The following is a 230,686-nucleotide window of genomic DNA, read 5'->3' on the forward strand; positions in this document are numbered from 1 at the left end:
TTATCGGGTATTAGCTCCGGTTTCCCGGAGTTATCCCCGTCTAGAGGGCAGGTTGCCCACGTGTTACTCACCCGTCCGCCGCTCAATTCCCCGGTTTCCCTCCGAAGAGGTCCGCCGGGTGCATGCGCTCGACTTGCATGTATTAGGCACGCCGCCAGCGTTCGTCCTGAGCCAAGATCAAACTCTCCATGAAAGTTGATGCTTAGTTCTTGCTGGTCTTACCTTGCGCAGCAGGCCTTGCCTGCCGCGACTTGTTGTTCGCGCGTTGTTTTCATTCCATTTTCAAAGGACACTCTTCCACCAAATGATGTGTGGGGAAGAATACTAATGTACCAAATAACAGTACAGTTTGTCAAGCATTATATGGTGGGCCTGAGTGGACTCGAACCACCGACCTCACGCTTATCAGGCGTGCGCTCTAACCAGCTGAGCTACAGGCCCATTTTTTTATTCTGAATGGGTTTCTACATTAACTGCAGGCATAAAAAAAGAGCAGTTCCTGTAATATGAAATTATCAGATTAAATAATGGAGCGGGCGATGGGAATCGAACCCACATCATCAGCTTGGAAGGCTGAGGTTTTACCACTAAACTACGCCCGCATAAATGGTCGGGAAGACAGGATTCGAACCTGCGACCCCTTGGTCCCAAACCAAGTGCTCTACCAAGCTGAGCTACTTCCCGTTTTCGAAAAAAATAAAAGCATATTGTTATTACTCTATGCTTTAACTTTAATCAAGACTTATCATTTAAGCGTATATAATCATTCGTATGAAATTAATTAAAAAGAAATGGTGCGCCCGAGAGGACTCGAACCTCTAACCTTCTGATTCGTAGTCAGATACTCTATCCAGTTGAGCTACGGGCGCCCGATAATAGTTGATTTATATGGTGCGGTCGAGAGGACTTGAACCTCCACGGGATTTAACTCCCACTAGGCCCTCAACCTAGCGCGTCTGCCATTCCGCCACGACCGCGCAAACATTGTTTTAAGTATAAGAAATAAAATGGTGCGGGTGAAGGGACTTGAACCCCCACGTCATAAAGACACTAGATCCTAAGTCTAGCGCGTCTGCCAATTCCGCCACACCCGCAAATAAGTGGCTGGGCTAGCTGGATTCGAACCAGCGCATCACGGAGTCAAAGTCCGATGCCTTACCGCTTGGCCATAGCCCAATATTAAGGAAAGTTACTTCCTAGTTAGCCATTATAATACATTAGTTGATATTTTTCAAAGGAACATAATTTAAATGGCGGTCCGGACGGGACTCGAACCCGCGACCTCCTGCGTGACAGGCAGGCATTCTAACCAACTGAACTACCGGACCATTTAATGTTGTTAAAAAGTGAATGGTGGAGGATGACAGGATCGAACTGCCGACCCCCTGCTTGTAAGGCAGGTGCTCTCCCAGCTGAGCTAATCCTCCATATTGGTGACCCGTACGGGATTCGAACCCGTGATACCGCCGTGAAAGGGCGGTGTCTTAACCACTTGACCAACGGGCCGAATCATGGCGGAGAAGGAGGGATTCGAACCCTCGCGCCGTTTACACAACCTACTCCCTTAGCAGGGGAGCCCCTTATAGCCACTTGGGTACTTCTCCATTGGCTCCACAGGCAGGATTCGAACCTGCGACCGATCGGTTAACAGCCGATAGCTCTACCACTGAGCTACTGTGGAATGTGCATTATTTTTGATGCGACATTGAGTAGTTTACATGATAGCGCATATGATGTCAATAGAATTTTTATTTATTTTAAATGGCTTTACAGAGGCAGTTACCAGCGTTTTTTCTGGTTGCTCTCAAGCGACTTTTATAATGTACCACAGCATGTAAAATAAGGTCAAGCGATTCAGGAAACTTTTTTTAATTTTCCTTTGCAGCCTCCACAGACGTACTTTGCAGTATCGATGCGCCGCACTCTGTGAAAGAGGCTTCCGCACCTGCTGCACCGGTATTTATGCTTATATCTTTTCTCTTTTTCATCCACCGGTCTGCAGTGCCTGGCTCCCCCTGTTTCCGCAAGAAGCTTTTTAAAATCCGCATCCCGGTGCTGATAACCTTTTCCTTCTATATGAAGATGATAGTGACAGAGTTCATGTTTTATAATCGAAATTAATTCTTTTCTGCCGTGTATCTGGTAATGCTTTGGATTCATTTCAATATGATGGCTGTTCAGCATATAGCGGCCGCCGGTTGTCCGGAGCCTGCGGTTAAATGTACATTGATGAAGAAACGGCTTTCCAAAAAAAGAAATGGAAATGTCTTCTGCAAGTTTCTGCAGATCATGATTGTTCATCCGCTCCCGCCTTTCTACAGAAAAAGAGCACCTGCACCCAGGTACTCTTTCCAGTTTATTTGTTTGGCTCTATCATCGTCAAGGCAATTCTTCCTTTTTTGGAGTCAACGCTGTCTATCCAGACCGGAATAATATCTCCGACCGATACAGCTTCCATTGGATGCTTGATGAAACGCTTCGCCATTTTTGATATATGGACCAGCCCGTCCTGTTTCACACCGATATCCACAAACGCACCGAAATCGACAACATTACGCACCGTTCCCTGGAGCTCCATTCCCTCTTCCAGGTCTTCCATTTTCATAATTCCTTTTTTCAAGATAGGTTTCGGCAGATCTTCCCGCGGATCGCGGAGAGGCCGTTTTAAATCTTCAATAATATCCCGGATCGTCGGCTCTCCGGCACCCAGTGCTTCAGCTGATTCTTTAACGGAAAGCTGGGAGAGCTTTTCAATGAGCTCAGGACTGCCTGCGTCCGCCGCTGATGCATCTATAGAAGCAAGCAGTGCTTTAGCCGTCTTGTAGCTCTCCGGATGGATAGCGGTCTTGTCCAGCGGCTCTTTGCCATCTATGATACGCATAAATCCGGCTGCCTGTTCATATGCCTTGCTGCCGAGTCTTGGTACTTTCTTGAGCTGCGCACGGCTTGTGAAGCTGCCGTTCTCTTCTCTGTATTTAATAATATTGCCCGCTACTGCTTTAGAAAGGCCCGATACATATTTTAAAAGACTCGGGGATGCCGTGTTTACGTTAACGCCGACTTTATTCACCGTTGTTTCCACTACGAACGCCAGGGAATCATTAAGCTTTGCCTGGGTGACATCGTGCTGGTACTGTCCCACCCCGACAGATTTCGGGTCAATTTTAACCAGTTCCGCAAGCGGATCCTGAAGCCTTCTCGCAATGGACACACCGCTCCGCTGTTCAACGGAGAGTTCGCCGAATTCTTCCCTGCCTACTTCAGAAGCAGAATAAATACTTGCTCCTGCTTCATTTACAATTAGATAGGCGGCCGAATGATTCCACTCTGTTATAGCCTCTGCCACAAATTCTTCCGTTTCCCTGGAGGCAGTCCCGTTACCAATGGCAATCACTTCCACGCTGTATTTATCGAGAAGCTCTTTTAGGATTTTTCTCGACTCATCTACTTTATTAACCGGCGGCACCGGGTAGATGACCCCTACGTGCAGAAGCTTCCCATTTTCATCTACGACTGCAATCTTGCAGCCTGTCCGGTAGGCCGGATCCAGCCCCAGAACGACTTTGCCTTTCATCGGCGGCTGCAGCAAAAGCTGCTTTAGGTTTTCAGAAAAAATATGAATGGCCTGCTCTTCACCTTTAGCCGTAAGCTCACTGCGGATTTCACGCTCAATGGATGGTGCAATCAGGCGCTTGTACGCATCTTCATAGGCAGCTTTTACATGTTCAAGCGCCGGCGAACCGTATCGTTTTACAATTTTCTTTTCTATCATCTGAAGCGCACGTTCCTCTTCAATGGACACAGACACCTTTACCACTTTATCTTTTTCGCCGCGGTTCATAGCTAAAATACGGTGGGATGGCACTTTACGAACAGCTTCCTGGTACTCGTAGTACATTTCATACGTCCCGGCTTCATCCACGGCTCCTTTTTTCTGTTTGGAGGAAAGCAGGCCGTGGCGGAACGTCTGCTCCCGCAGCTCTTTGCGGATCGATGGATTATCTGATACCCATTCCGCTATAATATCGCGCGCACCCTGCAGAGCCGCTTCCACATTTTCTACATCCATTTCTTCAGAAACATAGGCTTTGGCTTCTTCTTCCGGGCTTCCTTCTTTCGGCAGGGCAAACAAATAAGAAGCAAGCGGTTCAAGACCTCTTGCAGCTGCCGATGTAGCTCTCGTTTTTCTTTTCTGGCGGTAAGGTCGGTAGATATCCTCTAATTCCTGAAGCTTTTCTGCCGCTTCTATTGAATTCTTCAGTTCCGGCGTCAGTTTATCCTGTTCCTCGATCAAACGTGAAACCTCTTCTTTTCTCTGCTGCATCTGTCTTGTATATTCCCAGCCGTCCTGTACGTTTTTGATCTGTACTTCGTCTGCGCTGCCCGTCTGTTCTTTACGGTATCTTGAAATAAAAGGTACCGTATTTCCCTCTTCAAGCAGTTCAATAATATTGCGCACCCATTTTTCCTGCATAGACAGGGAGGTGGAAAGTTTTGTTACGAGCTGATCCTGTTCTGTCATGGATAAGAAACTCCTTTTTGTTCAGTATGTATGATCTCTTAAGCCCCATTACTATAACACGATGGCCCTTCTATCCAAAATCGGTCTTATGTCCGGATAAAAAAAAGAGCCTTTCTGTTTGGCAGGAAGGACTCAAGATTCATATAACGACCCTATCAATACAGTACGGTCATCCTTGTTTTTTTGATTCTTCTCTGCTAAATAACGTACGGATACGTCTGTAGACTGAAGATCTATCATCCAGTTATACTCTTCCTGATTTATAGATATGCCATCGGAATGTAGAATAAAATGCAGATTCTTTTTATAGTAGTAGTGTTCCAGACGATAATGAAATTTGCGGCCGGATAAGAAGCCGGGAGCCGGAAGCGGGCGGTGCGTCTTCTCGTCATCCGCCGCAATAAATGAGCCGATATTTCCAATATTGCCGTATACTACTTTCTTTTCGTCAAATAATACCTTAAGAATAGTAATAACCGTACCGCGTTCTCCGCACAAATGGCGATTGCATTCGTCCATCAGATCCGGAACGGTCCACTCATGGTGGTTCCGCAGAATTTCCATTGCAATATTGGAAGATTTGAAAGCAAATTCCCCGCTTCCCAACCCGTCCGCTACCGCGCAGAGAAAATAGTCTTCTGTTTCTACCGCCATAAAGGAATCCCCGCATAGGTTATTTCCTTCTTTTTCTTTCTGGTATACTACGGTTTTCACTTTGTTGTATGTTCTGCTCTCAATCATCACAGACACTCCGAGGGCTCTGTCCGAATGGAATCTCTCAGTTTTTGAAGAGCTCTTCTCTGCAGCCGGGATACGTGCATCTGGGAGATTCCAAGTTTTTCTCCTGTTTCTTTCTGACTTAAGTTTTCGAAATACGTACATTTCAAAATTTCTTTTTCGCGCTCTGTCAGAACGGTAAATGCCTTTTGAAGCAGAAGCTGCTGATCTGTCTTTTCATAGCCTTCATCGGTTGCTCCAACTAGATCAAGAAGCGTAACGGCACTGCCTTCCTGATCGGCTTCGATCGAGCGGTCCACCGACAGCGCCTGATAACTTTTTCCCATTTCCATGGTTTCAAGCACTTCTTCTACGGTCACTTCCAGGTATGCAGCAATCTCGTCCACCTGCGGGGAACGCTGTAAATCGCTCGTAAGCTCTTCCACCGCTTTTTTGATTCTTGGGCCAAGCTCTTTTATGCGGCGCGGTACATGAACGCTCCATGTTTTATCCCGGATAAAACGCTTGATCTCACCGACAATGGTTGGAACCGCAAACGATTCAAAGCTGCGCTCAAAAGAATGGTCGAACCTGCGGAGTGCTGCAAGCAGGCCGATCATGCCAACCTGATAAAGGTCATCATCATGATCCTGTCCACGGGAAAACTTTCTGGCCAGCGACTGAACGAGCGATTCATAATGAAGAACGAGCTTCGTCTGTACTTCCTCATTGCGGTTATTCTGAAATTCTTCAATCCACTCATATACGTGGGTATTATCTTTATTGTTTCTGCCCCTGCTCTTGTTTGTCTGCTGAGGTCGGGATTCCGTCGACATGCTGCTCCACCCCATCTCTATGAAGGAACTTGGTCATGACGATAGCAACACCTGATTCATTACTGATTTCTACTTTATCCATTAACGTATCGATAAGGAAAAGCCCCAGGCCGCCTTCCTTTAATTCCGAAACGGGCTTGGAACTGTCAATCGGCCCGATGTTTTCGAGCAGGCTGCTGACCTCCGTGCTTTCACCTCGGTCTGCCACAATGATTTGAATGCGGTCTTCACGGATAACACAGGAAAGAAGCATGTAGCCTGTTTTCTTATAAGCGTGATTCACAACGTTCGTACAGGCTTCCGCTACTGCAATCTTCATGTCTTCGATATCGTCATAGGAATATCCAGCTCTGCTTGCAATGCCGGAAACAGTAAGACGAACAACGCCTACGTATTCCGCTTTAGCAGGTATCTTCATTTCGAAATGATCTGCATGATCGGTCATTATTGCGTTCCCTCCTTTTTCCCCTCTTCGATGTCTATAACTTCATCCAGGCCTGTAATGGAAAAAAGTCTCATTACCCTTTGGTTTAATCCAACAAGACGAAGCTTGCTGTTATTGGCTTCTGATGATTTTAAAGCGCCGACGAAAATACCAAGTCCGGTGCTGTCAATATAACTTACATTTGTAAGGTCAACCGTAACGAGCTGACCGTCTTTTTCTGTCAGCGGCTCTATCGCTTCTTTGAGCTGCGGAGCGGTATAAGCGTCTACTTCACCCTCTATATAAAGAATAGCTTCTTCTTTAGAGTGCTCTGTTTTAATATCTAAATTCATAATATATTTCCTCCTGTTTCCTTTTTGCACCTTGTATCTATCTATAATGAAATAAATGTTTTAGTAACTAGTCGTATCCATTCATTACTTCCCGCTTTTATTTTTTATTAAACCTCTCTGCGGATAATGATCAGCGTAAAGTCATCACGAAGCTGAAATCCCTGAAGTTTCTCCAGCTGATAAAACACATTTTCCACGAGCTGCTGAGCTGGAAGGTGCTTATACTGGCGGATCAGATTAGTGATCTCCTCCCGTTCAATAAACCCATCATCGGTCCGGCACTCGGTTACACCATCAGATAAAAGCACAATAAAATCGCCGGGCTCTACTTTTTTGTGGTATTCCAAAAAGCTGCTGTCTCTTCGGATTCCGAGCACAACACCTTTTGCTGATAGTTCGTCAAAGCTGTCTTCTGCATAGTTATAATAAAATCCGGGTTCATGCCCGGCGCCTGAATAATAAAAATGATGAACGCGTGGATCATACGAGCCGTACATCATTGTAATAAACATATTAGCCGCTACGTTCTGCTCTACAACCCGGTTTAAATTCTCAAGAAGCGCGCCCGGCTGCAGCCGTTGTTCCGGATAGCTGTCCATTGCGTATTTAATCATGGACATACAAAGAGCCGCAGGCACGCCTTTTCCGATAATATCGGCAATAGCCAGACCTACGCACCCGTTTTCATCTTTAACAAAATGATAATAGTCCCCGCTCATTTTCGAAGCAGGGACGCTAAGTACTCCAACATCAAGATCCTGTACAAATGGAATCTCTTTAGGCAGAAAGGTCTGCTGCATGCTGGCAGCTACATTAATTTCATTTTCGAGTTCCCGCTGCTTATCCCTCAGGCTCTGGTGTTCCCTGTAGGCAAGACCGTATCCCATCATAACCTCCAGCAGAAATTCAAAAGAATCAACCGCTCCCTCCGGCATATAGGGGAACAGTTCTTCAATCGCTTCTATATGGAGACTCACTACCTCTTCCGGTGAAATTTGATTTTCCAGTACCTTTTTGCTGAACTGCTGGGCATAATATAACCCCTGTTCATTCTTTTCTTTCAGATAGGTGACTAGAATTTTTCTGTATTGTTCCTGCATGAGACTATATGAATCAGCCAAGTGTTAAAACCTCCTTTACCTGAGCCATTTAACTGCCGTTATAACCGTTCCTTCTCCAACGACAGAATCGATATCAAAATCATCCATCAATCTCTTTACGCCCGGCAGTCCGGCTCCAAGCCCTCCCGAAGTCGTAAACCCGTCTTCCATTACTTCCCGGATGTTCTTAATCCCGGGACCACGGTCTTTTGCGGTGATCTTAATTCCTTTTTTGGCTCCACTGCTGTGATACTGCTCAATTGTTTCTATGATAATTTCGCCCTTTTCCGCATAGAGATATATGTTTCTTGCCAGTTCGGATATGGCTGTTGTTACACGGGCCTGATCCACGCTTCCAAAGCCGATTTCTTTTGCAAGATTCCGGCCGGCCTGCCTGGCTGAAACAATCCCCCATTCTGTATGCACTTCAACGCTGGATTGAACACTCATATTCATTCCTCCAGTTCCTGTTGAAGTTTCTCCAAACCTTGTTCAAGGTCCAGAGCGGTAGGGACGTCATCTAAAATAATACCCATATCTATTAAAGTGATGGCAACCGCCGGCTGAATTCCAGTCATCACTACTCTGGCACCCATAAGATTAGACATTTCTACGACGTCTCCGAGAACTTTTGCAATAAAAGAATCAATCATTTCTACTGAGGTTAAGTCGATGACTACTCCTGCAGACCCTTCCTGGTGAATCTTATTTAACAGATCCTCCTGAAACTGAAGGGCGGTCTGGTCATCTAAATCCACTTGAACGGATATAAGCAGATACTGCTGAAGCTTTAATATTGGAATTCGCACGTCGGACCCTCCATTCTATAACTGCTCTGCTGTACTTTCGTACATTTCAATCGATTTATACATTAATAATCTGACGCTTTGTAAGCTCCATGCCTGTTTCAATACCTTTGCGGAGACTGCTCTTTGTAGGGAATTTACCCAGGTCAATTCCCAGATTAACTATCGTCTGGGCGATTTCCGGCCTGATTCCTACAAGGATACATTCTGCGCCGACAAGCCGGACTGCTTCCGACGCCTGAATAATATGATGAGCCACCATAGTATCCACAACAGGCACCCCGGTAATATCAATAAGCACTACCTGGGAGCGGTGTTCAATAATGCCGTCAAGCAGGTTCTCCATAATCAGCTTGGCTCTCTCAGTGTCGATGGTTCCAATAAGAGGCATAACGCTGATATTGTCAAACACCGGAATGAGCGGAGCCGACAGTTCTTTTAAAGCGAGGCGCTGCTGGTGCAGCGTGGTTTCCCAGGATCCGGAATATTCATCAACGAGCTGGTTGACCATTTCGTCCACCCACTCTTCAATTTCATAAAATGTTTCATACATTTTTTTGGAGGGGATTTCACTGCCCGAGCTGATGCTTTCCAGCACTACCCGGCGGAAGGTCTGCATTCCTTTAGTAAAGTAGCTCAGCGGCCACCCCATCCGAATCAGCTTCTCAGCAAAGCTGCGCAGAAAAGCACGTCCATCTTCGAGCTCTGCATCGAATGAATTGAAAATCAAGGCAGCAAATTCTTCGTTTGTATCCTGAAAAAGAGTTTTCGGTACTTTCTCTTTAAATACATCGTTTCGCACCAGGGTCATTTTCTCCGACCAGTTTTCCTTTATTTCATTCCGCTGATTATAAATCATTTCTAAAACAGCTGCATGCATAAGTAATTCCTCCACTTGGCCTTTAATTGCTTTTATTTATTTTCATATCTGCCTGCTCTATTATAAAAACAGCTGTTTGTTCGTACAGCGTGGTTTGTTTACCGATTTGGAAGAGAAAGCTGTCCTTTTTACTCAAAAGATGATTAATCTTTCTGCCACCGGGTATAGAAGAGGACTGTCTTCTATAGTACGGTCTTATCTGCATATGCATCCTTTTTTACCACAAGTAATACTATTATTTCACGTCTTTCCATCAACCGCAAATATATTGCCGCCTTCTGGAGTATAATTTTCATTATACCAGTCCTTGCAGCAGATTTGCAGAACAAATTGAAGCTGCCCCGTACAAAACGGGAGTGCCGGCTGTACATGTATATATGTACAGCCGGCACTCCCGCCTTTGGATGCTCAAAGTATTAAATAGATAAGTTTAAGGTCTTACAAATTGTGAAATAATAATATAATTGCCTATACCCCGCTTACCAAACGTGTGTCCATAGAATGTTCTGCTTCCGCTTCTGCAACGAAAGATTCTGAAGCAATGTGCAGATTAATCTGCGCCATTTCTACATAACCTTTTTGCATCGATTCACGAGCTTTAATCCGCTGAGATTCTCTCAAATAAAGCTCAGTGGCTTGATGAATGAAATCATCCCGATTTTCTCTGCCCTGATCCAAAATACCATCCAGTTCACTGAGCAGATATTCCGGAAGACTCACCTTAATCTGTTTGGTGTTCCTTTCAAACATATCACACACACCTCCAGCGTAAGACCTCAACTGTGCTCACTTCCTACTTCATATAATAGCATTTGTAGAAGCGGTTTGCAAAACCGTTTTTTCCAATCCGCTTCCGTGTATGGTCGTTTCTAAGAAAAGAAGCTGTTTCGGCCGTAATTTTATTACTCTATATATCGGTACCGCTGCCGGAGAGTTTAGTTTCTGCTGCTTATATATTTTCTTGGAACCCGCTTACTGATCATACAGGGAATTTCATAGGTGATCGTTCCCAGCCGTTCCGCTGCATCCAGCACAGTAATTTCCGTTCCATTGTCTTTTCCAATCAGCGTAACTTTTGTACCGGTTTCCTCCGGACCGGAAAGCCGGACCATCATCTGGTCCATACATACTCTTCCAACAATCGGAGCTTTCTCTCCGTTAATGAGCACATAACCTCCATTGGTAGAGTGATGCCGGTTCCAGCCGTCCGCATAGCCGATTGGCACCGTTCCAATATATTCCTCTTTTTCAGCTGTATAGGTCGCCCCATAGCTGATGCTTTCCCCCGGACTGATCTTCTTTACCTGAACGAGCCTGCTGTATAGAGAAAAGGCCGGCTGCAGGGCAAAAGGAAGCTCCTCATTAATTTCCGCAGAGGGCGTTAATCCGTACATAGATATGCCAAACCGGAACATCGTAAAGCAGCGGTCCGGAAACCTCATACCCGCCGCGCTGTTGCCACAGTGTATATACGGCGGCAGCTGCACAATCTTCCCGGTAAGCTCCACTATTTCTTTAAATCGTTCATGCTGTCTGTAAAAATAAGAAGTTTCCTGTTCGTCGGCGGTCGCAAAATGAGTAAAGATTCCTTCCAGGTCAAAAGCAGGCTGGGAGCTGACTGTTTCCAGAAAATCGATTATTTCTTCATCGCTCCGCAGTCCGATACGCCCCATGCCGGTATCTGTTTTTAAATGCACAGACAGTGCCTGTCCCGGTGCCATGCAGGCCGCTGCCTCCTCCAGCCATTCTTTTTGAAAAACAGTAAGGCTGATATTATACTCCCGCGCCGTTTCTGCATCTTCGGGCCGCGTGCGCCCAAGTACAAGAATAGGAAGGTCAAACCCCGCCTCGCGCAGCTCGATCGCTTCTTCCAGAAGAGCTGTACCCAAAAATACTGCACCTCCCTGCACTGCCGCCGCCGCAGCCCGGACTGCTCCATGGCCGTATCCGTCTGCCTTTACCACCGCCATCACATCAAGCTGCTGACCTGTACTTCGTATAACCTGCTCTACATTACGGGTAATGTTTCCCAAATCCACTTCCACCCATGTATCTCTATATGAATGCTCTTGAAAAGCCATGTTATCTTCTCCTGTTTTCCTGAAATAATTGAACGTTTTTTATAGCACGGGGAACATAGGATGCCAGTTTGGAAGCGCGCAGCGAATAATCCGTTTCTTCCTGCTCCACGGCAAGATCTGCTGCATGGCCGTGCAGAAATACAGCATTATTTACCATTGCTGCTGTATCCTCGTCCTGCATCACCTGTCCCAGCAGAATGCCGGTCAACGTGTCGCCCGATCCGCCCTTTGCGAGACCGGCATTTCCGCTAGTGTGCACCGCCTGATCTCCTTCAGGAGTGGTGCATATTGTGTTTGCTCCTTTTAAAACGAGATAGCAGCCTGTTTTCCGGGCATACTGTCCGGCCAGTGAAAAGCGGTGTTTATTCACCTCTCCCGGGGTTGTACCTGCCAGATGAGCCATCTCGCCCGGGTGCGGCGTTAAAATAAGCGGAGCAGTTCTTTCCGAAAGTTCCTGCTCCAGTTCCGGCAGCCAGTATAAGGCATCGGCATCGAGAATTAATATTCCTGCTGTTTCCACGAGCGCCCGCCTGACTATTTCTTTTGCTTCTTTTAAACGTCCCAGCCCCGGCCCGACAGCCACGGCATCATAACGATCAAATCCAAAATCCGAGCTGACGCTGTCCTCAGCCAGTTCTCCTTCTTTTTCCGGGAGCCTTAAAAAAGTGGTCTCCGGTACAAGCGGTGCTGTAGTATACATTAGTGATTCCGGGAGGGCTGTTGTTAACAGGCCTGCCCCGCTTTCCAAAGCGGCAAGGGCTGCAATCGCCGGCGCTCCGGCCATATTTTTGGAGCCGCCGATCAACAGTCCCCGGCCGTGCCTGCCTTTATGCGCATTTTCTTTGCGCACAGGAAAGGAGGCTGAAGTCTCCGTCATCCCCCACTCCACGGCTTCATTTCCTGCCTTGTGCCACACTGCATTCGGCATGCCGATAGACACGGTATGCGTTTGTCCGTAGTATTCTTTAGCCGGAAACAAATACGCGCTTAGTTTGGGACTCTCCAGAATGACCGTGGCATCCGCCTTTACGGCAGAAGAAGGAACATCCTCTTCTCCAGATGGAATGCCGGAGGGAATATCTACAGCGACAATCGGCGTGTCTGTTTTTCCAAGAACCTGTACTGCTTTGTCAAAAGGAGGCTTCACTTCACCTTTAATACCCGTGCCCAGCATAGCGTCAATGATAACGCCGTACGAATCTGCCTGAAAGGACGAAGGATCAAACTGCCGCGGTGTAAAACCGGATTTTTCATAAAGGGTCCGGTGATAGAGAGCCGCCCCCTTTAAGCCGTCAGAACTAACGAAATATACATCCGTTCGAATCCCTTCGCTTTCAAGCGTTCTCGCTATTGTATATCCGTCGCCTCCATTATTCCCTTTTCCTGCAAGCACCGCTGCATATTGAAGCCCCGGGTATAGTTCTATTATTTTTGCCGCGGCTGCCCTGCCGGCATTCTCCATTAAAAGCTCTTCTTTCATACCGATTTCTTCAATCGCCAGCCTGTCAGCTTCGCGCATTTGTTCTGCTGTGACAACCCTCATTTTTTCACATCCCTACTCTTCTATAATAACCTGGGCAGCTGCCCATTCCCTGCTGTGGGAAATACTCACATGAACTTTAGCGCCGGGTACTCCGTCTACAAACGCATACAGTACGGGACGGCCATTCGGTTCATTGAGCACTTCAATGTCCTGAAATCCGTAAGCTTTAGAAATGCCGGTTCCGGCTGCTTTTACAAAAGCCTCTTTAGCAGCAAAGCGGCCGGCTGCATATTCAATTCGACGCTGGCCTGTTAAGCGCCCGAACGTTTCTTTTTCTCTGCCTGTAAACATCCGCTCTGCGAATTTATTGTTTTTATCCAGCAGCCGCTCTATTCTTTTTAATTCTATAATATCGATGCCGATTCCGTGAATCATAACGTTTCTCTCCTCTTTAAGCAGCGCCGGTCGCCTTCAAAAGATAACTTATGCTAAAATTAAAAAAAGGCTACCGCTTTTCTATAACGGGCGGCAGAACACATCATTTAATTAAAAGGGGCGCTTTATGTTTATTCGAAATGAATCATTTTATTCATTCAGGAAAAATTATCCGGTCGTCTTTTCTCTCGTTATTATACATATCGTCCTGTTTGCCTGGATTAACCTGACGAGTCTGACTAACGGTCTCATTCCATTTGGTGATACCATTTTCCAGCTCGGCGTCGGCTTTAATGCAGCGATCGCGGCTGGAGAGTTGTGGCGGCTGATCACTCCTGTTTTTCTCCATCAGGGACTGACTCATGTGATCCTGAATTCCTTTGCTCTCGTGCTTTTTGCCCCGCCGCTCGAAAAAATGATTGGCAGATCCCGTTTCATTATTGTCTATTTGCTGATGGGTCTGCTGGCGAACGTAGCTACGTTCTATTTAGGAGGCTTGTATTATTCCCACCTCGGAGCCTCGGGAGCCGTGTTCGGCGTATTCGGCATTTACATGTACTTGATCTGGAAACGCAAGGATCTAATAGACGCGGCCAGCGCCCAGCTGATTCTTATACTGACATTGTTCAGCGTTGTTATGACGTTTCTATCTCCTAATATTAACGTATATGCGCATATTTTTGGGCTTTTTTCCGGCTTTCTGCTGGCACCTTTCTTTTTGCGGAACGCCGTGCCTTTCTTCAGCGTCCAGCATTACAAAGCTCCTGCCGAAGAGCCGGTTTTTAATCCAAACCGCTGGAAAGGACGCAGGAGATTCCGGGCTCCTATCGGACAGAGGCTTCCCAGATGGATCGGGTATGCGTTTGTCGTGCTAATTGTAGTCGGACTGCTGGCAAGAGCTGCAGAACTTTTCTTTTAAACAAAAAGTCTTTCTGTCCTTTTCGGACAGAAAGACTTTTTTTATTCAAACGTTACCAGATTAGGTGCTTCCGGCACTTCAAGTGATTCTTCCGGAAGCCATTCCGCACTGCTTTCTGTATCTTCTTTGTTGAATGTTACTGTTTCATAGCCAAAATCTGAGGCAGCAAACAGAACAGCATCCGTAAAAATATTACTGTTCCAGCTCTCAGGAAGCTCTGATGATTCGGTAAACGTTACGACAGCGTTGGTTCCTTCCCCCTGCACTCCGGCTACATCGAGGCCTTCCGGCATTGGTGATTCCAGGGCTTCATTGTCGGGATCGGTTTCCATCTGCTGCAGCGTTTCTTCAAAGGAAAGCAGCTCGCCCTGATCATCTGCGGTCGGCTGGCCGGCTCCCTTTGCACTAACTAATAGAGTAACATCACGGCTGGAGGAGTAAGCGAAGTATCCCCGGTTATCGCCTTCCACTAAATAGTTTTCAAGCAGCCCGTAATTGCCAAATTCAACGCCGGGTTCCTCATTTTCTGTAAATAAGACTTCTGAAACGCCTGTATAGCGCAGGCTTTCTTCAAGACTGTTTAAAAAACCTTCGCCCTGGGCGCTGCTTAAGCTCTGCTGGGATTCTTCAAAATCAGCCCGCCACGAGTCAGACGCTTCATCTGTACTGCTCCATTTAATATTCTGGACCAGGGACCCGGAGAGGCCGATTTCATCTCCTGGATAATTACGGTTCAACGCTTCAAAAAAAGAAGGCGCAGACTCTATAGAACCTTCTATTAAAAACGTCACCGGAATCGTAAATCCATTTTCTGCATCCTGCAGCGGAATCGTTACCGGAACCGTGTCTTCCGCTATTTCATTGACGGACAGAGCACGGAGATAATCATCTGTGATCCACTCTTCTTCTGCCGGCGGAGTTTCTTCTCCGCTTTCAGCAGCTTCTGATGTTTCAGGCCGGGCAGGTTCATCTACCTGCGGGGTTTCCAGCGGTTCCTGCTCCACTTCGGCAGTTCTTTCTTCTTCCGCTGCCTCGTTGGAAGAATTCTCGCTGTTTTCTTCCGCTGCAGGTGAATCCGGCTCCGAAGCCGGTTCATCAGGAGGCGGTGATTCCTCTTCTCCGCTCTCTTCAGGAGCTTCTTCCTGTGTTTCTTCCGTTTCAGAAGCCGTTCGCTCCCCGCTCTGCTCTGTATCAGAAGACATCGGCTGGGACTGCGGGATCATGTTAGGAATAATAAGGGCTAACAGCAAAATAGCAAATACTGTCGTAATTCCCGGAACCATCCATTTTTTCGATTTATTCCGGGGCTTTTTTGCTTTTGTCTTTGCCATGACATTGTAGTAAATTTCCTGCCTGCTTCTGCTGTCCCGGATTTCCGGCATCTGCCGAAGCTTGTCTTCTATTGATTTTTGATCGTGTTGCCGCTGCTTCAAGGTTCTACCCTCCTTTGCGTCTCTTCTTCGTTTCCGCCCATAAGATCCTGCAGCTTTTTGATTGCCCGGTGCTGGGTGGTCTTCACTTTACTTTCCGACCATCCCAAAACGTCTGCCGTTTCTTTTATAGATAGAGAATCTACATACCGGAGCATAAGCACCTGCCGCTGATCGGCCGTGCAGTTCTCCATGTATTGATATATTTCCCGGACCTCGTCCTTTGCCGTAAGAATTTCATCCGGCAGCGGAGCTGGGTCTCTTATATCTTCTTTTGAAAGCGGGCCGAGCATGCCGAGCCATTTTCTCTTTTTGCGGTTCTGCTTTCGAATCCAGTCAATTCCTACATGGCGGGCAATAGAATAAAGCCATGTTTTTTCGCTGCTTTTGCCTTCAAAGGAGTCAAAGGAATGAAATACTTTAATGTACACTTCCTGGACCAGCTCTTCGGCTGCATCGCGGTCTCGAACCAGATAAAACAGGTATTGATAAAGAGAGTGGTGATAGCTTTCATACAACCGCTCAAATTCATCTTGCATGATTTACACTCCCATACTTAAGTCGTTAGTTGTTTCATTGTGTTACATCATTTTTCATAAAAAGAGCCGCATTCATATTACAGTTTGATTACATTGATATATTTTGACATGAGAACACTTATCTGGCTACTGCGATACTGCTTAATTATATGTATTTTTATGTAACATCTGCTGCCAAATCACTCTATGCCGGCATACTGCTTCCCGGTGTATGATAAAAACTCTATCAGCACCAGCCATTAGAGTTTTCAATCGTCTATTTTTTCTATATTAACTTGTTGTGATAAATATATAACTCCAATAAATAGCTGCATATAAGAAAATAAGAAGCAGAACAACAAATAAAACTTTTCGATTTGACCATTTCTTCATCATCCACACCTGCCTTATCTGACTGTATTATACCACTTTTATTTCCCTGAAGGTGAATCACCTTTTCCTTCTCCTCTGGCTGTGGCTTTTATCTCACACAAAAAAGGCCTACCTCTTATAAGAAGAGATAAGCCTTTTTGTTATTCCGTTGTTTCGTGGTGGAAATATGTCTGGTCATAAATATGTTCGATGTCCTCATCTGTCATTTGAAAAAACTGTGTCTCGTCTGTCCCGCGGATTTTAGAAATAAATTGAATCATGTTCTGGCGCTCTCTTCTTTTCATTTTTAATTCCTCCTCTGTTTTAATACAGTTTATTTTGTTAAATGTATTATATAACAGTTTAAATTTAATCGTCAATACTTTTTTTAAACTATTTTATTTTATCTTTGGCGTAACTCTTTTTCTAAAACACCGTCTTATGTTATGAGACTAAATACTTATATAGAAGAAAGGAATGTAAAAATGAAGAAAACAACATACTTACTAGTTCCATCCGCCTTATTTCTACTGATTCTTTCGGCTTGCGGAACCAGCAGCGAAGCCGAATCCGAACAGGCTCCGGCCGAAGAGGTGAATGTGACGGAAGAAACAGCAGCAGAAGAAACAGAAACACAGGAGGAAGAGGAAGCACAGGAAGAGTCGGAATCTACCGCAGCGAACGAGGAGGAAGCCGATACTGCTGCTTCAGCTGAAGAGACACAATCGACTGAAAACGAGGAGAGCGGTGAAAATGAATCTTCCGCTGATAATAGTTCCACTGAAAACGCAGACGAAGAGACAGCACCTGAAACGGAGGCTTCTGTTTCTGAAAGCGAAGAAGCAGATCAGACATCTGAAAATACTGTAGAAGAAGAAACCAACGCTCCCGAGGAGGAAAATACAATGGAAGAAGCTGATGGTGTGACAGAAACCGTTACGTTATACTTCTCTGATGACCAGCTTATGGAAACGCTGACGGAAGAACGCAGCGTTACTGCCGACACTAAAGAAAATCTGCCGGCTGCGGCACTCGAAGCATGGATTGCCGGTCCGGAATCTGAGGGAATGTTCTCTCCTGTAAACGCTGATACCACGGTTCAATATGTAGAGAGCGAGGGCTCTCAGGCTACTGTATCCTTTTCTTCTGCTTTTGCTGAATCCAACGTCGGTTCCAGCGGCGATGCTGCCATTATGGAACAGATTGCTTCTATTATGAGCCAGTTCGGCTACAGCAGTACCCAGCTTCTTATTGAAGGTGAAACAAATACCAGCATTTTCGGTCATGTGGACACAAGCAGTCCTATTAAAGCCGGCGAATAAGCTAATCATCCCCGTATCTAATAAAAGATACGGGGATGTTCTTTTTTCCAGCGCTGCCGCTGTATGATAAACTTAAGAAAATTCATGCAGGAAAGGGTTTTTACCCGCTATGGCCAATGTTCACACGTTTACCCGCAAAGAAGAAATGGTTAACGCATCTATTCATGCCGTCGGTGTACTGTTTAGTATCGCAGCGCTGATTATTTTACTTATTCAAGCCGGCACTCCAGCCCATGTGGTGAGCGTAAGCATCTACGGATCAACCATGCTGATTTTGTATACCTCTTCCACCCTGGTTCATTTTGTCCAGGAAGGCAAAGCCAAAGACCTGTTTGAAATATTCGATCACGCAGCGATTTACTTGTTTATCGCCGGTACTTACACCCCTCTCCTTTTTCATGCTCTTGACGACGCACTAAGCTGGACGCTGTTTGGCATTGTCTGGGGCATTGCCGTGCTGGGCGTTCTTTTTAAAGTGTTTTTTGTAAAACGCTTTTTGTTTTTATCTACTATATTTTATATTGGCATGGGATGGATTATTATTTTCGCCTGGGGCCCGCTCTCGGAGAATCTTCCGTCCGGCGGCCTGGCCCTGTTAATAGCAGGAGGCATTCTCTATACGGCCGGATCCATTTTTTACGTTTGGCGCCGCATACCCTATCATCATGGGATCTGGCATGTTTTTGTTCTTGCAGCGTCGTTTCTGCACTTTCTTGCCATTCTGCTGTATGTCCTGCCGCTGACGAACTAGGCCGAAATAAAAACCCCACTCTTTTTTAAGAGTGGGGTTTCCTATATTAAAAGGAGTCTTTAATAAGCACATCTTCCACCGGGAAGCGTTTCGATTTGCGCGCTTCGCCCGTTTTTCTGCCGACAGAAATGAGCATAACCGGCACATAGCGCTCCGGCACGTTAAATGCTTCTATGAATGCCGCCTTATCAAAACCGCCCATTGGTACAGTATCGTAGCCTTTTTCTTTCGCTGCCAGCATCAGCTGCATCGAAGCGAGAGAAGCATTAATCAGGGCTTCGTCTTTGGCAAAGCCTTCTCTTTCGTAGGCTGCATGAATATTAGCGACAAGCTGGGTTTTAATGTCTTCTGTCATTTTCCCTGCATCTACTGCATCCGTGTAAACAGCATCTGCATGAATATTTGCTTCCAGATCGCCAAGAATGGCAATCGTAGCAGAGCTGTCTACAACCTGCTTCTGGTTATACGCAATCGGGAGCAGCTCCTGCTTTTTTTCGTCGGACGTTACCGCAAGAAACTTCCAGTGCTGCAGGTTCCAGGAGGATGGTGCCTGGACCGCCGCCTCAATAATATCCTGAAGATCCTCTTCCGGCATCTCAGCCTCTGTATCAAACGCACGAATCGACTGGCGTTCTTTCATTAACTCTATTGTTGTCATTTGTCTCAACCTCGCTTTGTTTTTTTGCCATACATATAGTCTCATGAAGCAGATTTTGTTGCAAATAATATGAAATGTCCCAAAACAAAAAAATCCTCCCGGTATTGGGAGGATTCTGGTTTAATTATTATCTTGTAACAAACATCTGCGTCCAGTACGTACCGTACTCGCCGCCTTCTGCATAACCGATAGCGATATGCGTGAAGTTTTCATTCATAATATTTTCACGGTGGCCTTCAGAGTTCATCCACGCGTTCACAACTGCTTCCGGAGTGTCCTGGCCGGCTGCGATATTCTCGCCTGCCGCGCTGTAGGAAATACCAAAGGAAGTCATCATGTCAAACGGGCTTCCGTAATTCGGGCTTTCATGGGCAAAATAGCCTGCGTCGCGGAGATCTTCAGACTTCGCATCTGCTACTTCCGCTAAATCTCCATAGCTCTGCAGCGGCTGGAGGCCTGCCTTTTCCCGTTCCACGTTGGTCAATCTTACTACTTCCTGCTCAAAAGCGGCTTCCGACTCTGATACTTCACTGTCAGGTGCCGGCTCTGCTGCAGTTTCTGATGGGGCCGCTTCGGCTGACTGACCTGTTGATTCCTCAGCTGCTGCTCCGTCTGTGTCAGGGATGGCAATGCTCTGGTTTACAGAGATAACATTTTCATTTGCAATTCCTGGATTTTCTGACAAGACTTCCTCTACTGAAACATCATGCTCTTCCGCTATGCCAAACAGGGTATCCCCCTCCTGGACGGAATATGTCTGTGAAGACTGGGCAAAAACGGCAACCGGGAAAATCATAAGTACTGCTAAAGATCCAACAACTTTTTTCAAACGATCCACCTCCTGAAATTAGTATCCCACATTGTTTTGACGAGGAAACAGGAAAAACGTTACATTTTTTATCTATTTTAATATCTAATAGTTTATTTTGTTGTTCCTCATGCAAATCGTTATGAAACAGCCGGTCGTTCTTTTTATATGAGAACGCCTTCCTGTCATTATACACGATCTCTTCCTGAAATTGTATCTTCATTTTTATTGTGTATGCCGATTTCATCCTATATGATGAGGAAGGACAGTAAATAAGCTCGTACGATTTTTATAGAAGAAAGGGTTGCATGCATGACTACTTGGAAGGACGAAATAGCTTCACGTAAAACATTTGCTATTATTTCCCACCCGGATGCGGGAAAAACTACTCTTACCGAAAAGCTTCTTTATTTTGGAGGGGCTATCCGCGAAGCCGGATCGGTTAAAGGAAAAAAGAACACGAAACACGCAACAAGTGACTGGATGGAAATTGAAAAACAACGGGGAATTTCTGTTACCAGTTCGGTAATGGAGTTCCGGTATCGTAATTTCCATATCAATATTCTTGATACGCCGGGCCACGAGGATTTCAGTGAAGATACCTACCGGACCCTCACAGCGGCCGACTCTGCGACGATGCTGATTGATGCAGCCAAAGGCGTGGAGGCCCAGACGAAGAAACTATTTAAAGTCTGCCGGCTGCGCAGCATTCCTATTTTCACCTTTATTAATAAGCTCGACCGCCAGGGACGAGATCCCTTTGAACTGATGGAAGAAATGGAAAACCTTCTTGGCATCCGTTCTTATCCGATGAACTGGCCGATTGGCATGGGAAGGGATTTTCAGGGAATCTATGACCGGATCAATAAAAAGATCGAACTGTTTGATCCCGATAATCCATCCAATATTCAAGTCAAAGAGGTATCAGGTCCAAATGATCCGGTTCTTGTCGATTTCATCGATCCCTCTCTTTTGGAACAGTTTCAGGAAGAGATGGAGCTGCTTGACGTAGCGGGTGATGCTTACGACGAAGAGCGAATACTCTCAGGGGAACTCACTCCCGTATTTTTCGGCAGTGCAATTTCAAACTTTGGCGTTCAGAACTACCTGGAGCATTTTTTAAAGCTTGCTCCTGCTCCCGTTCCGCGTGAGAGCGACATCGGTCCTATTTCACCGATGGATGGCGAATTTTCCGGATTCGTTTTTAAGATTCAGGCGAACATGAATCCAAAGCACCGTGACCGAATCGCTTTTCTGCGGATTACGTCGGGGAAATACACGCAGGGAATGAGCGTACGGCACGTACGTCTTGAAAAATCAATGCGGCTTGCCCAGCCGACGCAGTTTCTTGCCCAGGACCGCAATATTGTAAAAGAAGCATATGCCGGCGATATTATCGGCTTGTTTGATCCCGGTACGTTCCGGATCGGCGATACGCTCGCAGAGAGAACCTCCTTTTCTTTTGATGAAATGCCGCACTTTTCTCCGGAACACTTTACTGCCATTACGGTGAAAGATGCCATGAAGCATAAATCATTTGAAAAAGGGCTCCAGCAGCTTTCTGAAGAAGGCGCCATTCAGCTGTTCCATACGTATAAGCGTTTTCCGGAACTGCAGATAGTCGGCGTAATCGGCGTGCTTCAGTTTGAAGTACTCGAGTACCGTCTGAAAAATGAGTATCATGCTGATATCAAAATGGAAAGCCTGCCTTATTCGATCGCCCGCTGGATCGACGGCCCGGAAAAAGATATGGAGCTGTTCAAGCAGAAGCAAAAACAGCTCGTTACAGACCGGGACGGCCGTATCGTTGCGCTCTTCGATAACGAATTTCAAATGAATATGACAAAAGATAAATATCCGAACCTCTCGTTTTACGAGAATTCCTATTTAAAAAATATCTGGTAAACAAAAAGAAGCAGCCGATCAGGCTGCTTCTTTTTGTACGAAAAAAACCGGCTGGAAGATCTCTCCCGCCGGTCTATATACATACGTTTTTAGTTGAAAAAGTAGTGATCATTCAGGCCTTTGCCTTCATTGTATTCGCTGAGCATCTGGTCTGCCTGTGTTTTAGATGTCTGATACATAGTTTCAAGCACGTTCATAAAGAAGTTTTTCAATTCATGCGCCTTCTTTCATTTAATATTTGATTTTATTATGCTCCTTTTTCCAAAGGTTTGACAAAACCGCCCCGCCTTCGGGAAAACGGAAACATTCTTCATGAAAACGGTAATATAGTGCTCTTATCTTTATTTTCCTCCTTTTTTCTATTCATTTCTCTATTTTACGCTGTTTCATCGTAAAATTACTTCCTCAGTCAAGATTCCGCCCTATCCTTAAATAAAAAAATCCCCTGTAATGCAGGAGATTTAGGCTGCTTCCAAATAGATAAAAGCAATTGCCCGGGACGATGAATGAATTTATAATAAAATTAATCTTAACCGCAGTCAAATGAATGATTGGAGGTCGTGATGTCAGGATGAAGAATTCTATAAATCAATCTCAGACGGATAAATCCTCAGTCAATGAAGCACCAGTTGGACATTATTATCGTGTGAAAGATCGGCGTTTGTTACTCGACCGGGCTGGAATAGGAAGTCCGGCAGTTGTATTTTTACCGGCAGCCGGCATGATAGGTCTTGATTATTTAAACATTCACAAAGAAACCGGAAAACATACCACCTCAGTCATCTATGATCGGGCTGGAACAGGATGGAGCGATCAGGTTAAGCTCCCGCGAAGTGCCCGGGAAGTTACTAATGAACTGCAGCATTTGCTGCACGCCGCTGATATACCCGCTCCTTATCTATTTGTCGGCCATTCACTTGGCGGCATATATGCACAGCGGTATGCACAGCGATTTCCAGAAGAAACAGCTGGAATGCTTCTTCTGGAACCGCCCCACGAGGATTTTCTTACCAATACCCCCACATTCGAAAAACGCTACCTTCCCGGACAGGCAGTGGTCATTCTCCGGACCCTCCTCACATACAAACAGTCCTTCCGCAGAATTTATGAACAGATGTTTACCGGGTGGCCGGATACCATACGTAAGCCGCTGATTGACTACCATCTCCGTACTCTATCGAAAACAATGACAGAAAGAAAAAATTTAAAAAGTGAACTTTATGCTGAACTCCGTGAAGGAGGATCTCTTCCGAATATCCCTTTGCTTGTGTTTTCGGTAACGGAAATTGATCCGTTTACGAAGCTGATAACAAGTCCATCTTTTCTACGCAGATTTATTACGCCATTCAATAACTCGAAAAAAATCATTTATTCAAAATTGGCCGCCTCTGTTAAATATGGAGAGCACCATATACTCAACAATGCCGGACACGCCACCATTCATACGGATTCTCCGGATGAAATCCTCAAAGCTATCCAATACCTGCTCGACTTGAGTAAAGCTGCTAAATCGTAATAAATGTCATTACAACAGCCGTACAGCTGTCCTTTAATTTTCATAATAAAAAAACCCTGCAGTGCAGGGTTTTTGCTGTAGTAAGCCAACGAAAACGAAACAGAAGGCTGTCTTTAATCCATCAGCAGCGTAAGCTCTCTTTCCCTTTCAGAAGCATATAAAGATTCCTGCAGCAGATCACCCGAACGCCCGGCCTTCTGGACTTTTCCTTTATCCAGGAAAATGACACGGTCAGAAAGCACTCTGGCATCCTCCCGATCATGCGTTACAAAAATTGTGGTTGCCCCTGCATACTTAATCATCTCCCGCAGCTCATCCCGAATCTGCTGTTTTAAGTGGGCATCTAAATTACTGAATGGTTCATCCAAAAGGAGCAGCGCCGGCTCAGGAGCCAGGGCTCGGGCAAGTGCCACCCGCTGCTGCTGTCCGCCGCTCAGCTCATGCGGATAGCGTTTTTTGTATTCTGTCATATTAACGAGGGTCAGCATCTCCTGGAGCCTGGCTTTCCGCTTCGGCCCTTTCCACTTTTTTAAACCGTAAAGGATATTGGCCCCCACCGTCATATGAGGAAATAAAGCGTAATCCTGAAACACCATCCCAAGTCCGCGCTTCTCTACCGGGAGCATCCTGCTGTTTTGGCCGTTTACATACGTATCGCTCCCTACCTGGATTTTTCCTTTTGAAGGATTTTCCAGACCGGCAATCAGGCGGAGAACAGTACTTTTCCCACTTCCGCTTTCCCCAAGAATGGAGACAATTTCCCCTTCCTTCATATGAAGGTTGAAATTTTGAATGACTGTACCAGACGCTTTCCTATAAGAAAATTCGAGACCGGATATTTGTACATGCATCTAATTCGGCTCCTTTTCAATGAAAATATGAAAAATATACATTGCCGCACCACTTACTAAAATAATAGCCAGGGATGGTACCGCCGTTTCCTGAATCCGTTCATCGCTTGCATATCGATAAGCGGTCGTTGCCAGCGTTTCAAAATTAAACGGCCGGAGAATCAGCGTCAGCGGCAGTTCTTTTAATATATCTACAAACACAAGAATAAATCCGCTGAAAACAGCCGCCCGGATCATCGGAAGATCCACTTTAAAAAAAGTCTGCAGCCACCCCATGCCAAGAGTACGTGAAGCTTCTGAGTAACGCCGTCCGACTTTTTCAAAACCAGATTCAATCGAATTATATCCCACAGCCATAAAGCGTATCACGTAAGCAAATATCAGCATAACCAGGCTCGTACTCAGCACCAGCCCGCTGGAAATACCCGAGAAGGCATAGAAAAACTGTAATCGCTGTTCGATGTAAATGAAAAAACTCAGAACCCCCACCGCAATAACTGCTCCGGGAATAGAATATCCAAGAACAGTAAACCGTGCAGTGATGGTAGAAAGCCAACCGGGAACGATGCGGGTGAAATTTGCAACGATCACTGCAAACACGACTACGAGAAGAGAACTAATGCCCGAAGCCAGCGTAGAATTACGCACAAGGGAAACAAACTGGGCGGAAAAAACCGCTTCATAGGTCAGCATTCCCCAGTAAAGCAGCTGCACCATCGGAAGAATAAATCCAAGCAGAAGAACCGTGCCGCAAAAACCGAGAGTGCTCCACTTTTTCCAGCCTTCAAGTTCCCGGGGCTTTAATGGCGAAACTTTAGCCGAACTGTAGCTGTACTGACGCCGTCCCCGAAAAACTTTCTCCAGCACCAGAAAGACAAGCACCAGTCCCATTAGAATGCCGGCAAGCCGGATCGCTGAATCGAGATCATCCAGTGCATACCACGTCTGGAAAATAGCAGTACTAAACGTCTGAACACCAAAATAGCTCACAAGTCCATAGTCATTTAAAACTTCCAGCATGACAAGCGTTACTCCGCCTACAATCGCTGCCCGTGAAACCGGCAGTACGATACGAAAAAACGTACGAACCGGGCCGCTTCCAAGCACCCTGGCATTTTCAATGAGCGTTGTCGCCTGGCGGGCAAAGAAGGCCCGGGTAATAGCATAAACATACGGATATAAAAAAATAGTAAAAATAAACACAGCGCCGGGAATATTCATAATGTCAAAATATCGCTGCGACACCTCTATATCAAAGGTGTTACGGAGCGTCCGCTGAACAAATCCCGTATAGTTTACCATCCCATGGTACGCGTAGCCGCCAATATACGGAGGAATGGCCAGCGGCATAAGCAGTGCCCATTTTAATGTGTTTCTGAATGGAAACGAATAGGCGGAAACAAGCCAGGCCAGCGTTGTACCAAGAGCAATGGACAAAATCCCCACTATAACGGCCAGCGTCAGCGTGTCTATTGTATAGCCAAGCAGCAGGTACTCTTGAATGTGGGCCCAATTTTCCCCTGCCGGCTGGATCATCCGGTATAAAAGAAAACTCAGCGGCAGTAAAAGCAGAATGACAAAACCTGCCGCTCCGCTCCCCCACCCCAGAGCTGCTGCTGATGGACTTTTAAAGAAAGGCATATACATCTGTCCTTTAGTAAATGAGAGTGACGAACCGTACCTGGAAATTTTATTGACTATATAAAAAAGCGGCTCTTTTTCTAATTGGCAGGATAATCTCTTTCAACATCCTGCCGCAGCCGGAATTCATTATTTCCAGCCGACTTCATTCATAAGCATCTGCGCCTGGGCATTATTTTCGCCTAAAATCGTCAGGTTAATGTCCTGCTCTTCAAAGTCACCCCACGACTGAAGCAGCTCAGAAGGCTCTACGTCTGGATTTACTGGATATTCATAGTTTGCTTCAGAAAAATCATCCTGTGCTTCTTCTCCTGAGAGAAACTCTATGAACTGTACGGCTTCTTCTGAATTAGGTCCGTGCTGTGTAACTCCTGCGCCGCTGATATTAATATGTGTGCCCTCTTCCTCCTGATTCGGGAAAAATACTTCCAGGTTTTCTGCCGCATTTACTTCTTCCTCTTCAGAGGAGTTCAGCATCTGGCCGAAATAGTAGGAGTTCATAATAGCTACATCTCCTTCACCGGAAGCAACACCGAGTGCCTGATCCCGATCTCCGCCCTGCGGATCGCGGGCCATGTTATTTACAATGCCTTCCGCCCACTCTCTGGCTTCTTCTTCTCCTTTTATTTCAATAAAGGAAGCCATCAATGATTGGTTATAAATATTTTCTGAGGCCCGTATAAGAATGCGGTCTTCCCATTCTTCGTCTGTAAGGGCTTCATAAGTAGACAGATCCGATTCATCTACACGTTCCGGATCATAAACAAAAATGCGGGCACGTTTGGTCAAGCCGAACCATTCATTATCAGGATCCCGGTAATTTTCAGGAATATTCTCATTTAACACTTCAGAATCCGTTGGCTGAAGAAGATCTGCTTCTTTTGCACGATAGAGACGGCCGGCATCTGCTGTGATAAATACGTCTCCTTCTGTAGCTTCCCCTTCACGTTCCATCCGTTGAATAAGTTCGTCATCCTCTCCGGAGACCACATTGACTTCAATACCTGTTTCTTCCGTGAATTGTTCATAAAGGGCTTCGTCTGTATCATAGTGACGGCTTGTGTACAGATTCACTTCTCCGCCCTCCGACCCCGCCTGGTCATTTTCTGCGTTTTCTTCCTCTGCACTGTTTTGTTCTGTATTATTTTCTCCTGAACCGCTGTCTTCGCTTCCATTATCGCTGCCGCACGCTGCAAGCGCCAACAGCGAAGCAGCAGGAAGTAAAACAGTTAATAAACGCGGCTTTCTTTTCATAATAAATCCCCCCAAATAATAATGTTTTAATTGATAATAAATATCATTCTCATTCAATTCTCATCTAAATGAGATAGTAAGTCAAGCTTTTTTAATTTTGTAATTATTTCCATAATGCTTGTAAATCAGGCATTTGGCTGCATATCTTCAGTAGATTCATCTCATGCTTTCCTTACAGCATATGAGAGGAGTTCACGTTTGGAATGTGATAGAATAATCTGAAACAAGGCTCGTTTTTCTCTTTACAAACCGCTGTACACATTAATTATTCACACCGCCTTAAGGCGGACTAAGCTGCCGGTGCTCCCTGCCGCTGAAATAAACATGAATTTCTGTTTTCAACTTTACGATGGTACTTCAAAAAAGGAGTGAAGCAGATGATTGATTTTTTGATTATTGGCGGTGGTGTTATCGGTACCGCGCTCGCGCGTGAGCTTTCCCACTGCAAAGGACGGACGGTGCTTCTCGAAAAAGGCCGCAGTCTCTCCGGCGTTCAGTCCACGCACAACAGCGCACTTGTTCATCCCCCCGCAATGATGCCTCCTGATAAAGGAAAGCTGAAGTCTGTGCTTGGTAAAAAAGGAAGCTTTCTTCATCAGCAGCTTGCGCGTCATTTTGATGTTCCCGTATTTCATAACGGCGCCATTGTCACAGCGCGGACGGAAGAAGAATTGCAGAAACTACATCGCCTGAAGCAGCAGAGTGAGGCAGAAGGTATTGATACCATTACGCTCTGCAGCCGGGAAGAACTGCTCGAACGGGAACCAAACCTGCACCCCGACGTGAAAGGCGGACTGTTTATGCCCGAAGCGATGAGTGCAGACACCTCCGTGCTGACGGAAAGACTTGCAGCCAATGCCCGGCTTAATGGTGCGGAAATTTATACAAATACTGAAGTAACCGCCCTGAAAAAGTCCGCTTTCGGATTTGAAGCAGAAACAAAAGAAGGCCGTGTTTTCCAAAGCCGGTTTGTCATTAATGCTGCCGGTGCCGCCTCCGGATTTATAGCCGGAATGATTGAAGACAAAGTGCCGTTTGAGCCGGTTTCCAGGCGCGGGGAATACCTGGTGCTCAGCAGACAGGCTGCGGGATTTATCAACCATATTATTTACCCGCCGCCGACCAGCCTTACTAAAGGAGTTTTAATTATTCCCCAGCCGGACGGAACCATTCGCCTGGGACCAACCGATACTCAACAGAAAGACTTCCGTTCTGCTCTGCCTACAAAAGAAGGCATTGATCAGATTCGGCATGAGGTCAACATGCTTGCAGTGGAGCTTCCCTATCATTTTGAAGAACGTTATTATGCCGGAATCCGCTCCAGTATCACCGACCCTGACTTTTATATTCGTCCATCCGAAGCTTATCCGCGGCTGATTCACCTGGCCGGCCTTGATTCTCCGGGAGTAACGGCCTCCCCGGCTGTTGCGTCCTATGTACTGACTGAAATCATCCAGAATATCGAACCCGTCGAACGCAAAACCGAGCCGAATTTGTTCGGATACTAAAGCTGTCCGGATATGGAGAAAACGTAAAAAACCTGACTAAGAGAAAGGTCTCTATGCCAGGGACAGAACAAATCATATATGCAGTTAAATCATAAAGAAGTAAGGCAGCTTTTCTTTTCTATCAGCACTGTTCTATTTCTATCCTTCCCAATACTCTTTAAAATCTTCGATATAAGTCCGGATATTTGTAGGTTCTCCGCCTGTTATTTTTTGATAATCATGCGTAACTCCCTTTGCCAAACCGAGCTTTGTTGAAATATGAATACCGGCTGTTACATTAATAAATGCTTTATTTTCACCCCTTTTCTCCATATATGCTTTAAACTCTTTTACGGATGGCTCTGTATACTCAATATTCACCCCTAGAATATTCGTCATGATTTCTGCTACTTCGTAAAAATCGAGCGCTTCTGCTCCTGTGACCGCATAGCTTTTGTTTTTATGCCTTTCGGAGTGAACTAATGCCAGAGCTGATATTTCAGCAAGATCCCTTGTATCAACAAAGCTCGTTTTCCCCTTTCCTGCCGGAACAAAGATGCGCTGCTTTTCTTTTATTTCTTCGCGGAGAAAATCGTTTAAATTCTGCATGAAGTATCCCGCCCGTACAAATGTATAGGGAATAGCTGATTTTTTTATTAATTTTTCCATTTTGTAGTGATGTAAAAATGGTATATACTGTGCGTCTTTCAGGGATAAATAAGCAATATGCACAATTCCGCTTTTTTTTGCCTGTTCCAGAAATTTCTTAAACGGAAAGTTACCTCCCGGAGGATACATTAAAAAAATACGATCCACCTGCTCGAGCGCCTCATCAAATGTGCCGGGATCGGAGAAATCAAGCTTTACAAAATCATATTCATCACCAAATGCCGCTTCGGCTTTTTCAGGATCACGGACAGCACAGACATGGTAAACATTTTCAGCTTTAAGCTTTTTAGCCACCTCGTACCCAACTTTTCCTGTAAAGCCGGTAACCAGTGTTCTCATAGTTATCCCCCCTGGATAAAAAAGGCTGGTTAAAGCCCGGCCTGCGGCCAAACATCAACCAGCCATTCAGCTGTACCTTATTCTATTCCTGTACATATCCTTAAGAATGAAGCGACGTCATGAACTTTTTATCAATCCTGTTTTTCAGGCGCCATGCTGTCGAGCCTTTAAAATGAAGCCTTCCTCTGATGAGAAAGCCCTTTCTCCCGCCTGTTGAAAGGATCGCTGTATAGTTCTTCTGCGGTGTGAATAATTGTGTTGTTCCGCTCTGGAAAAAGGACGTAATATTTTCTTTCAGCACGGGAGCCTGACGGATCGCATAGACACCGTTTTTAGGAAGATTTGGATAGGCGTCCATCGTTACACTGTCCCCTGCGCCAAAAAGCTCTGGCATTCCCGGCACCTGCATACCGGCATTAACAAGAAGGGATCCATCCTCTGCGGTTGGAAGAGAAGATGCCTGAAACAGCGGATGGGCGGCGCTTCCTGTCAGCCAGAGTGCTTCATCAAAGGAATGGCTCGCGTTATCCGTATGCAGCAATCCTTCCTTTTCTCCGGCCCGACCTTCTTCTATTATCTGCACCTTTCGTTTTTGAAGAATCTTCCGCACAGCATGCTGGATCTGCTTCGTTTCATCCGGCATAATGCCTCCTGATGAAAATAAACGGACCGGATATGCTTCCCGGCGGTGCTTCTGCCTCCATGCCTGCAAAGAAAGAGCCATTTCAACTCCACCGTACCCGCTTCCTATTACTGCCGGACGGTCTGCATGCCGCATCCGCTCTACCGTTTCCGGTACACCCAGAGCCGGTTTAAGAACATGGGACCCCTCCCCTCGAGAAGCACCAGCCGTTCCAGCTCCTATGTTAATCGAGGCCGCATCAAAAAACAGCGTATCGCCGCGATCTGTCTGCACCTGCTTGTGATTATAATCAATCTTTACCGCGGCCCCTTCCAGAAAAGAACCTCCATGGCGGCGGCAGAAAGCTCCCAGCTCCACACGTACCTCTTCTTTTTTGTACAGCCCTTCCATTAAACCGGAAAACATGCCGGAATAATAATGGTACGGCCCCGGTGAAATCAGAACCCACTCCATCTCTTTTTTCTCAGCTTCATTCCAGTCGCGGATCATTGTCAAATGAGCATGTCCGGCTCCGATTAAAAGCAGGCGCTTTGGCATGTCGCTTTCACCCTTTCTTTTATCGGAACGTCTGCACGTATTTTTTCAGAAGCTTTGTGGCGCTGCTGTCAAAAAGCTTTTCGCGCCAGTAGATATCAGCCGCTTTTTTCAGGATTTCCCCGCGTGATGGGTATGGATAGACAATACTTGAAAACGAGCGGAGCGGCTTTTTCCATGCTTTCGCTGCTACTACTTCATGCATCCAGTCGGAGGCATTTTTCCCGGCTGCGTGGGCACCGAGAATTTTCCCGCGCTTATCCGTTATAATCTTCACGAGCGGCGTTTTGTCGCGTTCGGCAATAAACCGATCGACGTCTCCGCCGTTCACCTTGTACACGTTGATGCTGTCTCCGTGCTTTTCTCTTGCCTGCTGCTCTGTGAGTCCAAGCCGGAACAGCTCCGGTTCGGTGTAAAAGACCCACGGAAGCGTACTGTAGGACACTTTCCTGCGCAGACCGAAGACTGCATTTGTTACAACAATCTGCCCTTCCAGGCCGGCTGCGTGCGTAAACGCATATTCACCCGTTACGTCTCCGACCGCGTAAATATGCGGTGCTTTTGTCTGAAGGGTCGGCTTCACGGGTATGCTTCCATCCTTGGCCGGATCAATACCTGCTTTACCAAGCTGAAGTGAATCCGTGTTTGGGCGGCGTCCTGCCGCAATCAGCAGGGCGTCTGCTTTTATTTTTTCTCCGTTGGACAGTACGGCGTACACAAGTCCGGACGCTTTATCCTCTTCTATCGCTTCCACGCGGGCATTTGGAACAAAGTTCAGTTCTTCAAGCAGCGCGCTCTGTACGCGCCTGCCGATCTCCTCTTCTTCATTTGGAAACAGACGGGGCGCATTATCAACGATGGTCACTTTCGCACCAAGGCGGGCCAGTACCTGGGCGAGCTCTACGCCCACCGGACCTCCGCCCACACAGACGATATGGCCGGGAAGTTCTTCCGCATCAAAAATGGTTTCGTTAGTAAAGTAAGGCAGGGCCTCTATGTTATCGATCGGTGGAATAACCGCTTTCGAACCAGTGGCAATGACAATCCGCTTGCCTTCTATCTCTTCACCGTCTCCAAGCTGAACCGTATGCGGACCTGTAAATACGGCTTCCTTTAAATATACATCCACGCCCATTTCTTCAAAGCGGGACACATCATCCATTTCCTGAATATCGTCTATGGCATCATGGACCCGCCGATTCACCTGAGCAAGAGAGATGTCGCCTGCAAGCTGTAGATTATGCTGTTCAGCGGCTTTTCTTGCCTGGTGGATTTCTTTTCCCACCGTAATAAATGCTTTGGACGGAACACATCCGGCATGAAGACAGTCTCCGCCGAGGTTATTCTTTTTTTCAACGAGCGCTACCGAGGCACCGAACTGCGCAGCACCGGATGCGGCTGTTAAGCCGCCCGATCCGCCGCCGATAATAATAAGATCGTATTTTTTCATTCTGCAGGCTCCTTTAATATTTTTTTTGCTTCAACTAAACGCTGGATGCCTGTAAACACTTCTACAAAAAGAAACAGCATCGTGGAATAAAGAAGAATAGATGGAAACAGAATCATAATCGTAAATAAAATAAAGCCTTCCGTCCGTTCTGCGAGCCCGGCCTGATAGTAAAAAGATTTAATGCCTTTCTGGTCGGAGACACTGCCGACGGTTAAGAATACCGTCATGGAGAATATAATCGACACGCTCAGCAGCAGAAACAGCCACATTAAATCCGGAAATAAAAAAGCGAGACCGAGCAGCACGCTGATCTCAACGAGACGGTCGAACGTCACGTCCATCACGGTACCAAATGCTGAAGGCTTCGTTTTTCTTGCCATAGAGCCGTCCACGGCATCAAGAAAACCGGAAACCCAGAGAAGCAGCACGGCAGCAGGACCCAGACCTAAATAAACAAGCGGTCCCGCAGCCACTCCAATAATAAAAGAGATCACCGTTACCTGGTTGGCCGACAGGCCTCTGCGGAGAAAGAAATCCGCTGCGTGTCCGATAGCCGGCTGTACATATTTTCTCGCGTGCGTATCAAGCATTAGTTATCGTCCTCATCTGCGGATGCTTTATTAATAATATCTCTTCCTACTCTTACCCTTTTTAATAAATAAACAAAAGCAGCAATCGCAAGAAACACGCTGAATGCTACAATTATCTGCGTAAAATCGCCGCTTACAAGCCCTGATCCAAGCAGGCTGTAGCCGAGCGCTCCCGGGAAAATTCCGATCAGCGTCGCCGCTGCATAAGCCCGGAAACGGATGGTCGACAGGCCGCATATATAGCTGACCAGATCGAAGTTCAGCACCGGAATCAGTCTCATAATGAGCGCATACAAAAAGCCATTTTCGTTCAGCTGGGTCTGAAACACAGCGGCTTTACCCTTCCACTTGCTGCCAATCACTTTTCCGCCGAGCATCCGTGCAATATAAAAGGAAAGAATCGATCCTCCCATTGCGCCGATCATAATATAGATCACACCTTCCACCGGCCCGAAGGCAAGCCCGCCGGCAAGCGAAAAGACAGAAGCCGGAAAAAACACAAGCGAGCGCAGCGTATAGAGCACAATATAAATAACCGGGGCCAGCCATCCGTAGGAATCAATCACCTGCTCAATGTCGCCTGGACGAATTTGAAACACCTGTACATTAAGCCAGATAAGAATGCCTGCAGCTGCGGCCGCACCTGCAAGCAGAAGCGTTTTTTTATAAGTCATTTCTTTTCTCCTTCTGCCCGCAGAAGCCCGGTATGTTCCGAAAATAACAGCGAAGATGCCGGAGCATAAAGAACAGTCTCATTTCCCGGGACGGCCGTACCGCTTTCGTCCTGCAAAGCGATAACCACCTCTTCTTCTTTCAAATAGTAATTATAGAAACGCAGCCCATAAGCCTGCCTCTCTTCCATTATTACAGCCCGAAACGCCCGGGACGGCTGTGTTGTCTCTTTCGTGGACATAGCAGCGAGCGGCACGAATGCCCCTTCTTTTGTAAAAAAGCCTTCCGACGCAAGCGAGGCAACGATCGGATGAGCCGGCCTGCGGTATAGCTCTTCGGCCAGACCGGACTGAAGAATTTCCCCGTCGCCGAGTACAGCTAGTTTATCTCCCATCTGCTCGGCTTCTTCCCGGTCATGCGTCACAAACAGAGCCGTTACCCCTTCTTCTTTCAGGACTTCCTTTACCCACAGCCTCATCGAACGCCGGAGCTCCGAATCAAGATGGGAAAATGGTTCATCCATTAACAACAGCTTCGGTTTTACAATTAAAGCCCGGGCGAGTGATATCCGCTGCTGCTCCCCTCCCGAGCATTCGGCCGGAAACTTGTCTCCAAATCCGGCAAGACCTACTTTTTCCAGAAACTTCTCCGCCTCTTGTCTGCGCTTTCCGGACGGAACTTTTTTCACCTTTAATCCATACGCCGTATTGTCAGCTGCATTCATGTGAGGAAAAAGAAGCGGTTTCTGAAACATCATGACGACCGGCCGGTCTTCTGCCGGCTTCTCTTTAACATTTTCCCCATTAATGAAAATGTCGCCGTCATCTTCTTTTACAATTCCGGCAATGGTCCGCAGCAGGGTTGTTTTCCCCGTCCCGGACCGTCCCAAAATGCTCATCGTTTCGCCCCGTTCAAGCTTAATATCAACTTTATTCAGGACGATTTCGTTTTTATACTGCTTCGTTAAAGATTGAATTTCTAAATATGCCAAGTTATCACCTTCTTTATCTTCGATGGGCCGCTGCAAACACAAGACGCATTACCATTTCCGCCAGCAGGATGACCACAAGGGGAAGCAGCGCAAATAAAAGAGACAACGCGCTTACAACCGCTTCATTTGCTGAATTGGAATATGGAAAATATAAAAGAGACAACATCGGCACTGTGCCTCCGCCAATAATCACCGGCAGAATATACTGGCCGGCTGTAATCACTACCGTTAAAAAAACGGCCGAACGCAAGCTTGGCATGATCTGCGGAAGCTGTACAAACATAAGCGCCTGCAGCGTAGTGCTTCCGAGCGATTTTGCCTGTTCCTCTGATTCCGGCCCCAGCCTTTCAAACCCAGCCCGAAGAACCCGGATCGTATAAGGAAGGGTAGGAATAAATAACACGAGCGCTGTACCCAGCCATGTATCGGCCAGCCCTGCCCGGATAAATGTAAAATGAATGCCCATAGCAACGGCCGTCATCGGAATAAGAATAGGAAGAAATAAAAGATTATCAAGCCACAGCTTGCCTCTGAAGTGTTTATAGGCAAGCATCTTTGCAGCAGGTACACCGAGAATTACATTTCCTGCTGCCACAAACAAAATGACCATGATCGTTACGGCGACAGCCTCTCTTAACGCCGGATCTCCGAGAGCTGTCTGCCACGCCTGCACCGATACAGCGGAGGGAAATAATTCCCCCCAGCCCCATCCAGGAGCTATACTCTGTAAGAGCAGAAGCAGGAGGGGCAGAACACTGAATATAAGCAGGAATACGCCGATTATCACTTTATGCTTCATCTTATTTCCCGCCCCCCAGACGGCTGCGCAGCTTCCGCACATACCATAGGATAAAGCCGGCTGCTGTCAGAACGGCTCCGGTAAGCAGCGTCATTGCAGCCAGCGCTTCCGGACGTCGGCTCCAGTCTCCGCTGTAAAACCATTCGTAAGCAAGAACAGCTCCCATTTCAGGAGAAGAGGCTCCAATGAGATAGGGCACTTCAAACGCACCAAACACAAAACAAAAAATAATCAGTCCTGTTTCAAGAGCGCCCGGCTTCAAAAACGGCCATTCTATATCTTTGAAACGCTGATAAGGACCTGCTCCAAGGGCTGCTGCCGCGTGGCCGAATTCTTTATTCATTTCCTGGTACACCGGAAGCATCATCAGAACTACAAACGGAATTTCTTTCCATACATAGGTCAAAATCAGTCCAATGCCCCTGGAGTCATTTGTCAGAATCGGAAAATCAGCAATCGCATCAATCCAGCCAAGCGAAGCTGCTGCGGTCGAAAGCCAGCCGCTCTGTGAAAAAATTAAAATAACAAGATAGGCTCCGACAAAATGAGGGAAAACCATCGGAATCCAAATAAGAAAACGGCTGTACCGGTCTTCCAGATAATGATAGAGTCCTCTCGCAATAAAAATACCAAGCACGAGGGATATCATGGTGGAAATACCGGCTACATAAAAACTAAAAAAAGCAGAAGACCAGAACCGGCTGTTTCCAGCTAACGTTTCATAAACAGACAGGCTGAACTGTCCGTTTCCCCCTTCCAGACTGCCAAGCAGTACTTGAAGCAGGGCATACCATACAGCGCCTACCAGCAGAAGCAGCACCGGAAAAAGCCAGAGAATCCCGGCTTTTTTACGGCTGAACAACTTCATTGTTCCACTTCTCTTCCAGCCAGCCTACATAATCGGCATCTAATTCCGGGAGGTAGGCATTATCAAGTTCTTCCTGGGAAGGAACGCTCGCTCCTCTGTCCACGGCTTCCATAGCACGACGGTCTTCTTCTGTCAGAAGCTCCGGGTCAAGAACAGAGCTTTCGCCCCATCCATCCGGATTCATTTTTTCAATCTGCGCTTCCGGAGAAAGCAGAAAATCCATCACGACCATCGCTCCGGCAGGATTCCCGGCATTAAAAGGCATCGTTAAAAAATGCGTATTCCCGATCGATCCACTGTCGAGCATAAACGTATCGGTCGTTTCCGGAAATGTCCCATCCCGTATCAGGCTCTCCGCCCTTGCTTCGTTATATCCCATCGTCATACTGACTTCCCCGCGGCTGTAAAGACGATCCAGTTCTTCCACGCTCGCGGGATACGTCTGGCCCTCTCTCCACAAGCTGCCTTCCAGCTCATTTAAATAGTCCCACATCGGCTCTGTGTTTTCTTCCAGCGCCTCTTCATCAAACGCTTCTGAAGCAAACGCCGCATCGTTTCCATATTGGTCATACAGCAGCTGCCTCAAAAAAGCGTTTCCTGTAAAATCCGTCGCCTCCGGGTACGTAAATTCACCGGGATTGTCTTCTGCCCACTGCCTGAGTTCTTCCCACGTGTCAGGAGGCTGATCTATCTTTTCTGTGTCATATATAAATGTAAACTGCACCTTCCCGAGCGGTGATTCCATTCCCTCAGTCGGTGTTCCGAAGTCAAGCGTCGTTTCCGGAGAGTCTGCATCTATGTATTCATTAAACCGAGGCAGCTTTTCTGTAAATGACCCGAGAAGCAGCTCGTTTTCTTTGGCAGCCCGGAAATTTTCCCCGTTCAGCCAGAGAATATCCATCGTTCCCTCCTGTTCCCCTGCTTCTTTTTCGGTAAGAAGCCGCTGCAGGCTTTCTTCTGTATCAATCGGCACACGCTCCAAATCAATATTATGCTCCTGCTCTACGGCAGGAATCACGTATTCGTCCATATATTGGTTTAAGCCGTCGTCGCCTCCCCACATGAACATGCGTACGTCCGAGCCATCTGCTTCTGCGTTGATAGCTTCCCAGTCTTCTTCAAGCCATGCCTGTGCTTCTCCCTCTTCTCCACTGCTGCAGGCTGCCAGAAGGCCGGTTCCTGCCAGAAAAATGCCGAGTACTGCCGTTTTTCTCATTCCTGTTTCCCCCTCTGCTTTCTTTAGTTTACACGTTTCATTTCCAATTATCACAGATAAAGCCCCCTTATCTTTTGGCGCTTCCTGCCCCATCTGCAAAAAAACCGCCGGAAGTATGTTATCTCCGGCGGCGCTTATAATAGTATTTAAATTTCCGCCTGCAGGACGACTTCGCCCTCCGGCAGCTCATTGTCAGGCTGTGGTTCTCTCGTAACGGCAATGGCATCCCAGTTCTGTGCGCTTTCAGTTAAGGAAAATACCGAACCGCCTCGTCCATCTGCATCTGTCGTGAAAGATCCTGCCGGTATCGGTGACTCTCCTTCAATCAGCCAGACCTGATAGACTTCATTTCCTTCCAGTCCGTCAAGCTCCTGCGCCTGCACGAGCAGTTCCGCCTGGTTTCCCGATTCCGCAAGCGTTGCAATACCAGTCCCTGCAGTATCTTCTGCCGGCTCCAGGTTTGCTGTTACGACCGGGCTCGCCGTTCCGCTTTCCTGCTGCTCTTCCATGGCTGTCTCTACAGAAGTCAGCTCTTCTTCGAGCTGTTCATTCTGCGAAGCCACCTGCTGAAGCTGGGTCGCAACAAATACGTTGGCTCCCACCGATAACAGCAGTCCGGCTGCGAGCAGGCCGCCAATAAGGCCGTAGCGCTTATTTTTCTTTTTTCCTGTAAATACGGCTTTCGGCGCCGGGGATTCCTGTTTGTCTTCTGCAAACACCGAGCCAAGCACGCGTTCTTTCATTCCTGCAGGAGGATCGACCGTTTGTAATAACCAAGCGGGCTCTTCCATTAATTCTTCCCATTCCTGCAGCTCTTCTCTTAATTCTTTATCGTGTTTCAGCTCATATTCAAACGCTTCTCTATCTCTGTCCGAGAGCTGATTGTTCAAATAGTCAAGAATTGCATCATGTTTGTTATTCAATTTCGATCCCCCTCTCCACAGCGACCATATCCTTCAGCTTTTTGAGCGCCAGCCGGAGCCTGCCTTTTACTGTTCCAAGCGGAATGCCGCATGCTTCAGCAATCTGGCTCTGCGACATGCCCTGAAAATAAAACAAACAGATCATCCGCTGCTGCTCGTCCGGCAGTTTATGAATAACTGCCTGAAGCTCTGTCCGCTCTTCCTTATTCTCTATTTCTTCTTCTACAGAGGGCATCTGTTCATGGACAGAGTCTCTTTCCTCCCATTCGTATATTTCCATTTTTTTCTTGCGAAGGTGATCAATAGACGCGTTCCTGGTGATCGTCAGCAGCCAGCTCGAGAATTTGCCGCGGGATTCAGTGTAGGTGCCGGCTCCTTTTCCTCTCCACAGCTTAAAGAATACATCCTGCATCACTTCCTCGGCAGCCTGCTTATCTTTTATCATATTATAGGAAAACGAGTACAATAGGCGTTCATAGCGGGTGTAGAGGATTTCGAGCGCTTCTTTGTCCTGCTCCCGGATTCTCTCATACAGCTCCGCATCTGTTAATGTCGACATTTCCTGTCCCCCTCTTCATTCAACATAAAGTAAATCCATCCGGCAGGGGGTATGCTTTTTGTACTTGCCTAGTATACGCATGAAACCCCTGATTGGATGCTTTTTTTCAGAAAATAAGTCCAATGGATCAATGATACCGCTTCATTTATAATTTCGGCAGAAACCAGTTTTTATTAAGAATGAGCACAAGAGCGACCGCTCCTGCTGTATAGAAAAGCTGGAGCAGCGTTCCTCCTGCACCGGCCGATATGAGAAGAACAGCTGCATGAACTGCCATAATGAGCGCAGCAGCTCCTGCCGGCTCTCGTTTTCTCGCCTTTTCCTTTACAGGGTATACGCCGAGAGGAAGCGAATACTCGTACAGCTTTGGAAAAGCAGACAGCTGACGGCCATATAAATACACGACGGCCGCCGCTGCTATAATTTTTGCTGCTGTGCTTTCAGAATAAAAAAGCAGCAGGGAGCCAATGCCGGTAAATAGGAACCAGCTTTGCAGATAGCTGCCTCTTCTAATGAAAGAAAGAATGCTTATGTAAAGCATTGGCCTTTTCCATGAAACAACCTTTGCAGCGGCTCCGGCCTTTTTCCAGAATCTTATTTTTTCAGGCAGAAATGGAACCTCTGCAAACTGGGAAGCTGCTCTGTAAAAGCGAAGACTGAGACTATGCTCTGTTTCCTGGACTTTCTGCCATTGAAATGGCAGCATCTTCAGCGCCTTTCTTCTATCATAAACAAATACGGCATAAAGAGCCATCATCAAACCATATAACCAGAACCAGTGAAAGAATAGTCCCAGAAGCGCTGCTGCCGTCAAACAGGCCGGAACCGACCTATCTCTGAACAAGGCCGGTCTTGTGTGAACATAATAATGAAAGTATGTACCTATTACATGGAGCACCGCTATTCCCGCAGCAATTCCGTAAAATAAAGCAAACGGCTCCTCCTCAAGCGGTCCGGCATAATAATATGTTCCTGTATAAACAAGGCCTAAAAGAAGCAGAGGTACTTTTCGCAGAAAAGTAAAACGCCGTCCCCACCCCAGCAGCTCATCGATCCGGCTTTCAGCCGGGAGCAGAAACACCATATCCGCCGGCTTTACTAAAAGCCGCTGACTCGTGCGAAGAAGCAGAACTGACCAAATGGCAGCTGCTGTCAGCTGCCAGACAGGCCCGTGCTCTGCGCTTTGCAGCCAGGCACCGTAATAATAAAAACTAATCAGAATAACAGCAAGAGCGGCAACCACAAGGCCCCCGCTCATCATATACCCTCCGTATTTCATGCGTTCCTGCATGTAGGCTTCTGCCCGTTTCTGCATTAATTGTAGTAAAAACATGGAAGAGCCCCTTTTCTTTTAGTTAAATGACCATCATGAGCACATAATGCAGGAAAAACAAAGAAGATATTACGTACATTATCGGTGAAACCGAACGCGGTTCCCCCAGTGCCAGCTTTAAGAGTGGATAGGCAATAAATCCAAAAGCAATGCCATCCGCAATCGAATACGTTAATGGAATCAGTCCGATAATAAGGTAGGCCGGCAGCCACTCCGACATTTCCTGGAAACGAATGTGACGAATTTCCTGAACCATCAGCCCGCCGACAATAATGAGTACCGGCGCTACTGCTCCGTCCGGAATGACCGTAAACATAGGTGCAAAAAAGGCAGACGCCAGAAACAAAACACCAACAGTAATAGCCGTCAAGCCTGTTCTGCCTCCTTCAGCGATACCAGAAGCACTTTCCACCGTTGGAATGGTCGGGGAAGTTCCAAACAGACCGCTGGTAAAAGCAGATGCTGCGGAAGCCTGATACGATTTTGGGAACTTCTTTTTGTCCGGCAGCATACCATTTAACAGCCCCATGCTTTCAAACATCAGGATAATCATTAAAGAAAATACGGCTGTCCAGAAAGACAGCTGGTATACTCCGCTGAAGTCGGAGGCGCCAAGCATCTGAGTATAGCCTGTAAACTGAATACTATCTGCCTGCGGCGGATTGGTCAATCCAAACAAAAACGCGACGCCTGTTGTCAGTACGATCCCAATCAGAAAACTTCCTTTTACTTTTCGGACGAATAAACCCATCGTAATCAGCAGGCCTAAAATCGTCAGCAGCGCCTGAGGAGAGGAAATCGCCCCCATCGTTACAAACGTTTCGGTATCAGCGGTGATTAGCTGGCCTTTCTGCAGGCCGATAAATGTCAAAAAGATACCTACGCCCACGGTAATACCTATTTTCAGAGAATCAGGCACAGCTCTTACCATAATGCCGGCAAGCGGCGTAATCGTCGCTATGAAAAACAACAGACCCGCTGCGATAACTGCCGCAAGCCCCTGCTGCCACGTAAGGCCGAATCCCTGGACAATGGTATACGTAAAAAACGCGTTGATCCCCATTCCCGGGGTAAGAATCATCGGGGCATTTCCCCATCCCCCGATCATAAAACAGCCTGCCGCGGTTGCCAGTATGGTAGCTGCCAGAGCGTACGCATACGGAATACCGGCATCAGCAAGAATTGCCGGATTAATGATCAAAATATAGGCAATCGTAAAGTAGGAGGTTAAACCGGCAAGCAGTTCCTGCTTTAACGTCGTCTGGTTTTCTTTAAAATGAAACAATCGATTCATGAATATCACCATTTCCTCAAAAAAGTTACAGGCGGACGCGCTGCAGCTTTTTCCACAAAAAAAGCTACAGATCTTCTATTTTCAATAGAAGACCCGTAGCTCGGAGAAATATGGCTCTCCTGTAGAAACCCTGAACCCTTATCGTCCAGATTATACGAGTATTACATCCGTTTTGTACGAGGGTTATTATATATAATCCGCGGGGATATTGCAACAGATTTCTTCTGTTCTAAGCGGATGTATGTAAAAGCAGGCATAAAAAAAGACCGGCGCTTCTCCTGCTGAAAACCGCCGGTCCGTTTTTTCTATTCTACACGTTTTTCGTTCGTAGTGTCCTGGACTTCCTGCTTCTCGTAGCCCAGCTTGCCTTCGCCTTCTGAGTCGATGTCATCTACGTGCATCTGCACTTCTACTACTTCAAGGCCGGTCATGTGACGGATATTTTCAGTAATTCTTCTTTTTGCTTCATCGTAGACTTTCGGAATATCGGAGCCGTATTTGATAACTACATTCAAATCGATCGCAGCCTGCTTTTCTCCTACTTCAGCCGTTACGCCTTTAGTAAGGTCTTTTCTGCCCAGTCTTTCTGTCAGGCCTTCCACCGCTCCTGTGCTCATGGATAAAATCCCTGGAATTTCTACTACAGATAACGCGGCAATCTTCTCAATGACACCTGCATTATACGTCAGGTCCCTTTTGTTTTGATCGGTTACATTTGTTTGTGTTTGTTCAGCCATTGATCTCAGTCTCCTTTATAGTTAAGTCTACGATAATATACCCGGTTAATAGGAATCCTTAACATTTATTTTGAAAATATTTGTATTTTTTTTCATGTTCTTTTTAAATTTTGATTAATTTCGATGTAAATAAGATAAAAAAGCCATCTATCAAAAAGATATTCCAATAAAATTTATTTCTATAAATGAAATACATGTTTTTACAAATGGGTAAAAGGGGAATGCAGTAACTATTCCACCAATGAAAGGCGGTGAAGAAATATGAATGAAGATAAAAAACAGCTTCTTGATTATAGAGGAAGAATTGTAAGCATTATTATCGCATTGCTTCTTGTTATTGTCTTTTTGTTCTGGGGCTTCGGAGAAGCTGTCGTTGTAGCCATCATTTTTGCTGTAGGTTATCTTGTAGGCAGACAACTGGACGGACACCGGGATATTCAGGTATGGACGCAGAAAACGCTGCGTTATTTTACTGAAAGAAGATAATCAGCAGAAGGAGGCGCAATCATGACGGTTGCATTACGATTTTTCTTATTTATATTTGTAGTATTAAACCTTGCGCTTGCAGGCGTTCTTATCGCCGGCTTCTTTCAGTGGCAGCCGGCCGTCCAGGTAATAGAAACATACTGGACACAGGCATCATACATGTCGCCGGAATGGTGGATTGGATTAGCGGCAGTAGCAGTCTGGGCCCTTATAAGCTTATTGTTTCTTCTGCCTGCCTTTAAACCGAAAAAGAAACCCAAGGAGAAATTTGTCAGTTCTTCCTTATCCAGCGGAAGAGTAGACATTCCCTTTCATACTATAGAAAACATTGCGTACCGGAGCGCAATTACGCGTCAGGGTGTAACCGATGTCCGTGTGACCTGTACAAAGAAACAGGATAACCAGGTTGCACTTCACCTGAAAGTAACACCCAATGAAAGAACACCGGTTCAGTCCCTTTCCTCAGATATACAGGAAACGGTAAAACAGGATGTAGAGCGCATCGCAGAGGTAGACGTTTCCAGCGTAGATGTATCGCTCAGCAAGCGTGCCGCCGGAGAACAGGGCCGGCAGGCAAGAGTTCAATAACCAGGGCTCTATGAGAAAGGAGGGTACACCTTGTCATTTTTCCTACGATTACTACTCATTATTCTAGCCATTGCAAATTTAGCTGTAGCTGTTCTTACGATCGGTGCCATCTTCGGCCTCGGCTCCGGACAGTGGATTACAGACTTTGTAGTGAATGCTGACTTCTCTTCCACTGCAGGAACTATTGCAATTATTACAGCCGTTGTCTGGCTGATTTTCAGTATTATTGCCCTGATCGCAGCGGTTAAATTCAAAAAGAAGCGTTCTGGTGAACGTATTGATATGACCATGCCTACCGGCAAGATCAGCGTATCCATGAAAACATTCAAAAAAATAGCCTATCATAACGCTATGGCTGAACCCGGCGTCAAGGATGTTAAGATGACCGGCTATCACTCCCCAACCGATGAATCTGTTTATATGAAGCTTGATATTATGGTGGACGGTCAGGCTCCTCTTCAAACGTTGTCCCGTAATGTGCAGCGTTCTGTAAAAGAAAGTATCGAAAAAATGACAGAAGTACGTGTGAGCGATATTAACATCAGCATATCAGATCAGATATCCACCACGCCGATGGAAGAATCACGCGTTCAGTAACATAAATACCACTATGTGAGGAGAATGTATTATGCAGCAAAATCAGAGCAGCAGTTCACGATCCAGCCAGAACAATTCAAACCAGCGTATTCCCGGAAAACTTAAAATTGACGATAATGTAGTACAAAAAATTACAGGACTTGCCGCTATTCAGACGGACGGCGTGCTTTCCATGAGCGGCGGCCCTATGGAAGGCCTTAAAGAAGCACTTGGACGCAAGAGTCTTCGTAAAGGAATCAGCACAGAAGTCGGCGAAAAACAGGCAGCTATTGATCTAAATATCATTATTGAATACGACAAAAGCATTCCCGAAGTATATCGGAATGTCACTAACAACGTAACGACAGCCATTGAAAAAATGACCGGTCTGGAAGTTGTGGAATTAAACCTGTATGTAGATGATATTGATACAGCAGATGACAGTAAGCTTGGAGACCGAAAAGAAAACAAAGAAGAAACAAGCACTACGACACCTCGCGTGCAGTAAACACACAGCTGTTTCACCCGTACGTTAATCAATTAAGGAAATGAGGTGTAGAACCATGTCCATACTATTCCGAGCCGCGCTCTTTCTTTTTGCTGCCGGCAGCCTGTTTATTTTATACACAGCTGCAGGAACCTGGCTTAATTGGGGGACAGCCCCCTGGATAGAAAATTCCATACTCGGCGCATCCCCGGGTTCTGAGTCTTTCTGGATCGTCCTGCTTTTAGCAGTGCTGTGGGTTATTCTCAGCATTCTTATTTTTCTCGGGGCTTTCCGTTATACGAAAAAATCAAGAATGCCTGATATCCGCTGGAAAAACGATGAAGGTCATATAGACGTATCAAACGATACGATTAAAAATATTATTTACCGGAATATCAATAATTTCGAAGGCCTCGACAGCTCTGAAGTACAGATTCAGCATATCGAATCCGACAATGTCCTGAACGTCAGAGCCCATATTACTATTAATGGAAAATCTCCTATCCAGACGCTTTCCGAAAACATTCAGGAAGCAGCAAAAGCTGATCTGGAACGCATCACTGAAATGGATGTTAAAACGTTTGACGTTATCATTAAAGATAATCTTGAACCAAGCCAGTCCGTTCCTAAAGGACCGAAAGTTTCCAGAGTTCAGTAATTATACATTCTATAAGGTGGTGTACAAATAATGAATGAAGAAAAAGATATGAACCAGCCGGATACGGCCTCCTCCAAACAATGGATCGACTACAGAGGACGAATTGTATGTACAGTATTGGCACTGCTTCTCGGAATTATCTTTCTTTTGTGGGGATTCGGTGAAGCGCTTGTTGTAGCCATCTTTCTAGCAGCAGGCTACCTAATCGGAAGACAGCTCGACGGCCACAGGGATTTTCAGGATGCAACCCGGAAAACGATGGAGTTTTTGACCGCACGCAGATAATAACAGCGGCCGTGGGAATGTTACTACTATTATTTAGGAGGCATTTATTATGCAGAATGGACCAAACGGAGAAAACAAAAAAAGAAGCGATAAATCACAGAGAAGAAGCAATAAGCCGGAAGCATCTCCGGCAGAAGAGCAGAAAGAGTCAGCTGAACGTATGGGAGGCCCGGGTTCTCCGGCCAGAAACATGGAGGGACGCACCCCGGTTCAAACGTCCAGTGATTCATCTTCAGAAAAAAAGGATAATCTTCCTGCTGAAACAAAAGACAACAGCTCGACTACTTCTGTATCTGCACCCGCAACAACAACGAGCAGTATTTCAACAAACACGCCAAACAACCCACCCTCTTCCACTTCCATTTTAATTGATGAGGAAGTAGTGAAGAAAATTGCCGCTGTCGCATTGATGCGAGTAGACGGTATTGTAGGAATGAGCGGCGGTGTTGTGGAAGGTATTACAGATCGTCTCGGCAGCGGAAACCTGACAAAGGGTGTCAGCGCAGAGGTAGGAAAAACCCAGGCTGCTCTTGATGTAAATATTATTGTAGAATATGATAAAAGCATTCCAGCTATTTTTGAAGAAGTACAGACTCATGTAGCTCATGACATTGAACGAATGACCGGTTTGGAAATCGTAGAAATTAATTTGACGGTCGATGATATCGACAAAGCCGGGGATGAGAAACTAGCTCCTCCGGAAGAAGAACCGAAAGATACAGCTCCGCCTCGTGTTCAATAATCACCTTAAAGCTGCCGGCAGCCGGCAGCTTTTTCTTTTTGCCTTTCAAGCAGTTTCATTTCTCATTCGATGCCCGGGCAAATATGATAAAATAAAAAAGCATACACGACAACAGAGACCTTTTATACAGAAAAATAGAAAGAATGGAGAGAAGCTATATGAAGACAATTGCAATTGACATGGATGGCACCCTTCTCCACGAAGACGGCTATATTACAAAAGAAAATGCCACGGCCCTGGAGAAGCTTCAGGAAAACGGAGATAAAGTCGTTATTGCGACAGGAAGAGGCATGCCCGATGTTCAGCGTCTTTTAAAAGAAGTAAACGTAAAGCCTGACGGTATCATTTCTTTAAATGGCGCCATCATTTCCTGGGGAGAAGAAATTATCCGGGAAGTACACATGATCCGTGAGGATGCTGTCGCTCTAATGCACTGGCTCGATGAACAGCAGATTTACTACCATGCCTATACGAACAAAGGCATTTATACTCCCCCGCAGTCCAGTGACTATTTCCGCAGTGACCTTGATGCCTTCACAGCTACCCTCGATAACGGCAATGAAGTAAATGAACGCATTTGGAACGTTGCAGAAGGCCACCGCAGGAAATCCAAAATGAAAGACCTTCCCACCCCTGAATTTATTGAAGAAAACCAGATTACCGTTTATAAATTTCTTATTTTATCTATGCTTGGAGAGAAGCTGCAGGGATGCCGAAACAGCTGGGAAGACCAGGAAAGTATCCATATTACCTCTTCCGGCCGTGATAATCTGGAAATTATGCATCCAAGCACCCAAAAAGGAATTGGCCTGATGCATTTAACCGAGCATGCCGGGCTTTCTATGGATAAAACCTATGCAATAGGAGATAATTTTAACGACCTGCCTATGTTTGAAAAAGCAGCTACCAGCATTGCGATGGGAAATGCCGAACCCGAAGTAAAAAAAGCAGCAACGTTTGAAACAACGCATCATAATGAAAGCGGCGTAGCGCATGCTATTGAAACGTTTGTACTAAATACTCCAGCAGGCAGCAGCTTAACCTGATAAAAGGTTTGCTTTCCCCGTGAAGCCATTGTTATAATTATTTTTGAATAAATTATGTGAATGAAGCAGTATGGAAAACACACAGAATGACTGAACATCCAATTTTATAGAAAAGCCTCATCGCTCGATGAGGTAGAGGCGCGGACGAAAAGAAGTATGTACAGATAGGGTGACACCGATAACCTGTACAAAAAGGGTTCTCCGCCGAAATGTCCGGACAGGTCATCTTCCGGGCATTGGGCCTGTATTAAATAAATACAGGACTGCCGCAGAATCAACTGCGGAGAGCTACCTGTTTTCACCGGATCCGAGGTGTCCGCTGCATGGTGACAGTCTGTCTCCATGCAGTTTTTTTATTGCCTGCGGCCTTTTCTATCCCATATAAATCAGGATACAGGCTTTGGTGAATTACGCTGCCATACGTATGCTTCATGATGAACTGGAGGAATAATAATGGAAGAATTATCTGCTCTGTCGCTTCTGCCGCCTCTTCTGGCTCTTGCGATGATTATTGTTACAAAGAAGGTTCTGCCTTCTCTGGGTTTAGGTATTTTAATCGGTGCCCTGCTCATCAACGACTGGTCTGTGCTTGCTTCCATTTCATACATATGGTCCATTTTTGCCGGTTTTTTCTACACGGACGGCGCCATTAATACGTGGGAGCTTTATATTATTTTCTTTCTGCTTATTCTCGGTGTCATGGCTGCCTTAATTAGTCTTTCCGGGGGCAGCAGAGCTTTTGGAGAATGGGCCCTGCGCCGTGTCAAAACAAGAACCGGTGCCCAGCTGGTCACCTTTTTATTCGGTATCTTAATATTTATTGATGATTATTTTAACAGCCTTACTGTAGGTCAGGTAAGCCGTCCTTTAACCGACCGACACGGGATCTCCCGGGCAAAGCTTGCCTATATTGTTGATTCTGTCGCCGCTCCTGTCTGCGTTATTGTGCCGCTTTCCAGCTGGGGTGCTTATATTATTACGATTATTGCCGGAATCCTTGAATCCTATCAGGTAAATCAATACAGCGGGCTGCAGGCATTTTTGTACATGATTCCAATGAACTTCTATGCGATTACGGCCCTGCTGCTCGTTCTTCTGATGATCATCTGGAAAACCGATATCGGTCCAATGAAAAAACACGAGCGTCTCGCACTTGAGGACGGCGTGCTGTTTGACAGTTCTAAGCTTGGCATACCGGGCGAAACAGGCGGCCAGCTTGATGAATTAACCGGCCGCGTCCGTGACCTTGTTCTTCCTATCGTTATTCTTGTAGCCGCAACGATCGTCTTTATGATCATCACTGGTGCTCAAAATGCGGAAACCGTTACGGTGCTGAGCGTGTTTGCTGAAACAGATGTGTCCGCGTCACTTGTGTACGGCGGCCTGATTGGATTAGCCGCAGCTCTTATTCTCACCCTCACTAAAAAGCCAAAGTCTTCTATGGTCGGCAAAGCAGGAGCGGCGGGTATTAAAGCAATGATGCCGGCTATTTATATTTTAATTCTTGCCTGGATCATTGTAGCCGTTATCGACGAGCTGCAGACCGGAGCCTACCTGGCTGCATTAATTGATGGCAGCATTCCACTGTTCCTCCTGCCTCTGCTGCTGTTTATTGTAGCCGGCTTTATGGCTTTCTCGACCGGGACATCCTGGGGAACATTTTCGCTTCTTCTTCCAATTGCCGGAGAAATTGCAGCTACGCTTGATATTACAATGATGCTGCCTTTCTTGGCCTCTGTGCTGGCCGGTTCTATTTTTGGAGATCATTGTTCACCGATTTCCGATACGACAATTCTTTCGTCAACCGGAGCCGGAAGCCATCATATCGATCACGTAGTGACACAGCTTCCTTACGCCCTGATTGCAGCCGGAGCCTCTTCTATAGGCTACCTTGTTCTTGGAGTGTCCGGAAGCATGTGGCTTGGTCTGTTAACCGCTGTGGTTCTCCTGGTGGCAGTTGTCTATATCATGAAAATGATTCTGTCCAAATCAACGACAGCGTCAGCATAATAAAAAGCCGGAACCTGTTTAAAACAGATTCCGGCTTTTATTGATTTTTCCTGTAAAGAACTATAGGCTATTTTTTGTTAAGCAAACCAGTTAAGGGCTGCAGGCTTCTTATTACGGAAAATATGTTTCACTTCCGTATACTCTTCAAAGCCGATATGACCGAGCTCGCGGCCAAACCCGGACTGCTTGTAGCCGCCCCAGGGAGCCTGGGCAAAGTATGGATGAAAGTCGTTAATCCAGACCGTACCCATACGAAGCTGTGCTGCTACACTTTCCGCTTTGGCAATATCATTTGTAAATACAGCACCCGCCAGCCCGTAAATGGTGTCGTTAGCGAGCGTTACGGCTTCCTCTTCTGTTTGGAACGTCTCAATAGTAAGAACCGGACCGAATACTTCCTCCTGCACAATTCTCATATCCGCCTTACACTCTGTAAAGATAGTCGGCAGATAGAACGAACCATTCTGCAGTTCTTTCTCCTGAGGACGGGAACCGCCGAGAACAAGCTTTGCTCCTTCTTCCTGCCCTATTTCTACATACTTCTCCACTTTGGCGCGATGCTCATTGGATATAAGGGGGCCGGACTGCGTGCTTTCGTCAAAACCATTGCCAAGCTTAATATTTTTAGAGCGTTTCACCAGCTCTTCTACAAATTCATCGTGCATGCTTTCTTCTATAATAAGACGCGAGCCGGCCGAACACACCTGGCCGCCATGGAAAAATACAGCGTTCATCGCCTGATCAACTGCTGTATCAAAGTCTGCGTCAGCAAAAATGATATTCGGGTTTTTTCCGCCAAGCTCAAGCGCAATTTTCTTTACGTTTACGCTTGCTGCCTGCATAATTTTCTTTCCTGTGTCGATACCTCCGGTAAAAGAAATCAGGTCTACATCAACATTTTCGGAAAGCTCGGCTCCAACCGCTGCCCCGGATCCTAATACAAGATTAGCAACTCCTTTTGGAAATCCAGCTTCTTCCATTAACTCAAATACCTTTACGGTCGTAAGCGGTGTAATTTCACTTGGCTTGACTACAATTGTATTTCCCGCTGCCAGCGCCGGGGCAATTTTCCAGGCTGCCTGAAGCAGTGGATAGTTCCAAGGGGTAATTTGTCCGCATACACCGACCGGCTCTCTAACTACACGGCTTTCCGAATCCGGAAGAGGCGAGGCGATCACTTCTCCCCCGTTTTTGTCGGCAAGCCCTGCGAAATACTGGAAGACGCCGGCAATATCATCCATATCTGCTCGGCTTTCCACCATAGTTTTTCCGGTATCAAGTGTTTCCAGCTCTGCCATCTCTTCATTATCACGTCTAATAAAGTCAGCTATCTTTTGTACCAGGCTTCCTCTAATAGCTGCAGGCGTACCGGCCCATTCACCATTATCGAAGGCTTCGCGTGCCGCCTGAATTGCAGCCCGGGAATCTTCCCTGTCTCCTTCTGCAGCCGTTGCAATAGTCTCCTGATTGAACGGATTTAAAATACGGCGGGTCTTTCCTGATGTGGCTTCTACCCACGCTCCATTAATAAACATTCTCTTATCAGACAAGTAAAATGCCCCCTTCTATTTCTTTCATTTGTTTCCTTCAAAAAAACTCGTTATCAACTCTATAGCAGAAACGATGAATGTATACGGGATGAGGTACAAGATCAGCTTAACACTATTTTGGACATGCCGGAATATTCTGGAGAAATTAAAGAACAAGCACAGAAGCTGGCATCCTTTCCGGCAGAAATCAAATAAGTTCTTCCTCTTATAAACAGATTAAAATAGATGCTGAAATCAAAAAAAAAAGACAGAGTGGATTGATCTCCTGCCACTCTGTCTCTTATTGTTTTGCATTTTATTTTACAATCATCACCGGACACTGGACCCGCTTTGCCACTTTGTGGCTGACGCTTCCGAGCACCATCGTCTGGACCTGGTTTAAACCGCGGCTTCCAATGATGACGCACTGGTAGGAGCCTTCGTTGGCAAACTTCACAATGGTCGGGCCCGGATCGCCATGCTTAATATGAATATCATAGGAAATATTTTTTTCCTTCAGCTTGGTTTCAATAGGAGCAAGCTTTGCTTTTCTTTTGCTGTTAATAACGTTGGAATCACCGTATTTCAGCACATCTGATTTTGATTTGTCTCCATCTACTGCGAAAATGATGTCCATATGAGAATCCTGTTCATGTTCCACCATAGCCATGGCGTGTTCGGCCGCACGCACTGAATTCTCTGAACCATCAGCTGCAAGAAGTACTTTTTTATACATCGCCATCTCTCCCTTACTATATATATACGACGAGGAAGAAAGAAATTCCTTCCACTTTTTCATCTGTTCCCGGGATAAAAAAACAAAAGGAGCTCCTCTTCCCTATCTTTGGAGTAAACCAGCTCATTAGTGACCGGAGATCATGCCGTCCAGCTTTTCTATTAAACGGGAGCTTTCTTTGTTTACGCCGATAAAGCCTGTCGTGATATCTTTTTGTTTGTATTTGCTTTTTACTTTATCCAGCGCTTCTACAGCGGAATCGTCCCAGACATGTGACTCGGAAAGATCAATGTCTATATGCTTGATTCCCGCTTCCGCGTCTTTATCGTAGTCAAAGCTTTTTGTAAACTCTGAGACCGAAGCAAAGAAAAGCTGCGCCTGAACGCGGTAGACTTTCGTCGTCTTATCGCTGCCTTCTTCTTCCGTCAGCTTCACACGGGAGATTTTCGCTGCGAAAAATACCATGCTGAGAAGAACGCCGGCAAACACACCGATCGCAAGGTTATGCGTGTACACAACAACAATGACCGTCAGCACCATTACGATCGTGTCTGATTTTGGTATCTTCGGCATAGCCCGGATAGAGCCCCAGTCGAATGTACTGATCGATACCATAATCATGACGCCGGCAAGCGCCGCCATTGGAATCTGTACAACCAGTCCGCCGAGAATAATAATGAGAAACATTAAGAATACGCCGGCAACTAAAGAAGACAAGCGTCCGCTTCCGCCGGATTTTACGTTAATGACAGATTGACCGATCATCGCACAGCCTGCCATGCCTCCGAAAAATCCGGTCACGACGTTGGCATAGCCCTGCCCTTTGGATTCTTTGTTTTTGTTACTTTCCGTATCGGTCATATCATCGACAATATTCGAAGTCAGCAGAGATTCAAGCAGACCTACGACTGTCAGGGATAAGGCATAAGGAAAAATAATCGCGAGCGTCTCAAAATTCAACGGGATATCCGGAATTAAAAAGATCGGGAGTGTACTCGGAAGAGCACCCATGTCTCCTACGTCGCGGACATTAAAGCCCATGAAAATAGCAAAGGCGCTGACTACGATAATCGCAATCATCGTAGAAGGAATCGCTTTTGAAATAAGCGGAAACGTATAAATGATCAGAAGCGTAAGCGCTACGAGCGCATACATGACCCACGATTCTCCTTCAAAATGTTCGATCTGCGCTATAAAGATAAGAATAGCCAGGGAATTTACAAACCCGACCATAACGGAACGCGGAATAAACTTCATCAGACGGGACAATCCGCTGAATCCGAAAATCACCTGCAGAATTCCCGTCAGCACGGTAGCTGCAAGCAGGTATTCCAGGCCGTGGTTTGCTACAAGCGTCACCATTAACAATGCCATCGCACCGGTGGCAGCCGAAATCATTCCCGGACGACCGCCGACAAAAGCAATAACAACTGCGATACAGAAGGATGCGTACAGCCCCACCTGGGGATCTACGCCGGCAATGATGGAAAAGGCAATCGCTTCCGGTATAAGAGCAAGCGCCACCACCATTCCGGCCATTACGTCCCCTCTTACATTTCCAAACCATTCTTTTTTCAGTTTTTGAACATTCACTTTCTCGAAAAACCTTCTTTCCGTTTGTATTATTTTTTTGTGATCTGCCGAATAATTCGATCACTATAGGGTAAAGCCTTGGCCGCTGTCTCTATACAGCAGCCCCGTTGGGAACATAGAAATTTTACCATAATCCCTGTTTTTTGCAACCTCTTTTGTTTCCGTGCATGATTAAACAGTACTGTTTACGGGAATAGAGCCAATGGATTACTTTTCATAAGGAGCGATATAGTATGTATAAAGCATTTTTGTTTGATATTGATGGAACATTGTTAAATACAGAAGAAACGATTTTAAAATCTCTGCGCCGCGCCATTGAGGAAGAAACCGGTGAAGTAATAGAAGATCGCAACCTCGTCCACGCGCTTGATGCGCCGGCTGATAAAGCCCTGACCCAGCTGGGAATTCAGGACCAGTCAGCTATTCAGGAAAAATGGAGTGCTTATGCCTCGGAAAACCGCGGGCTGATTCATGTCTTTCCAGGAGTAATAGAAGTACTGGAAGGCTTAAAGCAGCAGGGATTTCACGTCGGGATTGTGACTTCCAAAACAAAGCAGGAATTCGAGGATAAAGCTGCGCCTTTTGAACTGCAGACCTACGTAGATGATATTGTATACGCCGAAGAAACAACGAACCATAAACCTTCCGGCGACCCGATTCTGGCTTATCTCGACAAAGCCAATCTAGAAGCCGCAGAGGCTGTGTATATTGGCGATACCCTTCAGGATGAAAAAAGTGCTCGTGCTGCCGGAACCAATTTCGGGCTCGCTGCCTGGAGCGCGACACCGCATGAAGATGCACAGCCTGATCACACTTTTAAAGAACCATCTGATATTCTGCAATACATTCATGACAACAAATAAAAACGAGCAGCATTTCCATTTATTAAAAAAGTAAACGTTCTGCCCATCGAAAATAACCTCGCATTCCCTAAAAAAGGGATACGAGGTTATTTCATGTATCTTTTTATCTTCTTAATAAAACAAAAAATCATTATCGATAACATACTTTTCCAACCGGATTTTTGTTTTTTTTCGTTAAAGCTTTTGTTCCCATTCGCTGTAGAACTGTTCAAGATAAGAGACCATAAAACGCTGGCGGTGATGAGCCAGCTGCTTGGCGCGGTCTGTATTCATCAGGCTTTTGAGACGGAGAAGCTTATCGAAAAAGTGCTGAATAGCTGTATCTCTGTCTCTTCTATCTGCGGAAGCCGGCTCATGAAGAGGCTTCCCGTGCGTCCCGGAATAGGCAAAAGCCCGGGCTATTCCGATCGCCCCCATCGCATCAAGACGGTCGGCATCCTGCACAACCTTGCCTTCGATTGTTTTCATTTCTGCTTTATTTGTACCATTTCGAAATGACATGGTTTCAATTATATCCATCACGTGCATGGAGATGTCCTCTTCCACTCCGTGGCTGTCGAGCCAGCTTCTCACATTATCCAGCCCTTCTTCTTCCGTGCAGTTTAGCTTTTTATCGGCAATATCGTGAAGCCACGCCGTCAGTTCCACCACATAAAGATCGGCTTCTGTTTCGCGGCCGAGTTCCACCGCCTGCTTGGCGACCCGCTCTGTGTGCCAGAAATCGTGGGCTGGATCGGCATGCTTAAAAAAAGCGGCCGCTTCCTGTTTTGCCTGGCTGATGATAGTCTTCTGCTGTTCATTCATACGTATACTCCCCCGTTTCCCACAGTTTCACACTGCTTTCTTTCATTATACTCTTTATACAGCTTACTATAAGATACGCTGTCTTTGTTTATTTCTACAGATATTAACGTACTCCTCTTCTCCTTTCATTTGATTTTCAGCAAAATGTGATAAAATAAACGTTTAAGCAGTAATAAAAGGAGAGATGAGGCATTGCCTTACATACCTAAAAAACAGATTCGGCGTTTAGCCGGCCCGACCGTATACGCCAGAGGACTTGATTATTATGAACGAGGATATATAAAAGGAATTCAGCAGCAGCAGAATGGCACGATCAGCAAGATCAAAGCAAGCGTGCAGGGAGAGGAAATGTATAAAGTAGAGCTCTTTTTTCTCGAAAGCGGAGAATGGGAGGATGGCTCCTGCACATGTCCGGCCCACAGCGACGGCATGCACGTATGCAAGCACATGGCCGCTGTGATGATAGAGCTTGCCAGCCTGCAGAAGCCGGAAGTTTCCTCATTTTTTTCCGAGCCCGTCCAAAAAAAACAAGTGAGTGAAAAAGAAGCCACTTCATCGCTTCGGCATTTTTTTATGGATCATTTTTCGGGAAGGCTGACGACCGTAGAGTCAATCGGAGAGCCGATGCGCGCCGAGTTTGTGCTGCAGTTTTTCTCCGACTACAGCTTTGTGCAGGAAAAATATTTCACGGTGCAGCTGCGGATCGGCGTAGATAAACTGTATGTCGTTAAAAACATGGAGGACCTATTTGCATCCATCCGCCAGCGCTCCCTGCTTCCTATTACAAAGAACTTCACTTTCGATCCGACCTATCACTATTTTAAAGAAGAAGATCTGCAGGCATTAAAGATGCTTGAATATATTGTACGAAATCAAAAATGGCAGAAAGACGGACGCACGGCATCCTTCGGCTATTCCGAAACGTCTGCCCGGGCTATCCAGGTACCACCTGTAGCCGCAGAGCAGATGCTCGAACGACTTACTCCCTGCCGTCAGGTGTTTGTTCAATCGGCAACACGCAATCAGCTTGTGCCGTTTATGGTAAAAGAAGAATTTCCCGGCACGTTTGATATGCAGCAGGCCGATGAAGACTATCTTATTTCCTATTCCGCGGTTTCCTATCCGCCAAAACGGATCAGCCTGACCTCCTATTATATCTGGAATGACCGCCTGTATAAAATTGATCCGGAAGCGGACCGCGATATCGTTCTGCTTTTTCATATGCTGATGGACACGCCGCAGGGAAGGCTTCCGCTTTCTTCAGAAGAGGTCGGACAGGTATATAAGCAGATTGTGGCACCGCTGGAGCAGAATGAAAAGCTGGAGATGACGGAATCCATCCGTTCTTCTATCGAGGAACAGCCGCTTCAGGCCAAAATCTACCTCGATAAAAAGGAAAACGGACTGACGGCCGATCCGCTGTTCTCCTACGGCCCTTACTCTATTCATGCCGTAACAGAACAGCAGACTCCGGAAGACAAAGCGATTCTTGTACGCGACACAAAACAGGAAAAAGACATCCTTCAGTTTATTGAGGAAGCCGGCTTCCACTGGAACGGCGAACGGCTGATTCTTTCCCAGGAAGAAGATATTGCTTTATTTTTTCTCGATATTCTGCCGGAGCTGAAAAAGCAGGCCGACGTTTTTATGAGCCGCGCAGCGGAAAGTACGTTTATTCCACCGGAGACGCTTCAGGTTGAGGCCGCTCTTGACCCTTCTATGGGATGGCTCGATATTTCCTTTGAAACCTCGGATTTAAACGAGGAAGATGTATTCCACCTGATGAAAGCGCTGAAGGAAAAAAAGCGCTACTACAAAACAATAGAGGGCGGCTATGTTTCCTTAACGAGCAGCTGGATGAAAAACCTGCAGGACCTGCTTCAGGATACGCCTGTAACGGAAGAAAACACGGAAAATAAAAAGATGCGTATGCCCTCCTACAAAACGCTTCTGCTCGATGATAAAACGCGGGAAAGTGCCGGGTGGAATGCCTCTGCAACAATGGAGGATCTTATCCGCCACATCCGTGATCCGCAGACGTTTGAAGTGGAACTGCCGGAGAGGCTGAATGCCGATCTCCGCGACTACCAGAAGCTGGGCTTTCAATGGATGAAGGCGTTGACCGCTTATGGGTTCGGCGGTATTTTAGCGGATGATATGGGGCTTGGAAAAACGCTTCAGACCCTGACGTATATTCTCTCTGAACGTCAGAAAAATCCTGAAGCCCCGCCTTTTTTAATCGTTGCCCCTTCTTCGTTAATATACAATTGGGAAAAAGAAGCCCAGCGGTTCACACCTGACCTTAAGATCGCAGTGATCCACGGCACCAAGCCGCAGCGCAAAAAACAATGGAGCACCTATGAAGAGGCCGACGTCTGGATTACGTCGTATCCGCTTCTGCGCCGCGATGAAGAACTTTACCGGGGCCGCGTATTTTACGGACTGATTCTCGATGAAGCCCAAAATATTAAAAATCATCTGTCCAAATCGTTCCGCGCTGTAAGACGGATGGACGCCGGCCGTATTTTTGCCTTAAGCGGCACGCCGATCGAAAACAAGCTGGAAGAGCTCTGGTCGATGTTTGCTGTTATTATGCCGGGACTGTTTCCGGACGTCTCCAAGTTTAAACAGCTGTCTCCCGACCAGATCAAACAGCGGATTGCTCCTTTTATTATGAGACGGACGAAAAAAGAAGTATTAAAAGAGCTGCCCGATAAAATTGAAAGCTCTCTCTACTGCGAATTGAATAAGCAGCAGCGTGAAACCTATATGGCTTATTTGGAGCGCATTAAAGCAGAAACGAGCCAGCAGCTTAAAGAGGGATTGTCCTCCAACCGGATGAATATTCTTGCCAATCTGACCCGCCTGCGCCAGCTCTGCTGCCATCCGGGGATGTTCCTGGAAAATTACACGGGAAGCTCCGGAAAATTGGATGAGCTGATGGCGTTTATGAAAGACAGCAAGGAAAACGGGCGCCGGGTATTGGTCTTTTCCCAGTTTACGAGCATGCTTTCCATTATTTCCAAAGCATTCGATGAAGCAGGACTCTCCTATTTTTATCTGGATGGCAAAACACCGTCCGACCAGCGGATGGCACTGACCGAACAATTCAATGAAGGCTCTGCTGATTCCTTTTTAATTTCGCTGAAGGCAGGAGGCACAGGATTGAACCTGACAGGAGCCGACACGGTTGTGCTGTTTGACCTTTGGTGGAACCCGGCTGTAGAGAGCCAGGCCGCCGACCGCGCCCACCGCATCGGCCAGAAGCGGGTTGTACAGGTCGTCAAGCTGATTTCACAGGGCACGATTGAAGAGAAAATCCTTTCGCTTCAGGACAAAAAGAAAGCTCTGTTCGACCAGGTCATACAGACCGGCGAAAGCAGCCTTTCTTCCTTATCGGAAGACGATATCCGTGAGCTTCTTGATTTATAAAGAAAAGCCGGCCCCCTGAATCTCAGGATGCCGGCTTTCTTCTATTTCTGGGCAGTAAACAACAGACGCCCTTCCTGCTTTTTATCTACAACAATCCGCCAGGTTAAAAATGCCCGGCGCAGTTCTTCATGCCATTCTTCCGGTGAATCGGTTTCCATAACAAAACTGATCGAGCGTTTCGGCCTTACCGCCTTTTCAATCTGCTGGAACGTTTCCAGAAGCATCGTTTGTTTGTACGATGCAGTATCAATAAGCAGAAACACCCAATCCAGAGAAGACGGGGTCCACTCTACCATGTCCAAACTCGGTACACAGTGAAGCTGGTGGGATTTCAGTTTTTCCGCCGCTTTTCCTCCGTCCGCTTCCACTAGCGTAAAGACGCCTCTGGCCTGACGGACGGCCTCAGCTGCTGCAGCTGTCTGCTCTTCAGACAATGCACCGATCTGCATAACATCCGCTTTGGGAATTTTTTTAATTACGGGAAGGTAGCGTGAGATATAGTGGATCGGATCCGTCACGATAACCTGCCTCCTTTTTGCTGTCTTTGTTTTAGTATACCAAAAGGCCTCCCTGTTTTGTCCGGGAGGCCTTTCTTTTTATGCCTGATCAAATACAAGTCTCGTCAGCGGATGTGAGGAGTCCAGACCGCTGTAATAACAGAATGCTTCTTCTCTTCCATTCTCTTTGATTCGTGCCTGCAGTGCCTGTGCTTCTTCATCTTCTGGATGCTCGAAAGTAAGAAGCGCGCGCAGCGTTTCGGCAATGTAAACAGGTTCCACACCGTAATCAAGCAGCCCTAAAGCCGGATGCACGAGGCGCTCCTGGCTGCCAAGCTTGCGGACCGGTCCTCGTCCGACACGCTTCACGGAGTCCGATAAATATGGATTTTGGAACCGTGTATTGATTTTTTCACGGTATGCCTTTAGATCTTCTTTATCGAATCCGTGTTTACGGCTTAGCAGTTCGGACGTTTCATCAAGAAGGCCGAAGTATGCTTTTCTTACTGCTTCATTGTCATACGATTCCTTAATCGTTTCGCAGCCTCCCGCAGCGCCGTTGTAGGCAAGCGCAGCGTGGCCTGCGTTAACTGTAAACAATTTTCTTTCAATGTAAGGCGGAAGGGACTCGACATACGTCACACCAGGTATTTTCTCTGTTCCCGGCTTGAGGGAAGGTTCCTCTACTACCCATTCAAAGAAGGGATCTACTACAACATGCAGTCCATCTTCTGATGATTGTTCGGGAACAATACGGTCTACCGCAGCATTTGCAAACCCGGTAAACTTCTCTATTTCGGTTTGCTCTGCGCTGGAAAGATGTTCATAAATCGAAGCCTGCAGGTGGCTTGTTCCTTCTGCCATATTTTCGCAGGCAATAATATTCACGTTGGAAGCTGTGCCTTTAGCGGCACGGCGTTTAAGGCCTTCAGCCAGATCAGGTGCAATCCGCTTTAGAATCGGCGGTCCAACAGCTGTTGTAATCAGATCCGCCCGCTCAATCAGCTGAAGCAGTTCTTCCTTTTCTTTCATGCTGTTTACGGCGTGAACACCGCTCACCCGGTTCGTTTGATGTGTTTCATCAGCCAGTTCCACCGTGTATTCGCCGCGTTCCTGAAGCTTTGTGATTAATTCTTCGTTTACGTCTGCGAAATATAATTCAAAGCCGGCTTCAGACAAAAGCTGGCCGATAAAGCCCCTGCCAATATTTCCTGCACCAATCTGAAGGGCCAGCATTTATTTCACCTCTTCAAATTGAGCAAGCAGCTCTTGTTTCGTTGTAGCCTGCAGCATCTTCTCCACATTATCGGCATCCGAACAGACAAGCGCAATTTTTGAGAGGATTTCTAAGTGCTCGTCTCCCTTGCCGGCGATACCAATCAATAGCTTTACCTTGTTTCCATCACCGTAATCGACCCCGTCCGGCGCCTGTACAATAGACAAACCGGAGGATTTAATTTGGCTTTTGGAATCTTCTGTACCGTGTGGTATTGCTATATAGTTCCCCATGTACGTAGAGGTTAATTCTTCTCTTTCCATCATGGAAGCAATATAGTCGGTTTCGACGTACCCCTGATCTACGAGAATATTTCCTACAGTGCGGATTGCTTCCTCTTTTGAACTCAATGCTGCTCCTATTACAACGTTCTCTTCTTTTAGTATTTGGCTGCTCATTATAATCGTCTCCTGTCTTATTGTAGTTTTTCTTTAAGCCATTCATGAAACGCGGCACCCATATGGCGGGTCAGCCGCTTTTTATCGGCGGATCGGAAGCGTATTAGTGATTCCCGGCTTCCGATAAGCTGTTCGCTGACGGCACTGAGTACTTCGTATATTTCGGTTTCTCCGTATTCAGGTGCCAGCAGAAGCAGAATCCGATATGTCGATTCTACAGATCCATCCATTGCCTGTATATCTTTAGGCTCCGGCAGATCCCATACCGTAAAAGAAGGCCTCGTTACATGGACGCTTCTGGCATGAAACAGGGCAAGCCCCGAGTTTGGAATCGCAACTCCTCCCATCGCATAACGCTCCAGCAGCTTATCGCGCACCGCTTCTGCGTTCTGGATCACTCCGTTTTCAACTGCGCGTTGGCATACAGCCTCCAGCTGACGGGAAAGCTCCCCGCGTTCTGTGACCTCTTCTACTTCCAGTCCGCCTAAAAGCATAAGAATCGTGTTCGTATACGCCTGCATCTGCACTAATTTCTCAATTGGCTCTTCTGCTGCAGAGGTACCCGATGAAATCGGCCGGCGTTTTTTCAGCAGGCTGTCTTTATGCTGTTCCCGAATAAAGGCCTGAACACTCCTAATATCTTTATCTGTTAAAAACGGATTGACCACAATATGCGGCAGCTCACTGTCCGGCAGGCTTAATGTAGAAATAATTACATCATAGCCCTCCCTTTTCGACTCGTTCTCCAAATCCATCAGGGAGATATTTTTCAGCTTCTGCAGTTCGGGAATTTCTTTTTGCAGCCGGGTAACGAGCATCTTGGAAGAGCCTATACCACTCGAACAGACCACCAGCGCATGCAGGGGCTCCATCGTATTTGCCCGTTCAATGGCCGATCCGAAATGCAGAACGAGAAAACCGATTTCTGCATCCGGAAGCTCAAAACGGGAAAAGGTGTCGGACGCCGCTTCTTTAATTAAAGAAAACAATTCCGGGTAATCACTTTTAATATCTTTTAGCAGCGGATTATGGATTTTCATGCGTTCCTTAATCCGGTAAAGCGTGGGTTCTAAGTGAGCTACAAGCCCCTGGAACAGCGATTCGTCGCCGGTCAGGTTTTTGCCTACCCGCTCTTCCACAAACTGGATCAGGGACTTCGCCTGAACCGCTGACGGAAGACTGTCCAGATCAATTGTATATTCCTGATCATTTCGAAGCTTGGCCCCGCGGAGATGCATGGTGATATATCCAATTTCTGCTTTAGGAATCGTCCGCTGAAAAACTTGTTCAAGCCGGGAAATAAGCTGTTCGGCCACAGCAAATTCCTTCGTTTCCTGCAGTGATTGGAAGTAGGATTCGTTTATTTCAATATTTTCGCCTTTAATGATCCGCTCCATGGCAAGCGTTAAGTGAACGGCCAGGCCGATATATGCACTGTCGGCAAAGGAGTAGGGCAGTTCACTTTTAAAATCATGCAGCACGCCTTCAACGAGCGCCCAGCGTTCTTTTTCCACCATACCCAGCAGCCGGTTTGATATGTCGCTTCCTGCCGGAGAGGGCTTCTGCTTCATCGTTTCCCGCATTAAATGAAAGAATTCATTTTCTCCAAAAGTTTCCACCATCAGGCTGCTCATGGCACGCCTTCTTGATTTCTCGGTCCCGACCACTTCCACGCCGTATCCTCTTCTGCGAATCAGCTGTAAATCGAAAAAAGACAGCCACTCCTCTGCTTTATCGAGATCGTGGCTGACTGTAGCTGCCGTCACGTTGAGCTCAACCGCCAGAGATGTAAGCTTGACCGGTTCATTTGCTTCCAGAAGTGCACTCAGCAGCAGGGTTTTTCTTTCTTCCGGCGTATAGTCGGAGAAAGCAGAATGGCGAAGAAGAGCCAGCAGTTCGTTCCTGCTGCTCTCCTCGCCAATGACTTCAATCCCTCTGCCTGTCTGCCTTCGCAGCGTTAAATGATACGGCTCTATTCTTTTTTCAAGGCCTTCCAGATCGCGGTGAATGGTACGGGCGCTGACGTTTAGCTCCCGTGCCGCTTCCGAAATCGGCACCATACCTTTTTGAGAAAGCAGATACTGCATGAGTTCACGTTCACGGGCTGTAATATAGTCCATACCGTTCACCCTTTTCGTGAAGCTTAGCTGATTTTATTTTCCTTCAGCCCCTCAACAAGCTCATCGTATTTCGGGCTGCCAAGGAAATTATCTACGGAAATGTGTGCTGCATCCGGACGTTTAGCTTTCGCACGCTCGGTTAAATCTTTGTGGGTAATAATGATATCTGCATCTTCCGGAATCTGGTTAATTGCTGAGTTGGTTACATGAATATCCAGTCCGGCTTTTTTCACTTTGTCTTTCATAACAGATGCACCCATTGCGCTTGATCCCATTCCGGCATCGCAGGCAAAAATGATTTTCTGGACATTCTGCGGATCGAATTCAGAAAGCGGCTTTTCCTGCGCCTGCTCTCCTCCGTCTTCTCTTCCCTTTAAATCTTCGACTAACTCATCATATTTCGGACTGCCGAGGAAATTATCTACGGAAATATGCTCTGCATCCGGACGTTTTGCCTTCGCACGCTCGGTTAAATCTTTATGCGTAATAATAATATCTGCACTGTCCGGAATCTGGTTAATCGCTGAGTTGGTCACATGAATATCCAGTCCGGCTTTTTTCACTTTATCCTTCATAACAGATGCACCCATTGCGCTTGATCCCATTCCGGCATCACATGCGAAGATAATGCTGTTCACCTGGGCTTTCTTAGCAGAAGATGCAACCGGCTGGCTGCCGCCAAGCTGGGAAGCTGCCTGGCTCTTCTTGCCTTTCATGCTTTCCATTTTTGCTGCGGCACCGCTTAGATCTTCTTCTTCCTGCTTGGAAAAGCGGAGAATCGATCCTGCGATGACAAACGATACGGTTGTTGCTGCAAGAATACCGGCTGCAAGGCCAAGATAGTTGCTCGGGCTCGCCAGAACAAAGTAAGCGATAACGCTTCCCGGTGATGGTGGAGCCCCAAGGCCTGCACCAAACAGCTGGAAGGTGAAGATACCGGCCATGCCGCCGCCGATCGCTGCCAGAATAAGAACCGGCTTCATCAGTACGTACGGGAAGTAAATCTCGTGAATTCCACCGAAGAAGTGAATAATCGAAGCACCTGCCGCTGAACCGCGTGCCATGCCTTTACCAAACACCATGTAGGCTAAAAGAATTCCCATACCCGGTCCCGGGTTGGTTTCCAAAAGGAACAGGACGGACTGGCCTGCCTGAGCTGTCTGCTCTAAAGCAAGCGGACTTAGTATCCCGTGGTTAATCGCGTTATTTAAGAAAAGTACTTTCGCCGGCTCAATGAAAATACTGACGAGTGGAAGCAGACCGAGACCGATAATCCAGTCTACGCCATTTCCAAGTGCTCCAGTAAGGCCGGTAACAAGCGGCCCCACCGCGTATAGTCCGAATATGGCAAGAATAGCACCAATAATACCGGAGGAGAAGTTGTTCACAAGCATTTCAAATCCCTGCTTGATCTTTCCATCCACCGCCTGGTCAAACTTCTTGATGGCGTAGCCGCCTAACGGCCCCATCATCATGGCACCGAGGAACATTGGAATCTCTGCTCCTGCGATAACCCCCATTGTAGCAATGGCGCCGACGACCCCGCCGCGCATATCGCCGTGAACCATCCGTCCGCCGGTAAAGCCGATCAAAAGCGGAAGCAGGTAGGTCAGCATCGGGCCGACTACGTTATCTGCGATGTTTGCAACCGGAATCGGGCCGTCTGCAATAAAAAGAGCTGTAATGATACCCCAGGCAATAAATGCCCCAATGTTTGGCATAATCATGCCGCTTAAATAACTGCCGAACCGCTGCACCTTCGCACGCATGCTGCCTTTGCTCTGTACTTCTCCTTGAGCTGTACTCATAGTAAACGCCTCCTTGTTTATTAAAAGATATGCTGTCACGATTTAAATACTTTCTGCATGAACAGCACTATTTCTGATGATGAATAATTATCATTGCTGTATCTTTATAATAAAGCGTTACCACTGCGTCTACAACAAAAGGAAAACTCTAATTCGACAGGAGCATTGTTGACAACATTTAATAAGCCTGTCTCAAAAAGAGACAGGCTTATACTTCAGCTTATTCTGATTTGGCGGGCGGAGCCATAAACTCCGGACCGATTGGCTCTTTAATATGCTTGCCGACGATTTCATTTACTGCCTGATGATCGGTGTCATCAAGTTTCCAGTCCATCGCTTCTTCTATCGCATCCAGCTGATCTGGTCTTCTGGCACCCCACAGGGCAATATCAGATCCGGGCTGGTCAAGTACCCAGCGGATTGCCAGATGAATTACATGCTTATTGTATTTATTCTGCACGTACTGATCGAGTTCGTTTACTGCGGCAATATAATTCGGCAGAGTGTCCTCCTGGAATTTTGGATCATTGTTACGCAGATCGTCTCCTTTGAACGTGCGGTCTGCCGACATTTTTCCGCTCAGCAGGCCGCGGCACAGGCTGCCGTATGAAAGGTTTGTAATGTCGTGTTTCCGGGTGTAGGGAAGAATATCTTCTTCAATGCCTCTTTCAAAAATATTATACGGCGGCTGAAGCACGTGTACGGGCGCCGTTTTCTGAAATTCGTCAATCTGCTCTGGTGTAAAGTTACTGAGACCGATTGCTCTTATCTTGCCTTCGTCAAACAGCCTTTTCATTACAGCAGCTGTCTCTTCCATATTTATCTCAGGGTCAGGCCAGTGTACATGGTAAATATCAATGTAATCGCTGCGGAGACGACGCAGGGAATCTTCTACTTCTTTTTGGATCCGGGCTTCTGATCCATCTCTGTACATACCGCCCTCTTCCGTCCAGTTCAGCCCAGCTTTGGTCGACAGCACAATATTATTTCTGCCGCCATACTGTTCGACCGCTTTTCCGACCAGTTCTTCCGATTCGCCTAATCCATAGGCAGGTGCTGTATCGATAAGAGAGATTCCTTTATCTAAAGCAGCGTGAATCGTTTTAATAGAATCTTCCTCATTCGTTCCTCCCCACATTTTGCCGCCGATAGCCCACGTGCCGAGACCAATGCGGGAAGCTTCTATGCCAGTATTCGCAATTTTAGTCGTTTCCATTTTTATAGAACCTCCTGGATAAATGAATTATCCTACACTCATTACCGTTTTTTCTTTCTTTTAAACAATTATGTCAGGGAAAAAAGCGCACCCGCGGGCACGCTTTTAATTAGTCAGGAACAACGGCATCCGCCATCGTTTTAATATCTTCAATTGAATGAATGTCCTCTTCCAGAAGTGGCAGGAACGTCTTCTGCTGGTTCGGAAAGGCTTCTTTAATCTGCTCGATGTAGGCAGCTTCCTGCGCCCTTCTTTTTTGTATAAAAGAACTGTTTCCAGCAGATTCCGGCATGCATTTATTAATCAGGACCGCCGGCACCGGCATATTCACCTGCTCTAATAGCTGCAGGGCGCGCTTTGTTTCCGCAATAGGAAGCTTTTCCGGCACAAGCACATACACACAGGCTGTCCGCTTTGGATCCATCAAAATGCGGCGGACCCGGGAAAAGCGGTCTTTTCGCTCCATTAATATCTGATAGATCGGATCTTCGACCGGCTCGCCGTCATTCATCCATTCTGAATAGTTATCATTGACTTTGCTTCTGCGCTTGAGCATTCCTTCCATCCAGGCTTCCATCATTTCCGGCAGCGACAGGAGCCGGACCGTATGACCAGTCGGCGCGGTATCAAATACGATTGTATCCACCGTCTCCTTTTCTTCCAGAATAATATGGATCAGCCTGTCGAACAAGGCGGACTCATCCGATCCCGGCGAGACGGCCGCCATGTCGATCTGTCTGTTTACCTCATCGGCCATTGAGGAGCGCACCACGCCTTTAAGGTTCTGCTTGACCCGTTCAATATAACGCCGCGCTTCTTTCTCCGGATCGATTTCCATTCCCCATAGATTATCTGCCAGCGCGGTTTTTTCATCGCCTATCGCCTGGTCAAACAAGTCGCTCAGGTTATGGGCAGGATCCGTAGAAACGAGCAGCGTACGGTATCCTGCCTTTGCAGAAGCAAAAGCGAAAGCAGAGGCGGAGGTGGATTTCCCTACGCCCCCCTTTCCTCCAAAAAACAAAATTTCTTTTTTAAATAAGGTTTTCATACGATCTCCTTCTTATCGTTACGTCCATCAATCAACAGCAGCGGATGCCGGTGAGTGGTGAATTTTCCATTCCCATCCGCTTATGCCAGTCATGAAAATTTTCCAGCATCTCCGGATATAATTCAAGCGTATAGTAAGAGACCGGGTTAGGCAGGCCGAGCAGTTCCGAAAAACAGAGCAGCATAAACAGATCCTCTTCGTCGCGGAGCTCTCTTTTTCGTTCTGCCTGATGAGGCAGGCTGATTACTTCTTCATAGTAAGCCAGCCACTGCTTTATGGTGTCCTGAAACCCCATGTATCATCCCTCCTCTTTTAATCCTGATCCGGCTCCGTGTTCGGCGGTTCCCTGCGGAACAGCATCACCGCTTCAAGCAGAATCCAGATAGTAAATCCTAAAATAATCGATCCCATCACAAACAATAAGATCTGCGCTTCGCCTCCGCCCATTCCGGACCATTGGAACACGACCTGGTTAATCATCGCCCAAAGCGTCATGAATAAGAGGAAAAGCATCGGCACAAAGGTGAAAAGGAAATTGCGTCCTTTGCGGCGCAGCCAGATGCTGATGAGCAGCAGGCTGATACCGGCGAGAAGCTGGTTGGATGTACCAAATAAAGGCCAGAGAAGGTAGCCGCCGGAACCAAATCCGCGGTCTCCTCCCGGAAGAAGAACAAGTGCCATGCTTCCTGCCACCGCAATAGAAGTAGCTACATGTTTTTTTGTAAGCGGCTTGACGTTGTATTCCTGGCCAAGCTCGGAAATAATATAGCGCATAAGCCGTACGGACGTATCAAGCGTTGTAGCGGCAAAGCTGACAACGATAACGGCCACAATCGTTTCTGCCGTTCCCGGCGGAAGCCCAAGACCGCCCGCAAGCTGTCCCGCGCCTCCGATAAAGTACGTCAGTCCATCTGCATTTGCTGTGTTATAGCTGTCATAGGCATTCAAAAATTCTGTCTGTGTCGCAAAAAAAGTACTTACTGCCAGAATCGTTACAAGGGCAAGTACGCCTTCTCCCACAGCTCCAAAGTAGCCGACAAAACGGGCATCTGTTTCTTTATTAAGCTGCTTTGACGTTGTGCCGGAAGAAACAAGGCCGTGAAAACCTGAAATCGCGCCGCAGGCTATCGTAATAAACAGCAGCGGAAACCAGGAAACATCAAGAACACTCCGCGTTACCGGAGCTGTCATTTCTGCTGCCGGCCAGGTGAAGAACAAACCAAGGTATAAAATAGCCAGGCCGACAACCAGCTGGTGGGAGTTAATGAAATCCCGGGGCTGAAGCAGCTTCCATACCGGAAGGACAGAAGCTATGTATACGTAAATCATTAGTATGGCGATCCATATCATAAAGGCAACGGAAATCGCGTCCAGTCCAGCGAACACCGTATTTCCTTCTCCTCCAAAATAGCCTACCAGATCAATCTGCAGAGCAGGAATGGCGCTTGCGGCAATAGCGGCGCCATACATAACAGCAAGTCCCACGAGGGAAGGAATCAGCATGCTCTTTCCCTTCCGGTTCACCGTATAACCAATCCAGATAGCAAGCGGAATTTGAATAAATACTGAAATAACGCTGGCCGGAAAGGTAATAAACAGGTTGGCAATAACCCAGGCAAACACGGCGTTTACCATTAACACCAGAATTAAAATAATGAACAAGAACAGCAGCTTGGCACGGCGGCCGATAATTTTCTCCGCCAGCGTTCCAATCGACTGCCCCTTGTTGCGGACCGACAGCACGAGCGTTCCGAAATCGTGTACGCCGGCTGCAAATACGGTACCAAGAATCACCCATAAAAATGCCGGAAGCCAGCCCCAGTAAACAGCAATAGCCGGTCCCACAATCGGTGCCGCTCCGGCTACAGAAGTAAAATGGTGGCCCCAGAGAACAAATTTATTGGTCGGTACAAAATCGACCCCGTCCCTGAATTCATGAGCCGGCGTGCGGAAATTCGGATCGAGCCGGTAAATTCGTTCTGCTATAAATTTTGAATAATAACGGTATCCTAAAGCAAATACGGTAAAACCAATGATGGCTAGTAATATAGCTGGCATTCTGCTCCCCCTTTTCTCTTTTCCCCTCCAAAGAAAGCGCTTTATTTAAGCGCTGTAAGGAAAGTATATAAGAAAAGTCAGAGAATTACGATAGTTAATAGCCATTCCATTGTTTATCAGCTTCCGAGCGTGCCTATAAACTGTACGGAAAGAAAAATAAGCAGCAAAAACAACGGCCCGAGAGCTGCCAGTAAATAAGAGGCCCCTTTGGATTTCACGACCTGGCTGCAGAAAAAGGAAATGGAAGAAGCCATGGTTACGCCGATAAAATAGCCTTCCAGATTATACGTAAAAATAATAAACAGCCCGTAAAGCAGCCCTACCGTTCCAAAAATAATAATACCCAGAATAGGATAGACAATCCCGTTTTCCAGAGGGCGCAGGAACCGAAGCAGAAACATACCGGCAAGCGACCCTATGTATGTATGGAAAACGAGCACCGCGGCAAGCAGTTCAAAATCGCTGATTTCTCCTAAGCTTACTATATAAAATATCAACATAAGCAGCGTTACCGTAGTGGAGAGACCGCTCCCTTTTAAATAGGCCAAAAGTAAATTGCCTGGTATGTTCATTCGTTTATTCCAGCCTTTCTCTAGTTGTTCTTCTGTTCCTTACCCTTCTTTATTTAGATTTATGCTTCTCCCTTGATTTTGCCGTCAGAATCCGTATGATAAGAATGGAATCAAATAAAAACCACTAGAGGTGTCGTTGGACTGAGAGAGGCAGGGCCTCAACTCTTGGAACCTGAACTGGGTGATGCCAGCGTAGGGAAGTGGCGAAAGCTCTATACATAATAGCAGCCTCGTCTTTCCTGTCTCTGTAGTTGGGAAAGGAGCAGTATATGAAACATCAAAGACTTGTCATTATGATCGAAATCTCGCTCATGGCTGCCTTATCCATTATTTTAAGCTACGTGCAGTTCGGCGCTTTATGGGCGATGGGAGGATCCATCTCCCTGATTATGATTCCGATTTTTGTTATTGCTTTCCGGCGCGGCTGGAAGGCCGGTGCCCTGACAGGTTTTATTGTAGGGCTTCTTCAGCTTTTTACCGGAGCAACGATCGTTCATCCGGTACAGCTTGTGCTCGAGTATCCGGTTGCTTATACGGTGCTTGGTACTGCCGGTTTGTTTGTTACCTCCCGTTCATTTGCAAAGGGAGTGCCTTATGTCTCTATTGTGATCGGCGTACTGGCCGCCGCTCTGCTGCGGTTTATCGACCATTTCGCATCAGGCGTAATCTGGTTTGGCGCCTACGCCGGCGACATGCCGGTCGTTCTGTACTCAGCTGTTTACAATGCATCCTACCTGATTCCCGAAGTACTGATTACGATCGTTATTATCGTGCTGCTTGCCAAGTATTCACCGGCCTTCTTCCGTGCCCCGAAAACATTGTAGACTTACCATTGAAAGAAATATTTCAACAGCGTTGCAATAAGTGCGTACCCTCCTGCAGAAATGAGAAATGTAGGAAGGTGCGCATTTTCTTCATTCGGCATCTCCTTATTTAATACGTTCATCAGCATCGCGCCTGAAATAAAGGCAAATACGACAGCCAGGCCGATTGAAGAATATGGTACGAGTATACCGACAAGCCAACCAGCCAGTATGCCTGCAGCCAGAATATACCGCGCCACTTTCTCATAGCGCTCTTTATCTTCGCGCCAGAGGTCGTGCGATACTGCCATAAAATGAAGCCCTACGGCCATTGCGTAGAAAACGCCCTGGATCGTCTCCACATCGGAAGCAAACACAATGTAGGAGATCATCATATTATATAGAGTAAAAAAGCCAACCTGTATGTAAAAAAACAATGCCTGTCCGTCCCGTCTGCCTTTTTTCTGCTGGGCATCCGCTGTTTTAAATACGGTGTAGAAAACCATCAGCCCTACAAGGCCTAGTATGTAAAGTTCTGATTCCATCGCAAGTTCTCCGCTGAATGCCTCCTGCTCTTCATGCAGCGAGGGAAGCACGTAAACAAATATATAAGATACAGCAATACCTCCTGAAAAAGAAAGCCAGCGAAAGCTTCGGATTCTCGGGCCTTTTACAAATATATTGGCAAATATCTGTACGGCAATAAAAAACAGCCCTATTAAAACTACATCCAACGTCATGACTATTCTCCCTTTCTTTCCTTTCTGCTGGTATAATCCGCAGAAAAAATCCCTTACCCCCAACTATATCAGCCAGGGTAAGGGATTCGCCATTTTTTTGGGCTTTTCTTTTATATTTGAATATACACGCTGCTGCCTTCCACCTGCACAGAATAGGAATGGGTGCAGCCCACATCGGGTGCCTGGGCTTTTCCATCTACTGTGCTTATTTTCCAGTCATGAAGCGGGCAGAATACATAGTCTCCGCTGACAATTCCCTGGGAAAGGGGGCCGCCTTTATGGGGGCAGCTGTTGCGGATTGCCCTGATTTTATCTGAGTTCGTTTTAAAAAAGGCAATTGATTCTCCATTAACAAATATTTCTTTAGGGATGCCTTTGGTAAATTCTTCTACGTCCGCTACATATACCGCTGTTGTTTCGGTTGTTTCAGCCATGGCCCCGCTCCTTTTTGTTTATTGAAGAACTTCTACTTTTTTCTGCTCAAACAGCTCTTCCCGCTTCTTCTCATTGCTCGTAATCGACTTCCACGGATCTTCCGGAAGAGCTTCCAACGCTGTATCCATGCGCGCAATCAGTGCTTTGCGCTCTTCTTTATTATCTAAAATAACGGATTTTACATGCTCCAGGCCTACGCGCCCGATCCAATGCGACGTTCTTTCCAGATATCTGGCGTTTTCCCGGTAGTACTGCAGGTAGGCGCTGATCGTATCGATTACTTCTTCGGTTGTCTGCACTTTCGTAAGCAGCTCGCCGCCCTTTAAATCCACGCCGCCGTTGCCGCCTGCATACAGCTCCCAGGCACCTTCCACCCCGACAATTCCCAGGTCTTTAATTCCGGACTCCGCGCAGTTTCTCGGGCAGGCCGATACTGCCATTTTTACTTTATGCGGAGTGTTAAGCCGGTCGTATTTCTTTTCAATGGCGATGCCCAGGCCGATCGAGTCCTGGGTGCCGAAACGGCAGAAATCTTCTCCTACGCATGTTTTCACTGTGCGAAGCGATTTGGCATAGGCGTAACCGGAAGGCATATTCAAGTCTTCCCAGACTGAGGGCAGATCCGCCTTTGGAATACCCAGCATATCAATCCGCTGCCCGCCGGTTAATTTCAGCAGGGGCACATCGTACTTGTCGGCCACCTCTGCAATTTTCCGGAGCTGATCCGGATTGGTTACCCCTCCGTACATTCTTGGCACGACCGAATAAGTACCGTCGTTTTGAATGTTAGCGTGCATTCTTTCGTTTACAAAACGGGACGAGGGGTCATCTTCATATTCTTTTGGATGGGCTACGCCTAAATAGTAATTGATCGCCGGCCGGCATTTGGAACAGCCTTCCGATGTTTTCCAGTGGAGTACATTCATGACTTCTCTCGTCAGCGTAAGCTGTTTGGTCCTGATCTCTTCCCCGACTTCTTCGTGCGTAAGGTCGGTACAGCCGCACATTGGCTCTTCCTGCAGACCTTCTCCTGCCTCATCTCCGAGCGTGTGGGCGAGCAGGTCGGCTACAAGCGGCTTGCACCCTCCACATGACCGGGCGGCATTTGTATGCTTTTTTACTTCTTCCACTGAGGTTAATCCATCTTTTTGAATGGCTTCCACAATATCGCCTTTACAGACCCCGTTACAGCCGCAGATGGTTTCGAACGGCTCCATTGCAGCAGTCAGGCTTCCTGCTTCTCCGCCTTCCTGTTCCGAGGGAAGAATAATGGTTTTCCCAAGGCCGGTAATGTCCTGGCCTTTTTTCATCATTTCAAGCAGTCTCGGCGAATCCGCGGTCTCTCCGTAGAGAACCGCTCCTACTACGCGGTTGTCACGTACGACCACTTTTTTGTATATGCCTTCAAATTCATCGTGCACGCGGATTGCTTTCGTATCCTCTTCATCCTGAAATGTGCCCGCAGAAAACACATCCACACCGGATACCTTCAGCTGCGTATACGTGAGCGACCCCTGATAACCGGTGCCGGTACGCGCTTTTGCACAGATTCGTTCAGCCAGCACCTTTCCCTGCTCATAAAGTGGAGCCACCAGGCCGTAGGCAATACCGTTGTGCTCGGCGCATTCGCCTACCGCATATATGTCTTTAACGCTTGTTTCCATATGATCATTAACGAGAATAGCACGATTTGTATCGATCCCTGAAGCCCCTGCTAATACGGCGTTAGGTCGGATACCGACGGCCATGACGACCAGATCGGCTTCCAGCGTGGAACCATCTTTAAATTTCAGTCCCTCCACCCGTTTTTTTCCCAGTATCTTTTCTGTGTCTTTCGCCATATGAAACCGCATGCCCTGTGCTTCCAAATCATTCTTGAGCATTCGGGATGCCGGCTCATCAAGCTGGCGCTCCATCAGATAGCTGCTGTTATGTACGACTTCAGTTTCCATATCCAGATTCAACAGGCCGCGGGCTGCTTCCAGACCAAGCAGTCCTCCTCCAATAACGACCGCTCTTCTATATTTTTTAGAGGCACTGATCATTTCTTCTGTGTCTTTAATATCCCGGAAGGCAATGACCCCTTCTTTATCTGCACCAGGTAAAGGCAGCATAAACGCATTGGACCCCGTTGCAATAATTAAATGGTCATACGGACATTCACGGCCCTGTCTGCTCCGTACAACTTTTTTCTTTTTATCAATTTCCTCCGCTTCATCTCCTGCATAAAGGGTAATATTCTTTTCTTCATACCAGTCATAGTCGTTCAAAATAATTTCATTGATGTCGCTGTCTCCCTGCAGCACTTTGGAGAGCAGAATACGATTATAATTTGGGTACGGTTCTTTTCCGAAAATGGTAATAGTAAAGCGATTCGGTTCTTTTTTTAGAATTTCCTCAATCGTTCGAATACCGGCCATTCCGTTCCCTATTAAGACAATATTCTCTTTACGCATGCTGTACGACACTCCTTTGAATGATATAACTCAGATGATTTCGGCTAGAGCAGGCTTATCAGCAGACAATGAAATCCATTTTTCAAAACTTCCAGCTTCCGGGAGACAGGTTACATACTGTGCTCCTGCCTGCTTTAACGAATCAGCGGCGCTTCTGGAACAGCAGTAGAAAGTAAGTTTATCTTCTATTAAGTCTCCCGGAAGAGATTCTAGACAGTCAGCGGCGGAAGCCAGGTCCGGCACGATGATATGAGACGCATGGCCGACCATGGTTAAATGGCTGAAAGCCGTTTTTTCCCGGTTTCCCCATTTGCGGCTCCCTGTATACACTTCCGCTCCCAGGCTTTCCCATTCCTTTTGAAATTTTTCTGTTTCCGGAGTGGCATGATGAATAATGCATCCTTCTCCAGTTAGCGGCCCCTTCTCTATCCACTGCAGCTTGTGATGAAGTACAGCTACTTCTCCTACAATAATGATGGAAGGGTTTGCCATTTTTTGATCCGCCGCTTTTCTTTCGATATCAGCAAGCGTTCCTATTATTTCCCGCTGTCTGCCGCAGGTCCCCCATTCAACGACAAGCACCGGGGTACCTTCGTTTTTTCCATGGCTGATCAGTTCAGAAGCGATGAAAGGAAGGTTTTTCATTCCCATATAAAAGACGATCGTTTCCATTCCTTTTGCGAGGCCTGCCCAGTCTGCCTCCGGCTTCCCGGACTTCTCTTTGCTGTGCCCTGTCACAATAGCAAGGGACCTGGCATGGTCCCGATGCGTAAGCGGCACTCCTGCATAGAGCGAAGCAGCGCTGGCAGCAGTTACACCCGGAATCATTTCATAGGCAACTTTATGACTGCGGAGCATTTCCGCCTCTTCCCCAACTCTTCCGAATATACCCGGATCGCCGCCCTTCAGCCGGACGACCCTTTTTCCCTTCTTTGCCTGAATCAGCAGCTCTGTTTGAATATCCTGCTGCCGCAGCGTATGCTCGCACGGTTTTTTTCCACAGTAGATAAATTTCGCTTCCGGATCAGCTTCCAAAAGCAGGGCGGGATGGACCAGCCTGTCAAATACCACAACGTCAGCCCGCTGAAGAGCTTTCAATCCCTTGATTGTCAACAGCTCCGGATCTCCCGGACCGGCTCCTACAAAACAAACGACACCTGGTTTCATTTCGTTTCACTCCTGCTTTTCTTTATAATTATGTATTGTATAGAAAGAAGCTGGGAATTTCTGCAACAGCGAAAGATAATCTAACACACTTTATTATGCATATTAAATACATATTAAATAACAGATAAAACCCGCTCCTTAAAAGAAGCGGGTTGAAGTCGTGATTATTTTTGAGCCAGCTGCCTAAGACGTTGTGCTGCCTCTTTCGGATCTATTGCCCGGCTGATAGCAGAAATCAGCGATACCCCGTCAGCTCCAGCCCTCATGATGCTTTTCACATTTTTCTCTGTAATGCCGCCGATGCCTACAATCGGAAGGGTAATACCAAATTTCCGTAAGTCCTGTATGCCTTCCGGACCGATAGGCTCATCGGCATCGTCCTTTGATGTAGTGGCGTACATAGGTCCTGTTCCAATATAATCGGCCTCGTCCTGTACAGCCTTTTCGGCTTCCTTCAGTGTTTTTGCCGACACGCCTACGATCATATGGGCCGGTAGTTTCTTTTTCACACTAGAAGCCGGCTCGTCCCCCTGGCCGATGTGAACGCCATCCGCCCCGATCTGTACAGCAAGATCGACATCATCGTTTACAATAAACGGAATGCTGTGGCTTCGGCATACAGCAAGCAGTTCACGAGCCAGCTCTTCTTTTTGTTCTACCGTTTTTGAAGCCGGTCCTTTTTCACGGAACTGAAAGCAGGTAATCCCGCCCGCGACCGCCTGCTTGAGTACTTCAGCAGGGTCTTTATCCGTATCCTGGCTGCCCATAATAAAATAAAGCAGCAGTGTTTCTTTATTCATAAGTGCCTTTCAACGCTTCTTTTTTAAGTGTCAGCTGCTGCCTGATATCCATATCCCCTACATGGTACAGGGCGTTCAGCAGCTCTACCTGAAACGTGCCGGGTCCTCTCATCGAAGCAAACCCACCGGCTTTTTCAGCCGCTACTCCGTAGTAGCCGAGCGCCGCGGCTGCGCCGTATGCCACATCGTCCGTGACCGTAAGAAAAGAACCGATCAGGGAGCTTAGCAGGCAGCCGGATCCGGTCACTCTTGTCATCATCGAATGGCCATTATGGATGCGGTACATATCTTTTCCATCCGTAATCGCATCAACCGCTCCGGTAACCACGACAGGAAGCTTCAGTGCCTGGTAAGCACGTTCTGCCGTTTCTGCTGTTCCTGACTGGGAGGAGCCTGAATCGACTCCGCGCGTGCTGCTTTCAAGTCCTGCGACAGCGGCAATTTCTCCTGCATTACCGCGGATGAGGGATATATCTATTTCTTTTAGAAGCCGGCGCGCTGTATCCGTGCGGTAGGCTGTAGCACCAGCCCCTACCGGATCCAGCACGACCGGAATGCCTTTTTTATTTGCCGCCGCTCCAGCAAGAAGCATTGACTCCACCTGTAATTGGTTCAGCGTTCCAATATTAAGCACAAGCGCATCTGCGGCAGCCGCCATATCTGCCGCTTCTTCTTTTGCATTCGCCATCACAGGCGATGCACCGGCCGCTAAAAGGCCGTTTGCCGTAAAGTTTGTTACGACTACGTTTGTAATGTTATGAATAAGAGGCTTTGCCGCCCGCATTTCATGCAGAACTTTGTATACTTTTTTTCCTTCAGAATGCATCATGTTCTCTTTCCCTCCAGGTCATTTCATTTATTTCTCTAAAAACCGTCCCCAGTGATTAACCGGTCCACTGCCGTGTCCAATATTGAGCGGGTGGCTGATCGCTTTTGTAATAAATTCCTTAGCCAGCTCACATGATTTGATGACGGGAATGCCTTTTGCCCGATTGGCAGCAATAGCCGCAGAAAATGTACATCCCGTCCCGTGCGTATGCTTTGTATCAAATCGATCCGCTGTCAGATGAATAAACTCTTTCTTATAATATAACACATCAATGGCCGTATCTTTGGCGTGGCCCCCCTTTACAACGGCAGCCCCGGCTCCCATCTCATCGACCAGCAGACGGGCTGCTTTTTCGGCCTCTTTTATCGTGGATACGTTTACTCCGGTAAGCTTTTCGGCTTCTTCCATATTAGGAGTCACGACTTCTGCTATAGGCAGCAGCCGGTTAATCATCAGCTCTGTCGTTTCTTTATCCATTAACGAATCACCGCTCGTCGCGACCATCACCGGGTCTACAATGATCGGCAGGTTTTCTCGTTCCAGCCGGTCCGTAATGCTTTCAATCATGGAAGGCAGAGCGATCATCCCGGTTTTTACCGCCTGGGGCCGGATATCTTCGAGTACTGCTTCCAGCTGTTTTAGAATGGCTTCATTTTCCATATGCCAAACGTCTTTGACCCCTACGGTATTCTGCGCAACGACGCTTGTAATAACCGCCATTCCATAAGCCCCGACCTCCTGGAATGTCTTTAAGTCGGCATGAATGCCTGCGCCTCCAGTAGGGTCTGTTCCCGCTATCGATAATACTTTTGGTATTTCCGCCATGATTTGTTCCTCCGTTTTTAGGTGTACTCACCACATCCGGGACAGCTTTTACTTTTCTGCTCTTCCCATATAAAAAAGCCGCCCCTTGAAAGGAGCGGCTTTTGCTGACTATGCCAGCCTGATAAAAACGCACGCTCCACTTTCCTACGCTGGCTTTACCCAGATCAGGTTCAGAGGGACAAAGGAATTTCCTTATCTCAGCATATGCGCCCCTAGTGGTTGTCTTTATTTCATGTTACGGGAGAGAAAGCTTTATTGTCAATTAATCATTTGTTTCTCCCTGCTTCTGACGCTTTTTTTCGCGTTTTTGTTCTTTTTTTGCCTTTCTTTCTTCTTTTCTCATTTTACGGAAATTTTTATCCATAAAGCTGTACAGTACTGGAATAACAAACAACGTCAGGAAAGTACTGCTGACCAGCCCGCCGATAACGGCAATACCCATCGGCTGCTGAATTTCCGCTCCTTCCCCGATGCCGAGTGATAAAGGAACGACGCCAAGAATTGTTGTCACAGCTGTCATAAGAATCGGACGGGTTCTCTGTTTAACAGATTCCACAATAGCTTCTTTGGAAGCCATGCCTTTTTCTTTCTGCTGATTAATATAGTCCACCAGTACAATCGCATTGTTCACAACAATACCAGCCAGAACGATAAGCCCGATAAAGACGGTAACGCTTAAAGGAGTCTGCGTGATGGCCAGCGCAATGCTTACTCCTATGACAACGAGCGGTACGCTGAACATAACGATAAATGGATATTTGAAGGATTCAAACTGGCCGGCCATTACTAAATAAATAAACAGCAGTCCCAGAATAAAAGCAAATATCATGCTGTCAAGCGCATCATCCAGCAGTTCCTGCTCTCCAGAATAGGCTAGAGAGGTACTGTCTGCCATATCATTGCTTTCATATATATCTGTTACTAAATTAGATGCCTCATTCAATGTGGTATTCGAACTGTAGGCGGCTGTTATTTCCACGCTGCGCTGCTGATCATCACGGTTAATAACTGCCGGACCGCTTCCTTCTTCAATCGCAGCCACCTCGCCAAGTTCAATATATTCCCCTTCCTGGTTGGCAATGAGCAGCGTTTCTAAATCTTCTGCTGTTTCCAGTTCTCCGGTTTCATATTGAACCACCACATCGTACGTCGTGCTCCCCGGTGTCTGGATCGTCGTTGCGGTCTGGCCGCGGGTTGCATTATCCACGCTCTCTGCGATCTGGGCGGCAGCCAGACCATTGTCTCGTGCATTTTCTTCATCTACAGAAATCTGCAGTTCCGGAGCTGTATCTTCATCTGATGTCGATATTTCCCGGATATCTTCCGACTCCCTCAGCTCTGAGATCATATACTCTTTAGACTCTTCTAGTGTATTTACATTCTGATCGCTGATCGTAAAGACAACCGTATTTGCTTCCCCTCCGCCTATAGCGGTCTGGCTGGATAAAGAAATGTCGGCATCCGGCTCTACGTCGATGACTTCATCTTCTATCTGTTCAATAAAGTCGATGGTACTTGCTTCTCTGTCTTCCATAGGCTGCATGGTGACCATCACCTGCGCTTCATTGGAACCTGATGGCCCTCCTGAGGCGGCACCACCGTCACCGGAAGAGCCGATCATTGTTAAATAGCTGTCTACAGCACCCTCTTCATTTAGGATAGCTTCAATATCCTCAGTAATAGCAGTCGTTGTTTCCAAATTGGTGCCGTATTCTGTTTCCACATCGATCGAGAAAAATCCCTGATCGCTTGCAGGAAGAAAGTTAACGCCTGTCGCAGCCAGGCCGGCACCGCCCGCAATAAGAAATAATAAGGTAATAAACAGCGTAAGAAAACGATGCTTCAGCGACCATTTGCTTGCTCTTTCCAGACGCTTCATATACCGCGAGTTCTGTCTTTTTTCTTCTATATCTTCTTTAGGGGCTTTCAGGATGCGGCTCGCCATCATAGGTACAACGGTAACAGCCACAAACAAGGAAGCAATTAAGCTGAAGGACACCGCCAGTGCAAACTCGGTGAAAATGTTTCCAACAATACCGGATACAAAGATAATCGGCAGAAAAACGGAAACGGTCGTCAGCGTCGATGCCGTAATGGCACCCCCAACTTCTTTTGTTCCTTCTGAGGCCGCCTTCCTCGGCGTTTTTCCCATCGACAAATGCCGGTAAATATTCTCAATAACAACAATGGCGTTGTCGACCAGCATTCCAATGCCAAGCGCAAGTCCGCCGAGAGTCATTAAGTTCAGTCCGACATCCGTAAAGTATAAAAATCCAAACGTCACGATAACGGAAAATGGTATCGCCACTCCAATAATCAGCGGAGTCTTTAAGTTACGAAGAAAGAAAAACAGCACAAGCATCGCGAACACACCGCCGGTAATAAGGGCTGTAGTCACGCTGTTGATCGACTGCTGGATGTAGTCCCCTTCATCGTAGAATGTTGTGAAATTCAGGCTGCTGTACTGATCTTCTTCGAGCAGCGTATCGAGTTCACTGTTGAATGCTTCTGATACCGTTGCCGCATTTGCATCCGTTTCCTTCATTAAGTTAAGCTGCATAGCCGGCTCTTGGTTTGTTCTTGTTATAGCATTTCTTTCTTCAGGAGCAAGAGCTACTTCCGCCACATCCGACAAAAACAGCTCATCTCCTGTTTGAGGATCAATGGTCACAAACAGTTCTTCTAAGTCTTCCTGAGCCTCTATTTCCTTTAGGACTCTTGTGGTGAGGGTTCTTTCACCTGATTCCACCGTCCCTCCCGGAAGCGACACGTTGTTGGACTGAATCACATTAACGATGTCTTCCTGGGTAATCTGGTATTCTTCAAGCTGCGCCTGATCCAGGTTAATTTCATACCGTTCCGTCACCCGGCCCGATTCATCAACGTTGGCTACCCCTTCCACACGTTCCAGTTCTGTGCGGATAGAAGCCAGGTCATCCTGAAAGTCTATTACTTCCATATCATCAGAAGTGACAGCGATCTGCGCCATGCCAAACATGGAAGGATCAAATTTCAGAAAAGAAGGATCTGTGGCATCATCCGGAAGCGGGGCATCCCCCATCGAGCTGATAACGTCCTGCTCTACATCATCAATCGCCGTCTCCCAGGAGAACTCCAGAAGGATTAAAGCAGAGCCTTCTTCAGACGTCGAGGTAATATTATTCAGGCCGGGAAGCGTGGATAGCTGCTCCTCAAGCGGAATCGTCACACTTTCCTCCACTTCTTCCGGACTCGCACCGGGGTAGCTTGTTACAACAGCTGCCACTGGAGGGTCAATTTCCGGAAAAAGCTGGAGAGGCAGGTTGGTTAATGATACCGCTCCCAGTAAAATAAAAAGGATCATTCCTACAATAGTCAGTTTCGGCCTGCGGATGGATAAATCAGTAATTTTCACGTAAACTGTTCCTCCTCTTACCCCTGTACCCTTTTCAGCGCTTCATTGTGACACTTCCCAGTGCCTCAGACTGCCGGGCAGAAGCATTTTATACCGTGTGCTTCAGTTTTTATATGTGTATTATTATTCTGCCGGTTAACGAATGGAATAGTTGTTGTATGTAAGAATATAAATAGTTAAGCAGCTTAACTATTTAATAAACTAAAGCAACCACAGCATAGAGTCAATGAATCCCTCTCCATTTCACAAAGAATTCATTTTATTAATACTTTCATGCAAAAAGAGCAGCGAATGCTGCTCAGTCTGTTAAAAAATCAAAATACATATTTTATACAAAAACCTGTAAAAAAAGGAGGCTTTCCGCAGGAACGGTTCTTACTCTTCGGTTTCTTTTATCAGCTTATCCAGTTTTTTTAATGTCTGGTCGATTTGTTCAATTTCTTCTTTTTTCAATTGGCTGATGTAATCCTGAATAATCGATTCTTCAAAAAGCCGGAATTCCTCCTGCAGCCGTTCTCCCTGGGGACCTAACTTAATAATCATTTCCCGGCGGTTTTCCTCATTAATGAGCCGTATCAGAAGCTCTTCTTTTTCAAGGCGGTTCAATGCCTGGCTGACCGCGCTCTTCGAAATGTTTAAATAATAGGCCAGGTTTGAAATAGAGACGTTCTCATCCTGGACAAGCCTCATCATCATTGCTTCCTGCCTTGTGGTCAGCTGAAGTTTTTGAAGCAGCGGAAGCTTCGGCTGCAGGTTTCTTGAAATGCTTTCTAGTGACTTTATCGTACTGTGCAGTATTTCTTTATATTCTTCATATGCCATTTGCTTCTCACCCCTGGCTGCTGCGTTACCGCAGTACCGCTTTTTTCAATCCTTTGTTCAGCAGAGCGCCAATCGCCCCGCTGAATTCTCCATTTTCCAGAAAATAAGCCTTTTTCCCACGAAGCTCCGTGTACTGGGTCATAATGGACTGCAGTGTATTGTGATTGGAAAAGGTAGTTCCTATATAAATAACAGCGTCCGTCCCTATCCGGTCAGCTGCCTGTACGCTCATCGTCGTAATGGTTTCACCGATCATCCTTACAACGGTCGCGATATAGTCTTCTTTATTATGGGTACCCTGCTTCATTTGAGCAAGATCTCCGAAGTTGCTTGCGGTCAAGTCCCCGGAAATGGGCGGGGGTTCATGAGAATAAATATCCCCGACCGTAACGTTTAACTTTCTGCCGTCTCCCTGCTCTCCAAGAGTCAGAATTCTGTCGAATTCATCTTCCCCCGTTAACAAATAGGATAAGCCGAGCAGCGTGCCTCCACCCATTCCACTTCCCCCGATCCGCTCATAGGAGTCCTGGTCAACCATATGAATAGACGTTCCGGTCCCGACATTAGCTACGATAAAACGATCTCCTGTTTTATTAATCAAACCGCTTCTTTCCAGCTGCCATTTGACTCCTTCACAGGTGGCTTCAAATTCATTAATTTTCTTTGCGGCAAAAGGCAGTTCTTTCATTAGCGCCCCCGCCTTTCCCCCCGTTACCTGCACGTACGGATCATCAAAGGTTTCTTTAAACCAGTCGTGCAGTTCGTGGAATTTCGATGTGGCGATTTTTTTGTATCCCCAGTCGTTCCCTTTCGCGTACACAATTTTGGAAAGAGTGCCCCCTCCATCGATTCCTATATATTGATCACTCATGTATTCAGCTTCTCCTCTCCCTGCAACGGCGGTCGTTAAAACAACGGCTCTGTATCTTTTTATCGTATAATTCATTATAAGTGGTATACCTTGTTTTTGCATGGGATTATTCTTTATTTACAGAGATTATCTTTCTCTGTCTTTCTCTAAATTATGCTAAAATGTGGAAGGAGATCTACGGAGGTGACACAACTGCATGACGATAGGCGAAGTGTTTTCTATTATATTAAGTATTTTATTTGTATTAAACATCGTATTTGCAGGAATTATCATATTTTTGGAACGCAGGGACGCCACGTCAACCTGGGCCTGGGTTATGGTGCTGTTTTTTATTCCATTTCTGGGATTTATCCTTTACCTTATTTTCGGACAGAACCTGACAAGGCGCCGGTTATTTGACTGGGAAGACATTAAGAAAATCGGCATTGAGGATTTAATCCGAGCACAAATTGCCGCACTTCGGGAAGAACGGTTCCACTTTATTGATCCATCGGTCCGCGAGCACCGCGATCTTATTTTTATGCAGCTCGTCAATAACGATTCCGTACTCACCCAGGAAAATGAAGTAGATATATTCATTGACGGCGGAAAGAAATTCGAAGCGCTGATGAAAGATATCGAAGCGGCGGAAGATCATATTCATTTTCAATATTACATTCTTCGCGACGATAAGCTCGGTACAAGAATTATTAAAGCTTTAACCAAAAAAGCTGAAGAGGGTGTAAAAGTCCGGATTTTGTATGATGAAATGGGCTCGCGGTCTATTTCTAAAAAGTCATTCCGTGCCTTTCATGCCGCGGGGGGAGAAACAAGCATCTTTTTCCCGAGGCGCATTCCCTTCATCAACCTGCGGCTTAACTACCGGAATCACCGGAAAATCGTTATTATTGACGGGAAAATCGGCTATACCGGGGGCTTTAATGTCGGCGATGAATATTTGGGACTTGATCCCAAGTTCGGATACTGGCGCGATACCCACCTGCGGATGCTCGGTGACGCAGTAAAAGCCCTGCAGACGCGTTTTATTCTGGACTGGAATCAGGCAAGTCCCGATAAAAGGGATATTCATTATCAGGAAGGGCTGTTTCCTGCGGTCGACCCTCATGCCGGCAACACGGCCGTACAGATCGTTTCGAGCGGTCCGGATTCCCAATGGGAACAAATTAAAAATGGGTATATCAAAATGATTTTAATGGCTAAAGAATCGATCTATATTCAAACTCCGTATTTCATTCCGGACCAGAGCCTGATGGACGCCCTGCGGATTGCCGCTTTATCAGGCGTGGATGTACGTATTATGATTCCCAACAAGCCGGACCATCCGTTTGTATACTGGGCAACCTATTCCCATATTGGAACCATCCTCGAAGCAGGAGCCGAAGTCTATATTTATGATAATGGATTTATTCATGCCAAAACGATTGTCGTTGATGGAAAAGTCAGCTCGGTCGGCACCGCGAATATTGATAACCGCAGCTTTGCCCTGAATTTTGAAGTAAATGCATTCATTTATCATCATCCATTCAGCCAGCGGATGGCTCTTATTTTTGAAGAAGATATGAAGCAGTCCACTCGTTTCACCCTTAATAATTACCAAAAACGTTCGCTGTGGATCCGCTTTAAAGAAGCCATTGCCCATCTTCTTTCTCCTATTTTATAAAAAAATCCATCATAAAAAGCCGCTCCTGAAAAAGGGGCGGCTTTTTGTTACATTTATTTTCCACTGGATGCTTTCCACATAAGAGCAAGGCTTCTTGAAATCTTTTCTGCATACTCCGGCCCGTTCTTCAGTGCTGTTTGAAGGTCATGCGGACCAGGCACCATGCTGAATGCTGCGGTAATACCATGCTCATAGACTGCTTCGTACCCTTCGCCAAGCTGGCCGCAGACAGCGAGAACAACGGCGTTTTTGTTAACGGAATGTGCTGCTTTTGCCACGCCTACAGGTGTTTTTCCATAAACGGTCTGGCTGTCCATTTTTCCTTCCCCGGTAACGACAAGGTCCGCTCCTTTTACCCGTTCATAGAAATTTGTTTCCTTCAGTACTATATCGATTCCGGATTCAAGCGATGCGCCAAGGCACCCTATTAGTCCGGCGCCCATGCCGCCTGCGGCTCCTGCTCCTTCTATGTGTGCAATATCTGCATTAAGATCCCGCTTCATGACGTCAGCAAAAACGCCCAGAGCCTCATCCAGCGTTTTCACCATATCCGGGGTCGCACCTTTTTGAGGACCATACACAGCACTGGCTCCATTCTCCCCTGTTAATGGATTTTTCACATCGCAGGCGACCGATATACTTACCTGCTTCAGCCTGTCATCCAATCCGGATAAATGAATGGAGTGCAGGCCGGCAAGCGCTGCGCCTCCCGCTGCAACTTCCTGGTTTTCATTATCCAGCAGCCGGCCGCCCAGTGCCTGTATCATCCCGGCCCCTCCATCATTTGTGGCACTTCCGCCAATACCAATAATGATTTTTTCCACGCCTTTTCCAAGAGCATCCTGAATCAGCTCTCCGGTCCCGTAAGAGGTGGCTGTTAGCGGGTTTCTCTCCTGCTCATCAACCAGTCCGATGCCAGATGCTTCCGCCATTTCCAGAACAGCAGTCCTGCCGTCTTTTGAGACCGCATATTCAGCAGTAACTTTCTCTCCGTTTGGTGACGTTACTTCTATTTGATGCATAGAGGCTTCGAGTGCTTCAGAAAGAGACGTAGTTGTGCCTTCTCCACCATCTGCCATAGGTATCACATCAACAGAAGCCTCTTCTCCAAATATGTCTTTCCAGCCTTTTTTCATACTTTCTGCTGCTTCCAATGCTGTCATGCTTTCTTTAAATGAATCGGGTGCAATGACTATTTTCATATTTGGAGCCTCCTGTGTCTGCCGCTTTTTGGACCTGCGCGGGTTTCTCTATTATTGTAACCGGTAACAATTAAACCGTCATTAGCTTTGTATACAAAAAAACCAATCATGCACCGGTTCACATGATTGGCTGCTTTTATACTTTGTATAACTCTGATTCATGACGCTTGAGCACTTCTTCAAATAAATATTTCTTTTCCGGGAGAGGCAGCATACAAAACTCCTGCTTGAGCCCTCTGTCTTTTCCAAAACCAAGAATCGACTGGCAGAACCCACAGGTATTGCTCTTGTGTATAACCGGATTTTCATTGGGAAACCAGTCCTGCTTTTCTTCTATATAGTATCCATGAATGGAATATTTCGTTCCGTCCTGCAGCGTAATATTCATGTGAAGCATATCGCCGCTTTTCCAATTGCCGTCTTCGGCGTAGTCTCTCACAAGCATATCCGTCTGCCATTCTATATCGGAGTCGGTAATCGTTAAAAAAGCAGGTAAGTCTTCATCTCTTAACTCCTTCCAGCTGGACGTTTCCTGACCAGTTTCCCGTAAATACGCTAAATGTTCCTTATACCGGGACAAGTATAGATGAATTGGCTTTTTTTGACTCATACCCTTCCTCCTTTTGAAATTCCTATTTTTCTGGATAGGATGCATGTGCACATCTTTATTTTCTCACATTATCAACCGCTTCGCCACTACGGACTTCTTTCATTTGACGGGCAGATGTTTTTAGTCTATTCTTTCCCTAAGGAAACTTTATGTCTCGAGACTAAATATCGGACTATTCACTATATAAGGAGGGACCGTCATGTCAGAGGCTGTCCGCGTAGAAAATATTACTGCGGCTTACCGTAAAGAACCAGTGCTTCGAAATGTAAGCTTTGCGCTTCCGCAGGGCCGGTTAATTGGAATTGTAGGACCGAATGGCGCAGGTAAATCCACGCTTTTAAAAGCGGTTCTTGAACTAATCCCCAAATCAAGCGGCAATGTTGAAATACTGGGAAGCAGCGTACGCTCTCAAAAGAAAAATATTGGTTATGTTCCCCAGCGCGGCAACGTGGACTGGGATTTCCCAACCAACGCTCTTGATGTGGTAATGATGGGTCGTTATGCCCAGATAGGCTGGCTGAAACGCCCTTCCAAAAAAGATAAAGCTTTAGCAGTAGAGGCCCTGGAGCGTGTAGGGATGAAAGAATATGCGGACCGGCAGATCAGCCAGCTCTCCGGAGGCCAGCAGCAGCGGGTTTTTCTGGCAAGAGCGCTTATTCAGGATGCCCAGGTGTACTTCATGGATGAACCTTTTGCCGGGGTGGATGCTACTACGGAACGGGCTATTATAGACCTGTTAAAAGAATTAAAAGAAAAAGGAAAAACCGTTATTGTTGTCCATCACGACCTGCAGACCGTAACCGAATACTTTGACTGGGTTCTCTTATTGAACCAGCGGTTAATCGCATGCGGACCGGTAGAACAGACTTTCACTTCTGAACTGCTTCAGAAAACATATGGAGGCCGCTTGTCTTTTATTCAACAGGAAAACCTTAAGATATAAGAAAGGAGACCGTCTCATGCAGGAATGGCTGCAATTTTTATCCAGCCCGAATCTTCAGTGGGTAATGGCCGGGGCTGCGCTTCTTGGCCTGGCAAGCGGAGTAGTGGGAAGTTTCGTGCTTCTCCGCAAAGAGAGCCTGGTAGGCGACGCAATGGCTCACGCTGCGCTTCCCGGCATCTGTCTTGGATTCTTGGTGTTTGGACGGGAAACACTTGCTTTAATGGGAGGCGCCGCCCTCACCGGCCTCCTCGCTGTCTATGCCATACGTGCCGTTCATTCACAAAGTAAAATAAAGCAGGATGCTGCAATAGGTATTGTGCTCTCTGTCTTTTTTGGATTCGGTATTGTCTTGTTAACGATGATCACGAACGGAAGCTACAGCCAAAGCAGCGGAATCGACGAATTTATTTTCGGCCAGGCTGCTTCTCTCGTTGGAGCGGATGTACAGATTTTGATTGCAAGTGCGCTTGTTCTTCTTATTCTCTCTTTTCTCTTTTTTAAAGAGTTGAAGCTTCTGATTTTTGATCCTTTGTTTGCCGGAGGCATTGGGCTGCCAATACGCTTTCTGAATGCGCTTCTCAGCTCTATGGTAGTTCTTGTTGTCATCACAGGCATTCAGACCGTAGGAGTCATTTTAATGGCGGCTCTGCTGATCACACCGGCCGTCACCGCCCGGTACTGGACCGATCGTCTTGGTGTAATGGCTGTTCTTTCCGGACTGATTGGAGGCCTGTCCGGTGCCGTTGGGGCTTTGCTGAGCTCAACGATAAGCGGACTTCCTACCGGACCGGTAATTGTCGTAACCGCCACGGCCTTCTTTTTGATTTCGTTTCTGTTCGCTCCGCAGCGGGGCATTTTGTTTCGAATGATGGAAACCAGAAAAAACACGCAGTTTGTACTAAATAATTTTCTTTTGGACACTATGTATGAAAAGCTCGAAAAACGTTATGCAGCCGGCCAGTACAGCGCTCTTTTTTCCCGCAGGGAACTCGAGGAGCAGACGCGCCTTCCCCGAAACGGTCTTGAAAAAACCATTCAGGCCCTGCAGAAACAAGGCCTTCTTACACAGACAGATGGAAAATATGTGCTGACCGGAACAGGGCTCGCCTACGCCTACGACTCTTCTCTGCTCCGCCGGATTCAGGACATTCATCTTACGCATGAAGCTGAACTTGGTTCCTGGAAAGAAGCTTCGGCAAATGGTGATCTTCGGAAGCCCCGGGACTATCTAATGAACGAGCGTATCCATTCCCTGCTCACCGCTGAACAAAAACTGCCGGTTTCTCTTGCTATTAAACAGTCGTCTATTGAATACGCCGATCAGGCCTAGTATATAAAAGGAGGGACACGCTTTGCTTTACGAACTATGGATTTTAGCGATCAGTTCGCTTGTCGCTGCTACATGCGGCATTGTTGGTACATTTCTTGTACTGCGCCGCATAGCAATGGTGGCGGATGCCATCAGCCACACTGTCCTGCTGGGCATCGTCGGGGCGTTTCTGGTCTCCCAGACGCTTGAAGGCCCGCTTATGCTTATCGGAGCCGCTGTAGTAGGACTGGCAACCACTTATTTTATTCAGGTGCTTGATAACGCGGGCGTGCCTGCTGACGCGGCTATTGGCGTGGTATTTACCTCTTTATTCTCTGTCGGCGTTATTCTTGTTTCTTTATATGCAAGAGATGTTCATTTAGACGTGGATCACGTCTTGATGGGAGACATCAGCTTTGCTCCGTTCCATACGATAGAATGGAACGGCATTCCAATGGGACCGCAGGCGTTCTGGGTGATTCTGGCCGTCTTTATTATTGATCTTGCTTTAATCCTTCTACTGTATAAGGAGTTCAAAATCACTTCCTTTGATCCGGCACTTGCTGCGGCCCTTGGTATTCCGGTAACATTGATCCATTATCTTCTGATGACAATGGTTTCTATTACAGCCGTCGCTTCCTTTGATGCCGTAGGCGCCATTCTGGTGGTCGCTCTTTTGATTGTTCCGCCGGCTACCGCTTACCTTCTCACGGAAAAGCTGAGCCGGATGATTATAGTGAGCGCTTTGACAGGAGTAGCTGCGGCGGTTACCGGCTATTATACGGCTAAATACTTTAATGTATCGATCGCAGGCTGTATTGCCAGTGCTGCAGGCGCTCTGTTTCTTATTGCCTTTCTATTCTCCCCTTCCCAGGGTATTCTTTTACGAGGCAGGCAGAGAAAAAAAGCAGCTGCCCCCGCCTCTTCCTAAATACAAAATAAGCTGCAGCCAATGGCCGCAGCTTATTTTTCTTTATTCAGATGCGAATCTTTAAAAACGAAATATTTTATCATAAAGAAGCTTGCCGTAAAGGAAAGAAACATTGCTACTCCCTTTGCTAAATTATAGCGGAGCCAGCCGGGTACACCGACAGCCTGAAACAAAGTATTGCCGCCGATGAACACAAGGTTATTTACTCCAAGGCTTACGAGTCCCTGAAGCACAAAAGCCATCCTTTGTTTACCGCTGCCTTTCGCAGAATCCCTGAAGGTAATCAGAACGTTCCAGATATAGCTGTTCGCTACAGCCAGGCAGTAGGATATCGTGTTATAGGTAGTCAGCATAACCCGTTCATCCGTTGGAAAAAAGTAAAGAAGCAGGTTGAGTGTGCCAATATCTACAGCGGCATTGGATATGCCAATGGCACTAAACTGGGCGTACTGAAATAGTCCTTTTCTTTTTTTCTTTTTTTCCATAGGTATCCCTCAGTTCAATCTGGATGCAGCTCATACCTGTCAGGAACCGGAAAGCTCTTCTTTGCTTTCAGCAGGTTTTTCCCCGGAAACAGCCTGTTCATAGATAGCTTCAATCTGCTCAGCCACCTGGTTCCAGCTGAAGCTCTGGACATCCTGGTGGGCCTGATCCGCCATTTTTTTACGCAGAAGCTCGTCTTCAAAGCGAAGAACTGTTCTCGTAAAGTCCCCTTCTACGTCAGGCTCATATAAAAGCCCTGTTTTTCCATCTTCGATCTGTTCTCTGGTAGGTCCGCTCTGTGCAGCCACAAGAGGCAGTCCGGATGCCATTGCTTCCATAATAACGAGACCCAGCGTTTCCGTAGTAGAAGGAAACACAAACACATCTGATGTGGCAAAGGTTTCTGCCAGTTCCTCCCCGTGCATAAATCCGGTAAAAATCGTATTCGTACCTTTGAAATGTTCTTCGAGAGCCTGGCGGTGCGGGCCGTCTCCCACAATAGCAAGAACAAACGTATCCGACTCTTCCAGAACATGGCGGACTTTTTCAATTTCTTTTTCCGCAGCCAGTCTCCCTACATAAAGCAGCAGGGTTTTTTCGGGCTGGCCGCCTGTCAGCCGGCGGCGCATGGATTCACTGTATTTGTCCGGGGAAAACTGCTCTGTATTTACCCCGCGCTTCCATAAATGCATACGCTCAAAATTACGGCTCACCAGCTCATCTTTAACGGTCTGCGACGTACATAAATTAATATCCGCCTGATTATGCATTCTGCGAAAATGCCACCACATCAGCCATTTCAAGCTGCCAAGTTTATAATAATCCATATACTGCGCCAGGTTCGTATGATAAGAGGCGACAAGCGGCAGATTAAGCTGCCTTGCATATTTAATGCCTGCATATCCTACCACGGCCGGGTTTACTACATGGACTACATCCGGTTTATATTCCTTCAGATGTTTTTTTACGACCGGATGCGGGACCGCAAACTGCTTGGAACGATAAAAAGGAAACGTAATGTGGGAAAGGCCGATTACTTTTGCTCCTTTATATTCATAAACTCCAAGGTCAGGTGCGTAAATCCGCACTTCGTGCCCCTGGTCAAGCAGCCAGCTGATGCAGGCTGTAAGCCGGGTTACGATACCATCTGTGGAAGGCAGAAAGGTTTCAGTTATTATGGCTATTTTCAACAGGAACACACTCCGTTTTTATTATTTCCAGGTTACGTTCGGAAGAACGTTTTCTTTTACAACGCGGTCTTTATGAGTCAGTGCTGCGTGAAGGATCTCTTTGATTACATCATCTGTCAGCATAAACGGTTCAAGTCCAAGGTCAAGAAGATTTGTATTTACCGCACGGTAAAAATGCTCTTCCGCCTCGATACGCGGATTGTCATACTTGCCGACTTCCACTTCAATGCCTTCTTCTTTTGCTACACGCTGCACCATTTCCGCTAAGTCCGTAATCGAAAATTCTTCTGTAAACTGGTTAAATACGCGGAACTCACCATTGTCTGCAGGGTTTTCAGCAGCAATTTCAATACAACGTACGGTGTCGCGGATATTCAGGAAGCCTCTAATCTGCTGGCCTTTCCCGTAAACAGTCAGGTCATGTCCGATAGCAGACTGGATAATAAAACGGTTTAATGCTGTTCCAAATACGCCGTCATAATCGAGGCGGTTCACAAGAACCGGATCCATAGCCGTTTCTTCTGTGTCCAGGCCGTATACGATACCCTGGTTTAAATCGGTGGCACGAATACCCCACGTCTTGCAGGCAAACATAATATTGTGGCTGTCATGCACTTTTGATAAATGGTAAAACGAGTTTGGCTGCTTTGGGAAAGGAAGCACATCTTTTCTGCCTTTATGCTCAATTTCGATATAGCCTTCCTCGATTTCGATGTTAGGAGTTCCGTACTCTCCCATTGTTCCAAGCTTAATTAAGTGGCACTCCGGCACAATTTCTTTAATGCCGTATAGTACGTTCAGTGTTCCTACGACGTTGTTTGTCTGGGTGAAAACAGCATGCTCGCGGTCAATCATGGAATAAGGTGCGGAACGCTGTTCAGCAAAGTGGACAAATGCATCCGGCTGCTCCTGCTTTAACACCTCACGAAGAAAATCATAGTGATTTAAGTCTCCTTCGTATGTACGAATTTCTTTTCCAGTAAGCTCTTTCCATTTCGCTACTCTTTCTTCTAGTGTAGCAAGAGGGGTAATAGAGTTGGAATGAAGTTCCTCGTCCCATTTTCTTCTGATAAGATTATCTACGATCGATACGTCATGTCCTTTTTTGGAAAGATAAAGGGCTGTCGGCCAGCCGCAGAATCCGTCTCCGCCTGCAATAATGATTTTCATTGTGTTTCTACCTCCAGGTCATATATTCCATCCTATCCGGCTGGAATAGTCTCTTTTTGTTTAAATTAGTACTGCTTGTAAAAAAACCGCATAGTATACCTAATTATACACGTAATAATACGAAAATATATGTATAAAAGGTACACACCCTGTCCATAGTATACTATACAACATTTGTTTTAAAGCCGCTATTTTATTTGCTGATTATTTATGTAACTTTTAGTTTTCTGCGGGGTTATACCATGCTTTTACATACTGGTGTTTTACTATATTTTACAGAAAAAAGAGGTGCCCTCCAAAGAAGGCACCCCATTCTTTTTGATTATAGACTTAAATCAGCCGGCGCATCTTTTACGACAAGAATAATTTTCCCGTCGTCGAGCTTTTCTTCCAGCTCTTCTGCTTTCGCTTCTGTATAGCCAAGCTCCTGGAATTTTGCACGAAGCTCGTCTCCCTGTTTGCGGAATACGTTTTTGATGCTCGCGCCGATTCCCTGCTCCTTGGCACCTGCCGGGTTGGCATCTGCTTCATCTGCTACACGATTTGTTCTTTCTTTGTCGTGCGTCACGATGAAAATGTTATCCTCATTGATGCCCTGTGTTTTTAATCTGTCTACAGCTGTTACAGCCTCATCGTCGTTTAAATATTCTTTATAAAATGGTTCCATTGTTTATCTCTCCCTTCTCAGAAGAGTGTTCCCCGAAACAAAAAATTTAAAACTTTCTTTTATCCGCCCACAATCTGATGATAAATTTTTCGTGCCTTCGCCTTATCCGTTTCTCCATGAATAATGGCACGGCCGTCTGCAAACAAAACGATTCTTTTTTCTTCCCATTCCATTACAAGCAGATGGGAATTGGATTTTCGTACTAAACGTTCATGCTGTTCTTTCAGACGACCCAATGAGGCTTCTGCCGTTTTTGCCGGACGGATTTGTACAGCATCCCGTCCGCACAGCGTTTCCAGCGAAGATCTGGATTCCCACTGAAGATACGGGTAATCAGCTTTCGTTCCACAGGAAGTACAGTCCTGTTTTTTTAATTTGTCCAAATTCATCGTGCGGTGTTCATTTTTCCAGACATCAAAAGAAAGCAGCGTCCGCCGCAGATCTTTCTCGTTTCCGCTTAATAATTTTAAAGCCTCCGCAGCCTGGTGGGCACTGACCATCTGCACAGCCGGAGCAATAATACCCGCCGTATCACACGTCTCCCCATCCATTGGAATGTCCTCCATCAGACAGTGCAGGCAGGGGGTGTCCCCGGGAAGAATGGTATAGGTGAGTCCATAGCTTCCTACACAGGCTCCATATACAAAAGGAATCTGTTGACGACAGGCAAAATCGTTTACCAGCATGCGGGTTTCAAAGTTATCGAGGGCATCAATAATAATATCTGCGGGCAGAAAGGATTCCAACAGGGATGGATCCACTTCGCCTACGACAGCTTTTATATCGGCATGCCGGTTAATGTCGAGGAGGCGTGCTTCTGCCGCGGCGGCTTTTGCTGTAGAGTTGTCTGCATCCAGTTCAGTATACAGCTGCTGGCGGTTTAAATTGCTGTGCTCCACGTAATCCCGGTCTACAATAGAAACTGCTCCGACTCCCGCCCTGACAAGCGTTTCTGCCATACTGCTTCCTAAAGCGCCCGCGCCGATAATAACGGCATGTTTTTGTTCAATAGACTGCTGACCCTTTTTCCCAATGGGCGCGAACAGCTCCTGACGGGAATAGCGGCCGTCGTTCACAGCTGGCTCATTCCTTCCGTTGGACTGCTTGCCTGCGCATAGAATTTCTTTTCTGTACGCCCGGCTTCATGTCCAAGTTTTCCTGCCTGAACGGCCAGCTTCATCGCTTCTGCCATTTTCACCGGCTGATCAGCTCCTGCCACAGCAGTATTCAACAATACACCGTCTGCCCCGAGCTCCATTGCATAGGACGCATCTTTCGGACTGCCGATTCCTGCGTCTACAATAACAGGTACAACCGCCTGTTCTATAATATGGGCTAGGTTGTAGGGGTTGACGATCCCAAGGCCGGTACCGATAGGAGACGCCCCCGGCATAATCGCGTGAATGCCCAGCTCCTGAAGCTTTCTTGCGAGTACTACGTCATCTGAAGTATACGCGAGCACCGTAAAGCCTTCCTTCAAAAGCTGTTCGGAGGCCTTCAGCGTTTCTACAGGATCCGGCAGCAGGGTTTTATCACACCCGATCACTTCCACTTTAATCATATCGCACATGCCGGCTGCATCTGCCATTCTTGCTATTCTCACGGCTTCTTCAGCCGTCTTTGCGCCTGCGGTATTTGGAAGCAGCCTGTATCCTTTAAGGTCCATATCTTCGAAAGGATCCGGCTGCGAGCTGTCAAAGATATTCATACGCCTGACGGCAAATGTCAGCACTTCCGTTTCTGACGCTTCCACCGCCTGTTTCTGCACCTCAGCTGTTTTGTATTTCCCCGTGCCTAAAAATAGTCGTGATGCAAAAGAAAATTTTCCAATATTCAGCATATCTCATCCTCCTCCTACAAAATGAACAATTTCCAACCGGTCGTTTTCATTCAGCAGCGATTCTTTCTGTTCAGGTTTAGTCAGAATTTCCCCGTTCTTTTCTACAACAGATTTTTTGTGTGCAACGTTAAAATGAGCAAGCAGCTGCTCGACAGATTCCACCGTTTCCGGTATCTGCTGTTCTTCTCCATTAATGGTAAGCTTCACTGGAAACACCTTCCTTTGTTTGTTTTCGATAGGGAGAAAAAGCCCTCTCCCATTCCTGATTTACCGTCTCTCCACAAATGGTTCGGGCAAGCCAGTCTCCTGTTCCCGCTGAAAGCAGAATACCGTTCCGGTAATGCCCCGCTGCCATCCAGAGACCTTGATTGTCTATCGAACCAAGATAAGGAAGTCCATCTGCAGACTGCGGCCTGATACCGCTCCATGCCTGATTGAATTCCGCCCCGGCAAGGCCCGGCACCAGCACAAATGCGCTTTTCAACAGGTCATGAACGGAACCGGCGTATACCTGTTTTTCCATACTTGCCGGATGCTCGGTTGCTCCGATAGTAACCGTGCCGTTTTTCTTCGGCACAAGATACACGTCTGGAGCGTGGATCGTTGACGTAAAGAGCTGCTTTTTGGGACGGATCGATAAAATATCTCCTTTAACGGGAATCATTTCCGGCATTATGGCAATATCACCTTCCAACAGGTCTGTCCAGGCTCCTCCTGCCATCACTACATGCTCCGCTTCAACTGCTCTTCCTCCTGAAATCACTTCATATCCCCCGGGTTTCTTCTTAATAGAGAAAACAGAGGTATGCTCCATTATTTCTGCACCTAAATGAACAGCACTTCGGGCATAGGCCTGCGTCAGATATGGAGCCATCACCTGGCCGTCCTCCGGCATATAAAGAGCGCCTTGAACGGTCTCATCTTCAAGACCCGGCTCTTTTTTCTGCAGGTCCTCCCGGGTCAGCCAGCTGACTTTTTCGCCTGCTTTCTGCTGAAATGCGAGCACCTCAAGCAGGCGGGCTGTTTCTTCATCCGTATGAGCCGTTTTAAGCATGCCGTTTTTGATATAGTCCACCTGCACATTCGAATAGGATTCCAGTTTAGGTACCAGCTCGTCGTACATTGCACGGCTCGCTCTTGCAAAATCAAAAAAAGCACCTTTACTGTTAATCTCCACCTGGGCGCCGAGCATACCGGCAGCGGCGCTGGAGGCCTCACTGCCGATCGTGTTTCGTTCTAAAAGAAGCACTCGTTTTCCTTTTTCTGCGAGATGAAAGGCAGTCGAACAGCCATTAATACCGCCGCCGATCACTACGGTATGATAGGATGTCATTTATTTTCCCTCCTTGTTAAGTTTCGTAGAATAGGCGCAGGCCTGCTGCTCCGGATCTGCTGCTTCATAAAGACCCGACAGCACCGCAATCCCTGCAGCACCGGAGCGAATACAGGCTTTTACCTGTTCAGGCGTAATTCCGCCAATGGCTATTACCGGCAGGTGTGACTCTCGGGCAACAATAGAAAGCTGTTGAAGACCCCGCGGTTGAAGATCTTGTTTACTAGCTGTTGAAAATACATGCCCGAAAAACAAATAGTCCGCGCCGGCCTGTTCTTTTTCACGGGCGGCTTCCCTGCTGTGAACAGACCAGCCGGTAATGAGGCTTTGTTCCGGCTTTTGTACAGCAGCTTCTTTCAGATGAAAACCGGTGCCGCTGAAACAGCTTCTTTTTTCTTCGGGTATATTCAAGCGGATCTGCTCCGGCGCCACCCCTTCTTTCTGCAGAAATTCTATGGCGGTTCGTAACTCTTCAAGAGACCAGAGAGGCTCCCGAACGTGAAAACAATCCGTATATTTTTTGATTTTTTTAGAAATGTACATCCATTCTTCCAATGTCTGCCGGCCTGTCGACACCGCATGCAGTTCGTTTCGTTGGATATTCATTAAAAAAGCCGCCTTCCCCTGAGGGAAGACGGCTGTTGGTTTCTGCTGAGAGAAGCAGGACAAGCCACTTCCCTCCGCTGGTATATCCAGATCAGGTTCAAAGAGTCCCGAAGTATCACTTCAATCTCAGCCCTTTTAAAAGGCACCCCTAGTGGTAACACTATTAAATTGGTTCTAGTGTTTATCGTAAGCTATTATTGTTTGAATTGTCAATCAACATAAACAAACTACTGTTTAAACCGTAAGAAAGCTTTATACTAAATGCATACGTTACTAAAAAGGAGAGATACATCATGCCATTTGTAAATATTAAAATTACGAAGGAACAAAAGCCCGCTACGCCGGAACAAAAGCAGCAGCTTATTGAAGGGGCTACAAAACTGCTTCAGGATGTTCTCGGAAAAAATCCGCAGACGACCGTCGTTGTGATTGATGAAGTGGAAACCGATAACTGGGGCATTGGAGCTAAATCTGTTTCGGAAATCCGCAAGAAAGACACGCTCTAATTCAAACAGCATAGCTGATTTACAAACAGGGAGGGTGTCTGATGCCCTCCATTTCTTTACTCTACTTCCAGTTCCTCTGTCGGCATGCTGTGCATATTACGGGCTGTTACGTGCGCTGTAATAAAATAAGTGCCGCTTTCCTCGAACGTATACTCCAGCGTGTATTCTCCGCCGCTTTTATGCTCTCCTTCTATCTGTTCTCCCGTTTCCTGCTCTCCTTCTCTCCATATTTCAAATAAAACCTCGTTCGCATCTTCTACCGCTTCTCCTTCCTGCTCTACCTGAGCTTCAACCTGGACCGCTTTTCCAGCCTCCACTGTTTCATCCGTATGTATGGCTACTTCAATAGGTTCGGTGCTTGGAGGTTCACTTTCGGCTTCTGATTCCCCGGAACCGCCGCATGCACTTAACAAAAGAAGCATAAAAGCCGCGCTTCCTGCTGCCCATTTTTTCATAAAAAAGCTCCCTTCTCTTTTTTACTCTTCATCTTTCATTATAGCGTGAGTGCGCTTTCTTTGTTACCCCCTCAAGTACCAATTATTAATAACAGTATCCAGAGGGAAGGAACACTTAGAATCGTAGTCAACAGTGTAATGCTGGAAACCAGATCGGGGCTCGAATGAAACTCTACCGAAATCATCGCAATTGTGGCCGCGGTCGGCATTGCCACTGCCACTATCAGTACGGTACTTAAAAGATCATTGGTCTGCAGCAGTTCGGTTAATCCCCAGGCAATGACCGGCGAAACTACAAGCCTTACGGCGGTGCCGATGCTGATCAGCTTCCATTCGAGCGAAGCCAGCGAAATTTTAGCCAGCTGCATCCCAAGTACCACCATAACAACAGGGATCGAGGCTTCTCCGAGCATGCTGATGCTGTCAAAATAAGTCGGCGGGATCGTTACCTGAAGCCATTGAAACAAAACACCTAAAAGCAGGGCAAAAAAAGCAGGCATTTTTAATACGACGCGAAGCGCATCCGCCCCTGTCATATTGCTCCTGTTTGCGATATACACTCCTATCGTGCTCATAAAAAAGGACTGAATCACCATAAAGATAACAGCGTAGGCAAATGCCTGCTCTCCAAAAGCAAACAATATAAGCGGCGCTCCATAGTTTCCGGCATTCATAAACGAGGTAGACAAAGTCATTCCGCTTTCTGTCGGGGCATCCCAACGCAATACCCAGGTCAGCAGCTTATTTAATAAAAGCATTACAATTAAAAAAATCACAGCAAACAACACAATCAGAAATACATCATAGTCAGGCTCTGTGGTATAAAATGTCCGGAATACCAGAGCAGGCGTCAATATGTATAAAGCCACACCTGATACAGAGCGGACATCGAGCAGCTGTTTTTTTTGCAGCAGAAACCCTGAAAGAAAAATTAATCCTATAGGAATAAGCGTACTGATTAAAACGCCCATATACTCATCCTTTCTGAAATAACAAGTAAAGCGGGACCTGTACAGGCCCCGCTTTATTAGTTTATCATATTTTATTCTTACCGATTCGGCTTTCCTTTTAACATCTGCTTAAGCTGCTTTTTCTCAGAACGGGAGACAAGAATATAAAGAAAATCCTCTTCCTGGATAACCGTTTCCCCATAAGGCGTAACCAGATCTTCATTACGGACGATAGCACTGATCAAAACGCTGTCCGGAAAGTGAATTTCCTGCAGGGTTTTTCCTAAAATAGGGGTATTCTGATCCGTCTGAAATTCAATAATTTCCGCATTGGCCTTGCCGATCGATATCAGCTCAATAGAATGATAGGGCACTTCTTTTTTGGGACCGGAAAGCTTCAGTTTTTTTGCCAAATACGAAATACTCGATCCTTGAATTAAGGCGGACGTAAGCACAATAAAGAAAACAATATTAAACAGCAGGCCGCCGGATTCTACGCCGGCCACAATCGGAAACGTAGCAAGTACTATTGGAACCGCCCCGCGCAGTCCCGCCCAGGATATAAATATCTTTTCTTTAAAACTATACGATGTGCCGATCGTCGAAATAAAGGTCGCTGCCGGTCTTGCCACCAGCATAAGCGTGGCGGAAAGGAGCAGGCCGGCAATAACAATAGGAGGGCTTAAAAGCTGTTCCGGAAAGGCAAGCAGTCCCAGGATAATAAACATCGTAATTTGAGCCATCCAGGCCAGACCTTCATTAAACCGGAAAATAGAATGGCGGTAGGTCAGTTCGGAATTACCCACGATTAAAGCGGCCACATACACCGCAAGAAGGCCGCTGGCTCCTGCAAATGCGGCCAGCCCGTATGTAAGCAGGGCAAAAGAAATAGCAAAAATCGGATAAAGTCCACTCGAATCCAGGTTAATATGGTTAATCGAAAGTGACGCTATTTTTCCTAATACCAATCCAATAACAAGTCCCAGGCCCATCTGCCAGAAAAATGACCCTATCAAAAGCAGATAGCTTGGCTCTTCGAGGACGACCAGTTCGATAAAGGCTACGGTTAAAAAAACAGCCATCGGGTCGTTCGTTCCCGACTCCGCTTCAAGCGTCGCTCCTATTTTGGTTTTGATGTTGCGTTCTTTTAATGCGGCAAAAACAGCAGCCGCATCGGTAGATCCAACAATCGAACCGAGCAGAAAGGCCTCTGTCCAGGAAAGATCGACTATCAGCTTGGCTGCCACGCCGACGATAGCCGAGGTCAGGATCACACCTGCAGTAGCGAGCGACAACGAAGGTCCGAGAACTTTCTTTATAGTAGGCCATTCCGTCTGTGATCCGCCTTCAAACAGAATAATAACAAGAGCAATGATACCGATCAGCTGGGCGTATTCTACATTGTCGAAGAAAATAATGCCGAGGCCGTCGCTGCCCATAACCATACCGACTAGAATAAATAAAATCAGCGAGGGCATACCCAATTTAGATGAGAATTTGGTGACCACCACCCCAATAATAAGAAGCAGCGCCCCCAGCAGAATAAAACTGTCTGTGCTAAAGCTTGCTGAAATCATAGATGGTCTCCTTTTTTATAGATTGACATCCACTTTAGGAATTACTTCATTCTTCTCAACGCCTATATATTTTCTCGTTTCAGCCGGACTTGCATGGTGGAATCGTTTTTGAATAAGAGAAACCGCAATTCCTTTGTGATAAGCGTGATAGCCGAACGTTTTCCGAAGGGTATGCGGACCAATTGTCCCCTCCACCCCTGCTTCTTTGGCCGCCTGTGTCAGAATACGGTACGTCTGCTGTCTTGTGATTGGTTTTTCCAGACGGGAGGATTGAAACAAATACGTCTGACTTCCGGCCGTACCGGATGCGGAAAAATAATAATGAAGCGCATGGTGGATGCTGTCATTTATGAATATTTCTTCTTTGCCGATAGACAGAAAACGCATTGGCGTGTTTCCATTTTCCATCATATCGCTTACTTCAATTTTCAGCATTTCACTTATTCGGAGTCCTGTGTTAATAGCAAATACAAAAAGCAGATAGTCACGGGCCGAATGTTTTTTTAAGGCAGCTTTCAAGGCCTCTATGGTTTCGATGCTGACAATAGGCTTAACAAATTCCATGATTCACCTCTTTTATGTGTCATAACCATCATTCAGATTATTATTATGTTACTTATACTTTATCACAGTGAATGTAAAAATAAAAAAAATCAGCCTTGGCTTCTACTTTCTCCGCTAAACGATGTAAAATAAAAAGAAAGGAGGTCCCTGAATGAATAAAACAAAGAAACTTACATATACTGCTGTGTTAATTGCTGTCGGAACAGTAACCAGCCCTTTTGTTTCGATCCCGATTGGATTTGCACGGATTTTTCCGATTCAGCATTTTATTAATGTGATAAGCGCTGTACTGCTTGGACCCTGGTATGCTCTTGCCCAGGCATTTGGTACTTCTTTTCTGCGGAATATTTTCGGGACCGGCTCTGTTTTCGCCTTTCCCGGCAGCATGATCGGAGCTTTTCTTGCCGGCATCGTCTATCAGCGCACGAAGAAACTTTCATTCACTGCCGGGGCAGAAGTAATCGGCACCGGTTTAATCGGCGCTCTGCTCACATATCCGCTTGCGCGGCTGGTGTTTGGCGAAGCAACTGCCTTATTTGCTTTTGTTCCTTCGTTTATCCTCAGCGCCCTGGTTGGAGGGGCGCTTGCCTATCTGCTTCTGCGGGCTTTTGAGCGTCGGAAAGTGCTTGAACGGTTTCAGAAATAAGAATGGATTCTATAGTTGCAAATCACCTCATATACGAATAATATATAACAGGGAATGTTACATATTTCGTATATAAGGTGGTTTTTTCATGCTTAATCGATGGTTTAAGCTCAGTGAGCACAATACTAATATAAGAACCGAACTGCTGGCAGGCATCACGACTTTTTTGACTATGGCCTATATTGTGGTTGTAAATCCCGTCATTCTGGCAGATGCCGGCGTTCCGTTTGAAGCTGTGTTTATGGCTACTATTATTGCTACCGTAGTCGGCACGCTCTGGATGGCTGTTTTTGCCAACTACCCGATCGCGGTGGCTCCTGGGATGGGACTCAATGCGTATTTTGCCTATTCCGTAGTGGGAGGTAATGACCAGATCGGCTATGAAGTAGCGTTTGGTGCGGTGTTTGTTTCGGGGATTATTTTCATTATTCTATCGCTCACGCCTTTTCGGGAAAAATTAATTGAAGCGATTCCTTCTAACTTAAAATATGGGATTACGGCCGGTATCGGCCTGTTCATCGCTTTTATCGGTTTTCGTATGAGCGGCATTATCGTTGCTCACCCGGAAAATCTCGTCGCCCTGGGAGATCTTCAGTCGGCGCCTGTACTGCTGACCCTGACCGGGCTCGCTGTTATGATTACGCTGATGGCGCTTAGAATAAACAGCGCCTTGTTTATTGGAATGGTTGTTACCGGCATCATTGCCTACTTCACGGGAGCATTGTCTTTTGAAGGAGGCGTGGCTGCTGCTCCGCCAAGTCCGGAATGGTTTATTTTCGGCTCCCCTTTGGATGCTTTTGCTGATGTAATCAGCTACGGCCTGTATGCCGTAGTGTTTTCGTTTCTGTTAGTCACCATTTTCGATACGACCGGTACGATGATCGGCGTAGCGGAACAGGCAGGCCTGATCAAAGACAATAAAATGCCCCGTGTCCGCCAGGCGCTGCTGTCAGATGCTGTTGCCAAAACAGTCGGCTCGATATTCGGCACAAGCCCGACCAGCGCCTATATTGAATCGTCTTCCGGAGTCGCGGCCGGCGGACGTACCGGTCTTACAACGGTGGCAGTAGCTCTTTTGTTTATCCTGACGATGTTCCTGGCTCCTGTCGTGAATGCCGTATCCGGCATTCCGGCCATCACTTCGCCTGTCCTGATTATTGTAGGGAGCCTTATGCTTGGAAGCGTCGCCCATATTAAGTGGAATGAGTTTGACGAAGCATTTCCGGCTTTTCTTGTTATATTAAGTATGCCGCTTACTTCAAGTATCGCCACAGGCATAGCGTTTGGCTTTATTTCCCACCCGCTTCTGAAAGTAGTAAGTGGAAAAGGAAAAACGGTACACCCGCTCGTATATATCTTTGCTGTTCTATTTATTTTCCAGCTGATCTACCTCCCGCATTAAAAGAAAAGTGAGGTCTCCTGCCACCTGCGCTGTATTCTGGAAAGGCTGCAAGGAAGCCCGCTTCCGCTGTCAGACTTGAAGAATACCAAGCAGGTGGAGACCGCAGCTGGACAAAAAGAAAAGGGAGAGACGCCGCTTTATTCCTCAGCTTCTGGAGCTTTCGCAAGGAATGCCTGCATTCCGCTGACGAAAGGGAAGAACGCTCGAGGAATAGGCGGCTCGACCTGGACAAAAAGAAAAGTGAGGTCTCCTTCCACCTGCGCTGTATTCTGGAAAGGCTGCAAGGATGCCCGCTTCCGCTGAAAAAAATAATCTTTTTCAACTATAAAAAAGCAGACCGGAACATCATCCGGCCTGCTTTCTTTTTGATTAATATACAAATCCCATAATAAGAACAGCTGCTGATAACAGAATACAGGCGATCCAAAACACACCCTGAGACTGTCCGCGCTTTTTGCGTCCTATAAGAATTTCCATTACGGCAATCAAAGCAACCGCAAGAATACCCTTAAAAATATAGAGCAGTGGAAAACCATACCCGATGACCATACCTATACCGGAAACCAGCATAATTACAACAAAAAGCCGTTCGATCATCATCGTAACCTTCTGCTTTGGCAGAAAGTAGCTTAACAGGAAGAATATGAACAAGAATGCCCATGCTCCTGCATGTGCCTGATAAAGAATATATAACATATCTCTCACTCCTTACGTGCATATTTGCGGTTTACACATACCGCGCTCCTTTCAATATAAAGAAGCGTCGGCGCCAGTGCAACATCCGGTCCGGAAATTCTGCAATTTTATCCCTGCACGAGCTTTAATCCAACAGCAGAAGCAATAATAACGCCAATACAGATGATTCGTTTCCAGTCCGCCGATTCTTTATAAAACAGCATCCCCATCACAGCTCCTCCGGCAGCGCCGATTCCTGTCCAGACAGCATAGGCCGTCCCCATAGGAAGAGTCTGCATCGCCACGCTCAATAAAACAAAACTGACGCCGAACCCTCCGACAATACCGAGAAAGGCCGGCACGGACCGGTCACGATGCAGCTTATTAATCATTGTTACTCCAAGCATTTCAAAAAGACCGGCAAAAATAAGAGCCACCCAGGCCATTATGCTTCCGCCTCCTTTTTCTCATCTGTCACCAGCTTCAAGCCAACCACACCGGATAGCAGGAGCAGAATGAAGATAATTTTACTCCATAAAAACGGCTCCCCGAATAATACAATTTCGGCAATAACCGTCCCGGTCGTTCCAAGCCCGACAAACACAGCATACGCCGTGCCGACGGGTAGATAACGGCTTCCTGTCACGAGCAGATAAAAGCTTGCTGCAATTGCCAGAATCGTAGCTCCCCACTCCCCGAACCCGGAGGCATGCTTTAATCCAATAACCCATCCTATTTCAAACAAGGCGGCCGTCACAATTTTGATCCAGTCTTTATTCATAAGAAACCTCCTTTTCCGCGCATACAAAAAGCCCAGGGCGCTAATCTTCTGTTCAGAAGATCTCCCGGGCTTTTTTCCCTCCGTGTCAGTATGCTTTATACACACTGTGTTTTCTCTTGGACCAGGCCGGCACGGTGCCGCGGAACCCTAGAAAACAATTTGATGCCAGTATAGCTTACAAATTCTTCAAAATCAAGTGTCTTCTCTTTTTCTGTCATCCGGCAGGCTTTCCGTGTAGGCCGGACGGTGCCGCGTATCTTCTTCCGTCACCTGAATATGGTCATTGACCGAACGTTTGCGGCCCATCGTTATGTCGTCATACGGAGTAAAGTCGTTGGAAGAGGAAGGCAGGCTTCCTTTTCGGATCGTATAAAACAGGCCGTAAATAAATGCTCCCACCAGAATAGATGCGATAACAAATCCCATTTTCATCCCTCCTCTTCCTCTTACTGCTTATCTTACTATACGAAGAAGGGAAATCCTTGTTTCACGATTTATCTGCTTTTGCGGGAAATACAAATTCCACCTTGCCTTCGTTGAGCTTCAACTTCGCGTCAAACGGTGTTTTTCCCTTAAATCCTTTGATCAGGTTCGTTTCCCCGGACTGGCAGAGTTTTTTAATCTGGGCCGGAGAAATCGTTTTGCGGAGCAGTGTTTTTGGAAACGTCTGCTTGCATCCATTAGAATAATTGGTGCATCCATAAAAATTGCGCCGGTTCATAATATAGCCTTCTTTACAGGTGGGACAGAGCACAATAGGTTCGGATTTGGCTGCTTTTTTTCCTTTTCCTTCTTCTTTATCGGCTTCCGACACGGCAAGCGCATCTACAGCCTGGGGCACTTTTTCAACGAGGTCTCTCGTAAATGCCGATGTCTGTTCAATAAACGCCTCTTTCTGCGCCTCCCCTTCCCCGATTTTTTTCAAAAATAATTCCCATTTAGCCGTCATCTCCGGCTTGGACAGAAGAGTTCCTTCCACCGCCTCACAAAGCAGTTCGCCTTTGCGGGTAACGTGCACAATATTTTTCTGCACGCTGATGTATTCCTGACGGATCAATGTTTTGATAATACCGCTGCGTGTAGCCTCTGTGCCGAGCCCTTCCACTTCCTGAAGCGCCGTTTTAGCTTCTTCATCCTCTTCGATCCACTTTCCGCACGTTTTCATCATGTTGATCAGCTGACCTTCCGTGTACGGCGAAGGCGGCTTTGTAGTACCTTCTTCAATGGAAACAGCTGCATCGACCGCCATTCCCTTCTCTAAAGGAGGAAGTACAGGCGGAGCGTTCGGATCTTTTTTAGCAGGAGCAGCTTTTGCTGAAAAGCATTCCTTCCAGCCTTTAACCCGCTCCACTTTGCCTTTGCTCGTAAACAGCAGGTCCTTTACATTTGTTGTTACGGTTGTTTCATCATACTCGTAGTCATGATGGAACATAGCGATCGCGCTTTGGACAATTTCCATGTATACCTTGCGCTGATCTGCCGTCAGCTTCTGCAGCGCCGCTTCAGTCGGGATTTTTTTAGTCGGAATAATCGCATAGTGTTCTTTTACTTTACTGCCGTCCACAAACCGGCGGCCCGGATAATCAGTCGCCGGTTCAAATACTTTCCCGGCGGTCGCCTGGTACTTGGTTAAATTGCTTTTAATGTAGGCAAACTCATTGTTTGTAATATGATGGGAATCCGTCCGCGGATAAGTAATCAGCTTTAACGGCTGGTCATAGAGAGACTGGGCAATTTCCAGCGTCCGGGACGGACTGAGCTTATATTTTTTATTCATGGTCGTCTGCAGGCTTGATAAAGAATGGAGAAGCGGCGGCTTGATTTTTTTACGGCTTACTTTTACTTCTGTCACTTCACCTATTTCTTCTTTTCCAATTCCATGCTTTTTTAAAAGCGCTTCTGCTTCCGCCGCCTTTTTGTGACGGACTTTTGCTTTTCCTTTATACGTTCCGGTTGATGCTTTGAATGTGCCCTCCACATCAAAATAAGGTTCCGGCTTAAAGCGTTTAATTTCCATGTGCCTGTCGTAGATCAGCTTTAATGTGGGCGTCTGCACACGACCGACGCTGAATACAGACTTAATGCCTTTCCGCTGAAGCAGCAGCGTATACAGACGGCTTGCATTCATGCCGACCATCCAATCCGATACCTGGCGGGCCTGCGCTTCCTGATAAAGAGCCGTATAAGCGTCCCCTGCCCGGAGCTGCTGAAAACCCTTAATGACTTCATTCTTTTCCAGGCTGTTGATCCAAAGCCGTTTGGCAGGTTTATGGGCCGCTCCTGCTTTTTCAATAATGCTCCGCGCGATATTTTCTCCTTCGCGGTCACAGTCGGTGGCAATGATTATTTCATCAGCTGCCTGCAGAAATTTGCGCACGATTTGAAACTGTTTTCTCGTTTTCGCAGCCGTTTTCCATTCAAACCGCTCCGGAATCATCGGAAGCTGCACGAGGCTCCAGCGCTTCCATGCCGGCTCATACTCTGCCGGGGATTTGAGCTCAACGAGATGGCCCACGCCCCAGGTAAGCACGGCGCCCTGAGGAAACTGCTCACATGCTCCTATATTAATATATCCTTCTCCTTTGCCGCCCTTTGGAAAAGCTTCGGCATAGGCTTTGGCCTGACTCGGTTTTTCTGCTAATATGACTGGCATGAGTCTGTCTACCCCTTTATGTTAGAATTTCTTTACTGGCTGCGGAACAAATGTTCTTTCCATTATACGACGACCGGACACGGACTGCAAAGCAGCTATTAATTTTCCCCATAAGTAAAGCCCGCTGTCTCCTTACTGGAGCAAGCGGGCTTTTATTTTTATTAATACAGTTCTTTAAGCGCCTCTTTGGAAAAAGGGACAATCGCTTCTGCGTTATTTTCTTTTACTTTTTGAACCCAGGCTGGATCTGACAAAAGCGGCCGTCCAATCGCTACCAGGTCAAATTCGTTCTCTTCGAGCCGTTCTACGAGCTGGTCAATACTTGTCATTTCCGCATGTGTTCTTTCCGTAAAGGCATCATTCAGGCCAATGGAACCAACGGTTATGACCGGAAGACCCGTCAGCTCTTTCGTCCAGCCGGCGAGGTTTAACGAAGAACCTTCAAATTCCGGCTCCCAGAACCTTCTTGTTGAACAATGATATACATCGACGCCTGCTTCCGTAAGCGGTGCAAGAAATTCACGAAGCTCATCCGGCGTCTGTGCCAGCTTTGCTTCAAAATCAGTCATTTTCCACTGGGAAAAGCGGAAGATAATAGGAAAGTCCTCACCTACTGCTTTGCGGCAGGCTTTGATGACTTCTGCAGCAAAACGGGTACGCTCTACAGCATTACCTCCGTACTGATCTGTTCTTTTGTTCGTTACATCCCAGAAAAATTGATCAATCAGGTAGCCGTGGGCACCGTGAATTTCAATACCATCAAATCCGATATCTTTAGCCGCTTTGGCTGCTTCTGCATAAGCCTGAATAATTAATTCAATTTCATCATCAGAAAGCGGCTCCACGACCTTTTCTCCGTGAAGATTCAAGCCGGATGGACCTACCGGCGGCACAGATTTGCTGCTGTCATCCAGCGGTCTCGTCATTCCTACGTGCCATAGCTGCGGCACGATTTTACCACCTGCTTCATGTACGGCTTCTACGACTTTTTTCCATCCATTCAGCGCATCTTCTCCGTAGAAACGGGGAATATTCCCGTTATCAAGGCTGGCCGGATGACTGATCCCGGTTCCCTCCGTTACGATCAGCCCTACTTCACTCTCTGCGCGGCGGCGGTAATAGGACACAACATTTTCGTCTGGAACACCTTCCGGAGAAAAGTTTCTCGTCATCGGAGCCATAACGGTCCGGTTTTTCATGTGAAGATCTTTTATACTCCATGGCTGGAATAAAGCGTTTATTGATTTCGATTTTGTCATTTGACTGCTCATATGTGATGCCACATTCCTTTCTGATTAAAAAAATTCCTACAGGATAAAGTAAATAAACCTGTCATTGCACAGGTTGTATTGTACGCTTCTGTTTTTCGGAAGTACACTGTTTTGCATGCCCTGCTTCATACAGAGAAGCAGTTTTGGTTTCTTTTTGAAAATGAAGTCTCCTGCTTATCGTAAAAGCTTAAACATGGTAGACTAAAAAACGTGATTGTATTGCTAAACCGAGGTATGGAGGATGAACTACTATGAGCCGCTTAAAAGACAATGGCTTTGAATACTATACATTAGATGAACTTAAAGCAAAAACATATTATAAACAGGATCTGGAAGCCATCACTTCCGTTTTCGATGAGCTTCCCCAGGATGAATATGCCCCGCATCTGAACCGGTACCGCCGGTATGCCCGTGCTGTTATTATGCCGGGCTCCCATCGGCTGGAATGGCTGCCAAAAACAATAATTGACGACAACTCCTACTACGAGTACTTTCAAGGAAGCTTTAACCCGGAATACACAGATGAATACAGGCGTTTTCCCGCTCTACCTGAAGAAATGATGCACAATGCACTGCTCGAAGACATTATTCGTTTTGATTTCCAGCAGACCTTCTGGATGAAAGAAGACGCATTAATGCCCGTTCATGCCGGCATTCATTTTGTGAAACTCTGCGTCAATGAAGCAGGAGAAACAGCCGTATCTTCGCCCAACAACCTTCATCAGGATGGTGAGCCGTTCACATTTGCCCATTTAATTCGCCGCCGCAATGTGAAAGGCGCAATGAATGCTATTTCCACTCCAGCCAACCGCGGACAAATGCCTGACAATCTCGCTCCCGGAGAGTTAACAGCTTCCTTTTATCTGGAGAATCCGCTTGAATCCTATGGTGTATATGATCCGCTTGTAACACATTATGTAGGAACCGTAGAAAAAGGGGACTTTAATATACCCGGAGAGCGTTCTGCTATTCTTATAGACTTTCAGCCGACGGTCGTCTCAGATTCAGAGCAGACAAGCAGCATGAAAGGCCTGACTGATCAAATGATATTTGTATAAACAAAAAAACTGCCCCCTGGAGGCAGTTTTTTTATAACACGTAATAGCTCAGCACGAGCTGTACTTTAAATATATTATCATCTTTCCGGAAACTCTTTTCAATAGGCTCTGCGCGCCCTTTGATCCATATTTTCAGCTCACTGTCGAACTCGAATGTACCGGCTGTTTCTACACTGTAGTGCGAAACGCTTTTATAGGGTATCGTATGATATTCTGTTTTCTTCCCCGTCATCCCCTGCTTATCAAGCAGGATCAACCGGCGGTTTGTGAAAATAATCATATCGCGGTAGAGCTTAAAAGCATACTCCACCTGCTCTCCTTTAATCAGCCAATCGCTCAGCTCACGCTCTACTTTCAGCACATCGGTTTCTGACGCATTTCCCATTAAAGAGTCAAATAATCCCATGATAACCCTCCTTTTTCTTTAATTCACGGAAGTCAGCGACACCAGTTCATAGTACATCGTTGTCCGCCCGCTTCCCCACTCCACTTTTACAATGACCGCTTTCCCGAAAGCTTCTTTATCCTCATACGTATGAATCGGCAGCGCTGTATCCATAGGGTACATTTGATATCCGTCTTTGATCAGCTCAAATTTGCGTTCATCTAAACGTTCGGCCTGCTTATGTGTAATTATTTCCCAGTTCATTTCCATTTTGAATCCCATATCTATTCTTCTCCTTTGATTCGGCTCTTTTGCATCATTTTATTCATTTTTATTTTTTAACAAACCGCTTATTTAGAGGAATTTTCTTTTTCTCCATTTTTCCAGAGCGCCCATTTGGTGGAGATCGTGAGCGTAAGTGAAATAGCAATCAGAGTCAGCATCATAATATTAAAAGATGTAAGGTTACCGTAATCCATCGTAATCAGGATATAAGCGGCTACGACAAAAAACAGCCAGTCCCATGCATTAAACATTGATAGTATTTGCTTCATGATAAACAGCGGCGTCTCTTGTGCATCAGCAGATGCATCCCGGTCCGCCTTTCCCCCTTTTCGTTACTAGTTGTCCTTATTATCTTCACATAGAACAGCTGAATAACACAATCCCTTTCTTTCTGCACAAATAAAAAAGCACCGCAGACAAATGCGGTGCTTTTAAACTTATTTATTCAAGTGACCGACATAGGGAGAAATATCGACATTTAACTTATCGGCAAGTTTCTGTCCGAGATCTGCGTCCGCACGGTAGAAGTTGCATACCATACGAAGAACAGTTTCCTCCGCTACATCACCAAGATCGTCTGTTAAATTTCTCAATAGAGCATCTTTGGTTTCCTGATCGTAGCTTCTGTAAATACGGCCGGCCTGTCCAAAGTCGTCCGCTTTTTCGATTTTCTTGCGGCCTGCGCTGTCACCAGGAAGCGGCTGTTCAGAATCAATATAAGCTGGATCTTCTGCAGGCTCCTCTTCGTAACGGTTCGGCTCGTAGTTGATACGGCTCGTCTGCTGCGCAAACGGCATTGCACCATCACGGGTGTTGTTGTTTTTCTGGGCAAACGGACAGTTGATTGGAAGATCCAGATAGTTCGCCCCTACGCGGTAACGCTGCGTATCAGAGTAGGAGAAAATACGTCCCTGCAGCATTTTGTCTTCAGAAGCCTGAATTCCCGGTACAAGAACACCCGGATTAAAGCTGACCTGCTCTGTTTCTGCAAAATAGTTATCCACGTTTTTATTTAACGTCATCGTTCCTACGTGGATATAAGGGATGTCTTCCTCAAGCCAGTCTTTCGTAGCATCAAGCGGATCAAAATCAAAATTGTCGATGTCCGCCGGATCAAGAATCTGTACATACAGATCCCACTCTGGGAAATTGCCTTCTTCAATCGCATTGTACAAGTCATCTGTCGCGTGTTGGAATTCCTCTGCCTGAATTTCTGATGCCTGTTCAGGAGTAAGGTTTTTAATGCCTTCTTTCGGCACCCAGCGCTTTTTCACGTAAACGGTATTGCCGTATTCATTAATCCATTTGAATGCGTGTACACTCGAACCGCGGATATTGCGGAAGCTCGCGGGGATTCCCTCGTCTGTGAACAAGTGAACCATCATGTTTGTGGATTCCGGCGTTAAAGACATGAAATCCCAGTAACGATCCGGGTCCTGTTTATTTGTTTTCGGGTCCGGTTTAAGCGAATGAATAACGTCCGGGAATTTAATTGCATCACGGATAAAGAATACCGGAAGGTTGTTTCCTACAAAATCATAGTTTCCTTCTTCGGTATAGAACTTCACAGAAAAGCCGCGCGGGTCGCGGAGTGTCTCCGGAGAGTGACCGCCATGAATAACCGTAGAAAGACGGGCAAATACCGGCGTTTCTTTACCTTCCTGAAGAAAATCTGCTTTCGTATAACGCTTCATGCTGTTTTTTACTTTAAACACGCCATGAGCGCCTGCTCCTCTGGCATGAACAACACGCTCAGGGATTCTTTCTCTGTCAAAATGGGCTAGTTTTTCTACCAGCTGGTAGTCTTCGAGTAGTGCAGGACCGCGCCGTCCGGCGGTACGGGAGTTCTGGTTGTCGCCAATAGGGACTCCCTGGTTTGTTGTTAATTTGTTGTGGTCAGCCATAATAAAAAATCCTCCCATTCTTTAATTAAATTCCTGGTTAAAAAATAACCTAATTCGTATTTTACCTTATTCTGTGTAGAAAATTCCAATACTTTGTATTAATTTTAATCTGATAATGATTATCTTTTTATTATTACTATTACTGAAAATGTCCAGATATATAATATACCCTTTTTAGTTATTTTCTATGCTTCTTTATTATATTTACTTCCAGCAGTTCTTCTACGGTTTATTGTTTTCAATCAGCAAATGTTTCCTGCAGAATATAGTAGGACTCTTTTTTGCGCGGCTCATATTCCGGAAGATCCCATTCTTCCCATGTATACTGCTTCATTTTACCTGCCGGCACTGTGCCATCCTTTTGGGCCGGAAGTGACTTATTGATCTCATACACATCATCCTGCTTCTCTCCTAACAGAAGAGATGCTTTGATGCCTTCCGTTTCTTCACGGGCAGTTAAACCCTCTTCCTGCTGGATATCTCCCATGATCTCTTTTGTCCCTGGAGCTGTAATATTCAAAAGCTGCCATGGGATACGCATTTCGATTGTCCCTGTTTCGTCATCTATCATATAGTCTGCAAGCGAGTCATATGAATCGCTTTCCGGGTCAGCGTTTCCATGGCGCAGCTTTCCCGTTTCATAATAGCTGAAAGGCAGTATTTCTCCAGTGTCCGGCCTTTCGAGCTCCCGGTTCAAAGCAAGCCTCATTGGATGAAAAACCCCACTATCTGCGCCCGCTTCCTCCTCTTCAAGGTCTTCCCGGTAATCCAAATGAAAAACATCGTAATAGGCATCTACCGTAATACGGGCATTTTCTTTGTCAGGCAGTTCAATCATAAAGTCGATGCCTTCTTCAAAGCTGACGCCTTCTATGTGTTCGGCTTCTTTGTTCCCCTGGTTTGGATTCACATCCAGTGCCAGGACAGGTGTTTCATCTTTCTGACGGTCTATACGGAAATAGACGAATTTTTCATCATGATCCATCCATAAAGCTTCTGTTTCTGTTTCATAGAGAGGGTCAATGTCTTTCCAGTCATCAAAAGATCCGTCTACTTTTATTTTATCCCGGTCAAAGCTCAACAGCCCAAACTGCTGTTCATTTGTCTGCGCATTTGACCAGTACGGACGTCTGTCAGGATTGTCATACTCCATCGTATTCCACGTCCGCTTGAACCACTCATCCTGCCATGTAAACACAAGCCCGCCGAGCATGCCTTCCTCCTCAATATCTTCATACAGGCTCGACAACATTTCCCCCTGCTGCTGCTCAGATATAAATCCCTGATTATAGCCGAAAGGATTTTCATGTGTTTTCCCCCGTGAGGCAGGAATGCCAAACTCCGCAATCAACACCGGCAGGTCATTGGCTTCATGTAAATCCTTTAAATAGCCCGCATAGTTATTTTTTTCTCCACGGTGGTCTATAAATTCCGTGTAGTCTTCTTCTAAATTCAAAAAGTCAGGATAATAAGGATACACATGATAAGAGGCAAATTGCCCCGTTATTTCAGAGGATCCTTTTAATTTTATGTGATTTGGATTAACAGAAGCCATATCTTCCTGCTCCAGCGGTTCTGCCGGATGATCGAGATGATCGGTGCTCACCCAGTTCGTGAAGCTCATTGGTCTCGTCCAGCTGTATTCCTCTTTCTCATATACCGCCATTGTATCCATCTGCTCTGCAAGCCAGTGTTCAAACGGCTCTGCGTTTTCTGTATAAATAAGCTCTCCTTCATACTCTCCGGTATTTTCATTTTTTTTATTCGTTTCATCTACCATAAACGGGTACCATTCGATACCGACAATCCACCCTATAACATAAGGGGAAATGTCTGCTGTATATTCTCCGTAAGCATGCCCCCGCTCCTCTTCAATAGAAGCACTGCCGTGCACGACATCGACAATATTTCTCATTTCCTTTTGAAAATCTTCCGTATTTTCTTCATCAAACGCATCCAGGGTTTCTTCCAAAGGTTCTTCATTCACCCATGCGCCGTGAAATAAGTAGATTGGATCTTCTGTTTTTTCGTTATGTTCTTTCAGCGCCTCATAAAAGGCCGGTGGATGAATCGTATAAATTCTTATTGTATTCCCATTCATGTCTGCTATGTCTTCCAGCCAGTCTTTATACTCTTCTTTTGTTATAGCCGCTTCTCCCGGAAAAGCGCCGGGCTTTCCCATTCCAAGGTTGACGCCGTGAATTTTCTTTTCCTGCCAGGATTCGCCGTCCCACACTTCAAAATGTTCTCCAGCAATCCGGGAATGGTATTCTATTCCGTCTTCTTCCAGCACAGCCGGCTGATATGTATTAAAAAACAAAAAATAAATTCCCGCTGCCAACGCCAATCCCCCCAGAATCATCCATATCCAAGGTTTTTTCATTTTTATTCTCCTCCTCTTCACCTGCATCTATAGTACTATTATTCTCCTTAAATTGGAATTGAAAATCATACATTTGGTCTAATAATAAAAAAACAGGCCTCCCATAAAGGGAAGCCTGTACTTACTATTTTATTACAATCCAGCATCGTACTTTAAACGCTCAGACAGCTCCCTAAAACTCTGTTCGTCAAAGCCCGGGGCGAATTCTTCTGGAATATTTTCCAGATCCGGTATTTCTGCACCTTCCGGAATACCATCGACTACTTCCAATTCACCCGGAGGTCCAACTGGAGTAGGTCCTTCCCAAATACGATCAAGAAGTTTATAATCATCATCACTGAAGCGGTAAAGCTTTCTGTGAAGTCCCTGATCTTCAAATTTCTTCGCATGGTCAAACTTGGAGTTATCGAGATTCGGCACTGGAAGCATTTTCGTCATATCTACGCCTGTCGCTTTTTCAAGCGCTTTGGCATATGCTACAACGTGCACGCCTCCTCGTACCAGCAGATAACCGCAGAGCTCTCTTGCTGTTTCATTATCCGTCATTTCATATACACGCATCTTATGGGTACGCGCGCCGCATTCCAGATAAAAGTTATGAAGAAGATCCGTTACGAGGGTACCGCTGGAAAAAACGTTATCGCCGGACCACGGCTTTCCGCCTGAATCCATCGGCAGGGCATTTTGTCCGCCCATAATAAAGTTAGCCTTATTGCCAAGCGGCAGTACCGGCTCGAGCGGCGTATCATCCGGATTGGTACTGCCGTTTCCGACAGAGCCGTCGATACATAGATTGATTGTATTGGCGACAAGTTCCACGTGTCCAAATTCTTCGGCTGTGATACTTGCTACGAGTTCATAGAAGGGTCTAAGCTTTTTCTTGCTCCGGAAATTAAACGATTGATACATATAATTGTTCAGTGTCGACATTTCACCGAAACGTCCACCCATAAGTTCCTGTACGGTCGTCGCTGCTTCCGGGTCTGGGTTAGTCGGGCGAGGGAGTTCAATTTGGAGCCTATCTACTCTTTTAAACATATTACTCCTCCTTCGTTTCCTGAAATTTATATTTCCGGACTCTATTCACTTACCCCGAATCTTTGTTCCGAAAACAGAAAATTCCCAATTCGTCAATAATTTAATCTTTCTGCAACAAACAGCCTGCTTTTAAATTGATTGTTTAAATACAGGGAAAATCAGGAATAGACCTCAGTGTGAAACAATAGATAAATAAAGGAGCGTATATATTATGAATCAACAGCAGCTTAAAGAAAAAATCGTTCAGGTTATTGATGAAAATAAAGTAGGCATTCTTGCTACTGTTAAAGGCAATAAGCCTCATTCCCGCTACATGACGTTCTTTAATGACAATTTAACTCTCTACACTCCGACAAATAAAGAAACGCATAAAGCTGAAGAAGTAGAGGAAAACCCTAATGTGCACATCCTCCTTGGCTACCAGGGTGAAGGATTAAATGATGAATTCGTTGAAATCTCCGGAAAAGTTACCATTCGTGATGACCAGAATCTTAAAGAAGAGCTTTGGAATGAGCGTATGGGCAAATGGCTGGACGGACCAAATGACCCCGAATATGTTGTGCTTGAAATCAAGCCGGATCACATCCGCCTGATGAACAGCGAAAACAATCCTCCACTAGATTTAGATCTTTAATATAAAAAAAGCGAACCCGTCCGGGTTCGCTTTTTTTGTTTCTCTGCAGTTTTTTTATTTTCCTGTACAAAAAAAGCCGGCTCCTTGCGGAGGCCGGCTTTGCTGTTATATTTTACAGTGCTTTTAATGCATCTTCGATTGTATCGTTACCGGAGAGAAGTTCAAATGTTTTATTTTTAGCATTTTCTTCTGTGATGGAAGCAATCATCACGTCCGCTACGTCTTCTCTTGGAATATCACGGCTGCCCGGATCTTCGAGCTTTTCTTTTGCTTCCACTTTGCCGGTTCCTTTATCAAATGTTAAACCGCCTGGTCTTACAACAGTATACGCTAATCCGCTGGCTTTCAAATGCTCATCTGCATTTTTCTTTGCTTCGGCATAATGCTTAATTTTGCCGCCTGGATTTTCCACGCCAATCGCGCTTAGAATAATATAGTGCTTTACGCCATGAGCTTTGGAAGCATCCACAAGCTTGTTATTGCCTTCTTCGTCTACCGACACTGTTTTTTCCGGACCGGTTTTTGAACCGGAGCCCGCTGCGAAGATCACAACGTCCATGCCTTTCGGTGCATCTGATACGTCGCCCTCCAAATCGGAAATGACGGCGTCTTTTGCTCCAAGATTTTTAAGCTCATCAGCCTGTTCCGGCTTTCTGATCATAGCAAATACGTCATGCTCGTTTGATTTTCCAAGCTTTTCTACTAATAGTCTTCCTGTATGGCCGTTTGCGCCTGCTACTAAAATATTCATTGTATTGGTGCCTCCTTGATTTTTTCTTCCAGCTGTTGCATACAGTATATGCTTTTCCCTTTCTGCAGAACCTTAAACGTCTGTCACTTACTTTTTATAAGAGACTGGCGTAAATTCTGCCGGGGCGGCTTTTGAAGTTCTTGAGAATTTTCTTCTTTTTGAAAAAATAGCAAGCAGAACGGAAGAAAGCACCAAAATAATGCCAAGCAGCTGCCATCCGGTTAATATGTCCCGGAAGATAAGGACCCCTACGAGAATAGCTACAATCGGCTCTACTGTGGAGAGTATAGCAGCTTTCCCGGCCTCGATGTGCTTCAAACCGGCAGTATATAAGATATATGCCAGAATCGTGGAAACAAGAACGCTTCCGAGCGCCCAGATCCATACTTCCCATTCCTGAAACAGATACAGCCTGGTGTGCAGGCCGCTCATAGGAAGAAGAACGAGACTGCCGCAGAGCATGGAATATGCCGTGATGGTAATCGAGCTGTATTTCCGGCTGACAAATTTGCCGATCACGCTGTAAATGCCGCAGAAAAAACCAGAGGCAAAACCCAGCATTAGAATTCCCGGCTCTACAGCAGCAGCTCCTCCCGGCAGAAGACCCGCTACAAATGCGCAGCCTGCAAGCGTTAAGCTGATAGCAATCAGCTTGTTTTTTGTCAGCGGTTCTTTAAAAATAAACCGTGACATGAGTGCCACAAATACAGGGCTTGTATATAGAAGGACGACGGCAATGGAAAGAGACGCCTCATCCATAACGGTGAAATAACACCAGTTAAACAGGGCGATACTGACTACGCCGAGACCTATAAAGTGAGGGATATCACGAAAATAAATGTGAAGCTGGTAGGAACGGATGGCCAGAAGCACCGCGAACAAAAGAAAAGCAGATAACGTCATACGGACCGTAACCACTTCAAGCGGAGTAAAGCCAAACGTGTATAGTTTCTGTACGAATAAGCCGGTCATACCCCAAAAAGAAGCACCGGCAATTGTCATCGCATAAGCTCTGCCCTTTTCCATACACTATCCCTGCCTTTGCTGTTTCGAACTGCACCTATCTTCTCACCCCTTCCCCCTTTTGCCTATACTATTTCATTATTTTAGCAGAATAGTTTTGACTAAATTTGACCTTTAAAACTTTTAGGTTTATCATACTCAGCAGGTTGGGTATACTACTAATTAGTTACAATTAATAACTTACAGGAGGAATAGAAAGTGACACAATCATTTACGAAGCAGTATATCAATGGAAACTGGACAGAAGGCTCCAGTGCCAAAACAATAGAAAATGCAAATCCATTTACCCAGGAGGCTCTGGGCACGATTACGTCCGCAAACGAACAGGATCTGGATGCAGCCTATAATGCAGCCGCCTCGGCGCAGAAAGAATGGGCTGCGCTCGTTCCCGCCGAACGGCAGGCTCATTTGTATCAGCTTGCAGATACGATGCAGGAAGAAAAAGAATTTATTAAAGAATGGCTTGTAAAAGAAGCAGGAAGCACTGCCGCTAAAGCAGAAGCCGAATTTCAGGCAGCACTCGGCATCGTTCGTGAATCCGCTTCTTTCCCAACTAGAATGGATGGAAAAATTCTTCCTTCCAACAATCCCGGTAAAGAAAACTATGTGTACCGTATGCCTAAAGGCGTGGTCGGCGTTATCGGGCCATGGAACTTCCCGTTTCACTTATCTATGAGATCCATTGCCCCGGCCCTTGCTACAGGCAATACCGTAGTAATAAAGCCGGCTTCCGACACACCCGTTACTTCCGGCTTAATGCTTGCCCACGTTTTTGAAAAAGCTGGATTTCCTAAAGGTACGGTTAATGTGCTGGTTGGACGCGGCTCGGAGATTGGGGACAGCTTTGTAACGCACCCCGTGCCAAAAGTAATTTCCTTTACCGGCTCAACCGAAGTAGGAAGCCACATCGCAGAACTTGCCGGAAAGCACTTAAAGGAAACGGCATTAGAACTGGGCGGAAACAACGTGATGCTCGTACTTGAGGATGCAGACGTCGATCAGGCTGTGGAAGCTGCAGCATTTGGTAAATTCCTGCACCAGGGACAAATATGCATGGCGCTGAACCGCATCGTTGTTCATGAAAGCATTCACGATGAATTTGCAGAGAAGTTCATTGCCAAAACAAAATCACTGCAGGCCGGTGATCCATCAGATCAGAAAACCATAATTGGTCCGCTTATTAATAAAGATCAGCTGGACCGCATTCAAAAAGATCTTGATGAAAGTGTTAAGCAGGGTGCTCATATCGCGCTTGACGGCAAAGCAAACGGCAATCTTCTCGAGCCTGTCGTACTCACCGGCGTAACAAACGATATGCCTATTGCTGAAAACGAAATATTCGGCCCGGTTGCCCCTATTATTAAAGTAAGTTCAGAGCAGGAAGCTATTGATATTGCTAATGCTTCTCCTTACGGCCTCAGCGGATCTGTGTTTACTAAAGACCGCTTCCGCGGCATTCAGGTAGCAAAAAAGATTGAAACAGGAATGGTTCACATTAATGATCAATCTGTAAACGATGAAGCCCACGTAGCATTCGGCGGCGAAAAAGATTCCGGACTCGGCCGTTTCGGAGGCGAATGGGTAATCGATAAATTTACAACAGTTAAAACTATCGGGGTCCAGTCCGGCTACCGTAAGTTTCCATTTTAAAATAACAGCACGATTATTTTGACCGATTGCACATCTTCCAGGGAAAACGGCTTGCTTCCAAGCCGTTTTTTCGTTACATTTACAGTAGACAAAGGAGGCGAACGACATGGAAAAAGAAAAAGAAGAACCGCTTTTCGAAAAAGGCGAAGTCCTGTACTATCAAGGAAAAGAATGCCGTGTCATTGCTGAATACGACCGTACGGTATGTGTAGAATTTTCCGGTTATCCTTTTGCAGGCGAAGAGGAAGAGTTCCCACATCCCCGCGTCATCCTGCTTAAGAATGAAGTACAGCGTTCCGCTTAATTCGATAAAATAAAAAGAAAGGCTCTCTTTGCGAAGAGAACCTTTCTTTTTTTATGTGTAAAGCGGCTTGGACATCGCCACGATATCAAAAGGCGTACCGAGTTTTGTTACCGTTATTGTACGATAAACCCGGTAGCCCAGCTTTTCATAACGCCTGATATTACCTTCTGTAGTACACCGGACTTTACAGTATACTTCTTCTTTTCCGGCCTTTTCCGCTTCCGCCTCCACCCAGCTGATTAATGCTCTGGCATACCCGCGCCCTCTTGCTTCCGGCAGAACGGAAAGCCTCATAAAATAAAACCGGGTATCCTCCTCTTTTACCCGGATCATTCCGAGAGGGATGCCGTTTTCATAAAGTACGGCCGCCCACTCCTCCCCGGCTGCCAGTGAAAGAGCAATAGATTCTTCTGTTTCTTTCATTGCCCCGGAAGGCGGGTCAAAATGATTGTATTCTTTAAATGACTCGTGCATTACTTTTTTAATAATTCCTGCCTGCTCTACTCCTGCTTTTTTTATTTCAATCATCTATTTTTCTTCCTCTCATCAAATTCTCATTTTTTTATCATGATCTCTTCATTTATGTATTCTATACTATAGTATATAAGAAAAGAAAAGGAGCGGGCAAAGATGAAAAAATTGATCATCATCACCCTCTGCATTATTGCTATCGGCGCTGTCGCTGTCGGAGTGCAGATGTTTTCGGCTTCTGCTGATGATCCTTCCCTCAATTCCGAGGAAGCAAAAGAACTGGCTGCAAGCCGCTATCCCGGAGAAGTTACTGTAATTGAACTAAACAATGAAAGCGGAGAGCAGATATATACGATGGAAATTGACGGAAATGATAACGATTACCGTCTCAAACTTAATGCAGATTCCGGAGACGTCGTTGAGCTTTCTGAGATAACGAACGCTGATTCTCAAGAAGAAGCAAGTGAGGAAAGCGCTGCGGATACAGCCTCAGAGCCTGAACCGGCTGCTGAAGAGAGCAGCTCTGAGGAAGCCTCTCCTGCTGAAGAAGAATCTTCCCGTGAGACAGGATCTTCATCAAATCAACTTCCGATAAGCATGGATGATGCTAAATCCATTGCACTTGAAGAAGTCGGAGGCGGTTCTGTTACTGATATTGAACTTGATGATGACGACGGCAGAGTTCTGTACGAACTCGAAATCGTATCTTCACAGGGAGAAGTAGATGTCGATGTGGATGCACGCACCGGAGAAATTATCGTTATATCCTATGACTAATATGTTCTGCTCCTGCAGAATTTTCTATTTATCCCAAAAAATCAGATGGAAATTTGATAATCATCAGGCTTTTCAATAAATGCTGTTTTCGCTATGCTTAATAGAAACAAACAGACAGCGGTGAGTGAATATGTTAGATGATACGGGAGAACGAATCATCCCAAAGCAGATGCAGGCTTCCAATCGAATGCTGCTCGAACATATGGCACGTTATTCGTTTGCCTGTCCCTATGCTTCAGGAAAAGTGCTTGATATTGCCTGCGGAACAGGCTATGGCACCCATATAGTTACAAAAACACGCAAAAACTTCATTGATTCCTCTCTGGGAATAGATGTAGATCCAAAAACGGTGGAATATGCCCAAAAGGAGTATTATCATCCCCTGCTTTCCTTTGAACAGGGAGATCTTCTTGACCCGGAACTTCCCGGGAGAATTGGCACCTTTGATACCATCATTTCGTTTGAAACAATTGAACACGTAGCTGACGACTATTTATGTTTAAAACAGCTGCACCGCCTTTTAAAACCAGGCGGTACTCTTGTGATATCCACCCCTTTCGGCCGGGGCAGAGGCTTTCCTTCCAATGAATCTTTTCATTTTCATCAATTAACCGATAACGAATGGGCCGGCCTGATTACAGACTCTAAATGGAAATGGCAGAAGGCCCAGCTTTTCTATCAGCTTGGTGTTGCAATTGAACGACCACGCCGTGAAGAAGTTCATTACCCATTAGGCATTGCCGTATGCAGGAAATAAAGCAGTTTCATCCAGGAACCTCTGTCTTTTCAGGCAGAGGTTCTTTACATAAGATATTCTGTAAAAGCACATTTCTGGGCGCTGATGTCCGGCTGCGTTAAAATGAATAGTATGAAAAAGGAGTGAAGACAAATGAACGTTCTGCAGGAAACAACAAAAGACAGCCGGCTTCAACTATTAAAAGAAACGACGGCTCCCTTTTCAGAAAGAGCATGGAGCCATAACGAAGAAGCTGTTTTTCCCCATCAAAATATAGAAGACTTAAAAAAAATCAAATATCCTTCTCTAACAGCCCCTATAGAATACGGCGGGATGGAGATCTCTCTACTGGAGTTCATTGAGTCACAGGAAATCATTGCAGAAGCCGATGGTTCCACTGCCCTGGCGATCGGATGGCACGTCGGAATCTTAAAGGATCTGACCGAAACACGTCCATGGCCGGAATCTGTATTTAAACGAGTGTGTGAAACCATCACCTCCGATCAGGCACTGCTGAACAATACAGCTACAGAGGCTGCGACCGGAAGTCCGACGAGGGGCGGAAAACCTATGACTGAAGCCTCCCGCTCCAAAGATGGCTGGGTGCTGACCGGCCGCAAAACATTTACGACACTTGCCCCTGCCCTGGATTACTTTGTAGTTAGTGCCGGCCTGACTGAAGATAACCGTACGGCTAACTTTCTCGTTCCACGCGCCACCCCGGGGGTTTCCATTGACGAAACCTGGGACTCTGTCGCTATGCGGGGCACAGGCAGCCACGATCTTGTACTTGATCAGGCAAAAGTGCCGGAGGACCATCTCGTCACCTTTCTGAACCCCGGAAACAAAAAAGCAGCCGGATGGCTGCTTCATATTCCAGCCTGTTATTTAGGCATTGCCCAGGCCGCTGCGAACCACGCCACAGCTTTCGCGAAAGAATATTCGCCGAATACAATGGAAGGAACCATTTCTGATATACCAGCCGTTCAGGAGAAAATCGGCGAGATGGAAGCCAAACTTATACAAAGCAGGCATTTTCTCCATAGTGTGGCCCGGCAGTGGGACGAGTCATCTGCAGCACAGCGGGACGCCATGAAGCCGGAGCTTGGAACGGTTAAGCGAAGCGTCGTCAATGAAGCCATTGCTGTTGTTGACTTGGCCATGCGGATTGAAGGCGCAAGAAGCTTATCGGCTTCCAACCCGCTTCAGCGCTATTACCGCGACGTCCGGGCCGGTCTTCATAATCCCCCGATGGACGATATGACTATTACTATGCTTGCGAAAGAGGCACTTAAGCGTTATTAAAAAGCAGTAAAAAGCCGGACCCTGAGAGAGGGTCCGGCTTTTTTACTGCTGCTCTTGATATGGTGATACCCGGACCGCTGACCGCTTAAAACCAGGCATCCGGCAGACCGGATCAAGCCTACCTTCTACGAGCATGTTGACGTTCTGGCTTTCTGCCCAGTGAAAAGGCACAAACACCGTATCCTCCCTGATACTTTCAGAAATCCTGCTTCTGACGGTGATTTGCCCGCGCGGCGATTCAATAGTAACGAGCGTGTTTTCTGAAATAGCATGGCGTTTCGCAGTTACAGGGTGAATTTCAATGAACGATTCAAACAGGCGGGCATTTAAATTACTGCTTTTCCGGGTCTGCACTCCGGTTAAATAGTGGGCCATTACCCTGCCTGTCGTTAAATACAGCGGAAACTCCTGACTGACTTCTTCTTTAGGATGCTCATTTTTCAAAGGTACTACCAGCAGCTCGGCCCGCCCTCCGTCTCTTGCAAAACGGTCTTCAAAAAGTCGCTTCGTTCCGGGATCTGATTCACTGCGGCACGGCCAGAAGACTCCTTCTGCCTGACGGATCCGTTCATACGTTATTCCAAAATAATCGGCTATGCCTCCTTTTGAGGCCAGACGCAGCTCGTTAAAAATCTCTTCTGCCGATTGATAGGAAAATTGAGTGCCGTATCCCAGTATTCCAGCGATCATTGATAATATCTCCCAGTCATTTTTACTTTCACCGGGTGCTTTTTTATCCGCTTCCCGAAGGGTAACCCGCCCTTCCAGATTCGTAAGCGTTCCTGCATTTTCCATGTAAGAAGCCGCCGGCAGAACCAGATCGGCATATTCTGCGGTTTCCGAAATAAACATATCCACCGCTACGAAAAAATCCAGTGACTGGATGGCTTCCTTTACCATCGTTGCATGAGGGTTGGAAATGATGGGATTAGAGCCGACAAGAAATAAACTTTTAATGTCTCCTCTGCCGATCAGCTCCATCATTTCATAGGCGGAGACACCTTTTCCGGGCATGTCCTTTTCCTTCATCCCCCATACATCAGCTATATACTTCCGGTCTTCTTTATTGTCAATAGACCGGTAACCCGGGAGCTGGTCTGCTTTTTGTCCATGTTCTCTTCCTCCCTGACCGTTGCCCTGACCGGTAATGGCTCCATATCCACTTCCTTTTTTTCCTATTTTCCCAGTCAACAGCAGTATGTTGATAAAATTCCGGACGGCCAGATAGCCGTCGACCTGCTGCTCAATTCCGCGGGCGGTAAAAATCATTCCGGATTCTGCATTCGCAAATGCCCTTGCTGCTTTTTCCAGTTCCTGATAGGGAATACCGGCCTCTTCGGCACAGGCTTCCACCGTTAACCCCTGCAGATGGACGAATAGTTCCTCAGCGCCTTCGGTCCGTTTTTCTATGAAATCCAGATCTGCTTTGCCTTCGTCATATATACATTTAAGTATCGCATTGGCTGCTGCATTATCGCATCCGGGCTTTACCTTCAAATGCAGATCGGCCATCTGTGCCGTCGCTGTTTCACGTGGATCTACGACAATAATATAGGCACCATTGCGCTTTGCTTCCTCAAAGTACGGCATAATCGTCGGCTGACAGTCAGCAATATTGGTTCCTGCCAGAATGATACATTTCGTTTCCGGAATTTCATCCAGCTGGTTGGTTAATCCCCGGTCTATCCCCAGCGCTTTATTTCCAGCTGAGGCCGCTGCCGACATGCAGAATCGGCCGTTATAATCAATATACTTCGTTCCCAGTGCCAGTCTTGCAAATTTACCGAGTATATAAGAAGTTTCATTCGTAAGCGATCCGCCGCCGTATACGCCGATAGTATTTTTTCCGTACTCTTTCTGCAGAGCCGGAATTTTTTCTTTAATTAGCTGCAGTGCTGCGTCCCAGCTGATCGGCTGAAAAGCCCCGTCTATTTTCTGCATAGGATAGCGCAGACGGTCTTCGTGAAACGCATGCTGATAGGCATTGAGGCCTTTTACACAAAGACGGCCTCCTGTCGTTGGATTATCGACCCCAGTGGTACGGTACCTTTTTCTCGTAACAATGGTCTGCTCAATCACCTGCTTTTTGCACTGCATACTGCAGAAAGGACACTGCGCGTTGTATACTTTTTCCGTTTCCACTTTCTGCTGTTTTTCCCGGAAGTATTTAAGCATCAGCTCTGACATATGTGTCCTCCTTGTTGTAACATCAGCTCTTTGATCCGCTGCTGTTCTTCGTCTTTCTGTTCCAAAAGCACCGCTGCGTTGGCTTCTTGAAAAAGAACTTCCCTGATATGAACCATGGTTACTCTTTCAACCCACCGGGAGAGTGTTTCGCCGTACCCCGCTGAAATACGGTAGTATAACAGAACAGATTCAAGCATATAAAGCACCGTCTGCTGCTCAGCAAAAGAAAAAAGAATATGGTTTTTTTCTTCTACAGCCACTCGAAGCTCCCACTTTTCATTTTGATATAGTATACCGGCATGCCCACTTTGAATGTCTGCACAGTTGTGGCTGCAGGAGGACATGCGGATAAACGGCTGTGTCGGAAATGGGAGCAGTTCCATTCTTTTTTCGAGCCATACTGCCATTTCCTGCTCCGGCTGTTTTGTACAGGCACATTCTACTTTTTCGAGGCTTCTTATCTGTACAGCCGGAAATCGATTTCCGGGCAGTCCCATCCGTTGTAAGCCCAGTTTTTCAGCCGCTGTTTCTAAAAGCCCGGGGTCCACAGGGGAGATTTCGATCGATCCATCCGGAAGCGGCTTTAAGAAATCCACCCCGCATGCGGACGCCGTTTCTGCCGCACTCTCCCATTCAGACAGGGAAAATCCTCCTCCTTTTCCTGGAATATGGACAGCCAGACTTCCATCCGAGCGTTCTATTATATTTTCATACGTATCGGCTTTCCCTGTTTCTGCTGAAAAATAAGCAGGAGAGATCATATATAAATAGTAGGGAAGGGCTTCTCTGCACGTCCCACACCCCTTGTCCGTTTTCCAGCCGGGCATTTGATAAGCCTCTTTCAAAGAAGATGGCATACGATCCTGAAGGAGGCTGACGACCTCTTCTTCTTCCAGGTCCGTGCATTCGCAGAAAGGTATTTTTTCTATGTGCTCGTTAAACTCATCGCTCTGCATATAGTCCAGAAGCTCTTCCACTACCGGGCGGCACCCCCCGCATGAAGAAGAAGCACCGGTACAGGCTTTTACTTCTTCTGCTGTACAAAGCCCGCGTGTCTGCACTTCTTTTATGATGGTACCTTTGGATACATTATTGCAGTGACAGACAGCCGCGTGAGACGAGAGCGTTTTAATTCTACTCTTCGTGGAATCATTGACGGATAAAAGCTGTTGTTTTTCTTTTTCCGAGAGCGGCTTCCGGGTTTTAATCCACTGCTGCAGGGAAGCGGACATGTTCGTGCTGCCATAAAGCACAGCTCCCTGCACCATATCTTCTTTCATAATAATCTTGCGGTACTGGTTTTCTTTTTCATCGAAAAGCTGCAGCACATAGCTGTCCGATTCTTCTTCAAGGCTTCCCGCAGAAAATACTTCCACTCCTGGAATCTTCAGTCTCGTATATACAGCAGAGCCGGAATAGTCCCGTTCTTTTTTTCCTGAAACAGAAGCCGCAAGCACTTTGGCCTGTTCATATAACGGAGCGACCAGACCATATGTAGTGCCCCGGTGCTCTGCGCATTCTCCGAGGGCATAAATACCTTCTGCCTCTGTTTCCATCCAGTCGTTAACTATAATACCCTTATTCACAGGAATACCGCTTGCCCCCGCCAGCTCTATTTGAGGCTTTATTCCCGCTGCCATTACGACAGCATCTACCGCAAGAGAGGTGCCATCTTCAAACAACAGCTCATCTGCCTGTTCCAAGCCCTTTATTGCTTTGGTTTCAGCAGAAAATAAAAAATGCATCCCCTGTTTTTCCAATTCTTCCTGCAGCAGCCCCGCTGCCATTTCATCCAGCTGACGATTCATTAAAAAAGGACCACGATGAACCACCGTAACGTCCAGGCCTCTATTTAAAAGGCCCCGGGCCGCTTCAAGTCCGAGAAGTCCTCCTCCAATAACGGCCGCTTTTTGAAAAGTGTCTGCCTGATCCAGAATTTCCTCACAGTCTTTCATTGTCCGGAAAACAAATACGTTTTCTTTATCTGCTCCCTGCACAGGAGGGATATAGGCTTTAGAACCTGTAGCAATCACGGCTTTGTCAAACGCCACTTCCGTTCCATCATCTGTGCGGACCACCCGGTTTTCCTGGTCCACATATAATGCTTTTGTTCCCGTAATCAGTTCAATATGATGGTCTTCATACCACTGCAGCGGATGTATGTATAATTCCGGTCCGCCTGCTTCCCCCTGAAGATAGGAAGACAGCTTCATCCGGTTATAGGAAAGTCCTGTTTCTTCACCAATAATCGTTATATCGAAAGTTTTCGGAGCGGTTTCGAGTAACTCTTCTATAAAACGAAGTCCCGCCATGCCATTACCGATCAGCAGTACTTTCTCTTTATTCATAAGACGCCTCCAGCCCGTATTGCCCTGCTATTATACGAAATACATATGGTCCTATTGTCTAAAAAGAAAAGCCGCCCTTCAAGAAGGACGGCAGAAAATATCACAGACTTTTATTCATTATGCTTTTTTATTCTGCGAAATCCGATCGACTTCCGGGTAGTAAGCATGACACCGGATATAACAACCACCGCTCCGCCTGCCTGTGTCCAGGTGATCGTATCGCCCAGGAAAATATAGGCGCCGGCCATGGTAAATACCGGCAGTAAATTTAGAAATACCGAAGACTGGGAAGCACCGATTTCTGCAATCGAACGATTCCAGAGCAGCAGCGCAATCACAGAAGGGAAAATGCCCAGATAAGCAATCCCTGCAGCATCCTGATAACCGTCAATCGGAGGCAGTCCGTAAAGTATGGTTTCGACTGCCGCAAAAGGCAGCAGGACCAGGGTGGCTGCAGCAAGCATAACGAGCAGACTGCCGTATGCCGGAAACTTGAACATATGCATTTTCACAAGAAACGAATAAATCACCCAGACGGCCACGGCCGCGAGCATAATAACATCTCCCCTGTTAAAAGAAAGGCTCCGGATCACTTCCATTGATCCATCTGTAATAACCCAGACAGCCCCTCCGACCGAAAGAACAACGCCTGCCCACTGGTACCCTTTCAATCGTTCCTGAAACAAAAAGAAACTGGCTGCGATCGTTACGACTGGGATAGAAGATTCCAGTATCGCTACGTTGGATGCACTGGTATATTTTAAAGACAAATAAATAAAAGCATTAAAAAAAGCCACTCCTGTTAAAGCCAGCCCGAGCAGCGGCTTCCACTCCGACCGGAATACTTCCCGGTGGCGGACCGCCTGTTTCCAGCCGATCGGAAGAACGACGGCTAAAGCGATACCTACGCGGAGAAATGCGATCGTAAACGGCGGAATGTCTTCCAATGCTTTGCCGACCAGAATATTACCGGTAAATATAATAACCGTAATGATTAAAAAGATATAAGCCTTCATATGTATCCACCGCCTCTATGCCTTTTCAGTGTAAGCCAGACGAAAGGTGCCTGCCAAATTAAAAACTTGCTTTTCTATCAGTTTAATATTAAACTGATAAGGGTAAAGAAAGGAGAACCTGAAAATGAGCATAAAGAAAAAACTGACGAAAAAACAAAAACAATTAGGACTGCTGCTCTGGTTCCGCCTTTCCCGATTTTACAACGAAAGCGTGCACCGCTCCAATGCTTACTTAAAAACTTACGGCTTAACTACTTCCCAGTTTGATGTACTTGCCCAGGTAGGTGCCCATCAGCCGCTTTCCCAGCAGGAGCTGGCCGAAAAGCTTTTTGTGACCAAAGGAAACATTACGCACATGCTCCGGAAAATGGAGGATATGGGATACATCCAGCGTGAGCAGAAATGGCGCACGAAAACGATCACCCTAACAGAGGCGGGAAACACTCTATATAAACAGAGCGTCCCCAATCAGGAACATTTTCAGGCCATGCAGTTTCAGGTTCTTTCCGAAAAAGAACAGCAGCAGTTACTGCATCTATTAAAAAAAATCCAAAAACAATCCATTCCCTATAAGGAGGAAAACCAATGAATATTAAAGGCATTCATCATCTCTCTGCCCTGACCGCAAACGCAGAACACAACCTTGATTTTTATACAAAAGTAATGGGTCTCCGCCTCGTGAAAAAAACGGTGAATCAGGACGATACTTCCGTTTATCATCTTTTTTACGGCGATGAAAAAGGAAATCCAGGGACGGAGCTTACCTTTTTTGAAATCCCTATGGCGGCACCTAATCAACCGGGAGCGAGCAGTATTTCCGGCACTTCTCTCCGCGTGGCAGACGACAAAGCGCTCGATTTCTGGAAAGCCCGTTTTGATGAGATGGGAGTTGGTCATGATGAGATCGTAGAACGTGCCGGACGCCGCACACTTGCTTTTCAGGATCCTGAAGGCCAGCGCCTGTTCCTTGTTTCTGATGAAAACAATGAGGGTGTGGCCGGCGGCGTTCCCTGGAACCGCGCACCTGTACCGGTAGAACATGGCGTAACAGGACTTGGGCCGATTCGGTTAACGGTTAAAAATCCTGCCCCTACAGCCGGTGTCCTTACAGACATTATGGGCTTCCGCCGCAAAGGCAGCTATCCCGCTGAAGCTGCAGGACAACCGGATATCGAAGTATATGAAACAGGAGAAGGCGGCAGCGGTACGGAAATCCATCTGGAACCACGCCCCGACCTTCCTTTTGAAAGACAGGGACGCGGCGGCGTGCATCACGTCGCTTTTCGGGTAGAAGACAAAGAAGAACTCGATAAATGGATCCAGCATATCACGAATGCCGGACTTCCCAACTCCGGCTTCGTGGAGCGTTTTTACTTCCGCTCTTTATATTTTAGAGAACCAAATGGCATATTGTTTGAAATTGCTACAGATGGTCCTGGATTTGATGGAGACGAAGACATGGAACACCTCGGTGAAACGCTCGCTCTTCCTCCTTACCTGGAGCCAAAGCGCGCTGAAATCGAGGCGAAAATAAAGCCTCTCGATTACAAGCCGGAAGCCTGATTATATTTACTTGAACGAACTAATACAATACAAAGGTGGTCTATACTATGAAACACATTTTTAAGCAGTCCAGTAAAAAGAATGCACCGGTACTCCTTTTGCTACACGGAACAGGCGGTACAGAAGAAGACCTGCTTGAACTGGCTAAACTAATTGATGAAGAGGCTTCTGTCCTCAGCGTACGCGGCAATGTGTCCGAAAACGGCATGCCCCGCTTTTTCCGTCGGCTGGCAGAAGGTGTATTTGATGAAGAAGACTTGTTATTCCGCACCGGAGAGCTGCATGAATTTATTAACGAAAGCGCAGAAAAATATGAATTTGACCGCAGCAACGTAATTGCCGTCGGTTACTCCAACGGCGCAAATATCGCTGCCAGCCTCCTGTACCATTATAACGATTCGCTTAAAGCAGCTTCCCTTCATCACCCGATGGTACCAAGACGCGGTGTAGAGCTTCCAGATTTAAGCGGCACTTCTGTATTTATCGGAGCCGGAGAAAACGATCCCATCTGTACCCCGGAAGAAACGAAAGAACTCAGCCGTACTCTTTCCGAGGCAGGAGTAACAGTAGAAGAATACTGGAGCCAGGCCGGCCACCAGCTTACACTTGAAGAAGTGGAAGCAGCTAAAGCCTGGTATCAAAAAGCAATACAGTAAAATAAACCCCCGGAGACGGCTGTCTCCGGGGGTTTGCTGTATTAACAGAAGTATTTTATGCTAATATATCATGAAATTCATCATTTTCCTTCAGCTTCTTTTCTGCATAAGGACACTGGGGAATAATTTTTTTATTCTCTGCCCTGGCCTTTTCCACTACATGCTCAACGAGCTGATAGCCAATGCCCTGCCCTCTTAAATCTTCAGCCACTTCTGTATGGTCAATGACTATTTCATCATCTTTCTCTTCAAAAAAAGTAATCTGGGCCGCTTTGTTTCCCTGCTGATCTTCTACGTAAAATTCGTTGTTACCTGTTTTAATATCCATATAATATCTCTCCTTTGCAGCTTTTTTCCTTTTTTCGGAGAAATTAAAACATTACTCCCATTCCACCGGCTTTTCTACAAGAACTCCGTCATCATTCGTTTTTTGATTTAATGAATGGTCTTTAGCCTGCACGCAGATATAATACAGCACTTCATCGGAGTTGTTGCGCAGAGTACGGGCTCCTTCCGGCGCTACTCGTACAACAGTGCCCTCTTCAATATCAAATATTTCGTCATCGACCTGAAACTGGCCGCTTCCTTTTACGAAAATATAAAGTTCTTCGTTCTCTACGTGCTTATGGTGAAACGGAATAGATGTATGCGGCGGGAAAGAGCTGAGCGATGCTTCCATACTGGTAAGACCAAGAAGTTCATTTAAAAACAGCTTTCCTCTTGTTTTAACTCTTCCTTCAATTTTATAATCTTTTAGATCCTCCCATTTTCCTGGATATGCGGCCGTATAGTTTGTTCCCTGTTTTTTTTCAGGCATGCTGGACCCTCCTCTGATTTTCTGTTTCTCCTGCAGTATATAACGCTTTCATTGAAAAATAAATCAAGCCGCATTCTTGCAAAGCAGAAAAAGACATGATATATTTTATAAATCGTAATCATTACGTTTTATAAAGGAGAGAGAAAAATGGCTAAGAAATCAAAAGTCGTCAAACAGCAAAAACGGGAAGCCCTTATTGCGAAGTATGCTGAGGTCCGCTATGAACTAAAAGAAAAGGGAGATTACGAAGCGCTCCGCCGCCTTCCAAGAGATTCCTCCCCTACCCGGTCCAACAGCCGCTGCGGGGTAACCGGACGTCCCCGCGGATACATGAGAAAATTCAATATGTCCCGTATCGCTTTTCGGGATCTTGCCCATAAAGGTCAGATACCCGGCGTAAAAAAATCAAGCTGGTAAAAATAAAAGCACTGGATCGCTGATGCTGATCCGGTGCTTCTTAATGTCCCCCGTAGTGGGGGAGCATTTTTCTTTTGTATAAGGCAGCGACTGTATTTAATAAAACAACCGGAAGTTTTTTAGGAAAATGTTTTCTCGTATAGTATACATAAAATGCATTTTTTAAATCATCCCACTGTGTGCAGTCTTTCTGCTGGCGGTAGCGGGCGACATCAATGATTTTGATATCGCCTGCATCTGTAATTAAAATATTACGCAGATGGATGTCCGATGGATTCAGGCCTCTGTTTCTGGCCAGCTGCAGCGCCCTGTCCACTTCTTTTAAATGGTTTTCTGTTATCGGCATGCCTTTTTGCAGGCATTGGAAAAGAGTGCTTCCTTTTACGTGGTCGATGACCAGATAATTTTCCCCTGCTTCATATAGGTTCGGGTAATACTCCAGCCCCCCGAGAGCCTGGTAAATGAGAGCCTCTTCTTTAGCTACAGCAGCAAAATCCGGAAAGAACACTTTCAGCACAACTTCCGTTCCTTCTATTTTAAAAACATAGGCGCTTCTTCCTTTTCCTATAAATTCCAATGTGTCATCATAATCAATAAGGATCGAGTGCGTTCCTTTATTTATCATTCGGACGCTTTCTGCAAGAGCAAGGTACGTGTTCACAATGCTCAATCCTCCTTCTGTAATACCTTTTATTATATCACGATTTTTTTATTTCTATCTTTTTCCGGCTTTTCTTTTAAAAGGCAGCAGCAGAGAAAACGGAAAGAACGCTCCCTCTGCACTACAGGGAACGTTCTTTGAAATGAATTTTTATAGGTCATCTGCTGCCGGATTAAATAGTCATTGTTTATTCGATTATTTAAAGGTATAAGCGTTATTATACATTGCCCTCTGCCGGTATCGGGTTTTCTTTTAAAATGCGTGCCATGTGAAGCAGGTTATAAGCAAGCATTGTTACGTGCCCTTTCGTAAATTCGTTACTCATGCCATCTGCTTCAATGAATGATGGACCGGGACCAGCTTCTCCCACCCAATAGCAGTCTACGTTAGGAGGGACTGTGAAGCCGATATGGGAGAGGCCATACAGCACAGAAGCCGCAGCATGTTTTGCGCCGTCTTCATTGCCGGTTATAACTACTCCACCTACTTTATTATAATAAACCGCCTGGCCTTTTTCGTTTGTCACGCCGGTGCCGCCGTACAGTCTTTCCATTGCAAGCGTCGTCAGGCTGCTCTTCTCTCCTATCCATAAAGGAGTTCCAATAATAAGAATATCGGCTTCTTTTACCTTTTCAAAAATAGCCGGCCAGCCATCTCCTTCTCCTAAATCTTCGCTGATGCCATATGGAATGTGATAATCAGCAAGCCTTACCGTTTCTGTAGATACCCCCTCTTTTTCCAAAAGCTTTAACACTTCGTTGGTCAATGCTTCTGTATTGGACTCTTCATCTCCGGTTTTTTTCAGTGAGCCATTTAATACCAATGCTTTAAGTACTGCCATTTTATCCCGCCTTTTTATCTGATTAGTTAGTATTTACCCTTATTTTGGTAAGCGTAAGCAGGGCCGTTTGGATTTTTTCGGCGAAGGATGTAGATTAAAAGATGAATGCTGTTTGAAAACAACTGGAGAATCTATGGGAACCTTCACCAATGTACTTTTTTTAATTTATGTCAATATATGAAATAGTTCGTTCAAAAAAAGTTCAAACTATTTCAATTTTTTATGTCATTTTTGTGAATAATTTGGTATACTAAATTTACAGAATGAATGAAAACGCTTACTAAACTGAATATTATAAAAAGAGGTGCTTAAAATGGATGTATTGCTCGTATTTATGGTTTTTGCTACACTTGTCCCGTTTTTCTTTGCCCGCCGCAGAAAATGGTTTCTCGTTGTTCTTCAAACGGCTCTTGCTTTAGGCATGTGGGACTATTTCCTAAGCCACTTCACTCCAATTACTGTGCTTAATGCACCTACTTCGATCATTGCTTTCTATGGCAGCCTGCTTATTACCAACGTTGCTATTATTTATATCATGATCAGCTACTTCAAGCAGCTGGAGCGCTCACGTCGTGTTCCTTTCCTCCGCTCAGAAGTCAGTAATAACTCTAAATAACCACGACATAGAAAAAGCCGGTAAACTGCCCTTATTGGCAGTGTTTCCGGCTTTGTTTATACAAAAATTAAGGATAGAACAAAAAAGGAAGCTTATCGTTTTGATAAGCTTCCTTTTCATATGATTTAGTGGTCGCCGCCGTGTTCTTCTGTTTCTGAACCGCCGCCATCTGTGCCGTGGTCGTGATAACCAAACGACATAACCCAGATAGACCCTAATACAATAATACCTGCAATACCAAAAGCGTAAATCATATTACCGAGCTGAATGCCCCCGCTGTCTGTTTCTGTAATGTGCATAAACATAAACAGCTGAATGCCGGCCTGGATAATAGCCAATGCCATGATGCCGGCAACGATCCATCCCATGGGAAGTTCCGTTCCCAGGGCAATCCATGCCGCAGCACCAGTAAGCACGATAGAGGCAATATATCCGATCAAATGTTTTATAGGGAAACGCGATTCACTGTGTGAACTCATTTAACCCACCATCCCTAATAAATACACGACTGTATATACGAATATCCACACTACGTCTAAGAAGTGCCAATACAAGCCGAATATAAAGAATTTACTCGCTGTCCGCGGCGTAATGCCTCTCTGGTACAGCTGAATTAATAAGAGTATGCCCCAGCCCAGACCAACCGTTACGTGAAGTCCGTGCGTACCGGTTAATGTGAAGAATGCAGACCAGTAAGCTGCTGAACTGATCGATGCTCCTTCATGAACCAGGTGTTCAAACTCATAAATTTCCAAACCGAGAAATCCAAGACCTAATACAAGTGTCATTCCCATCCAGAGAAGAAGGCCGTTTTTAGAACCCCGGCGCATTTCATTGATTGCAATTCCACAGGTAAAACTACTCGTTAAAAGAAGAAATGTCATTAACAAAGTAATAGGCAGTGAGAAGAGTTCCTGAGGAGGCGGCGCATCTGCCGTTCTTCCTATCATAACAGCGTAGGTGGCAAAAATGGTAGCAAATAATGCAATCTCTGCGCCTAGAAATATCCAAAATCCAAGGATATTCATACGTCCTTCTTGTGTGCGGTACTCCATTGGTCCTGTTGTTGCTTCCGTATGTGCACTCATTATTTGCTATCCTCCCCTCTGGCTGCCTGCTCTATTTCGTGAATTTCTTTAGTAGAGACATGGAACCCTTCATTGTAGTCAAACGAGCGGATACCCATGACGATAAAGAACATAATCAAACCTGGAATCGCCATCCAGAACCATTCCCAGACAAGTCCGAAACTTGCAATAAACAGAGCAAGCATCATAAAGAAAGGAAGGCCGGAGTTGCTTGGCATGTGTATTTCTTCCACTTTTGATTTGTCATAGGTGGTTTCGCCTTTATCTTTCATTCCTACATAAGCATCTTTGCTGTCAAACTCAGGAAGAGTAGCGAAATTATAGAATGGGATTGGTGTGGCAGTAGCCCAGTCCAATGTTCTTCCCACTCCCCATGAGTCGCCCTGTGTTTCGCGCTCTGCATAACGGAAGCTGTAGTAGATGCTGTAAACAAATACAGCAAATCCGGCTGCCATCATAAAGGCGCCCGCTGTAGCCGTTAAGCTGAGCGGCATCCATTCTGGTTCGATCGTATACGTACGTCTTGGCATTCCTGCAAATCCGAGGAAATACATTGGAAGGAAACAGACGTTAAAGCCGATCATAAACAACCAGAAGAATATTTTTCCGAGTTTTTCATTCAACTTGTGTCCAAACATTTTTGGATACCAGAAAATCAAACCAGAGAAACATCCAAATACGGTACCTGCGATAAGCACATAGTGAAAGTGAGCTACGAGGAAGTACGTATTGTGGTACTGGTAGTCTGCTGCGGCCATCGCAAGCATAACCCCTGTTACCCCGCCGATAACGAAGTTAGGGATAAAGGCAAGCGCCCACAGCATCGGTGTTTCAAACGTAATTCTGCCCCGGTACATCGTGCCGAGCCAATTGAATATCTTAACCCCGGTCGGTACGGCAATAAGCATTGTCGTAATCGAGAAGAAGGAGTTTACTCCGCCGCCGGCACCCATTGTAAAGAAATGGTGAACCCATACGAGGAAGCTTAAAAGTGCGATAATAACCATTGCGTATACCATGGCTTTGTAGCCAAACAGTTGTTTTCTGGCAAAAGTGGAGATAACTTCGGAGAAAATACCAAATGCCGGCAGAATAACGATATATACTTCCGGGTGTCCCCAAAGCCAGAACAGGTTGGCCCACATCATCGGCATACCTTCACCGGCAAGCGTAAAGAGCTTGGCTCCGAATATCCGGTCGAGCGTCATTAAAGCAAGAGCTACAGTAAGAATTGGGAAGGCAAACACGATGATAAGAGCTGTAATAAGCGTCGACCACGTAAAAATCGGCAGCCTCATCATTGTAATACCTGGAGCCCTCATCTTAAGAATCGTGACGATGAAGTTAATACCGGTTCCCAGCGTACCAATACCTGAAAGCTGAAGACCCAGTAAATAGTAGTTAATTGCCGGCCCGGGGTTTAGTTCCGCCCCGGCCATCGGAGCATAGTTGGTCCAGCCGGCGTCCGGCGATCCCCCGATAATAAAGGAGATATTAAAGAGAGCAAGTCCAAAAGCAAAAGACCAGAAGCTCAAGTTGTTAAAGAAAGGAAACGCTACGTCCCGCGCCCCAATCTGCAGTGGCACTGCAAAGTTCATCAGGCCGATTAAGAACGGCATTGCCATGAAGATAATCATGATGGTTCCGTGTGTTGTGAAGATTTCGTTATAGTGCTGTGAATCCAGGAACGTCATTCCCGGAAGTGAAGTCTGTATCCGCATCATCATCGCATCTATACCACCGCGGACAAACATGACGATGGCTGCAATAATATACATAATCCCTATCTTTTTATGGTCAACAGAGGTGATATACTCTCTCCAGAGCCATCCCCATGCCTTGAAGTAGGTGAGTACAGCGATGACCGTTATAGAGCCGAGTGCAATAGAGACCATTGCGCCATATATAAGCGGCTGTCCTGTTACAAGAAATTCACCAAAGAAAAAGTCTAAAAACGCCTCCAAATTATCTCACCTGCTTTCTATTAAAACGTGCTATTCGTCCCATATTTCACGACCACCCTGGAGGTGAAGCTTTTCTCCAAGTTCTCCGCCATGCTGATCTACGATGTATTCTCTTCCTTCATTTGTTCCATGGTCTACATAGTCCAGATGAGTAGAGGAATACTCGGAGTTAGCGGCAAGTCCGGGGGTAAGCATTTCTACATAAGCTTCTTCTGTAAGCTCAGGAGCTGATTCCTGTACTTCGGTTACCCATGCATTGTAGTCATCTTCATTCTGCGCGATAACTTCAAATGTATGACCCGCAAAACCGGAACCGTTGTAGTTGGCGTTGCGCCCTGCATACTCACCTTCGTTATCCGCCTGAAGATATAACGTGTTTTCCATACCGGCCATGTTATATTTCTGGCCGCCGAGAGCAGGAATCCAAAGAGCAGTCATCGAATCTGCTGAAGAAAGTTTGAATTCAATCGCCCGGTCTGTTGGTATGTGTAAATAGTTAACTGTTTCTATATTCTCTTCCGGATAGCTGAAGAACCATTTATAGTTCGCCGTAGTAGCGTGAACAACAAGAGGCTCTGTATCGGCTGAAACTTCCGGAGGATTCTCCAATTCAAAAATCGTTGTTACGGTAGGGATAGACAGTACCGTTACAATAATGAGGGGAATAACCGTCCAGATTACTTCAAGCTTGTTGTTGCCGTGGTGCGTTGGATCGTAATTATCATTACCTTCCTTTTCAGGACGATATCTGAACTTCACAAGCATGTACGTGAAAAGTACAAATACAACAGCTACGATTCCAAGCATCATAATGATAGAAAATGTAATAAGTTCTGCCTGACTTTCTGCAACAGGGCCCTGCGGATCAAGAACGACTAAGTCCGCACAGCCGCTTAAGAATATAACAAGAGCAAATGCAGGCAGCATCAGCGTCCGCTTTGCCCGGCTTATAAATTTTCCCACCTTACCCAACACTCCTTCCTAATAATAGTAAAACTCTGCCAGAATTACATTCTGCTCTGTCCATGGTAGCAAATTTACGCTTCCTTTTGTTTACTTTTCATAGACTGTCATACAAACCTCAATTTTGTGTTTCAAATTCAACACAAAATCGACATAAAAAATTCACGGTTTCTCCTATGTAAGATTATATCCGTCTGGTTGAATTTTTTATGCGTTTTTCATTTAGTATGAAAAAGCAATATTTATAAAATTAATAATGTCATTAGACTCCTGCTGTCTGCTATACTGCCCCCTTTTTATCCGAACAGCTGTTTTATTCTTTTACATAAAATGCCTACCGTTAGTATTGTGCTACGAGTTTCAGAAAAAGTAAAGTCCCACCCTCGGTTTCAACGGGAAAAACATAAAATGTTCATGAATTACTCCGGTTTTCCAAGCGCGTTCCATTTTCTCGCTTTCCAGGATGTTCTCGATCTGGATACCGTAAAAATAATTAAACCAATCCAGACGATTATGAAGGCTGTCAGCTGCTGGAGGCTGAATGGCTCATTAAACAGAAATACGCCAAGCAAAAGCATGATCGTCGGGGCGAAATACTGTAGAAATCCAATAAGGGAAAACGAAATACGCTTGCTGCTGGCGGCAAACAAGAGCAAAGGCACGGCCGTAGCTGCCCCTGCCCCAATTAGAAGGGCATGATCTTCCCAGGAAAAACGGAAGACACCTCCCGCGTCTCCCTGAACTGCAAACAAAAACAGCAGCGCAAAAGGTACCATAATCATCGTTTCCACTGTTAATCCGGCCCAGGCGCTGAGAGGAGTGGTTTTTTTTATCAATCCGTACAGCCCGAAACTGAGCGCCAGACCAATCGCCGCCCATGGGAAGTAGCCGTAGTAAAACGTCAGGGTAATAACTCCTCCTACTGCGAGAAAGAAAGCCAGTCCCTCCGCTTTTGTAAGTTTCTCTTTTAAAAAAGCAGTCGCCAGCACGACATTAAATAAAGGATTTATGTAGTAGCCGAGGCTTGCTTCAATAACCCTGTCACTGTTAACCGCAAAAATAAATATAAACCAGTTAATGCTTATTAAAACAGCCGCTGCCGTAATAGCCGCCGCTGATTTTTTATTTTTAAAAATCCGGATGATCTCACTGCCGACCGGCTGAATCTTTTTCAGCACGAGAAGCACGCCTCCCATAAAAATCAGGGACCAGACAATCCGGTGGGCGAGCACCTCCCCTGCCGGAACACCTCCGAGCATTTTCCAATAGAGGGGCAGAAATCCCCAAAGTAAATAAGCCAGTCCGGCAAATGCTACTCCCGCCGCCTGTTGATTTTCTCTCATCTTTATTCTCTCCCGTTCTTTTTTCTATTCTACAAGCCTATCGCAAAATAGAAAATGACGCATCTATTTTTTTCGGGAACCGAAAGAACAGATGCGCCATCTATAACCTTTTTTAAAATAAGCCGGCTGCAGAAGCCGCAGCCGTTTCCAGGCCAATCATGCTCATTAATCCCAGCATCATACTAATTGCAAAAAAGAGAGAAATGCCAAGCACAACCCAGGCAGACATTTCTTTTTTCATGGAATAGTACGTCAGCCAGGCAAATAAGCCGCCGACTAGTATCAGCACCAAACCCGGAAGGTGAAAGGAAAACACAGGAGAAGCCGGCCCGGCCGGGCCGCTGTCAAATAACATCGCGTACAGCGGCGAAGGACCTTCTGCTCGCAGCAGCCTTTCAATTCGCTGGGGCGTTTCCTGTTCTGTCATAAATGCTGTCACCGCAAGAATGCTCAGCGCGGCAGCGCTCTCTGCGCGAAGCCAGGATCTGGGGCTGAAGGAAGCATCTTTTTTTAAGCGCCCCCTGATGAAAAACGCATTAAAGACGGCAAAAAATAAAATAACTGCAAAAAGCAGATGCTTCAATAACAATGCCTGACCGTAGCTCAGTACCCAGGAGCCGGTAATCGATTCCGTTATAAGCTGGGACATAATCAGTCCGGACATTGTTACAAGCACTACGCATCCAACAGCAATAAGCGTAAACCATTCCAAAAACCCTTCCCAGTTAACATAGCTTTTGGAAAACCAGCTGACTACAAACAACGTCCCAATCCATACGCTGACTGCCAGATAGTGCATCGTATGAGTGGTAAATCCAATCAGACTGTTAGCCGACGCAGCATGTCCTACACTCGCCTGAAAGCCGATAATTGCTGCGAGAAGCGCCATGGAAGCGAGATAAATACTCCAATGCGCGTTTTTTTTTCTGTAAAATAACGCAATCAACACAGCAAGAGCCGCCGAGGCGATCGTTAAGGAGATCCAGGCGGTTCCAATTTGAAAAGAAAAAACGACCATTTCCAATGCTTCGCTAAGCAGGCGGTCCCGGCCCGATGAAATAGACCGGGCAATATCAAGCAGAGAAGGAAATGTTAATACAGGAAGAAGCAGGGCGCTTCCCAGCACGAGCGGAAAGGGTACTTTAAGCTCCGGCCGGTTTGTTTTTGGAATCATATTCAGCAGGGCGGTTCCCATAAGAATTCCAAGCGCAACGTACAGAAGTCCGTTGCTTACAGCGATAAGCACTTACTTTTTTCTCCTGATCAAAAAGAATAAAGCTCCTGCCACAAGTACTAATAAAATGACGGTTCCTCCCAGAACCAGGGGACTGCCGGAGTCCTCTTCTTCTGTTTCAGCCGCTGCTGTCTCTTCTGTACTCTCTTCTTCCGGTGCAGCTTCCTCTTCTTCTGCACCATTTTCCTCCTGCGCTTCAGCAGCATCCTCTTCCTGATCTACTGTAAAGGCAATCGTATCCTCAATAATATGGCCGTCTTCGCTGATAATTTCAAACTCAAAGGTGTAATCCCCATTTGGAAGCGGCTCGTCTGTATTAAACGCAACTTCTTCCAACGGATCATGTGTTACTTCTCCAAGAACAGGTTCTCCTTCTTCATCGTATAAATCGGCTATGTTGTAATCCTGAATAGGAGAGTCAAAAGAAATAATGATTTCGCTTATATCTTCTTCTACCGTTTCTCCATCCTCCGGTGTGGATTCTTCCATATACGTATGAGCCTCGGCAGAAGCCGGAAACCATAATAAAGCAAAAGCCGCAAAAGCTGTTCCAATATATTTCATATTACCTCTCCTTAAATTATACTCTCTTTCTTTATAACAGAATTGGGGCGGAATGGCTGTGAATAAATAAAGACATTTAAAACAAGCTCATAAAAAAGAACCCGCTTGGCACGGGCCCTTTTGAATTTATCTTTCCTGCAGTCTTCTAATTCTTTCCTCAAGCGGCGGGTGGGAAGAAAACAGCATCGCCATAGAGGTCTTACCATTGATTTTAAGCGTCTGTACAGATCCGTGGCTGTCGTCCACCCGTTCGGAATACTGTTTCAGGGACTGTAGAGCGTGGGTCATTTTGTCGCGGCCGGCCAGATCTGCCCCTCCCCGGTCTGCGTGAAACTCCCGGTACCTGGAGAAAGCCATTACGACGATACTTCCCAGAATGGAAAATAAAATCTGGAACACAATGATCGCCCCGAACCTCACGAACATACGAAGCGTTTCGTCTTTGACAAAATTGGCCACCACCGAAGCCACGATGCGGGCAAAGAAGATGACAAACGTATTTACTACACCCTGCAGAAGCGTCATCGTAATCATATCGCCATTGGCGACGTGAGCCACTTCGTGGGCAATAACCCCTTCTACAGCTGTTTTATCCATCGTCTCCAGCAGTCCGCTCGATACTGCTACCAGAGAACGCTTCTTGGAAGGACCGGTAGCAAAAGCATTCACTTCCTTCGAATTATAAATACCTACTTCCGGCATGTGCGTAAGTCCAGCATTTCTTGCCATCGTATGAACGGTTTCCAACACCTGTTTTTCAGCCTGCGACTGAGGCTGATCCGGATCTATTACCTTCACGCCCATCGCTTTTTTAGCCATCCAGCGTGAAATCGCCAGAGATATTAAAGCACCGCCAAAACCAAACGCAGCACTAAACAGCAGTAACGCTACAAAGTTCATGCTTCCGTCCGGGCTCGTCATGCCTCCGATATTAATACCGAATAAGCTCAGAATGCCGATTACGATAGAAATTGTAGTAATAATTAAAATATTGGTAACCAATAATAGTAATATTCTTCTTCCCATTACTTCCACTCCTTTTTCTCTCTTAATCATACCTGCTTCTATTTTACGAAGCTACTGAATTATTTGTTTCACTTTCTTTGCGCTTGTTTCGTTTATTCTTTTTCAAAAAAGGAATGTAAGTACGTATACGCCTGTTTACAGAAACCCGAACAGCTTTATTAACTAAAGGAGGACTCTATTAATGAAAGCATTAGCACTTACGAAACCAGGAAGTATTGATCATCTGGAAATTACTGATCTCCCTGTACCTGAACCAAAGGAACAGGAAGTACGAATTAAAGTAAAAGCAGCCGGCCTTAATCCGGTGGATTATAAACTATCAGAAAACGGACTGCCTGAATGGGAATTCCCCCACATACCGGGTCTGGATGTTTCCGGCATCATTGATAATGTATCCCCCGGCTTATCCGATTGGAAAGAGGGAGACGAAGTATACGGCCACATAAGCATGGCAGAAAACGGCGCTCTTGCTGAATACGTTACCGTCCCTGCTGAAGTACTTGCCCCGCTTCCATCGGGATGGAGTCATGAAGAAGCCGCTTCCCTTCCAACCGCCGCTCTTACTGCCTATCAGTCCCTGTACCGGAAAGTAACAGTACAGAAGGGACAGACTATTCTTATTCAGGCCGGCGCCGGCGGAGTGGGCGGATATGCCATTCAGCTTGCCTCGCTTGCCGGTCTTCATATCATCACGACGTGTTCTCCGGAGAACAATGATTACGTAACAGAACTGGGCGCGCATAAAATCATTGATTACAAAACAGAAAATGTGACCGAAGCCATTCACAAATATACTAAGGGACGCGGCGTGGACATCGTGCTGGACACTATCGGCGAAAAAACAGCCACCGAAGCTGTCGATTTTCTTGCTTTTAACGGCCATCTTGTCTGTATCGCTTCGCTGCCGGATTTCACCCAGTACACTCCCAAAACGCTGGCTCCTTCTTTTCATGAAGTGGCACTTGGCTTTGTGTACCGGTCTGATGATCTCGAACAGCGTGCCGATCTCGGCCGCATGGCCAGGGAGCTTGGCGCCATCGCCTCGCAGGGCAAAATCAAACCGCTTCCGCTGGAAGTGGTTTCACTGGAAGAGACGGCATCTGCTCTTCACCGTATAAAAGACGGGCATGTCCGCGGTAAAATCGTAGCAGCTCTATAATAAGCAAAAGCAGAAAAACCGTCAGCGGTTTTTCTGCTTTTTTCTTTTATGGATCTGATCATATGTTTTCTCACTGCAGATTACGAACAGCCGGGCATCTTCGCCAATCTTTTCATCCAGCTTCTGGTTAATGTGGAAGTCCTGTCCGTCCGATACGAGCGTAGCTCCCTCATGCAGCAGTTCTTTAAAGGCCTCCCGGTACGTGTTCCATTCCGGACGCTTTGATATTTCATACAAATCATCCCCGTAACTTTTCGAAAGGAGCTGGGATACCAGTCTTGATGTGCCGGGGCTGAAAGCTGAACGCACCGCCAGCTGGGCCACCATCTCTGAGGACAAAATAAATTCGTCAATTCGAACGTGGGTAAAGTTATGAATATTCTCGCGTTCTTTTACTTCTACAATGATATAAATAGAGTCATAGTGGCGTTCAATATTGGTCGCAATCAACAGCGTTTTTCCATCGATATAGGAAGGATCATGAATGAACTCGCCGTTTCTTGTCAGTTCGTTCGGAAATACAAATACTGCTTTCGCTTCTTTGATATTCGCCTGATCAAGGGTTTCTTTGTGAATGGGGTTGCCTTTCACATAATGAACGCGGTCATGATGAATAGGAGCCTGCTCCAGCTGATCCACAATAACAATGTCCACATGCTTATCTGTATGTAAAATTTCCTGGATAGCCAGTCCCGCATTTCGGCTCCAGTCGATAATCACGATATGGCCTTTTCCTTTAAAATCCAATCTTCCACCTTCTTTTTTACGATTATACATGTAAAAATAATCGACGATTTTACTTATAACTATCGATATCAGACCGATACCTATTATATAGAGAAAAATAGCATACAGTTTTCCTCCAACTGTAACAGGAGAGTAATCACCGAACCCTACCGTTGTAACGGTTGTCATCACCCACCAGAATCCGTTAAAGGGGGACTCGAACGTTTCCGGCTCCAAATAATAAATAAAATAGGAACTAAATAAAATTAAAAGGCCGGCACTCAAGAAAATAAATCTGCTGTTTACTTTAATGAGCCGTCCAAAAATCTGGCTGAAAAATATATGATCCACTCCTTTTCTTTTTTAACTAAATTATAGCATAATCCTTTTAACCGGCAGGCGCTGCTTCTTATATCCCTATAAACTGGAGGACTAATGAATGAAACGATTTTTTTCCATCTTAACTATTTTACTGGCGGTGATTATTGTGGCAATTACGCCTCAGCAGCATGTGAACGCAAATGGTGATTATTTATCCACCTGGCTGTGGGACACAAATAGAATGCTTTCCGAACCCGATCGGATTCTTACTTTTCTTGAATCCAAAGAAGCCGAAGCCGTCTATCTGCAGATTGATCGAAATATCCCATCCTCCTCCTACCGCAGCTTTATTCAAAGAGCAGGCGAGCGCGGGATAGCGGTGCATGCCCTGGACGGTGCCTCTGACTGGGGCGAGCGGTACAGCGGCAAAACGCCGCCGCCTGTATTTTCCTGGCTGAACACCTACCAGAACAGTGCAGCACCTTCAGAAAAATTTGCGGCTGTTCATCTTGATGTAGAACCTTACCTTCATTCGAGCTGGAACACCGACTACAAGAAAAGCGTATTTAATTATCAAAAGTTGATGATAAACAGCACAAAAGCCGCCAACGATATGGGGCTGCCTCTTTTTGCCGATATGCCTTTCTGGTTTGATGAAAGAACCTATAATAACAAAATCGGAAAAGGCAATCTGGCGGAATGGATCATCAAGCAGGCGGACGGTGTTAATATTATGGCCTACCGGGACAAAGCAGACGGACCCAATGGCATTACTGCTCTGGTTTCAAATGAGATGAATTGGGGGAATGTATATGCAACGCCTGTAACCATCGGAGTAGAAACGATGAACCTCGGTTCATCTGAATCTTTTACTACTTTTTATGAAGAAGGCGAAACATATATGCAGGCAGAATTGGAAAAGGTACGCTCCGCCTACAGCGGCTACCGGAGCTTTAACGGCTTTTCCATGCACCATACGTATTCGTGGATTGATATGAAACCATAATACAAAAGGACAGCATCTTACAAAAATGCCTGTAATCGGGCATTTTTTTTGTTTTCTTCCTGAAAAAAAGGAGGCTATATTGTGCTGAGCGGTTATTTATTAAGTGATTATATTCTTCTTCTTACCGGCCTGCTGCTTGCCTGCGGGGTACTGGTATCCAAGTTCTCCACCCGTCTCGGTGTTCCATCTCTTATATTGTTTATTGCGATTGGTATGCTTATGGGATCCGGCGGATTAAATATCCTTCCTTTAGGGAACGTAGAATATGTGCAGGCAATTGGTATTCTCGCTCTTGTTATTATTTTATTTGAAGGCGGTATCCAGACAAACTGGTCGGTTATCCGCCCGGTTGCCGGCACTGCTCTCTCGCTGGCAACTATTACAGTACTGCTCACTTCCCTGCTTCTGGCGGGCTTTGCCTACGTTCTTCTCGACCTTACAATGACAGAAGCCTTTCTGCTCGGAGCGCTGGTCGGTTCTACTGATGCTGCCGCCGTATTCGCTACGCTGAAGGGTAAAAACATTAAACCGAACCTCAGTGCCTCTATGGAAGGAGAAGCCGGAGCCAACGATCCAATGGCCGTTTTCCTTACTCTGGCTGCTATCGAACTCCTTACTTCTCCGGATCCCAGCTACGCGCTGATGGCCGGAAGTTTTTTATGGCAGATGACCGGCGGATTATTAATTGGACTGGTTTTAGGAAAGGCCGGTTCCTACGCAGTCAACAAGATTAATATGGACGCAGGTGGACTTTATCCTATTTTTGCAATTTCTTTTGCGTTTATTATTTACAGTTCCGCCCAGTTTGCCCTGGCAAGCGGCTTTCTTGCCGTTTACGTAGCTGCACTTGTTATCGGCAATTCAGAATTAACCTACCGTCATTCCATCACAACCTTTCACGAAGGATTTGCCTGGATGGCCCAAATTGTTATGTTTATTGTTCTTGGAGCGCTTGCCACCCCGGAAGATATTTTTTCATGGGGTGTAATATGGACGGGTGTCCTGCTTTCTTTTTTCATTATGTTTATTGCCAGACCGGCAGCCGTTTTCCTTTCCACAATAGGGAGCGGTTTCTCCCTGAATGACCGGCTGTTCTTGTCCTGGGCCGGGCTGCGCGGCGCTGTGCCGATTATTCTGGCTACCTTTCCTATCGTTGCCGGGGTAGATAACGATTCGATCATTTTCAATACGGTCTTTTTTATCGTACTCACTTCCGCCTTAATTCAAGGATCAACTATTGCTCCTTTGTCCAATAAACTAAAAGTCACCGCCCCCGACACTAAGGATGAACATTCCTCCTGGGAGCTCGTCAATATTGGAAAAACAGATGCCAAGCTTGTCGAATACAAAGCTTCCAAACGTTCTGCCATTATTGGTCATCATGTAAACAGCCTTAATATTCCGGAAGAATCTGCTGTTAATGCATTGGTCCGCGATGGAGAGCTTCTCAACACAGATGCCAATATTGAAATACAGCCGGGCGATACGTTATTCATTCTCGTAGCCACCAGGAAAAAACATGATTTAAAGCAGATGCTCGATGGACAAAAAGAAAAGAAACGTTTTTCATAAACTAATGATAATAGGGTTCTATTCATTCTTCTAAACTGGGATAAATGGAATCTATTTTCTAAAAAGGAATGATGAATAAAAATATAAAAAAAGCGCTTAAGGAGGCAGATTATGAACATGAAATACGCAGGCGTCGGATTAGTGATGCTGGCTGCAGTATTCTGGGGGATCACCGGGGGTATTGCCGACATTTTAATGAGCCGGGGCTGGGACCCTATTGTTATTTCGCTCTACCGGGGAATTATTGGTTTTATCTGTTTTTTTACTTGGGTTCTTTTTCGTTTTAAAGACAACTGGGTCCGCTCTACTTCTTTCTACATATGGGCTCTGCTTGCAGGAGTCGGTGTCGCCGGGAATTTCACCTTTTATTTCGTAAGTATTCAGGCATCAAGTATCGCTGTGGCGGTTACCTTAATGTATACAGCCCCAATATTTGTTCTTCTTATTTCTTTTATACTCGGAATGGAACGTTCCACCTGGCTGAAATGGGGAAGCATTGCCGGGGTTCTTATAGGGATTATACTTCTTACAGGGGCTTATAATATGGGGTCACTTACCGTCAATGCTTTAGGGGTGGCTGCCGGCCTGGCTGCCGGGCTGTCCTACGCGCTTTTTATATTTGGATTTAAAAATGCTTCGTCTCTTGGGAAACCCCAGGCTACGTTAACCATTGCGTTTCTTGCTTTTTGCATTATTCTTTTTATATTTGCTGATATGGACGAAGCCGCCGCTGTTCTGACATCAAACGATACAGGCTGGTTTCTTCTTTTAGGTATTGTCGGCGCCGGGATTTCCTTTATCTTATATGTAATCGGAATTCGCTTGACGACTCCTGCAAAAGCCTCAATGGTGGCGATGGTTGAGCCGGTAACCGCCTCTTTATTCGGTGTGCTGCTGCTTGGCGATCATTTAACTTTCGTTCAGCTTCTCGGAATGGCCCTCATTCTGGTTACTGTTACCGTAGTGAGTGTAAAAACATCAAACTAAAAAAGCCGGGTCCGGAGAAACTCTCCGGACCCGGCTTTTGTGTCAGCAGTATTTTTGACAAAGCTGCTTTTATTTATTCAGCAAATTTATTGTATTTTCCTTCAAAGTACAGCAGCGGATCCCCGTCCTGTACCTGAAGGTTAATCACTTCTCCAACAAACAATGTGTGATCCCCTGTTTCGTGGGTCGAATGTACTCTGCAGACCAGACTAGCCAACGAGTCCTCAATAATAGGCTGACCTTCAAACCGTTCGAAGGATACTTCGATATCTTCCTTGAGCTGTCTGGCAAAGTACATGGAATATTTCTCCTGCTCCTGCGAAAGAATACTAACCGAAAAGGTTCCGGCTTCTTTAATCTTTTCGTGACAGGTAGCATTTTTAGACACCGAAACAACTACTAGTTTTGGATCAAGGGATACCGACATAAATGCGTTGGCTGTCATCCCATATATTTCGTCTGTTTCTGTTGTAATTACGGTTACGCCGGAGGCAAATTTGCCCATAGCGGATTTAAATAAACGATCGTCCATTTTTCTTCACTCCTTATTTAGTAGTAGATGATGAAGCGGGTTCATTGGTATGCAGGGATGTTTTTAGTGAACCGGCAATAAGTTCCCAGGCTTCTTCTGCCTGCCTGTTCGGGCCGTCATGGGTAAATGCATGCTCACACCCGTCAAAACGCCTGTGCTCAGCCTCGATTCCATGTTTGATAAGCTTAGCAGCATACAGCTCTGCTTCTTCTGCCAGGGAATCATATTCTGCGGTAATAACCAGTGCCGGCGGAACACCATTCATATTTTCCGCCATGATAGGAGAGGCAAGTGGATTTTTAGCACTTTCCTTATCCAGCACGTAGCAGTTATTATAAAAAGTCATCTGTTTAGCCGGGATGACCCGGTTTTCATCAAGTACCGGCTTCTCTTCAGATGGCGTTACCAAATCCAGCACTGGGTAATTAAGAATCTGTTTGGAAAAGGAAAATTCTTTCCTGATGGCTGCCAGCAGAGTAAGCGCTGCAGCCAGGTTACCCCCTGCGCTCTGACCTCCGACAGCCAGCCGGTCTTTATTAGCACCGAGGCTTTCGGCGTGGTCAACCACCCATTTTATTACTTCATAACTTTCTTCCAGCGCTGCCGGGAATGGAGATTCCGGCGCTTTCGCATAATTGATATTCACTACCAGACAAGAAGCTTCATTTGCTATATATCTGCAGTAAGGATCGTCCTGAGAAGCATCTCCATGTACAAACCCGCCTCCATGCAGGTTTATGTAAATAGGAAGTTTTGCTGTTCCCGATCTTACCGGATAATAAAAAGTTACAGGAGTGAGCCGCCCTGTTGTAGAAATCAATCGTTTTTCAGCGGAGGCGACCGCCTGAATATTTATTGTAGAAGGGCGCTTTTTAAAAGAAGCTTTTTTTCTAATTGCTTTAGCCTGCCAGGTATTTATCATTTTACCGCTCCATGTTATTTGACGTATATCATTATGTACCCTCTCTATAATGAATTCTAACATTCTATTATTCTGACGGGTCTGCAGGTTTCGTTCCATCAAAAAGAAGGTATGAGATAAGTAAAATTTTTTTAGGAGGTTTTCCCCATCGAACACACCGCTTCAGCTGCTGTTGAAAAGCTTCTGGAAGATTTTCGGACAATCCGCAGACAAACGCTTCACATTACCGCCCCTCTGGAAACGGAGGATTATATGATGCAGGCATCTCCCGACGTGAGTCCGGCAAAATGGCACTTAGCCCATACAACCTGGTTTTTTGAACAATTTATATTAAAAAATCATGCTGAAAACTATGAAGAGTTTTCCAAGGACTCCAACGCTCTTTATAACTCCTATTATGAAACACAGGGAAAGATTTTCCCCAAGTCACAGCGCGGGCTGATTTCGCGGCCCACTGTAGCGGAAACCTTTGCCTATCGTGACTACGTAGAGCAGCAGGTGGAGGCTTTTTTACAGACTACGCCTTTAACAGAGGAAATTGCTGATCTGATGGAAGTAGGTCTGCAGCACGAACAGCAGCACCAGGAGCTGCTTATTACAGACACTAAGTACAACTTCTCGATCAATCCGACAAATCCTGCTATTATACCGGATCATCTGTCAGAAACGACCGCTGCGCCGAGGGAATGGCTGACGTTTGAGGAGGGACTTACAGAAATAGGCACGAATAATATTCATTTTTCTTTTGATAATGAACGTCCCGTTCATAAATACTGGATCCATCCATTTTCGATCGCGACCGTTCCCGTAACAAACAGGGAATACATGAATTTCATTGAAGACGGCGGCTACAAAGAGGCCGGATACTGGCTGTCCGAAGGCTGGTCTATCGTCAAACAGGAGCAGTGGGAAGCCCCCTTATACTGGGAAAAGCATGAGGGCGAATGGTACGCCTACTCTCTGCAGGGGCTCAAGAAGGTGAATCCGGAAGAACCCGTCACCCACATCAGCTATTATGAAGCAGACGCCTTTTCCCGATGGGCCGGCTTCCGCCTCCCTACAGAACAGGAATGGGAGCACGCGTTCAGCGGATATTCTACAGAGGGACATTTTGTAGAAGCCGAAACGTACCACCCTGCCCCGGTCGATAAGCCGGAGCATGTTTATGGAAACGTATGGGAATGGACAAGAAGTCCTTACGCTCCTTATCCCAATAATCGGCCGCTTGAAGGGGCGCTTGGAGAATACAACGCCAAATTTATGAGTAACCAGATGGTACTGCGTGGAGGATCCTGTGCAACACCGCAGTCTCATATCCGCTCGACGTACCGGAATTTTTTCCCTCCTGAAAAACGCTGGCAGTTCAGCGGCATCCGCCTTGCAAAGGATGAATAAATGAAAAAAACAAATCTTCCTTATACGCTGGTTGACCTGCAGCCTGATGTGTCATCTTTTAAAGAAGATGTGATTGCCGGTTTCGAAAAAACCCATAAGGCTCTGCCGGCCAAGCATTTTTACGACAAAACGGGAAGTTCATTATTCAACGCCATTACGAAGCTGCCGGAATATTACGTAAGCCGGACAGAGATGGAGATTCTGCACGATTTTGGTCCTGATATTGCTGAAGCAATAGGCGTCCGTGCGCATATTATTGAACTTGGAAGCGGAAGCTTCGACAAAATCAATCAGGTGCTCCCTTTTCTGGAGAGCCCTGCTTCTTATAGACCGGTGGATATATCGATCAGTGCGCTTCAGGATACCGCAGAACAAGTGCTGGAACGATATCCGGATTTAGAGGTTACCGGCATATGTGCAGATTATACGAGCACCCTGGACTTTCTGCAGCAGGACAAGGGAAATAATAAAACCATCTGCTTTCTCGGTTCAACGATCGGCAACTTTCAGAAAAAAGAGGCCGCCGCTTTTCTTCAATCATTGGCCGGCGAATTGGATGACGACGGGCAGATTTTGATTGGCGTAGATTTAAAGAAAGATACTGCTGTTCTTCATCACGCTTATAATGATGCCAAAGGCATTACAGCCGCCTTCAATTTAAATATTCTGGAACGTATGAACAAAGAAATGAAAGCTGATATTGATTCAGCTGAGTTTACGCACCATGCTTTTTATTCTGAGGAAAACGGACGAATTGAAATGCACCTTCAGAGCAGTAAAGAACAGCTGGTATCGCTGGAAGAACACACCTTTCACTTTTCCAAGGGAGAAACCATTCATACCGAAAACTCCCATAAATTTTCTATTTCCGAGTTTATTGCACTGGCTAAGCAATCTCATTTAAACGTAGATGCTTTTTGGACAGATGAAAAGGAATGGTTTGGAGTATTTTTATTAAAACGACCTTAAACAGCAAAGAGAAAGCACCCACCGTGCTTTCTCTTTTCAGGCTGTTGAAAAAAACAAAATACGTATTTTTATAAAAAATCTCGCACAGGGGTGCTTTCCGCAGGCCATGCCTCAGCTAAAGAAGAAAAATCGTCTTCTTTATCTTCATCTATGGCTGTTCTGCAGGAGTCACCCCTGTGTGTTTTTCTTCTTTTTTTATAAAATCTTTGAAAGTATTCGAGGTGATGTATAGACATACAATACGAATTAGGTTCTCTTTTTCTATTATACCGGCCAGTTTTTGTGATGGTACGCCATGTCCCAAAATAGGTATTCGAACTTGGTCGTCGTTAAGAAAATCTCTTCCAGCTTATCGAGTTCATGCTGTGGCTTTCCTTCTGACAGCTCGTCCAGCAGATCAATGCACCAGTCTGCGAGTTTCAGGAAATCCGGGTCACTGTACGTGCGTATCCACTCTCCGTAGAGCTCATGCTCAACTGCTCCTGGAATGCGGCTTAGATCCCGGCCGATTTCTGCGTAACTCCACATACATGGAAGCAGTGCCGCCGTCAGTTCAGCCAGCCCTCCGTTCTGTCCTTCATGAAGCATATACCTCGTATAGGCCAAGGTCACTGGCGCTGCCTCGGCCTGTTCCAGCTCTTCTTCTGTAATGTCAAGCCTGGCACTGTAGTCCCTATGCAGCTGCATCTCTTCGTTGAGCGTAGACTGAAGCAGATCCACAAACTCTCCCATTGTTTTTAATGTCCGGGCCTTCATCGTCCCCATCGCAAACAGACGGGCATATTCTTTTAAATACAAATAATCCTGTATCATAAAATAACGAAAGGCTTCTTTTTCCAGCGTTCCGTCCCCCATTCCAGTAACAAACGGATGACTGTGGTTTTTCCTCCAGATCGGCTGAAGTTTTTGCTGAAGCGTACGGCTGAATGACATTTCTATTCCTCCTTCTTTTTTTCTGAATGCAGCCATTCATATACATAAACGGCAAGCGTGTTTGTATATGTTACTAATTGTTCGATAGATAGCCTTTCGTTCACAGCGTGGGCGTTGGCAAGCGTTCCGGGGCCGAAAATGGCAGTTGGTATTCCGGCTTCACCAAGCCATCCTCCATCCGTTACGGTAGGAGAAACATCGAGAACGGCTTTTTCGCCGGCCGTTTTTTCAAAAGCCTGTGCCAGCAGTTTTGTTCCAGGGTGTTCCCTATCAACCGAAAGAGAAGGGAAAATTTCTCCTCTTTCTTCAATCATGGAGGTGCCGCCCCATATAAATTCAGGAGGATGATGTCGCAGCCAGGGGTCTCCCAAAGCAACATTACGTATATGCTCCTCTACTTCTGCTGCGGCGGATTCATGTGTTTCATCCGGATAAAAATGAACGGTCACCCAGAGCCGGCATTCATCTGCTATAAAAGCTGCATGCCTTCCTCCTTCAATAACAGCAGGGTTAATCGTGTTCGCTCCTGCCGGCAGGCCCGGATAACTTTTTTCCACAGCCCACTGCCTTTCCAAAGTCTGCAGCCCTTGAATAATGACCATCATTTTCTCAATCGCACTGGCTCCCTTCACTGCACCGCCGGCATGAATCATATTCCGTCTCATCGCATCGTGAAATGTATCCGGGCTTTTAATGGTAATCCATCCAGTAATCACTCCGCCCTGCCCCTGTATATGCAGATCGCTGGTATCAACAACGAGTGCATAATCCGCTGTATAACCACGCCTGCAGCACGCAAGCGTTCCCGCTTCACCTACTTCCTCTCCGATCACTGACTGCAGCATAAGGTCACCCGGCAGCTCTATTTCCAGCTCGTGAAACATACGGATAACAAATAAGGCTCCTGCCAGACCGCCTTTCATATCAGCCGTACCCCGCCCTTGAATCCAGCCGTTTTCGATTTCGGCCCGATAAGGATTCGTTTTCCATTCTGATCCTTCTACTTCAGCTGTATCCACATGTCCGTTTAGAATAAGACTGTGGTATCCGGCTGAATCGGTTCCTTTTTTCGTCGCTACTACGTTGGGATCTCCCGGGTAAACGTCCCAGCTGTCTATCTCATATCCGGCTTTCTCCAAATAAGATGCAATGAATGCCTGAATTTCCGCTGTGTTTCTTGCCGGAGGCGCCGGTGTTTCGTAAGATACCAGCGTCTTTACCAGGTCGAGAAGATCTTCCTGTCTTTCCTCCATATGTGTTAATAATCTGGATATATCCGTCACTCTCTCTGCCTCCTCATTAAGTGATTACTCAAATAAAAAAAAGCTTCTTCCGGGAAGAAGAAGCAGAGACGTCAGGTTAGTCTTCGGCTTCTTCCCTCCGCTGGTATCAGCCAGATCAGGTAATAAGGGTCAAGGACATTTCCTTTTCTCAGCTTACAAAGCTCCCCTAGAAGTAATGCAGTGCTATTCATTTATGTCTTTTAGTAAATCATAGATTGCGCTTTCATACAACCTCATGTTTGACCATACGGTAAATAGGCTATTAATAAACGTTGGGTAAGACTTTGAAAGGAGTACAAAAATGATTCGCACTCTCGCTGTTACGATACATAATGAATTTATTGAAAATGAAGATATTGCTGTACTGCTTGCTGATCAAACTATTAAATGGTTCTGGGCTGACTTCCGTGACCCTTCCACTCAAGAAGCGTCCCGCCTGGAAACGGATTTTGCCTTTCATCCACTGGCTGTAGAAGACTGCTTTCATTCCATGCAGCGTCCGAAATACGATCACTATGAGGATTTTGAGTTTTTTGTGATGCATTCTCTGCAGAAAGATACATTTGCTAAAAAAGAAGTCGATATTTTTTCCGGCAGAAATTATGTAGTAACGTTTCATTTAAGTGCCTCACCCGAAATAGATGCTATCTGGGAAAAAGCACGAACGTCTGCGGATTTCCGGCAGAACGGAACTTATTATATTATCTATTCCATTATCGACAAAATTGTTGATGAATACTTCCCACCTCTTTACCAGATGGAAGACCGTCTCAATGAAATTGAAGAAAAAGATGCGGACAAAACGTACAGAGATTTAATTGACGAAGTATTTGATATCCGCGGAGATCTGCTGCAGCTACGCCGGACGATTGTCCCGATGCGGGATCTGCTTTACCGGTTGCTTGACCTGCGCCTCGACCTTATCACAGAGCACAAAGCCTACTACCGGGACGTGTATGATCACTTATTAAAGCAGACCGAGCTTATTCAGTCCAACCGGGAAATGACTTCTGATATGCGGGACAACTATCAGACGATCAACTCGAATCGGATGAACGAAATTATGATGACGCTGACTATTGTATCTACTATTTTTATTCCCCTCACCTTTATTGCTGGGTTATACGGAATGAATTTTACCAACATGCCCGAACTTACGGCCGATAACGGCTACTTTATTACGCTTGCGGTCATGGCTGTTATGGCCGGCGTCCTGCTGCTTTTGTTTAAATGGAAAGGCTGGTTTAACATATTTAAATAACCAGATGCGTATCAGGTGGAAAGTATTTGTTTAAGAGTCCGGGAACAGGGAAACATTTAACTTATACACCAATATGAAACGGGGGAATTTCCAATGCTCGAACAAACAGCCGGTGAACATGTTATTGACCTTTTAAAAGCGTGGAAGGTTGACCGGATTTTCGGGATGCCGGGAGATTCTATTAATGAATTTATGGAAGAACTTCGTAAACAGCAGGAAATTCGTTTTATTCAAATACGACATGAAGAAACAGGAGCACTTGCGGCCTCTTCCCATGCCAAGCTTACTCATCAAATCGGCGTTTGTTTGTCTATTGCAGGACCGGGTGCCGTCCACCTGCAGAACGGCTTATATGATGCCAAAAAAGATAAAGCCCCTGTTCTTGCCATTGTAGGCCAGATAAGCAGTACGCTTGTGGGCACGGATAACTTTCAGGAACTCAAGCTTGAAGCAATGTTTGAAGACGCAGCGGTGTATAACCGCCGCGTTCAGACGGCAGAGCAGCTTCCGGACCTGCTCAATCAGGCTATCCGAACGGCTTATGCAGAAAAGGGTCCTGCTGTTCTTATTGTCCCGGACGATTTATTCGCCCAGAAGGTAAAATCAAAAGAAGCTCTGACATCTTCTATTTACTCTTCTCCTATTATCCGTCCGGAGGAAAAGGACCTTAAAGAAGCAGTCACCTATATGCATGAATCAAAAAAACCAGCGATTCTGGTCGGCAAAGGTGCGGAAGGCGCTGCCGAAGAAGTATTGGCTTTCGCAGAAAAAATCAAGGCTCCTATCATTGTTTCCCTTCCTGCTAAAGGAATGATCCCGGACGATCATCCACAGAATATGGGACAGCTCGGGCAGCTCGGTACAAAGCCTTCTTATGACGCCATCCAGGAGGCCGATCTGCTGCTTTTGCTCGGAACCGCCTTTCCCTACCGGGAGTTCCTACCGGAAGACACACCTGCCGTTCAGATTGATATCGATCCTTCTGTAATAGGGAAATACTATCCGTCCCGTGTCGGTCTGGTAGGGGATCTTCGTTCGATTCTCCCCTGGTTTACGAATGGGCTTGAAGAAAAAAACGATGATTTTCTCCAGACCTATATAAAAAAGCGCGAAAACTGGAATGAGGAGCTTCAACAGGATATTGATAAAGAAACGGAGCTTCTTCAACCCCAGCAGGCTATTGCTGAAATTCAGAACATCCTGGAAGATGATGCTGTTATTTCCCTGGATGTCGGAAGCGTTACGGTCTGGACCGCCCGCTATCTCCGCTTGAAAAAGCAAAAAATGATCCTCTCTTCCTGGCTTGCCACCATGGGATGCTCTCTTCCCGGAGCTATCGCTGCAAAGCTTGCTTTTCCCGACCGCCAGGTTATCGGCATTGTCGGAGACGGCGGCTTTTCGATGGGAATGCAGGATTTTGCTACGGCTGTGAAGTATAAGCTGCCTATCATCATGGTGGTATTTAATAATGAAAAAATTTCGATGATTGAATTTGAGCAGCAGGCAATGGGAAATCAGCCTGAAGCGACAGATATAAGCGACATTGATTACGCTGGATTTGCCCGGGCCTGCGGTGGAATTGGCTATACGGCTGATTCCCGGGAAGAGCTCAGACATGCTTTGAAGCTGGCGGCCTCCAGTGAAGTTCCAGTCGTGATTGACGCACATGTAGAAAACCTTCCGCCGCTTCCAGGAAAAGTTTCCTATCAACAGGGTATCCACTATGGACAGTATATGATCAAAAGCATGTTTTCCAAAGGCTCCACTACTATTCCCCCTATCAAAAAAGGCCTAAAGCGGCTTTAATTCCGCTTTAGGCTTTTTCTTTTTTTATTGCGGTCCAGGAGCTCTGGGGCTTAACGGATGTGTCCGCTTTTCTCTGTCCAGGATAATAATCCAGCCGCTGCCGTTTCTTCAGGTTACGCTTCGGAAGCAGAGCTTCCTGCGCGAACCTTCCAGAAATCTCTGCGGCTGAGCAGGATTCTTATCCTTTTCTTATTACCTTCTGCCGTTTCTTCTTTGTGCGATAATAACTTCTTTTTCGCCTTTTTCCATTTTTGATTTACAGATTGGGCATGTTTTTTCCTGAAGCGTATCGTCTTCCTGGGTTTGAATTTTCACCCATACGATACAATCCTCATTTGTGCATAACCATGCTTTTACTATTTTTCTTTCTTCCGGCTGCTGTTCCATGGGCTGTCTCCTTTTTTGCGTTGCGTGTGGGAAAGCCTCTAAAAAAAAGCGGGATACTTCCACAGCTTTTCCGCGGTATTGGGCGGGGGAACCGATATACAACTCTTCTTTTGCCCTCGTAATAGCGACATAAGCTAAGCGCCGTTCCTCCTCTAATGCTTTTTCTTCACTTTCATTGCTTTTCTTTATAAAGTCTTTACTCCCGGAAGCCTTAACCGCCGAGCTATGCGGCAGTATCGTCTCTGATGCTCCAATTAAATAGACAACCGGGAATTCCAGACCCTTTGCCCGATGAATGGTCATAAGGGACACTGCATCTGTTTTCGCAGCCTGTGTTTTTTTCTGCATGCCTTTATACATTTCCACCATATCATCTACAAAAGATACAAAGGCCAGTACAGAATCAAAACGGCCGGCGGATGATTCCAGTTCGTCCAGCGTCTCTTTCACGCCTTCTTTATGCATCGTTTCCGCCTGTGCTTCGTTGGCTTCCAGGTACGTGTCATAAAAAGTCTCGCGCATTTTCTTTATTGCCTGTTTAGGCTTCATCGGTTTCAGCTGCTTGAGCAGCCGCTCCCTTTCCTGCAGTTTACCTACCTGGAAAGTGCGCAGACCGCCAAGGGATTGAAGCAGTTCAAGCGGTTCCGCCTGTTCTCCAACAGCTTCCAGCCGTTTAATATGAAGCATACCTTTTTCCCTGTTAATAAATAACGTGGGCAGTACCTCCGGCAGCGCTTCGTTATAATAGGGATTCAAGGCAAGCCGCAGATGATCCATCACCGCTTTAATCGGCCACTGGTTATAAAACATTTGGTCGACTGTCGTGAAAGATAAAAAAGGAATCTGATGGAGTGTAAGCTGTTCAAACATAGCCCGGCTCACACTGGCCGTACGGTGAAGGACTGCAAAATCTGCAAAAGAACGTCCGTCATTCTGAACCTTATGAAGAATATCAGCCGCTGCCAGCTTTGCTTCTTCATCCGTCGTTTCTGCCCGGAAATAAAGCGGATATGTTTGGGACATCACTGTCGATTTAAGTGTTTTTTCCCGCCGGTTCGTATTATGCCGTATGACTTCGTTTCCCAATCCTGTAATGGGGGATGTGGATCTGTAATTCACATCAAGGGTGGCCATTTCTGCTGTTGGAAATTCCTTATCAAACTCCAGAATGATTTCACTTTGCGCCCCATTAAACGAATAGATTGTTTGATCATCATCGCCTGCTACAAATAAATTTTTGTGTGACGCAGACAGCATCTTCATCATTTCGTACTGCAGTGGATTCGTGTCCTGAAATTCATCTACCATAATGTATTTAAATCGTTCCTGCATTTTTCTCAGAAGGGTTTCTGATTCGCAGAGCAGCTCATACGCATGGCAGAGAATATCATCAAAATCCAGCTGGTGTTCTTCTTTTTTCCAGGCTTCATACCTGCGGAAAACCCCTTTCTGCTCGATTTCCATTGGGTTTTCCGCCGGCATTTCTGCCAGGGACAGATTATTCATCCGGTAGGAAGAATAAAGGGACAGCAGGGTTTCCGGCTGGTATTTCCCGTCAAACCCTGCTTCTTTCAGCTTTTTTTTAATGATAATATGTTTGAACCGCTCACTGGTAATCATCTTCTGATCGTATCCCTGGCCCCGAAGCAGCTGCAGAAAAAAAGAATGAAACGTCCGGACCTGAAGCTGCCTCACAGCCTGGGCCGAAATACCGGGCAGTGCAGCGATTCGTTCTTTCATTTCCTCCGCTGCTTTTTTGGTAAATGTTACAAGCAGTATATGCGCAGCCGGTATCTTCCGGACAGCCAGCAGATAACCTGTCCGGCAGACAAGTACGGAGGTTTTTCCGGAACCGGCCCCGGCCAGAGCAAGAAAAGGTCCTTCCCCGTGCCGTACCGCTTTCGTCTGAGACTGATTTAAGGAAATTCCTTTTTCCTTAAGCGCCCGGAAATAGAAATAATCTTCTTCTCCACCGTCTGTCTGTTCTGCGTCCGACTCTTCCCGGGCCAGATCTGCTTCAGGAACGACAGGGCTGATGATTCCAAACGGCGTTTTTTCAAACGATGTATTTTCCATGCTATCACCAAATTTTACTTAGTATGCGACATATCAATATGCTACTCTTCATTCTACCACGTTTACCGGATACCGGCAGGCATGACTGTCTGATGAAACCTCCATGTCCCATGTCCGGCACTGATTCCGCCGAAATATCTTTATTTCTTTCCACATGCTGATCTTTCTTTTCCTGTGCTAGACTAACAGAAAGGAGGCTGCATAGGATGAATAACATTACGCACACTTTAGAAAAATGGAAAGATGATTTTTATGCATTGAGCGAATACATAGGAAGCCACCCGGAGCTCGGACATGAAGAATATAAAGCTTCAGCTGCTTTGGCAGACCTTCTGCAGAGGCATGGCTTCGATGTCACCACTGGTATAGGCGGCATTCCGACATCATTTGAAGCCGTATATCACGGTCGCTCTCCCGGTCCACACATAGCATTCATGGCAGAATATGATGCTCTGCCGGGGCTGGGGCACGCCTGCGGTCATAATTTAATCGGCACGATGGCCGTAGCTGCGGCTGTTGCTGCAAGTAAAACGATAGATGAAAAATCAGGATCTCTTTATGTATACGGCACACCTGCTGAAGAAACCAAAGGAGCCAAGGTACCTTTCTCCGAAAACGGCGTCCTTGATCATCTGGATGCTGCCATGATGATTCATCCCTATAGTCATTATGAAAAAAGCGGAACATCTCTTGCAATGGATGCCGTACAGTTTTCTTTTAAAGGAAAATCCAGCCATGCGGCCGCTTCTCCTGAAGAAGGAATCAATGCCCTTGACGCGGTGATCCAAACGTTCAACAGTATTAATGCTCTTCGTCAGCATGTTCCCGCTGACGTTCGGATTCACGGAATTATTACAAAAGGCGGGGAAGCAGCCAATATTGTTCCTGACTATGCAGAAGCCCGTTTTTATGTACGAGCCGCCAGAAGACATGACCTCGATGAGATTACCGAAAAAGTGAAAAACTGCGCGCGTGGTGCTTCCCTTGCGGCAGGAACAACGCTTGATATTTCCAACTACGAGTTTTCCTATGACGATATGACCACCAATGAAGCGCTCTCCTCTCTCTTCACTTCCCATCTGGTCGAAGCAGGAGTAGATGCATCAGCAGTTCAGGAGCAGAAAGACGGCGGCGGATCGCTTGATATGGGAAACGTCAGCCATGTGGTGCCTTCCATCCATCCGTTTATTCAAATTACAGACGAAGGCTTCGCCTGCCACACCCCGGGCTTTGAACAGGCCGCCAGAAGCCGGCGCGGATTTGACTCTATGCTTACAGGAGCACAGGCAATGGCCATGACTGCGCTTGATCTGATTAATCAGCCGGACCTGCTCGGGAAAGTCAAAGCTGAATTTAAAAAGCAGCACGGTTAAAAGGAAAAAGCTCCTCAAGGGGAGCTTTTTTACAATATTTTATTTTTAACACTTTTTTATGTTACTGAGCTCCCCGTTTGAATTCTATATCGATGAGTTCCGGTTCCATATCATTTTCTTCTTCTTCCACCATGTTTTCTTCTTCTGCTTTTATTGCCGGCTTCCATAAAGACAAGGTAACACCCGTTACCAGACTTCCTATACCGAGACACATTAGAAAATACAATGGATGAATCATTAATGGAACTACTAATAGTCCGCCATGAGGAACCGTACTGCCTACTCCCAGGGACATAGACAGCCCTCCCCCAACAGCTGCTCCTAAAGAGCAGGAAGCAACTACACGAATAATGTCTCGTGCTGCTATTGGTATTACACCCTCAGTAATCATACATATACCCATTGGCACTGCAGCTTTAAGTGTTTCTCTTTCCATCTTTGTATACTTATATCTAGTAAATAGAAAAGAAAGAGCAATGCCAAAAGGCGGCACCATGGAACCGATAAACTTAACAGCCTGAGGGCCATATACTCCATCGACTAAAAGCCCATCTGCAAAGAGAGACATGGTTTTGTTAACCGGTCCTCCAAAATCAAAGCTTGCCATGGCTCCAAGAATAGATCCCAGAATAAAATTGGATCCGCCCTCCATAGATTGCAGCCAATTCAGTGTAGTATTTTGAAAAGCTGCTATCGGCTGGCCAATCAGCGTAATCATCAAAAGACCGCAGATAACTGTAGCAAGTACAGGAATAATCATAATAGGCATCAAGCCTTCCATGCTTTTAGGGAGACGAATGTATTTTTTAATAAAAATAACTGCATACCCAACGAGAAAACCGCCAATGATACCTCCAATAAATCCAGTTCCTATTTCATTGGCAATAAAGCCTATAATCAATCCTGGAGCCAGACCCGGTCGATCTGAGATGGACATAGCAATTGCTCCGGCAATAAGAGGAACAACTAACGACATTCCCCATCCTCCGATTTGACTTAAAAAATAAGGAAGTGTACCTTCATTTTCAGCAACATTAATACCTCCAAATATTTGGGCAAGGGCGATGCAGATTCCAGATGCGACGATTAAAGGAATCATGTATGAAATGCCAGTCAATAAATGTTTTTTAATAATAAAGCCAACATTTTTCATCAGATTCTCGCCTCCTTTAGATTATGCCGTAGTATTAATCTCTTCTTCAATTTTTTTAATCAAAGCTTTAGGTGATTTCATGGCAACATGCGTAGGGATTTGAAGTACGACCTTATTTTCAAACCGGTCTCTGTTGGAAATACTTATATCCGCAGCAATGATAACAACATCAGCCTCTTTGATTTCTTCTTCGGTCAGTTCATCCTCCGTTCCAATAGTTCCCTGGGTTTCTATTTTCACTTGGTGCCCTGCTTTTTTTGAGGCTTCTACAATTTTTTCTTTTGCTAGGTATGTGTGGGCAATGCCTGCTGTGCAGGCTGCTACTCCTACTATTTTCATTATTGATCCTCTCCTTCTTCATTTTGTTCCAATATTTGTATTAATTTTTGCTTTGATTCAACTTTAGTAATTCTTTCGCATCTCGCTTCGTCTGCAAGCGAGCCTGCGATAGAAGCTAGCATTTTCAAGTGCAGGTTATTTTGATCCTCTATTTTCACTGCCAGCAGGATAATGACACGAACAGGGAGATCATCGAGAGTTTCCCACTCTATAGGCTGATTGGTACGGTAAATCATAATAGTATTTTTGATAACGCTTTCAGATTTTCCGTGAGGAATAGCTATGCTACTCCCAATCCCTGTAAAGCCTTCCTTTTCCCGCGCATAAACATCTTTCAAGAAACTGGAAGCGTCAGAAACGCTTCCAATCGATTCTAATTTGCTGACCATTTCTTTCAACACTTCCATTTTAGAATCCGCCCGGGAATGAAGATTAATAGTATGCTCGTTCATTAACTCTTTTAAATCAAGTTTTTCTTTCTGCATCATGTTGTCCTCCTGTTCTACGTTTAATCAACAACTGCCATTTTTTTCTCTCTAAGTTCTCCAATATGATACAAAGAAGACTTCCCGGATGATCCAAACAAATCCATCTTCCTGCCTAACAGGCTCTTTGCTGCTTTATTTGCTTCAGGAAAAAGAATATCCGGCTCGAAATCATTAGGTTTTTCTTCCAGAGTGGTACGCAATTGATTGAAAAACGCTCTTTTCATATCGCTGGATAAATTGATTTTAGCTACCCCATATTTTGTGGAATTTCGAATATCTTCATCTGGATTGTCAGAGCCGCCGTGAAGAACCAATGGAATATCAACTAATTTATAGATTTTTTCTAATCGATCCAGCTGAATTTTCGGCTGAAGGTGTTTAGGATAAAACCCATGGGAAGTTCCTATAGCTACTGCCAGCGTGTCGCACCCCGTCCGTTCTACAAACTCTTTTGCCTGTTCCGGTTCTGTATATAAGATATGGTCAGCTCCGCCCTCTGAACTTCCTTCATTGTTTCCGATAGTACCAAGTTCAGCTTCCACAGATACGCCTACGGCGTGTGCCACACTTACAGCTTTCTGAGTCAAAGCAATATTTTCTTCGAATGGAAGATGCGATCCATCTATCATAACGGAAGTATATCCATTTCGAAGAGCCCGTATAGTTCCATCAATAGTGTCGCAGTGGTCTTGATGTATAACAATTGGAACACTGGCATGGTGGGCAGCTTCTCGAACATAGGCAGTAAAGTCATCTCCTACAAGGTCGAGTTCATTTGGATGAATTTGTATAATAGCAGGTGACCGCTTTTCCTCAGCAGTTTCTATGATCGCTCGAAGGAGTTCATTATTGGATACATTATAAGAGCCAACAGCAAATTTATTTTTATAGGCAACACTCAGCATTTCTTTCATATTAATTAACATAGGTAGGCCTCCTGATTTTTATAGTAATTGAATAAAATCTTCATACGTTTTCACCTTCATTAAACGGTCCATCATGTCCCGGTACTTCATAATTTGATAGATTTCCCTGTAAATATATTCATAACGCAGTTCGTCTTTTTCACTTAAAATAATCAAGAATACTACTTTTACATTGCTGTTTCCCCAGTCCAGTTCTCTGGCATTTACACCAATGTAAATAGATGAGGCAGGTACATGAGCTGAAAATAAGGGATGAGGTATAGCTATCTTGTTTCCAATTTCTGTGGAAGAAAGATTCTCTCTATCCATAATTCCTTCAAAAAAGGGCTCCAGGTTAAATTCTTCAGTCATCGCTTTTAAAAAACCCTGCTTGGTTTTTTCGTTAAGATAAATAAACTTTGCCGGCTCCATATGTTCTTGAATCACATTTGGTGTAATCGTCTGTTTTATTTTAGAAATATCTTTTTGCTGTAATATAGGGTTAACCACAAGTACTTTCTTTCCAGGAATTAAAACTGGCTGTGTAGACAGCAGAAAGGAAATACTGGCCGGTATGGATGAGGTATCTTTCCATTCATAAATATCTTCAATGTGAATCTGCTTGAAGTTTTTTTCTATTTTCTGTCTCATCAATGTGCTGATAATACTGCTTTCTGTTTGCAATAAACCAACATGAATAGAGAGCGTATCTATTCTCTCAATAGCTGCCTCTATATGGAGGGTGATGTATCCTATTTCTTCTTCCGGTATAAATATATTCATTTTTTTTCCCATGATCTCCGCAAAAAATATAGACATTTGATAAGCTTGAATATAATCAGATTTTATTTGATTAAGATAAGGATTATAGATCGGCAGGCTATGATGCAGAACTTGAAGCGTATCAAGTAAGTGCATGTAAATACCTATGATAAGCTGTTCATCCTGCAGCAGTTCGTACCCGTACCTCTCACCAACCATCTGCAGCGTCTGCTGCGTAAGATGTTCTAATTCATCAATATTTGTCTGCTGCACTTTCGAACATGGTAGAATTTTCAATCCTTTTATTTGAGATGCAAGGTAGTATATTTCAGATGCTTTATTAGCAGGCACTCTTTTCATTGATAATGCGTTTACGATAGTTTCAGCTAACATCAGGGAAGGATCATTTTTATCCAAAAGCCACTCATAATGCTCTACAGGTGGAGAAATCAGCTGTATGCAAACATGAATCATTAAAGCAGGCCAGGTGTACAAATTAAAAGCTGCTTCGTTCTCTTGTAAAAAACAGGTCATCGAACAGATTAATTCCTCCATACAATTCTGGTCGAGCTCCTGTTCAAATAAAAAGAATAGAATCTGTTTACATTCCTCCATTGAAGCAAATGATCGAATTGCCAGAGAGGCCATTAACTGGCGCTTGGCCCATTCATGTCCGCTAAGCATGACGCCTCGGAAAGTTTCTGTGTGCAGTGTTAGAGGATAATGTTTTTCTTTAATCATTTCTGCTATTTTTTGAATGTCCGTGCTGATAGTTTGAGGAGAAAACCACAGACAGTCGGCTATTTCCTGATATGTGAGCCAGTTATTATTTTGTTTAAGCAATTTGATAATGAAAAAAGTCCTTATATCCGGATCCATTTCATTTAAATTTTTCAATATTCTTATTTCTCCACATATTTTATAGCCAAATCGATTATTCGATTCAATAATCGCTTCTGTTAAATAACTTTCATTCAAGTCGCGAATATCATTTCGAACTGTACGAACGCTCACTCCTAGAATCTCTGCAAGCATCTTCCCGCTGATATACTCCTCCTCTCTATTTAACAGCTGCAGTAACTTAATGTGACGTTTTTTCATTATTTTCTCCCCTATGCATATATTAAAAAATTATATTAAGTATCACTATATTAAAGTTCTTCCTAACTATTTAGGAAGCGCTTTCAAATACTATGATTAAGCTTTTTAACATATATCTAATAGTAAATTTTTTTACATAAACTAGCTACTGAAAAAAAAATCAAGCATGAAGCTCGCTGCCCGTCTATTTAAATATCTTTTAGGAAAGCCCAACAGCTGCAAAAAACCCTCACCATTTTTTTGGCGAGGGTCTTTTACTGACAAGATATTTTCCATTTATAAAGTATTTTTATACTTCAGCGTTTAAGAAGCCGTCATATACTCCCAAATATTAACCGCAATCAGCAGAATAGTGACGATTACAAACAGCAGCTTCACGTAGGCAGCGCCTTTTTTTATAGCGAAATTCACACCCATGTATGCACCGGCCACCATCGCCAGCCCCATGGTGATTCCATAAATAAAATGGACCGAGTCAAAGCTGATAAATGTAATGAGGGCAGCAATATTGCTTCCAAAATTCAGTACTTTGGCGTTGCCTGCCGCTTCTACAAAGTTAAATCCCATCATCAGAAATGCAAATAACAGAAAGGAACCAGTGCCCGCCCCTAAAAACCCATCATAAAATCCGATGACAAAAGCTGCGGTTCCCGCAAACATTAATAAGGACACCGATATTCCTTTAAATGTCGATGCCATGCCCCAATCACGTTTTAAAATCGTATAAATGGTTACTATAATAAGCAGTACCAAAATAATGGGCTCCAGGACGTCCGGAGGCAGCAGCTGAACGATAAACACACCAAACACCGATCCGCCAAAGGAGAGCGGAAACAACATCCAGACGAGACGCTTATTGATCTGGCCGTTGCGCATGAATGAAATCATACTCGTAAACGAACCCATCGTACTTGCCAGCTTGTTCGTGCCAAGCGCTGTAGAAGGCGGCAGTCCGGAAGCAAGCAGCGCTGGAGTGGAGATCATTCCGCCTCCTCCGACTACAGAATCAATAAAAGCTGCAAGAAATCCTGCTATAATGAGAAACAACATGACGTATAATGATATATCTTCCATATGTAAAACTCCTGTTTTCTATTTTCCCGTTTCCTAACCTTCTATACTATACAGAAAATGACATATCATTGCTATTGGAAAGGAGATTTTTTCTTTATGCTGCCCGAAAAACTTACCGCCGAGGCAAAAAAACGCATTGCTCCCTATCGCTGTGAAGGATTTCTTGATGGAGAAAATCCCACCAGCCCGGAGCTGTTTTTTATTGGAGAAGCCCCGGGTGAAACAGAAATATATAAAGGAGATCCTTTCGGCGGACGGGCCGGCAAACAGTTTCTCCAATATATTCAGTACCTTGGCTTTTCTCTCGAAGAAGTGTACGTCACTCGAACCATTAAAAGCAGGCCTTATACAGTGAAAGAAAAAAATGGGGAAAGGCGAAAGTATAACCGCACCCCTTCCAAAAAAGAGATTCTTGCCCATGCGCCGCTTCTTGATTATGAAATCAGCAGTGCCGATCCGGCCGTGCTGCTTCCAATGGGAAAAACACCGTACTGGCGGCTTCTCGGCAGAAGCCCCGCAATGTCAGAAACAGCAGGACATATGATGCGCTCACCAATCCGGCAGTATTCGGAGGAATCCGACGGCTACGTGTGGTCGGAAAAAGAATATTCCATCTTTCCGCTGTATCATCCAGCAGCTTCCCTATACAACCGTTCGCTGGACCAGACTATTTATGCTCATCTTGATAAACTGGGAAAAGCTATAGCCTCAGGCACTTTTTAAACGTTCCATATAAATAAGAAAGGATGGTTTTATGCTTCCCGAAAAATTAATAGATGCTGCAAAAAAACGACTCGCCCCCTATCCATGTGAAGGGTTTGTATCCGGGACAGGACCCGAAAACCCGGAGCTCATGTTTATCGGTGAAGCTCCCGGAGAAACAGAATTTCATAACGGTATCCCTTTTTCCGGCCGCGCCGGCAGGGAGTTTAACTCGTTTCTCCAGTATTTAGAGCTGGCCCGGGAAGATGTCTACATTACAAGCGCTGTACGAAGCCGTCCTTACAAATGGGGAAATGCTTCCGGCAACCCAAATAAAAAATATAACCGCACTCCTACTTTAAAAGAAGTGACGGCTCATGCCCCTGTGCTGGATTACGAAATTCAAACCTTTCAGCCAAGGGTCCTTGTCCCAATGGGACGGGTGGCATACCGCCGGCTCACCGGTGAAAACCCCAGAATGTCCTCTGTTACAGGCATTCTTCAAAAGCAGCCCATATTAGAACTTACCTCCCCGGACAGTTATGAGTACCGATGGTCGAAAACGGACCATCTTTTATTCCCTATTTATCATCCGGCTGCTCTTTTATACAACCGTTCTCTTGAAAAATCCATGTATCAGCACTTAAGTATCCTGCAGGAAGTACTAAAACAGGAACAAGCCGCCAGCCCAAAATAAAAAAGCAGGAATAGTCCCTGCTTTTTGTCTATTTGTCATAATGGAAAGGGCATTTTCCTTTTATTGGTTTTATGTCATCTCCAATAAAAAACTGTTTCCATTCGTTATGATCCGGGTCTCCAAAATGGCTGATGTCCGGATGTTTCGGCAGATCGTCCCATTTTTCTACTCGTTCCCTTACTTTTTCGCGCGACATAATCCCGCCTTTTTCCGTGCCCTCAAGCCCTTCAAATATCTTGCGCGGCTGAAAGCCAAGCACCATGCTATGTCCAAGGTCGCGTGTTTTTCTTTGTTTGTATGCCGGGGCATTGCCGAATACAAAAATAGGTTCTTTTTTAAAATGAAAATCCCATAAATAATGCTCCGGATCTTTTGGTTTATCCGTCGGCCAGTCCTGCGTGTCCTCTTCATGAAGAAACTGAAGAATATCCCAAAACTGCTTTCTGTACTGATCAATCGTTCCTTCTTTTTCTTCCGGTTCTACAAACACAAACAAACCGTGTCTGGTAAAGGGAGGTTCCTGGAACAATTCAAGAAACTCTTCTACTGCCATTGGAAGAGCGGACCAGTCTCGATGCTCTATATATGCATACCGTAGTTCACCTTTGTTTTCTGCCTTCATTCCAAAATAACACGGAAATGAAGCATCGGTTACAGTATCATGAAATGTTCGGTATTCCTGCAGAAGCCAATTTGGAAGATTCGTACCGTCTTCCATATCCTGCTTGGTGAGTAATGTTTTCACTGAATGCCTCCTTGTAGAGTATTTCTCTTCCATACCCCATAGGTCTGAAATCAAACGTTATAAATAAGACACCAGCATCGATTCGGATACATTCCAAAGCGTTTTCCGGTTTTCTTTATTATACGAAGCCGCAGAAGAGGCCTGCTCTCCTTTCGGCGTAAAATATTTGCCGGTTACTCCGTTGTATTTTTCAGATACGGCCAGATCTGCTTCCAGATCTGCCCCTGTTTTCAAGGAATCTCCTGCATATTTCGTAAAATAATGCAGTAGGCGGTAGGGCCCTTTATTGTTCATCGCGAACCCACTTGAAATATTGCCGGGATGCATAGCATTCACTTGAATATTTTCCGATTCAAGCTGTTCGGCTAATTCATAAGTGAACATAATCAAATACAGCTTTGCACCCGCATAGCTTTTCATCGCTCCGTATTTCTTTTCTCCCTGCAGATTGTCCGGCTCAAACTTCGCAAATTTGTGGCCCACGGAAGACACATTAACAATTCGTGCTTCGGTGCTTTTTCTCATCAGCGGCAGCAGTGTGCGGGTCAGCAGAACAACTCCCAAATAATTTAAAGCAAACGTTTCTTCCAGACGTTCTTTTGTGACTGTTCTTTTTTCAAACAAAGCTCCTGCGTTATTAATAAGAACATCAACAACTTGAAGCTTCTCTCCCAGTCTTTCAGCCACTACCCGGACATCTTCCAGAAGAGAAAGATCTGCCTGATAAAAAAAGATATTCGGATTTGATGTTTCCCGCTTTAATGCTTCAATTACAGCTTCTCCTTTTTCCATGCTGCGTCCAATAATATGCAGGTGGTGCTGTTTCGCAGCAAGCAGGCGGGCGGTTTCACGGCCGATGCCGTTTGTCGCTCCTGTGATAACAATATTTTTCATATAATATAAACCCTCCTATTTAATGCCGTCTTACAGCTATACCCATATTTCTCTATCCGCAAGCGATACGACATTCCAAAAAAAAACGTTCTATGGAGGTTTTCTCCATAAAACGTTTATTTATGATCCACCAGGTCTTTGCTGTGTTCCAGGTCAGCTGCTTCCCACTTTTCAGCCCAGGCATAAATTTCTTTTATTACCGGTTCGATGCCTTTGCCTTTTTCCGTTAATTCATACTCCACGCGGGGCGGAATCTCCGGATAAATTCTGCGAATTACCATGTTCGCAGCTTCCAGATCCTTCAGGCGCTCAGACAATAATCTGCCGCTGATTGCCATATCTGCCTCGAGTTCCGTAAAGCGGCGCGGGCCATTAAGCAGTTTATACATCACGAGAACTACCCATTTTTTGCCAAGAAGATCCATTGCGTTCGTAATCATGCATTTATCGGTTGTGCATTTATCTGATTGAGCCATGATAATTCCTCACTTCTTTGCGTTTTCTATATTATATCACAACGCAAATGTCAACTGTAAGGTTTCAGAACAATCTATTTTTCAAATTAGAAAAAATACATATTTTTTCTGCTTATTTTCCAAAAGAAGATAAAAACTTTACCCGGTCACCCATCGGGGGAACCTGCTCATCGACCAGTTCAATTTCCAGAAGGGAAGGACCGTCTGCTTTCATAAGCGTTTTCCTTTTAATCCCCTCCAGCTCTTCTAAGCTCGAGGCTTTAAAAGCGGGGATTCCCATCGCTTCCACCATGGCTTTGATCGAAACGGGTTTCTGACTGAAGCGGTGGTGTGCACGTTTATATTGAAGGCTGTGGCCATGATGGACCATTCCCAGCCGGGCGTTATTAATCACAATAAACACCACAGGCAGATTATATTCTTTTGCTGTAAGTATTTCCATTCCATGCATAAAAAAGCAGCCGTCGCCGGTAATGCAGGCACTTGGCTTATCAGGCTGCGCAATTTTTGCGCCAATCGCCCCTCCAATAGCGCTTCCCATTGCACCGAAATGAACATTTATGTCGAACGTATCTTTTTCCAGCACATTCATATGATGAACTACATAAGCCATAAATTCCCCTATATCCACTATATAGCGGGTATCTGCAGGCAGAAGAGACTGCACTTCATGAAGAACCGTCTGGGTATTAAATATTTTCGGCTCTTTATCCGGAGCTCCGCTGTTTTCTTCAAGAAATGGTTTAGGCTGTATTAAGGGCAGAAGCTGTTTCAGAAACAAAGAAAGATCACTCTCGATCCGAAGATCCACCGGATACTTCCGGTCAAATACCGCGGGATCATGATCGGCCTGAATGACATAACGTCCGTTTGCTATGCACGGGTTCCAATTGTTCGTCGCTGTTTCTCCAAGGCTTGAACCGAGAACCAGAACGGTCTGATAGTCTGCATCATTCATTATCTCAGAAGCCTCTTCCATCCCGGCAAATCCAAAAATACCTTTCATCCGTGGATGGGAATCCGCGATAATGCCTTTGGCCTGCGGACTTGTAATAATTGGCCACTGCAGCTGTTCTGCCAAAGCTTCAACCTCGTCTGCAGACTGGCGGATACCCTGACCGGCGAAAATAATACCTTTTTCACATGCATTCAGCTGTTCTGCCGTTTGCTGCACATCTTCTACTGACGGGGCTTTCCGCACTCTGGAAGGAAAAGGAGAAAGTGCCCCTTCCTCTACGGATGTCAGCTGCAGGTCGATCGGAAGAGCAACATGAACAGGACCCGGCACCCCTTCCATTGCGATAGATACCGCCTTTTCAATTTCAGGCATAAATGCTTCAGCTGATGATATCGTCACGCTGTACTTCACAAGACTCTCATAAGCATCTGCTACATTCAGCTCCTGAGAAGCATTCAGCCCCCGGGATGCTATGGGAACCGCGCCTGTTAAGAAGAGGACCGGCAGCTGCTCTCTCATTGCGTTGGCCGCTCCTGTGATAAAGTTTGTGGCTCCCGGACCGCTGCTTCCAACACACACACTCAGGGACTGGGAATATTTAGCGTACGCACATGCCATGTAGCCTGCTGCTCCTTCATGTTTTGTAATAACAGGTTCCATTCCAGGCTCTTCGTACAGCTCATCAAAAAAGGCATTAACTGAACCGGCAGGGATGCCGAAAATATATTCAATTCCTCCAGATTTTAAATATTCCACTAAGTGGTGTGCTGTTTTCATTCGCTTACTCTCCTTTTCGCTTCTACTGGGCCATACGTATTAAAAAGTTCTTCTGCCGGCATCGGCTTGGAAAATAAATAGCCCTGCCCGTAAAAACAGTCTTGTTCAAGAAGGGCTTCCATCTGCTCCTCTGTTTCGATCCCCTCAGCCATTACTTTTAATTCAAGGTTTTGAGCCATCGTAATAATAGATTTTGTAATCGCAGCGCTTTTAGCATCTTTATTCATGCTGTCAATGAAGGAGCGGTCAATTTTTAACAGGCTGACAGGAAAATCTTTTAAATAGCGGAGGGAAGAGTATCCGGTCCCAAAATCATCAATAGCCAGATCCAGTCCCATATCGCGGAGTACTTCCATCTTTTCGGCATTTTTGTCGTTATTATGCATTAATAGATTTTCTGTAAGCTCAAGCTCCACCTGCCCCGGATCAATTTTCTCCTCTGCCAGAATAACCTGAATATTTTCAATAAATGAAGCGTGGCTGAAGTGGCGTGGAGAAATATTTACCGCAATCGTTACCGGCTTCATGCCGGATGCCATCCACTCCTGCATCTGCCTGCAGGCCTTGCGGAGCACCCATTCACCAATAGGAATAATCAGCCCGGTTTCTTCGGCAAGAGAAATGAATAGATCCGGGCTCAGTCTGCCATATGAGGGGTGATCCCATCTAATTAACGCTTCGATGCCGATCAGCTCTTTTGTTTTCATATTGAACTGCGGCTGATAGTGAAGATCCATTTCCTCGTATTCCAATGCTTTGAATAAAGCCGTTTCCAGCTTCATGCGCTCCATCATTTCCGTTTCCATTTCAGGGTGATAGAACTGAAACTGGTTTCCTCCGGCTTCCTTACAGCGGTACATGGCAGTATCTGCATGCTTAAGAAGTCCTTCTACGTTATCACTGTCAAATGGATACAGGCTGATTCCCATACTCACCGTAATAAAATGATCCACTTCATTTATCGTGATTGGGTTCTGGAATGCTTCTACAATTCCATTAGCCTTGCACTGAACCTCTTTTATATTGCTTTTCCCCAGAAGCAGTACCGTAAATTCGTCTCCGCCCTGCCTCGAAAGCGTATCAGAAGTTCCCATCACTTCGCGGAGCCTGTGGGCCACCTGCTTTAACAGCAGGTCTCCGTGTTCGTGGCCCATCGAGTCATTGACGTTTTTAAACCGGTCCACATCCAGGAATAAGATCGCAAGCTGCTCTTTATTGTCTTCAGCATACCCAAGCGCCTGCTGGACCCTGTCTTTAAAGAGCACACGGTTTGCCAGCCCCGTCAGGCTGTCATAATAGGCATGATACCTGATCTTCTGTTCCATTTCCTTACGCTGCGTAACATCCCGGAGCGTAATAACATACCCTTTAATTTCATTCATATCCAAAATGGGAGAAAGCACGTATTCCCCTGGAAAAAGCGTTCCATCCTTCCGCTTGAAAAATTCGGCGGAGAGCCTGGGCTCTTCATGAAACACACTGTTTTCCGGGCCGCTTTCCATAATAGGGGTGGAAAAAACATCGTGAATATGGCGCTTTTCAACGAACGAGTCTTCCTGGTAACCCAGCATGTTAAGCGCTGCGGGGTTACAGAATGTTACATACCCTTTCGTATCAATACCAAATATACCTTCGCCTGCTGCATCGAGGATCATCGCTTTTTCCTTGCTTAGTCGTTCCAGCTCCTTAACATTTTCCGCCTGCTCTTCGTTCTTTTTCAAGAGGGCCGAGGTCCGGTCCTGGATGATCAGCTCCTGTTTATCCATATAAATCAGCGTAGAGAGTACGGGAGCCACAGCATCCACAATCGACCTGGCTTTAGCCTGCTGGGTCTCTGTAAAAAACGGCTCTTCTCCTATAAACTGCGGCACCGCTACAACACCGAGCACATCTCCTATAGAAACAAGCGGCATCATGAGCAGGCTGCGGATATTAAATTCTTTAATAGCTTCTTTATGCGTTCTGGAATCTGCGGCAGCATCATGTAGATAAACAGATTCCTTGTTCTCCATCACATATTGGTAAAGCGGATCTTCTCCATGAGTTAAATTTACTTTTTGGTGTGTTTCTTTCCACGCTTGTTCAGACCAGTCGCTTTTATGATTTAAGCTGCGCGGCTTAATATAGCGGCTCATGGAAGCCTCAACAAAGTGCATACCTGCGTTTTTATTGTTTAGAACTTTTTCCAGATAGGAAAAGCAGGTTTCAATAGCCTCTTCGACGGATTGATTCATCGACAAAGCCTTCGTCACGTCCAGAATCAGTTCGTTCTCTGCAATCAGTGATTCTTTCCGCATTAGTTCATTGGCGTTTCGTATAGCTACAGCCGTCATATTAATATAGGCTTCTACTGCTTCGATTTCCTTCCGGGTCAGCTCCATCGGCATGTTGTAATTAAATAGAAAAACCAGTCCATATATCTCATTGTTATGCACGATAGGCGAAGCAAGCAGTGAACGGATTTTAAAGTCATCAACCGCTTCTGCATCTGGTCTTTCGTCTGTCGTAATACTTGGAATATAAATGGTTTTTTGAGTTTCAATAATCTGGCGGGCGAGCATGTCTTTTTCCGGATCTATTATGTGCATATCCAGGGTTCTGCCGTTGATAAACTCAGGCTTGCCGGCAAAACCTTTATAAGTACCGTCCTCCTGGGGAAGATAAATACCGACCGAATCGCAGAGCACCACCTCTTCGGATATAGCTTCTACTACATGATTCAGCATGTCTTTGAGCTCCAGCCTTGAATTAATAAGACGCGTTACTTCTGCTAACCTGGTGTATCGGTCCTGCTGCTTCATGCTCTTCCCTCCCTGGTAAATGAATATGTAAAACCGGATTTTCTGCTTTTATATGTACTTTTCGGACAAAATAACTCATTATATTTAATATATATCTATTTCTGTAATTGAGCACGTTTTTTCTCTTGAAAGGAGACTATAATGAACAGGTTCTCTACTAGATATTCCCGGTTTCTGGGCGGCCAGAACCTTCTTTACACGCTTGCACTTATTTTATTTTTAGGAATAATCATTTGGATCTATTCGCAGATATCATTTATTTTCCATCCACTCGTAGTCATTATTGAAACGGCAGCCCTGCCTATTATCCTTGCCGTTATCGCTTATTATCTTCTTCGTCCTTTTGTATTATTCCTGGAAAGGCGGAAAGTTAAACGAATTTTCAGTATTTTGTTCATCATGAGTGTACTATTGGGAGGAATCATATTCCTAATCTCGTCTATTATACCATTTTTGGAAACTCAATTTGCCAGTTTAGTCCAGGATCTTCCCGACTATTTGGAACAAATGGGCACCGGAATCGATCAATGGCTTCAGCAGTCTATCTTTCAGGATGTTTACGCCAGTGTGTCCACCAGTATTGAACAGGGACTGTCCGATATTCCTTCTACAATATCCAATTATGCCGGAGATACCTTTGAGGGGCTTGCGGTTGTTGTCGCCCAGGTTACAAATATCGTAGTGGCACTCATTACCCTGCCCTTTATTTTATTTTATCTTTTAAAAGAAGGAGAAAAATTTCCGAAAGCAGTACTTCGGCTGTTTCCTCCCCGTGTCCGTGATGATGCTGCGAAAATATTCAAAGACATCGATCATCAGATTGGCTCCTACATCCTGGGCCAGCTTCTGGTAAGCCTGTGCATCGGGGTAAGCCTCTATATCGGATTTATTATTATAGGGCTAGATTATGCGCTTCTGCTGGCTGCCATTGCCAGCGTCACTGCAATCGTTCCATATCTGGGCCCCGCTATTGCTATCACGCCCGCTTTAATTATTGCAGTAGTCACTTCTCCATTTATGCTTGTTAAGCTGCTGGTGGTCTGGACAGTCGTACAGCTGTTGGAAGGGAAATTTATCTCTCCGCAGATTATGGGGAAACGCCTTCGGATTCATCCGGTAACCGTTATTTTTATTTTATTGACTGCTGCCCACCTTTTAGGAGTTGTCGGGGTCATTTTAGCTATCCCAAGCTACGCTATCCTGAAAGTTATTATTATTCATCTTTTTCATCTGCTGCAGCTGCGGTTCAATAAATTTGCGGATCCGGAAAACCGATATGATATTGCTTACAATCGGGAAGATTTGAAAAAGAAAAATTAATTTAAATTATATCCATAAATATGTATATAAATACAGAAGCTCAAATGATGTAACAATCGTTCAGGAATAGTGGTGAAAAAAAGCATTTGTTCAAATATGCAGGCAGACTGCATAAAGCGTAACCAAACGATCAATTGCGTCTATCATCATCAAAAATAATTCTGTCAAAATAGCTCTCTATCAAAGTTAATGCATATATATACACCTACCTTGTCTTTATTCAGTCTGCCTGAATAAATGTTTTTTTCTTCTATTATATTAAGTGCATAACAAGCTAAAATTATATGATATTATGGACTATGACCTTATACACACATAACTTTTTAAAAGGAGGCCTACCATGGCAAATTGGTTTACGATGGACTCCCCTTTGGGAGATTTAGTGTCTTTAGCGAACAACCTGCTTTGGACTTACGTACTTATTGCACTGCTGTTGATTCTGGGAGTTTTCTTTACGATTCGCACGGGATTTGTTCAGTTCTCGTTGTTGGGCGAAATGATCACCCAGCTGTTCAAAGGAACGAACCACGATGACTTCAAAGAAAAAAAAGGTACGACGCCTTTCCAGGCTTTTGCTATTAGTACAGCTGCAAGAGTTGGTACAGGAAACCTTGCCGGTGTTGCTATTGCGATCACCGTCGGTGGTCCCGGTGCCGTATTCTGGATGTGGGTTATTGCCCTTCTCGGTGCTGCTACCGGCTTTGTTGAAAGCACCCTGGCCCAGATATATAAAGTGAAAGATAAAGACGGATTTCGCGGCGGGCCTGCGTATTATATGGAAAAAGCGCTTGGTGCCCGGTGGATGGGTGTTCTTTTTGCCATATTAATCACGCTTTGTTTCGGGCTGATCTTTAATGCCGTACAGTCCAACACCATTGCAGCTGCTTTCAGCGGCTCCTATAATATCGATCCCATCTTTATCGGAATTGGCATCGCTGTTCTGATAGGTATCATTATATATGGAGGCATACGCCGTATCGCTGTTGTGGCCGAAGTTATTGTCCCTATTTTCGCCCTGCTTTACATATTCGCAGCTATCATTATTATGATCATGAACATTACAGAAGTTCCTGCCGTATTCGGCCTGATTATCGGCAATGCATTCGGAATCCAGGAAGTTGTAGGCGGCGGAGTTGCTGCGGCCTTAATGAATGGTATTCAACGTGGACTGTTCTCAAACGAAGCAGGTATGGGTAGTGCACCAAACGCGGCCGCTACCGCTTATGTTACGCATCCGGTGAAACAGGGGCTTGTACAGGCACTTGGTGTATTTACAGATACGCTCATCATCTGTAGTTCTACAGCTTTCATTATTATTCTTGCCGACGTTCATACCGTAGGAGAAATGGAAGGTATCCAGCTCACACAGATGGCATTTGATACCCATTTTGGAGCATGGGCCCAAACCTTTGTCTCACTGGCAATTTTCTTCTTTGCTTTCAGTTCCCTGCTTGGTAACTACTATTACGGAGAAGTAAACATTGAATTTATTACAGAAAATCGGCTGTATGTGCAGATTTTCCGTATCGCGTTTCTTGCTATGGTTCTGATTGGATCCATGCTTTCCCTGGACTTAATCTGGAGCCTCGCTGATGTATTTATGGGAAGTATGGCTGTAGTAAACCTTATAGCGATTGCCCTGCTTACCAAAACAGCGGTAGCCGCATTAAATGACTATAAACGCCAAAAGAAATTAGGACAGGATCCTGTTTTTTATAAAAACACTATTCCAGGATTAAAGAATGTAGAAGCCTGGGATAAAGAAGACGATACAAAAAAATAAGCACAACAACCGGCAGGGACAGACCCTGCCGGTTTTTTTTATGAAAAGTGATGTGCTTCCTTTGGGTTACAACCCTTGTATTTCGGGTATCTAGTAAGCAATGCACTATGTTAATTAGAGAGGAGGAACCAACGATGACTATTATTTTACGCTTTTTTTTATTTCTATTCGTACTGCTCAACTTAGCTTTGGCAGGCCTTGTAATTGCCGGACTTTTCCAATGGCAGCCCGCCCTTCAGGCCGTTGAAACCTACTTTCTTCAGGCTTCTTATATGTCACGGAGCTGGTGGATTGGATTAATAACTGTATGTGCATGGGCTCTTATATGCTTACTATTTCTTATTCCTGCATTCAAGCCAAAGAAAAAACCAAAGAAAGTAAAGTACATTAATACCACTTCTTCTCATGGCAGTATCCAGGTGCCTATGGAAACCGTAGAAGATATCGCTCACAGAAGTGCTGCTACGAAACCGGGTGTCCGGCATGTAGATGTATCCTGTTCCCGCGCCGGAGAGAATGTCGTCACGCTGAATGTAACCGTATCGGCAGATGAACGAACGAATGAGTCCTACTTATCACAGGAGGTAGAAGAATCCATCCGTCATGACGTGGAGAACTATGCAGAAGTAACCATCAAAAGCCTGAACCTTAAAGTAGAAGGTGCAGAGCAGTCTTCTCAGCGCTCCAAGCAGAAAGTACAATAATACACCCGTAAAGGGCTTAAAAATGAGGTGATTATATGGAGCACAACCCACACCAGGGACGTATTCATCCGGAAGATACGCAGGCAAATTCAAATCCGGGCGAATATAATCGGGAAACCATTGAAAGAACGGCCGCTTCCGTCACTAAAAATGTGAAGGGTATTGTTGGTATGAGCGGAAACGTCGCCGACCGGATGACAGAACGACTTGGAAACGACAACCCGCGCAAAGGTGTACAGGCTTTTAGAAATGACAACTCCCTTTCCCTGGAGCTGACAGTCACGGCCCGTTACGGCGAAAACCTTCAATCTCTGCAGCAGCGTGTAAAATCAGCAGTGATAGAAGCGGTTCAGCCTATGACCGACCTGTCTATTACAAGCGTTAAGCTTTTTGTTGATAATATTGAAAAAAATCACCAGGAAGAATCTATTGCATAAATAACAAAAAGCATGCAGGCAGCCTGCATGCTTTTTGTTATTTTTTCAGTACATCATGGTCAACGTAACGTTTTCCGTTCATTTCGCTGAGAATATTAACAGCTGTCCGGGCTCCGTCACCGGAAGTGATGATCGTATGGACACTCACTCCGGCAATGGTTCCCGCAGCCCACACACGCTTCATGGACGTTCGTCCTGAGGCATCTGTTTTTACAATTTTCTTTATACGCGGCTCTGTGCCTTCTTCCATTTCAATGCCTGCAGCTTCCGGCAGCTGGGGATTGTTTCCGGTTGTTAATAGTACGTATGCTGCTTCAAAATCCCTGTCTTCTAAATACACTTTTATTCGCCCGTTTTCCAGTTCTTCCAATTTTATAACCGTCGCCATGATACGCTCTGCACCATGTTTTTCGGCCTGCTTTTTTCCCGTTTCCAATAAATCGGGGCCTGCCGTATCCGGGGCACCGTAGTGATTTTCCACCCAGGCGGCTTTAGTCATACTTTGTTCGTTATCAATCACTAACGTATGTTTTCCGGCTTTCGCTGCAAATATAGCAGCACTTGAACCGGCCGGACCGGCACCAATCACAATTAGATCATACATAATAATCTCCCCTTTTCTCTATTTATCTTCTATTTCCGAATTCGTGCTCAGGTAAACCAGACAGCTTTCATATGAAATAAGAATAGACATCATCTATAAAATCTTATATAATCCAATAAAACCTATTCATTTACTAGGTATTAAACTTGTTTGAAAAGAGGATTGCACCATGAGCTGGGAAGCCATTATTGTTATCTGCACCATTGTTATTATGCTTATTTGTTTAATGAAAGAAGTAGCCCGGCCGGATTTTATTGTGTTCTGTGCTTTGGCTTTTCTCATGTTCACCGGTATTCTGGCTCCTGCAGATGCGCTCATTGGGTTTTCCAATGAAGGAATGCTTACAGTCGGCCTGTTGTTTATTGTAGCAGGCGCGGTTCAGCAGAGCGGCGTTTTGAACCAGCTTGTGTATAGTGCACTAGGAAAAAAAGACGGATCCAGTTCTATGATTCCACGTATGATGGTGCCTGTATCCGGTTTATCTGCTTTTCTTAACAATACGCCTATTGTAGTTATGTTTACTCCTGTGATTAAGGATTGGTGCAAAAAACACAATGTAGCGCCGTCAAAATTTCTTATTCCTTTATCATATGCTGCTATTTTTGGAGGAACCCTTACATTAATCGGTACTTCCACCAATTTGATTATCCACGGCCTGATGCTTGATCAGGATATGGCTGGATTTTCAATGTTTCAGCTGACTGCCGTCAGCCTTCCTGCCTGCATTCTCGGTATTCTTTATTTAAGTACGGTAGGATACAAACTCCTGCCGGTACGGAAAAGCTCAGAAGAATCCTTCACGGAGCACGCTAAAGAATACCTGGCCCAGAGCCGCATCACCGAAGCATCTCCTTTAATCGGAAAAACGATTGAAGAAGCCGGCCTACGCAATTTAAAAGGCCTGTATTTAATTGAAGTAATCAGCGGTACAGAGAGAATTGCTCCAGTGCCGGGGTATTATCAATTAAAAGAAAAAGACCGTTTGATCTTTACCGGCCTGTTATCAACCATTGTTGAACTTCATCAGGTAAAAGGGCTCCGCGTTGAAACCGGCACTGATATAGAACTCGATGAGCTGAGCAATGGCCGTGCGGTCCTGAATGAAGTGGTTATTCCTTCCCAGTCTCCGCTCGCCTACTCTACTTTAAAAGAAAATCAGTTCCGTTCCCGTTTTCAGGCCGGGGTCGTGGCTGTCCACCGCGCTCAGTCGCGGATCCAGAACAAAGTAGGCGATATTGTTTTAAAGCCCGGGGACACGCTGCTGCTGCTGAGCGACCGTGAATTTGCGGAAAAACATAAAGAATCCAAACTGTTTTATTTAATGAATACGACCGACCAGAATGAGCTTGTCCCTCAAAAAAAATCCCTGATCGCTTTATTTACTCTGGTCGGCATGATTCTGCTGGCTTCTACTAACGTACTGTCGATGTTTATGTCTGCCATGCTTGCTGTTATTGTTCTAATACTCACAAAAACGATTACGCTGGAAGGCGCAAAAAATTATGTGCATTTCAATGTGCTGATTCTTATTGCCTGTTCCATCGGTATTGGAGCTGCCCTCCAACAGACCGGCGCTGCGGAATTCATTGCCACCTACCTCGTTTCATGGACAGCCGGCGTTGGAATAATCGGTACGATTGCAGCCGTCTATATTCTTACTAATATTTTTACGGAGGTAATTACGAATAATGCAGCAGCTGTGCTTATGTTCCCTATCGCCCTTGCGTCAGCAGGGCAGGTAGGAATCGATCCAATGGGCCTGTTTGTTACCATTGCCATCGCAGCTTCTGCGAGCTTCATTACCCCCATCGGTTATCAGACCAACCTGATTGTGTACGGGCCCGGCGGCTATAAATTTACTGATTATATTAAAGTGGGGCTTCCGCTTACTTTTATGTATATGATTGTTACGGTCACAATGGTTCACCTGATTTGGGTATAAAAAAGCAGCTCTCCGGGAGGAGAGCTGCTTCTTCTTGTTTTTAATCAATTTCAATCGGTGCGGTAGTCCGCTTCATGAACAGGGACAGGATAAACGCTATAATCGCGAAGATAAGCCCGACCGTAAAGGCACCCTGCACTCCGGATGTTAGTGCTTCCTGCTGCGCAGAAGCAGATTCCGGATTCACTGCGCTCTGCAGATATCCAGTTTCCGCTGCTGTCATAATTCCGATAAACAACGCCACTCCAATTGCGCCGGCTACCTGCTGCAGCGTATTAAGAATAGCTGTTCCATGCGGATAGTATTTCCGCGGGAGCTGATTCAGGCCGTTCGTCTGTCCCGGCATCATAACTAACGAAATACCCAGCATCAGCATGGAATGGTACACAACAAACTGCCAGGTCGCGGTATCTGTGGTTACGTTCGTGAAAAACCACATTGTTACTACCAACAGCGCTGTACCTGGAATAACCAGCGCCCTCGGTCCATATCTGTCGAACAATCTTCCGGCAATAGGAGACATCGCTCCATTCAGCAATCCTCCCGGAAGAAGAGCCAGTCCTGCTACAAAAGCAGTTAAAGCCAGTCCTCCTTGTAAATAAAGCGGAAGAATAATCATTGTGGAAAACATCGTCATCATCATAATAATAAGCAGAACTGTCGTCAGTGAAAACATCGGTGATTTAAAGGCTCTCATATCGAGCATAGGCTCTTTGAGACGCAGCTGACGCCAGACGAATATACCAAGCGCTGCAAAACCAGCGGCAATGGTTAAATATACTCCCGGATCCGTCCATCCGCTTTCCCCTTCTCCTGCGTTACTAAATCCAAACACCAGTCCCCCAAATCCAATGGTGGATAATACAATGGAAATAATGTCCACTTTCGGCTTGGTAATGTCAGAAACGTTTCTCAAATAAATCATTCCAAAAATAATGGAAAACAAAGCAAAGGGAAGAATCAAAAAGAAAAGCCAGCGCCAGTTCAATGACTCAACAATAATACCGGAAAGCGTAGGGCCGATGGCGGGCGCAAACATAATAACGAGACCCATCATACCCATCGCTCCTCCACGTTTTTCCGGCGGGAAAAGCACTAGAATCGTATTCATTAATACAGGAAGCAGCAAACCTGTTCCACTTGCCTGAATAATTCTCCCTGCCAACAGAACAGGAAAGTTTGGTGCCAGACCGCTTAACAAGGTGCCGGCGGTAAATAACGCCATTGCTCCAAGAAACATCTGTCTTGTGGTAAACCATTGGATCAGCAGAGCTGAAACAGGTACTAGAATACCCACTACAAGCATAAAGCCTGTAGAAAGCCATTGTACTGTAGCTGCTGAAACTTGAAGCTGCGCCATTAAATCCGTGTACGCTACGTTTAGCAGCGTTTCGTTTAAAATAGCGATGAAAGCACCTATAATTAGAGAAATCATAATAGGGGCTTTTTTAATCTCACTCGTATCTGCTGCCGCAGATTTTGTTTTTCCTGCCGTTGCGTCCATGCTTTCACCTCTTATACTATTTACCTAGCTATCTATTTTTTCAAAGCATAGAACAGCTTATCCTATATCCAGTTTTTTCTCAATAGAAAAAGCTCCAAAATTAAAAAAACCTTCCGGAAACCGGAAGATTTTTAGAGATATTCCAAAAGGGCTGTAGCAATGGAAAAATATATACTCAGCCCGACAATATCATTCATCGTTGTAATAAAGGGACCGGAGGCAACGGCCGGGTCAATTTTAAGCTTGTTAATAATAATCGGAAAAACCGCTCCAATCAACGCTGCCGCGCTCAGAGACAGCAGCAGCGAAACTGCTACAATAAAAGCGAGAACAATATTCCCATACAATAAGGTAACCAGTCCGAGCAGAACGACCGAACAGGCTGCCCCCATTAATATACCGGTTCCGAGCTCTCTTCGCAGCATAAGGAAAAGTCCTTTCTTTTCCAGTGCCCCTGTAGCCAGGTTGCGGACTACAACGGCAAGCGACTGCGTCCCTGCGTTTCCGGCCGCCCCCATAATCAATGGGATAAATACGGACAACACGACGATCGCTTCCAGCGTCTCTTCGTATTGATTAATTAAATTCGCCGTAATTAATCCCAGAAACATCAGCAGCACAATCCAGGGTGCCCGTTTGGCGGCCGCCTGAAATGGATTCAGGCTTGGATCTGTTGAACCTTTGGAGGCAGAAATTTCTTCAATATCTTCGGTTACTTCTTCTTCGAGTACATCCATTGCGTCATCAAATGTAATAATGCCCACAAGCTTATTGTCCTTTGTTACAACAGGCGCTGCAAGCAGGTCATAGTCTTTAATAATCTGGGCAGCCTCTTCCTGGTCCAGATATTCATCGACTGAAATAACCTGTGTATTCATTACGTCTTTTACGATACGGTCTGCATCGCTCACAATAATATCCCGGAGGGAAACAACGCCAACCAGCTCACCGGCCGCTCCCACCACATAAAGGTAATAGACCGACTCTGCCTCATTTCCGGCTTTCCGAAGATAGGCCATGACCCCGTCAATCCTCTGATCTGCAAATATTTCCAGAAATTCCTTCGTCATAACAGCGCCGGCCGTTTTTTCCGGGTAGGACATAATCTCCCGGACCTCGCGGGCTTCAGTCTGATCCATCATATCCAGAAGAGCTTCTTTTCGCTCTGCCTGAGGGATTTTCCCTATAAATTCAGCTGCATCATCAGCATACATTTCGTTGAGAACCGCAGCCAAACGCTTATCGTCCATCTCTATAGAAGTAAAAAACTGGTCTTCGTATTCCATCAGCTGAAATACCGCTGCCAGCTCCTCTGCTTCCAGATAGGCATACAGCTGCTTTCGTTCCTCTTTTTCCAGTTCAAACAAAACCTGCATCTGGTCATTCGGGTGAAGGTCCAGAAAGGGCTCGCGGAATTTTTCTATGCTGCCTTCTTTTAAAAGATTTCTAATTTCCAGGACGTTCATTTCCACTGGAGTGTTGTTATTATAATCCACGTGTGCCCACCTCCTCATGCTTCTCTTAGTTTATACCCATAAAACAAGCATGAAAAGCCCCGGTCTCCATATTTCTAAAATAGAAAGCTTTATTTAGGCTGCCACATCCCGTTTGGAAAAAACGAAGAAAGTAAGGAAAGCAAACACAGCAAAATAGATGGCCAGAATCACAATAGAAAAACCCAGCGTCATTCCGTCAATCAACGGCTCCCCTGTTCCAAAGTACATGCGCAGATCCGTGTTCGCAAAAAGAATATATTTTGCCCAGTCATACTGGCTTAGAAATACAACCACATTTGTGCCTGCAAACATAAGAAATATCGTAAGACCTATCGCGATCGAGCTGTTCCGGAAAATAGCTGCAATCATAAACGCAAAGATCGTCATCATCACCAGGTTCACCATTGCAAGACCGTATCCTGCCCAAATGCTGGCTGCCATACTCTGTTCTACTACCTGTCCGTTATCTATATAAAGAGTAGTCAGCTGCGGCGACTGAAAGCCAAAGAAAAGCCCTCCGGCAAGGTACGCTGTAACAAATAACAATAGCAGCAGCCCTGCCGCATAAAACAGACTGACTATCAGCTTCGACAGCAGAATCATCCAGCGCTTGACCGGACGGATCAACAGCAGCTTAATCGTTCCGTTGGTAAACTCCCCTGCTACGCTCGACGTCGCTGCAATTACGGTAAACAAGGTTACAAACATCGTTAAGATGGAGACAAAATCAACAAAACCCCACTGGGTAGCATCATTAATAGGTGCAATATCATTGTCCAGCCGGTAGTTATTTAATGTTAATCTTTCCTGTAGGAAGACCGCTTCTGGATCTTCAGCCAGCGCTTCCCGATCGCCTTCCACCTGCTGCTGTACTTCCGCTCTCCAATTATCCGCCGGCGGCTCTGTATTTAATAATGTAATTAAAGCGCCCCCGATAATAACTACAGCTAAAATGCCAGCCATTACCCAGGTTCCTGTTCTACTGAAAAGCTTCATGAATTCATTTTTGACTAAAGCAGTAAATTTAGACAACGCCTTCCCCTCCAGTCACCTTTAAGAATTTATCTTCCAGCGTGCCGCCGTTTAAAGATGCTTCATAAATATTAATACCGGCTCCGGCAAGCTCTGTAATCAACTCCGGCACTTTGTCAGGGGCCGTCTGCAGCTGGATCGTTTTCCCTTTGGTAATCATCGTTTGTTTAGGAAAATGAACTTTTAGGATTTTCTGGGCTTCACGTATCGGATCCACCGTAAGATGAAGCGTTTTTTCCTCAATGCCGCCGACAAAATCATGAACGTTCTGCACGTCAATAAGCTTTCCTGTTTGAATAATACCGATGCGGTCACACATCAATTCCATTTCTGACAACAGGTGGCTGGATACAAATACAGCCATTCCCTCTTCTTCTGCCAGATAGCGCAGATGGCGCCTCATTTCGCGGATTCCTGCGGGGTCGAGGCCGTTTGTCGGTTCATCGAGTATAAGAAGCTTCGGCTTGTGAAGCAGGGCCTGAGCGAGTCCTAGACGCTGTCTCATACCAAGCGAATAGCGTCTTACTTTCTGTCCGCTCGATTCCCGCATACCAACAACGTCCAGAACCTGGTCGATTCTTCCTTTGGTGGTGATTCCGTTCATCCGGGCATAATGGACAAGGTTTTGATATCCACTCATATAACCGTACATTTCCGGGTTTTCGACAATGCCGCCGACATGCTCCATCGCCTGGACAAACTGTTTTTTGACGCTGAAGCCGTTTATCTGCACATCTCCTTTGGAGGCTTTCATTAAGCCAAGCATCATTCGGATCGTCGTTGTCTTCCCGGCCCCGTTCGGACCCAGAAAACCAAACACTTCTCCTCCATATATATCTACGGTAATATCGTCCACTACATTTTTACGTCCCAGTGTTTTCGTCAGTCCTTCGATTTTTACAATTGGATTCTCATTCATAAGCTGCCTCCTTGATCTCATAATGCGATTTCATCCACTCTACTGTACTTAACCCATGCTTTAATCGAATGTCTTCCGTGTATTCCCAGGCCAGTACTTTTCCCTCTTTCATCAGCATAACCTGGTCGAGAAGCGGTTCTACTTCGCCCAGCTCATGCGTCGTCAGAAGAACGGTCTGCTTTTCTACGTCAATATAGGAAATCAGCCCTTTTACAATGGATTCTTTCACCATAGGGTCAAGACCGGAAAGGGGCTCATCCATTAATACAACGGAGGCATCTCTGGAAAGGGCGAGCATTATTTTGACACGCCCCCTGTTTCCTTTCGAGAGCGATTTGATTTTGCTTTTCTCTTCAATATTCATAAACGCTATCATGTCAGCAGCTTTTTCCCGGTTAAAATCCGGAAACTGCGAAGCGTAAAAATCAATCATTTCTTTGACAGTATAAAAAGAATAATAACTTTCCATCTCCGGCAGATAGGCTATTTCGGAAGAGGTGCGGCGGGTCACTTTGTCACCATTGAACCGAATGCTGCCTTTGTCCGGTCTTGCCAGCCCGGCGATCAACTTCAAAAGCGTTGATTTACCGCTGCCGTTTGCTCCGATAACACCCACAATGCCTGAGCCCTCCGGAAGAGTAAAATTAATATCATCCGCCGCTTTTTTCCGTCGATAGCTTTTGCACACTCCATGCAGTTCAATCATGATCTTCCCCCTTTAAATAGTGCTCTACTCCTGAAAGAATATCTTCGGCAGAAAATCCCATTGCTTTCATTTCTTTTGTAAACTGGCTGATCTGTTCCTGCTTTAAACTCTCACGGAGCTTAAAAAGCACCTCTTTGTTTTCCGTTACGAATGTACCCTGGCCTCTTTTCGTTTCCACGACGCCGTCCCTTTCCATTTCACTATAGGTTTTGGACACGGTATTTGGATTTACGCCGAATTCCACTGCGGTGTCCCTGACGGAAGGAAGCTTTTCTCCCGGTTTCCATTCTTCTCTTAATATTCTCCAGTACATTTGAGAGGCTAACTGTTTATAAATCGGCTTTGATGCATCAAAGGATGCTGCCATTGTCTACACCTCCACTCTTTTTTCAAGCAGAAACGAAGCAATAACCAGCACAATCAATGCTTCCACTATGCCATAAACAAATGTACCGGTGTAAAAACTGTAAGGAGCCTGTGCAGCAATCTGTCCGAGCACTCCTGTTTGAAAGTTAACCGAAATTTCTCCCCACATGGTGAGTGTTTCATACACACCTGAATTCGAGAATTTCGTATAGATCCAGCTTCCGCCAATCACTAAAACAAAGACAATTAAAATGGAAAACCACTTGCCTGCGTATGGCTTAATTACTAAATAAAGACTGAAAAATAAAATAACAAACATACCAATCATCAGTGAGAAAAACAGTATGGTAAGAGCCCCTAAAAGAGATGCAGTAAGCAGTTCACCTATTGAGGGGAATCTTACCTGCTCCGGAACCGCCAGTCCGAAAAATATCAAAAACAATACCCCATTCACCAGCAGCGTAACGGCTCCACATGCCAAGGCACTCGCTATTTTGGCAGACAACAGCTTCAAAATACTCTGCGGCGTGTGAAGCCATACTTCCAAATGCCTGTTCTCCCTGTAGAAACTGATAATAAAAAATACAGGAATATATGCAAATTGAGTAAAAATCCCTGCTCCCAATAGTATGGCAGAAGCATTAATCGGATCTGTGCCCCGGACCAAAGGCACTATAAGTGTGATACTGAGTACCAGAGCGATCAGCAGCAGCCCCGCTGTAAATATAGGCTTCATTAAACGCATCTCTTTTTTCCATAATCCAATCCAGCTTTTCATCATTCATCTCCTCTGCATTAGTGTTCTAGTTAAATAGTACACCAACACAATAAATGCGTCAATAATAAAAAAATACCTCAACATAACTGAGGTATTTTTTCTTATTATGGGAATTAATTACATATACTCCCAGTATAAAGGAATAAAAAGGAAGATTCAATCCGCTTCGTACACAACACCCAGCTGCTGCCTGACTTCATCTATCACGGACAATACGTCTCTGGACTGCTGCAGCGTGACGTGCCGTTCGCCGCCGGACTTTATCAAATGTATAAATTCTTCTATCTCATAGCTCATTGCCGGGCGCCCGGAAGGCATTGACAGCTTTTCTTCTTTGCCTCCGCGCGGTAAAAACGCAACTTCTTCCGGTGTATTTACATTATCTATACGCAGCACACCGTCTTCTCCCTGAATTTCACTGGCGAGAGATGACCCCATAATTTTGGAGTATGAAATAATAACCTCAAATCCTTCGTACTGCATAAGAACGCAGGCCTGTCCATCTACTCCCGTTTCGAGCTTGTATCCCATAGCCATAATGCGCGACGGACGTCCAAACCAGGCAATGGCCGGATGAAAAAGATATACCCCCAGGTCCATACTCGAGCCGTTGGAGAGCTCCGGCTTAAATGCATTCAATACCGTTCCTTCTTTATAGGCATCATAGCGGCTGGAATACTGACAGTACTGAAGGTATACGCGGCGGATCGGTCCTGCTTTCTCTAAATGACTCGTAATTTCTTTAAAAGCAGGAGTATACATGTTTTTAATGCCTTCCATAAGCACAACCTGCATTTGCTCTGCTTTTTTTATAAGAGCATCTGCTTCTTTTTCATTCGAGCATAAAGGCTTTTCGCAGATAACATGCTTTCCTTTATCCATGGCTGCCAGCGCCTGTTCGGCGTGATACCTGTTGGGGCTCGCAATATAAACGGCCTCCACCTCCGGATCAGCAAACATCGCCTCCAGGCTGTTGTAAGCTTTTGCTGCTCCATTTTTTGAGGCAAACGCCTCTGCTTTCTCCTGATCTCTTGAAAAAACGGCCTGCAGTTCAAAACCTTCCACTTCTTTACCCGCTTCAATAAATGCTTCTGTAATCCAGTTTGTTCCAATCGTTGCTATCTTCACCGGCTTCTCCTCCTCTTTTTTTCTATCATAGCATGAGTGCCCGGCATATTTTACAGCATGTTAAAAAGCCCTCTCCCTAAAAACGGGAAAGAGCCTTTATTTTATTATAGAGAGTCGAAATCGTTGTCCGAATCGACCAGGTTGTAGTCCGTCACCGTCGTTTCAAAAAAGTCGGCTTTACCAGTAGTGTTGTCATTATAAACAGAAACCCAGCGCATTGGATTTTTGTTGTAGCCTTCAAACACCGCGTCAAAGCCAAGTTCTTTGATCCGTTTGTTTGCCATAAACTTAATATAGCTCTCCAGTTCGTTGGCATTAATCCCATCAATTTTATTACCGATGACATAGTTGCCCCATTTGATTTCAAGCTCCGCCGCTTCAATGAATGTTTCTTTTACAAAAGAAGCGAACTCGTCTGTATTCAGCTCAGGATTCTCCTGCAGGGTTTCTTTTAAAATATGCACAAACAGGTTAACGTGAATCTGCTCATCCCGGTTAATGAAGTTAATCATTTTGGAAGTGCCGAGCATTTTTTCATTTCTCGCCAGGTTGTAGAAAAAGGCAAATCCGGAATAGAAAAATAACCCTTCCAGAATAACATCATACACAATGGCACGGATAAAGTTTTCCTGGGTTGGATTTTCGGTAAAATCGGTGTAGCCATCTGCAATAAACTTGTTGCGTTCCAATAATACTTCATCCGTTTTCCAGTATTCAAAAACTTTCTCCTGGGTGTCGCCGTCCGTTACGCTAGAGAGAACATACGTATACGACTCATTGTGCACTACTTCCTGAAAGGCCAGCACCGACATAAGTGCCGACAGGCTGGAATCAGTCAGGTATTCAGATACCTTCGAAGAAAAGTCCGTCTGCACGCTGTCCAGAAAAGCAAGCAGCCCGATAATTTTATTAAATGCTTCCCGTTCATCATCACTGAGCTGCTTGTACTGGTTACGGTCGTTGATCAGGCTTACTTCGTCCGGAATCCAGAAGTTGCGGAGCATATTTTTGTACATAGGGTAAGCCCACTTGCGCGCCGTCTGATCCCAGTTTAGTATATTTGAGCTTTGGCCGTTAATGATGCCTGTTGATTTATTTGGTGCTGTCGTGTCGTACAGCTTGCGCTTTTGTAAAGTAGCCATGCGGATACCTCCTTTTTTCTTTCCTCTTTAACTCGAGCAGCTTTCGCAGTCTTCGATAACCGTTGAGGTAGAGCGTGTATAATACGTGGTTTTCAGGCCGGCTGACCATGCCTGCAGATGCATATCCAAAAATTCTTTGGCTTTAATGTCCCGCGGAATATATAGATTAAAGCTGACTGCCTGATCAATATGCTTCTGGCGTGCCGCATTCTGGCGGATGCTCCAGGACTGATCAATATTAAACGCCGACTTGTAATACCAGATCGTTTTGGAGCTGATGTCAGGAGCCGTAGCCGGGGAGCGGTAGCCTTTTTTCTCCTCCACGTATTCCTGGCGGTAAATAGGGTCAATACTTGCGGTGGAACCTGCAATGAGTGACGTGGTGGCATTAGGTGCTACCGCCATCAGATAGCCATTGCGGATACCGCTTTTCTGGATGCGCGTGCGCAGCTCGTCCCATTCCTTTGAATCATATTTTCTTTCCAGGTAGGCACCGCTTTCCCATTCACTTCCTTCAAATAGTGGATAGGCGCCTTTTTCTTCAGCAATCCTGCAGCTGGCTTCAAGCGTCAGGTAGCTGATTTTTTCGTAAAGCTCATCTGCATAGGCTACAGCTGTTTCAGATTCCCAGCGGATGCCTTTCAGGGCCAATAGATGGTGCCAGCCGAACGTGCCAAGTCCGATGCCCCGGTAGCGTTTGTTTGTAAGCTGGGCCTGCAGGACTTCAATATGATTCAAGTCAATCACATTATCAAGCATACGCACCTGTACAGGAATCAGCCGCTCCAGCACATCTTCTGTAACTGCTCTGGCAAGTGAAATCGAAGAAAGGTTGCAGACAACCATATCTCCCGGTGTTTTTTCGGTAATGATCGTACCTTCCGGCGTGAGTTTTTCTTCTTTAATAACCGTAGCACTCATATTCTGCATAATTTCTGTGCAGAGGTTGGAGCTGTAAATCATGCCTTCATGCTTGTTCGGGTTTTCCCGGTTTACCGTATCACGGTAAAACATATAAGGCGTTCCGGTCTGCAGCTGGGATTTCATCACACGTTTCATAATTTCAATAGCCGGGATCCGTTCTCTGGAAATATCAGGATGATCCATGCACTGCTGATACTTTTCGCGGAACGAGCCTCTGCCTTCTTTTTCATCGTAGAAATCCTCAAGAGACCAGCCCATCACTTTTTCTACTTCATGGGGATCAAACAAGTACCAGTCTTCGCGGCTTTCTACTTTTTCCATAAACAGATCAGGCAGGCACACGCCTGTAAAGATATCATGGGTGCGCATCCGCTCGTCTCCCGTGTTGAGCTTCACGTCCAGGAACTCGAGAATATCTTTATGCCATACGTCCAGGTAAACGGCGAATGCCCCCTGGCGCTGGCCCAGCTGATCTACGGACACTGCCGTATTATTTAGCTGCTTCATCCAGCCCATAATACCGCCGGCAACGCCTTTGTATCCTTTTATATCAGAACCCCGGCTTCTAAGCTTGCCGAAGTAAATTCCTACACCTCCGCCATTTTTGGAAAGGTTGGCAACGTCTGTGTTGGAATCAAAAATACTGCGCAGGCTGTCATCTACTGTATCGATAAAGCAGGAGCTCAGCTGACCGACATTTTTTCCTGCATTGGCCAGGGTCGGTGTAGCGACAGTCATATAAAGATTAGACAGCGCCCAATAGGCTTCTTTTACCATGTTCAGACGATTCTGCTTCGGCTCTTCAATCATCAGCTTCATTGCAATGACCATAAAACGCTCCTGCGGCAGCTCATATACATTTTTGCTTTTATCGCTGGCCAGATACTTATGGGCAAGCGTGAGCACACCGACATACGTGAACAATTCATCGCGCTCCGGCTTGATGGCCTGCTCGAGTTCGATGATTTCTTCTTTCGAATAATCCCGTAAAAGAGTACTGTCGTACACTCCTTTGCTTCCAAGCGTTTTCAGCAGTCCGTAGAGCGATCCGTATTTATCCTCTGCGTCATATGCTCTGTTTCTGGCAGCTTCCTTATAGAGTTTTTTCAAATAGATCCGGGCAGCTACATATGTCCACTGCGGTCCGTTTCTATCAATTCTCTCTGATGCCTGCAGCGTAAGAAGCTGGGTAATCTGGTCGGCGGAATAGCTGTCTTTGTAAGAAACGTTGGACACAACCGCTTCTTTGTATTCTTCTTTATCGAGATCAGGAAATCCGTCTGTCACTTCATCTATATAAGCTTCGAGTCTCTGCTTTTCAAAAGCCAGGGTACGGCTGCCGTTATCTTTAAATATTACTGTCATTCTGCACTCTCCTTAGTTCACTTCCTGCGCCCATCTTTTCCGGACGAGGCGGGCGGCTTCTGTCATATTCTTTAGTGCGTCTACTGTTTCCGGGATATCCCGTGTTTTTAATCCGCAGTCCGGGTTAATCCAGAAAAGGGATGGCGGCAGTACCTGCAGCGCACGGTCAATCATCTGCAGCATTTCGTCTGTATCCGGAATTCTCGGGCTGTGAATATCATACACTCCGAGGCCGATTCCTTTATCATACACAGCTGTTTCGAATGCTTCGATAAGTTCACCATGGCTTCTGGACGTTTCAATGGAAATAACGTCTGCATCCATTGCGCGTATTGATTCAATCATGTCCTGAAATTCGCTGTAGCACATATGCGTATGAATCTGCGTGGTGTTCTTTACATTGGATGTAGCAAGGCGGAAGGCACGTACGGCCCAGTTCAGATAATGCTCATGCTCGCTGTGTTTCAGCGGCAGCCCTTCCCGGATTGCAGGCTCATCCACCTGTATCATTTCAATACCGGCTTTCTCGAGTGCTTCTACTTCTTTACTTAGTGCTGCTGCGATCTGGTTTGTAACCTCGCGTTCTTCCATGTCATCACGGACGAAGGACCATTGCAGAATAGTAACCGGACCGGTAAGCATCCCCTTCATCGGCTTAGTGGTCAGCGACTGGGCGTACTCGGATTCTTTTACGGTCATTGGTTCGGTCCATTCCACGTCTCCATAGATAACCGGCGGCTTTACGCACCGGGAGCCGTAGGACTGTACCCATCCGTTCGTTGTAAAAGCAAAGCCGGCCAGCTTTTCCCCGAAGAACTCCACCATGTCATTACGCTCAAATTCTCCATGTACGTAAACATCAAGACCAATATCCTCTTGAATGTCCACCCATTCTTTTATCTTTTGATTAATGAATTCATCGTACTCTGCTTGTGATATGGTTCCTTTTTTTACATTCTGCCGGGCTACGCGGACTTCTTTTGTCTGCGGAAAGCTTCCGATTGTAGTAGTCGGGAACAGCGGCAGCTGCCATTTTTCCTGCTGGACGCCGCGGCGTTCGCTGAACGATGCTTTTCTTGAAGATGGTATATTTTCCTTTTCAGAAGCGCGTGCTCTGGTTCTCCATTCCGAGTCTGCCAATGCTCCAACAGCATCGCTGCTTTTCTGCAGAAGAGCTGTGTTCCCATCCGCCAATGCTTCACGGAGATCCTTGATTTCGTCCAGCTTTTCGTCTGCAAAAGAAAGGGCTCCTTTTAGGACAGGATCAAGCTTTGCTTCATTTTTAACAGTCACTGGAACATGCTGCAGGCTGCAGGATGGCTGAATCCAAATCCGGTCTCCGGGAACAGCATTTTGCAGCGTCTGGATATCCACACTCTTTTTAATACCATCACTCTTCCAGATATTTCTTCCATCTATAATGCCGGCGCCTAATATTTTATCTTCAGGAAAACCATGGGCATTTAAAGAATTTATATTCTTTTTCCAGCCGTGGACAAAATCAAGTCCTATGCCCGCAACAGGAAGAGAAGTGATTTCCTGATAATGATCAATCCCTTCGAAGTAGGTCTGAAGCATAATAGAAATTCCCGGTACCTCCTGTGCGAAGAAGCGATAGGCTTTTTCCAGATGCGCGATCTCCTTTTCAGGAAAAGAAGCGACAAGCGAAGGTTCATCTATCTGAATCCACTGCACGCCTTCCTCTTTCAGCTCTTTTAGAACCTGAGCATATAAGGGAAGAAGTGTATCAAGAAGTTCTGCAAAAGACGACTCATCATACCCTTTCGCCAGCTTTAAATAAGTAATAGGACCGATAATGACCGGCTTTCCTTCTATTCCAAGCTCCTGCTTTGCCTGACGGTAGGCTTCCAGCGGTATATTCTTTGTCAGCCGGGGTACAGCGTGCTCCATTTCCGGAACAATATAGTGGTAATTTGTATTAAACCATTTTGTCATTTCGGAAGCCTGGGCGTGTTCAGACCCTCTTGCCATAGCAAAGTAGGCACTGTCTGGTATTTCGTCGCTGAACGTTCCAAATCTTTCCGGCACGATGTTAAACATAACCGACATATCAAGCATCTGGTCATAATAAGTAAAATCATTTACAGGAATCCAGTCAATTCCTCTTTGTTTCTGTTTCGCAAGCGATTCGAGGCGCAGCCTTTTCATTTCTGCTTTCCACTCTTCATGCGTTATGTTCTTTTTCCAAAACGATTCCAGTGCTTTTTTCCATTCTCTGTTCTCTCCAAGCCTCGGATAGCCGAGGCTGCTTGTGGTCCATGTGCTCATTTGTAAAATATCCTCCCTTTTTTTACTAGTCCTGATCCGTTCCGAATCCGTCCATCTCATAAAAAAAGAGTATTCCCGCTGTGCACTAAGGGAGAGTGCATGCAGAAATACTCCTGGCTCGTATATGGTACGCTCAGGAACACCCGTCCTATCTCCCGTAGGTAAAAATCGGTGTTGGTAAAATAGGCAGGTCTCCTGGCTCCAGCGTCATCATCACAGCCGGCCTTCCCGGGGGCATCTGCTTCCCAGTGGCATAATAACTGTGACTCTTCTGTTACAGTGGCGGGACCGCGCCGGCTTTACACCGGTCTTCCCTTTTCAGTCTGATATTGACAATCAGAGCACCTATTTCCACTAATATGGTTTTGTTGTAGACAAACTATATCTTTTTTCTGAGCAGCGTGTCAAGGCACCTTTGCTTCAAATTTATGTAAAAAGGCGTAAATATAGCATATATTGAATAAAAATAAATTTAAACGTCCATATTTAGTGTTAAGTATCCCTATATAGTTACTTAGTTTTCAATCAAAAAAAGCAGCAGGTATTTCCTGCTGCTTTTGTAGTACTCGTATTATTGTTTTACAGAGCCGTGCGGATCAATAACAAACTTCTTCGCTACGCCGCTGTCAAAGTCCTGATAGCCGTGAGGTGCTTCATCCAGGTTGATTAATGTTGCATTCACCGCTTTTGCAATTTGGGCTTTACCGGACAAAATGGCTTTCATTAAGTCTCTGTTATACTGCATTGCAGGCGTCTGCCCTGTTACAAACGTATGGGCTTTTGCCCAGCCAAGTCCAAATCTCACTTTAAGTGAACCTACTTTTGAATCCTCGTCTGACGCACCCGGATCTTCTGTAACATATAAACCTGGGATGCCCAGCTTACCAGCCACTCTTGTTACATCCATAATTGTGTTTAATACAATCGCAGGCTGCTCTCCTCCGCCTTCTCCGTGTCCTGATGCTTCAAAACCTACCGCATCAACCGCGCAGTCGACAACCGGCTCTCCGAGGATCTGATCAATCTGTTCACCTAGATTATCGTGCTGTCTCAGGTTAACCGTTTCGCATCCAAAGCTTCTTGCCTGCTTCAGCCGGTCTTCGTTCAGGTCGCCGACGATAACTGTAGAGGCGCCCAGAAGCTGTGCGGAGTGGGCCGCTGCAAGACCTACCGGACCGGCTCCTGCAATATATACAGTGGACCCGGTACGTACTCCGGCTGAATAAACGCCGTGGTAGCCGGTTGGGAATATATCCGACAGCATCGTAAGGTCCATTATTTTCTCCATTGCCAGGTCTTTATCCGGAAACTTCAACAGCTGAAAGTCCGCATAAGGAACCATTACATATTCCGACTGGCCGCCGACCCAGCCTCCCATATCTACATAACCGTATGCTCCGCCTGGACGTTCCGGGTTTACATTCAGGCAGACGTGCGTATTCTGCTCTTTGCACATCTGGCATCTGCCGCATGCAATATTAAACGGCACAGAGCAGAGATCGCCCTTTTTAATAAATTCCACGTCTCTGCCGACTTCAATAACTTCTCCGGTAATTTCATGACCCAGTGCCAGTCCTTCCGGCGCTGTCGTACGTCCTCTGACCATATGCTGGTCACTTCCGCAGATGTTGGTCGTTACAACTTTCAGGATGACTCCGTGCTCACATTTTCTCCCAACGTTTGATTTTGGAACGCCGGGCCCTTCTTTTAAAATCAGTTCAGGGTAGCCAATATCCTCAATTTCTACTTTTCCTTTTCCACGATAGACAACTGCTTTGTTCATATGAATCCGTCCCTTCTTTTTCCATTATGCATTCCAGGAGTTTCTTTTCACATGTAGTAGGTTTAAAACCATGACGTTGATGACGGGATGTAAAGACAAAGAAAAATGAAGATGAAGCTGAAAATGTTTTGGAGGCATCACCCCTTTCAAGTTGAGGTAAAACGGAATCATTCCTTTTTAATATATTAAAAATTCAGACTATTTACACCGGTCAAAAATAAAGCGCTAACATTATTGTAATGGATCTGCCGGATTTTAGCGACCATTTATACAGGTCTTTTTTATTTTTTTCCATATAAAATAAGTATTGGCAATGTTTCAAGAAGAATAGACTTTTAGAGGGAAGTTTGTTATTTTAAGAAAGGTCCTTTAACATACTGGAAATCATCTATTCTATTTCAATATAATTATTCATTATTTTGATATATTAAAAAACACAGTAAAAAAACCCCTCATACCGAACGGTACAAAGAGTTTTAGAATAATAGTATTAGTGCAGGGTCATATTCGCTTGGCCAAAAAGATTAAAATAAGACCTACGATTAAACCACCGATACCTACTCCCAAAATGCCTGTTCCTGCTCCAAAAAGAGAAGTAATAAGATTGATTACACCAGCTATTGCTAATACATAACCTATAATGAGTACGATTTTACTTAACATATTATACCCTCCTTTATATGTTGATACTATAATATACCCTTCATTTATATATTTAATCTATTTATTTGTGGAATTTGTATAGAAAAGCAGATTTTTTATGCTTTTTGGAGATTTTGCGTTACTATAAATATAAAGCGGACTAATGTCCCATAAGGAGAGACTATTAATGAACCCTAATGAAGCATATAAACCAGGCGACGAAAGTATTCTTGTCTGTGTTTTCTTCCCGCCGGATGCAGAACGCCTGATCCGCAGAGGCTGGACCATTGCCAAATCCTTCGATGCCCCTCTTCATGTCATTACAGTGGAAAATTCGAGAGAAGATGAAGACTATCTGGAAAACCAGCAGAACCACGAAGAGTGGAAACGTCTGTCTGATGAGTACAATGCTGATTTTATCATTGAACCAGCTAACGGAAGAAAAGTGGCTGAAGTCATCGTAGACGTAGCCAAAGAACGCGAGATTACCCAGATCGTTATCGGTAAAAGCGCCCGCAGCAAATGGCAGGAACTAACAAAAGGAGCAATCGCTACTGAAATTTTAAAGCGTATCGATTTCGTCGATGTGCACATCGTGTCTGTGCAGCGTGAGCTTCCGCCTTCTTTCGGTGACTACCAGAAAGGCGTTCGTGCCTTTCTTACTAAAGAAAATGAGACATACACCCTTCATCTGGGAAACTGTCCGGAAGGATGTATTGAAGGTATTTTCTTTAAAGATATGCATACGGATTTCGAGAGCGGATTGTTCAAAACGTTCCACGGCAAGGAAATTGTTATCGGTCGTGTTATTAATGGCACCGTCCGCGAGAAAATTTTCCCGAAAGAGTAACAAAAGAAAGGAGAATTTTCTCATGGCCCGACTATTATTCGGCTTTATTCTAACTGCAGCGGGCGCCGCTCATTTCAAGCGTCCCCGCTTTTTTTCAAGAATGATTCCTTTTTTAGGCAGAGCCCGTATGGCTGCTGTTTACCTGTCCGGCGTCGCAGAAGCAGTCCTCGGCATTCTGCTGCTGATTAATAAGGGAACTGCCTGGACGGGAAAAGCTGTTTCTGTATTAATGGTTCTTGTGTTTCCAGCTAATTTATATATGGCTGTTACGAACATGCCGCTTAAGAAAAACGGAAAACCAAAACCGCTTCTCTTATGGATGCGGGTGCTCCTGCAGTGGCCGCTGATTACATCGGCATGGAAGCTCTCTTCCTATAGAAAATAAAATCCCCATAAATATAAGCCTGCCTCCCATTAGGAAGCAGGCTTTTTTTAATTAAACAAAATAAGATTTATACCGGCAAGGGCAATAAGAATACCGGCAGCTACCTTAATTTTTTCTGAGGACAGGTGACTGAAATAATGCATTCCCAAATTGGAACCCGCAATAACACTTACTGCACCTGCAAGAAAGTACCATATAAAGGTGCCGCCCAGATCACCGTTAAACAAATGAATCGTAACGGTCAACAGGCTCGTTGTCACAAACGTAGCCTGCAGGGTGGCAGTGTATGCATATTTATCTTTTAAAAGAAGCAGGAAGTAAAATACAAAAAATGGACCCCCTACAGCGAAAACCCCTCCCACGATTCCTCCAAAAAAACCCAGGCTGATCGGCAGCCATTTTTTCTCTGCCAGCGCCGGATCCTTTTTCTCCTTTTTCATAAAGATATAGATTACCATTAAAATAAGGACAGCACCGAGAATCCGCTTCATTATTTCTTCTTCGCCAAATGTATTCAAAATAAAAAAAGCTCCGATTCTGCCGGCTATCGCAGCACTCAATATGTAAGTCAGGCTTTTGTAGTCAATATGCTTTCTAAACTTCAGCATAATCGTTACGGAAGTAACGAGAGCCAGGGCAATAACCAAAAGCGAGCTTTCCTTTACAGTAAATAAAAAAGGCAGCAGGGCCATCGCAAACAGACCAAATCCGAATCCGCTGATCCCTTGAATAAAGCTGCCTGCAAATAAAATGATCATAATAAGCAGTATTTCCATCATGTTTTCTGTCTCTCCTCTTTCTTCACCGCATCAATAGTTCTTCCGCCCGTTATATTACACCTTTTTCTCTTTTTTATCGAGTTTCAAAATTACCGTTCAGAGTTTCCCGCATAAAAAAGAAGCAGCACCTGTAGCAGTCGGCTGCTTCTTTTTATTTATATTATGATACTGGCTGAACCTGTTTTACACCTGAAGCAATTTGTACTGTACGCTTTGCCTGATGTTTTACAGCTTCTTCAATATTTTCTACGATGTTTCCATCCTGTCCAACCGTTGCGCTTGTTCCGTATGGGTTACCGCCGGTTGTAAACGTAATTGGATCGGAATAGCCCGGTGATGCGATAATTGCACCCCAGTGCATCATGGACGTATAAAGAGCAAGGATAGTTGCTTCCTGTCCGCCGTGCGGATTGCTGGCGGAGCTCATGCCGCTTACTACTTTATTAACAAGCTTTCCCTGCGCCCAGAGGCCGCCGGTCATATCGATATACTGCTTCAGCTGTGCAGGAAGGTTACCAAAACGAGTTGGCATGCTGAAAATAATGCCATCTGCCCATTCCAGATCTTCTGTAGAAGCTGTCTGAATGTCTTTTGTTGCTTCATAGTGCTCTCTCCAGGCCGGGTTGGAATCAAGTGCTGCTGCCGGTGCTGTTTCTTCTACTCTGAGAAGCTTTACTTCTGCTCCTGCTGCTTCTGCTCCTTCAACTGCCCACTTTGCCATCTTGTGGTTAGTGCCTGTTGAACTGTAATAAATTACTGCAATTTTTGTGTCTGCCATTGTATCATCGCTTCCTTTCGATTTAAAAATATCAAATAGACCCATGTTTTATTCTCCACCTTACCTGGATTTACACTATAGCTGTTACCAGCAGATAATGCCGTCTTTGTTGAAGAAAAACTCACCTCCTATAAGAATGAAGTGCTTCTATTATTGAAGGGACAGTCCCACTCTTTTTAAGAGGGCAATAAACTGTTCTTTTTCTTCCGGACTTAGTACGCTGAATATTTCTTCAATCTTCTGCTCGTGAGCCGGGAAGATTTGTTCTATCTGCTGATAGCCTTTTTCTGTTATCTCGGCGTATACAATCCGGCGGTCTTTCGGGCACCGGACTCTTTGCAGCAGTTCTTTTTTCTCCAGCTTATCAATAACGTACGTCATGCTTCCGCTCGTCAGCAGAATTCGTTTGCCAATATGCTGGATAGGCTGTTTGCCTTTATGGTAAAGAAGCTCGAGCACGCCAAACTCCGTAGGCGTTAACCCATGGGATTGGATGTCTTTTCTCACTTCCTCTTCCACCGCATGCTGTGCTCGTGATAATACAATCAACGACTTCAGCGCAGCAGAAGTTTCCACCTGTTTGTCTGTCATAAGGATCATATCCTTTTGTTTATATCTCGAATTCAATTATCTTGAATTAAAGATAATTTACCATACATTATACAACCATGCAACTTTTTCTTTCTTAACCAATAGTGCATTTCTCTTTTTATTTCGGTACACTGAAGGAAAAGTTTAGCTGGAGTGGGATGAAATGGGACTTCTTTTCAACATATTACTGCAGATTATTTTTCCTGTATTTATTTTACTGGCAGCCGGGGCACTGCTTCACCGCATTTTTCAATTTCAGCTGAGTACGCTTTCGAAGCTCCTGACTTATCTATTTCTGCCAACGATTATTTTCACGAATATTTATGAAAATGAAATGGAAGCCGCTCTGCTTTTAGAAATAGGCGGGTTTTTATTTTTGCAGTTTCTCGTACTTGCCGTTTTGACTGCAGTGTTTGCTAAAAGTACAGGCATGGATCCAAAGCTCGCCGCTACTTTTAAAAACAGTATTGTTCTCAACAACTCCGGCAACTTTGGTATTCCGGTGAGCCAGCTGGTCTTTCAGGCCAATCCTGTAGGTTCTTCTATTCAGATTATCGTTATGATGTTTCAAAATATTCTTACCTATACATACGGCATGATGAATTCCGCATCCACAAACGGCCGCGGCAGCAGCATGATTAAAGAGCTTTTCAAAACGCCGATCATCTATGCTTTGTTTCTTGGATTTATTTTTTACGGCTTTTCCATACCTATCCCCGGGTTTCTGTGGATTCCCCTTCAAAACCTTGCGGACGGTTTTCTAGCGGTCGCTTTGATTACGCTTGGAGCTCAGGTGGCTTATCCTGCGCTGAAGCACTTTTCTTTTCTATTTTTTACAGCTATTGCCGGACGCCTGATCTTTGCGCCTATTATAGCTTTTTGTATCATTACCCTTCTTGGCATGGAAGGAACCGTCGCCCAGGCACTATTTATTGCAAGTTCTTTTCCTATGTCCCGCAATAGTGCACTATTTGCGCTCGAATATGACAATTATCCGGATTACGCAGCCCAGGGTGTTCTTGTTTCCACAATGCTCAGCAGCGTGACCGTAACGATTGTCGTCTATCTATCTGAACTTCTTTTTTAATGGAATAAAAAAAGCCTCCGGAACTTCCGGAGACTTTTTCCTATTCTGTAGTCATTTCTAATTCTTCGACACGTTTTTCTACATAGCGCTGGTCTTTCTGAGCATGAAACGTTTCCGCTTTTTCTACTACTGCACCAATATTGTATTCTGGAATCTGTGCATGTTGTTCGTACGCCCGTTTATCAAGCAGGACATTTCCTTCCGGCCAGTAGACGGCAATATTGCTTTTGGCAATATCCTCAAACTTCGCTGTGCCCTGATAGGTCCCGAATTTATTATAGGTAACGACAGCGTCACCTTCTTTAATATTTAACACAGCGGCGTCTTCCTCATTCATAATAATCGCATACCGATCCGCACCATTGAAGGCATCCTTGCTGCTGTATATCATGGAATTAAACTGCTTTCCCCGGCGGGATGTTACATAGAAGTTGCCTTCCGTGCGGCGGTTTTCCGGAATATCGATGGCAAACAGCGTTCCTTTTCCATCCGGTGTCGGACATATACCGCCTTCACAGAGCCAGGCACCGCCCCATTGAAATACGTCTCCCTGTTCTTTCAAATGCTGGATACCGTCATAGTTTGGATTGGCTTTCGCAATTTCGGCACGTATCTCGTGAGCTTCCTGAAAGTTTATCTTTTCGACAGCGTCCGGACGAATTCGTGCGGCAAGGTCTACGTATATCTCCCACTCTGACCGCGCCTCTTCAATGCGCGGTCCTTCGATTTCCGGACTAAAGTACACCATTCTTTCTGTACTTGTAGACGTGCCTCCACCAGGCTGCTCGTATCTCGTCATGGCAGGCAGAACGATAACTTCCTCCTGGGCATCAACTAATGTAGACGTATTAAAAATAATGTCCTGATGTACCCGGAGCTCTACGCTGCTTAAAATGTTTTCGATCGCATCCGGATCCGGCATTGTTTCCAAAAAGTTTCCGCCGCTCGTAAAGAACAGCTTCAGCTTTCGTTCATGATCGTCCGGCAGTACTGCATTTTCAAGCGACTGCCCGATCGTGTCCCCCTGCCATCTCGGAATATCAAATCCCCATAGTTCTTCCAGCCTTGCTGCGTTGCTTTCTGTGAAATCTCCTCCCGGAAGTACAAACGGATCTGCTCCCATTTCTCCGGACCCCTGCACTCCGCTGTGACCACGGATCGGCATTACTCCACAGTTTTCGCGGCCAATGAAACCTCTGAGCATAGCAAGGTTAGCTACCTGGGAAATATTATCCGTCGCAAAACGGTGCTGTGTGAGTCCCATGCTCCAAATAAAGATGCCTGATTTGGAATGCGCGAGCAGCTCGGCAAATTCAGCAATTCGTTCCTGCGACAGGCCGGAAGAAACCTCCAGCTCTGCCCAGCTCTGTGTCTGCATGTGAGCCTTTAGTTCAGCAAAACCGTTCGCATGCTCATTCACATAAGCATGGTCAATGGCGGAACCGGGCTGCTTTTCTTCCATCGCAAACCAATGCTTCATTACGCCGTTCATAAAGGCGATATCCCCGCCTATATTAACCTGATACACGTCATCTACAATCTGCGTGCCGAAAACGGCACTTTCCGGAATAGAGGGAATCCAGTACTTTTCCATAGCCGGCTCCCGGTACGGGTTAATCATAATAATTTTCGTGCCTGCTTTTTTGGCGGCGTACATGTATTTCGTCGAAACGGGCTGATTGTTTGCGGCTACGCTGCCCCAGAAAACAAGAACGTCCGAACCGATCCAGTCTTTGTAGTTGCAGCTGGATGCTCCGATTCCAAGTGAACGCTTCAGCGCCGTCTTACTTGGGGAGTGACAGATGCGCGAGGCGTTATCTATATTATTCGTGCCGATAAACCGCGTCATTTTCGCTGCCGTATAATACACTTCGTTGGTTATACCCCGGGCCGTTAGATAAAAAGCCATCTGTCTGGGATCTATTTCCTTTGCTTTGTCTGCGATGCGGTCCAACGCTGTATCCCAGCTGATCCGGGTGAATTTTTTCTCTCCTTTTTTACGGGAAAGAGGAAACGGAATCCGACCGAGCTTTCTAAGCTGGGTGCTGTCGAGCTCCCGCATCTGATCCACATCTTCAAGAATATCTGTTTTCATCGCCGGAGCCGTGTTCAGCCGGAGCACATTCAATCTGGTTGTACAAAGATGCGGTCCGGAAAGCGTCTGGTCATAAAGCCCGGATACGCCGAGCGCGCAGCCATCGCAGACTCCTTTCGTCAGAATACGGTAAGCGTAGGCAGCATTGTCCTTATTATCCCACGCTACTTTCATCGTATCTCGGATATGGTGGGGCTTTACCTTGCCGAGTCCCATAGGTGTCAAACCCGCCCAAAGACTTGGCGTTACTTTTTTATTCAGCTTTACCGGTCCTGTATGTTTTGTTTTTCCCATTTTTTCCACCTCTTCATATGTAATAAATGCATGTCTGGACAGCGCTTTCTTTTAATCGTACAGGCAGTTTTTTCGTTAAAACAAAAAACCACCGTACCTCTCCCTAAGGAAGAGATATACGGTGGTTGAGTCTTTAACAGGGACGCTGCCAAGTGCCTAACCTGAGTTAGATTATGATTTTAAAAATTTTTCCTGAATGTTCTCATCAAATACGAAAATAGACATACCGAAGTCTCTTTCAATGTCAATATCGACGAAAAGCTCAACAAATTTACACTGCAGAAATTCTTCCATTTCGACAGGAGGGGTTTTCCGGTATATTTCCTTAACCATTTCGGTTCTGGCTTCCCGAAGCATATGTCTGCCCTCGTCTGAGCTTGAGATGAATTTCTCAATGGGAGACAGATTGCCTTCCATTTCGCATATTGCCCAGTTTTTGCAAAATGTAGTCTTGATCATGCTTGGTCCTTTACCCATGTGTTTCTTGCGGAACGAACGGACGAGATTACTAAATTCTGCTTCATATTTATGCATTACTATGCCAATCCTTTTTTGTTCAGCTACGTAGAATCCTATAAGGATTTAATTCAAATGTCAACTAGCAGCTTTTGCTTTGACGGCATTCTCTTTTTTAAGCTTATTAATATCGATGCGGATCACAAGAGAAACGATAAGAGCTATGACAAACATCCCCCCGAAAATATATAAAGTTGCTGCATAGCTTGATGTTGTTTCTCTAACCCAGGCGGCCAGGTTGGGGCCTACAAGCCCTGCAGCGGCCCAGGCGGTTAAAATATAGCCATGAATAGCGCCGAGCTGCTTGGTTCCAAACAAATCACCGATATAAGCAGGGATAGAAGCAAATCCTCCACCATAGCAGGTAATTATCAAAAACAGTACAGCCTGGAATAGAATCGCTGCCGTAATACTTGGCAGAGCGAAAAAGGTAACAATTTGAATGGCGAAGAATGTCGTATATACATTTGGACGTCCCATGTAATCGGAAATCGTCGCCCAGGCAATACGACCTGCCCCGTTGAAAAATCCCATAATGCCGACCATGGTGGCGGCCGCTGCTGCAGAAAGTCCGGCAATTTCCTGTGCCATTGGAGATGCTACCGCTAAAATGGCAATACCACAGGTGACGTTAATAAACAGCATGATCCATAAATACCAGAATCGTCTTGTTTTCACCGCTTCATTCGCTGTGAGCTGGGATAAATCAGTGTTAACCCGACTCGAACCGCCCTGCTGGTATTCCGGCATATATCCTGCCGGCGGACGCTCGAGATAAAGCGCAGACAAAATCATGACAATAAAGTAAACACTTCCGAGAATAAAGAAGGTGCCGGCAATGCTGACATTTTCAATTAAATTTGCCATAATCGGGCTTGCAATCATTGCTGCAAATCCAAAACCCATAATAGCAAGACCAGTGGCCAGACCACGTCGATCCGGGAACCATTTCACGAGCGTTGAAACCGGTGTAATATATCCAACCCCAAGTCCGATTCCTCCAAGAACGCCATAAGTAACGTAAAGCAGTCCCAGTGACTCAATCGACACCGCAATACCGGAACCAATCATGCCGGCTCCAAAAAACGAAGCGGCTACAAGACCGGACACACGCGGCCCGTACTTTTCCACAAAGTGTCCCATAAAGGCCGCAGAAAGCCCCAGAAACAGAATCGCTATACTAAAGGTAATCGATACTGCACTCAGATCCCATCCATACTGCTCCATCAAAGGATTTGTAAATACACTCCATGCATAAACCGATCCTATGGAAATATGTATGCCTACAGCAGCAAGAGCGATGAGCCAGCGGTTTTTTGTTTTTCCCATTTCTTTTCTCCTCTTTCATGTCATAGTATAAAAACGGTGTAAGGTCCTGATTTCGGTGGAATACTTGCTTTTAAAACAGAAAAAACGCCGCCAGCTCTCCAAAAGGATACAAGTATCCCTTAAAAAAGTCGGACGACGTTTAGTATTAAGCAGGTATGCGCTACTTTTCCACCAAAGGTAATCGCTTACAAATGTGCTGCAAATAAAACCGATAACAGGGTCGCTGCCTCGGGATTTTATCGCTTCACGTGCATGAACTTCGTATAAATCATATCCTGTTTTCATCGAAAGTACAAGAAAAATTTATGACCGGCGGAATAGTTGTTTCCTATGCATGAATGTGTTTTCATTAAGGTAAAGCTTCTATGAAAAGAGGTACGGCTATGGCTATCGAACAATCAGCAGATAAGATGAGTCTGACACGGTCTATCGTACGCTATGACCGGGAGGCTTTTTCTGAAATAGAGGACAGCATCGTTACCGAATTTCCGCTTACTATTTATGTAAACGGCGAAGAATTTGCTACGATGGTCTGCACTCCCACCCATTTTGAAGAAATGGTGATCGGCTTTCTCGCTTCCGAAGGAGTGATCTTGTTTTATAAAGAGATTGCTTCGCTCGAAATTGATGAAAGCAAAGGCTTTGCCTACGTTCAGCTTGCGAACGGCAAAACCATGCAGCCCGCGCAGTACTCGAAACGCGTGATCGGCTCGTGCTGCGGCAAAAGCCGCCAGTTCTATTTTCAGAGCGATGTCAAAACAACCAAAACAGCGGTATCAGCAGTTACCCTCTCTGCTTCCCAGTGCATTCAGTTAATGAAAAACATGCAGGAAGAAAGCACGTTATTCAAAGGCACCGGCGGAGTGCATAACGCTTCCATTGGAACGCCGGAGGAGCTTATTGTAAGCAGAACTGACATTGGGCGTCATAACGCTCTCGATAAATTATACGGCTACTGCCTGCAGAACCAGATTCCCGTCCGGGACAAGGTGCTCGTATTCAGCGGCCGCCTATCCTCAGAAGTATTAACAAAGGCTGCGAAAATAGGCGTGGGCGTCGTGCTTTCCAAGTCCGCACCTACCAACCTGGCAATTGAACTGGCCGAAGACTTAAACATTACAGCTGTAGGCTTTATACGAGGTCAGTCATTTAATGTATATTCCCATCCGGAACGTATTTATCCATAATCAAGGAGGTTTTTACATGAGTTCCTGCAGTATCGACCACACACCGGAACAGGTAAAGGAAAAGCTGGACAGTCAGCGCGGCTTTATGCCGGAGGATATTTCCCAAAAAGCTGATCTCCTTCTTACAGAAGAGCTTTCCCAGGAGAGACTCAATGAATTGTTTCATCTTTTAAAAAAATATGATCTTGCTGCTCCAGAGGAACAGGCTGAGCGAAATAAAGCTATTGCTGATCTGGCTGTATAAAGTTCGCCTCCCATTCACAAAATGGGAGGCTTTTCTTTTCCCGGCGCCGGGAATTTCGATTACACTAAGTAGAAGAACCTCAGTTAATATTGAGAAGAAAGGTTGCTTTTGTATGAAACGAATATTCTTTGTTTTCCTTCCCCTCCTTCCTCTTTTTGCTGCCTGCGGACAGGCGGCTGAAGAAGAAGATGTTATAAATATTTATGCTGCCACCAGTCTTCAGGATTCACTTGAATCGATGGAAGAAGAGCTGGAAACGGCTCTCGGTGCAGACGTAACATTTACCTTCGAAGGCTCCGGCACCCTGCAGGAAGAAATAGCCGGCGGGGCAGATGCTGACATTTTTTTCAGTGCATCTAATACGTCAATGGATGTTCTTGAAGAGGAGCAGCTGATCGACCAGGAATCCAGGCAGAATGTACTTGCAAACGAGCTGGTAATGATCGAAAATGCCGGTGAACCGGAAAAGCTGAATGGCCTTGACGACTTAACCACGGATGCCGTGGATAAATTAGCGGCCGGCACCCCGACGGATGCTGCGGCAGGAATCTATACACAGGAAATGATGGAATCGCTCGGTATTTTTGATGAAATTAAACATAAAATCGTTCAATCCCGTAATGTGAAGGAAGCTGTACTCTTTGTTGCCAGCGGCGAAACGGAAACCGGCTTTGTGTATGCAACCGACGCGCCTTCTACTGATCAGGTGGATATCGTAACAGCAGTAGATCCTGCCCTTCACTCTCCGATCGAATACCCAATTGCACTTACAGCCGATGGATCAGAAAACGAAACCGCCCGTGAGGCGCTTGATTACCTTACCGGACCGGAAGCAGAAGAAGTTTTTGATTCCTATGGTTTTTTGCAGCCTGAATAAAACGGGGCTGTCCCAAGACCTATTTTGTAAATTTTATTTTTCATTTTAATGAGAAAAAAAGAAATCTATCAAAAAACCTCGTATTCCTGTTGAAAGGAATACGAGGTTTTTGTCGTTACCCAAAGGGTCACCTCTGTTGCGGATTTAAAAAAGACCATGCGGTGACTCAGGCATGGCCTGCCGAAAGCTTGCGCCTGGTCATGTTTTTTTAGCGGACTTTTGGAACAGCTCCGTTTTTTCTTTTATTGTTTTAGTTCTTTGTATATTTTTCAAAAAAGGCGAGCACGCTTTTATACACGTTGATTTCGTTTTCTTTCTTTGAAAAGCCGTGGCCTTCATCTTCAAGCACGATATATTCTACAGCCGCGCCTTTTTCTTTTAATGCTTCTACGATCTGGTCCGATTCTGCTTTCACAACGCGTGGATCATTCGCTCCCTGAATCACAAGCATCGGCTTGGTCATTGAATCAAGGTACGTAATCGGCGTATCTTCTGTAAACTTCGCTTTGTCCGTTTCCGGATCTCCAACCCACTGTTTCATCACCGGTTTCCAGTGCTCGGGTACCGACTCTACGAAGCTGAACAAGTTGGATACCCCAAAGATATCGACTACAGCCTTATAATAGTCCGCGTGACGTCCATGCAGCAGCAGTGCCATATAGCCGCCGTAGCTTCCGCCCATCAGCAGAATTTTGTCTTTATCTGCATACCCCTGTTCGATCATATAATCAATCGCTTTTACGTTATCCAGCCTCGGTCCGTATCCCCAGTCGCCTTCCACCATTTTCATGAAAGAGAGACCGTAGCCTGTTGAGCCCCGGAAGTTAGGGGCAATAATACTGTACCCCCGGTTTAAAAGCAGCTGGAACAATGCCCGGAACATTTTACGTTCTGACGCCTGCGGACCACCGTGCGGCCAGTGAATCAGGTATCCGTTTTCCACCTCCGGCTTTGCTTTAAAGTAGAGAGCTTCTATTTCCAGCCCGTCGTAGGAAGGATAGCGGATCACATCCGGATCTACGAGACTTTCTTCTGCAATACCGGGAACTTTAAAAGAAGTCAGCCGCTCCCAGTCCCCGGCCCCGTCAGCGAGCTTAAAAATATTAAACGGTTCAACAGCACGGCGTCCCATCAGGTAAACCGCTCCGCTTTTCCCTATCGTAATCTGCTCGATTACATCCACGGGTGTTTCCATATTATCCAGCGTTTTTCCCTCCAGGGAATACACATAGAGCAGATCCTCTACACCAAGAGAAGCAGACAAGTATAGTTTTTTTCTATCCTTATCAAAATGAAGGCTGGAAAATTCGCCTTCCGGGGCATTTATTACCTTTGTAAACTGCTCGTTTTCTACGTCAAAATGAGCCAGGTAGGTAAAATCCTCCCCATAGTTGGTAAGCAGATACATATCTTTTTCACCTGTAAATGCCATATCCGATACCGTATGCTGTTCTCCGTTATCCGGGGTAAGCTGTACTTCTTTGCCCCCTTTAAGCAGGTAACCAAGAACATATGTATTGGCAAAATGGCGGATGAACGCAATCGTCTGTTCCTCCGGACTCCGCGCCGCAAAATAGGTGGCTCCTCCGCTTCCTTCGATCAGCTTCTTTTCCGTATCATTTTCCAGGTCATAGCAGTACGTATTCAAAAAAGTCGCATTGTCCCTTGTCGTTGTATAATACAAACGTTTCCCGTCTTCAGAAAGAGAGCCGAAGAAATGTCTTTCCCCTTCTTCGGTGCGAAGCGGAACGAGCTGTCCTCCTTCCGGCGGCATGGCGTACAGCTGGCTGTTTTCATCTCCGTTTTCATCGAAGCTGACGACGGCAAAATCGGAGTTTTCCGCATAATGAATACCGTGGCAGTTCTGGTTGATAAACGTCAGCGGATAAGGAAACGTATGGGGAAGATCCATGCCCCAGATGTTAAACGCTCCATTCATGTTGGAGCTGAACATTAATTGGGATTCTTCTGCATTCACAGCAAACTGCTGGATAACCGTCGTTTGAAAAAACTGTTCTGCTTTTGGTTTTTGAAATGATATCATTCGGCTTCCCCACCATTCTTTTCCATATTTTATCCGCCGCTTACCGGTGGAATAAATGCAATTGTGTCGCCATCGGAAAGCGTGTCTTCATTATTCGCAAATTCTTCATTTACAGCGGCCATTGCCTGATCCAAAGAAGACAGCTGATACTCTTCTTTCAGCCATGCTTTTATTTCCTGAACCGTCTGTCCCGCTTTCTGTGCTTCCAGCGCTTCTGTTCCAGCTTCGTCCTGAAGGCGGGCAAAAAACAATACTTTAATCATTTCATTTCTCTCCTTTTTCCGGGAATCCTTTTTCATAAGGAGTATTCTCCAGCTGATCTCCTATCCATTTCGTGCCGTCTTCCCAGTATTCCTTCTTCCAGATCGGAACGATTTCTTTAATTCGTTCAATCGCATATTCATTTGCTTCGTACGCCGCTTTCCGATGCGGCGAAGAAACGGCGATCACTACAGCAATATCCGAAATATCAAGCATTCCGGTGCGATGGGTAATTGCTGTAATGGTCCCCGGCCACTTTTCTTCCATTTCGCTGCCGATCTCTTCGAGTTTTTTTACGGCCATTTTTTCATAAGCCTGATATTCCAGGCGCAGCGTTTTTTTTCCGTGCGTCATTTCCCGGACGGTTCCTATAAAAGTCGTGATGGCACCGCAGTTGCGGTGCTCCACCTTTTTAATAAGATCTGCCGGATTAATCGGACGGCTGGAAATAGAAAACAACGTATCATCTGTCATAAAGCGTCCCTCATTTGATTTATAATAAATTCCACATACTTCGGGGTGTCTTCTATAAAAAACACAGGAGTCTTTTCTTCTGTCAGGTTTTTATCCCAGGAGATGAAACAGAGTACCTGCTCACTGTCTTTTAACTGCTTCATATCTTCTTTTGTGCGGATCATGACGACTTTCGGGTATGCTGCTTTCTTATAGCCTTCCACCAGTATAATATCCGGATCAAACAACGCCTGGGCCTCAATTAAGCGCTCGAGGGGCCATCCGGCGCCCGGTGACTGGATATGAAGCATGCCGCCTCCCTCTACAAATGCAGCAGAAGCACCTGCTGCCAGGTGCCTTCCGCTGTCTTTATCTTCTAAATTATCCGGCGTACCGCCGTGTCCGTGATGTTTGATCGTACCTGTGCTCCATCCCATGTCTGAAAAAGCACGGATGAGTTTCTCCGCAAGCGTCGTTTTGCCGCTGTTCTGGAAGCCGGTTATCTGTAAGACGGGACGATGCTGCTCCACGGCCATTCACTTCCCTCTGTATCTTCAAGCAGAAGGGTATCTACTTTCATTCCTTTTTCGTAGCCTCTCGTGCCTCCCGGCAGAACAATAAATACATCTGCTCCGGCAATGGACGTGACCGAGCCTGATTTATCAAGACCCGCGGGTTTGACGTATACCTTTCCATCTTCTACATACGAAGATGCGCGCACAAAACGGGTAAATGGATTTGCCTTCGGAAAGTCCATTGCTAAAAAAGCGGACTGTTTTTTCAAGTGCGGACGGCTGCTTTTCATCGCCGTTCTCATTAACGGGCGTACAAACAGCTCAAATCCAACGTAGCAGGCAGAAGGGTTTCCGGACAGTCCGAACAGTACTTTACTGCCCGCTGCCGCCACTGTCGTGACGCTTCCCGGACGCATCGCTACTTTATTAAACATCACGTCTGCTCCCAGGCTTTCGAAAATAGCAGGCATGTAATCATAGTCTCCTACGGACACACCACCTGTTGTAATTAAAGCGTCCACCACCTGCAGGGCTTCCGTTGTCGCCTGCAGGCAGTCATCAAAGTCATCGTTAAATTTCCCGAAATACACGGCTTCCCCGCCGGCTCTTTCAACCTGGGCAATTGCCATGTATGCATTGCTGTTGCGGATCTTTCCCGGTTCAAGCGGTTCCCCTGCTTCGAGCAGTTCACTGCCTGTCGCTATAATCCCGACCCGGGGTTTTTTTGCCACAGAAACCTGGGCAAAGCCGAAGGTCGCCAGCAGTGCCGAAATACCCGGGTTAATAAATGTCCCTTTTTCCACGAGTACTGTTCCTTTTTTAGCATCTTCTCCCTGAAAGGAAATATTGTCGTGATGCTTAATCTCCCGCTTTAATTCTATCGCGTCAGACCCTAGTTCCTTTACAAGTTCGAGCATGACCACCGCGTCACAGCCGGCGGGAATCTCGGCGCCGGTCATAATCCGCACGACTTCCCCTTTTTCCACCGGGCGCGGAAATACGGAGCCCGCTCCGATTTCACCAGCTACGGTTAAAGTGACAGGACGGTCTCTGCCGGCTCCTGTCGTATCTTCGGACCGCACAGCAAACCCATCATATGGAGATTTATTAAAAGGCGGCACATCATGATCCGCCGTTAAGTCTTCCGCAAGCATACGGCCATGGGCTTCGGCGAGCGGAAGCATTTCCGTTTCCGCTGCAAGTGTCTGCTTCATGACGGCACGGACCGCGTCTTCTACGGGCATTGGTTTTCTTTTTTCCACCATTCGGCATCTTCCTTACGATAAAAAGTATTTTTCATAAATTGCTTTGGCCTGCTCTACTTTCTTCGTGCCGTGAACGAGCACCCGTCCGTCCCGGAAAACGACCAGACGGTAGTCCGGAAGCGCGCAGGACAGCAGGTAAGGGTTTTTCTGCACCCGGCCGTGCCGGCTGAGCTTGGTTTCCAAATACGTAAAATCATAGGACCTTGATGTTTCGGGACGAATCTGGACCGTATCCCTGCCGCAGAGTACTGCCATCTTCGTGTCATCTGCGCCGGCTAAATGCGCGTATGCCGGCGAGGTGCCGCAGGAAGGACACGTGTCTTTTTTCGTTTTGCCGACCTGTATGGCATGATGCTGATTTTTCCAGACGTCAAACAGCGTCAGCTTCGTCTGGACTGCTTCCGTTCGGCCGGAAAGAATCTTAAGCGCTTCTGCCGTCTGATAGGCTGACGTCATCTGCACCGCCGGAGCAATGACTCCGTCTGTTTCACACGTCACGCTGAACGAGGGAATGGCCGGCAGAATACACTGCAGACAGGGAGTTTCCCCCGGAACAATCGTGAAGCTCATACCGTAGCTTCCGGCGCAGGCGCCGAACACCCATGGAATCCTGTATTTCTGGGAAAGATCGTTCAAAATAAATCGAATATCGAAATTATCTGATCCGTCGATCAAAATATCCAGTCCCGGCGCGATGTCTTCGAGCTTTTCAGCGGTCGCATCCATGACGAGGCTGTGAATCACCGCATCGCTCCGGATCGCCTGCAGACGCTCTTTGGCCGCCACGGCTTTTGGCATCTTCGCCTCTGCTTCTTTTTCTCCATAGAGCTGCTGTCTCGGAAGATTGCTCCATTCCACGTAGTCCCGGTCAATGATGGTTAATTCTCCGACACCGGCGCGTACTAGCGTTTCGGCGGCAGCACTGCCGAGGGCGCCTGCGCCCAGTATAAGGGCATGCTTTGTCTGCAGACTGGCCTGGCCGTCTGCTCCTATGCCCGGGAAAAGAATCTGCCTTGAGTATCTATCATTCATGCTGTTTTATCCTCCGATATAGGACATCTCGATTTTTTTACGGTTTTTCACGGTTTCTTCGGTCCGTTCTTCTGAATAACGATCCGTCCGGCCGTTCCATACGTTTTCAATAAAATGCCTCACTTCATCCGCGGAAGCTCCGCTTCTTACAAGGGTCTTTAGATCGGTGCCGGTTTCGGCAAACAGACAGGTAAATAGTTTACCGTCTGCAGATATTCTTGCTCTCGTGCACGTTCCGCAGAACGCATCCGATACAGAGGAAATAAAACCTACCTCAACGTTGGACCCTTCATATCCATAGCGGTTAGCGACTTCGCCCAGATAGTCCCGCTCAAGCGGCTGCAGCGGTGCAATCGTGGAAACCATCTCAAGCAGTTCTTTTTTTGTGACGACCTGAGAATAGTCCCAGCCGTTCGTCTGGCCGACATCCATAAATTCAATAAAACGGAGCGTCACGCCTATATTTTTGCAGTATCTGGCCATCGGAACCACTTCCTGGTCATTGACCCCTTTTCGAACGACCATGTTTACTTTCACATGCAGGCCGGCATCAACTGCAGCCTGCATTCCTTTCAGAACAATATTCGGTTTTACTTTCCGGCCGTTCATTTCCTGAAACACCTTTGGATCGATTGCATCCAGGCTGAGATTAATCCGCATCAGACCGGCTTCTTTGAGCGCTTTAGCCTGTTTTACTAAATGAACGCCGTTCGTTGTAAGGGCAATATCTTCAATTCCTTCTATTTTCACAAGCCGTTCTATCAGCTCAGGCACGTTTTTTCTAAGCAGCGGCTCGCCGCCTGTGAGTCTTAGTTTTTTCACACCGAGTGCAGCAAATTCTTCTGCCAGCATAGTGATTTCTGAGAAAGACAGCAGTTCCTCTTCCGGCATAAAAACATAATCATCCCCGAATATTTCTTTTGGCATGCAGTAAGAGCATCTAAAATTACAGCGGTCCATAATTGAAATGCGCAGATCCTGCAGAGGCCGTTTGTATTGGTCGAGCGTCGGGCTTTGCTTCAACATCTTAATCCCCCCTGCGAATAGATAAAAACTCCGGCCGGCCAATGGTTTCTTGGAAAAGCACGGGATACTTCCGTCCTCTGCTTCACAGCATAAGGATAATATATAAAAACGTTCAGGCAGTGGAAAACGTTCCATACCTGTCTATAACATTCATCTGCTTTGTACCCTGTTTAACAAAAATGCCAGGGTTTTAAACGTTCTGTATTAGGTTCGGTCGATGAGAAAAACAGCACCGTCATTTGTTTTAGTATCCTTATTCGGAAAAAAGCTGATAGAATAATAAACAGAAAACAGCCTGCACCTTCTTTAGAGACTAATTCTAACACATATGGAAAGGAGAATTAAAAGAATGCATCACGAAAACGACGCACATTCTCTAAGGGCAGCCGTTCTGACGATGTCCGATACTAGAGGAAAAGCAGAAGATAAAAGCGGAAAACTAATTCATTCTTTTCTCGAGGACGCCGGCTTTCACGTTCAGGCCTACAGCATCATAAAAGACGACCGCCGGGTTATCGAACAGCAGATCAGCAAATGGGTAGAGGATCCAATGATTCAGGCTGTTATTATGAACGGCGGAACCGGTGTTTCCCCAAAAGACGTCACATATGAAGCCGTTGCTTCTCTCCTGGATAAGGAACTGCACGGATACGGAGAGCTGTTTCGGATGCTCAGCTATGAAGAAATTGGCGCTAAGGCCCTGTTCAGCCGGGCTATTGGCGGAAGTATCGGCAGCACGGCGGTATTTGCCCTGCCGGGTTCAAGCAATGCCGTCCAGCTTGGAATGGAAAAGCTCATTATTCCTTCTCTTCCCCATTTAATCGGAGAGTTAACCAAATGAGCATTACCGCAGCAGGAGCTGTGTTGGCAGGAGGCCGATCCTCCCGGTACGGCCGGGCGAAAATGTTTGAGATTTATAACGGAAAGCCTTTATATCAGTACAGTCTGGATGCTTTTGAAGGAGCTGGTATTGAAAAAAGATATATTATTACAAATGAACAGCTCGCCGGACGTTTCGACAGCAGTCAGGCTTCCATTATTATAGAAACAGAGCCGTTCTCGGGACCGCTGGCAGCACTAAAAGAGGCACTCTGCCTTGTAGAGCCGGACAGCTGGCTGTTTCTTTTAGCTGCCGACGTTCCGTTCGTCACTGCAGAATTCGTTGCTGCCCTGCTGGAAAAAGCAGAGGCTTCTCCAGATAAACAGGCGGTTATCCCCCTCTCTGCAGGCCGGTTTCAGCCGCTGCACGGGCTGTATCACTCTTCCTGCCTGACCGCTGCTGAAAAGGCCGGTTCGGAGAACAGCAGCATGAAAACCCTGCTTGATGAAATCAACGTGCTGTATGTGGAATTTCCCGATACGCAGAAAGATTTTATTAACATCAATCGGCCGGAAGATTGGAAACACTCGTAAGCAACAAAACAAGAATGCATAAAAGGAGCAAAAACAATGGATGAATTTACACATTATAATGAATCCGGCCGCGCCCGTATGGTGGATATTTCCGAAAAAACGGAAACGAGCCGGTCCGCCACAGCCCAAAGCATCGTTCACTTAAGCGACGAACTGTATGAGGCGATTGAAAAGCAACAGCTGAAAAAAGGCGATCCTCTTCAAACCGCCCAACTCGCCGGTATTATGGGAGCAAAGAAAACGTCCGACATTATTCCTATGTGCCATCCTATTGCCCTCCAGGGAACAGATCTGGAATTTGCTTACCAGCAGGCAGAAGAAGGATGGGAGCTGCACATTCGGGCTACGGTGAAATGTAAAGGCAATACAGGAGTGGAAATGGAAGCCCTCACCGCTGCAACTACAGCTGCGCTGACTTTTTACGACATGTGCAAAGCAGTCGATAAAGGCATGATCATCAAAGAAACGAAGCTTCTCCGGAAAACCGGCGGCAAAAGCGGAGATTACCAGGCTCGCTGAAATGCATCAATACAAAAAGAGAAGCCGCACAGGGCTTCTCTTAACCATTTATTTTGGGTATTTATATAAAATAAGAAGCTGTCAGGAAGCTTTACGCAGCTTCTTTTTGCTGTGAGTCTTTTTCCAAATGAACGCAGCAGCAAACCCAGCTGCTGTGCAAATGAACATTCCGATGCTGAACGCCACAGGCGCTATCATAATCCACGGACTGGAATTCACTATAAAGAAAGCTGCAGCTGCGCTCAGACCGGAGATAACCGTTCCTATGACTGGAGGCAGGTATACATTCCCCCCTCCCAGGCCGGTGAACACTACGGCGCTTACAATTAAAATCAGATAAAGCGCTCCGAACACATAAGGATCAAGCATAGCATGCAGCAGCTGCGCCGGATGAAAAGATGTTCCTTCAATACCGGAAGTGTTCATTGGGATTTCATGTGCTTCTGTAGTCTGCAGGTTCATGCTTTTCAATTCAAAAACCGGCGGGTCCTGCGGCCAGTTCTGCTGCTCCATGTAAGCAATATAATCAGAGTTATGAAAGAACACCGGAGAATCGACATTCATCGAGCCTTCGGTAAGGCGTTCGCTTTCTCCATTTTCAATAGTAAGAACAAATAGTTCATACTGATACATATCTCCATCTGCCAGATCGGACGCTGTCGTATAGGCGAATTCTTGGCCATTTGGAGAAAGCGCCGGTGAATATACGCCTGAAGGCAGCCTGTTTACAAGCTGATTATATGAGTCGGAGCCATCGAGTGAATAGGTCTTCACTACTTCGCCTTCATCCCCGGTAGTACTGTAAAAAAGCGTCGATCCATCTTCTGCAATCGAAAGCGCGCTCATCACATAACTGTCTTCTTCCGTAAGCTTTACCGGTTCCCCTCCGCTGCTGTCCATTTCGTATACATCAAAGCCGCCCGCAGCTTCCATATCTTCAGCAAACCAATCATCCGCTTCAATACCGATGAAGTATACTTTTTCATTATCCGGTGAGAAAACAGCATCTCTTATATGTAGGTTTTCCGAAGTTAACTCGGCTGTCTCCAGGGTAAGCAGATTGATTTTGTTTAAATAGCTTATTCCTTCCGGGCTGTCGGATAAATAAAGAAGTTCCGTTCCTGCTTCATTAAACGAAGGCTGGTGCTGATCCTCTCCTGTATCATTTGGGATAGGCTCCGGCGTTCCGCCTGTTACGGGAAGCGTATAAATCGAACGTTCCCCCTGCTGAAAATAAGAAAAAGCAAACAGCTCATCATCTTTCGATAAATCAAGGTCATTGTTCACGCCGCTGTGATAATCATAAGGATCGTTATCCCAGAGGAAAAATACGAAAAGCAGGCAGAGAAGAAGAACGGCGCTTCCTGCCATTGCAGCAAAACTCCATTTTCTTTTCATCTGTCATCTCCTGCCGTTTCTGCAATTCCATACTTTTTCCGCAGGGTTTTTTTCCAGCTTTCTGCAAGTACTGGACTATGAAGAAGAGCAAAAATGGGTTCATGATCGTTGATAGGCTGATATGTCAGCATGTTAATTTCCGCAATGGAGACAGCCGGACCGCTCGTCTGTTTTATTAATTCATCTTCTGCAGAAACCATTCCTTCTTTCAGCACTCTGAAATAATAACCGGAGAAACCATTTTCCCTTACAAATAAAGGAAGGCTCGGAATGCCGTGCTTTTCTGCGAGTTTATAGCATGGCTGTCTGGGCTGACTTACTTGTATGAGAGATTCTCCCCATTCGTAAATGTCCCCAATGCAGACTTTTGTCTCCGGCATACCGCGCAGCAGCAGATTCTCTCCAAAGGCTCCTTCGGTCACATTCATGTCATGATGGTCTTTCCAATGTTTATAGTGCTCCACCGGATAGGCACATACTGCCTTATCGGGACCACCATGATTTTTAAGATCAGCCTGCTCATCTCCTGACAGGCCGTTAAAAGACAAGAAGACCGCTTTCCAGCCAACGCTTTGTTTATTTATTCCTGAGATAATCTGCTTATCTTTTTTTAAGGAAATATTCTCCGGCACGCCCACATTCAACGATACAATACTTGATTCCACAACCACTCTCCTCCTCCTGGTAATACATCCAAAACAATTCCGCTTAAAAAAAAGCCTGTCCGGAAAAAGATCCGGACAGCTTAGATTTTATTTCAGCGCATCCGTCAGAACAGGAACAATCTGCTTTTTGCGCGAGACTACTCCCTCTAATACCGCTTTGTTGTTGGATAAAGTTACATTAAATGCTTTTTCTACTGCATCCGTTTTTTCTCCCACCGCTACTGCGATAGAATCACTGTTTAAAATATCGGTTACGACGAAAACAAACAGGTCAAGTCCATTATTCTGAACAGCCTCGTTCATAACTTTTTCAATTTCTGTCTGACGCTCCAGCACTTCGTTTGGATCGATAGCATTCACCTGGGCTATCTGTACTTTTGCATTTCCCATCGAAAATTCTTTAGCGTCCAGGGAGATCAGCTCTTCTTCGGTCTTGCCGCTGATGTCCGCTCCTGCTTTGAGCATTTCCAGACCATAGCTGTCCGTATCAACGCCTGCTATGCCGGCGAGCTCTTCAGCAGCCGCTACGTCTTCATGCGTGCACGTTGGCGATTTGAAAAGAAGGGAATCAGAAATAATCGCAGACAGCATCAGGCCGGCTGTGCTTTTATCGATCTCTACGCCGTATTCTTTGTACATTTTGTTCAAAATAGTTGCGGTGCAGCCTACCGGCTCTGCGCGGTAGTAAAGCGGCTCAGACGTTTGGAAATTGGCAATCCGGTGGTGGTCAATTACTTCTTTGATGCTCACTTCAGCCAGATCATCCACGCTTTGCTGCGCTTCATTATGGTCTACAAGGCTGACGCGGTCCGTTTCGTTGGAAACCGATTCTACCAGGCGCGGTGCTTCGATTTTGAAATAGTCGAGGGCATACTGGGTTTCGCCGTTTATTTCACCCAATCTTACCGCTTCTGCCTCATCTCCTGTTTTGTTTTTTAAGGCAGCATGCGCGATAGCTGAACATATCGTATCTGTATCGGGGCTCTTATGGCCGAATACTAGTAATTTACTCATTTTATCTCTCCCTTGTATGTATTTTGGCTTTTTTTCACTCTTGTATTTTATCATAAACCCTTTACGAATAATGCAGTCGTGATCAATTTTTATCCAGGGAATCTATTTTTGCTTTCCGCTCTTTTTTAGGCTATACTCGATAAATAATTAATTACCTAAGTAACTAATCGGAAAGAAGGGATTATTATTACGCTTGACCGTGATATTTTTACACTGATGCACCAAAAGGTACGCCTCTCCATGAAATCCATCAACTACGAGCTTCAGGAACATGCCCTGTTCAGCTCGCAGTGGAGCCTTCTTTACTGCCTGAAGAAAAATGGAAGCATGACGCAGAAAGAAATGGCAGAATACCTGCATGTAGAATCCCCGACTATTACCCGCACGCTTCTGAAGCTCGAAGAGAGCGGTTATATAAAGCGTCAATCCGGCATCGATAAGCGCGAACGCGTCGTCAGTCTGACCGAAAAAGCATTGGCATGTTTTCCGGCGGTGGACGAAAGCGTAAGGCGCCACGAAAGAAACATGCTCTGCCGGCTGTCGCCCGGTGAAAAACAGCAGCTTGCCCGGCTGTTGGAAAAAATAGATTACTCGGAAGAAAGAAGGTAGCTCCTGTGTCACCAACCAATTCAGAAAAAATCTGGACAAAGCCTTTCTGGATTGCCCTGATTAATAACTTTTTTGTATTTCTCGCCTTTTATGCGCTGCTGACGATTCTGCCTATTTTTGTTTTGCAGGAACTCGGCGGCACAGAGGGACAGGCAGGTCTGGCCACGACGATTTTTCTCATTTCCGCTATACTCACAAGAGCCTTTGCCGGCCGGATTATCGAAAGCTTCGGCAAGAAAAAAATGCTGATGGTGAGCGTTCTTTTATTCGCCCTCTCCATGCTCTTGTATTTATTCGCCCATGAGCTCGTATTTCTGCTGGCGCTTCGTTTCTTTCACGGCATCTGGTTCAGCATTGCGACTACTGTACTGCTCGCAGCTGCGGCTGACCTTGTTCCCGCCTCCAGAAAAGGCGAAGGACTCGGCTATTTTATTATGTCTATGAACTTAGCAGTGGTGGCCGGTCCATTTATTGCACTGACTGCCGTTCGTTTTGTCTCATATACCGTTTTATTCGGCGGTCTGGCGGCCGTTTCAATCCTGGGATTTGTGCTGACGTTTCTTATCAGGCTCCCGGCGGAGACCCCAACCCGGCAGCCGGTCTTTAAACAGCTTGCTCTAAGTGACCTTGTTGAAAAAAGAGCTTTCCCGCCATCCGCGATTGGGTTTTTAGCTGCTTTTTCCTATGCAGGCGTCATTTCTTTTATTTCGGTATACGCGGAATCCATTAACCTGTTTCATGCGGTTAATTTGTTCTTCGTCTGTTTTGCAGCGGTCATGCTGCTCTCCCGCCCATTTACAGGCCGGCTGTTTGACCGGGCAGGCCCGGCTTATGTTATTATTCCGTCGCTGCTGGTGTTTTCTGCAGGTTTATTTCTGCTCAGCACCGTCACTACAGCGGCCGTGCTGCTTCTCGCCGGCGGATTAATCGGCCTGGGCTACGGTTCTATTCTGCCGAGCCTGCAGACGATGGCTATCCAGGCTTCCCCGCCGGAGCGGACGAGCCATGCCACCGCTACTTTTTTCATGCTGTTTGATTCAGGAATTGCTGTCGGTTCCTTTGTGCTGGGAACGATTGCTTCGCTGATGACTTATTCTTATGTATATATTATCTGTGGAACGCTTGTGCTCGCCACACTTGGGATCTACATGCTCGTCTATCGAAACCGGCTCCGCCTGCAGTCTGCCCACTAGACTCTTTTTTTGTCTGCCCTTATCAAAAGAGGCTTACTGCCGTACAATAAGAAGAAGCATATTATAGAAAGCAGGAATAGAAATGGCAAATGGACAGTATAGAAAAGATATATCTCCCGGTGTAGAGGTTGATATCGTGCTCAAGCAGGACCAGCGGACCGGAAAGACTACAAATGGCATTGTAAAAGACATTCTGACAAAATCACCCCAGCACCCTCATGGTATTAAAGTACGCCTTGAGGATGGAAATGTCGGACGGGTCAAAAACATTATTCAATAACTGAAGTAAAAAGGCCGTCTGCTGGAATAAGCAGACGGCCTTTTTTCATCGGATTAATTAGTCTTCTCTATTTTCAAATACGTTTTTTACTTTCTCTACGACGTAGGCGCTTCCGCCTTCATCTTCTACATTTTCAATCATCATCGAGACAAGCAGATCTTCCTGCTCGTAATCGTAGGCAACAAACCAGCCGTTTTCGGTGCCGCTTTCCCCCTGTTCTGTTTTGAGTTCAGCTGTACCGGTTTTTCCTGCTATGGTCAGATCTTCACTTACCGGCTCATACGCGGAGCCGTTTTCGTTTTCGACAATGCCGCGCAGTCCCTCCGTAATAACGTCGGCTCCTTCTTCCGGGAGAACGTTTTCCTTCCAGACTTCCGGTTCGGTGTCATTCAATCTTTCCAGCTGCGGAACCAGCATATCCCCTTCGTTCAAAAATGTAGTATACGCGGTGGCTAAATGCAGCGGTGACATCATCATCTGTCCCTGCCCATAGCCGGTATCGGCGAGCAGAATGTCTGACACCAATCCTTCATTGGATATTGCGGACGGCTGCACTGGAAAATCATAGGGAAGCTCTTCATCAAACCCAAAATTTCTCAGTCCTTCCGCAAATTTCTCTTCGCCGGTATTTAAAGCCGTTTGGGCAAAAAAGATATTATCGGACGTAATTAACGCATTTTTCAGATCTACTTGCTCCAGCCTGTCGGAAACTCTTGTGATCGAATACCCTCCCCAGCTGCTGTCCGGCTGCCACTGCTCTCCGGTAATTGTTTTCTCTTCATCCGGCTGGAGGCTTCCCTGGTTCATGCCCACGGAAGCCGTGATCGGCTTGATAGTAGAGCCCGGAGCATAAAGGCTGTTGAATTTAGCTGAAAAAGGACGTCCTTCTTCTTCACTCAGCTCCTCATATTCTCCTTCCGGCCAGCCGAACAAATAATTGTTTGGATTGTAGGCGGGTGTACTTACAAGGCCAAGGGTTTCCCCTGTTTTTGGATCCAGGGCTGCCGCAGTGCCGGAATCGCCGTCCAGCTCATTAAACAGGTTTTCCTGCACGCCGGTATCAATGGACAAATGAACGGTTTCCCCATCTTCTGCCTGCTGTTCAGCAATGACTTCCCCGCCTTCTGTAGTGACAAGAGCCCGGCCCGGCGTTCCGCGCAGACGATCTTCGTAAATATACTCTGCTCCTGCCTTCCCAAGCGTTGCTCCTTCACTGTATCCCTCTCCTCGTTCTTCGAGCTCTTCTTCAGTAATCGTTCCAATGTACCCTGTTAAATGGGCAGCCTGTTCTTCAAGCGGGTAGTAGCGGCTCGTCGTTTCCCTGGACTGCACTCCTTCTACATTTTCAATCTCCTGCAGTGATTCAGACTCTTCCGGAGTTAGTTTTTTGATCGGCACAAATGATTCTTCTGTGACCCATTCTTCTGAAAGAAGTTCTGTAATGTCTGATTCCTCCATATCCAATAGAGAAGCCAGCTCTTCTACGGCCGCTTCTTCGTCTGCCGTCTCTCCCGGGACGATTCCAACCTGATCGATGGACGTATTTACGGCAAGGCTGTTGTCATTTCTATCCAGAATTTCTCCTCTTACCGGTTCCACGGTTTCTTCCATTACTCTTTCTTCTGTTTGAAGTCCGGGAAAAATAAAGGCAGGTTCCCAGTTTACTTTCCACTCCTCGCTGCCTTCAGTTTCTTCCTGCTGCCAGGACGCCTCTTCTTCGAACTCCACCATCCCTGTGTTTGTCTCTACAGCTGCTTCATATGGAAGAGACGGCTCCGTCTGTTCTTCAAACTGCTCCTGCTGTTCTTCTGAGTACTCAGGCATCGTTATGCCCGGCTCCGACACTCCAGCCGTTTCGTAGATTTCTCTGTGCTGAGCCGTAAACTCTTCCTCTGTGACGGTTTCCTGTGCTTCAGAAGAAAGCATGTTATACATCTCTTCGTATTCCTGCTCATTCCAATGCTCAATATATGCCTGCATAGCATCTTCTGCTGTTGAGTTATTGCTGCAGGCAGAAAGCAGCAGGCTTATTCCGATAATTCCCGCTAGTTTTTTCATATATAACCCTCATTTTCTAAGTAAATGTGCCTCGATTATAGCATAACCTCTTTCAAATTCCTTCCATTCTCCGTGCCGGCTCTTTTCTTTTTTTACAGAAAATGGAGTGACCACCCCTCATAACGGGTACAGTTTGCTAATACAAAAATGCAGGAGGGATTTATTTGGCAGACTCACCGCATCATGTTCCCCGTTATCCCAAATCACTCTGGCGCGATATTCAGGGACTTCCTGAATTCCCCGCCCTTGCAGGAGATTTCGAAGCCGACGTTACCATAGTAGGAGCAGGAACAACCGGATTAACCGCCGCTTATTTATTGTCTAAACAGGGAGTGAAGGTTGCTCTTATTGAAGCAGGCCGGATTCTTGATGGCACGACAGGCTATACGACAGCTAAAATTTCTTCCCAGCACGGGGTTATGTACGATGACTTGATTACTAATTTCGGTCTGGAAAAAGCCCGTCTTTACTATGAGGCAAATGAGGAAGCGCTGGCATTCATCCGGAACACCGCAGAAGAACTGAACATTGACTGTGATCTTACGACAGAGAACGCTTATGCATACACAACAGAAAACAAAAGTGTTTCCAAGTTCGAAAAAGAATTAAAGGCATACCAGGATATTGGCATTAACGGAGGCGAAGCGCTTAATGAAATAGAGCTGCCTTATTCGGTGGAAGCCGCTTTAGTTATCAGAAATCAGGCCCAATTTCATCCCGTTAAGTTTTTTGCCGGCCTGGTTCCTTCTATCGAAGAAAATGGGGGCAGAATTTTTGAACAGACGAGAGCTGCCAAAGTAAAGGGCTCTAAAAATCCTTCCATTGAAACAACGGAGGGACATACTATCAACAGCCGGCATGTTATCGTAAGCTCGCATTTTCCCTTCAATGATGAAGAGGGTCTTTATTTTTCCAGACTGCACGCGGAACGATCCTATACATTGGCTGTTACAACGGAGAAGAAACCGCCAAAAGGCATGTACCTCAGCGTGGATTCTCCGGGGAAATCGCTGCGCTACGCCAAATCTTCCGAGGGAGACGACCTGATGATTCTTGGCGGAGAAGGCCATACAGCAGGAAAAAATAAAGAAAATACCTTCAATAACTATGAGCGTCTGCGGGAATATGGGGAGAAACATTTCGGCATTACCTCTATTCCCTACCGCTGGTCGGCTCAGGATCTTATAACGCTTGATAAAGTGCCTTACATTGGTCCGGCAGTGACAGGGAAGCCGAACGTGTTTGTCGCTACCGGCTATGCCAAGTGGGGCATGAGCAACGGCGTCGCCGCCGCTCTGCTGCTGAGTGATCTCGTGCAGGAAAAGAATAACCGGTTTGCAGACCTGTTTGACCCAAGACGAACGAAGCTTAAAAAAGCGGATGCGCTGTCTTTTTTCAAAGAAAATATGGACGTAGGAAAAGAAATGATCGCCGGCAAGCTTCACCGCAAGGATCAAAAGCTTGAAGATCTGGAAAACGATGAAGGTGCGCTGGTTACTCAAAAAGGGAAAAAAATCGGGGCCTATAAAGACGAAAATGGTCATACCCACATGGTATCAACGACCTGTACGCATATGGGCTGCGACGTAGAATGGAACAATGCGGAACGATCCTGGGACTGTCCATGCCACGGCTCACGCTTCTCTTACGATGGAAGCATATTGGAAGGACCGGCGGTCACCCCATTGAAAAAACTGGATAACAACTAGCAGACAGCCGCAGAGCATCATGCTCTGCGGCTGTTTTACATCTTTTATATGAGACTTTTCACAAGTCCGAGCGTCATAAAGCCATTTCCTTCTGCTGTCATTGGATAACCAATGGGACGCGTACGCCGGATCAGCTGAGCGTAAAGCTCCGCTTCCGTAATGGAACGCTCGAAACCTTTTTCGGCAATATTATTTAATAAAGCGAGTCCTCCGGCTACATGAGGCGCGGCCATCGACGTACCGGACAGTCTTGCATAGCTCCCGTCTAAATAAGTGGATAAAATATCGACGCCCGGCGCGACTAAATCAATTTCATCATTTGTGTTTGTAAAATCGGAAAGTCGTTTACGAAAAGTGACGGCCCCTACCTGGATCACTTCATTGTAGGCTCCCGGATAAGCGAATTCATCTGTACTGCTGCGGCCGTCCCCTTCATTTCCAGCCGCACAGACGACGGAAATACCGGCATTTACGGCATTTATTACAGCGCGATGCAGCGCAGGAATATGTTCCGGGCCGCCCAGGGACATAGAGATAATCCGGACTTTCTGTCCTTCGGCTCCTCTCCATTCTCTTGCGTAATCTATCGCCCGGATAATCCAGTCCATTTGTCCGCTTCCATCCCCTTTAAGGGCTTTTAAAACAAGAAGGTCAGCCTTTGGAGCTGCACCGGCCACACCTGCACCGTTTTCTGATGCTGCAATAGTTCCTGCCACATGTGTTCCATGTCCATTATTATCATTATAATTCCGTGGATCTCCTCTAAAATCATCTGTGAAATTCCGTCCTCCGATCAGGCGGTTTTTTAAATCCGGATGCGCCTGGCATCCTGTATCGATAACGGCAATCACATTACCGCTTCCCTGGTCTGCTTCGTCCCATAGGAGTCTGGCTTCTATAAGCTCTATGCCTGTTGGAATGGTCGACGACACGTGAATTTCCTGTTCGTGCCTGAATGGAATTAAATGAACATTTTTCATATGAACATCCTCCTTTGAATGCCAGCCTGACTGCGCCGGTATACTATCTAAAGGGAGATACAGCCGCATTCAACAACCATGCTTTTAAAATAGTGTTTTATGCTCAGGTAAGCCGGGTACTATGAGTAAGTAAGAAATAATACACGGGATGATTACTATTTTAATGAAGGAGTTTTGTAAATGGGACATTATGTAGATGTAGAAAAGAATGTACAGCTGTTCGTAGAAGACCTTGGAGAAGGCCAGCCGGTTGTTTTTATTCACGGATGGCCGGTAAATCACAAAATGTTTGAATACCAAATGAACGAGCTCCCTGAAAAAGGCTACCGCTTTATCGGAATTGATCTGCGCGGCTACGGAAAATCAGACAAACCATGGGGTTCTTACGATTACAATACGAAAGCAGACGATGTGAAAAAAGTCATCGATGCGCTTGGACTTGATGATGTTATCCTGGGCGGGTTCAGCATGGGCGGCCCGATCGCTATTCGTTATATGGCCAGACACAACAGCCACAAAGTATCGAAGCTGGTACTCATGGCACCAGCTGCACCAGTATTTACCCAGCGTGATGATTATCCGCACGGACTGGAGAAATCAGGAGTGGATGACATTATCAGCAACCTGCAGTCAGACCGTCCTGCTATGCTTGAAGAGTTCGGCAAAATGTTTTTTGCAGGCGAAGTATCCGACGCCTATGCCCATCATTTCCACAGCCTCGGCATGGAAGCTTCCTCATACGGCACCATTCATTCGGCGGTGTCGCTCCGGGATGAAGACGTACGCGGGGATCTTTCGTCCATTAACGTTCCAACCTTAAGCCTTCACGGCCGTAAGGATGAAATCTGCCCGTTTGACTTCTCGCTGGAACTCGAAAAGAGCATCAGCGACTTCACTTTAGTGCCTTTCGAAAACAGCGGCCACGGTCTCTTTTTCGAGGAAAAAGAAAAATTCAATCAGGAGCTTCTTTCCTTTTTCAATAAATAAACAAACGAAAAGCGTCTCTCTCCCTTAGTCGGAGAAAGGCGCTTTTTTTAGTTCTAAAAGGGTCCCCATTCTATAACATAGACGATTAGGAGCGGCATTATAAACGCTGATCCTGTCAGCAATCCGGGAATACGTTGCTGGTCCCTGATTTTAAGCCAATGAAGGCTGTATTTGCTTTGTATAAATATCCAGCGCGGCCCGGGCAGCTTCTCCTTTATGAACTGCCGCTCCTGCATAAATAAGAGAAGCTTCCAGTCCCATCAGCACCTGCAGTACATTTCCCTGCCTGCAGCTGTATCCCATTGTACCTATCCGCCATATTTTTCCCTGCAGCGGACCGAAAGAAGAAGCAATTTCAATGCCAAACTGCTGCAGCAGAAAATCCCTGACCTGATCTCCATCTATGCCTTCAGGAATAGTAATGCACGTCACGGTAGTAAGTTTCGATGCCGGATCTCCAAATAATTTGAGTCCCATCGCTTCCAGGCCTGCTGTCAGCGCCTGTTCATGATAACGATGCCTGTTGAACCGCTCTTCGAGACCTTCTTCAAGGACTACCTGCAGCCCTTCGTGAAGCCCGTATATCATGTGTGTCGCTTCTGTATGGTGATTCAGCCTGCTTTCACTCCAATAGTCCTGAAGCTGCGTCAGATCAAAGTAATTACTGTGAATCCTCCTTGGATTAGGCTTTCTTTCCCTCTGCACCAGCCCCTGTTCGATATTTTTACGTTCTGCTATTACTTTTTCCACCCGGTCGTTATACGTCAGCGGGGCCAGACCGGAAGGAACGGACAGGCATTTCTGTGTACCACCGATAACCGCATCAATACACCAGTCATCCGTTTTAAAATCCATGCCCGTTATAGTAGCGACGGCATCTACGACAAGCAGCACATCCTCGGACCGGCAGGCTTTTCCAATAGCTTCAAGCGGCTGCACGCGTCCTGTGGACGTGTCTCCATGAATCATACCGACTATTTTAGGACTTATCTTTTTTATTTCTGCTATAACATCCTCAGGATCAAACACCGTTCCCCATTCGGCATGCATCCGGAATACTTCGGCCCCGGATCGTTCTGCAATTTCTGCCATCAGATGACCAAATCGCCCAAATATCGGAATTAATACTTTATCTCCCGGCTCAATCAGACTGCACATAACCGCTTCAATGCCTGCTCTAGAGGTTCCATCCACCGGAAATGCCCATTTGTTTTTTGTTTGAAAGGCCTGTCGGATGCGCTCCATTGTTTCATCCATAATCGAAGTAAAAGCGGGGTCAAACTGTCCAAGCATGCGGTTGGACATCGCCTGTCTTACCCGCGGATGGACCTCAACCGGCCCTGGTGTCATTATTGTGCGCTGCGGTATGTGTAATCCCTGCATTATCGTAGTCCCTCCTATTATTCTGCCAGCGTTCGAATCGTTTCCAGAAGTACATTCGCTCCATTCACACAGTCCGCTTCATCGCTCCATTCATCAGGATGGTGACTGATTCCCTGTCTGGAACGGACAAAAATCATTCCAAAAGGCACATACTCTCCAAGTATTAATGCATCGTGGCCGGCACCGCAGTTCATTTCATATACTGGAAGGCCGGCCGATACGCAGCTGTCTGCAATGACTTTTCTAATTTCTTCAGAGCAGGAAGCCGGTTCCACCTGTTTGGTTATCTGATATTCTATGTGTACCCCGCGTTTCTTTTCCTGCTCCTGAAAGCACTGTTTCACGCGGGATAGCATGCGGTCTCTTTTTGCTGTAATTGTATGGCGGAAATCAATGGAAAATGCTGCTTCTCCCGGAATAATATTAATCCCGTCCGGAAACACTTTTAGTTTCCCAACCGTTCCTACTCCCCCCTCTTCTGAAGCAGCAGCTTCCACTTCCAGCATCACTTCAGCCATCGCAAGAGCAGCGTCTGAGCGGATAGTCATCGGAGTCGCCCCGGCATGATCAGCCATTCCTTTTATGTTTACCTGAAGCCACAGCGGCCCCTGAATATCTTTAACCACTCCTACGGAAAGCTGCTGTTCCTCGAGCTGTCTGCTTTGTTCTATGTGCATTTCTATATACGCTTTAATATCTTCAGGCGCACGCGCAGCTTTATGAAAATCTGCCGGGATAAAGCCCGCCTGCTCGTAGGCTTCTTTATACGTTATTCCCTGATCATCTTTCAGTCCAAGTGTTTCCCTGCTTATCTTTCCAAACATTCCTTTGCTGCCGGTGTATCCTGATCCAAAGCGAACACCTTCTTCATCTTGAAAAGAAATAACCTCAATCGGATGGGTCATGGAAATTCCCGCTTTTATTAAAGCTCTTACAGCCTCTACAGCACCTATTACTCCAAGACTCCCATCAAAGGGGCCGCCGTTTATGACTGTGTCAATATGAGAGCCGGCTATAACTGCCGGGGCATCCGGCACTTTCCCTTCCAGTCTTCCAATAATATTGCCTACCTCGTCGACCCGTACCTCAAGTCCGGCATCTTTCATATATTCCAGCAGCCGGCCTCTGGCTTTCATATCTTCAGGTGACAGAGCCAGCCTTGTTATTCCGCCTTTGTGATCGCGTCCCAGCCGGCGGAAGGACATTAATCCATCCCAGAGCTGCTTTTCATCCACTTGGCATATTGCCAGCATCGCTTTCACTCCCGTCTATTATTTATTGACGTAAGTATAAGTCGGATTTTCCAGACAATCATTGTTCATTCTGTCTAAAAAAATG

At 45.9% G+C, this 230,686-nt stretch carries 223 protein-coding genes, 12 tRNA genes, 1 rRNA gene, 1 pseudogene and 8 riboswitches; of the genes and pseudogenes, 67 read left to right on the plus strand and 170 right to left on the minus strand.

Annotation, left to right across the window (positions count from 1 at the left end; genetic code table 11):
* The 27 genes from ATL39_RS07305 to acpS form a co-directional block, all read right to left on the minus strand.
* Positions 1-193 (minus strand): 16S ribosomal RNA (locus tag ATL39_RS07305); the annotation flags it as partial.
* 171 nt (positions 194-364) lie between these two features.
* Positions 365-441 (minus strand) — tRNA-Ile (locus ATL39_RS07310).
* A gap of 87 nt (positions 442-528) precedes the next feature.
* Positions 529-602, minus strand: a tRNA-Gly gene (locus ATL39_RS07315).
* Between the two features lie 5 nt (positions 603-607).
* Positions 608-684 (minus strand) — tRNA-Pro (locus tag ATL39_RS07320).
* Positions 685-792: 108 nt separating this feature from the next.
* Positions 793-869: transfer RNA gene (locus ATL39_RS07325), tRNA-Arg, on the minus strand.
* Positions 870-889: 20 nt separating this feature from the next.
* Positions 890-977: transfer RNA gene (locus ATL39_RS07330), tRNA-Leu, on the minus strand.
* A 31-nt stretch (positions 978-1,008) separates the two neighbouring features.
* A tRNA-Leu gene (locus ATL39_RS07335) sits at positions 1,009-1,094 on the minus strand.
* 7 nt (positions 1,095-1,101) lie between these two features.
* Positions 1,102-1,176, minus strand: a tRNA-Gln gene (locus ATL39_RS07340).
* A gap of 75 nt (positions 1,177-1,251) precedes the next feature.
* Positions 1,252-1,328: transfer RNA gene (locus tag ATL39_RS07345), tRNA-Asp, on the minus strand.
* Between the two features lie 23 nt (positions 1,329-1,351).
* Positions 1,352-1,427 (minus strand) — tRNA-Val (locus tag ATL39_RS07350).
* A gap of 4 nt (positions 1,428-1,431) precedes the next feature.
* A tRNA-Glu gene (locus ATL39_RS07355) sits at positions 1,432-1,506 on the minus strand.
* Between the two features lie 6 nt (positions 1,507-1,512).
* A tRNA-Ser gene (locus tag ATL39_RS07360) sits at positions 1,513-1,604 on the minus strand.
* A 2-nt stretch (positions 1,605-1,606) separates the two neighbouring features.
* Positions 1,607-1,681 (minus strand) — tRNA-Asn (locus ATL39_RS07365).
* Positions 1,682-1,854: 173 nt separating this feature from the next.
* Positions 1,855-2,301 (minus strand): SprT family protein, encoded by a 447-nt coding sequence (locus ATL39_RS07370; protein ID WP_120192677.1) that lies wholly within the window; start codon positions 2,299-2,301, stop codon positions 1,855-1,857.
* A gap of 55 nt (positions 2,302-2,356) precedes the next feature.
* Positions 2,357-4,522: a Tex family protein gene (locus tag ATL39_RS07375; protein ID WP_120192678.1), complete on the minus strand. Its 2,166-nt coding sequence runs from the start codon at positions 4,520-4,522 to the stop codon at positions 2,357-2,359.
* A gap of 132 nt (positions 4,523-4,654) precedes the next feature.
* Positions 4,655-5,263 (minus strand): PP2C family serine/threonine-protein phosphatase, encoded by a 609-nt coding sequence (locus tag ATL39_RS07380; RefSeq protein ID WP_120192680.1) that lies wholly within the window; start codon positions 5,261-5,263, stop codon positions 4,655-4,657.
* Positions 5,263-6,075 (minus strand): RNA polymerase sigma factor SigB, encoded by an 813-nt coding sequence (sigB, locus tag ATL39_RS07385; protein ID WP_120192681.1) that lies wholly within the window; start codon positions 6,073-6,075, stop codon positions 5,263-5,265. Before sigB ends, ATL39_RS07380 begins: the two co-directional genes overlap by 1 nt.
* Positions 6,020-6,520: an anti-sigma B factor RsbW gene (gene rsbW / locus ATL39_RS07390; RefSeq protein WP_120192683.1), complete on the minus strand. Its 501-nt coding sequence runs from the start codon at positions 6,518-6,520 to the stop codon at positions 6,020-6,022. Before rsbW ends, sigB begins: the two co-directional genes overlap by 56 nt.
* Positions 6,520-6,852, minus strand: coding sequence for an STAS domain-containing protein (locus ATL39_RS07395; protein WP_120192684.1), 333 nt, complete (start codon positions 6,850-6,852; stop codon positions 6,520-6,522). Before ATL39_RS07395 ends, rsbW begins: the two co-directional genes overlap by 1 nt.
* 107 nt (positions 6,853-6,959) lie before the next feature.
* Complete coding sequence (locus ATL39_RS07400) at positions 6,960-7,973, minus strand: PP2C family protein-serine/threonine phosphatase (protein WP_274622841.1); 1,014 nt, start codon at positions 7,971-7,973, stop codon at positions 6,960-6,962.
* 15 nt (positions 7,974-7,988) lie between these two features.
* The gene (locus ATL39_RS07405) at positions 7,989-8,402 is read right to left on the minus strand and encodes an anti-sigma regulatory factor (protein ID WP_120192687.1); all 414 of its coding nucleotides are present in this window, start codon (positions 8,400-8,402) and stop codon (positions 7,989-7,991) included.
* Between the two features lie 2 nt (positions 8,403-8,404).
* Positions 8,405-8,761 carry an STAS domain-containing protein gene (locus ATL39_RS07410; RefSeq protein WP_120192689.1) on the minus strand — a complete coding sequence of 119 codons (357 nt, stop codon included), beginning with the start codon at positions 8,759-8,761 and terminating at the stop codon, positions 8,405-8,407.
* A gap of 55 nt (positions 8,762-8,816) precedes the next feature.
* Entirely contained in the window at positions 8,817-9,638 is an 822-nt protein-coding gene (locus ATL39_RS07415) for an STAS domain-containing protein (RefSeq protein ID WP_120192690.1), read from the minus strand.
* 468 nt (positions 9,639-10,106) lie between these two features.
* Complete coding sequence (locus ATL39_RS07425) at positions 10,107-10,388, minus strand: antitoxin (protein WP_120192692.1); 282 nt, start codon at positions 10,386-10,388, stop codon at positions 10,107-10,109.
* Positions 10,389-10,573: 185 nt separating this feature from the next.
* On the minus strand, positions 10,574-11,719 hold the full coding sequence (gene alr / locus ATL39_RS07430) for an alanine racemase (protein ID WP_120192693.1): 1,146 nt from the start codon (positions 11,717-11,719) through the stop codon (positions 10,574-10,576).
* A 1-nt stretch (position 11,720) separates the two neighbouring features.
* On the minus strand, positions 11,721-13,262 hold the full coding sequence (locus ATL39_RS07435; RefSeq protein WP_120192694.1) for an NAD(P)H-hydrate dehydratase: 1,542 nt from the start codon (positions 13,260-13,262) through the stop codon (positions 11,721-11,723).
* A 12-nt stretch (positions 13,263-13,274) separates the two neighbouring features.
* Positions 13,275-13,637, minus strand: coding sequence for a holo-ACP synthase (gene acpS / locus ATL39_RS07440; RefSeq protein ID WP_120192695.1), 363 nt, complete (start codon positions 13,635-13,637; stop codon positions 13,275-13,277).
* 127 nt (positions 13,638-13,764) lie between these two features.
* Between acpS and ATL39_RS07445 the strand changes: the two genes are divergently transcribed.
* Positions 13,765-14,556, plus strand: coding sequence for a rhomboid family intramembrane serine protease (locus ATL39_RS07445; protein ID WP_120192696.1), 792 nt, complete (start codon positions 13,765-13,767; stop codon positions 14,554-14,556).
* Between the two features lie 41 nt (positions 14,557-14,597).
* On the opposite strand, the gene ATL39_RS07450 is transcribed toward ATL39_RS07445, so the two are convergent.
* The 3 genes from ATL39_RS07450 to ATL39_RS07460 form a co-directional block, all read right to left on the minus strand.
* Positions 14,598-15,989, minus strand: coding sequence for a hypothetical protein (locus ATL39_RS07450; RefSeq protein WP_120192697.1), 1,392 nt, complete (start codon positions 15,987-15,989; stop codon positions 14,598-14,600).
* A complete protein-coding gene (locus ATL39_RS07455) occupies positions 15,986-16,525 on the minus strand; it encodes an RNA polymerase sigma factor SigX (protein WP_120192698.1) in 540 nt (179 codons plus the stop codon). Before ATL39_RS07455 ends, ATL39_RS07450 begins: the two co-directional genes overlap by 4 nt.
* A gap of 512 nt (positions 16,526-17,037) precedes the next feature.
* Complete coding sequence (locus tag ATL39_RS07460; RefSeq protein ID WP_120192699.1) at positions 17,038-17,181, minus strand: BH0509 family protein; 144 nt, start codon at positions 17,179-17,181, stop codon at positions 17,038-17,040.
* 180 nt (positions 17,182-17,361) lie between these two features.
* Here ATL39_RS07460 and ATL39_RS07465 point away from each other — a divergent pair, with 180 nt between their 5' ends.
* Positions 17,362-18,198, plus strand: coding sequence for a GerMN domain-containing protein (locus ATL39_RS07465; protein ID WP_170146865.1), 837 nt, complete (start codon positions 17,362-17,364; stop codon positions 18,196-18,198).
* 109 nt (positions 18,199-18,307) lie between these two features.
* Positions 18,308-18,949, plus strand: coding sequence for a PAQR family membrane homeostasis protein TrhA (gene trhA / locus ATL39_RS07470; protein ID WP_120192701.1), 642 nt, complete (start codon positions 18,308-18,310; stop codon positions 18,947-18,949).
* A 46-nt stretch (positions 18,950-18,995) separates the two neighbouring features.
* On the opposite strand, the gene ATL39_RS07475 is transcribed toward trhA, so the two are convergent.
* Both ATL39_RS07475 and ATL39_RS07480 read right to left on the minus strand, forming a co-directional pair.
* On the minus strand, positions 18,996-19,607 hold the full coding sequence (locus ATL39_RS07475) for a nitroreductase family protein (protein WP_120192702.1): 612 nt from the start codon (positions 19,605-19,607) through the stop codon (positions 18,996-18,998).
* Positions 19,608-19,734: 127 nt separating this feature from the next.
* Positions 19,735-20,445 (minus strand): CAP domain-containing protein, encoded by a 711-nt coding sequence (locus ATL39_RS07480; RefSeq protein WP_342768763.1) that lies wholly within the window; start codon positions 20,443-20,445, stop codon positions 19,735-19,737.
* A gap of 282 nt (positions 20,446-20,727) precedes the next feature.
* Between ATL39_RS07480 and ATL39_RS07485 the strand changes: the two genes are divergently transcribed.
* Entirely contained in the window at positions 20,728-22,320 is a 1,593-nt protein-coding gene (locus ATL39_RS07485) for a peptide chain release factor 3 (protein ID WP_120192703.1), read from the plus strand.
* 89 nt (positions 22,321-22,409) lie between these two features.
* Here ATL39_RS07485 and ATL39_RS17620 read toward each other — a convergent pair whose 3' ends face one another.
* A complete protein-coding gene (locus ATL39_RS17620) occupies positions 22,410-22,532 on the minus strand; it encodes a hypothetical protein (protein ID WP_256497893.1) in 123 nt (40 codons plus the stop codon).
* Between the two features lie 359 nt (positions 22,533-22,891).
* Between ATL39_RS17620 and ATL39_RS07490 the strand changes: the two genes are divergently transcribed.
* Positions 22,892-23,836: an alpha/beta fold hydrolase gene (locus ATL39_RS07490; RefSeq protein WP_170146866.1), complete on the plus strand. Its 945-nt coding sequence runs from the start codon at positions 22,892-22,894 to the stop codon at positions 23,834-23,836.
* Positions 23,837-23,949: 113 nt separating this feature from the next.
* Here ATL39_RS07490 and ATL39_RS07495 read toward each other — a convergent pair whose 3' ends face one another.
* The 3 genes from ATL39_RS07495 to ATL39_RS07505 all read right to left on the minus strand — a co-directional run bounded on the left by ATL39_RS07495 (position 23,950) and on the right by ATL39_RS07505 (position 27,582).
* Positions 23,950-24,687, minus strand: a complete 738-nt coding sequence (locus ATL39_RS07495; RefSeq protein WP_120192705.1) for an ABC transporter ATP-binding protein — start codon at positions 24,685-24,687, stop codon at positions 23,950-23,952.
* Positions 24,688-26,328: an ABC transporter permease gene (locus ATL39_RS07500; RefSeq protein WP_120192706.1), complete on the minus strand. Its 1,641-nt coding sequence runs from the start codon at positions 26,326-26,328 to the stop codon at positions 24,688-24,690.
* A gap of 129 nt (positions 26,329-26,457) precedes the next feature.
* The gene (locus ATL39_RS07505) at positions 26,458-27,582 is read right to left on the minus strand and encodes a Fe(3+) ABC transporter substrate-binding protein (protein WP_120192707.1); all 1,125 of its coding nucleotides are present in this window, start codon (positions 27,580-27,582) and stop codon (positions 26,458-26,460) included.
* 377 nt (positions 27,583-27,959) lie between these two features.
* On the opposite strand from ATL39_RS07505, the gene ATL39_RS07510 reads away from it, so the two are divergent.
* Positions 27,960-29,090 (plus strand): NAD(P)/FAD-dependent oxidoreductase, encoded by a 1,131-nt coding sequence (locus ATL39_RS07510; RefSeq protein WP_120192708.1) that lies wholly within the window; start codon positions 27,960-27,962, stop codon positions 29,088-29,090.
* Between the two features lie 138 nt (positions 29,091-29,228).
* Here ATL39_RS07510 and ATL39_RS07515 read toward each other — a convergent pair whose 3' ends face one another.
* The 14 genes from ATL39_RS07515 to ATL39_RS07580 all read right to left on the minus strand — a co-directional run bounded on the left by ATL39_RS07515 (position 29,229) and on the right by ATL39_RS07580 (position 42,686).
* On the minus strand, positions 29,229-30,077 hold the full coding sequence (locus ATL39_RS07515; protein WP_120192709.1) for an SDR family oxidoreductase: 849 nt from the start codon (positions 30,075-30,077) through the stop codon (positions 29,229-29,231).
* Between the two features lie 100 nt (positions 30,078-30,177).
* Complete coding sequence (locus tag ATL39_RS07520; RefSeq protein WP_120192710.1) at positions 30,178-31,257, minus strand: NAD(P)/FAD-dependent oxidoreductase; 1,080 nt, start codon at positions 31,255-31,257, stop codon at positions 30,178-30,180.
* Positions 31,258-31,276: 19 nt separating this feature from the next.
* A complete protein-coding gene (locus tag ATL39_RS07525) occupies positions 31,277-32,704 on the minus strand; it encodes a dihydrolipoyl dehydrogenase family protein (RefSeq protein WP_120192711.1) in 1,428 nt (475 codons plus the stop codon).
* The gene (locus tag ATL39_RS07530; protein ID WP_120192712.1) at positions 32,701-33,294 is read right to left on the minus strand and encodes a CDP-alcohol phosphatidyltransferase family protein; all 594 of its coding nucleotides are present in this window, start codon (positions 33,292-33,294) and stop codon (positions 32,701-32,703) included. Before ATL39_RS07530 ends, ATL39_RS07525 begins: the two co-directional genes overlap by 4 nt.
* Positions 33,294-33,968, minus strand: coding sequence for a TVP38/TMEM64 family protein (locus ATL39_RS07535; protein ID WP_120192713.1), 675 nt, complete (start codon positions 33,966-33,968; stop codon positions 33,294-33,296). The genes ATL39_RS07530 and ATL39_RS07535 overlap by 1 nt, the downstream gene beginning before the upstream one ends.
* Entirely contained in the window at positions 33,965-34,957 is a 993-nt protein-coding gene (locus ATL39_RS07540; RefSeq protein ID WP_120192714.1) for an ABC transporter ATP-binding protein, read from the minus strand. The genes ATL39_RS07535 and ATL39_RS07540 overlap by 4 nt, the downstream gene beginning before the upstream one ends.
* Before the next feature lie 13 nt (positions 34,958-34,970).
* On the minus strand, positions 34,971-35,756 hold the full coding sequence (locus tag ATL39_RS07545; protein WP_170146867.1) for an ABC transporter permease: 786 nt from the start codon (positions 35,754-35,756) through the stop codon (positions 34,971-34,973).
* Position 35,757: 1 nt separating this feature from the next.
* A complete protein-coding gene (locus ATL39_RS07550) occupies positions 35,758-36,624 on the minus strand; it encodes an ABC transporter permease (RefSeq protein WP_120192716.1) in 867 nt (288 codons plus the stop codon).
* Positions 36,605-37,894 (minus strand): ABC transporter substrate-binding protein, encoded by a 1,290-nt coding sequence (locus ATL39_RS07555; RefSeq protein ID WP_245960948.1) that lies wholly within the window; start codon positions 37,892-37,894, stop codon positions 36,605-36,607. The genes ATL39_RS07550 and ATL39_RS07555 overlap by 20 nt, the downstream gene beginning before the upstream one ends.
* 92 nt (positions 37,895-37,986) lie before the next feature.
* Positions 37,987-38,763 (minus strand): anti-sigma factor, encoded by a 777-nt coding sequence (locus ATL39_RS07560; protein ID WP_120192717.1) that lies wholly within the window; start codon positions 38,761-38,763, stop codon positions 37,987-37,989.
* Complete coding sequence (locus ATL39_RS07565) at positions 38,756-39,322, minus strand: RNA polymerase sigma factor (protein ID WP_120192718.1); 567 nt, start codon at positions 39,320-39,322, stop codon at positions 38,756-38,758. The genes ATL39_RS07560 and ATL39_RS07565 overlap by 8 nt, the downstream gene beginning before the upstream one ends.
* A gap of 145 nt (positions 39,323-39,467) precedes the next feature.
* Positions 39,468-40,655: an ABC transporter permease gene (locus ATL39_RS07570; RefSeq protein ID WP_120192719.1), complete on the minus strand. Its 1,188-nt coding sequence runs from the start codon at positions 40,653-40,655 to the stop codon at positions 39,468-39,470.
* A gap of 22 nt (positions 40,656-40,677) precedes the next feature.
* A complete protein-coding gene (locus ATL39_RS07575) occupies positions 40,678-41,961 on the minus strand; it encodes an NCS2 family permease (protein ID WP_120192720.1) in 1,284 nt (427 codons plus the stop codon).
* Between the two features lie 64 nt (positions 41,962-42,025).
* Positions 42,026-42,127: riboswitch (purine riboswitch) on the minus strand.
* Positions 42,128-42,254: 127 nt separating this feature from the next.
* Complete coding sequence (locus tag ATL39_RS07580) at positions 42,255-42,686, minus strand: Asp23/Gls24 family envelope stress response protein (RefSeq protein WP_120192721.1); 432 nt, start codon at positions 42,684-42,686, stop codon at positions 42,255-42,257.
* A gap of 261 nt (positions 42,687-42,947) precedes the next feature.
* On the opposite strand from ATL39_RS07580, the gene ATL39_RS07585 reads away from it, so the two are divergent.
* The 9 genes from ATL39_RS07585 to ATL39_RS07625 all read left to right on the plus strand — a co-directional run bounded on the left by ATL39_RS07585 (position 42,948) and on the right by ATL39_RS07625 (position 49,564).
* Entirely contained in the window at positions 42,948-43,172 is a 225-nt protein-coding gene (locus ATL39_RS07585; RefSeq protein ID WP_120192722.1) for a DUF2273 domain-containing protein, read from the plus strand.
* A 21-nt stretch (positions 43,173-43,193) separates the two neighbouring features.
* A complete protein-coding gene (amaP, locus tag ATL39_RS07590) occupies positions 43,194-43,760 on the plus strand; it encodes an alkaline shock response membrane anchor protein AmaP (protein ID WP_120192723.1) in 567 nt (188 codons plus the stop codon).
* Positions 43,761-43,790: 30 nt separating this feature from the next.
* Positions 43,791-44,357: an alkaline shock response membrane anchor protein AmaP gene (gene amaP / locus ATL39_RS07595; protein WP_120192724.1), complete on the plus strand. Its 567-nt coding sequence runs from the start codon at positions 43,791-43,793 to the stop codon at positions 44,355-44,357.
* 31 nt (positions 44,358-44,388) lie between these two features.
* Complete coding sequence (locus tag ATL39_RS07600) at positions 44,389-44,844, plus strand: Asp23/Gls24 family envelope stress response protein (RefSeq protein ID WP_120192725.1); 456 nt, start codon at positions 44,389-44,391, stop codon at positions 44,842-44,844.
* A 55-nt stretch (positions 44,845-44,899) separates the two neighbouring features.
* On the plus strand, positions 44,900-45,481 hold the full coding sequence (amaP, locus tag ATL39_RS07605) for an alkaline shock response membrane anchor protein AmaP (RefSeq protein ID WP_170146868.1): 582 nt from the start codon (positions 44,900-44,902) through the stop codon (positions 45,479-45,481).
* A 30-nt stretch (positions 45,482-45,511) separates the two neighbouring features.
* Positions 45,512-45,766, plus strand: coding sequence for a DUF2273 domain-containing protein (locus ATL39_RS07610; protein ID WP_120192727.1), 255 nt, complete (start codon positions 45,512-45,514; stop codon positions 45,764-45,766).
* Positions 45,767-45,815: 49 nt separating this feature from the next.
* The gene (locus ATL39_RS07615) at positions 45,816-46,508 is read left to right on the plus strand and encodes an Asp23/Gls24 family envelope stress response protein (RefSeq protein WP_245960949.1); all 693 of its coding nucleotides are present in this window, start codon (positions 45,816-45,818) and stop codon (positions 46,506-46,508) included.
* A 158-nt stretch (positions 46,509-46,666) separates the two neighbouring features.
* The gene (locus ATL39_RS07620) at positions 46,667-47,554 is read left to right on the plus strand and encodes an HAD family hydrolase (RefSeq protein ID WP_170146869.1); all 888 of its coding nucleotides are present in this window, start codon (positions 46,667-46,669) and stop codon (positions 47,552-47,554) included.
* Between the two features lie 125 nt (positions 47,555-47,679).
* Positions 47,680-47,853, plus strand: a riboswitch (Lysine riboswitch).
* 154 nt (positions 47,854-48,007) lie between these two features.
* Positions 48,008-49,564 carry a Na+/H+ antiporter NhaC family protein gene (locus tag ATL39_RS07625; RefSeq protein WP_120192729.1) on the plus strand — a complete coding sequence of 519 codons (1,557 nt, stop codon included), beginning with the start codon at positions 48,008-48,010 and terminating at the stop codon, positions 49,562-49,564.
* A 77-nt stretch (positions 49,565-49,641) separates the two neighbouring features.
* On the opposite strand, the gene betB is transcribed toward ATL39_RS07625, so the two are convergent.
* The 3 genes from betB to ATL39_RS07640 form a co-directional block, all read right to left on the minus strand.
* Complete coding sequence (betB, locus tag ATL39_RS07630; protein WP_120193146.1) at positions 49,642-51,099, minus strand: betaine-aldehyde dehydrogenase; 1,458 nt, start codon at positions 51,097-51,099, stop codon at positions 49,642-49,644.
* Positions 51,100-51,409: 310 nt separating this feature from the next.
* Entirely contained in the window at positions 51,410-51,829 is a 420-nt protein-coding gene (locus ATL39_RS07635; RefSeq protein ID WP_120192730.1) for a universal stress protein, read from the minus strand.
* Positions 51,830-51,955: 126 nt separating this feature from the next.
* The gene (locus tag ATL39_RS07640) at positions 51,956-53,422 is read right to left on the minus strand and encodes a SulP family inorganic anion transporter (RefSeq protein ID WP_120192731.1); all 1,467 of its coding nucleotides are present in this window, start codon (positions 53,420-53,422) and stop codon (positions 51,956-51,958) included.
* Positions 53,423-53,655: 233 nt separating this feature from the next.
* On the opposite strand from ATL39_RS07640, the gene ATL39_RS07645 reads away from it, so the two are divergent.
* Entirely contained in the window at positions 53,656-54,285 is a 630-nt protein-coding gene (locus tag ATL39_RS07645; RefSeq protein ID WP_120192732.1) for an HAD family hydrolase, read from the plus strand.
* A 174-nt stretch (positions 54,286-54,459) separates the two neighbouring features.
* On the opposite strand, the gene ATL39_RS07650 is transcribed toward ATL39_RS07645, so the two are convergent.
* Entirely contained in the window at positions 54,460-55,089 is a 630-nt protein-coding gene (locus ATL39_RS07650; protein WP_120192733.1) for an HD domain-containing protein, read from the minus strand.
* A gap of 192 nt (positions 55,090-55,281) precedes the next feature.
* Between ATL39_RS07650 and ATL39_RS07655 the strand changes: the two genes are divergently transcribed.
* Positions 55,282-58,521, plus strand: coding sequence for a DEAD/DEAH box helicase (locus ATL39_RS07655; RefSeq protein ID WP_120192734.1), 3,240 nt, complete (start codon positions 55,282-55,284; stop codon positions 58,519-58,521).
* A 41-nt stretch (positions 58,522-58,562) separates the two neighbouring features.
* Here the strand turns inward: ATL39_RS07655 and ATL39_RS07660 are convergent, their stop codons facing one another.
* The 10 genes from ATL39_RS07660 to ATL39_RS07705 all read right to left on the minus strand — a co-directional run bounded on the left by ATL39_RS07660 (position 58,563) and on the right by ATL39_RS07705 (position 69,514).
* Positions 58,563-59,039, minus strand: coding sequence for a hypothetical protein (locus tag ATL39_RS07660; protein WP_120192735.1), 477 nt, complete (start codon positions 59,037-59,039; stop codon positions 58,563-58,565).
* A 78-nt stretch (positions 59,040-59,117) separates the two neighbouring features.
* Positions 59,118-60,254: a mannitol-1-phosphate 5-dehydrogenase gene (locus tag ATL39_RS07665; RefSeq protein WP_120192736.1), complete on the minus strand. Its 1,137-nt coding sequence runs from the start codon at positions 60,252-60,254 to the stop codon at positions 59,118-59,120.
* Positions 60,255-60,692: a PTS mannitol transporter subunit IIA gene (locus ATL39_RS07670; protein WP_120192737.1), complete on the minus strand. Its 438-nt coding sequence runs from the start codon at positions 60,690-60,692 to the stop codon at positions 60,255-60,257.
* A 17-nt stretch (positions 60,693-60,709) separates the two neighbouring features.
* The gene (locus ATL39_RS07675; protein WP_120192738.1) at positions 60,710-62,812 is read right to left on the minus strand and encodes a BglG family transcription antiterminator; all 2,103 of its coding nucleotides are present in this window, start codon (positions 62,810-62,812) and stop codon (positions 60,710-60,712) included.
* 23 nt (positions 62,813-62,835) lie between these two features.
* The gene (locus ATL39_RS07680) at positions 62,836-64,620 is read right to left on the minus strand and encodes a PTS mannitol transporter subunit IIBC (RefSeq protein ID WP_120192739.1); all 1,785 of its coding nucleotides are present in this window, start codon (positions 64,618-64,620) and stop codon (positions 62,836-62,838) included.
* 220 nt (positions 64,621-64,840) lie between these two features.
* On the minus strand, positions 64,841-65,836 hold the full coding sequence (locus ATL39_RS07685) for an aldo/keto reductase (protein WP_120192740.1): 996 nt from the start codon (positions 65,834-65,836) through the stop codon (positions 64,841-64,843).
* Between the two features lie 109 nt (positions 65,837-65,945).
* Positions 65,946-66,884 (minus strand): ArsA family ATPase, encoded by a 939-nt coding sequence (locus ATL39_RS07690; RefSeq protein ID WP_120192741.1) that lies wholly within the window; start codon positions 66,882-66,884, stop codon positions 65,946-65,948.
* A gap of 31 nt (positions 66,885-66,915) precedes the next feature.
* Positions 66,916-67,179 (minus strand): cory-CC-star protein, encoded by a 264-nt coding sequence (locus tag ATL39_RS07695; RefSeq protein ID WP_120192742.1) that lies wholly within the window; start codon positions 67,177-67,179, stop codon positions 66,916-66,918.
* A gap of 17 nt (positions 67,180-67,196) precedes the next feature.
* Positions 67,197-68,942 carry a carbon starvation CstA family protein gene (locus ATL39_RS07700; protein WP_120192743.1) on the minus strand — a complete coding sequence of 582 codons (1,746 nt, stop codon included), beginning with the start codon at positions 68,940-68,942 and terminating at the stop codon, positions 67,197-67,199.
* Positions 68,943-69,058: 116 nt separating this feature from the next.
* On the minus strand, positions 69,059-69,514 hold the full coding sequence (locus ATL39_RS07705) for a hypothetical protein (protein WP_120192744.1): 456 nt from the start codon (positions 69,512-69,514) through the stop codon (positions 69,059-69,061).
* A 116-nt stretch (positions 69,515-69,630) separates the two neighbouring features.
* Positions 69,631-69,730: riboswitch (TPP riboswitch) on the plus strand.
* A 53-nt stretch (positions 69,731-69,783) separates the two neighbouring features.
* Between ATL39_RS07705 and thiT the strand changes: the two genes are divergently transcribed.
* Positions 69,784-70,338 carry an energy-coupled thiamine transporter ThiT gene (thiT, locus tag ATL39_RS07710; RefSeq protein WP_120192745.1) on the plus strand — a complete coding sequence of 185 codons (555 nt, stop codon included), beginning with the start codon at positions 69,784-69,786 and terminating at the stop codon, positions 70,336-70,338.
* A 2-nt stretch (positions 70,339-70,340) separates the two neighbouring features.
* Here the strand turns inward: thiT and ATL39_RS07715 are convergent, their stop codons facing one another.
* From ATL39_RS07715 to coaW, 10 genes are all read right to left on the minus strand, one after another.
* Entirely contained in the window at positions 70,341-71,057 is a 717-nt protein-coding gene (locus tag ATL39_RS07715; RefSeq protein WP_120192746.1) for a hypothetical protein, read from the minus strand.
* Positions 71,058-71,167: 110 nt separating this feature from the next.
* On the minus strand, positions 71,168-71,491 hold the full coding sequence (gene nirD / locus ATL39_RS07720) for a nitrite reductase small subunit NirD (protein WP_120192747.1): 324 nt from the start codon (positions 71,489-71,491) through the stop codon (positions 71,168-71,170).
* Between the two features lie 18 nt (positions 71,492-71,509).
* Complete coding sequence (gene nirB, locus ATL39_RS07725; protein ID WP_120192748.1) at positions 71,510-73,948, minus strand: nitrite reductase large subunit NirB; 2,439 nt, start codon at positions 73,946-73,948, stop codon at positions 71,510-71,512.
* A gap of 30 nt (positions 73,949-73,978) precedes the next feature.
* On the minus strand, positions 73,979-75,115 hold the full coding sequence (gene cobA / locus ATL39_RS07730) for a uroporphyrinogen-III C-methyltransferase (protein ID WP_120192749.1): 1,137 nt from the start codon (positions 75,113-75,115) through the stop codon (positions 73,979-73,981).
* Positions 75,116-75,279: 164 nt separating this feature from the next.
* Complete coding sequence (gene thiE, locus ATL39_RS07735; protein WP_120192750.1) at positions 75,280-75,915, minus strand: thiamine phosphate synthase; 636 nt, start codon at positions 75,913-75,915, stop codon at positions 75,280-75,282.
* On the minus strand, positions 75,908-76,741 hold the full coding sequence (gene thiM, locus ATL39_RS07740; protein WP_425452990.1) for a hydroxyethylthiazole kinase: 834 nt from the start codon (positions 76,739-76,741) through the stop codon (positions 75,908-75,910). Before thiM ends, thiE begins: the two co-directional genes overlap by 8 nt.
* Before the next feature lie 30 nt (positions 76,742-76,771).
* A complete protein-coding gene (gene thiD, locus ATL39_RS07745) occupies positions 76,772-77,569 on the minus strand; it encodes a bifunctional hydroxymethylpyrimidine kinase/phosphomethylpyrimidine kinase (protein WP_120192752.1) in 798 nt (265 codons plus the stop codon).
* A 124-nt stretch (positions 77,570-77,693) separates the two neighbouring features.
* A riboswitch (TPP riboswitch) is annotated at positions 77,694-77,793 on the minus strand.
* 38 nt (positions 77,794-77,831) lie between these two features.
* On the minus strand, positions 77,832-80,963 hold the full coding sequence (locus ATL39_RS07750; protein ID WP_120192753.1) for an efflux RND transporter permease subunit: 3,132 nt from the start codon (positions 80,961-80,963) through the stop codon (positions 77,832-77,834).
* A 375-nt stretch (positions 80,964-81,338) separates the two neighbouring features.
* A complete protein-coding gene (locus ATL39_RS07755) occupies positions 81,339-81,785 on the minus strand; it encodes a MarR family winged helix-turn-helix transcriptional regulator (protein ID WP_120192754.1) in 447 nt (148 codons plus the stop codon).
* A gap of 25 nt (positions 81,786-81,810) precedes the next feature.
* Positions 81,811-82,656, minus strand: a complete 846-nt coding sequence (coaW, locus tag ATL39_RS07760; protein ID WP_170146870.1) for a type II pantothenate kinase — start codon at positions 82,654-82,656, stop codon at positions 81,811-81,813.
* 196 nt (positions 82,657-82,852) lie between these two features.
* Here coaW and cls point away from each other — a divergent pair, with 196 nt between their 5' ends.
* Positions 82,853-84,316, plus strand: a complete 1,464-nt coding sequence (cls, locus tag ATL39_RS07765) for a cardiolipin synthase (protein ID WP_120192756.1) — start codon at positions 82,853-82,855, stop codon at positions 84,314-84,316.
* Positions 84,317-84,369: 53 nt separating this feature from the next.
* Here the strand turns inward: cls and ATL39_RS07770 are convergent, their stop codons facing one another.
* Entirely contained in the window at positions 84,370-85,518 is a 1,149-nt protein-coding gene (locus ATL39_RS07770; protein ID WP_120192757.1) for a glycerate kinase, read from the minus strand.
* Between the two features lie 136 nt (positions 85,519-85,654).
* Complete coding sequence (locus ATL39_RS07775) at positions 85,655-86,128, minus strand: hypothetical protein (RefSeq protein WP_120192758.1); 474 nt, start codon at positions 86,126-86,128, stop codon at positions 85,655-85,657.
* A gap of 199 nt (positions 86,129-86,327) precedes the next feature.
* Here ATL39_RS07775 and ATL39_RS07780 point away from each other — a divergent pair, with 199 nt between their 5' ends.
* From ATL39_RS07780 to ATL39_RS07790, 3 genes are read left to right on the plus strand one after another with little or no spacing between them, the layout of a single operon-like run.
* Complete coding sequence (locus ATL39_RS07780) at positions 86,328-87,071, plus strand: metal ABC transporter ATP-binding protein (protein ID WP_120192759.1); 744 nt, start codon at positions 86,328-86,330, stop codon at positions 87,069-87,071.
* A gap of 16 nt (positions 87,072-87,087) precedes the next feature.
* Positions 87,088-88,401: a metal ABC transporter permease gene (locus tag ATL39_RS07785; RefSeq protein WP_170146871.1), complete on the plus strand. Its 1,314-nt coding sequence runs from the start codon at positions 87,088-87,090 to the stop codon at positions 88,399-88,401.
* Between the two features lie 22 nt (positions 88,402-88,423).
* A complete protein-coding gene (locus ATL39_RS07790) occupies positions 88,424-89,311 on the plus strand; it encodes a metal ABC transporter permease (protein ID WP_120192761.1) in 888 nt (295 codons plus the stop codon).
* Between the two features lie 32 nt (positions 89,312-89,343).
* Here the strand turns inward: ATL39_RS07790 and ATL39_RS07795 are convergent, their stop codons facing one another.
* The 9 genes from ATL39_RS07795 to ATL39_RS07835 all read right to left on the minus strand — a co-directional run bounded on the left by ATL39_RS07795 (position 89,344) and on the right by ATL39_RS07835 (position 96,600).
* Positions 89,344-89,796: a GtrA family protein gene (locus ATL39_RS07795; RefSeq protein ID WP_120192762.1), complete on the minus strand. Its 453-nt coding sequence runs from the start codon at positions 89,794-89,796 to the stop codon at positions 89,344-89,346.
* A 39-nt stretch (positions 89,797-89,835) separates the two neighbouring features.
* Complete coding sequence (locus ATL39_RS07800; protein ID WP_120192763.1) at positions 89,836-90,984, minus strand: glycosyltransferase family 4 protein; 1,149 nt, start codon at positions 90,982-90,984, stop codon at positions 89,836-89,838.
* A 21-nt stretch (positions 90,985-91,005) separates the two neighbouring features.
* The gene (locus tag ATL39_RS07805) at positions 91,006-92,154 is read right to left on the minus strand and encodes an NAD-dependent epimerase/dehydratase family protein (protein WP_120192764.1); all 1,149 of its coding nucleotides are present in this window, start codon (positions 92,152-92,154) and stop codon (positions 91,006-91,008) included.
* 322 nt (positions 92,155-92,476) lie between these two features.
* A complete protein-coding gene (locus ATL39_RS07810; protein ID WP_120192765.1) occupies positions 92,477-92,821 on the minus strand; it encodes a YflT domain-containing protein in 345 nt (114 codons plus the stop codon).
* 59 nt (positions 92,822-92,880) lie between these two features.
* On the minus strand, positions 92,881-93,897 hold the full coding sequence (locus ATL39_RS07815) for a ThiF family adenylyltransferase (RefSeq protein ID WP_120192766.1): 1,017 nt from the start codon (positions 93,895-93,897) through the stop codon (positions 92,881-92,883).
* Positions 93,894-94,661: a thiazole synthase gene (locus ATL39_RS07820; RefSeq protein ID WP_120192767.1), complete on the minus strand. Its 768-nt coding sequence runs from the start codon at positions 94,659-94,661 to the stop codon at positions 93,894-93,896. Before ATL39_RS07820 ends, ATL39_RS07815 begins: the two co-directional genes overlap by 4 nt.
* 3 nt (positions 94,662-94,664) lie before the next feature.
* Positions 94,665-94,868, minus strand: coding sequence for a sulfur carrier protein ThiS (gene thiS / locus ATL39_RS07825; protein ID WP_120192768.1), 204 nt, complete (start codon positions 94,866-94,868; stop codon positions 94,665-94,667).
* The gene (gene thiO / locus ATL39_RS07830) at positions 94,852-95,994 is read right to left on the minus strand and encodes a glycine oxidase ThiO (protein WP_120192769.1); all 1,143 of its coding nucleotides are present in this window, start codon (positions 95,992-95,994) and stop codon (positions 94,852-94,854) included. The genes thiS and thiO overlap by 17 nt, the downstream gene beginning before the upstream one ends.
* Positions 95,995-96,600 carry a thiamine phosphate synthase gene (locus tag ATL39_RS07835; protein WP_120192770.1) on the minus strand — a complete coding sequence of 202 codons (606 nt, stop codon included), beginning with the start codon at positions 96,598-96,600 and terminating at the stop codon, positions 95,995-95,997.
* 52 nt (positions 96,601-96,652) lie between these two features.
* Positions 96,653-96,760: riboswitch (TPP riboswitch) on the minus strand.
* Positions 96,761-96,893: 133 nt separating this feature from the next.
* Between ATL39_RS07835 and ATL39_RS07840 the strand changes: the two genes are divergently transcribed.
* On the plus strand, positions 96,894-97,106 hold the full coding sequence (locus ATL39_RS07840) for a tautomerase family protein (protein ID WP_120192771.1): 213 nt from the start codon (positions 96,894-96,896) through the stop codon (positions 97,104-97,106).
* Between the two features lie 56 nt (positions 97,107-97,162).
* Here ATL39_RS07840 and ATL39_RS07845 read toward each other — a convergent pair whose 3' ends face one another.
* The 4 genes from ATL39_RS07845 to ATL39_RS07860 all read right to left on the minus strand — a co-directional run bounded on the left by ATL39_RS07845 (position 97,163) and on the right by ATL39_RS07860 (position 100,652).
* Positions 97,163-97,561: a FixH family protein gene (locus tag ATL39_RS07845; protein WP_120192772.1), complete on the minus strand. Its 399-nt coding sequence runs from the start codon at positions 97,559-97,561 to the stop codon at positions 97,163-97,165.
* 71 nt (positions 97,562-97,632) lie between these two features.
* Positions 97,633-98,532: an AEC family transporter gene (locus tag ATL39_RS07850; protein WP_120192773.1), complete on the minus strand. Its 900-nt coding sequence runs from the start codon at positions 98,530-98,532 to the stop codon at positions 97,633-97,635.
* Between the two features lie 77 nt (positions 98,533-98,609).
* On the minus strand, positions 98,610-100,088 hold the full coding sequence (locus ATL39_RS07855; RefSeq protein ID WP_120192774.1) for a potassium/proton antiporter: 1,479 nt from the start codon (positions 100,086-100,088) through the stop codon (positions 98,610-98,612).
* 15 nt (positions 100,089-100,103) lie between these two features.
* A complete protein-coding gene (locus tag ATL39_RS07860) occupies positions 100,104-100,652 on the minus strand; it encodes a tyrosine-type recombinase/integrase (RefSeq protein WP_120192775.1) in 549 nt (182 codons plus the stop codon).
* Between the two features lie 151 nt (positions 100,653-100,803).
* On the opposite strand from ATL39_RS07860, the gene thiW reads away from it, so the two are divergent.
* Positions 100,804-101,298, plus strand: a complete 495-nt coding sequence (gene thiW / locus ATL39_RS07865; RefSeq protein ID WP_120192776.1) for an energy coupling factor transporter S component ThiW — start codon at positions 100,804-100,806, stop codon at positions 101,296-101,298.
* Positions 101,299-101,386: 88 nt separating this feature from the next.
* On the plus strand, positions 101,387-102,700 hold the full coding sequence (locus ATL39_RS07870; protein ID WP_120192777.1) for an NCS2 family permease: 1,314 nt from the start codon (positions 101,387-101,389) through the stop codon (positions 102,698-102,700).
* Between the two features lie 369 nt (positions 102,701-103,069).
* Here ATL39_RS07870 and ATL39_RS07880 read toward each other — a convergent pair whose 3' ends face one another.
* From ATL39_RS07880 to ATL39_RS07905, 6 genes are all read right to left on the minus strand, one after another.
* A complete protein-coding gene (locus tag ATL39_RS07880) occupies positions 103,070-103,396 on the minus strand; it encodes a DUF1516 family protein (protein ID WP_120192779.1) in 327 nt (108 codons plus the stop codon).
* A 107-nt stretch (positions 103,397-103,503) separates the two neighbouring features.
* On the minus strand, positions 103,504-103,821 hold the full coding sequence (locus ATL39_RS07885) for a DMT family transporter (protein WP_120192780.1): 318 nt from the start codon (positions 103,819-103,821) through the stop codon (positions 103,504-103,506).
* Positions 103,821-104,156, minus strand: a complete 336-nt coding sequence (locus ATL39_RS07890) for a DMT family transporter (protein WP_120192781.1) — start codon at positions 104,154-104,156, stop codon at positions 103,821-103,823. Before ATL39_RS07890 ends, ATL39_RS07885 begins: the two co-directional genes overlap by 1 nt.
* A 59-nt stretch (positions 104,157-104,215) precedes the next feature.
* Positions 104,216-104,318: riboswitch (guanidine-I (ykkC/yxkD leader) on the minus strand.
* A gap of 30 nt (positions 104,319-104,348) precedes the next feature.
* Complete coding sequence (locus ATL39_RS07895) at positions 104,349-104,582, minus strand: hypothetical protein (RefSeq protein ID WP_120192782.1); 234 nt, start codon at positions 104,580-104,582, stop codon at positions 104,349-104,351.
* 61 nt (positions 104,583-104,643) lie between these two features.
* Positions 104,644-106,809 (minus strand): type IA DNA topoisomerase, encoded by a 2,166-nt coding sequence (locus ATL39_RS07900; RefSeq protein WP_120192783.1) that lies wholly within the window; start codon positions 106,807-106,809, stop codon positions 104,644-104,646.
* A 161-nt stretch (positions 106,810-106,970) separates the two neighbouring features.
* On the minus strand, positions 106,971-108,068 hold the full coding sequence (locus ATL39_RS07905; RefSeq protein WP_211326979.1) for an NADH:flavin oxidoreductase: 1,098 nt from the start codon (positions 108,066-108,068) through the stop codon (positions 106,971-106,973).
* 263 nt (positions 108,069-108,331) lie between these two features.
* Between ATL39_RS07905 and ATL39_RS07910 the strand changes: the two genes are divergently transcribed.
* A complete protein-coding gene (locus ATL39_RS07910) occupies positions 108,332-109,138 on the plus strand; it encodes a 2OG-Fe dioxygenase family protein (RefSeq protein WP_120192785.1) in 807 nt (268 codons plus the stop codon).
* Positions 109,139-109,169: 31 nt separating this feature from the next.
* Here the strand turns inward: ATL39_RS07910 and ATL39_RS07915 are convergent, their stop codons facing one another.
* The 6 genes from ATL39_RS07915 to ATL39_RS07940 all read right to left on the minus strand — a co-directional run bounded on the left by ATL39_RS07915 (position 109,170) and on the right by ATL39_RS07940 (position 115,133).
* Positions 109,170-109,544 carry a PH domain-containing protein gene (locus tag ATL39_RS07915; protein ID WP_120192786.1) on the minus strand — a complete coding sequence of 125 codons (375 nt, stop codon included), beginning with the start codon at positions 109,542-109,544 and terminating at the stop codon, positions 109,170-109,172.
* Positions 109,545-109,562: 18 nt separating this feature from the next.
* Complete coding sequence (locus tag ATL39_RS07920) at positions 109,563-109,805, minus strand: DUF2584 family protein (protein ID WP_120192787.1); 243 nt, start codon at positions 109,803-109,805, stop codon at positions 109,563-109,565.
* A 68-nt stretch (positions 109,806-109,873) separates the two neighbouring features.
* Positions 109,874-110,059, minus strand: a complete 186-nt coding sequence (locus ATL39_RS07925; RefSeq protein WP_120192788.1) for a hypothetical protein — start codon at positions 110,057-110,059, stop codon at positions 109,874-109,876.
* A gap of 186 nt (positions 110,060-110,245) precedes the next feature.
* Positions 110,246-111,712, minus strand: a complete 1,467-nt coding sequence (locus tag ATL39_RS07930) for a catalase (RefSeq protein WP_120192789.1) — start codon at positions 111,710-111,712, stop codon at positions 110,246-110,248.
* Positions 111,713-111,950: 238 nt separating this feature from the next.
* Complete coding sequence (locus ATL39_RS07935; protein WP_120192790.1) at positions 111,951-114,095, minus strand: hypothetical protein; 2,145 nt, start codon at positions 114,093-114,095, stop codon at positions 111,951-111,953.
* A 132-nt stretch (positions 114,096-114,227) separates the two neighbouring features.
* Positions 114,228-115,133, minus strand: a complete 906-nt coding sequence (locus ATL39_RS07940) for a manganese catalase family protein (protein WP_120192791.1) — start codon at positions 115,131-115,133, stop codon at positions 114,228-114,230.
* Between the two features lie 211 nt (positions 115,134-115,344).
* Between ATL39_RS07940 and ATL39_RS07945 the strand changes: the two genes are divergently transcribed.
* Entirely contained in the window at positions 115,345-115,767 is a 423-nt protein-coding gene (locus tag ATL39_RS07945) for a pyridoxamine 5'-phosphate oxidase family protein (protein WP_120192792.1), read from the plus strand.
* Positions 115,768-115,879: 112 nt separating this feature from the next.
* On the opposite strand, the gene ATL39_RS07950 is transcribed toward ATL39_RS07945, so the two are convergent.
* Both ATL39_RS07950 and ATL39_RS07955 read right to left on the minus strand, forming a co-directional pair.
* Positions 115,880-116,518 (minus strand): SDR family oxidoreductase, encoded by a 639-nt coding sequence (locus ATL39_RS07950; RefSeq protein ID WP_120192793.1) that lies wholly within the window; start codon positions 116,516-116,518, stop codon positions 115,880-115,882.
* Positions 116,519-116,605: 87 nt separating this feature from the next.
* Positions 116,606-117,544: a DMT family transporter gene (locus ATL39_RS07955; protein ID WP_120192794.1), complete on the minus strand. Its 939-nt coding sequence runs from the start codon at positions 117,542-117,544 to the stop codon at positions 116,606-116,608.
* Positions 117,545-117,739: 195 nt separating this feature from the next.
* On the opposite strand from ATL39_RS07955, the gene ATL39_RS07960 reads away from it, so the two are divergent.
* Positions 117,740-119,191, plus strand: coding sequence for an aldehyde dehydrogenase family protein (locus tag ATL39_RS07960; RefSeq protein WP_120192795.1), 1,452 nt, complete (start codon positions 117,740-117,742; stop codon positions 119,189-119,191).
* A 106-nt stretch (positions 119,192-119,297) separates the two neighbouring features.
* On the plus strand, positions 119,298-119,495 hold the full coding sequence (locus tag ATL39_RS07965) for a hypothetical protein (RefSeq protein ID WP_120192796.1): 198 nt from the start codon (positions 119,298-119,300) through the stop codon (positions 119,493-119,495).
* Positions 119,496-119,546: 51 nt separating this feature from the next.
* Here ATL39_RS07965 and ATL39_RS07970 read toward each other — a convergent pair whose 3' ends face one another.
* Complete coding sequence (locus ATL39_RS07970; RefSeq protein ID WP_120192797.1) at positions 119,547-120,023, minus strand: GNAT family N-acetyltransferase; 477 nt, start codon at positions 120,021-120,023, stop codon at positions 119,547-119,549.
* 102 nt (positions 120,024-120,125) lie between these two features.
* Between ATL39_RS07970 and ATL39_RS07975 the strand changes: the two genes are divergently transcribed.
* The 3 genes from ATL39_RS07975 to ATL39_RS07985 all read left to right on the plus strand — a co-directional run bounded on the left by ATL39_RS07975 (position 120,126) and on the right by ATL39_RS07985 (position 122,784).
* Entirely contained in the window at positions 120,126-120,743 is a 618-nt protein-coding gene (locus ATL39_RS07975) for a PepSY domain-containing protein (protein WP_120192798.1), read from the plus strand.
* Positions 120,744-120,873: 130 nt separating this feature from the next.
* Positions 120,874-121,500: a class I SAM-dependent methyltransferase gene (locus ATL39_RS07980; protein ID WP_120192799.1), complete on the plus strand. Its 627-nt coding sequence runs from the start codon at positions 120,874-120,876 to the stop codon at positions 121,498-121,500.
* Between the two features lie 132 nt (positions 121,501-121,632).
* Positions 121,633-122,784: an acyl-CoA dehydrogenase family protein gene (locus tag ATL39_RS07985; protein ID WP_120192800.1), complete on the plus strand. Its 1,152-nt coding sequence runs from the start codon at positions 121,633-121,635 to the stop codon at positions 122,782-122,784.
* 42 nt (positions 122,785-122,826) lie between these two features.
* Here the strand turns inward: ATL39_RS07985 and nasC are convergent, their stop codons facing one another.
* From nasC to ATL39_RS08000, 3 genes are all read right to left on the minus strand, one after another.
* Entirely contained in the window at positions 122,827-124,971 is a 2,145-nt protein-coding gene (gene nasC, locus ATL39_RS07990; protein WP_120192801.1) for an assimilatory nitrate reductase catalytic subunit NasC, read from the minus strand.
* The gene (gene nirB / locus ATL39_RS07995; RefSeq protein WP_120192802.1) at positions 124,959-127,319 is read right to left on the minus strand and encodes a nitrite reductase large subunit NirB; all 2,361 of its coding nucleotides are present in this window, start codon (positions 127,317-127,319) and stop codon (positions 124,959-124,961) included. Before nirB (ATL39_RS07995) ends, nasC begins: the two co-directional genes overlap by 13 nt.
* Before the next feature lie 110 nt (positions 127,320-127,429).
* Entirely contained in the window at positions 127,430-128,335 is a 906-nt protein-coding gene (locus ATL39_RS08000; protein ID WP_120192803.1) for a DMT family transporter, read from the minus strand.
* Between the two features lie 124 nt (positions 128,336-128,459).
* Between ATL39_RS08000 and ATL39_RS08005 the strand changes: the two genes are divergently transcribed.
* The 3 genes from ATL39_RS08005 to ATL39_RS08015 are packed head-to-tail and all read left to right on the plus strand — an operon-like array spanning position 128,460 to position 130,554.
* Entirely contained in the window at positions 128,460-128,924 is a 465-nt protein-coding gene (locus ATL39_RS08005; protein WP_120192804.1) for a MarR family winged helix-turn-helix transcriptional regulator, read from the plus strand.
* A complete protein-coding gene (locus ATL39_RS08010) occupies positions 128,921-129,898 on the plus strand; it encodes a ring-cleaving dioxygenase (protein ID WP_120192806.1) in 978 nt (325 codons plus the stop codon). The genes ATL39_RS08005 and ATL39_RS08010 overlap by 4 nt, the downstream gene beginning before the upstream one ends.
* 47 nt (positions 129,899-129,945) lie before the next feature.
* Complete coding sequence (locus ATL39_RS08015) at positions 129,946-130,554, plus strand: alpha/beta hydrolase (protein WP_120192807.1); 609 nt, start codon at positions 129,946-129,948, stop codon at positions 130,552-130,554.
* A gap of 55 nt (positions 130,555-130,609) precedes the next feature.
* Here ATL39_RS08015 and ATL39_RS08020 read toward each other — a convergent pair.
* Positions 130,610-130,891 (minus strand): annotated as a pseudogene (locus ATL39_RS08020) (GNAT family N-acetyltransferase); the annotation flags it as partial.
* A gap of 42 nt (positions 130,892-130,933) precedes the next feature.
* The gene (locus ATL39_RS08025) at positions 130,934-131,371 is read right to left on the minus strand and encodes a cupin domain-containing protein (RefSeq protein ID WP_120192810.1); all 438 of its coding nucleotides are present in this window, start codon (positions 131,369-131,371) and stop codon (positions 130,934-130,936) included.
* Positions 131,372-131,518: 147 nt separating this feature from the next.
* Between ATL39_RS08025 and rpsN the strand changes: the two genes are divergently transcribed.
* Positions 131,519-131,788 carry a 30S ribosomal protein S14 gene (rpsN, locus tag ATL39_RS08030; RefSeq protein WP_120192812.1) on the plus strand — a complete coding sequence of 90 codons (270 nt, stop codon included), beginning with the start codon at positions 131,519-131,521 and terminating at the stop codon, positions 131,786-131,788.
* A gap of 40 nt (positions 131,789-131,828) precedes the next feature.
* Here the strand turns inward: rpsN and ATL39_RS08035 are convergent, their stop codons facing one another.
* Both ATL39_RS08035 and ATL39_RS08040 read right to left on the minus strand, forming a co-directional pair.
* Positions 131,829-132,449, minus strand: coding sequence for a protein kinase family protein (locus tag ATL39_RS08035; RefSeq protein ID WP_245960950.1), 621 nt, complete (start codon positions 132,447-132,449; stop codon positions 131,829-131,831).
* A gap of 217 nt (positions 132,450-132,666) precedes the next feature.
* Complete coding sequence (locus ATL39_RS08040) at positions 132,667-133,290, minus strand: flavodoxin family protein (RefSeq protein ID WP_120192814.1); 624 nt, start codon at positions 133,288-133,290, stop codon at positions 132,667-132,669.
* A gap of 313 nt (positions 133,291-133,603) precedes the next feature.
* On the opposite strand from ATL39_RS08040, the gene ATL39_RS08045 reads away from it, so the two are divergent.
* The gene (locus tag ATL39_RS08045) at positions 133,604-133,906 is read left to right on the plus strand and encodes a hypothetical protein (RefSeq protein WP_120192816.1); all 303 of its coding nucleotides are present in this window, start codon (positions 133,604-133,606) and stop codon (positions 133,904-133,906) included.
* Between the two features lie 125 nt (positions 133,907-134,031).
* Here ATL39_RS08045 and qoxD read toward each other — a convergent pair whose 3' ends face one another.
* The 8 genes from qoxD to htpX all read right to left on the minus strand — a co-directional run bounded on the left by qoxD (position 134,032) and on the right by htpX (position 142,088).
* A complete protein-coding gene (gene qoxD, locus ATL39_RS08050) occupies positions 134,032-134,385 on the minus strand; it encodes a cytochrome aa3 quinol oxidase subunit IV (RefSeq protein ID WP_120192818.1) in 354 nt (117 codons plus the stop codon).
* A complete protein-coding gene (gene qoxC, locus ATL39_RS08055) occupies positions 134,386-134,994 on the minus strand; it encodes a cytochrome aa3 quinol oxidase subunit III (RefSeq protein WP_120192820.1) in 609 nt (202 codons plus the stop codon).
* Positions 134,994-136,958 (minus strand): cytochrome aa3 quinol oxidase subunit I, encoded by a 1,965-nt coding sequence (gene qoxB / locus ATL39_RS08060; protein WP_281270886.1) that lies wholly within the window; start codon positions 136,956-136,958, stop codon positions 134,994-134,996. Before qoxB ends, qoxC begins: the two co-directional genes overlap by 1 nt.
* 30 nt (positions 136,959-136,988) lie before the next feature.
* A complete protein-coding gene (gene qoxA, locus ATL39_RS08065; RefSeq protein WP_245960951.1) occupies positions 136,989-137,921 on the minus strand; it encodes a cytochrome aa3 quinol oxidase subunit II in 933 nt (310 codons plus the stop codon).
* A 419-nt stretch (positions 137,922-138,340) separates the two neighbouring features.
* Positions 138,341-139,264, minus strand: coding sequence for an EamA family transporter RarD (gene rarD / locus ATL39_RS08070; RefSeq protein ID WP_245960952.1), 924 nt, complete (start codon positions 139,262-139,264; stop codon positions 138,341-138,343).
* A 112-nt stretch (positions 139,265-139,376) separates the two neighbouring features.
* Positions 139,377-140,510 (minus strand): copper resistance D family protein, encoded by a 1,134-nt coding sequence (locus tag ATL39_RS08075; RefSeq protein WP_120192824.1) that lies wholly within the window; start codon positions 140,508-140,510, stop codon positions 139,377-139,379.
* Positions 140,511-141,062 carry a copper resistance CopC family protein gene (locus ATL39_RS08080; protein WP_120192826.1) on the minus strand — a complete coding sequence of 184 codons (552 nt, stop codon included), beginning with the start codon at positions 141,060-141,062 and terminating at the stop codon, positions 140,511-140,513.
* Between the two features lie 126 nt (positions 141,063-141,188).
* Positions 141,189-142,088, minus strand: a complete 900-nt coding sequence (gene htpX / locus ATL39_RS08085) for a protease HtpX (protein WP_120192828.1) — start codon at positions 142,086-142,088, stop codon at positions 141,189-141,191.
* A gap of 181 nt (positions 142,089-142,269) precedes the next feature.
* Between htpX and ATL39_RS08090 the strand changes: the two genes are divergently transcribed.
* On the plus strand, positions 142,270-143,247 hold the full coding sequence (locus ATL39_RS08090; protein WP_120192829.1) for a zinc-binding dehydrogenase: 978 nt from the start codon (positions 142,270-142,272) through the stop codon (positions 143,245-143,247).
* Positions 143,248-143,268: 21 nt separating this feature from the next.
* Here ATL39_RS08090 and ATL39_RS08095 read toward each other — a convergent pair whose 3' ends face one another.
* A complete protein-coding gene (locus tag ATL39_RS08095) occupies positions 143,269-144,324 on the minus strand; it encodes a potassium channel family protein (RefSeq protein WP_120192831.1) in 1,056 nt (351 codons plus the stop codon).
* Between the two features lie 88 nt (positions 144,325-144,412).
* Here ATL39_RS08095 and ATL39_RS08100 point away from each other — a divergent pair, with 88 nt between their 5' ends.
* From ATL39_RS08100 to ATL39_RS08110, 3 genes are all read left to right on the plus strand, one after another.
* Positions 144,413-145,300, plus strand: a complete 888-nt coding sequence (locus ATL39_RS08100) for an amidase (protein WP_120192833.1) — start codon at positions 144,413-144,415, stop codon at positions 145,298-145,300.
* An 81-nt stretch (positions 145,301-145,381) separates the two neighbouring features.
* Positions 145,382-146,872 (plus strand): potassium/proton antiporter, encoded by a 1,491-nt coding sequence (locus ATL39_RS08105; RefSeq protein ID WP_342768765.1) that lies wholly within the window; start codon positions 145,382-145,384, stop codon positions 146,870-146,872.
* Positions 146,873-146,989: 117 nt separating this feature from the next.
* Entirely contained in the window at positions 146,990-147,859 is an 870-nt protein-coding gene (locus ATL39_RS08110; RefSeq protein ID WP_120193151.1) for a DMT family transporter, read from the plus strand.
* A gap of 73 nt (positions 147,860-147,932) precedes the next feature.
* Here ATL39_RS08110 and ATL39_RS08115 read toward each other — a convergent pair whose 3' ends face one another.
* Positions 147,933-148,391 carry a flavin reductase family protein gene (locus ATL39_RS08115; RefSeq protein ID WP_120192835.1) on the minus strand — a complete coding sequence of 153 codons (459 nt, stop codon included), beginning with the start codon at positions 148,389-148,391 and terminating at the stop codon, positions 147,933-147,935.
* 13 nt (positions 148,392-148,404) lie between these two features.
* Positions 148,405-149,313: an alpha/beta hydrolase gene (locus ATL39_RS08120; RefSeq protein WP_170146872.1), complete on the minus strand. Its 909-nt coding sequence runs from the start codon at positions 149,311-149,313 to the stop codon at positions 148,405-148,407.
* A gap of 183 nt (positions 149,314-149,496) precedes the next feature.
* Here ATL39_RS08120 and egtB point away from each other — a divergent pair, with 183 nt between their 5' ends.
* Complete coding sequence (gene egtB / locus ATL39_RS08125) at positions 149,497-150,708, plus strand: ergothioneine biosynthesis protein EgtB (RefSeq protein WP_120192839.1); 1,212 nt, start codon at positions 149,497-149,499, stop codon at positions 150,706-150,708.
* Positions 150,709-151,677 carry an L-histidine N(alpha)-methyltransferase gene (gene egtD, locus ATL39_RS08130; RefSeq protein ID WP_120192841.1) on the plus strand — a complete coding sequence of 323 codons (969 nt, stop codon included), beginning with the start codon at positions 150,709-150,711 and terminating at the stop codon, positions 151,675-151,677. It abuts the gene before it with no gap.
* Positions 151,678-151,941: 264 nt separating this feature from the next.
* Here egtD and tenA read toward each other — a convergent pair whose 3' ends face one another.
* The gene (gene tenA / locus ATL39_RS08135; protein WP_120192843.1) at positions 151,942-152,610 is read right to left on the minus strand and encodes a thiaminase II; all 669 of its coding nucleotides are present in this window, start codon (positions 152,608-152,610) and stop codon (positions 151,942-151,944) included.
* A 2-nt stretch (positions 152,611-152,612) separates the two neighbouring features.
* A complete protein-coding gene (locus ATL39_RS08140; RefSeq protein WP_281270887.1) occupies positions 152,613-153,893 on the minus strand; it encodes an acetylornithine deacetylase in 1,281 nt (426 codons plus the stop codon).
* Positions 153,894-153,968: 75 nt separating this feature from the next.
* Positions 153,969-154,071: riboswitch (TPP riboswitch) on the minus strand.
* Positions 154,072-154,194: 123 nt separating this feature from the next.
* Here ATL39_RS08140 and corA point away from each other — a divergent pair.
* Together corA and ATL39_RS08150 are read left to right on the plus strand one after the other, a co-directional pair.
* Positions 154,195-155,154, plus strand: a complete 960-nt coding sequence (corA, locus tag ATL39_RS08145) for a magnesium/cobalt transporter CorA (RefSeq protein ID WP_120192845.1) — start codon at positions 154,195-154,197, stop codon at positions 155,152-155,154.
* Between the two features lie 93 nt (positions 155,155-155,247).
* Entirely contained in the window at positions 155,248-156,960 is a 1,713-nt protein-coding gene (locus ATL39_RS08150) for a pyruvate oxidase (RefSeq protein WP_120192846.1), read from the plus strand.
* Positions 156,961-157,152: 192 nt separating this feature from the next.
* On the opposite strand, the gene ATL39_RS08155 is transcribed toward ATL39_RS08150, so the two are convergent.
* Positions 157,153-159,423 (minus strand): UvrD-helicase domain-containing protein, encoded by a 2,271-nt coding sequence (locus ATL39_RS08155; RefSeq protein WP_120192848.1) that lies wholly within the window; start codon positions 159,421-159,423, stop codon positions 157,153-157,155.
* A gap of 206 nt (positions 159,424-159,629) precedes the next feature.
* Here ATL39_RS08155 and ATL39_RS08160 point away from each other — a divergent pair, with 206 nt between their 5' ends.
* The gene (locus ATL39_RS08160; protein WP_120192849.1) at positions 159,630-160,796 is read left to right on the plus strand and encodes a M20 family metallopeptidase; all 1,167 of its coding nucleotides are present in this window, start codon (positions 159,630-159,632) and stop codon (positions 160,794-160,796) included.
* A 61-nt stretch (positions 160,797-160,857) separates the two neighbouring features.
* Here ATL39_RS08160 and ATL39_RS08165 read toward each other — a convergent pair whose 3' ends face one another.
* The 6 genes from ATL39_RS08165 to ATL39_RS08190 form a co-directional block, all read right to left on the minus strand.
* Positions 160,858-161,949: a PTS fructose transporter subunit IIC gene (locus ATL39_RS08165; protein WP_120192850.1), complete on the minus strand. Its 1,092-nt coding sequence runs from the start codon at positions 161,947-161,949 to the stop codon at positions 160,858-160,860.
* Positions 161,950-161,970: 21 nt separating this feature from the next.
* Positions 161,971-162,288, minus strand: coding sequence for a PTS fructose transporter subunit IIB (locus ATL39_RS08170; protein ID WP_120192851.1), 318 nt, complete (start codon positions 162,286-162,288; stop codon positions 161,971-161,973).
* Positions 162,288-162,776: a PTS sugar transporter subunit IIA gene (locus ATL39_RS08175; RefSeq protein WP_120192852.1), complete on the minus strand. Its 489-nt coding sequence runs from the start codon at positions 162,774-162,776 to the stop codon at positions 162,288-162,290. Before ATL39_RS08175 ends, ATL39_RS08170 begins: the two co-directional genes overlap by 1 nt.
* Before the next feature lie 20 nt (positions 162,777-162,796).
* Entirely contained in the window at positions 162,797-163,702 is a 906-nt protein-coding gene (locus ATL39_RS08180; protein ID WP_120192853.1) for a ketose-bisphosphate aldolase, read from the minus strand.
* 18 nt (positions 163,703-163,720) lie between these two features.
* Positions 163,721-165,544, minus strand: a complete 1,824-nt coding sequence (locus ATL39_RS08185; RefSeq protein WP_120192855.1) for a BglG family transcription antiterminator — start codon at positions 165,542-165,544, stop codon at positions 163,721-163,723.
* Positions 165,545-165,847: 303 nt separating this feature from the next.
* Positions 165,848-166,618, minus strand: coding sequence for a TSUP family transporter (locus ATL39_RS08190; protein WP_120192857.1), 771 nt, complete (start codon positions 166,616-166,618; stop codon positions 165,848-165,850).
* Between the two features lie 96 nt (positions 166,619-166,714).
* Here ATL39_RS08190 and ATL39_RS08195 point away from each other — a divergent pair, with 96 nt between their 5' ends.
* On the plus strand, positions 166,715-167,341 hold the full coding sequence (locus tag ATL39_RS08195; RefSeq protein ID WP_170146873.1) for a uracil-DNA glycosylase: 627 nt from the start codon (positions 166,715-166,717) through the stop codon (positions 167,339-167,341).
* A gap of 31 nt (positions 167,342-167,372) precedes the next feature.
* The gene (locus tag ATL39_RS08200) at positions 167,373-168,017 is read left to right on the plus strand and encodes a uracil-DNA glycosylase (protein WP_120192860.1); all 645 of its coding nucleotides are present in this window, start codon (positions 167,373-167,375) and stop codon (positions 168,015-168,017) included.
* A gap of 28 nt (positions 168,018-168,045) precedes the next feature.
* Here the strand turns inward: ATL39_RS08200 and ATL39_RS08205 are convergent, their stop codons facing one another.
* The 5 genes from ATL39_RS08205 to ATL39_RS08225 form a co-directional block, all read right to left on the minus strand.
* Positions 168,046-168,735 carry a YqcI/YcgG family protein gene (locus ATL39_RS08205; RefSeq protein WP_425452991.1) on the minus strand — a complete coding sequence of 230 codons (690 nt, stop codon included), beginning with the start codon at positions 168,733-168,735 and terminating at the stop codon, positions 168,046-168,048.
* 84 nt (positions 168,736-168,819) lie between these two features.
* Positions 168,820-169,656 (minus strand): SDR family NAD(P)-dependent oxidoreductase, encoded by an 837-nt coding sequence (locus tag ATL39_RS08210; protein ID WP_120192863.1) that lies wholly within the window; start codon positions 169,654-169,656, stop codon positions 168,820-168,822.
* A gap of 116 nt (positions 169,657-169,772) precedes the next feature.
* Complete coding sequence (locus ATL39_RS08215) at positions 169,773-170,132, minus strand: winged helix-turn-helix transcriptional regulator (protein WP_245960953.1); 360 nt, start codon at positions 170,130-170,132, stop codon at positions 169,773-169,775.
* 112 nt (positions 170,133-170,244) lie between these two features.
* Positions 170,245-171,867, minus strand: a complete 1,623-nt coding sequence (locus ATL39_RS08220) for a thiamine pyrophosphate-binding protein (protein ID WP_120192864.1) — start codon at positions 171,865-171,867, stop codon at positions 170,245-170,247.
* Positions 171,864-174,668 carry a sensor domain-containing phosphodiesterase gene (locus ATL39_RS08225; protein WP_120192865.1) on the minus strand — a complete coding sequence of 935 codons (2,805 nt, stop codon included), beginning with the start codon at positions 174,666-174,668 and terminating at the stop codon, positions 171,864-171,866. The genes ATL39_RS08220 and ATL39_RS08225 overlap by 4 nt, the downstream gene beginning before the upstream one ends.
* 141 nt (positions 174,669-174,809) lie before the next feature.
* Here ATL39_RS08225 and ATL39_RS08230 point away from each other — a divergent pair, with 141 nt between their 5' ends.
* The 4 genes from ATL39_RS08230 to ATL39_RS08245 all read left to right on the plus strand — a co-directional run bounded on the left by ATL39_RS08230 (position 174,810) and on the right by ATL39_RS08245 (position 178,912).
* On the plus strand, positions 174,810-175,988 hold the full coding sequence (locus ATL39_RS08230) for an AI-2E family transporter (RefSeq protein WP_120192867.1): 1,179 nt from the start codon (positions 174,810-174,812) through the stop codon (positions 175,986-175,988).
* A 358-nt stretch (positions 175,989-176,346) separates the two neighbouring features.
* The gene (locus tag ATL39_RS08235; protein ID WP_120193154.1) at positions 176,347-177,771 is read left to right on the plus strand and encodes an alanine/glycine:cation symporter family protein; all 1,425 of its coding nucleotides are present in this window, start codon (positions 176,347-176,349) and stop codon (positions 177,769-177,771) included.
* A gap of 134 nt (positions 177,772-177,905) precedes the next feature.
* Positions 177,906-178,475: an alkaline shock response membrane anchor protein AmaP gene (amaP, locus tag ATL39_RS08240; protein ID WP_170146874.1), complete on the plus strand. Its 570-nt coding sequence runs from the start codon at positions 177,906-177,908 to the stop codon at positions 178,473-178,475.
* 35 nt (positions 178,476-178,510) lie between these two features.
* A complete protein-coding gene (locus ATL39_RS08245; protein WP_120192870.1) occupies positions 178,511-178,912 on the plus strand; it encodes an Asp23/Gls24 family envelope stress response protein in 402 nt (133 codons plus the stop codon).
* A gap of 37 nt (positions 178,913-178,949) precedes the next feature.
* On the opposite strand, the gene ATL39_RS08250 is transcribed toward ATL39_RS08245, so the two are convergent.
* Positions 178,950-179,516 (minus strand): NAD(P)/FAD-dependent oxidoreductase, encoded by a 567-nt coding sequence (locus ATL39_RS08250; RefSeq protein ID WP_120192871.1) that lies wholly within the window; start codon positions 179,514-179,516, stop codon positions 178,950-178,952.
* A gap of 169 nt (positions 179,517-179,685) precedes the next feature.
* On the opposite strand from ATL39_RS08250, the gene ATL39_RS08255 reads away from it, so the two are divergent.
* Positions 179,686-181,458 (plus strand): SLC13 family permease, encoded by a 1,773-nt coding sequence (locus ATL39_RS08255; protein ID WP_120192872.1) that lies wholly within the window; start codon positions 179,686-179,688, stop codon positions 181,456-181,458.
* Positions 181,459-181,498: 40 nt separating this feature from the next.
* Here ATL39_RS08255 and ATL39_RS08260 read toward each other — a convergent pair whose 3' ends face one another.
* The 13 genes from ATL39_RS08260 to ATL39_RS17410 form a co-directional block, all read right to left on the minus strand.
* Positions 181,499-182,962, minus strand: coding sequence for a DHA2 family efflux MFS transporter permease subunit (locus tag ATL39_RS08260; RefSeq protein ID WP_120192873.1), 1,464 nt, complete (start codon positions 182,960-182,962; stop codon positions 181,499-181,501).
* Positions 182,963-183,093: 131 nt separating this feature from the next.
* The gene (gene mgtE, locus ATL39_RS08265; RefSeq protein WP_245960954.1) at positions 183,094-184,458 is read right to left on the minus strand and encodes a magnesium transporter; all 1,365 of its coding nucleotides are present in this window, start codon (positions 184,456-184,458) and stop codon (positions 183,094-183,096) included.
* Positions 184,459-184,551: 93 nt separating this feature from the next.
* Complete coding sequence (locus ATL39_RS08270) at positions 184,552-185,490, minus strand: ABC transporter permease (RefSeq protein WP_120192874.1); 939 nt, start codon at positions 185,488-185,490, stop codon at positions 184,552-184,554.
* On the minus strand, positions 185,483-186,409 hold the full coding sequence (locus tag ATL39_RS08275; RefSeq protein WP_120192876.1) for an ABC transporter ATP-binding protein: 927 nt from the start codon (positions 186,407-186,409) through the stop codon (positions 185,483-185,485). Before ATL39_RS08275 ends, ATL39_RS08270 begins: the two co-directional genes overlap by 8 nt.
* Positions 186,402-187,115 (minus strand): ABC transporter ATP-binding protein, encoded by a 714-nt coding sequence (locus ATL39_RS08280; protein ID WP_120192877.1) that lies wholly within the window; start codon positions 187,113-187,115, stop codon positions 186,402-186,404. The genes ATL39_RS08275 and ATL39_RS08280 overlap by 8 nt, the downstream gene beginning before the upstream one ends.
* Complete coding sequence (locus ATL39_RS08285; RefSeq protein ID WP_120192878.1) at positions 187,108-187,482, minus strand: GntR family transcriptional regulator; 375 nt, start codon at positions 187,480-187,482, stop codon at positions 187,108-187,110. Before ATL39_RS08285 ends, ATL39_RS08280 begins: the two co-directional genes overlap by 8 nt.
* A 3-nt stretch (positions 187,483-187,485) precedes the next feature.
* Positions 187,486-188,259, minus strand: a complete 774-nt coding sequence (locus ATL39_RS08290) for a hypothetical protein (RefSeq protein ID WP_120192879.1) — start codon at positions 188,257-188,259, stop codon at positions 187,486-187,488.
* Positions 188,260-188,415: 156 nt separating this feature from the next.
* On the minus strand, positions 188,416-189,387 hold the full coding sequence (locus ATL39_RS08295) for a Gfo/Idh/MocA family protein (RefSeq protein ID WP_120192880.1): 972 nt from the start codon (positions 189,385-189,387) through the stop codon (positions 188,416-188,418).
* Positions 189,388-189,491: 104 nt separating this feature from the next.
* Positions 189,492-190,529 (minus strand): ribonucleotide-diphosphate reductase subunit beta, encoded by a 1,038-nt coding sequence (locus tag ATL39_RS08300; protein WP_120192881.1) that lies wholly within the window; start codon positions 190,527-190,529, stop codon positions 189,492-189,494.
* A gap of 27 nt (positions 190,530-190,556) precedes the next feature.
* Positions 190,557-192,818 carry a ribonucleoside-diphosphate reductase subunit alpha gene (locus tag ATL39_RS08305; protein WP_120192882.1) on the minus strand — a complete coding sequence of 754 codons (2,262 nt, stop codon included), beginning with the start codon at positions 192,816-192,818 and terminating at the stop codon, positions 190,557-190,559.
* Between the two features lie 12 nt (positions 192,819-192,830).
* On the minus strand, positions 192,831-195,107 hold the full coding sequence (gene metE / locus ATL39_RS08310; protein WP_120192883.1) for a 5-methyltetrahydropteroyltriglutamate--homocysteine S-methyltransferase: 2,277 nt from the start codon (positions 195,105-195,107) through the stop codon (positions 192,831-192,833).
* Positions 195,108-195,275: 168 nt separating this feature from the next.
* A riboswitch (cobalamin riboswitch) is annotated at positions 195,276-195,471 on the minus strand.
* Between the two features lie 207 nt (positions 195,472-195,678).
* Positions 195,679-196,890, minus strand: a complete 1,212-nt coding sequence (fdhA, locus tag ATL39_RS08315; RefSeq protein ID WP_120192884.1) for a formaldehyde dehydrogenase, glutathione-independent — start codon at positions 196,888-196,890, stop codon at positions 195,679-195,681.
* Positions 196,891-197,391: 501 nt separating this feature from the next.
* On the minus strand, positions 197,392-197,553 hold the full coding sequence (locus ATL39_RS17410) for a hypothetical protein (protein ID WP_170146875.1): 162 nt from the start codon (positions 197,551-197,553) through the stop codon (positions 197,392-197,394).
* A 166-nt stretch (positions 197,554-197,719) separates the two neighbouring features.
* Here ATL39_RS17410 and ATL39_RS08320 point away from each other — a divergent pair, with 166 nt between their 5' ends.
* Entirely contained in the window at positions 197,720-198,382 is a 663-nt protein-coding gene (locus ATL39_RS08320; protein WP_170146876.1) for a universal stress protein, read from the plus strand.
* A 22-nt stretch (positions 198,383-198,404) separates the two neighbouring features.
* Positions 198,405-198,767 (plus strand): DoxX family protein, encoded by a 363-nt coding sequence (locus ATL39_RS08325; RefSeq protein ID WP_120192886.1) that lies wholly within the window; start codon positions 198,405-198,407, stop codon positions 198,765-198,767.
* A gap of 47 nt (positions 198,768-198,814) precedes the next feature.
* Here the strand turns inward: ATL39_RS08325 and ATL39_RS08330 are convergent, their stop codons facing one another.
* The 3 genes from ATL39_RS08330 to ATL39_RS08340 form a co-directional block, all read right to left on the minus strand.
* Positions 198,815-199,546 (minus strand): sulfite exporter TauE/SafE family protein, encoded by a 732-nt coding sequence (locus ATL39_RS08330; RefSeq protein WP_120192887.1) that lies wholly within the window; start codon positions 199,544-199,546, stop codon positions 198,815-198,817.
* A 160-nt stretch (positions 199,547-199,706) separates the two neighbouring features.
* A complete protein-coding gene (gene wrbA, locus ATL39_RS08335) occupies positions 199,707-200,369 on the minus strand; it encodes an NAD(P)H:quinone oxidoreductase (RefSeq protein WP_425452985.1) in 663 nt (220 codons plus the stop codon).
* A gap of 105 nt (positions 200,370-200,474) precedes the next feature.
* On the minus strand, positions 200,475-200,915 hold the full coding sequence (locus ATL39_RS08340; protein WP_120192888.1) for a MarR family winged helix-turn-helix transcriptional regulator: 441 nt from the start codon (positions 200,913-200,915) through the stop codon (positions 200,475-200,477).
* Between the two features lie 163 nt (positions 200,916-201,078).
* Here ATL39_RS08340 and ATL39_RS08345 point away from each other — a divergent pair, with 163 nt between their 5' ends.
* Positions 201,079-202,002 carry an AEC family transporter gene (locus ATL39_RS08345; RefSeq protein WP_120192889.1) on the plus strand — a complete coding sequence of 308 codons (924 nt, stop codon included), beginning with the start codon at positions 201,079-201,081 and terminating at the stop codon, positions 202,000-202,002.
* A gap of 40 nt (positions 202,003-202,042) precedes the next feature.
* Here ATL39_RS08345 and ATL39_RS08350 read toward each other — a convergent pair whose 3' ends face one another.
* From ATL39_RS08350 to ATL39_RS08360, 3 genes are all read right to left on the minus strand, one after another.
* Positions 202,043-204,391 carry an FdhF/YdeP family oxidoreductase gene (locus tag ATL39_RS08350; protein WP_120192890.1) on the minus strand — a complete coding sequence of 783 codons (2,349 nt, stop codon included), beginning with the start codon at positions 204,389-204,391 and terminating at the stop codon, positions 202,043-202,045.
* A gap of 171 nt (positions 204,392-204,562) precedes the next feature.
* Positions 204,563-204,925 carry a Na-translocating system protein MpsC family protein gene (locus tag ATL39_RS08355; RefSeq protein WP_120192891.1) on the minus strand — a complete coding sequence of 121 codons (363 nt, stop codon included), beginning with the start codon at positions 204,923-204,925 and terminating at the stop codon, positions 204,563-204,565.
* Between the two features lie 60 nt (positions 204,926-204,985).
* The gene (locus tag ATL39_RS08360; RefSeq protein WP_120192892.1) at positions 204,986-206,236 is read right to left on the minus strand and encodes an L-lactate MFS transporter; all 1,251 of its coding nucleotides are present in this window, start codon (positions 206,234-206,236) and stop codon (positions 204,986-204,988) included.
* Positions 206,237-206,619: 383 nt separating this feature from the next.
* On the opposite strand from ATL39_RS08360, the gene fdhD reads away from it, so the two are divergent.
* From fdhD to modA, 3 genes are all read left to right on the plus strand, one after another.
* Positions 206,620-207,423, plus strand: coding sequence for a formate dehydrogenase accessory sulfurtransferase FdhD (gene fdhD, locus ATL39_RS08365; protein ID WP_245960955.1), 804 nt, complete (start codon positions 206,620-206,622; stop codon positions 207,421-207,423).
* Between the two features lie 16 nt (positions 207,424-207,439).
* Positions 207,440-207,667: a group-specific protein gene (locus ATL39_RS08370; RefSeq protein ID WP_120192893.1), complete on the plus strand. Its 228-nt coding sequence runs from the start codon at positions 207,440-207,442 to the stop codon at positions 207,665-207,667.
* A gap of 112 nt (positions 207,668-207,779) precedes the next feature.
* Complete coding sequence (gene modA, locus ATL39_RS08375) at positions 207,780-208,544, plus strand: molybdate ABC transporter substrate-binding protein (protein WP_170146877.1); 765 nt, start codon at positions 207,780-207,782, stop codon at positions 208,542-208,544.
* Between the two features lie 250 nt (positions 208,545-208,794).
* On the opposite strand, the gene ATL39_RS08380 is transcribed toward modA, so the two are convergent.
* The 7 genes from ATL39_RS08380 to moaA are packed head-to-tail and all read right to left on the minus strand — an operon-like array spanning position 208,795 to position 215,140.
* Positions 208,795-210,588 (minus strand): S9 family peptidase, encoded by a 1,794-nt coding sequence (locus tag ATL39_RS08380; protein ID WP_120192895.1) that lies wholly within the window; start codon positions 210,586-210,588, stop codon positions 208,795-208,797.
* 29 nt (positions 210,589-210,617) lie between these two features.
* On the minus strand, positions 210,618-210,851 hold the full coding sequence (moaD, locus tag ATL39_RS08385; protein ID WP_120192896.1) for a molybdopterin converting factor subunit 1: 234 nt from the start codon (positions 210,849-210,851) through the stop codon (positions 210,618-210,620).
* 1 nt (position 210,852) lies between these two features.
* Positions 210,853-211,323 carry a molybdenum cofactor biosynthesis protein MoaE gene (locus ATL39_RS08390; RefSeq protein ID WP_120192897.1) on the minus strand — a complete coding sequence of 157 codons (471 nt, stop codon included), beginning with the start codon at positions 211,321-211,323 and terminating at the stop codon, positions 210,853-210,855.
* Positions 211,320-211,838 (minus strand): molybdopterin-guanine dinucleotide biosynthesis protein B, encoded by a 519-nt coding sequence (gene mobB, locus ATL39_RS08395; protein WP_120192898.1) that lies wholly within the window; start codon positions 211,836-211,838, stop codon positions 211,320-211,322. The genes ATL39_RS08390 and mobB overlap by 4 nt, the downstream gene beginning before the upstream one ends.
* Positions 211,802-213,082 carry a molybdopterin molybdotransferase MoeA gene (locus ATL39_RS08400; protein WP_120192899.1) on the minus strand — a complete coding sequence of 427 codons (1,281 nt, stop codon included), beginning with the start codon at positions 213,080-213,082 and terminating at the stop codon, positions 211,802-211,804. The genes mobB and ATL39_RS08400 overlap by 37 nt, the downstream gene beginning before the upstream one ends.
* A gap of 12 nt (positions 213,083-213,094) precedes the next feature.
* Entirely contained in the window at positions 213,095-214,114 is a 1,020-nt protein-coding gene (locus ATL39_RS08405; RefSeq protein ID WP_120192900.1) for a ThiF family adenylyltransferase, read from the minus strand.
* A gap of 6 nt (positions 214,115-214,120) precedes the next feature.
* Complete coding sequence (moaA, locus tag ATL39_RS08410) at positions 214,121-215,140, minus strand: GTP 3',8-cyclase MoaA (protein WP_120192901.1); 1,020 nt, start codon at positions 215,138-215,140, stop codon at positions 214,121-214,123.
* Between the two features lie 349 nt (positions 215,141-215,489).
* Between moaA and ATL39_RS08415 the strand changes: the two genes are divergently transcribed.
* Genes ATL39_RS08415 through moaC form a run of 3 tightly spaced genes read left to right on the plus strand, consistent with a single transcriptional unit; the run spans position 215,490 to position 217,072 of the window.
* Positions 215,490-215,981, plus strand: a complete 492-nt coding sequence (locus ATL39_RS08415; protein ID WP_120192902.1) for a MogA/MoaB family molybdenum cofactor biosynthesis protein — start codon at positions 215,490-215,492, stop codon at positions 215,979-215,981.
* Positions 215,978-216,553 (plus strand): molybdenum cofactor guanylyltransferase, encoded by a 576-nt coding sequence (gene mobA, locus ATL39_RS08420; RefSeq protein ID WP_120192903.1) that lies wholly within the window; start codon positions 215,978-215,980, stop codon positions 216,551-216,553. The genes ATL39_RS08415 and mobA overlap by 4 nt, the downstream gene beginning before the upstream one ends.
* A 36-nt stretch (positions 216,554-216,589) precedes the next feature.
* Positions 216,590-217,072, plus strand: a complete 483-nt coding sequence (gene moaC, locus ATL39_RS08425; protein WP_120192904.1) for a cyclic pyranopterin monophosphate synthase MoaC — start codon at positions 216,590-216,592, stop codon at positions 217,070-217,072.
* A gap of 81 nt (positions 217,073-217,153) precedes the next feature.
* On the opposite strand, the gene ATL39_RS08430 is transcribed toward moaC, so the two are convergent.
* The 3 genes from ATL39_RS08430 to ATL39_RS08440 form a co-directional block, all read right to left on the minus strand.
* Positions 217,154-218,470, minus strand: coding sequence for a TolB family protein (locus ATL39_RS08430; RefSeq protein WP_120192905.1), 1,317 nt, complete (start codon positions 218,468-218,470; stop codon positions 217,154-217,156).
* Positions 218,467-219,135, minus strand: a complete 669-nt coding sequence (locus ATL39_RS08435) for an MOSC domain-containing protein (protein ID WP_245960956.1) — start codon at positions 219,133-219,135, stop codon at positions 218,467-218,469. The genes ATL39_RS08430 and ATL39_RS08435 overlap by 4 nt, the downstream gene beginning before the upstream one ends.
* Before the next feature lie 87 nt (positions 219,136-219,222).
* Entirely contained in the window at positions 219,223-220,149 is a 927-nt protein-coding gene (locus tag ATL39_RS08440) for a manganese-dependent inorganic pyrophosphatase (protein ID WP_120192907.1), read from the minus strand.
* Positions 220,150-220,389: 240 nt separating this feature from the next.
* Between ATL39_RS08440 and ATL39_RS08445 the strand changes: the two genes are divergently transcribed.
* The 3 genes from ATL39_RS08445 (at position 220,390) to ATL39_RS08455 (ending at position 222,231) form a co-directional block, all read left to right on the plus strand.
* The gene (locus ATL39_RS08445) at positions 220,390-220,758 is read left to right on the plus strand and encodes a MarR family winged helix-turn-helix transcriptional regulator (protein WP_245960957.1); all 369 of its coding nucleotides are present in this window, start codon (positions 220,390-220,392) and stop codon (positions 220,756-220,758) included.
* A gap of 5 nt (positions 220,759-220,763) precedes the next feature.
* Entirely contained in the window at positions 220,764-221,951 is a 1,188-nt protein-coding gene (locus ATL39_RS08450) for an MFS transporter (RefSeq protein WP_120192909.1), read from the plus strand.
* An 82-nt stretch (positions 221,952-222,033) separates the two neighbouring features.
* Positions 222,034-222,231: a YwbE family protein gene (locus ATL39_RS08455; protein ID WP_120192910.1), complete on the plus strand. Its 198-nt coding sequence runs from the start codon at positions 222,034-222,036 to the stop codon at positions 222,229-222,231.
* Between the two features lie 57 nt (positions 222,232-222,288).
* Here the strand turns inward: ATL39_RS08455 and ATL39_RS08460 are convergent, their stop codons facing one another.
* Entirely contained in the window at positions 222,289-224,289 is a 2,001-nt protein-coding gene (locus ATL39_RS08460; RefSeq protein ID WP_281270888.1) for a penicillin-binding transpeptidase domain-containing protein, read from the minus strand.
* A gap of 164 nt (positions 224,290-224,453) precedes the next feature.
* Here ATL39_RS08460 and ATL39_RS08465 point away from each other — a divergent pair, with 164 nt between their 5' ends.
* Positions 224,454-225,998 carry an FAD-dependent oxidoreductase gene (locus tag ATL39_RS08465; RefSeq protein ID WP_120192911.1) on the plus strand — a complete coding sequence of 515 codons (1,545 nt, stop codon included), beginning with the start codon at positions 224,454-224,456 and terminating at the stop codon, positions 225,996-225,998.
* A gap of 44 nt (positions 225,999-226,042) precedes the next feature.
* Here the strand turns inward: ATL39_RS08465 and ATL39_RS08470 are convergent, their stop codons facing one another.
* The gene (locus tag ATL39_RS08470) at positions 226,043-226,978 is read right to left on the minus strand and encodes a S8 family peptidase (RefSeq protein ID WP_120192912.1); all 936 of its coding nucleotides are present in this window, start codon (positions 226,976-226,978) and stop codon (positions 226,043-226,045) included.
* Positions 226,979-227,158: 180 nt separating this feature from the next.
* Here ATL39_RS08470 and ATL39_RS08475 point away from each other — a divergent pair, with 180 nt between their 5' ends.
* The gene (locus ATL39_RS08475; RefSeq protein WP_120192913.1) at positions 227,159-227,965 is read left to right on the plus strand and encodes an alpha/beta fold hydrolase; all 807 of its coding nucleotides are present in this window, start codon (positions 227,159-227,161) and stop codon (positions 227,963-227,965) included.
* A 150-nt stretch (positions 227,966-228,115) separates the two neighbouring features.
* Here the strand turns inward: ATL39_RS08475 and ATL39_RS08480 are convergent, their stop codons facing one another.
* Both ATL39_RS08480 and ATL39_RS08485 read right to left on the minus strand, forming a co-directional pair.
* A complete protein-coding gene (locus tag ATL39_RS08480; protein WP_120192914.1) occupies positions 228,116-229,348 on the minus strand; it encodes a pyridoxal-phosphate-dependent aminotransferase family protein in 1,233 nt (410 codons plus the stop codon).
* A 17-nt stretch (positions 229,349-229,365) separates the two neighbouring features.
* Positions 229,366-230,601, minus strand: a complete 1,236-nt coding sequence (locus tag ATL39_RS08485; RefSeq protein WP_120192915.1) for a Zn-dependent hydrolase — start codon at positions 230,599-230,601, stop codon at positions 229,366-229,368.
* Positions 230,602-230,686: the final 85 nt, after the last annotated feature.

Origin of the sequence: Sinobaca qinghaiensis, from assembly GCF_003610495.1 — a bacterium.
Taxonomy (GTDB): domain Bacteria; phylum Bacillota; class Bacilli; order Bacillales; family Marinococcaceae; genus Sinobaca; species Sinobaca qinghaiensis.

Bases quoted from the DNA above. Each gene is read 5' to 3' on its own strand.
- ATL39_RS08255 (WP_120192872.1), top strand. From the start codon at position 179,686: ATGAGCTGGGAAGCCATTATTGTTATCTGCACCATTGTTATTATGCTT.
- ATL39_RS08250 (WP_120192871.1), bottom strand. From the start codon at position 179,516: ATGTATGATCTAATTGTGATTGGTGCCGGTCCGGCCGGTTCAAGTGCT.
- amaP (WP_170146874.1), top strand. From the start codon at position 177,906: ATGACTATTATTTTACGCTTTTTTTTATTTCTATTCGTACTGCTCAAC.
- ATL39_RS07490 (WP_170146866.1), top strand. From the start codon at position 22,892: ATGAAGAATTCTATAAATCAATCTCAGACGGATAAATCCTCAGTCAAT.
- ATL39_RS07525 (WP_120192711.1), bottom strand. From the start codon at position 32,704: ATGAAAAAATACGATCTTATTATTATCGGCGGCGGATCGGGCGGCTTA.
- ATL39_RS08280 (WP_120192877.1), bottom strand. From the start codon at position 187,115: ATGATTGAACTGCATGGAGTGTGCAAAAGCTATCGACGGAAAAAAGCG.
- ATL39_RS08235 (WP_120193154.1), top strand. From the start codon at position 176,347: ATGGACTCCCCTTTGGGAGATTTAGTGTCTTTAGCGAACAACCTGCTT.
- ATL39_RS07455 (WP_120192698.1), bottom strand. From the start codon at position 16,525: ATGCAAGATGAATTTGAGCGGTTGTATGAAAGCTATCACCACTCTCTT.
- ATL39_RS07880 (WP_120192779.1), bottom strand. From the start codon at position 103,396: ATGTTATATATTCTTTATCAGGCACATGCAGGAGCATGGGCATTCTTG.
- ATL39_RS07810 (WP_120192765.1), bottom strand. From the start codon at position 92,821: ATGGAACCATTTTATAAAGAATATTTAAACGACGATGAGGCTGTAACA.
- ATL39_RS07895 (WP_120192782.1), bottom strand. From the start codon at position 104,582: ATGGGATTTGTTATCGCATCTATTCTGGTGGGAGCATTTATTTACGGC.
- ATL39_RS07785 (WP_170146871.1), top strand. From the start codon at position 87,088: ATGCAGGAATGGCTGCAATTTTTATCCAGCCCGAATCTTCAGTGGGTA.
- wrbA (WP_425452985.1), bottom strand. From the start codon at position 200,369: ATGGGTCTATTTGATATTTTTAAATCGAAAGGAAGCGATGATACAATG.
- ATL39_RS07695 (WP_120192742.1), bottom strand. From the start codon at position 67,179: ATGGGGTTTCAGGACACCATAAAGCAGTGGCTGGCTTACTATGAAGAA.
- ATL39_RS07580 (WP_120192721.1), bottom strand. From the start codon at position 42,686: ATGGCTGAACAAACACAAACAAATGTAACCGATCAAAACAAAAGGGAC.
- ATL39_RS07645 (WP_120192732.1), top strand. From the start codon at position 53,656: ATGTATAAAGCATTTTTGTTTGATATTGATGGAACATTGTTAAATACA.
- cls (WP_120192756.1), top strand. From the start codon at position 82,853: ATGACGATAGGCGAAGTGTTTTCTATTATATTAAGTATTTTATTTGTA.
- ATL39_RS08330 (WP_120192887.1), bottom strand. From the start codon at position 199,546: ATGATGGAAATACTGCTTATTATGATCATTTTATTTGCAGGCAGCTTT.
- ATL39_RS07635 (WP_120192730.1), bottom strand. From the start codon at position 51,829: ATGTATAAAAAAGTACTTCTTGCAGCTGATGGTTCAGAGAATTCAGTG.
- ATL39_RS08470 (WP_120192912.1), bottom strand. From the start codon at position 226,978: ATGAAAAATGTTCATTTAATTCCATTCAGGCACGAACAGGAAATTCAC.
- ATL39_RS08215 (WP_245960953.1), bottom strand. From the start codon at position 170,132: ATGGCTCAATCAGATAAATGCACAACCGATAAATGCATGATTACGAAC.
- ATL39_RS08355 (WP_120192891.1), bottom strand. From the start codon at position 204,925: ATGCATAAATATGAAGCAGAATTTAGTAATCTCGTCCGTTCGTTCCGC.
- tenA (WP_120192843.1), bottom strand. From the start codon at position 152,610: ATGTCATTCAGCCGTACGCTTCAGCAAAAACTTCAGCCGATCTGGAGG.
- ATL39_RS07550 (WP_120192716.1), bottom strand. From the start codon at position 36,624: ATGAAGTTGTTCAGCCGTAAAAAAGCCGGGATTCTCTGGCTTTTTCCG.
- moaA (WP_120192901.1), bottom strand. From the start codon at position 215,140: ATGTTGAAGCAAAGCCCGACGCTCGACCAATACAAACGGCCTCTGCAG.
- ATL39_RS07820 (WP_120192767.1), bottom strand. From the start codon at position 94,661: ATGCTGAATATTGGAAAATTTTCTTTTGCATCACGACTATTTTTAGGC.
- ATL39_RS08360 (WP_120192892.1), bottom strand. From the start codon at position 206,236: ATGGGAAAAACAAAAAACCGCTGGCTCATCGCTCTTGCTGCTGTAGGC.
- ATL39_RS08210 (WP_120192863.1), bottom strand. From the start codon at position 169,656: ATGAAAAATATTGTTATCACAGGAGCGACAAACGGCATCGGCCGTGAA.
- thiM (WP_425452990.1), bottom strand. From the start codon at position 76,741: ATGCATTCTGAAGGAAAAAAAGTATACAAAGTTCTGCATGAAATGCGG.
- sigB (WP_120192681.1), bottom strand. From the start codon at position 6,075: ATGTCGACGGAATCCCGACCTCAGCAGACAAACAAGAGCAGGGGCAGA.
- nirD (WP_120192747.1), bottom strand. From the start codon at position 71,491: ATGGCTGAAACAACCGAAACAACAGCGGTATATGTAGCGGACGTAGAA.
- ATL39_RS07700 (WP_120192743.1), bottom strand. From the start codon at position 68,942: ATGCCAGCTATATTACTAGCCATCATTGGTTTTACCGTATTTGCTTTA.
- ATL39_RS07905 (WP_211326979.1), bottom strand. From the start codon at position 108,068: ATGACAAAATCGAAATCAATAAACGCTTTATTCCAGCCATGGAGTATA.
- ATL39_RS08380 (WP_120192895.1), bottom strand. From the start codon at position 210,588: ATGATATCATTTCAAAAACCAAAAGCAGAACAGTTTTTTCAAACGACG.
- ATL39_RS07780 (WP_120192759.1), top strand. From the start codon at position 86,328: ATGTCAGAGGCTGTCCGCGTAGAAAATATTACTGCGGCTTACCGTAAA.
- ATL39_RS07920 (WP_120192787.1), bottom strand. From the start codon at position 109,805: ATGGGATTCAAAATGGAAATGAACTGGGAAATAATTACACATAAGCAG.
- alr (WP_120192693.1), bottom strand. From the start codon at position 11,719: ATGGCTTTTCAAGAGCATTCATATAGAGATACATGGGTGGAAGTGGAT.
- ATL39_RS08320 (WP_170146876.1), top strand. From the start codon at position 197,720: ATGAACCCTAATGAAGCATATAAACCAGGCGACGAAAGTATTCTTGTC.
- ATL39_RS08340 (WP_120192888.1), bottom strand. From the start codon at position 200,915: ATGACAGACAAACAGGTGGAAACTTCTGCTGCGCTGAAGTCGTTGATT.
- ATL39_RS08400 (WP_120192899.1), bottom strand. From the start codon at position 213,082: ATGGTGGAAAAAAGAAAACCAATGCCCGTAGAAGACGCGGTCCGTGCC.
- ATL39_RS08485 (WP_120192915.1), bottom strand. From the start codon at position 230,601: ATGCTGGCAATATGCCAAGTGGATGAAAAGCAGCTCTGGGATGGATTA.
- amaP (WP_120192723.1), top strand. From the start codon at position 43,194: ATGACGGTTGCATTACGATTTTTCTTATTTATATTTGTAGTATTAAAC.
- moaC (WP_120192904.1), top strand. From the start codon at position 216,590: ATGGATGAATTTACACATTATAATGAATCCGGCCGCGCCCGTATGGTG.
- acpS (WP_120192695.1), bottom strand. From the start codon at position 13,637: ATGATTCACGGAATCGGCATCGATATTATAGAATTAAAAAGAATAGAG.
- ATL39_RS07970 (WP_120192797.1), bottom strand. From the start codon at position 120,023: ATGATTGAAATAAAAAAAGCAGGAGTAGAGCAGGCAGGAATTATTAAA.
- ATL39_RS07930 (WP_120192789.1), bottom strand. From the start codon at position 111,712: ATGGCTGACCACAACAAATTAACAACAAACCAGGGAGTCCCTATTGGC.
- ATL39_RS07650 (WP_120192733.1), bottom strand. From the start codon at position 55,089: ATGAATGAACAGCAGAAGACTATCATCAGCCAGGCAAAACAGGAAGCG.
- ATL39_RS07670 (WP_120192737.1), bottom strand. From the start codon at position 60,692: ATGAGCAGCCAAATACTAAAAGAAGAGAACGTTGTAATAGGAGCAGCA.
- ATL39_RS08350 (WP_120192890.1), bottom strand. From the start codon at position 204,391: ATGGGAAAAACAAAACATACAGGACCGGTAAAGCTGAATAAAAAAGTA.
- mobA (WP_120192903.1), top strand. From the start codon at position 215,978: ATGAGCATTACCGCAGCAGGAGCTGTGTTGGCAGGAGGCCGATCCTCC.
- ATL39_RS08200 (WP_120192860.1), top strand. From the start codon at position 167,373: ATGCTTCCCGAAAAATTAATAGATGCTGCAAAAAAACGACTCGCCCCC.
- ATL39_RS08290 (WP_120192879.1), bottom strand. From the start codon at position 188,259: ATGAAAAGCTGGATTGGATTATGGAAAAAAGAGATGCGTTTAATGAAG.
- ATL39_RS07965 (WP_120192796.1), top strand. From the start codon at position 119,298: ATGGAAAAAGAAAAAGAAGAACCGCTTTTCGAAAAAGGCGAAGTCCTG.
- ATL39_RS07475 (WP_120192702.1), bottom strand. From the start codon at position 19,607: ATGACAACAATAGAGTTAATGAAAGAACGCCAGTCGATTCGTGCGTTT.
- ATL39_RS07935 (WP_120192790.1), bottom strand. From the start codon at position 114,095: ATGAAAAAACCTTGGATATGGATGATTCTGGGGGGATTGGCGTTGGCA.
- metE (WP_120192883.1), bottom strand. From the start codon at position 195,107: ATGAGCACATGGACCACAAGCAGCCTCGGCTATCCGAGGCTTGGAGAG.
- ATL39_RS07860 (WP_120192775.1), bottom strand. From the start codon at position 100,652: ATGGAATTTGTTAAGCCTATTGTCAGCATCGAAACCATAGAGGCCTTG.
- ATL39_RS07940 (WP_120192791.1), bottom strand. From the start codon at position 115,133: ATGTTTAAAAGAGTAGATAGGCTCCAAATTGAACTCCCTCGCCCGACT.
- ATL39_RS17410 (WP_170146875.1), bottom strand. From the start codon at position 197,553: ATGTTAAGTAAAATCGTACTCATTATAGGTTATGTATTAGCAATAGCT.
- ATL39_RS07805 (WP_120192764.1), bottom strand. From the start codon at position 92,154: ATGAAAATCATTATTGCAGGCGGAGACGGATTCTGCGGCTGGCCGACA.
- ATL39_RS08195 (WP_170146873.1), top strand. From the start codon at position 166,715: ATGCTGCCCGAAAAACTTACCGCCGAGGCAAAAAAACGCATTGCTCCC.
- ATL39_RS07925 (WP_120192788.1), bottom strand. From the start codon at position 110,059: ATGTTTAATGCATGGGACTGGCTGTTTTTTGTCGTAGCCGCTTATATC.
- ATL39_RS08300 (WP_120192881.1), bottom strand. From the start codon at position 190,529: ATGGCTACTTTACAAAAGCGCAAGCTGTACGACACGACAGCACCAAAT.
- thiT (WP_120192745.1), top strand. From the start codon at position 69,784: ATGAAACATCAAAGACTTGTCATTATGATCGAAATCTCGCTCATGGCT.
- amaP (WP_170146868.1), top strand. From the start codon at position 44,900: ATGTCCATACTATTCCGAGCCGCGCTCTTTCTTTTTGCTGCCGGCAGC.
- qoxD (WP_120192818.1), bottom strand. From the start codon at position 134,385: ATGAGTTCACACAGTGAATCGCGTTTCCCTATAAAACATTTGATCGGA.
- ATL39_RS07505 (WP_120192707.1), bottom strand. From the start codon at position 27,582: ATGAAAAGAAAGCCGCGTTTATTAACTGTTTTACTTCCTGCTGCTTCG.
- ATL39_RS08455 (WP_120192910.1), top strand. From the start codon at position 222,034: ATGGCAAATGGACAGTATAGAAAAGATATATCTCCCGGTGTAGAGGTT.
- ATL39_RS07665 (WP_120192736.1), bottom strand. From the start codon at position 60,254: ATGCTGGCCCTTCAGATTGGTGCAGGAAATATTGGCAGGGGCTTTATC.
- ATL39_RS08170 (WP_120192851.1), bottom strand. From the start codon at position 162,288: ATGAAAATAGTAGGAGTAGCAGCCTGCACAGCAGGCATTGCCCACACA.
- ATL39_RS08445 (WP_245960957.1), top strand. From the start codon at position 220,390: ATGAAATCCATCAACTACGAGCTTCAGGAACATGCCCTGTTCAGCTCG.
- ATL39_RS07435 (WP_120192694.1), bottom strand. From the start codon at position 13,262: ATGAGGGTTGTCACAGCAGAACAAATGCGCGAAGCTGACAGGCTGGCG.
- ATL39_RS08305 (WP_120192882.1), bottom strand. From the start codon at position 192,818: ATGACAGTAATATTTAAAGATAACGGCAGCCGTACCCTGGCTTTTGAA.
- ATL39_RS08080 (WP_120192826.1), bottom strand. From the start codon at position 141,062: ATGAAATATATTGGAACAGCTTTTGCGGCTTTTGCTTTATTATGGTTT.
- ATL39_RS08160 (WP_120192849.1), top strand. From the start codon at position 159,630: ATGAATAACATTACGCACACTTTAGAAAAATGGAAAGATGATTTTTAT.
- ATL39_RS08325 (WP_120192886.1), top strand. From the start codon at position 198,405: ATGGCCCGACTATTATTCGGCTTTATTCTAACTGCAGCGGGCGCCGCT.
- ATL39_RS07975 (WP_120192798.1), top strand. From the start codon at position 120,126: ATGAAAAAATTGATCATCATCACCCTCTGCATTATTGCTATCGGCGCT.
- ATL39_RS08005 (WP_120192804.1), top strand. From the start codon at position 128,460: ATGAGCATAAAGAAAAAACTGACGAAAAAACAAAAACAATTAGGACTG.
- rsbW (WP_120192683.1), bottom strand. From the start codon at position 6,520: ATGACCGATCATGCAGATCATTTCGAAATGAAGATACCTGCTAAAGCG.
- ATL39_RS07770 (WP_120192757.1), bottom strand. From the start codon at position 85,518: ATGAAAATAGTCATTGCACCCGATTCATTTAAAGAAAGCATGACAGCA.
- ATL39_RS07915 (WP_120192786.1), bottom strand. From the start codon at position 109,544: ATGGGATTATTTGACTCTTTAATGGGAAATGCGTCAGAAACCGATGTG.
- ATL39_RS07600 (WP_120192725.1), top strand. From the start codon at position 44,389: ATGCAGCAAAATCAGAGCAGCAGTTCACGATCCAGCCAGAACAATTCA.
- ATL39_RS07955 (WP_120192794.1), bottom strand. From the start codon at position 117,544: ATGGAAAAGGGCAGAGCTTATGCGATGACAATTGCCGGTGCTTCTTTT.
- ATL39_RS08205 (WP_425452991.1), bottom strand. From the start codon at position 168,735: ATGGAAGACGGTACGAATCTTCCAAATTGGCTTCTGCAGGAATACCGA.
- ATL39_RS07425 (WP_120192692.1), bottom strand. From the start codon at position 10,388: ATGTTTGAAAGGAACACCAAACAGATTAAGGTGAGTCTTCCGGAATAT.
- ATL39_RS07405 (WP_120192687.1), bottom strand. From the start codon at position 8,402: ATGAGTGTTCAATCCAGCGTTGAAGTGCATACAGAATGGGGGATTGTT.
- ATL39_RS07460 (WP_120192699.1), bottom strand. From the start codon at position 17,181: ATGAAAAGAAGAGAGCGCCAGAACATGATTCAATTTATTTCTAAAATC.
- ATL39_RS07900 (WP_120192783.1), bottom strand. From the start codon at position 106,809: ATGCCAGTCATATTAGCAGAAAAACCGAGTCAGGCCAAAGCCTATGCC.
- ATL39_RS07515 (WP_120192709.1), bottom strand. From the start codon at position 30,077: ATGAGAACACTGGTTACCGGCTTTACAGGAAAAGTTGGGTACGAGGTG.
- ATL39_RS08260 (WP_120192873.1), bottom strand. From the start codon at position 182,962: ATGGACGCAACGGCAGGAAAAACAAAATCTGCGGCAGCAGATACGAGT.
- ATL39_RS07870 (WP_120192777.1), top strand. From the start codon at position 101,387: ATGCTTAATCGATGGTTTAAGCTCAGTGAGCACAATACTAATATAAGA.
- ATL39_RS07850 (WP_120192773.1), bottom strand. From the start codon at position 98,532: ATGGGCGTTTTAATCAGTACGCTTATTCCTATAGGATTAATTTTTCTT.
- ATL39_RS07620 (WP_170146869.1), top strand. From the start codon at position 46,667: ATGAAGACAATTGCAATTGACATGGATGGCACCCTTCTCCACGAAGAC.
- rpsN (WP_120192812.1), top strand. From the start codon at position 131,519: ATGGCTAAGAAATCAAAAGTCGTCAAACAGCAAAAACGGGAAGCCCTT.
- ATL39_RS07835 (WP_120192770.1), bottom strand. From the start codon at position 96,600: ATGAATATCCAACGAAACGAACTGCATGCGGTGTCGACAGGCCGGCAG.
- ATL39_RS08415 (WP_120192902.1), top strand. From the start codon at position 215,490: ATGCATCACGAAAACGACGCACATTCTCTAAGGGCAGCCGTTCTGACG.
- ATL39_RS08115 (WP_120192835.1), bottom strand. From the start codon at position 148,391: ATGGACGATCGTTTATTTAAATCCGCTATGGGCAAATTTGCCTCCGGC.
- ATL39_RS07565 (WP_120192718.1), bottom strand. From the start codon at position 39,322: ATGTCGACATTAACAGATGCGGAGCTGTATGAGAGAATCCGGGAGCAG.
- ATL39_RS07840 (WP_120192771.1), top strand. From the start codon at position 96,894: ATGCCATTTGTAAATATTAAAATTACGAAGGAACAAAAGCCCGCTACG.
- thiO (WP_120192769.1), bottom strand. From the start codon at position 95,994: ATGACATCCTATCATACCGTAGTGATCGGCGGCGGTATTAATGGCTGT.
- ATL39_RS08010 (WP_120192806.1), top strand. From the start codon at position 128,921: ATGAATATTAAAGGCATTCATCATCTCTCTGCCCTGACCGCAAACGCA.
- ATL39_RS07575 (WP_120192720.1), bottom strand. From the start codon at position 41,961: ATGGTGATATTCATGAATCGATTGTTTCATTTTAAAGAAAACCAGACG.
- ATL39_RS08155 (WP_120192848.1), bottom strand. From the start codon at position 159,423: ATGGAAAATACATCGTTTGAAAAAACGCCGTTTGGAATCATCAGCCCT.
- ATL39_RS08345 (WP_120192889.1), top strand. From the start codon at position 201,079: ATGGGACTTCTTTTCAACATATTACTGCAGATTATTTTTCCTGTATTT.
- ATL39_RS08405 (WP_120192900.1), bottom strand. From the start codon at position 214,114: ATGAATGATAGATACTCAAGGCAGATTCTTTTCCCGGGCATAGGAGCA.
- thiE (WP_120192750.1), bottom strand. From the start codon at position 75,915: ATGAATAAAGAAACACTGCTGCTTTATTTTATTATGGGCAGCCAGGAT.
- ATL39_RS08100 (WP_120192833.1), top strand. From the start codon at position 144,413: ATGAAACGATTTTTTTCCATCTTAACTATTTTACTGGCGGTGATTATT.
- ATL39_RS07485 (WP_120192703.1), top strand. From the start codon at position 20,728: ATGACTACTTGGAAGGACGAAATAGCTTCACGTAAAACATTTGCTATT.
- ATL39_RS08165 (WP_120192850.1), bottom strand. From the start codon at position 161,949: ATGAAAAATGTTGGCTTTATTATTAAAAAACATTTATTGACTGGCATT.
- moaD (WP_120192896.1), bottom strand. From the start codon at position 210,851: ATGATTAAAGTATTGTTTTTTGCCCGCCTTCAGGACGAAGCTGGAACA.
- ATL39_RS08275 (WP_120192876.1), bottom strand. From the start codon at position 186,409: ATGAATGAGAATCCAATTGTAAAAATCGAAGGACTGACGAAAACACTG.
- ATL39_RS07705 (WP_120192744.1), bottom strand. From the start codon at position 69,514: ATGAACATACCAGGCAATTTACTTTTGGCCTATTTAAAAGGGAGCGGT.
- ATL39_RS07570 (WP_120192719.1), bottom strand. From the start codon at position 40,655: ATGTTTTTACTACAATTAATGCAGAAACGGGCAGAAGCCTACATGCAG.
- ATL39_RS07445 (WP_120192696.1), top strand. From the start codon at position 13,765: ATGTTTATTCGAAATGAATCATTTTATTCATTCAGGAAAAATTATCCG.
- ATL39_RS07945 (WP_120192792.1), top strand. From the start codon at position 115,345: ATGAATCAACAGCAGCTTAAAGAAAAAATCGTTCAGGTTATTGATGAA.
- ATL39_RS08460 (WP_281270888.1), bottom strand. From the start codon at position 224,289: ATGAAAAAACTAGCGGGAATTATCGGAATAAGCCTGCTGCTTTCTGCC.
- ATL39_RS07885 (WP_120192780.1), bottom strand. From the start codon at position 103,821: ATGGCCTGGGTGGCTCTTATTTTTGCCGGTCTTTTTGAAATGCTTGGA.
- ATL39_RS07375 (WP_120192678.1), bottom strand. From the start codon at position 4,522: ATGACAGAACAGGATCAGCTCGTAACAAAACTTTCCACCTCCCTGTCT.
- ATL39_RS08120 (WP_170146872.1), bottom strand. From the start codon at position 149,313: ATGATAAATACCTGGCAGGCTAAAGCAATTAGAAAAAAAGCTTCTTTT.
- ATL39_RS08110 (WP_120193151.1), top strand. From the start codon at position 146,990: ATGAAATACGCAGGCGTCGGATTAGTGATGCTGGCTGCAGTATTCTGG.
- ATL39_RS08175 (WP_120192852.1), bottom strand. From the start codon at position 162,776: ATGATGCAGAAAGAAAAACTTGATTTAAAAGAGTTAATGAACGAGCAT.
- ATL39_RS07530 (WP_120192712.1), bottom strand. From the start codon at position 33,294: ATGCTTGATACGCACGCGAGAAAATATGTACAGCCGGCTATCGGACAC.
- ATL39_RS08225 (WP_120192865.1), bottom strand. From the start codon at position 174,668: ATGAAGCAGCAGGACCGATACACCAGGTTAGCAGAAGTAACGCGTCTT.
- ATL39_RS08045 (WP_120192816.1), top strand. From the start codon at position 133,604: ATGGATGTATTGCTCGTATTTATGGTTTTTGCTACACTTGTCCCGTTT.
- mobB (WP_120192898.1), bottom strand. From the start codon at position 211,838: ATGGCCGTGGAGCAGCATCGTCCCGTCTTACAGATAACCGGCTTCCAG.
- ATL39_RS07465 (WP_170146865.1), top strand. From the start codon at position 17,362: ATGAAGAAAACAACATACTTACTAGTTCCATCCGCCTTATTTCTACTG.
- ATL39_RS08040 (WP_120192814.1), bottom strand. From the start codon at position 133,290: ATGGCAGTACTTAAAGCATTGGTATTAAATGGCTCACTGAAAAAAACC.
- ATL39_RS08230 (WP_120192867.1), top strand. From the start codon at position 174,810: ATGAACAGGTTCTCTACTAGATATTCCCGGTTTCTGGGCGGCCAGAAC.
- ATL39_RS07795 (WP_120192762.1), bottom strand. From the start codon at position 89,796: ATGGAAAAAAAGAAAAAAAGAAAAGGACTATTTCAGTACGCCCAGTTT.
- ATL39_RS08185 (WP_120192855.1), bottom strand. From the start codon at position 165,544: ATGAAAAAACGTCACATTAAGTTACTGCAGCTGTTAAATAGAGAGGAG.
- ATL39_RS07610 (WP_120192727.1), top strand. From the start codon at position 45,512: ATGAATGAAGAAAAAGATATGAACCAGCCGGATACGGCCTCCTCCAAA.
- trhA (WP_120192701.1), top strand. From the start codon at position 18,308: ATGGCCAATGTTCACACGTTTACCCGCAAAGAAGAAATGGTTAACGCA.
- ATL39_RS07545 (WP_170146867.1), bottom strand. From the start codon at position 35,756: ATGAAGCATAAAGTGATAATCGGCGTATTCCTGCTTATATTCAGTGTT.
- ATL39_RS08245 (WP_120192870.1), top strand. From the start codon at position 178,511: ATGGAGCACAACCCACACCAGGGACGTATTCATCCGGAAGATACGCAG.
- ATL39_RS07415 (WP_120192690.1), bottom strand. From the start codon at position 9,638: ATGCATGCAGCTGTTTTAGAAATGATTTATAATCAGCGGAATGAAATA.
- ATL39_RS07910 (WP_120192785.1), top strand. From the start codon at position 108,332: ATGAGCCGCTTAAAAGACAATGGCTTTGAATACTATACATTAGATGAA.
- egtD (WP_120192841.1), top strand. From the start codon at position 150,709: ATGAAAAAAACAAATCTTCCTTATACGCTGGTTGACCTGCAGCCTGAT.
- fdhA (WP_120192884.1), bottom strand. From the start codon at position 196,890: ATGAACAAAGCAGTTGTCTATCGTGGAAAAGGAAAAGTAGAAATTGAG.
- ATL39_RS07585 (WP_120192722.1), top strand. From the start codon at position 42,948: ATGAATGAAGATAAAAAACAGCTTCTTGATTATAGAGGAAGAATTGTA.
- thiD (WP_120192752.1), bottom strand. From the start codon at position 77,569: ATGGCGGAAATACCAAAAGTATTATCGATAGCGGGAACAGACCCTACT.
- ATL39_RS08440 (WP_120192907.1), bottom strand. From the start codon at position 220,149: ATGAGTAAATTACTAGTATTCGGCCATAAGAGCCCCGATACAGATACG.
- ATL39_RS08430 (WP_120192905.1), bottom strand. From the start codon at position 218,470: ATGAAAAGAAAATGGAGTTTTGCTGCAATGGCAGGAAGCGCCGTTCTT.
- ATL39_RS07370 (WP_120192677.1), bottom strand. From the start codon at position 2,301: ATGAACAATCATGATCTGCAGAAACTTGCAGAAGACATTTCCATTTCT.
- ATL39_RS07845 (WP_120192772.1), bottom strand. From the start codon at position 97,561: ATGAAAAAATGGGCAGCAGGAAGCGCGGCTTTTATGCTTCTTTTGTTA.
- ATL39_RS08480 (WP_120192914.1), bottom strand. From the start codon at position 229,348: ATGCAGGGATTACACATACCGCAGCGCACAATAATGACACCAGGGCCG.
- ATL39_RS07535 (WP_120192713.1), bottom strand. From the start codon at position 33,968: ATGACTTATAAAAAAACGCTTCTGCTTGCAGGTGCGGCCGCAGCTGCA.
- cobA (WP_120192749.1), bottom strand. From the start codon at position 75,115: ATGAAACCAGGTGTCGTTTGTTTTGTAGGAGCCGGTCCGGGAGATCCG.
- ATL39_RS07675 (WP_120192738.1), bottom strand. From the start codon at position 62,812: ATGGACTATATTACAGCCCGTGAACGTGAACTCATGCAGTATCTGCTT.
- ATL39_RS08090 (WP_120192829.1), top strand. From the start codon at position 142,270: ATGAAAGCATTAGCACTTACGAAACCAGGAAGTATTGATCATCTGGAA.
- nirB (WP_120192748.1), bottom strand. From the start codon at position 73,948: ATGCGTAAAGAGAATATTGTCTTAATAGGGAACGGAATGGCCGGTATT.
- ATL39_RS07380 (WP_120192680.1), bottom strand. From the start codon at position 5,263: ATGATTGAGAGCAGAACATACAACAAAGTGAAAACCGTAGTATACCAG.
- ATL39_RS08190 (WP_120192857.1), bottom strand. From the start codon at position 166,618: ATGGAAGATATATCATTATACGTCATGTTGTTTCTCATTATAGCAGGA.
- ATL39_RS07680 (WP_120192739.1), bottom strand. From the start codon at position 64,620: ATGAGTACAGCTCAAGGAGAAGTACAGAGCAAAGGCAGCATGCGTGCG.
- ATL39_RS07685 (WP_120192740.1), bottom strand. From the start codon at position 65,836: ATGGAAACGACTAAAATTGCGAATACTGGCATAGAAGCTTCCCGCATT.
- qoxC (WP_120192820.1), bottom strand. From the start codon at position 134,994: ATGAGTGCACATACGGAAGCAACAACAGGACCAATGGAGTACCGCACA.
- ATL39_RS08025 (WP_120192810.1), bottom strand. From the start codon at position 131,371: ATGCCTGAAAAAAAACAGGGAACAAACTATACGGCCGCATATCCAGGA.
- ATL39_RS07855 (WP_120192774.1), bottom strand. From the start codon at position 100,088: ATGATTTCAGCAAGCTTTAGCACAGACAGTTTTATTCTGCTGGGGGCG.
- rarD (WP_245960952.1), bottom strand. From the start codon at position 139,264: ATGAGAGAAAATCAACAGGCGGCGGGAGTAGCATTTGCCGGACTGGCT.
- ATL39_RS08220 (WP_120192864.1), bottom strand. From the start codon at position 171,867: ATGAAAACAGCACACCACTTAGTGGAATATTTAAAATCTGGAGGAATT.
- ATL39_RS08475 (WP_120192913.1), top strand. From the start codon at position 227,159: ATGGGACATTATGTAGATGTAGAAAAGAATGTACAGCTGTTCGTAGAA.
- ATL39_RS07520 (WP_120192710.1), bottom strand. From the start codon at position 31,257: ATGCCAAAGCGCCTGCTTTTAATCGGAGCCGGACATGCTCATTTGACA.
- ATL39_RS07755 (WP_120192754.1), bottom strand. From the start codon at position 81,785: ATGGCATATGAAGAATATAAAGAAATACTGCACAGTACGATAAAGTCA.
- ATL39_RS08370 (WP_120192893.1), top strand. From the start codon at position 207,440: ATGAGTTCCTGCAGTATCGACCACACACCGGAACAGGTAAAGGAAAAG.
- ATL39_RS08180 (WP_120192853.1), bottom strand. From the start codon at position 163,702: ATGTTAATTAATATGAAAGAAATGCTGAGTGTTGCCTATAAAAATAAA.
- nasC (WP_120192801.1), bottom strand. From the start codon at position 124,971: ATGTCAGAGCTGATGCTTAAATACTTCCGGGAAAAACAGCAGAAAGTG.
- ATL39_RS07950 (WP_120192793.1), bottom strand. From the start codon at position 116,518: ATGAATATTTTAGTAGCAGGCGCAAACGGCCATACAGGAAGACTATTA.
- ATL39_RS07775 (WP_120192758.1), bottom strand. From the start codon at position 86,128: ATGAGTCAAAAAAAGCCAATTCATCTATACTTGTCCCGGTATAAGGAA.
- ATL39_RS08390 (WP_120192897.1), bottom strand. From the start codon at position 211,323: ATGACAGATGATACGTTGTTTTCTATTTCCAGCCGTCCGATTAATCCG.
- ATL39_RS07690 (WP_120192741.1), bottom strand. From the start codon at position 66,884: ATGAAAACCTTATTTAAAAAAGAAATTTTGTTTTTTGGAGGAAAGGGG.
- ATL39_RS07980 (WP_120192799.1), top strand. From the start codon at position 120,874: ATGTTAGATGATACGGGAGAACGAATCATCCCAAAGCAGATGCAGGCT.
- ATL39_RS07715 (WP_120192746.1), bottom strand. From the start codon at position 71,057: ATGACGTTGGATGTAGTTTTAATAGGGCTGTTTTTTATTGCCGTACAG.
- ATL39_RS07625 (WP_120192729.1), top strand. From the start codon at position 48,008: ATGGAAGAATTATCTGCTCTGTCGCTTCTGCCGCCTCTTCTGGCTCTT.
- ATL39_RS08150 (WP_120192846.1), top strand. From the start codon at position 155,248: ATGCTCGAACAAACAGCCGGTGAACATGTTATTGACCTTTTAAAAGCG.
- ATL39_RS07890 (WP_120192781.1), bottom strand. From the start codon at position 104,156: ATGAATAAAGACTGGATCAAAATTGTGACGGCCGCCTTGTTTGAAATA.
- ATL39_RS07495 (WP_120192705.1), bottom strand. From the start codon at position 24,687: ATGCATGTACAAATATCCGGTCTCGAATTTTCTTATAGGAAAGCGTCT.
- ATL39_RS08015 (WP_120192807.1), top strand. From the start codon at position 129,946: ATGAAACACATTTTTAAGCAGTCCAGTAAAAAGAATGCACCGGTACTC.
- nirB (WP_120192802.1), bottom strand. From the start codon at position 127,319: ATGAATAAAGAGAAAGTACTGCTGATCGGTAATGGCATGGCGGGACTT.
- ATL39_RS08000 (WP_120192803.1), bottom strand. From the start codon at position 128,335: ATGAAGGCTTATATCTTTTTAATCATTACGGTTATTATATTTACCGGT.
- htpX (WP_120192828.1), bottom strand. From the start codon at position 142,088: ATGGGAAGAAGAATATTACTATTATTGGTTACCAATATTTTAATTATT.
- thiW (WP_120192776.1), top strand. From the start codon at position 100,804: ATGAATAAAACAAAGAAACTTACATATACTGCTGTGTTAATTGCTGTC.
- betB (WP_120193146.1), bottom strand. From the start codon at position 51,099: ATGTTTATTAATGGAGCGTGGGTAGAAGCCACATCAGGAAAGACCCGC.
- modA (WP_170146877.1), top strand. From the start codon at position 207,780: ATGAAACGAATATTCTTTGTTTTCCTTCCCCTCCTTCCTCTTTTTGCT.
- corA (WP_120192845.1), top strand. From the start codon at position 154,195: ATGATTCGCACTCTCGCTGTTACGATACATAATGAATTTATTGAAAAT.
- fdhD (WP_245960955.1), top strand. From the start codon at position 206,620: ATGGCTATCGAACAATCAGCAGATAAGATGAGTCTGACACGGTCTATC.
- ATL39_RS07985 (WP_120192800.1), top strand. From the start codon at position 121,633: ATGAACGTTCTGCAGGAAACAACAAAAGACAGCCGGCTTCAACTATTA.
- ATL39_RS08285 (WP_120192878.1), bottom strand. From the start codon at position 187,482: ATGGCAGCATCCTTTGATGCATCAAAGCCGATTTATAAACAGTTAGCC.
- ATL39_RS07500 (WP_120192706.1), bottom strand. From the start codon at position 26,328: ATGCCTTTCTTTAAAAGTCCATCAGCAGCAGCTCTGGGGTGGGGGAGC.
- coaW (WP_170146870.1), bottom strand. From the start codon at position 82,656: ATGAGTGATCAATATATAGGAATCGATGGAGGGGGCACTCTTTCCAAA.
- ATL39_RS07510 (WP_120192708.1), top strand. From the start codon at position 27,960: ATGATTGATTTTTTGATTATTGGCGGTGGTGTTATCGGTACCGCGCTC.
- ATL39_RS07395 (WP_120192684.1), bottom strand. From the start codon at position 6,852: ATGAATTTAGATATTAAAACAGAGCACTCTAAAGAAGAAGCTATTCTT.
- ATL39_RS07615 (WP_245960949.1), top strand. From the start codon at position 45,816: ATGCAGAATGGACCAAACGGAGAAAACAAAAAAAGAAGCGATAAATCA.